General features: G+C 38.3%; 203 protein-coding genes, 1 rRNA gene, 1 other RNA gene and 1 riboswitch. Of the genes, 109 read left to right on the top strand and 96 right to left on the bottom strand.

All coding sequences use genetic code 11. The annotated features are described in order from the left end of the window. Positions 1 to 10 precede the first annotated feature (10 nt). The 4 genes from rrf to trhA all read left to right on the top strand — a co-directional run bounded on the left by rrf (position 11) and on the right by trhA (position 5,322). A 5S ribosomal RNA gene (gene rrf, locus H4O18_RS08785) occupies positions 11 to 122 on the top strand. Between the two features lie 583 nt (positions 123 to 705). Further along, on the top strand, positions 706 to 2,598 hold the full coding sequence (locus tag H4O18_RS08780; protein WP_187583571.1) for a 3-keto-disaccharide hydrolase: 1,893 nt from the start codon (positions 706 to 708) through the stop codon (positions 2,596 to 2,598). 16 nt (positions 2,599 to 2,614) lie between these two features. Beyond that, a complete protein-coding gene (locus tag H4O18_RS08775) occupies positions 2,615 to 4,573 on the top strand; it encodes a plastocyanin/azurin family copper-binding protein (RefSeq protein WP_187583569.1) in 1,959 nt (652 codons plus the stop codon). Between the two features lie 131 nt (positions 4,574 to 4,704). Beyond that, positions 4,705 to 5,322, top strand: coding sequence for a PAQR family membrane homeostasis protein TrhA (gene trhA, locus H4O18_RS08770; RefSeq protein ID WP_187583567.1), 618 nt, complete (start codon positions 4,705 to 4,707; stop codon positions 5,320 to 5,322). Here the strand turns inward: trhA and H4O18_RS08765 are convergent. The 3 genes from H4O18_RS08765 to H4O18_RS08755 form a co-directional block, all read right to left on the bottom strand. Further along, positions 5,319 to 5,747 carry a DUF4268 domain-containing protein gene (locus H4O18_RS08765; RefSeq protein WP_187583555.1) on the bottom strand — a complete coding sequence of 143 codons (429 nt, stop codon included), beginning with the start codon at positions 5,745 to 5,747 and terminating at the stop codon, positions 5,319 to 5,321. The two genes, trhA and H4O18_RS08765, sit on opposite strands and share 4 nt — an antisense overlap. A 97-nt stretch (positions 5,748 to 5,844) precedes the next feature. Then, positions 5,845 to 6,843: a metallophosphoesterase gene (locus H4O18_RS08760; RefSeq protein ID WP_187583553.1), complete on the bottom strand. Its 999-nt coding sequence runs from the start codon at positions 6,841 to 6,843 to the stop codon at positions 5,845 to 5,847. A 279-nt stretch (positions 6,844 to 7,122) separates the two neighbouring features. Next, entirely contained in the window at positions 7,123 to 7,794 is a 672-nt protein-coding gene (locus H4O18_RS08755; RefSeq protein WP_187583551.1) for a ZIP family metal transporter, read from the bottom strand. 90 nt (positions 7,795 to 7,884) lie between these two features. On the opposite strand from H4O18_RS08755, the gene H4O18_RS08750 reads away from it, so the two are divergent. After that, entirely contained in the window at positions 7,885 to 9,048 is a 1,164-nt protein-coding gene (locus tag H4O18_RS08750) for a THUMP domain-containing class I SAM-dependent RNA methyltransferase (protein WP_187583542.1), read from the top strand. Positions 9,049 to 9,281: 233 nt separating this feature from the next. On the opposite strand, the gene H4O18_RS08745 is transcribed toward H4O18_RS08750, so the two are convergent. The 3 genes from H4O18_RS08745 to rlmD are packed head-to-tail and all read right to left on the bottom strand — an operon-like array spanning position 9,282 to position 12,023. Then, on the bottom strand, positions 9,282 to 10,112 hold the full coding sequence (locus tag H4O18_RS08745; protein ID WP_187583540.1) for a DUF6048 family protein: 831 nt from the start codon (positions 10,110 to 10,112) through the stop codon (positions 9,282 to 9,284). Further along, positions 10,093 to 10,596, bottom strand: coding sequence for a DUF6452 family protein (locus H4O18_RS08740; RefSeq protein WP_187583538.1), 504 nt, complete (start codon positions 10,594 to 10,596; stop codon positions 10,093 to 10,095). The genes H4O18_RS08745 and H4O18_RS08740 overlap by 20 nt, the downstream gene beginning before the upstream one ends. 11 nt (positions 10,597 to 10,607) lie before the next feature. Next, positions 10,608 to 12,023 (bottom strand): 23S rRNA (uracil(1939)-C(5))-methyltransferase RlmD, encoded by a 1,416-nt coding sequence (gene rlmD, locus H4O18_RS08735; protein WP_187583592.1) that lies wholly within the window; start codon positions 12,021 to 12,023, stop codon positions 10,608 to 10,610. Between the two features lie 228 nt (positions 12,024 to 12,251). Between rlmD and H4O18_RS08730 the strand changes: the two genes are divergently transcribed. The 5 genes from H4O18_RS08730 (at position 12,252) to rocD (ending at position 17,602) form a co-directional block, all read left to right on the top strand. Further along, positions 12,252 to 13,718 (top strand): sulfatase, encoded by a 1,467-nt coding sequence (locus tag H4O18_RS08730; RefSeq protein ID WP_222942374.1) that lies wholly within the window; start codon positions 12,252 to 12,254, stop codon positions 13,716 to 13,718. A 74-nt stretch (positions 13,719 to 13,792) separates the two neighbouring features. Next, complete coding sequence (locus tag H4O18_RS08725; RefSeq protein WP_187583536.1) at positions 13,793 to 14,116, top strand: hypothetical protein; 324 nt, start codon at positions 13,793 to 13,795, stop codon at positions 14,114 to 14,116. Between the two features lie 84 nt (positions 14,117 to 14,200). Beyond that, the gene (locus tag H4O18_RS08720) at positions 14,201 to 15,274 is read left to right on the top strand and encodes a glycoside hydrolase family protein (RefSeq protein WP_187583534.1); all 1,074 of its coding nucleotides are present in this window, start codon (positions 14,201 to 14,203) and stop codon (positions 15,272 to 15,274) included. Further along, positions 15,271 to 16,176 (top strand): endonuclease/exonuclease/phosphatase family protein, encoded by a 906-nt coding sequence (locus H4O18_RS08715; RefSeq protein WP_187583532.1) that lies wholly within the window; start codon positions 15,271 to 15,273, stop codon positions 16,174 to 16,176. The genes H4O18_RS08720 and H4O18_RS08715 overlap by 4 nt, the downstream gene beginning before the upstream one ends. Before the next feature lie 145 nt (positions 16,177 to 16,321). After that, positions 16,322 to 17,602: an ornithine--oxo-acid transaminase gene (gene rocD / locus H4O18_RS08710; protein ID WP_187583530.1), complete on the top strand. Its 1,281-nt coding sequence runs from the start codon at positions 16,322 to 16,324 to the stop codon at positions 17,600 to 17,602. 55 nt (positions 17,603 to 17,657) lie between these two features. Here the strand turns inward: rocD and H4O18_RS22585 are convergent, their stop codons facing one another. From H4O18_RS22585 to H4O18_RS08690, 4 genes are read right to left on the bottom strand one after another with little or no spacing between them, the layout of a single operon-like run. Continuing rightward, positions 17,658 to 18,071, bottom strand: a complete 414-nt coding sequence (locus H4O18_RS22585) for a DUF2752 domain-containing protein (protein ID WP_425489127.1) — start codon at positions 18,069 to 18,071, stop codon at positions 17,658 to 17,660. Continuing rightward, positions 18,061 to 18,345, bottom strand: a complete 285-nt coding sequence (locus H4O18_RS08700; RefSeq protein WP_187583526.1) for a CD225/dispanin family protein — start codon at positions 18,343 to 18,345, stop codon at positions 18,061 to 18,063. The genes H4O18_RS22585 and H4O18_RS08700 overlap by 11 nt, the downstream gene beginning before the upstream one ends. A 36-nt stretch (positions 18,346 to 18,381) precedes the next feature. Next, positions 18,382 to 18,720: a CCC motif membrane protein gene (locus H4O18_RS08695; RefSeq protein ID WP_187583525.1), complete on the bottom strand. Its 339-nt coding sequence runs from the start codon at positions 18,718 to 18,720 to the stop codon at positions 18,382 to 18,384. A 9-nt stretch (positions 18,721 to 18,729) separates the two neighbouring features. Beyond that, on the bottom strand, positions 18,730 to 19,032 hold the full coding sequence (locus H4O18_RS08690) for a DUF2752 domain-containing protein (RefSeq protein WP_246474143.1): 303 nt from the start codon (positions 19,030 to 19,032) through the stop codon (positions 18,730 to 18,732). A 59-nt stretch (positions 19,033 to 19,091) separates the two neighbouring features. Here H4O18_RS08690 and H4O18_RS08685 point away from each other — a divergent pair, with 59 nt between their 5' ends. Further along, on the top strand, positions 19,092 to 19,289 hold the full coding sequence (locus H4O18_RS08685; RefSeq protein ID WP_187583523.1) for a hypothetical protein: 198 nt from the start codon (positions 19,092 to 19,094) through the stop codon (positions 19,287 to 19,289). Next, positions 19,289 to 19,837: a Smr/MutS family protein gene (locus tag H4O18_RS08680; RefSeq protein ID WP_187583521.1), complete on the top strand. Its 549-nt coding sequence runs from the start codon at positions 19,289 to 19,291 to the stop codon at positions 19,835 to 19,837. Before H4O18_RS08685 ends, H4O18_RS08680 begins: the two co-directional genes overlap by 1 nt. On the opposite strand, the gene H4O18_RS08675 is transcribed toward H4O18_RS08680, so the two are convergent. Then, positions 19,838 to 20,347 (bottom strand): hypothetical protein, encoded by a 510-nt coding sequence (locus H4O18_RS08675; RefSeq protein ID WP_187583519.1) that lies wholly within the window; start codon positions 20,345 to 20,347, stop codon positions 19,838 to 19,840. Positions 20,348 to 20,481: 134 nt separating this feature from the next. Between H4O18_RS08675 and H4O18_RS08670 the strand changes: the two genes are divergently transcribed. Continuing rightward, entirely contained in the window at positions 20,482 to 21,630 is a 1,149-nt protein-coding gene (locus tag H4O18_RS08670) for a cysteine desulfurase family protein (RefSeq protein ID WP_187583517.1), read from the top strand. Here H4O18_RS08670 and H4O18_RS08665 read toward each other — a convergent pair. The 3 genes from H4O18_RS08665 to H4O18_RS08655 all read right to left on the bottom strand — a co-directional run bounded on the left by H4O18_RS08665 (position 21,627) and on the right by H4O18_RS08655 (position 26,555). Then, positions 21,627 to 22,280, bottom strand: a complete 654-nt coding sequence (locus H4O18_RS08665) for a hypothetical protein (protein ID WP_187583515.1) — start codon at positions 22,278 to 22,280, stop codon at positions 21,627 to 21,629. The two genes, H4O18_RS08670 and H4O18_RS08665, sit on opposite strands and share 4 nt — an antisense overlap. 113 nt (positions 22,281 to 22,393) lie before the next feature. Beyond that, complete coding sequence (locus tag H4O18_RS08660; protein WP_187583513.1) at positions 22,394 to 24,913, bottom strand: TonB-dependent receptor; 2,520 nt, start codon at positions 24,911 to 24,913, stop codon at positions 22,394 to 22,396. Continuing rightward, positions 24,867 to 26,555, bottom strand: a complete 1,689-nt coding sequence (locus H4O18_RS08655) for a M23 family metallopeptidase (RefSeq protein WP_187583511.1) — start codon at positions 26,553 to 26,555, stop codon at positions 24,867 to 24,869. Before H4O18_RS08655 ends, H4O18_RS08660 begins: the two co-directional genes overlap by 47 nt. A 195-nt stretch (positions 26,556 to 26,750) precedes the next feature. On the opposite strand from H4O18_RS08655, the gene H4O18_RS08650 reads away from it, so the two are divergent. The 4 genes from H4O18_RS08650 to rny all read left to right on the top strand — a co-directional run bounded on the left by H4O18_RS08650 (position 26,751) and on the right by rny (position 29,136). Next, positions 26,751 to 27,041, top strand: a complete 291-nt coding sequence (locus tag H4O18_RS08650) for a hypothetical protein (protein WP_103442032.1) — start codon at positions 26,751 to 26,753, stop codon at positions 27,039 to 27,041. Positions 27,042 to 27,055: 14 nt separating this feature from the next. Then, positions 27,056 to 27,352 carry a cell division protein ZapA gene (locus H4O18_RS08645; protein WP_187583509.1) on the top strand — a complete coding sequence of 99 codons (297 nt, stop codon included), beginning with the start codon at positions 27,056 to 27,058 and terminating at the stop codon, positions 27,350 to 27,352. A gap of 54 nt (positions 27,353 to 27,406) precedes the next feature. Continuing rightward, positions 27,407 to 27,516: non-coding RNA, 6S RNA (ssrS, locus tag H4O18_RS08640), on the top strand. 54 nt (positions 27,517 to 27,570) lie between these two features. Further along, positions 27,571 to 29,136 carry a ribonuclease Y gene (gene rny / locus H4O18_RS08635; protein WP_187583507.1) on the top strand — a complete coding sequence of 522 codons (1,566 nt, stop codon included), beginning with the start codon at positions 27,571 to 27,573 and terminating at the stop codon, positions 29,134 to 29,136. 122 nt (positions 29,137 to 29,258) lie between these two features. Here the strand turns inward: rny and H4O18_RS08630 are convergent, their stop codons facing one another. The 13 genes from H4O18_RS08630 to H4O18_RS08570 all read right to left on the bottom strand — a co-directional run bounded on the left by H4O18_RS08630 (position 29,259) and on the right by H4O18_RS08570 (position 46,225). Then, positions 29,259 to 30,104, bottom strand: a complete 846-nt coding sequence (locus H4O18_RS08630) for a DUF922 domain-containing protein (protein WP_187583505.1) — start codon at positions 30,102 to 30,104, stop codon at positions 29,259 to 29,261. 65 nt (positions 30,105 to 30,169) lie between these two features. Then, a complete protein-coding gene (locus H4O18_RS08625) occupies positions 30,170 to 32,410 on the bottom strand; it encodes a DUF349 domain-containing protein (RefSeq protein WP_187583503.1) in 2,241 nt (746 codons plus the stop codon). Positions 32,411 to 32,562: 152 nt separating this feature from the next. After that, the gene (locus H4O18_RS08620; RefSeq protein WP_187583501.1) at positions 32,563 to 33,315 is read right to left on the bottom strand and encodes a shikimate dehydrogenase family protein; all 753 of its coding nucleotides are present in this window, start codon (positions 33,313 to 33,315) and stop codon (positions 32,563 to 32,565) included. Continuing rightward, the gene (locus tag H4O18_RS08615; protein WP_187583498.1) at positions 33,293 to 34,306 is read right to left on the bottom strand and encodes a DUF368 domain-containing protein; all 1,014 of its coding nucleotides are present in this window, start codon (positions 34,304 to 34,306) and stop codon (positions 33,293 to 33,295) included. Before H4O18_RS08615 ends, H4O18_RS08620 begins: the two co-directional genes overlap by 23 nt. Positions 34,307 to 34,320: 14 nt before the next feature. Next, complete coding sequence (locus tag H4O18_RS08610) at positions 34,321 to 35,238, bottom strand: polyprenyl-phosphate transporter (protein WP_187583496.1); 918 nt, start codon at positions 35,236 to 35,238, stop codon at positions 34,321 to 34,323. 28 nt (positions 35,239 to 35,266) lie between these two features. After that, positions 35,267 to 36,667 (bottom strand): tetratricopeptide repeat protein, encoded by a 1,401-nt coding sequence (locus H4O18_RS08605; protein ID WP_187583494.1) that lies wholly within the window; start codon positions 36,665 to 36,667, stop codon positions 35,267 to 35,269. A 95-nt stretch (positions 36,668 to 36,762) separates the two neighbouring features. After that, the gene (locus tag H4O18_RS08600; protein WP_187583493.1) at positions 36,763 to 37,944 is read right to left on the bottom strand and encodes an aspartate aminotransferase family protein; all 1,182 of its coding nucleotides are present in this window, start codon (positions 37,942 to 37,944) and stop codon (positions 36,763 to 36,765) included. 11 nt (positions 37,945 to 37,955) lie between these two features. After that, positions 37,956 to 39,974, bottom strand: coding sequence for an OstA-like protein (locus tag H4O18_RS08595; protein WP_222942373.1), 2,019 nt, complete (start codon positions 39,972 to 39,974; stop codon positions 37,956 to 37,958). A gap of 111 nt (positions 39,975 to 40,085) precedes the next feature. Then, entirely contained in the window at positions 40,086 to 41,357 is a 1,272-nt protein-coding gene (locus H4O18_RS08590) for an adenylosuccinate synthase (protein WP_187583491.1), read from the bottom strand. Between the two features lie 16 nt (positions 41,358 to 41,373). After that, positions 41,374 to 41,829 (bottom strand): Fur family transcriptional regulator, encoded by a 456-nt coding sequence (locus tag H4O18_RS08585; RefSeq protein ID WP_187583489.1) that lies wholly within the window; start codon positions 41,827 to 41,829, stop codon positions 41,374 to 41,376. A gap of 41 nt (positions 41,830 to 41,870) precedes the next feature. After that, positions 41,871 to 44,075, bottom strand: a complete 2,205-nt coding sequence (locus H4O18_RS08580; RefSeq protein ID WP_187583584.1) for a RelA/SpoT family protein — start codon at positions 44,073 to 44,075, stop codon at positions 41,871 to 41,873. Positions 44,076 to 44,119: 44 nt separating this feature from the next. Continuing rightward, a complete protein-coding gene (locus tag H4O18_RS08575) occupies positions 44,120 to 45,352 on the bottom strand; it encodes a M48 family metallopeptidase (RefSeq protein WP_187583487.1) in 1,233 nt (410 codons plus the stop codon). A 63-nt stretch (positions 45,353 to 45,415) separates the two neighbouring features. Further along, a complete protein-coding gene (locus H4O18_RS08570; protein ID WP_187583485.1) occupies positions 45,416 to 46,225 on the bottom strand; it encodes a TrmH family RNA methyltransferase in 810 nt (269 codons plus the stop codon). Between the two features lie 74 nt (positions 46,226 to 46,299). Here H4O18_RS08570 and H4O18_RS08565 point away from each other — a divergent pair, with 74 nt between their 5' ends. Further along, the gene (locus tag H4O18_RS08565) at positions 46,300 to 47,103 is read left to right on the top strand and encodes a DUF6503 family protein (protein ID WP_187583483.1); all 804 of its coding nucleotides are present in this window, start codon (positions 46,300 to 46,302) and stop codon (positions 47,101 to 47,103) included. 72 nt (positions 47,104 to 47,175) lie between these two features. Here H4O18_RS08565 and H4O18_RS08560 read toward each other — a convergent pair whose 3' ends face one another. The 3 genes from H4O18_RS08560 to H4O18_RS08550 all read right to left on the bottom strand — a co-directional run bounded on the left by H4O18_RS08560 (position 47,176) and on the right by H4O18_RS08550 (position 52,664). Next, positions 47,176 to 48,474 (bottom strand): amidohydrolase family protein, encoded by a 1,299-nt coding sequence (locus H4O18_RS08560; protein WP_187583481.1) that lies wholly within the window; start codon positions 48,472 to 48,474, stop codon positions 47,176 to 47,178. Between the two features lie 10 nt (positions 48,475 to 48,484). Next, positions 48,485 to 51,433, bottom strand: coding sequence for an amidohydrolase family protein (locus H4O18_RS08555; RefSeq protein WP_187583479.1), 2,949 nt, complete (start codon positions 51,431 to 51,433; stop codon positions 48,485 to 48,487). A 163-nt stretch (positions 51,434 to 51,596) separates the two neighbouring features. After that, positions 51,597 to 52,664 carry a DUF3810 family protein gene (locus H4O18_RS08550; RefSeq protein WP_187583477.1) on the bottom strand — a complete coding sequence of 356 codons (1,068 nt, stop codon included), beginning with the start codon at positions 52,662 to 52,664 and terminating at the stop codon, positions 51,597 to 51,599. A 71-nt stretch (positions 52,665 to 52,735) separates the two neighbouring features. Between H4O18_RS08550 and H4O18_RS08545 the strand changes: the two genes are divergently transcribed. Both H4O18_RS08545 and H4O18_RS08540 read left to right on the top strand, forming a co-directional pair. After that, a complete protein-coding gene (locus tag H4O18_RS08545; RefSeq protein ID WP_187583475.1) occupies positions 52,736 to 54,196 on the top strand; it encodes an aminoacyl-histidine dipeptidase in 1,461 nt (486 codons plus the stop codon). A 162-nt stretch (positions 54,197 to 54,358) separates the two neighbouring features. Continuing rightward, complete coding sequence (locus H4O18_RS08540) at positions 54,359 to 54,820, top strand: CBS domain-containing protein (protein WP_187583473.1); 462 nt, start codon at positions 54,359 to 54,361, stop codon at positions 54,818 to 54,820. 138 nt (positions 54,821 to 54,958) lie between these two features. Here the strand turns inward: H4O18_RS08540 and H4O18_RS08535 are convergent, their stop codons facing one another. Genes H4O18_RS08535 through H4O18_RS08525 form a run of 3 tightly spaced genes read right to left on the bottom strand, consistent with a single transcriptional unit; the run spans position 54,959 to position 57,635 of the window. Next, the gene (locus H4O18_RS08535; protein ID WP_187583471.1) at positions 54,959 to 56,065 is read right to left on the bottom strand and encodes a peptidylprolyl isomerase; all 1,107 of its coding nucleotides are present in this window, start codon (positions 56,063 to 56,065) and stop codon (positions 54,959 to 54,961) included. A gap of 11 nt (positions 56,066 to 56,076) precedes the next feature. Next, the gene (gldI, locus tag H4O18_RS08530; RefSeq protein ID WP_187583469.1) at positions 56,077 to 56,622 is read right to left on the bottom strand and encodes a gliding motility-associated peptidyl-prolyl isomerase GldI; all 546 of its coding nucleotides are present in this window, start codon (positions 56,620 to 56,622) and stop codon (positions 56,077 to 56,079) included. Beyond that, positions 56,619 to 57,635 carry a DHH family phosphoesterase gene (locus H4O18_RS08525; protein ID WP_187583467.1) on the bottom strand — a complete coding sequence of 339 codons (1,017 nt, stop codon included), beginning with the start codon at positions 57,633 to 57,635 and terminating at the stop codon, positions 56,619 to 56,621. Before H4O18_RS08525 ends, gldI begins: the two co-directional genes overlap by 4 nt. Positions 57,636 to 58,349: 714 nt before the next feature. Here H4O18_RS08525 and H4O18_RS08520 point away from each other — a divergent pair. Then, entirely contained in the window at positions 58,350 to 59,288 is a 939-nt protein-coding gene (locus H4O18_RS08520; RefSeq protein WP_187583465.1) for a calcium/sodium antiporter, read from the top strand. A gap of 22 nt (positions 59,289 to 59,310) precedes the next feature. Beyond that, complete coding sequence (locus H4O18_RS08515; RefSeq protein ID WP_187583456.1) at positions 59,311 to 60,930, top strand: carboxypeptidase-like regulatory domain-containing protein; 1,620 nt, start codon at positions 59,311 to 59,313, stop codon at positions 60,928 to 60,930. 76 nt (positions 60,931 to 61,006) lie between these two features. On the opposite strand, the gene H4O18_RS08510 is transcribed toward H4O18_RS08515, so the two are convergent. Then, positions 61,007 to 62,020: a glutamine synthetase beta-grasp domain-containing protein gene (locus H4O18_RS08510; protein WP_187583453.1), complete on the bottom strand. Its 1,014-nt coding sequence runs from the start codon at positions 62,018 to 62,020 to the stop codon at positions 61,007 to 61,009. 196 nt (positions 62,021 to 62,216) lie between these two features. Here H4O18_RS08510 and H4O18_RS08505 point away from each other — a divergent pair, with 196 nt between their 5' ends. From H4O18_RS08505 to H4O18_RS08490, 4 genes are all read left to right on the top strand, one after another. Then, positions 62,217 to 64,403, top strand: coding sequence for a glutamine synthetase III family protein (locus H4O18_RS08505; protein ID WP_187583451.1), 2,187 nt, complete (start codon positions 62,217 to 62,219; stop codon positions 64,401 to 64,403). A gap of 89 nt (positions 64,404 to 64,492) precedes the next feature. Then, entirely contained in the window at positions 64,493 to 65,671 is a 1,179-nt protein-coding gene (locus tag H4O18_RS08500; protein WP_187583449.1) for an AIR synthase related protein, read from the top strand. A 49-nt stretch (positions 65,672 to 65,720) separates the two neighbouring features. Beyond that, on the top strand, positions 65,721 to 66,164 hold the full coding sequence (locus H4O18_RS08495) for a QcrA and Rieske domain-containing protein (RefSeq protein WP_187583447.1): 444 nt from the start codon (positions 65,721 to 65,723) through the stop codon (positions 66,162 to 66,164). Between the two features lie 287 nt (positions 66,165 to 66,451). Then, a complete protein-coding gene (locus H4O18_RS08490) occupies positions 66,452 to 67,405 on the top strand; it encodes an FAD:protein FMN transferase (protein WP_246474132.1) in 954 nt (317 codons plus the stop codon). Here H4O18_RS08490 and H4O18_RS08485 read toward each other — a convergent pair. Next, the gene (locus H4O18_RS08485; RefSeq protein WP_187583437.1) at positions 67,394 to 68,056 is read right to left on the bottom strand and encodes an ATP-binding cassette domain-containing protein; all 663 of its coding nucleotides are present in this window, start codon (positions 68,054 to 68,056) and stop codon (positions 67,394 to 67,396) included. The two genes, H4O18_RS08490 and H4O18_RS08485, sit on opposite strands and share 12 nt — an antisense overlap. A gap of 386 nt (positions 68,057 to 68,442) precedes the next feature. Here H4O18_RS08485 and prfA point away from each other — a divergent pair, with 386 nt between their 5' ends. Then, a complete protein-coding gene (prfA, locus tag H4O18_RS08480) occupies positions 68,443 to 69,519 on the top strand; it encodes a peptide chain release factor 1 (RefSeq protein ID WP_187583435.1) in 1,077 nt (358 codons plus the stop codon). Positions 69,520 to 69,524: 5 nt separating this feature from the next. After that, positions 69,525 to 70,343, top strand: coding sequence for an orotidine-5'-phosphate decarboxylase (gene pyrF, locus H4O18_RS08475; protein WP_187583433.1), 819 nt, complete (start codon positions 69,525 to 69,527; stop codon positions 70,341 to 70,343). A gap of 8 nt (positions 70,344 to 70,351) precedes the next feature. On the opposite strand, the gene H4O18_RS08470 is transcribed toward pyrF, so the two are convergent. Beyond that, positions 70,352 to 70,546 (bottom strand): hypothetical protein, encoded by a 195-nt coding sequence (locus H4O18_RS08470; RefSeq protein WP_187583431.1) that lies wholly within the window; start codon positions 70,544 to 70,546, stop codon positions 70,352 to 70,354. Positions 70,547 to 70,729: 183 nt separating this feature from the next. Between H4O18_RS08470 and H4O18_RS08465 the strand changes: the two genes are divergently transcribed. After that, complete coding sequence (locus H4O18_RS08465; protein ID WP_187583429.1) at positions 70,730 to 71,509, top strand: alpha/beta fold hydrolase; 780 nt, start codon at positions 70,730 to 70,732, stop codon at positions 71,507 to 71,509. A gap of 276 nt (positions 71,510 to 71,785) precedes the next feature. On the opposite strand, the gene H4O18_RS08460 is transcribed toward H4O18_RS08465, so the two are convergent. Then, positions 71,786 to 72,487, bottom strand: a complete 702-nt coding sequence (locus tag H4O18_RS08460; RefSeq protein WP_187583427.1) for a DUF4197 domain-containing protein — start codon at positions 72,485 to 72,487, stop codon at positions 71,786 to 71,788. Between the two features lie 55 nt (positions 72,488 to 72,542). Beyond that, entirely contained in the window at positions 72,543 to 73,394 is an 852-nt protein-coding gene (gene purU / locus H4O18_RS08455) for a formyltetrahydrofolate deformylase (RefSeq protein ID WP_187583425.1), read from the bottom strand. 255 nt (positions 73,395 to 73,649) lie between these two features. On the opposite strand from purU, the gene H4O18_RS08450 reads away from it, so the two are divergent. Next, a complete protein-coding gene (locus H4O18_RS08450) occupies positions 73,650 to 77,108 on the top strand; it encodes a methylmalonyl-CoA mutase family protein (RefSeq protein WP_187583423.1) in 3,459 nt (1,152 codons plus the stop codon). 114 nt (positions 77,109 to 77,222) lie between these two features. Here H4O18_RS08450 and H4O18_RS08445 read toward each other — a convergent pair whose 3' ends face one another. After that, entirely contained in the window at positions 77,223 to 77,615 is a 393-nt protein-coding gene (locus H4O18_RS08445; protein ID WP_187583421.1) for a hypothetical protein, read from the bottom strand. Positions 77,616 to 77,734: 119 nt separating this feature from the next. Here H4O18_RS08445 and H4O18_RS08440 point away from each other — a divergent pair, with 119 nt between their 5' ends. From H4O18_RS08440 to H4O18_RS08430, 3 genes are all read left to right on the top strand, one after another. Continuing rightward, positions 77,735 to 78,187 carry an Lrp/AsnC family transcriptional regulator gene (locus H4O18_RS08440; RefSeq protein ID WP_187583419.1) on the top strand — a complete coding sequence of 151 codons (453 nt, stop codon included), beginning with the start codon at positions 77,735 to 77,737 and terminating at the stop codon, positions 78,185 to 78,187. A 222-nt stretch (positions 78,188 to 78,409) separates the two neighbouring features. Next, positions 78,410 to 79,822: an alpha/beta hydrolase family protein gene (locus H4O18_RS08435; protein WP_187583417.1), complete on the top strand. Its 1,413-nt coding sequence runs from the start codon at positions 78,410 to 78,412 to the stop codon at positions 79,820 to 79,822. Positions 79,823 to 80,093: 271 nt separating this feature from the next. Further along, positions 80,094 to 80,732 carry a DUF1684 domain-containing protein gene (locus tag H4O18_RS08430; protein WP_187583415.1) on the top strand — a complete coding sequence of 213 codons (639 nt, stop codon included), beginning with the start codon at positions 80,094 to 80,096 and terminating at the stop codon, positions 80,730 to 80,732. Between the two features lie 55 nt (positions 80,733 to 80,787). Here the strand turns inward: H4O18_RS08430 and H4O18_RS08425 are convergent, their stop codons facing one another. From H4O18_RS08425 to H4O18_RS22145, 5 genes are all read right to left on the bottom strand, one after another. Beyond that, on the bottom strand, positions 80,788 to 81,855 hold the full coding sequence (locus tag H4O18_RS08425; protein WP_187583413.1) for an outer membrane beta-barrel protein: 1,068 nt from the start codon (positions 81,853 to 81,855) through the stop codon (positions 80,788 to 80,790). Positions 81,856 to 81,967: 112 nt separating this feature from the next. After that, positions 81,968 to 83,218: an ammonium transporter gene (locus H4O18_RS08420; protein WP_187583411.1), complete on the bottom strand. Its 1,251-nt coding sequence runs from the start codon at positions 83,216 to 83,218 to the stop codon at positions 81,968 to 81,970. 30 nt (positions 83,219 to 83,248) lie between these two features. Further along, positions 83,249 to 83,587 (bottom strand): P-II family nitrogen regulator, encoded by a 339-nt coding sequence (locus H4O18_RS08415; protein ID WP_187583409.1) that lies wholly within the window; start codon positions 83,585 to 83,587, stop codon positions 83,249 to 83,251. Positions 83,588 to 83,889: 302 nt separating this feature from the next. Further along, on the bottom strand, positions 83,890 to 84,255 hold the full coding sequence (crcB, locus tag H4O18_RS08410; protein ID WP_187583407.1) for a fluoride efflux transporter CrcB: 366 nt from the start codon (positions 84,253 to 84,255) through the stop codon (positions 83,890 to 83,892). Between the two features lie 434 nt (positions 84,256 to 84,689). Continuing rightward, positions 84,690 to 84,878 (bottom strand): hypothetical protein, encoded by a 189-nt coding sequence (locus tag H4O18_RS22145; RefSeq protein WP_246474130.1) that lies wholly within the window; start codon positions 84,876 to 84,878, stop codon positions 84,690 to 84,692. A 41-nt stretch (positions 84,879 to 84,919) separates the two neighbouring features. Between H4O18_RS22145 and H4O18_RS08405 the strand changes: the two genes are divergently transcribed. Beyond that, on the top strand, positions 84,920 to 85,309 hold the full coding sequence (locus H4O18_RS08405; protein WP_187583405.1) for a pyrophosphohydrolase domain-containing protein: 390 nt from the start codon (positions 84,920 to 84,922) through the stop codon (positions 85,307 to 85,309). 88 nt (positions 85,310 to 85,397) lie between these two features. Here H4O18_RS08405 and H4O18_RS08400 read toward each other — a convergent pair whose 3' ends face one another. Beyond that, positions 85,398 to 86,471, bottom strand: coding sequence for a branched-chain amino acid aminotransferase (locus H4O18_RS08400; RefSeq protein ID WP_187583403.1), 1,074 nt, complete (start codon positions 86,469 to 86,471; stop codon positions 85,398 to 85,400). Positions 86,472 to 86,576: 105 nt separating this feature from the next. On the opposite strand from H4O18_RS08400, the gene H4O18_RS08395 reads away from it, so the two are divergent. The 10 genes from H4O18_RS08395 to H4O18_RS08350 all read left to right on the top strand — a co-directional run bounded on the left by H4O18_RS08395 (position 86,577) and on the right by H4O18_RS08350 (position 96,490). Then, positions 86,577 to 87,080 carry a DUF4920 domain-containing protein gene (locus tag H4O18_RS08395; protein WP_187583401.1) on the top strand — a complete coding sequence of 168 codons (504 nt, stop codon included), beginning with the start codon at positions 86,577 to 86,579 and terminating at the stop codon, positions 87,078 to 87,080. A 1-nt stretch (position 87,081) separates the two neighbouring features. Continuing rightward, on the top strand, positions 87,082 to 87,747 hold the full coding sequence (gene mnmC2, locus H4O18_RS08390) for a tRNA (5-methylaminomethyl-2-thiouridine)(34)-methyltransferase MnmC2 (RefSeq protein ID WP_187583399.1): 666 nt from the start codon (positions 87,082 to 87,084) through the stop codon (positions 87,745 to 87,747). Between the two features lie 130 nt (positions 87,748 to 87,877). Beyond that, the gene (locus tag H4O18_RS08385; RefSeq protein ID WP_187583397.1) at positions 87,878 to 88,840 is read left to right on the top strand and encodes a TIGR01777 family oxidoreductase; all 963 of its coding nucleotides are present in this window, start codon (positions 87,878 to 87,880) and stop codon (positions 88,838 to 88,840) included. 140 nt (positions 88,841 to 88,980) lie between these two features. After that, positions 88,981 to 89,553, top strand: a complete 573-nt coding sequence (locus H4O18_RS08380; RefSeq protein WP_187583395.1) for a nucleotide exchange factor GrpE — start codon at positions 88,981 to 88,983, stop codon at positions 89,551 to 89,553. 9 nt (positions 89,554 to 89,562) lie between these two features. After that, positions 89,563 to 90,687 (top strand): molecular chaperone DnaJ, encoded by a 1,125-nt coding sequence (gene dnaJ / locus H4O18_RS08375; RefSeq protein ID WP_187583393.1) that lies wholly within the window; start codon positions 89,563 to 89,565, stop codon positions 90,685 to 90,687. A gap of 595 nt (positions 90,688 to 91,282) precedes the next feature. Then, the gene (locus tag H4O18_RS08370) at positions 91,283 to 92,206 is read left to right on the top strand and encodes an ABC transporter ATP-binding protein (protein WP_187583391.1); all 924 of its coding nucleotides are present in this window, start codon (positions 91,283 to 91,285) and stop codon (positions 92,204 to 92,206) included. A 5-nt stretch (positions 92,207 to 92,211) separates the two neighbouring features. Then, positions 92,212 to 93,549 (top strand): ABC transporter permease, encoded by a 1,338-nt coding sequence (locus H4O18_RS08365; RefSeq protein WP_187583389.1) that lies wholly within the window; start codon positions 92,212 to 92,214, stop codon positions 93,547 to 93,549. Between the two features lies 1 nt (position 93,550). Further along, entirely contained in the window at positions 93,551 to 94,447 is an 897-nt protein-coding gene (locus H4O18_RS08360; protein WP_187583387.1) for a mechanosensitive ion channel family protein, read from the top strand. After that, positions 94,437 to 95,315 (top strand): DUF6268 family outer membrane beta-barrel protein, encoded by an 879-nt coding sequence (locus H4O18_RS08355; RefSeq protein ID WP_187583385.1) that lies wholly within the window; start codon positions 94,437 to 94,439, stop codon positions 95,313 to 95,315. The genes H4O18_RS08360 and H4O18_RS08355 overlap by 11 nt, the downstream gene beginning before the upstream one ends. Before the next feature lie 11 nt (positions 95,316 to 95,326). Continuing rightward, positions 95,327 to 96,490: a sigma-54-dependent transcriptional regulator gene (locus H4O18_RS08350; protein ID WP_187583383.1), complete on the top strand. Its 1,164-nt coding sequence runs from the start codon at positions 95,327 to 95,329 to the stop codon at positions 96,488 to 96,490. 179 nt (positions 96,491 to 96,669) lie between these two features. Here H4O18_RS08350 and H4O18_RS08345 read toward each other — a convergent pair whose 3' ends face one another. Then, positions 96,670 to 97,359 carry a hypothetical protein gene (locus tag H4O18_RS08345; protein ID WP_187583381.1) on the bottom strand — a complete coding sequence of 230 codons (690 nt, stop codon included), beginning with the start codon at positions 97,357 to 97,359 and terminating at the stop codon, positions 96,670 to 96,672. 416 nt (positions 97,360 to 97,775) lie between these two features. Between H4O18_RS08345 and H4O18_RS08340 the strand changes: the two genes are divergently transcribed. From H4O18_RS08340 to H4O18_RS08330, 3 genes are all read left to right on the top strand, one after another. Further along, positions 97,776 to 98,654, top strand: a complete 879-nt coding sequence (locus H4O18_RS08340) for a PPK2 family polyphosphate kinase (protein ID WP_187583379.1) — start codon at positions 97,776 to 97,778, stop codon at positions 98,652 to 98,654. Beyond that, the gene (locus H4O18_RS08335) at positions 98,651 to 100,024 is read left to right on the top strand and encodes a M20/M25/M40 family metallo-hydrolase (protein ID WP_187583377.1); all 1,374 of its coding nucleotides are present in this window, start codon (positions 98,651 to 98,653) and stop codon (positions 100,022 to 100,024) included. The genes H4O18_RS08340 and H4O18_RS08335 overlap by 4 nt, the downstream gene beginning before the upstream one ends. Before the next feature lie 153 nt (positions 100,025 to 100,177). Continuing rightward, positions 100,178 to 101,110: a peptidylprolyl isomerase gene (locus tag H4O18_RS08330; RefSeq protein ID WP_187583375.1), complete on the top strand. Its 933-nt coding sequence runs from the start codon at positions 100,178 to 100,180 to the stop codon at positions 101,108 to 101,110. A gap of 469 nt (positions 101,111 to 101,579) precedes the next feature. On the opposite strand, the gene H4O18_RS08325 is transcribed toward H4O18_RS08330, so the two are convergent. Then, positions 101,580 to 101,771: a cold-shock protein gene (locus H4O18_RS08325; protein ID WP_103442091.1), complete on the bottom strand. Its 192-nt coding sequence runs from the start codon at positions 101,769 to 101,771 to the stop codon at positions 101,580 to 101,582. A 377-nt stretch (positions 101,772 to 102,148) separates the two neighbouring features. Then, positions 102,149 to 102,787 (bottom strand): peroxiredoxin, encoded by a 639-nt coding sequence (locus H4O18_RS08320; RefSeq protein WP_187583373.1) that lies wholly within the window; start codon positions 102,785 to 102,787, stop codon positions 102,149 to 102,151. Positions 102,788 to 103,151: 364 nt separating this feature from the next. Between H4O18_RS08320 and H4O18_RS08315 the strand changes: the two genes are divergently transcribed. Beyond that, positions 103,152 to 103,703: a YfiT family bacillithiol transferase gene (locus H4O18_RS08315; RefSeq protein WP_187583371.1), complete on the top strand. Its 552-nt coding sequence runs from the start codon at positions 103,152 to 103,154 to the stop codon at positions 103,701 to 103,703. Between the two features lie 60 nt (positions 103,704 to 103,763). Here the strand turns inward: H4O18_RS08315 and H4O18_RS08310 are convergent, their stop codons facing one another. Beyond that, a complete protein-coding gene (locus H4O18_RS08310; protein ID WP_187583370.1) occupies positions 103,764 to 104,324 on the bottom strand; it encodes a thioredoxin family protein in 561 nt (186 codons plus the stop codon). A gap of 307 nt (positions 104,325 to 104,631) precedes the next feature. Here H4O18_RS08310 and H4O18_RS08305 point away from each other — a divergent pair, with 307 nt between their 5' ends. Genes H4O18_RS08305 through H4O18_RS08295 form a run of 3 tightly spaced genes read left to right on the top strand, consistent with a single transcriptional unit; the run spans position 104,632 to position 106,928 of the window. Further along, positions 104,632 to 104,970, top strand: coding sequence for a tRNA-binding protein (locus tag H4O18_RS08305; RefSeq protein WP_187583368.1), 339 nt, complete (start codon positions 104,632 to 104,634; stop codon positions 104,968 to 104,970). Positions 104,971 to 104,973: 3 nt separating this feature from the next. Beyond that, positions 104,974 to 105,894 carry a bile acid:sodium symporter family protein gene (locus H4O18_RS08300; protein WP_246474128.1) on the top strand — a complete coding sequence of 307 codons (921 nt, stop codon included), beginning with the start codon at positions 104,974 to 104,976 and terminating at the stop codon, positions 105,892 to 105,894. After that, the gene (locus H4O18_RS08295; protein WP_187583366.1) at positions 105,891 to 106,928 is read left to right on the top strand and encodes a lysophospholipid acyltransferase family protein; all 1,038 of its coding nucleotides are present in this window, start codon (positions 105,891 to 105,893) and stop codon (positions 106,926 to 106,928) included. The genes H4O18_RS08300 and H4O18_RS08295 overlap by 4 nt, the downstream gene beginning before the upstream one ends. Before the next feature lie 160 nt (positions 106,929 to 107,088). Here H4O18_RS08295 and H4O18_RS08290 read toward each other — a convergent pair whose 3' ends face one another. Together H4O18_RS08290 and H4O18_RS08285 are read right to left on the bottom strand one after the other, a co-directional pair. Next, positions 107,089 to 107,460 carry a PUR family DNA/RNA-binding protein gene (locus H4O18_RS08290; protein WP_187583364.1) on the bottom strand — a complete coding sequence of 124 codons (372 nt, stop codon included), beginning with the start codon at positions 107,458 to 107,460 and terminating at the stop codon, positions 107,089 to 107,091. A gap of 80 nt (positions 107,461 to 107,540) precedes the next feature. Next, a complete protein-coding gene (locus H4O18_RS08285; protein ID WP_187583363.1) occupies positions 107,541 to 109,295 on the bottom strand; it encodes an ABC transporter ATP-binding protein in 1,755 nt (584 codons plus the stop codon). Between the two features lie 179 nt (positions 109,296 to 109,474). On the opposite strand from H4O18_RS08285, the gene nusB reads away from it, so the two are divergent. The 4 genes from nusB (at position 109,475) to H4O18_RS08265 (ending at position 112,743) form a co-directional block, all read left to right on the top strand. Then, positions 109,475 to 110,422, top strand: a complete 948-nt coding sequence (nusB, locus tag H4O18_RS08280; RefSeq protein WP_187583361.1) for a transcription antitermination factor NusB — start codon at positions 109,475 to 109,477, stop codon at positions 110,420 to 110,422. Between the two features lie 131 nt (positions 110,423 to 110,553). Next, entirely contained in the window at positions 110,554 to 111,027 is a 474-nt protein-coding gene (locus H4O18_RS08275) for a DUF1573 domain-containing protein (protein WP_187583359.1), read from the top strand. 12 nt (positions 111,028 to 111,039) lie between these two features. Continuing rightward, positions 111,040 to 111,327 (top strand): preprotein translocase subunit YajC, encoded by a 288-nt coding sequence (gene yajC / locus H4O18_RS08270; RefSeq protein ID WP_187583356.1) that lies wholly within the window; start codon positions 111,040 to 111,042, stop codon positions 111,325 to 111,327. 96 nt (positions 111,328 to 111,423) lie between these two features. Further along, complete coding sequence (locus H4O18_RS08265) at positions 111,424 to 112,743, top strand: Gfo/Idh/MocA family protein (RefSeq protein WP_187583354.1); 1,320 nt, start codon at positions 111,424 to 111,426, stop codon at positions 112,741 to 112,743. Positions 112,744 to 112,857: 114 nt separating this feature from the next. Here H4O18_RS08265 and H4O18_RS08260 read toward each other — a convergent pair whose 3' ends face one another. Beyond that, positions 112,858 to 113,193 (bottom strand): hypothetical protein, encoded by a 336-nt coding sequence (locus H4O18_RS08260; RefSeq protein ID WP_187583352.1) that lies wholly within the window; start codon positions 113,191 to 113,193, stop codon positions 112,858 to 112,860. A 58-nt stretch (positions 113,194 to 113,251) separates the two neighbouring features. On the opposite strand from H4O18_RS08260, the gene H4O18_RS08255 reads away from it, so the two are divergent. The 12 genes from H4O18_RS08255 to H4O18_RS08200 all read left to right on the top strand — a co-directional run bounded on the left by H4O18_RS08255 (position 113,252) and on the right by H4O18_RS08200 (position 135,602). Continuing rightward, complete coding sequence (locus tag H4O18_RS08255; protein ID WP_187583350.1) at positions 113,252 to 113,998, top strand: FecR family protein; 747 nt, start codon at positions 113,252 to 113,254, stop codon at positions 113,996 to 113,998. Between the two features lie 406 nt (positions 113,999 to 114,404). Beyond that, a complete protein-coding gene (locus H4O18_RS08250) occupies positions 114,405 to 115,463 on the top strand; it encodes a hypothetical protein (RefSeq protein ID WP_187583348.1) in 1,059 nt (352 codons plus the stop codon). 11 nt (positions 115,464 to 115,474) lie between these two features. After that, complete coding sequence (locus H4O18_RS08245) at positions 115,475 to 117,412, top strand: FAD-dependent oxidoreductase (RefSeq protein WP_187583346.1); 1,938 nt, start codon at positions 115,475 to 115,477, stop codon at positions 117,410 to 117,412. Between the two features lie 494 nt (positions 117,413 to 117,906). Next, positions 117,907 to 118,521: an RNA polymerase sigma factor gene (locus tag H4O18_RS08240; RefSeq protein WP_187583344.1), complete on the top strand. Its 615-nt coding sequence runs from the start codon at positions 117,907 to 117,909 to the stop codon at positions 118,519 to 118,521. 100 nt (positions 118,522 to 118,621) lie between these two features. Beyond that, the gene (locus tag H4O18_RS08235) at positions 118,622 to 119,683 is read left to right on the top strand and encodes a FecR family protein (protein ID WP_187583342.1); all 1,062 of its coding nucleotides are present in this window, start codon (positions 118,622 to 118,624) and stop codon (positions 119,681 to 119,683) included. Between the two features lie 138 nt (positions 119,684 to 119,821). After that, the gene (locus tag H4O18_RS08230) at positions 119,822 to 123,238 is read left to right on the top strand and encodes a TonB-dependent receptor (protein WP_187583340.1); all 3,417 of its coding nucleotides are present in this window, start codon (positions 119,822 to 119,824) and stop codon (positions 123,236 to 123,238) included. A gap of 10 nt (positions 123,239 to 123,248) precedes the next feature. Then, on the top strand, positions 123,249 to 125,003 hold the full coding sequence (locus H4O18_RS08225) for a RagB/SusD family nutrient uptake outer membrane protein (protein ID WP_187583338.1): 1,755 nt from the start codon (positions 123,249 to 123,251) through the stop codon (positions 125,001 to 125,003). A gap of 173 nt (positions 125,004 to 125,176) precedes the next feature. Further along, entirely contained in the window at positions 125,177 to 127,684 is a 2,508-nt protein-coding gene (locus H4O18_RS08220) for a hypothetical protein (RefSeq protein ID WP_187583336.1), read from the top strand. Positions 127,685 to 127,781: 97 nt separating this feature from the next. Further along, positions 127,782 to 129,569, top strand: a complete 1,788-nt coding sequence (locus H4O18_RS08215) for an FAD-dependent oxidoreductase (RefSeq protein WP_187583334.1) — start codon at positions 127,782 to 127,784, stop codon at positions 129,567 to 129,569. A 42-nt stretch (positions 129,570 to 129,611) separates the two neighbouring features. Beyond that, entirely contained in the window at positions 129,612 to 130,730 is a 1,119-nt protein-coding gene (locus H4O18_RS08210; protein WP_187583332.1) for a hypothetical protein, read from the top strand. A gap of 58 nt (positions 130,731 to 130,788) precedes the next feature. Beyond that, on the top strand, positions 130,789 to 132,228 hold the full coding sequence (locus tag H4O18_RS08205) for a carbon starvation CstA family protein (protein ID WP_187583330.1): 1,440 nt from the start codon (positions 130,789 to 130,791) through the stop codon (positions 132,226 to 132,228). Then, entirely contained in the window at positions 132,225 to 135,602 is a 3,378-nt protein-coding gene (locus H4O18_RS08200; protein ID WP_187583328.1) for a VCBS repeat-containing protein, read from the top strand. The genes H4O18_RS08205 and H4O18_RS08200 overlap by 4 nt, the downstream gene beginning before the upstream one ends. A gap of 339 nt (positions 135,603 to 135,941) precedes the next feature. Here the strand turns inward: H4O18_RS08200 and H4O18_RS08195 are convergent, their stop codons facing one another. From H4O18_RS08195 to H4O18_RS08140, 12 genes are all read right to left on the bottom strand, one after another. After that, on the bottom strand, positions 135,942 to 137,123 hold the full coding sequence (locus tag H4O18_RS08195; protein WP_187583326.1) for an acetyltransferase domain-containing protein: 1,182 nt from the start codon (positions 137,121 to 137,123) through the stop codon (positions 135,942 to 135,944). A 136-nt stretch (positions 137,124 to 137,259) separates the two neighbouring features. Continuing rightward, on the bottom strand, positions 137,260 to 138,903 hold the full coding sequence (locus tag H4O18_RS08190) for an AMP-binding protein (RefSeq protein ID WP_187583324.1): 1,644 nt from the start codon (positions 138,901 to 138,903) through the stop codon (positions 137,260 to 137,262). After that, positions 138,896 to 139,969 (bottom strand): proline iminopeptidase-family hydrolase, encoded by a 1,074-nt coding sequence (locus H4O18_RS08185; RefSeq protein ID WP_187583322.1) that lies wholly within the window; start codon positions 139,967 to 139,969, stop codon positions 138,896 to 138,898. Before H4O18_RS08185 ends, H4O18_RS08190 begins: the two co-directional genes overlap by 8 nt. Positions 139,970 to 139,984: 15 nt before the next feature. Then, positions 139,985 to 141,022 (bottom strand): methyltransferase, encoded by a 1,038-nt coding sequence (locus H4O18_RS08180; RefSeq protein ID WP_187583320.1) that lies wholly within the window; start codon positions 141,020 to 141,022, stop codon positions 139,985 to 139,987. Positions 141,023 to 141,034: 12 nt separating this feature from the next. Further along, positions 141,035 to 141,580 carry an acyl-CoA thioesterase gene (locus H4O18_RS08175; RefSeq protein WP_187583318.1) on the bottom strand — a complete coding sequence of 182 codons (546 nt, stop codon included), beginning with the start codon at positions 141,578 to 141,580 and terminating at the stop codon, positions 141,035 to 141,037. Between the two features lie 142 nt (positions 141,581 to 141,722). Next, entirely contained in the window at positions 141,723 to 141,992 is a 270-nt protein-coding gene (locus H4O18_RS08170) for a hypothetical protein (protein WP_187583316.1), read from the bottom strand. A gap of 151 nt (positions 141,993 to 142,143) precedes the next feature. Continuing rightward, a complete protein-coding gene (locus H4O18_RS08165) occupies positions 142,144 to 142,656 on the bottom strand; it encodes a RidA family protein (RefSeq protein ID WP_187583314.1) in 513 nt (170 codons plus the stop codon). Between the two features lie 25 nt (positions 142,657 to 142,681). Further along, positions 142,682 to 143,602 carry a nuclear transport factor 2 family protein gene (locus tag H4O18_RS08160; RefSeq protein WP_187583312.1) on the bottom strand — a complete coding sequence of 307 codons (921 nt, stop codon included), beginning with the start codon at positions 143,600 to 143,602 and terminating at the stop codon, positions 142,682 to 142,684. Positions 143,603 to 143,665: 63 nt separating this feature from the next. Beyond that, on the bottom strand, positions 143,666 to 144,100 hold the full coding sequence (locus H4O18_RS08155; RefSeq protein WP_187583310.1) for a hypothetical protein: 435 nt from the start codon (positions 144,098 to 144,100) through the stop codon (positions 143,666 to 143,668). A 176-nt stretch (positions 144,101 to 144,276) separates the two neighbouring features. Continuing rightward, positions 144,277 to 145,053, bottom strand: a complete 777-nt coding sequence (locus H4O18_RS08150) for a hypothetical protein (RefSeq protein ID WP_187583308.1) — start codon at positions 145,051 to 145,053, stop codon at positions 144,277 to 144,279. Between the two features lie 41 nt (positions 145,054 to 145,094). Beyond that, entirely contained in the window at positions 145,095 to 145,862 is a 768-nt protein-coding gene (locus H4O18_RS08145; protein ID WP_187583306.1) for a hypothetical protein, read from the bottom strand. A gap of 61 nt (positions 145,863 to 145,923) precedes the next feature. After that, positions 145,924 to 146,463, bottom strand: coding sequence for an ester cyclase (locus H4O18_RS08140; protein WP_187583304.1), 540 nt, complete (start codon positions 146,461 to 146,463; stop codon positions 145,924 to 145,926). Positions 146,464 to 146,647: 184 nt separating this feature from the next. Here H4O18_RS08140 and H4O18_RS08135 point away from each other — a divergent pair, with 184 nt between their 5' ends. The 3 genes from H4O18_RS08135 (at position 146,648) to H4O18_RS08125 (ending at position 150,336) form a co-directional block, all read left to right on the top strand. After that, positions 146,648 to 148,600, top strand: coding sequence for a sensor histidine kinase (locus H4O18_RS08135; protein ID WP_187583302.1), 1,953 nt, complete (start codon positions 146,648 to 146,650; stop codon positions 148,598 to 148,600). 2 nt (positions 148,601 to 148,602) lie between these two features. After that, a complete protein-coding gene (locus H4O18_RS08130) occupies positions 148,603 to 149,337 on the top strand; it encodes a LytR/AlgR family response regulator transcription factor (RefSeq protein ID WP_187583300.1) in 735 nt (244 codons plus the stop codon). Between the two features lie 210 nt (positions 149,338 to 149,547). Further along, positions 149,548 to 150,336: a hypothetical protein gene (locus H4O18_RS08125; RefSeq protein WP_187583298.1), complete on the top strand. Its 789-nt coding sequence runs from the start codon at positions 149,548 to 149,550 to the stop codon at positions 150,334 to 150,336. 127 nt (positions 150,337 to 150,463) lie between these two features. On the opposite strand, the gene rpiA is transcribed toward H4O18_RS08125, so the two are convergent. The 6 genes from rpiA to H4O18_RS08095 form a co-directional block, all read right to left on the bottom strand. Then, on the bottom strand, positions 150,464 to 151,138 hold the full coding sequence (gene rpiA, locus H4O18_RS08120) for a ribose-5-phosphate isomerase RpiA (RefSeq protein ID WP_187583296.1): 675 nt from the start codon (positions 151,136 to 151,138) through the stop codon (positions 150,464 to 150,466). Positions 151,139 to 151,180: 42 nt separating this feature from the next. Further along, positions 151,181 to 151,792, bottom strand: coding sequence for an FMN-binding negative transcriptional regulator (locus H4O18_RS08115; RefSeq protein WP_187583294.1), 612 nt, complete (start codon positions 151,790 to 151,792; stop codon positions 151,181 to 151,183). Between the two features lie 8 nt (positions 151,793 to 151,800). Beyond that, positions 151,801 to 152,643 (bottom strand): endonuclease/exonuclease/phosphatase family protein, encoded by an 843-nt coding sequence (locus H4O18_RS08110; protein ID WP_187583292.1) that lies wholly within the window; start codon positions 152,641 to 152,643, stop codon positions 151,801 to 151,803. Positions 152,644 to 152,773: 130 nt separating this feature from the next. Then, on the bottom strand, positions 152,774 to 154,048 hold the full coding sequence (locus H4O18_RS08105) for a DEAD/DEAH box helicase (RefSeq protein ID WP_187583290.1): 1,275 nt from the start codon (positions 154,046 to 154,048) through the stop codon (positions 152,774 to 152,776). Positions 154,049 to 154,117: 69 nt separating this feature from the next. After that, on the bottom strand, positions 154,118 to 155,674 hold the full coding sequence (locus H4O18_RS08100; RefSeq protein ID WP_187583288.1) for an NAD(P)/FAD-dependent oxidoreductase: 1,557 nt from the start codon (positions 155,672 to 155,674) through the stop codon (positions 154,118 to 154,120). A 75-nt stretch (positions 155,675 to 155,749) separates the two neighbouring features. After that, the gene (locus H4O18_RS08095) at positions 155,750 to 156,616 is read right to left on the bottom strand and encodes a helix-turn-helix domain-containing protein (RefSeq protein ID WP_187583286.1); all 867 of its coding nucleotides are present in this window, start codon (positions 156,614 to 156,616) and stop codon (positions 155,750 to 155,752) included. Positions 156,617 to 156,810: 194 nt separating this feature from the next. Here H4O18_RS08095 and H4O18_RS08090 point away from each other — a divergent pair, with 194 nt between their 5' ends. From H4O18_RS08090 to H4O18_RS08050, 9 genes are all read left to right on the top strand, one after another. Further along, positions 156,811 to 160,317: a PVC-type heme-binding CxxCH protein gene (locus H4O18_RS08090; RefSeq protein ID WP_222942372.1), complete on the top strand. Its 3,507-nt coding sequence runs from the start codon at positions 156,811 to 156,813 to the stop codon at positions 160,315 to 160,317. A gap of 84 nt (positions 160,318 to 160,401) precedes the next feature. Next, on the top strand, positions 160,402 to 161,259 hold the full coding sequence (locus H4O18_RS08085) for a sugar phosphate isomerase/epimerase family protein (RefSeq protein WP_187583285.1): 858 nt from the start codon (positions 160,402 to 160,404) through the stop codon (positions 161,257 to 161,259). A gap of 12 nt (positions 161,260 to 161,271) precedes the next feature. Beyond that, the gene (locus H4O18_RS08080) at positions 161,272 to 162,405 is read left to right on the top strand and encodes a Gfo/Idh/MocA family protein (protein WP_187583283.1); all 1,134 of its coding nucleotides are present in this window, start codon (positions 161,272 to 161,274) and stop codon (positions 162,403 to 162,405) included. A 1,327-nt stretch (positions 162,406 to 163,732) separates the two neighbouring features. Continuing rightward, a complete protein-coding gene (locus H4O18_RS08075) occupies positions 163,733 to 163,999 on the top strand; it encodes a hypothetical protein (RefSeq protein ID WP_187583281.1) in 267 nt (88 codons plus the stop codon). 40 nt (positions 164,000 to 164,039) lie between these two features. Then, the gene (locus H4O18_RS08070) at positions 164,040 to 165,377 is read left to right on the top strand and encodes a 2TM domain-containing protein (protein WP_187583279.1); all 1,338 of its coding nucleotides are present in this window, start codon (positions 164,040 to 164,042) and stop codon (positions 165,375 to 165,377) included. A gap of 89 nt (positions 165,378 to 165,466) precedes the next feature. Beyond that, positions 165,467 to 165,769: a 2TM domain-containing protein gene (locus tag H4O18_RS08065; protein ID WP_187583277.1), complete on the top strand. Its 303-nt coding sequence runs from the start codon at positions 165,467 to 165,469 to the stop codon at positions 165,767 to 165,769. Beyond that, positions 165,769 to 166,098 carry a 2TM domain-containing protein gene (locus H4O18_RS08060; protein WP_246474125.1) on the top strand — a complete coding sequence of 110 codons (330 nt, stop codon included), beginning with the start codon at positions 165,769 to 165,771 and terminating at the stop codon, positions 166,096 to 166,098. The genes H4O18_RS08065 and H4O18_RS08060 overlap by 1 nt, the downstream gene beginning before the upstream one ends. Beyond that, positions 166,098 to 166,421 carry a 2TM domain-containing protein gene (locus H4O18_RS22580; RefSeq protein ID WP_187583273.1) on the top strand — a complete coding sequence of 108 codons (324 nt, stop codon included), beginning with the start codon at positions 166,098 to 166,100 and terminating at the stop codon, positions 166,419 to 166,421. The genes H4O18_RS08060 and H4O18_RS22580 overlap by 1 nt, the downstream gene beginning before the upstream one ends. A gap of 37 nt (positions 166,422 to 166,458) precedes the next feature. After that, positions 166,459 to 167,214: a LytR/AlgR family response regulator transcription factor gene (locus H4O18_RS08050; RefSeq protein WP_187583271.1), complete on the top strand. Its 756-nt coding sequence runs from the start codon at positions 166,459 to 166,461 to the stop codon at positions 167,212 to 167,214. A gap of 92 nt (positions 167,215 to 167,306) precedes the next feature. Here the strand turns inward: H4O18_RS08050 and H4O18_RS08045 are convergent, their stop codons facing one another. Then, positions 167,307 to 168,494 carry an LETM1-related biofilm-associated protein gene (locus H4O18_RS08045; RefSeq protein WP_187583269.1) on the bottom strand — a complete coding sequence of 396 codons (1,188 nt, stop codon included), beginning with the start codon at positions 168,492 to 168,494 and terminating at the stop codon, positions 167,307 to 167,309. 176 nt (positions 168,495 to 168,670) lie between these two features. Here H4O18_RS08045 and H4O18_RS08040 point away from each other — a divergent pair, with 176 nt between their 5' ends. The 3 genes from H4O18_RS08040 (at position 168,671) to H4O18_RS08030 (ending at position 171,514) form a co-directional block, all read left to right on the top strand. Next, positions 168,671 to 169,351 carry a DUF4331 family protein gene (locus H4O18_RS08040; RefSeq protein WP_187583267.1) on the top strand — a complete coding sequence of 227 codons (681 nt, stop codon included), beginning with the start codon at positions 168,671 to 168,673 and terminating at the stop codon, positions 169,349 to 169,351. 25 nt (positions 169,352 to 169,376) lie between these two features. Next, positions 169,377 to 170,144, top strand: coding sequence for a DUF4331 family protein (locus H4O18_RS08035; RefSeq protein WP_246474120.1), 768 nt, complete (start codon positions 169,377 to 169,379; stop codon positions 170,142 to 170,144). A 92-nt stretch (positions 170,145 to 170,236) separates the two neighbouring features. Next, the gene (locus H4O18_RS08030; protein WP_187583265.1) at positions 170,237 to 171,514 is read left to right on the top strand and encodes a tetratricopeptide repeat protein; all 1,278 of its coding nucleotides are present in this window, start codon (positions 170,237 to 170,239) and stop codon (positions 171,512 to 171,514) included. A gap of 116 nt (positions 171,515 to 171,630) precedes the next feature. Here H4O18_RS08030 and H4O18_RS08025 read toward each other — a convergent pair whose 3' ends face one another. After that, the gene (locus tag H4O18_RS08025) at positions 171,631 to 171,912 is read right to left on the bottom strand and encodes a hypothetical protein (protein WP_187583263.1); all 282 of its coding nucleotides are present in this window, start codon (positions 171,910 to 171,912) and stop codon (positions 171,631 to 171,633) included. Between the two features lie 82 nt (positions 171,913 to 171,994). Beyond that, complete coding sequence (gndA, locus tag H4O18_RS08020) at positions 171,995 to 173,404, bottom strand: NADP-dependent phosphogluconate dehydrogenase (protein WP_187583261.1); 1,410 nt, start codon at positions 173,402 to 173,404, stop codon at positions 171,995 to 171,997. Between the two features lie 189 nt (positions 173,405 to 173,593). Here gndA and zwf point away from each other — a divergent pair, with 189 nt between their 5' ends. Both zwf and pgl read left to right on the top strand, forming a co-directional pair. Continuing rightward, positions 173,594 to 175,126, top strand: a complete 1,533-nt coding sequence (gene zwf / locus H4O18_RS08015) for a glucose-6-phosphate dehydrogenase (RefSeq protein WP_187583259.1) — start codon at positions 173,594 to 173,596, stop codon at positions 175,124 to 175,126. 20 nt (positions 175,127 to 175,146) lie between these two features. After that, complete coding sequence (gene pgl / locus H4O18_RS08010) at positions 175,147 to 175,857, top strand: 6-phosphogluconolactonase (RefSeq protein WP_187583257.1); 711 nt, start codon at positions 175,147 to 175,149, stop codon at positions 175,855 to 175,857. On the opposite strand, the gene H4O18_RS08005 is transcribed toward pgl, so the two are convergent. The 6 genes from H4O18_RS08005 to H4O18_RS07980 form a co-directional block, all read right to left on the bottom strand. Next, the gene (locus tag H4O18_RS08005) at positions 175,854 to 176,405 is read right to left on the bottom strand and encodes an acyl-CoA thioesterase (RefSeq protein ID WP_187583255.1); all 552 of its coding nucleotides are present in this window, start codon (positions 176,403 to 176,405) and stop codon (positions 175,854 to 175,856) included. The two genes, pgl and H4O18_RS08005, sit on opposite strands and share 4 nt — an antisense overlap. 5 nt (positions 176,406 to 176,410) lie before the next feature. Then, the gene (locus H4O18_RS08000; protein WP_187583253.1) at positions 176,411 to 176,767 is read right to left on the bottom strand and encodes a 6-phosphogluconate dehydrogenase; all 357 of its coding nucleotides are present in this window, start codon (positions 176,765 to 176,767) and stop codon (positions 176,411 to 176,413) included. Positions 176,768 to 176,785: 18 nt separating this feature from the next. Then, positions 176,786 to 178,135, bottom strand: a complete 1,350-nt coding sequence (locus H4O18_RS07995; RefSeq protein WP_187583251.1) for a DNA recombination protein RmuC — start codon at positions 178,133 to 178,135, stop codon at positions 176,786 to 176,788. 64 nt (positions 178,136 to 178,199) lie between these two features. Beyond that, positions 178,200 to 178,994, bottom strand: coding sequence for an ATP-binding cassette domain-containing protein (locus tag H4O18_RS07990; protein ID WP_187583574.1), 795 nt, complete (start codon positions 178,992 to 178,994; stop codon positions 178,200 to 178,202). A gap of 100 nt (positions 178,995 to 179,094) precedes the next feature. Beyond that, positions 179,095 to 180,126, bottom strand: a complete 1,032-nt coding sequence (locus H4O18_RS07985; RefSeq protein WP_343065427.1) for a FecCD family ABC transporter permease — start codon at positions 180,124 to 180,126, stop codon at positions 179,095 to 179,097. Beyond that, positions 180,127 to 181,272 (bottom strand): ABC transporter substrate-binding protein, encoded by a 1,146-nt coding sequence (locus H4O18_RS07980; RefSeq protein WP_187583247.1) that lies wholly within the window; start codon positions 181,270 to 181,272, stop codon positions 180,127 to 180,129. A 258-nt stretch (positions 181,273 to 181,530) separates the two neighbouring features. Then, positions 181,531 to 181,747, top strand: a riboswitch (cobalamin riboswitch). 34 nt (positions 181,748 to 181,781) lie between these two features. Between H4O18_RS07980 and H4O18_RS07975 the strand changes: the two genes are divergently transcribed. Then, on the top strand, positions 181,782 to 183,626 hold the full coding sequence (locus tag H4O18_RS07975) for a TonB-dependent receptor (protein WP_187583245.1): 1,845 nt from the start codon (positions 181,782 to 181,784) through the stop codon (positions 183,624 to 183,626). 14 nt (positions 183,627 to 183,640) lie between these two features. Beyond that, positions 183,641 to 184,696 carry a YncE family protein gene (locus tag H4O18_RS07970; RefSeq protein WP_187583243.1) on the top strand — a complete coding sequence of 352 codons (1,056 nt, stop codon included), beginning with the start codon at positions 183,641 to 183,643 and terminating at the stop codon, positions 184,694 to 184,696. A 182-nt stretch (positions 184,697 to 184,878) separates the two neighbouring features. Here H4O18_RS07970 and H4O18_RS07965 read toward each other — a convergent pair whose 3' ends face one another. Together H4O18_RS07965 and H4O18_RS07960 are read right to left on the bottom strand one after the other, a co-directional pair. Further along, positions 184,879 to 186,351, bottom strand: a complete 1,473-nt coding sequence (locus H4O18_RS07965; protein WP_187583241.1) for a S41 family peptidase — start codon at positions 186,349 to 186,351, stop codon at positions 184,879 to 184,881. A gap of 95 nt (positions 186,352 to 186,446) precedes the next feature. Next, positions 186,447 to 187,931, bottom strand: a complete 1,485-nt coding sequence (locus tag H4O18_RS07960; RefSeq protein ID WP_187583238.1) for a S41 family peptidase — start codon at positions 187,929 to 187,931, stop codon at positions 186,447 to 186,449. A 240-nt stretch (positions 187,932 to 188,171) separates the two neighbouring features. Between H4O18_RS07960 and H4O18_RS07955 the strand changes: the two genes are divergently transcribed. From H4O18_RS07955 to H4O18_RS07940, 4 genes are all read left to right on the top strand, one after another. Then, entirely contained in the window at positions 188,172 to 188,681 is a 510-nt protein-coding gene (locus tag H4O18_RS07955) for an RNA polymerase sigma factor (protein ID WP_187583236.1), read from the top strand. Next, positions 188,668 to 189,090, top strand: a complete 423-nt coding sequence (locus H4O18_RS07950; RefSeq protein ID WP_187583233.1) for a hypothetical protein — start codon at positions 188,668 to 188,670, stop codon at positions 189,088 to 189,090. Before H4O18_RS07955 ends, H4O18_RS07950 begins: the two co-directional genes overlap by 14 nt. Before the next feature lie 10 nt (positions 189,091 to 189,100). Next, complete coding sequence (locus tag H4O18_RS07945) at positions 189,101 to 189,649, top strand: DUF4252 domain-containing protein (RefSeq protein ID WP_187583231.1); 549 nt, start codon at positions 189,101 to 189,103, stop codon at positions 189,647 to 189,649. A gap of 70 nt (positions 189,650 to 189,719) precedes the next feature. Next, entirely contained in the window at positions 189,720 to 190,265 is a 546-nt protein-coding gene (locus tag H4O18_RS07940; protein WP_187583229.1) for a DUF4252 domain-containing protein, read from the top strand. Between the two features lie 99 nt (positions 190,266 to 190,364). Here H4O18_RS07940 and H4O18_RS07935 read toward each other — a convergent pair whose 3' ends face one another. After that, a complete protein-coding gene (locus H4O18_RS07935) occupies positions 190,365 to 191,264 on the bottom strand; it encodes a mechanosensitive ion channel family protein (RefSeq protein WP_187583227.1) in 900 nt (299 codons plus the stop codon). A gap of 550 nt (positions 191,265 to 191,814) precedes the next feature. On the opposite strand from H4O18_RS07935, the gene H4O18_RS07930 reads away from it, so the two are divergent. Beyond that, positions 191,815 to 193,350, top strand: coding sequence for a GH3 family acyl-acid amido synthetase (locus tag H4O18_RS07930; RefSeq protein ID WP_187583226.1), 1,536 nt, complete (start codon positions 191,815 to 191,817; stop codon positions 193,348 to 193,350). Positions 193,351 to 193,352: 2 nt separating this feature from the next. Here H4O18_RS07930 and H4O18_RS07925 read toward each other — a convergent pair whose 3' ends face one another. The 4 genes from H4O18_RS07925 to H4O18_RS07910 all read right to left on the bottom strand — a co-directional run bounded on the left by H4O18_RS07925 (position 193,353) and on the right by H4O18_RS07910 (position 197,042). Beyond that, positions 193,353 to 193,901 (bottom strand): hypothetical protein, encoded by a 549-nt coding sequence (locus tag H4O18_RS07925; protein ID WP_187583224.1) that lies wholly within the window; start codon positions 193,899 to 193,901, stop codon positions 193,353 to 193,355. A gap of 393 nt (positions 193,902 to 194,294) precedes the next feature. Further along, positions 194,295 to 195,638, bottom strand: coding sequence for an adenylosuccinate lyase (gene purB / locus H4O18_RS07920; protein ID WP_187583222.1), 1,344 nt, complete (start codon positions 195,636 to 195,638; stop codon positions 194,295 to 194,297). Between the two features lie 108 nt (positions 195,639 to 195,746). Further along, positions 195,747 to 196,238 carry an adenylosuccinate lyase gene (locus H4O18_RS07915; RefSeq protein WP_343065426.1) on the bottom strand — a complete coding sequence of 164 codons (492 nt, stop codon included), beginning with the start codon at positions 196,236 to 196,238 and terminating at the stop codon, positions 195,747 to 195,749. A 111-nt stretch (positions 196,239 to 196,349) separates the two neighbouring features. Further along, a complete protein-coding gene (locus H4O18_RS07910; protein ID WP_187583218.1) occupies positions 196,350 to 197,042 on the bottom strand; it encodes an SIR2 family NAD-dependent protein deacylase in 693 nt (230 codons plus the stop codon). Between the two features lie 60 nt (positions 197,043 to 197,102). Here H4O18_RS07910 and H4O18_RS07905 point away from each other — a divergent pair, with 60 nt between their 5' ends. From H4O18_RS07905 to H4O18_RS07895, 4 genes are read left to right on the top strand one after another with little or no spacing between them, the layout of a single operon-like run. Further along, the gene (locus H4O18_RS07905; RefSeq protein ID WP_187583216.1) at positions 197,103 to 197,759 is read left to right on the top strand and encodes a TrmH family RNA methyltransferase; all 657 of its coding nucleotides are present in this window, start codon (positions 197,103 to 197,105) and stop codon (positions 197,757 to 197,759) included. 41 nt (positions 197,760 to 197,800) lie between these two features. Next, the gene (locus H4O18_RS07900; RefSeq protein ID WP_187583214.1) at positions 197,801 to 198,328 is read left to right on the top strand and encodes an SRPBCC family protein; all 528 of its coding nucleotides are present in this window, start codon (positions 197,801 to 197,803) and stop codon (positions 198,326 to 198,328) included. Further along, complete coding sequence (locus H4O18_RS22575) at positions 198,329 to 198,505, top strand: VOC family protein (protein WP_425489128.1); 177 nt, start codon at positions 198,329 to 198,331, stop codon at positions 198,503 to 198,505. Next, positions 198,439 to 198,687 (top strand): hypothetical protein, encoded by a 249-nt coding sequence (locus H4O18_RS07895; protein ID WP_246474118.1) that lies wholly within the window; start codon positions 198,439 to 198,441, stop codon positions 198,685 to 198,687. Before H4O18_RS22575 ends, H4O18_RS07895 begins: the two co-directional genes overlap by 67 nt. A 28-nt stretch (positions 198,688 to 198,715) precedes the next feature. Here H4O18_RS07895 and H4O18_RS07890 read toward each other — a convergent pair whose 3' ends face one another. The 6 genes from H4O18_RS07890 to H4O18_RS07865 form a co-directional block, all read right to left on the bottom strand. Next, positions 198,716 to 199,531 carry a metallophosphoesterase gene (locus H4O18_RS07890; protein WP_187583212.1) on the bottom strand — a complete coding sequence of 272 codons (816 nt, stop codon included), beginning with the start codon at positions 199,529 to 199,531 and terminating at the stop codon, positions 198,716 to 198,718. A gap of 138 nt (positions 199,532 to 199,669) precedes the next feature. Further along, complete coding sequence (locus H4O18_RS07885) at positions 199,670 to 201,364, bottom strand: alpha-amylase family glycosyl hydrolase (protein ID WP_187583210.1); 1,695 nt, start codon at positions 201,362 to 201,364, stop codon at positions 199,670 to 199,672. A 141-nt stretch (positions 201,365 to 201,505) separates the two neighbouring features. Then, complete coding sequence (locus H4O18_RS07880; RefSeq protein ID WP_187583208.1) at positions 201,506 to 202,285, bottom strand: carboxypeptidase-like regulatory domain-containing protein; 780 nt, start codon at positions 202,283 to 202,285, stop codon at positions 201,506 to 201,508. A gap of 77 nt (positions 202,286 to 202,362) precedes the next feature. Then, complete coding sequence (locus H4O18_RS07875) at positions 202,363 to 204,165, bottom strand: DEAD/DEAH box helicase (RefSeq protein ID WP_187583206.1); 1,803 nt, start codon at positions 204,163 to 204,165, stop codon at positions 202,363 to 202,365. Positions 204,166 to 204,334: 169 nt separating this feature from the next. Beyond that, positions 204,335 to 204,979 (bottom strand): DUF4337 domain-containing protein, encoded by a 645-nt coding sequence (locus H4O18_RS07870; RefSeq protein WP_187583203.1) that lies wholly within the window; start codon positions 204,977 to 204,979, stop codon positions 204,335 to 204,337. Then, positions 204,966 to 205,556 carry a non-canonical purine NTP diphosphatase gene (locus H4O18_RS07865; RefSeq protein ID WP_187583201.1) on the bottom strand — a complete coding sequence of 197 codons (591 nt, stop codon included), beginning with the start codon at positions 205,554 to 205,556 and terminating at the stop codon, positions 204,966 to 204,968. The genes H4O18_RS07870 and H4O18_RS07865 overlap by 14 nt, the downstream gene beginning before the upstream one ends. Before the next feature lie 109 nt (positions 205,557 to 205,665). Here H4O18_RS07865 and H4O18_RS07860 point away from each other — a divergent pair, with 109 nt between their 5' ends. The 4 genes from H4O18_RS07860 (at position 205,666) to serA (ending at position 209,552) form a co-directional block, all read left to right on the top strand. After that, a complete protein-coding gene (locus tag H4O18_RS07860; RefSeq protein WP_187583199.1) occupies positions 205,666 to 206,118 on the top strand; it encodes a methyltransferase family protein in 453 nt (150 codons plus the stop codon). A gap of 76 nt (positions 206,119 to 206,194) precedes the next feature. Beyond that, the gene (locus H4O18_RS07855) at positions 206,195 to 206,806 is read left to right on the top strand and encodes a SatD family protein (protein ID WP_187583197.1); all 612 of its coding nucleotides are present in this window, start codon (positions 206,195 to 206,197) and stop codon (positions 206,804 to 206,806) included. After that, the gene (locus H4O18_RS07850) at positions 206,803 to 207,501 is read left to right on the top strand and encodes a DUF3307 domain-containing protein (RefSeq protein WP_187583195.1); all 699 of its coding nucleotides are present in this window, start codon (positions 206,803 to 206,805) and stop codon (positions 207,499 to 207,501) included. The genes H4O18_RS07855 and H4O18_RS07850 overlap by 4 nt, the downstream gene beginning before the upstream one ends. Positions 207,502 to 207,659: 158 nt before the next feature. After that, positions 207,660 to 209,552 (top strand): phosphoglycerate dehydrogenase, encoded by a 1,893-nt coding sequence (gene serA / locus H4O18_RS07845; RefSeq protein ID WP_187583193.1) that lies wholly within the window; start codon positions 207,660 to 207,662, stop codon positions 209,550 to 209,552. 159 nt (positions 209,553 to 209,711) lie between these two features. Here serA and rlmH read toward each other — a convergent pair whose 3' ends face one another. Then, complete coding sequence (gene rlmH, locus H4O18_RS07840) at positions 209,712 to 210,185, bottom strand: 23S rRNA (pseudouridine(1915)-N(3))-methyltransferase RlmH (protein WP_187583191.1); 474 nt, start codon at positions 210,183 to 210,185, stop codon at positions 209,712 to 209,714. Between the two features lie 210 nt (positions 210,186 to 210,395). Here rlmH and nadC point away from each other — a divergent pair, with 210 nt between their 5' ends. The 4 genes from nadC to priA are packed head-to-tail and all read left to right on the top strand — an operon-like array spanning position 210,396 to position 215,134. Beyond that, positions 210,396 to 211,253, top strand: a complete 858-nt coding sequence (nadC, locus tag H4O18_RS07835; RefSeq protein WP_187583189.1) for a carboxylating nicotinate-nucleotide diphosphorylase — start codon at positions 210,396 to 210,398, stop codon at positions 211,251 to 211,253. After that, positions 211,254 to 212,240: a YihY/virulence factor BrkB family protein gene (locus tag H4O18_RS07830; RefSeq protein ID WP_187583187.1), complete on the top strand. Its 987-nt coding sequence runs from the start codon at positions 211,254 to 211,256 to the stop codon at positions 212,238 to 212,240. After that, on the top strand, positions 212,215 to 212,664 hold the full coding sequence (locus H4O18_RS07825) for a DUF2147 domain-containing protein (protein WP_343065425.1): 450 nt from the start codon (positions 212,215 to 212,217) through the stop codon (positions 212,662 to 212,664). The genes H4O18_RS07830 and H4O18_RS07825 overlap by 26 nt, the downstream gene beginning before the upstream one ends. A gap of 13 nt (positions 212,665 to 212,677) precedes the next feature. Further along, the gene (gene priA, locus H4O18_RS07820; RefSeq protein WP_187583185.1) at positions 212,678 to 215,134 is read left to right on the top strand and encodes a replication restart helicase PriA; all 2,457 of its coding nucleotides are present in this window, start codon (positions 212,678 to 212,680) and stop codon (positions 215,132 to 215,134) included. A 4-nt stretch (positions 215,135 to 215,138) separates the two neighbouring features. Here the strand turns inward: priA and H4O18_RS07815 are convergent, their stop codons facing one another. Then, on the bottom strand, positions 215,139 to 215,831 hold the full coding sequence (locus tag H4O18_RS07815; RefSeq protein WP_031444569.1) for a LytR/AlgR family response regulator transcription factor: 693 nt from the start codon (positions 215,829 to 215,831) through the stop codon (positions 215,139 to 215,141). Positions 215,832 to 216,066: 235 nt separating this feature from the next. Here H4O18_RS07815 and rpsF point away from each other — a divergent pair, with 235 nt between their 5' ends. The 5 genes from rpsF (at position 216,067) to hisS (ending at position 219,234) form a co-directional block, all read left to right on the top strand. Further along, positions 216,067 to 216,405, top strand: a complete 339-nt coding sequence (gene rpsF / locus H4O18_RS07810) for a 30S ribosomal protein S6 (RefSeq protein ID WP_103442173.1) — start codon at positions 216,067 to 216,069, stop codon at positions 216,403 to 216,405. A gap of 2 nt (positions 216,406 to 216,407) precedes the next feature. Then, positions 216,408 to 216,707: a 30S ribosomal protein S18 gene (gene rpsR, locus H4O18_RS07805; protein WP_176225701.1), complete on the top strand. Its 300-nt coding sequence runs from the start codon at positions 216,408 to 216,410 to the stop codon at positions 216,705 to 216,707. Positions 216,708 to 216,720: 13 nt separating this feature from the next. Continuing rightward, positions 216,721 to 217,176: a 50S ribosomal protein L9 gene (gene rplI / locus H4O18_RS07800; protein WP_187583183.1), complete on the top strand. Its 456-nt coding sequence runs from the start codon at positions 216,721 to 216,723 to the stop codon at positions 217,174 to 217,176. A gap of 146 nt (positions 217,177 to 217,322) precedes the next feature. After that, positions 217,323 to 217,793 (top strand): DUF6495 family protein, encoded by a 471-nt coding sequence (locus H4O18_RS07795; RefSeq protein ID WP_187583180.1) that lies wholly within the window; start codon positions 217,323 to 217,325, stop codon positions 217,791 to 217,793. Between the two features lie 64 nt (positions 217,794 to 217,857). After that, the gene (gene hisS, locus H4O18_RS07790) at positions 217,858 to 219,234 is read left to right on the top strand and encodes a histidine--tRNA ligase (protein ID WP_187583178.1); all 1,377 of its coding nucleotides are present in this window, start codon (positions 217,858 to 217,860) and stop codon (positions 219,232 to 219,234) included. Here hisS and H4O18_RS07785 read toward each other — a convergent pair. Both H4O18_RS07785 and H4O18_RS07780 read right to left on the bottom strand, forming a co-directional pair. Further along, positions 219,229 to 219,777 carry an NUDIX hydrolase gene (locus H4O18_RS07785; protein ID WP_187583175.1) on the bottom strand — a complete coding sequence of 183 codons (549 nt, stop codon included), beginning with the start codon at positions 219,775 to 219,777 and terminating at the stop codon, positions 219,229 to 219,231. The two genes, hisS and H4O18_RS07785, sit on opposite strands and share 6 nt — an antisense overlap. 78 nt (positions 219,778 to 219,855) lie before the next feature. Continuing rightward, the gene (locus H4O18_RS07780; protein WP_187583173.1) at positions 219,856 to 220,944 is read right to left on the bottom strand and encodes a M42 family metallopeptidase; all 1,089 of its coding nucleotides are present in this window, start codon (positions 220,942 to 220,944) and stop codon (positions 219,856 to 219,858) included. Between the two features lie 108 nt (positions 220,945 to 221,052). Here H4O18_RS07780 and H4O18_RS07775 point away from each other — a divergent pair, with 108 nt between their 5' ends. Next, entirely contained in the window at positions 221,053 to 221,739 is a 687-nt protein-coding gene (locus H4O18_RS07775) for a DUF4294 domain-containing protein (RefSeq protein WP_187583171.1), read from the top strand. The last annotated feature ends 643 nt before the right edge of the window (positions 221,740 to 222,382 follow it).

Raw genomic sequence — 222,382 nt, 5'->3', positions numbered from 1 at the left:
ATAGAAGTTTTTAGGTGGCCATGGCGACGGGGCCCACCCCTTACCATTCCGAACAGGGAAGTTAAGCCCGTCTGCGCCGATGGTACTGCTACACCAAGTGGGAGAGTAGGCCGCCGCCTTTTTTTGATGTCCCTTCATCGCAAGATGGAGGGACTTTTTTTTTGCTCCATATCCGACAAAAGGGCACGCCCTGGGCGCGATCCGTTCCTGCACCCCCCTCTAATGCGTTTTACTTGTAGTTGTAGACGGTCATTAATTTATACATCAAAAAATCGGTACATCGTTGCATTGATTCATTGGTACATTGATAAAGTGAACAATTGGTACATCGATCTATTGCCACAGTTCCAAATCGGCCCATATTCAAATCAACAAATCATCCAATTTCCAAATCACTTAATTGGTACATCGCTACATTAATTAATCAACCATAAGTGGGTTTGTCCAACTTTAATTATTGGATAAATAGTGTTTGAAAATACATATAATAAAATCTTATTCGATTACGAGTTAATGCTTAATGGGACTTTTGTAAATGACTTCATAAAGTTACGAAAACCTTTTCGTAGTTCAAATGCCCATTATTCGGGGACTTGGTTAATAAGTGCTCTATTCCATCTCACTGCCGATATTGGAGTTTTATAACTTATAGTTATATATTTAGGGTTTGGGACTACGGTTTCAAGTAACTTAAGCTTCAATTTTATGAAAACTCCATTGTTTTTAAGTGGGTTATTGCTGATTTTTATTTCATGCGGCGATCATCCATCCAAGGAAACTGCGACCACGACTAACGAATTCATCAAAATAAAGGATTTTCTACCATTCACTGAGCTCCAATTGGATGACCTATCCTTGTTTAATGTGGAAACTGATAATTGGAAAATTGTTGGCGATGTTTATGTGGATAGATCAAAGGACAAGATTTTGACATCTTCTCCAGGAAAAGGAATTTTAGCCAACATTCCGGAGGGAGACACTAAAAATGGTCACATCTTCACAATTTTTGACCATGGGGATATCGAGATTGAACTGGATGTTATGATGCCCCTCAACTCTAATTCAGGAATTTATTTTCTGGGTAGATATGAAGTGCAATTATTGGATAGCTGGGGAGTAATGGAGCCAACTTATGCAGATATGGGTGGCATTTATCAAAGTTCAGATTTTAATGAAGATGGTGGTTACCAGGGGAACCCCCCAAGAACAAACGCTTCGAAATCTCCAGGACTTTGGCAACATTTTAAAATTCTGTTCCATGCACCTAGGTTTAATAATGCGGGTGAGAAAATACAGAATGCCATTTTTCAGGAGGTATGGCTGAACGGGGTATTGATTCAGGAAAATGTGGAGGTAACTGGTCCTACAAGGGCTTCTGCCTTTGATGATGAAAAAGCTAGAGGGCCATTAATGATTCAAGGAGATCACGGTCCCGTGGCTCTAAAGAATATCATGTATAAAAAGTATGAAGATAGAAAGCTGACCTTGTCCGATATGTATATGACAGAATACGAAAGTAATTCTGATACAATTGCAGGTTTGGATACCCTTACGGTTATTGGAGAGAAAAATGTGGATAGTATCTCTGCCAATATGGTAACTGGAAATAGGGTTACAAGAATTCTAAGTTATAAGGGGCAAATGGATGTTCCAAACTCAGGAAACTACCTCTTCAATATTGGTTTAAATCACGGCGGTGCCTTACTGTTGATCGGCAATGATACCGTGGTTAATCTAAATGGAAAGTTCGATTTGGATACCCCTGGCATAGGTGAAATTATGTTAGAAAAGGGGAAAGTACCTTTTACCTTTATTTATAACAAGAATTATCCGTGGTTTACAGGTTTTAGTATTACGGCTGAGGGCCCAGAAATGCAAAAAATTCCCCTACATGCAAAGAACTCTTTAAGTTCAGCTAAAAAGAGGTCGGATAATGATATACTCATTACAGTGGAAGACGGGACTGTTACCCAACGTGGATATATGATGCATGGTGAAGAAAAAAGGACACACTGTATTGCGGTTGGGAGTCCTGACCGTATAAATTATTCATACGATTTAAGTAGAGGAGCTATACTACAGGTATGGCAAGGCGATTTTCTTGATGTTACCCAGATGTGGCATCTTAGAGGTACTAATCAGTTGGCGGAACCAAAGGGATTTTCAGTATCCTTTCATGGAGATCCAGATTTTATGAGTTTGGAGAATAAGGATATGGTTTGGCCAGATAGCATTCCGTCCAACATAAGGTTTAAGCCATTGGGTTATGAAATGCGTAACAATGGATTACCGGTTTTTTTACATCAAGAAGAAGGGACTACTATTAGCAATTCATTTAAAACCTCCAAGGACGGACGGGGACTTGAGCGTACCATCAGCATTAAGGGCAATGGGGACATCTGGCATAAAATTGCCGAAGGGGAATCCATTAAACAATTGGAGGATGGTACATTCATTGTCAACGATGAAAGTTATTTTATCGATTTATCCGGAAATAGTGACTTAGATCCTTTAATCCGTCAATCCAATGGAAAGGATGAATTACTTCTAAAAATACCCGCGGGCAGTGGGAACATTACATACAATATTATTTGGTAACCCAAAACAACCAATTATGCAGATTTTAAGAAAGGCAGTTTTCTTTGTATTCCTTTTGGGAACAGTACAAGGTACATTTGGACAGGAAAGTTCGGAAATGGCCAAAAAGGAAGCGGAATATTATAAAATAGTGGATGTGCCCATTCCAAAGGATGTTGTATTGGAAGTAGGAGGATTGGCGTTTACGGATGACGATAAATTGGGGGTGTCTACCAGAAGGGGTGAGGTATGGTTAATAGATAAGCCATATAGTTTAAACCCAGTTTATAAAAGATATGCGCACGGGATGCACGAGACTTTGGGCTTGGCCTATAAGGACAATGGTTTCTATCTTTCCCAACGTGGAGAACTTACTAGATTGGATGACAGAAACGGGGATGGAAAGGCCGATAGTTATAAGACCGTATATACATGGCCTTTGTCCGGGAATTACCACGACTATTCTTATGGTCCGTTAATTTTGCCTAATGGGGATATGTTGGTCACTTTAAATTTATCCTGGATCGGCCATGGTGCTAGTTTGGTAAAATGGAGGGGATGGATGTTAAAAATAACACCTGAAGGGGAAATGACCCCTATTGCAACCGGCTTAAGGTCTCCTGCGGGATTTAATATGAATTCTGAAGGTGACTATTTCTATACCGAAAATCAAGGGGATTGGGTAGGTTCTGGAAGGATGACCCATTTGGAAGTGGGTGATTTTGCTGGTAATCCGGAAGGTTTAAGATGGACAGATGATCCGCAATCACCCCTAAAATTGAAACAGGAGGAAATCGAAAAGCAATCGGGCTTAAGTCTTTATGAATATGCTAAAAAGGTACCAGCTCTTAAAGCTCCGGCCATTTGGTTTCCGCATACCATTCAGGGGATTTCTACATCCGATATTCTATATGATACTACCCATGGAAAATTCGGACCCTTTGAAGGCCAGATGTTTATTGGAGACCAGGGACATAGTAAGATTATGCGGGTATTTATGGAAAAGGTCAATGGGGTGTACCAAGGCGCTTCCTTTTTATTTCGAGAGGGTTTTTCCTCAGGAATATTGCGTATGATCTGGGGTAGGGATTCCAGTATGTTTGTGGGTATGACCAGTAGGGGATGGGCCTCCACGGGAAAAGCCCCATATGGTCTGCAAAGATTGGAATGGACGGGGAAAGTACCTTTTGAAATTAAAACGATGAAAGCGTTGGATGATGGATTTCAATTGGAATTTACTGAACCTGTCAATAAAAAGTTGGCCAGTGATGTGGCTAGCTATCAAATGAAAAGCTTTACCTATAAATATCATAATGACTATGGTAGCCCTATAACGGAAGAACAACCGGTTATGGTACACAAAGCAGAGGTTTCTCCAGATGGATTATCTGTGAAATTAACTTTGCATGGTATGAGGTTGGGCTTTATTCACGAGATTAAAATCCCAGACCTTACGTCCGGGACTGGTAAGAAACTACTACATGACACTGGTTACTATACTTTGAATGAAGTCCCTGGTGGAGTGTTGAAGTCCCCGCAAATGACAGGTATGGTCAAATCAGGTAAAAACATTGTTCAACCCAAAAGAATTACAAAAATGCCTAGTGATTGGAATAATAAAACCGATCAAAAAATAATGATAGGTACCAAACCGGGTTTGAAGTATGATGTTGAGCAGGTACAAGTTAAAAGAGGAGCTAAGGTAGAGCTCACTTTTAATAATAACGACGATATGATGCACAATCTGGTAATTACCCAGAAAGGTAAGGAGTCGGTGGATAAGGTGGGGCAAATGGCCTTAATGTTGGGATTGGACGGTCCGGACTATAATTATGTGCCGGATACAGATTTAGTGCTGTATCATACGGCTATTATGCAACCGGAAACAGCTGAAAAAATCTATGTTAAAATGCCTGATGAGCCAGGTGAATATTGGATAGTATGTACCTTTCCAGGGCATTCTTCGATAATGCGGGCTAAACTAATTGTGCAGTAGATTTTTGTTTCTACTCCAAGGGTATTAAACTTTGTACAAAATAAACTTAAATTTTGTATTCAAAAATACATAAGTGGTATTGTGATAAATAGTTGACGGATTAATTGGAAACATTTGATTAATTTTATAAAATGTTATCCATTGAGGAAAAACTAAATACCCTTTCGCATGCCCTGGGAATTCTTTTAGGGCTTATAGGCTTTATTGCTTTAATTGAATATGCGGGGGAGCAAACTTCTTACGGCACCTTTTCAATTATTGTTTACAGCTTTACCATTCTATTATTGTTTACGGTGTCAACCTTATATCATCGTGTTAGGAATCCGAATTGGAAAAGTAAATTGAGGATCTTAGATCACATTAGTATTTATTTTTTAATTGCCGGAACCTATACACCGGTTGCCTTGATTTTGTTGGAAAAAGGCAATGGATGGTTAATCTTTTATACAGTTTGGGGAATAGCTGCCGCGGGTACCGTCATGAAATTATTCTATACAGGGAAATATGAGTTTATTTCACTTCTGCTTTATTTGGCAATGGGCTGGTTGATTATATTGGATTTTGGCAATGTACTTTCCCAGACAACTTTTTATGGACTGTTTGCCCTATTTTTAGGGGGTGCTTTTTATACTGTAGGAATTGTTTTTTACGCTTTTGAAAAAATTCCCTACAACCATTTCATTTGGCATCTCTTTGTTTTGGCCGGCGCCATTAGTCATTGGTTTTTTATATTTTTTGATGTGGTTTAAGACTGTATAATGTCTTCATACTCATTATAGAATTCTTCAAAGGCGGACATGTGGTCCTTTAAAAATACCATAGTCTCCTGCCAGGTATTTTTGTTGTGTATGGATACATTTTCCAAGCTCACGGATACCCTTGAAATTTCCTTTCCATTATCAAGAATAACCGTATCTTCAAATAGGGCTTTAGGTAGATGTTCTTCTAATAAAATCGACCTAAGAGACATCAATTTTTCCCATACTTCCAACCGTTTTTCCAGATCCTGGCTTTCAATATCCATTGAGACCATTGCACTTTTTAAATCAAAATGAAATTTAAAGGAGAAATCCTTAATACCGGTATTATATAAAATCCATTTTCTGGGAAAGGATTTTCCAAAGGAAATCCAGAAATCCTGGCGTAATTTTTTTGCTTCTTCCTTGCTGAACATCTGCTTGGGACTTTGATTTGATTTGAATTCATTAAAAAAGGCATAATTTAAGTAATTTAAATAGTATTGTCCTCTTTTGTGAATGAATTGTCGGGGCCTATTCCATGTTCGGGACCACGTTTTTCATGCTTATTTCGCCCCCATCACTTGGCAGTGAAATCAATTTGCCTCCTGGAGGCCAAGCGTATTTCGTAGCCACACCGCTAATATATCCGTAGGCTAGGATAATACCGCCCTTATAAGTTCCCCAATAGTTATTGTAATGGTCGTGACCGGAAAACACCGCTTCCATATTTCCCACATCCAAGAAGGTGTTGTACACCGATCCATCATCTTCTTCGTAATAAACCTTTTCCTCGCTAAATCCATATTTCTTTATGGTATCATCGTCCTGTAAGTATTGAAATTCGATCAAGGGAATATGGAAGATAGAAATTGCCCTAACCTTTTCTTTGTATTTATCCATAGTGTTGACAGATTTGTCCCTGTACCATTTAAGTTGATCTTCCTTAATGGATCTGTATCCTTTTTCGGAACCAGAGTCGAAACCAAAGATTTGCCACACCGGTTTTTCTTCACCTTTAACAGTAACATCTACTACATAATCATATTTTTCTTTCCACTTATTATTCACCGGATGCTTGCCTAAAACACCCCATTCAGATTCTGCAAAAACCATGGCTATATCGGCCCTCCCGAATCCTCCTTCCGGATCGTGATTGCCAAAAGCAAACAACCAAGGCCTCTCCAAGCTGTCGAAAAAGTTGACAGCGTAGGCTGCCAACAATGTGCCATGTGGCTTATTGCCGTCAAAAAGATCGCCTGTAATGGCAATCATATCCGGGTCGTAGGTATCCACTAATTTTTTTATTCTTCTACAGGTTTCCAAGTCTCTTTTCCATTTACCTTCATGAGTACTGCCCAAATGAAGATCCGTAACTTGTAGGATGGTGATTGGGGAGGAGGTAGATCTGTCTATTTGGATATTAAAATGATCTTGGCCCACTTGGTGTATGGTGCGTTGCCCTCTAACAATGTAACTATTTAATATAAGAAGGAATATAAAGCCTGTAGTTTGAAGTTTTTTATTGATCATGTCATTGGATTTGAAAATGTTTACTGATGGGTATTGTCGTTAATTTTTAAGTACGCACCATAAAATTGCCTTGGCAATATACTTCATCATAAAACTTATGATATCGTAATTCTTAGCCATTTCCCACTATTTCTTACCCTTGTAGAAAGACCTGATTATTAGTAAGATGAATGATGAAAGATTGAGGGATGGACGCAAAATTGGAATTCCCTGGAATTATGGACCAAATCACAAAAATAGCTTTCGACATTTATTAAGGTTGGTACCTAACCAAGATGTTTACAACATATAGGCAATTGAAATTCCCAATATAATGACCACCAATTTGCGTAAGTTAAACTTATGTGCCTCCGAACTTTCGAACAAAATAACAGTTGAAATATGAAGGAAGACACCAATAACCAAAGCGTTTAGTAAAACGGCATATGCGTGGATAAACTCATAATTGGCAGCAATATAAGTGCCAATAGGGGTCATCAGGGAAAAAAGCACAATAAAAAATATGGCGGACTGCAACTTAATTTTAGAGTTGAGCAGGAATATACTAAGAATGATGGCAATAGGAATTTTATGGATTAATATTCCATATAAAATGGTGCTGTGATTTTCTATTGGCAATCCTTCAAGAAGCGAATGTATGCATAGGCTTATAAAAAGCATCCAAGGGAAATCCGATTTTTCAGGATCTAAATGTACATGGCCATGCTCCGCCCCTTTGGAAAAAAATTCAAGAAAAATCTGGAGTAGTATCCCCAACATAATAAATACTCCGACCGTTTTTGGTTCTGCACTACCATAAACTTCAGGAAACAATTCAAATACAGTTAAAGCCAGTAAAAAAGCTCCACTAAAGGCCAGAAGTAGTTTAAAGACTTCCTTGTTTTTTGGTTTGGTGAAGTATACAAATATAAAGCTTAGCAAAACGCCAAGAATGGGTAATAAATATTTCATTAAGGATTAATTCTGGTATTGTACAAAATTACCATATTGGCTAATAAGGGCTAAAATTAACGTATTTTTGCGGTAATCTTAAAGGTAGATATGAACAAAAATTTTAAAATGGTGGCCAAGACCATGTTTGGTTTTGAGGAAATTTTAGCCAAGGAATTGCGAAACCTCGGTGCGGGCAATGTTGAAGAAGGGGTTAGGAGTGTATTTTTTGAAGGGGATACCGGTTTTATGTACAAAGCAAATCTTTGTTTGCGAACAGCAATTAAAATTGTCAAACCTATCCATTCGTTTCGTGTTCGGGATGAGAACGATCTTTATAAAAAAATCTATGCCATGGATTGGTTCGATTATCTTTCGACCTCCACGACTTTTGCCATAGACGCCACGGTGAATAGTGAAAATTTCACACATTCCCTATATGTATCCCAAAAGACTAAAGATGCCATAGTGGATAAATTCAGGGATACGGATGGTAGTAGGCCAGATGTAGATATTAAATTTCCAGATGTTAGGATCAATATCCATATTCAAAATGATCAATGTAATGTGGCATTGGATTCCTCTGGCAGGTCTTTGCACCAAAGGGGATATAGGACTGCTACCAATATTGCACCCATAAATGAGGTTTTGGCAGCCGGACTTTTGTTATTAAGCGGATGGGATGGACAATGTGATTTTTTGGATCCCATGTGCGGTAGTGGAACCATGCTGACAGAAGCGGCCATGATTGCATGTAATATTCCAGCCAACATTAATAGAAAGGAATTTGCTTTTGAGAAATGGCATGATTTTGATGCCGAACTTTTCGAAAAAATTGTAGATAGCAGTCTAAATAGGACAAGGGAGTTTAATCATAAAATAATTGGATATGATAAGGCACCGTCTGCTGTTAGAAAAGCTCAGGATAACGTGGTAAACGCTAATCTATCCGATTATATAACGATTGAAAGGAAGAACTTTTTTGATACTGAGAAATTTACGGAAGGGCATTTGCATATGGTTTTTAACCCGCCCTATGGTGAACGATTGGACATTGAAATGGAGGATTTTTATGCCGACATTGGAAATACCTTGAAGAGGAATTATCCTGGAACCGATGCGTGGTTTATCACTTCCAACTTGGAGGCTTTAAAATTTGTTGGTCTACGTCCATCAAGAAAAATAAAGGTATTTAATAGTCATTTGGAATCGCGCTTGGTAAAATACGTGATGTACGAAGGAAGTAAGAAAGCCAAGTTTAATAAGGCGGAATAGCCTATAATTTAACAATATCGGAAGCGTGAAACCAAAACATAAAGTCCTTATCTATAATTTTCTAGGCTTCGCTATTTTATTTGTGGTGGGCAGATTATTGCTTGGTATGTTACTATCGCTAGACACACTTGTCTTAGCGGTTATAGCGGCAATAATTGCAAGTTTAATGGCACCCAAATATGTGGTTGTCAAATCCAATAAAGGCGACAAAATAATGATGAAATGGATTTTTATTAAAGGTTTCCGGGAACTTTAGGGCCTTGCTGTCCCGGTTTCTTTTGTGCGGGCTTTTCTTCCTTTTCCTTAATTTTCTTGGCTTTCTTATAGAGCGGTATAAAATAGGTGATGGAATAATTGTAGCCAACGCCAAAATTGCTTCCATCGGTAACTTTATTGAATCCTGGAATCCATAAATTTCTAAAATTTTCAGGATCTTTATTGCTGACCAAGAAGCCAATCCGGACACTAGCTCCCAAATAAATATTGGCGAATAGCTCTGCTTTTAGGCCCAACACGGCCTCTAGCCAACTGGCACTTAATCCGCTAAATTCTTGGGAAACATCTGAACCAAAAGGGAAGTCGTTCACGGTATTGGGGTCAGGATTGTTCTGATAATCCGGATCGTTCCAATATCGGTTGGTATCATAAATTTGATAATTATTCAAGGTTTGACTAAAAGTACTGTAAGCATAGCGGCCTCCCACGTGAATTGAGTTGTTCATGCCGTACCAATTGCCATAGGTGTTATAATCCACACCAAGTTTTAAGTAACTCCCGGAAGTCGTGAAATTGTAGAGATCTTCCTGTTTGGTATTTTTTTCGTTTCCCAGTTCTGCGGCCACATAAAGTTTATTCGTAATCCTGTAATCGCCAACTATTTCAAGTCCAGTATAATCATCATTCAGAAAAGAAATCAAGGGGCGGCTAAGATCTATCCCCACCCTAATTCCGTAAGGATCTGTATGGGCTACCGTGTCTTTTGGCTGCAGATCAATTGGTTTACTTTGCGAGTATCCAAATACAATCGCTAGAAATATAAAACTATTAATGAAATATTTTAACATGGGCCGCTGTTGAGTTTTCTACCAATGGGGTTACAATTTCTATATCCTTTATCCAGTTATCGGTTTCCATTTTTAAATCGCTACCTAAAGTTTCAAAATTGGCAATATAACCACAGGCCCTGGAAATAAATTTATCCTTTCTGGTGTAATTGAAGTATAAGGTGTCCAAATCTCCCGCTTCTAATGAATCAACATCGGCAGAGTTTTTAATGAAATAAAAACCTGTACTGTTTTCGGTAACTTTTAATGGAATGGCAATAGAATCCAAATCGGTTCTATCCGCAACAGTGGTTACGGTCGTGTTCTGACCAACTCCCACAATTCTAAATTTAGTTACTTTTTTTAATACGGCGGGGTTGTCCACATCATAAAATCTAATCACCATTAATGGGGTATCCCCATCCACACAGATATCATCTTTTTCGCAGGCTCCAAAGCTGATAAATGCAATTATGAAAAGTATTGGAATATAGACTTTCTTCATGTTTGGTTGGATTATTTAATCCGTTTTTTCAAAAGTACAACATTTTCAACATGATGGGTTTGCGGAAACATATCCACTGGTTGCACCTTCATTATTTCATAATCCTCCTTCATTAATTCCAAATCCCTTGCTTGTGTTGCACTATTGCAACTAACATAGACAACCTTTTCAGGGGCTATGGTCAAAATTTGCTGCACAACTGCGGCATGCATGCCATCTCTTGGAGGGTCGGTTATAATAAGGTCGGGTTTCCCGTGTTCCTTAATAAAACTTGGATTAAAGACGTTCTTCATATCCCCTACAAAGAAATCTACATTATCTATTTTATTTCTTTCGGCATTGGCTTTGGCATCGGCAATGGCTTCAGGAACGGCCTCTATGCCTACGACTTTTTTGGCTTTTTTAGCCACAAATTGGGCAATGGTGCCTGTACCTGTGTAAAGATCATAAACCAATTCATTTCCGGTAAGTCCGGCGAAATCCCTGGTTATCTTGTAAAGTTCATAGGCCTGGTCCGAGTTGGTTTGATAAAATGACTTGGCATTTATTTTAAACTTTAGCCCTTCCATTTCCTCAAATATGTGGTCGCGACCAGAATGACATATGATTTCTTGGTCATATATGGTGTCATTTTGTTTTTGATTGATGACATATAATAAGGAGGTAATCTCTGGAAAGGTTGTTGCTAAATGGTTCATCAACAATTCCCGCTTTTCGAAGTCGTCCTCGTAAAACTGGACCATAACCATAATTTCACCAATAGAGGAAGTACGGATCATCACTGTTCGGAGCATGCCCCATTGATTTCTAGGATTAAAGAAAGTAAGCCCGTTCTTAATAGCAAAATCCTTTATTTCCAATCTAATGGCATTGGAGGGATCTTCTTGTAAATGACATTTTTTGATGTCCAATATTTTATCCCACATCCCAGGAATATGAAATCCCAAAGCATTTTTATCTTCAATTTCCTTACCCGAGTTTATTTCTTCCAAGGTCAACCACCTACTGTCCGAAAAGGAAAATTCCATCTTGTTCCTATAGAAGTACTGTTTTTGGGATCCCAAGATGGTATTTGTTTTGGGTAATTCCAAATGCCCAATCCTTCGTAGATTATTCTCAACCTCTTTTTGTTTATAGAATAGCTGGTGCTCATAGCCCATATCTTGCCACTTACAGCCGCCGCAAACTCCAAAATGTTCACATACTGGAGTGGTCCTTTTGTCCGAAAAAGTATGGAATTTAGTGGCGATTCCTTCAAAATAGGCCTTTCTTTTTTTAGTGGTTTCAACGTCCACAACATCCCCTGGTACGGTATTGGTCAAGAAAATTACCCTACCATCGGGTGCCTTGCCAATAGTTTTACCTTTGGCTCCAGCATCCACCACTTCTACATTTTCAAAAACTTGTCTAGTATTCTTTCTACGCATGGCGCAAAAATAGGAGAATTTTTTAGGATTTATGGTGCTTTTTAACACAGTCTTATTTGTATTTATTAGATTCGTTTTGACTATGGTGAAAATGAAATGGGAATTGCCATTTAAAATTGTTTGGTCCATAGCTGATAGTGTACCTTTTAAAAGTTAGAGGGAGTGGATGGGTAATCCTTGAGAAATAATTGAATATCACTATTTTTAAATCCTAAAAAATTAGTTACAATGAGAAAATTGTTTTTTTGTCTCCTCATGATAGGTTTTTTCTCTGGACAAGCGCAGCAGGGCAAGTTCAGGAAAAAGATAAAAACTAATAAACCTAATGTTCTGTTTATAATAGCGGATGATCTAACAGCTACTGCAGTCTCGTCCTATGAGAATCGAGCCTCGCGCACACCCAATATAGATCAATTGGCAGCTGAAGGTACCAAGTATACTAGGGCTTACACTCAATACCCGGTCTGTGGCCCTTCTAGGGCCTCCCTAATGTTTGGCTACTATCCCAACGCTACAAATACTTATGGCTACGTAAGTGGCCGGGATAATGTGGGCCCTTCGCGTAAGTCACTTTCACAATTATTTAAGGATAACGGCTATTATACTGCACGGGTGAGCAAAATTTATCATATGGGGGTGCCTATAGATATAGAAACGGGTTCCAATGGTCAGGATGACGAGGCCTCGTGGACCGAACGCTTTAACAGTCAGGGGCCGGAATGGACCGCCGAGGGGGAGGCTGAATTGGTTCAAAACAATCCTTTTGGACTGAAGCCTAGAAAGGGCGGTAACGTAATGACTATCGTAAAGGCGGACGGAGATGATTTGGTGCATTCCGATGGAAAAACAGCCGAAAAAGCTATTGAACTTATTAAAGAGCACAAAAATAATCCGTTCTTTTTGGCGGTAGGACTTGTAAGGCCCCACGTACCTTTTGTTGCGCCCCGAAAGTATTTTGAAACTTATCCACATGAGCAAATGGTATTGCCTCCTATGGTTGAAAATGATTGGGACGACATTCCCGCCCGTGGAATAAACTACGTCACCAGCGTTAATGGTGAAATGTCAGAAGAACAGGAGAAAAAGGCGGTAGCTGGGTACTACGCTTCAGTATCCTATATGGATTCACAGGTAGGAAGAATATTAAAGACTTTAAAGGAAGAAGGATTGGATGAAAATACCATTGTTGTTTTTACTTCAGATCATGGTTTCCATTTGGGGGAGCATCGTTTTTGGATGAAAGTAAGCCTTCATGAGGAATCGGTTCGGGTTCCTTTGGTAATAAAGGTACCAGGAAAGGCACCGGCAGTTTGTAGTTCCTTTTCTGAACTGTTGGACCTATATCCCACACTGGCCGAATTGGCTGGGATCAAGGCTTCCGATCAGTTACAGGGTAAAAGTCTTGTGAAAACTTTGGACGACCCCAGTTTGGAAGTAAGGGATTATGCCTTTTCCGTAAGCCAAGGAGGAAAGTCCTTTTTGTTACGCAACCATAAATGGGCATATATACAATACGATGAAGACGCAGGAGCTGGAATGGAACTCTTTGATATGGAGCATGATGCCAAACAGTATAATAATTTGGCGCATAACCCTGCTTATGGTGATGTGGTTAAGGAAATGCAAAAGATTTTAGGGGAAAAATTACAGGAAATTAGAACCAATGATTTGGGTATCCAATATGGATCGCAATAGTGTATTTATCAATTGATTCTGGACAAAATAAAGGGAGGAGTGCTTCAATTCTACCAAATATATGCTTTATTAAAATGAATGTGATTCTTACTTATCGCAAATTGGTGTTTGTTGTGTTATGTATGGCCAATGCTAATTTTAGTAGTGCTCAAAGCATTAAGATCCTTCCTGGAAAAATTGATGCCATAAAAGTGGATGCAACGGTTTCTCCAAACGAAATCCTTGGTACATCTATATTTCAAATTCCAAATTATTTTATTTGGGGAGCCCGTGCAATTAAGGGTGAAGACGGTATGCCCCAATATCTGTACGCTGCAGGTGCAGTGGGAAATGTAAACTCAAAAAATGATGGCAGTTCTTTTAATGTACAGTTTCCATTGGAGGTTGTTATGGAATAATACGAGAATTATTAATCCAATCAGATATAAAAACCATATCATCCGCGAATTAGCGCCGATTTAAAAGTAAATTTAATATTGTAAATGAAGTACGTTATAAAACTGTTTGCTATTACCACACTCTTGGTCGTTGATTTTGGGTATGCCCAAGACACGTCTTTGCAAATGCCCTTATCTTTTATCGCCCAGAATTTGGAATATAAGGGCGTTGCCGTTCAAGATGAAAATTATACCATTTGGGGCTGTGCACCCATACAGGATGAGGATGGAAAAACGCACTTATTCGTAGCACGATGGCGGGAAAAGAATGTTAATCCAGCATGGAGAAAATCTTCCGAAATTGCCCATTATATTTCCGATTCACCAGAAGGACCATTTGTTTTTTCCGATGTGGCCATAAAAGGTACAGGAAAGGATACCTGGGATAAATATGCTCCGCACAACCCGGAAATCAAGAAGGTGGGCAAGAACTTTGTGTTGTTGTATATAGCGAACACCAATTATCATCAACCACCACATCCGGGTAATCAGCGCATTGGTATGGCAATTGCAAAATCCCCGTTTGGTCCATGGGAAAAAGTGGGTAAGGACGGGATGGTCTTAAATGCCGAAAATCCTCAAAAATGGAATTATAAATCCAATATGGGAGTGGCCAATCCCGCTTTATTGGAAGTAAATGGGAAGTACTATCTGTATTTTAAAACTAAAACCACGGATGGGATTCTAAAGTATGGTTTGGCTACGGCAACCAAATTAAAAGGTCCATATACTATTCAGGAAAAACCGGTTACCTCCAATAAAGGAACCTTGGAAGATGGTACCGTTTTTGCCTATCAAGATCATATTTATTTGTTGACCACGGACAATCATGGTCAAAATACGGGCATAGTTGGCGGAGGAACACTTTGGAAGTCAAAGGACGGACATACTTTTAATTGGGAGGACGCCACTGTTGGCTATGATTTATTACCAACCTATTACAAGGATTATGAACCTAAAAAAGCGGTGAAGATATATGGTGCCGCCCCCAAGTTGGAACGTCCCAAAATTTTAATGATAAATAACAAACCGGCATATTTGTATGGGCCATCTGGATGGAATATTTTTGGTGGGGACAGAACTGTTGGCCATGTTTTTAAAATAAATCTAAAAGAATGAAATTTCGAAATATTTTTTGGATTCTAGTATTGCTCCCATTATTATTGACATCCCAAGACAAAAAAAACAATTTTAAAATCATCACCTATAATATTTGGAATGGTTATGACTGGGGCAAAGATCAAGAAAGAAGGGAAAAAGTTCAAAATTGGATCAAGGACCAAACTCCAGATGTTGTTGCCTTGCAGGAATTATGCGCCTACACCTCCGAAAAGTTACAGGTGGATGCCCTATCTTGGGGCCATTCCTTTTCTGTTTTATTAAAAACGACCGGTTATTCCGTAGGTTTTACTTCTAAATACCCCATCGAAGTAAAAGAAAAAATAACGGAGGGGATGCATCATGGTGCGCTGCATTGTAAAACAAACGGAATTGATTTCATGGTTGTACACTTACATCCAGGTAGCATAGCTCGAAGGCGTGAGGAAGCTAGTATCGTAGTAAGAAAATTGGAGAATATTGCAAAAACCACTTCAAATTATGTAGTCTTGGGGGATTTTAATGCCCATTCTCCTTTTGATGCCGATTTATATGATCCCCATGGTAAATTATTAAATAGATTAAGGAATTCCAATGTGGGAAAAGGGTTGGATGGCAATTTGGTCAATGGCAACTTTGATTATGCCGTAATGTCCAAATTCCTATCGTTTCCTTTGTATGATCTAGTACAAAAATATTCTGCTGGTTTAGCTGCTAGAGGTAGTTTCCCAGGACAGGTTTTGGCGGAGGTGAATAATGAAAGCTCTGAACAACTGGTTTCACGTCTGGAACGAATAGATTATATTATGGTTTCACCTGAGTTATACATGAAATCTTTGGATGCTAAAGTCCACAATGGAGAGGGAAATTGGTATTTGTCGGATCATTATCCTGTTAGTGCCAGTTTTGATCTAAAGGATTGATTGGCAGGTTTTTCCGAAACAAAAATCAATTCACAAAATATTTTAGGATGCAAATTACTATTCGTAATTTGCAGTCTCTACAAAAGAAGGATGATTTCTCTCCCCAAGAAGGAATTGTAAAGTTTTATTTAATAGTTATCAGATCATGTCAGTTTTAGAAAAATTAACTTCTAAGGATGCAATTGCATTAGAAGAAAGATTCGGAGCACACAACTATCATCCTTTACCTGTAGTTTTAAGTAGGGGAGAAGGGGTGTATGTTTGGGATGTAGAAGGAAAAAAGTATTACGATTTCTTATCTGCCTATTCAGCGGTAAATCAAGGTCATTGTCATCCTAAAATCGTGAATGCCATGATAAAGCAAGCGCAAACGCTCACTTTAACTTCCAGGGCCTTTTACAATGATATGCTAGGTAAGTTTGAAAAGTTGGCTGCGGAAACATTTGGGTATGACAAGTTGTTGCCCATGAATACCGGGGCGGAAGCCGTGGAGACTGCACTAAAAATTTGTAGAAAATGGGCTTATGAGAAAAAAGGGGTTCCTGAAAATCAAGCACAGATCATAGTTTGTGAAAATAATTTTCACGGACGAACTACCACTATAATCTCATTTTCAAACGATTCCGTGGCCCATAAAAATTACGGACCCTATACCGAAGGCTTTATTAAAATTGAGTATGATAATCTTTCTGCGTTGGAAGAGGCTTTGGAAGGAAATAAAAATATAGCAGGATTCCTGGTAGAACCCATACAGGGTGAAGCCGGAGTCTTTGTGCCGTCGGAAGGATATCTCGCGAAGGCAAAGGAATTATGTAAAATGCACAACGTTCTTTTTATTGCTGATGAAGTGCAGACTGGGATAGCCCGTACCGGAAAATTATTGGCAACCTGCGGTAACTGTGATTGTCCGGAAAAGCATTGCAGCGGGACACCTGAAGTGAAGCCGGATATTTTAATTTTAGGAAAGGCACTTTCAGGTGGGGCCTACCCAATTTCTGGGGTTCTGGCCAATGATGAAATTATGGAAGTTATAACACCAGGTAGTCATGGCAGTACCTTTGGAGGTAATCCAGTAGCAGCCGCTGTTGGGATAGCTGCACTTGAGGTGGTCAAGGAGGAGGGCTTGGCAGAGAACGCTTTTCAACTCGGAGAAATTTTTAGGGAAGAACTCAATAAATTTATTCCAACGTGTAATATTGTGAATGCCGTTAGGGGCAAAGGCTTATTAAATGCCATATTGATAAATGATACTGAAGACAGTTCTACGGCTTGGGATATTTGTATGGCCTTAAAAGAAAACGGTCTCTTGGCCAAACCAACCCATGGCAATATTATAAGGTTCGCACCACCTTTGGTAATGAACAAGGAGCAGCTCTTGGAATGTGTGGGGATTATTATAAAAACACTTAAGAAGTTTGAAAAATAATTTTCTTTAAATTTTAATTTATTGCCCGTTATTGTCTTTATAGTGGGCTTTTATTTTATCCAGGAGCCAAATGGGTAAAAGGATAAATGTTTACATTCCTTAAAATTGTAAATAGCGCAATTAATATGAAAAGTACTAGCGGTGTTTTGGGATGATATATAAGGTCTGGTAGTGTTTTTTTGTTTTTTAAAGGAGTGTAATTACGAGCCCAATGATAAGCGATCAACAAGAAAGCGGGAATAAAGAGGATATTATGCCGTGCAACACCTATTAAATTTAAGTGCAGCAAATCGTGAAGGGCTCTTTGGCTACCACAACCAGTACAATAATAACCAGTGGTAGTTAAAAATGGACATTTGGGGAAATAAGCGGAACTACTTGGATTTATGAAAAAATATAGGAGCAGTATTCCAAGGATTACTACTCCCAAAATTATTGTCAATGGTATTTTTGTTTTCTTAGAAATCACCCGAACTCATTAACCCACCAATTAAGGCAAAGCCAAAAATAGCGATATATAAAAGCCACAATAGTCCGGCAATGGCCATGCCTACAATGGCCCAAGTTTTGGCATTTTTAGAAGCTTTTTCTGCTTGATCATAATTGCCCAGGGCATAAGCTTCATTTACCTTGGCCGCATTTACAATACTGACGATGCCAGGAATTAAGCAACAAAATACAGTGCTGATAATAGCTAATACCAAATAGTTGTTAGGTTTGGGTCGTGTTTGATTATTTTCCATAAAATAATTTAAAAGATTGATTGGTCGTAAATGTATTTATTGAAGGTTTTGGAAATAATCTTCCATTCTTTCCCTCATAAGTTCTTCGTTCTGTAGAGCATCCCATCCAATAATAGAGATGATCCAAATAAAGAATATTACCACTAGGACATTAAGTATAATACCTATAATGGAAAGGGTCCTGCCTAACTTAACATTGTTATAGCCTTCATAAATACTGGGATCCAAAGCATAGAGATTGGTTGCCTTGTTTGCCAAAATAAGTCCGATTATTCCAAATATCAACCCTATAATTCCATAGCAGCAACAGGTAACTATAGAGATAATCCCGAAAACCAAAATCAGTGTTGCGTTAGGTAGTTTTTGTTGTTCCATAATTTTATTTTAATGTATTAAATGAATCATTTTATATGAATAACTAATAATAATGATTCCGGCGTTTAGGTATAAAAGATAAATTTTAATCTTGAAGGAATTCTTAATATTGAACACTAGTGAAGCTCCAATAAAGCCTACCAGAAAAATCAGGGTGTATATGGCGGGATATATCTTTAGGGCGTCAATAAAATTACCATCCAGTAAAAAGGAAACGGAACGTTGAAAGCCACAACCAGGGCATTCAATCCCGAAAATCTGCTTGTTCATACAAGGCAGCATATAATTTTCCAGTTCCCAGAGAATTGCCATTAGGATTATTTAAAGTGCTAATATAATTCTTTACCGAAAATTACTATTATTTTTGGGCAATGAAAACAAAACGGACTTTTTATTTAGTGCTCATCATAGTAGGAGCAGTAATTGCTGGGATGGGAGACAGTATTATCGAAGAGGAATATGCGCTAAGCATTGGAATTGTCCTTTTGATGTTCGGGTTGTACAAGACCACACAGTTGTGGAGTTTGGACCGCTATGGGGATGAGGAAAAAGATAAAGGGGATAAGTAATGGATTTAAAAGTAGGAGATCAAGTTGAGGCCATCGATGATATTATTCAAGGTGTTGTGGTAAAAATAAACGGTACGCAAATTACCGTTGAAAGCAAGGACGGGTTCCTATTGCGATATTCTGCGGATGAATTATTGAAAATCGCCAGCTCCAATGCCATTAAAGTATCCAATTATGAAGTGGCCAGAATAAAGGCTGAAAAGGAAATACCCAAAAACAGGCACCATAAGAAATCAAGACCGAAGGAGCGCTATGCACCGCAGATGGAAGTAGATCTGCATATAAATAAGTTGACACCTTCCACAAAGGGAATGACAAATTTTGAAATGTTGAACCTTCAATTGGATACGGCCAAACGTCAATTGGATTTCGCAATACGCAAAAAAATACAAAAGGTTGTATTTATTCACGGTGTAGGGGAAGGTATATTAAAGGAAGAGCTATATTTTCTTTTTAAACGGTACGAAAACGTAAAGTACTATGATGCCGACTATCAGAAATATGGCCTAGGGGCCACGGAAGTATACTTCTTACAGAATACACAATGATTATTGGGTGGTAACTGTCCCGTAATCATTGATACTTAAATCCGTGATTCGCTGATTGTTGGAATCGTTGATCAAGGTAATCTCGCTTAGCCTTATTGTATGTTCGTAAGATGTGTTTTCTCCATCAACTATTGCTGTGGTTGTTATTAGTACAGACCCACTTTGAGCCTCTATTTCTTCGATTACGGTAGGTTCCGTTACAGGGATAACATCGCAAAAATAGTTTTTGGTTACATTGGCCGAAAAAATGCGATAGGTTAGTGTAGTGTTACTGGAAATGGGATATTCTACCTCACCCTCAGAGGCTTCATTCTTAAGGGTTCCACTAGCTATAGTAAGTATTAAGGCTTCATTCTCTGCAATTTTAAAAAATAAGGTCGTGCTTGTAGTGACCGTACTGCCGCAATATTGAATGTCGCTATCGTCAAAATTTATAGTTTCAATTTGTAAATTCCCATCATCGCAAGATGAAAGGGCCAAACACAAAAGGAGAATCAAGAGATTTTTCATGCCTCAAATTTAATTGAAATATAAGTTATAATCCTAGAGGTTTATGTGCATTTTGCAGGAAATTAACTTTATTTCAAGTAATTTTGGCGGACTTTCCTGGAGTTGGGAAAGCTTTTAATTCGATTTATAATTAAATGAAAAAGGTTTATTTGGATAGTGCCGCAACCACGCAGGTTAGACCTGAGGTCATCTCAAGAATGCAGGATGCTTTGGCAAGTTCCTACGGCAATCCTTCATCTTCCCATGGCTTTGGAAGAACTGCCAAAACAGCGATTGAACAAGCACGAAAAACCGTTGCAAAGTACTTAAATGCCCACCCTGCGGAAATCATTTTCACTTCGGGAGGAACCGAGGCGGACAACATGATACTAAGGTGTAGTGTAAGGGATCTTGGGGTTAAAACCATAATAACTTCCAAAATAGAACATCATGCCGTTTTGCACACGGCCCAAGCGTTGGCATATGAATATGGTGTTGAATTGCTATTCGTGGATTTGGATAGTGTAGGAAATCCGGACCTAGTCCATTTGGAATCGCTATTGAAAAGGGATGAAAGCAAAAAATTAGTAAGCTTAATGCACGTTAACAATGAAATAGGAAATACCATAGATATTACGGCCATAGGCAATCTTTGTGAGGCATACGGTGCTCTATTTCATTCCGATACCGTACAGTCCATAGGTCATTTTCCTTGGGATGTACAAAAATGCAAGGCTCATTTTTTAACAGCGGCGGCCCATAAATTTCATGGACCCAAGGGCGTTGGCTTCGCCTATATAAAAAGAAACACGGGTTTAAAACCATTGATTTTAGGAGGGTCTCAAGAACGTGGTTTTAGGGCAGGGACAGAACCTTTTCACAATATTGTAGGTCTGGAAGAAGCAATGAATGCTGCTTATGACCATATGGAAGAGGAAAGGACTTATGTAACTGAATTAAAAAGGTATTTTATAGAAAAAATAGCCATGGCAATTCCTGAGATAGCTTTTAATGGTCTTTCGGGTGATATGGAGAAAAGTACCTATACCCTGGTGAATGTTCGACTCCCATTTGATCCGGAAAAGGCACTCATGTTGTTGTTTCATTTGGATTTAAAAGGTATTGCCTGTTCCAAGGGAAGTGCTTGCCAGTCCGGTAGTGATATTGGTTCGCACGTACTTACGGAAATTCTGCCCTCTGAAGATATGGAGAAACCGTCCTTGAGATTTTCCTTCTCTAAATATAATACCAAAGAAGAATTGGATTATGTAATAGAGGTGTTAAAAGAATTCGGTTCCCACTAGCCCTTTTTTCGGTCCCTGGGACGTTCCCTATCATAAGGAAATTTTCTGGAAGCCAATTTCATCATCAATTCAATCAGGTCGGTAGTGTTTTTTCCCGATTTTTTATTGATTTGTTTTTCGTATTTCCACAGTAATTTACCCGTTGTCCCATCACTTATTTTTACGCCTATTCTACCGTAATTGGCGCTGCCCTTAATATAATCCAATAGGCTAAACTCTGTGGGGACACCTTTGGATAGGAGTACGTTTAAGTCCAATGTACCACTTATGATTCCGTCAACTTCTAAAATTTCTGCCAATTGCTTAACACTATAAACATCAATATTGTCATAGGAAATGCCGTTCTGTTTTAAAATGGCATTGGTGTTTTTAATATTTTGGAACTCCACTGAAAATTTCTTTTTCTTTTTTCTTTTGGAAAAATAGGTTTCTAGCGCGTCCTGCACCGCATATCCCTCCTTCTCTTCAAGGTTTTTTAATTCCTCATTGGATATTTGATCCTTTAGTTCCAAATTGGTCAAAAAGGGGATAATGGCCAGATTACTATGATTGCGGCTCAATTCATCAAATTTTTCGCTCTCGTAAATGTTTTTTTGGGCCGATGCGCTAAGGCAAATGAGTGTATAAATGAATGCAATAATATTTTTCATCTATTGATATTTTGTTCTGTATATAGCTATCGTTAAACTTATTTTTTAAGGTGTTTTATATTGTCATAGTCCTTTGTACTGGTCCGAACTATATATTGACTTTATTTTCAATTCTAAAATCGCATCTCTATTTTTATATTCAGAATACGACCGGTCATAAAATTAGGTACGGCAAATTGTTGTTCGTTCGTTAAATCCCTTACCCACGTGTTGGTAATGGAATTTTGATTGTTGAATAAATTAAATATTTCGAAACCTACATTTAATTCCTTAAAAAGCCGTAAAAACGTGTTTTCGTCATAGGAATTATTGGCCCCCACAAAAATATAGGAAATTCCTAAATCTGCACGCTTATAATCCCTTAATCTATTTTGATAAAGGTAGGGGTCCTCATAGCTTGGTGATCCACCGGGCAAACCTGTGTTGTAAACTAGGTTTAAGTACATTTTAATATTCGGTACCTCTGGCATATAATCTTGAAAAAGAATCCCAAAGTTTAAGCGCTGGTCTGTGGGTCTCGAAATATAGCCTTGGCCATTAATGTTTTCCTTTGTTTTTAGATATCCCAAACTAAACCAAGATTCCGTTCCGGGAACAAAAGCACCGCTTAGTCTAAATTCAGCCCCATACGCATAAGCTTTTGCATTATTTTGGGCTGCATAGCGAAGGCGCACATCTTCCAAGGTATAAGGGTTTACATTGGTCAATTTTTTCCAATAAGTCTCCCCGATCAATGTAAATGGCCTTTGCCATAATTTAAAGCTATATTGGTTTCCCAATACCAATTGATAGGATTTTTGAGCTTCTACTTCTGGATGGACAGTACCTTTGTTGTCCCTTAATTCCCTATAGAAAGGAGGCTGTTGGTAAACTCCGCCAGAGAGTCTGAACAACATATCTTTTTCCCAATTTGGTTTAATGGACAATTGCGCTCGGGGACTAAATATAGTGTGTGTGCTTTTTGCAAGATTTTTTCCTCTAACTACCCAATACGTGGCTCTGGCTCCTAGGTTGTAGTAGAGGTTATGGCCGTGCCACTCGGTCTGACGGCTGTATTGTACAAATCCCGATACTTTATTGGTGTTTACCGCATTCTTGGCAATAATGCCTTGGAATGGAATAAGAGGGGCCTCGAAAGATATTTCGGGTTCATTACGTTGAAATTCAGAATTGGGGGGGCGAACCATATACCCTAATGAATCTATGAATTCTGACTCTCTGATTTGGTCCCGAATATTGGTATGCTCATATTTCAATCCCCATGCGATTACCTTCCCATCATTGGAGTACGTTCCTTTGTGTTCCAAATTAACAATTTTGGCATCCAAATCATTTCTGGCACGGTCGTATTGGGTAGCCAATCCATTGATTGGGGTGGGCTCTCCCCAATTGTCGTCCCCAATATTCGAATTTAACTCACTGAGCTGGTACTGGGATATGACATCGGAATATTCTTGTTCCCTATTAAAATATAATGAGGAAATAAGTTTGAAAGTAGTTTTGTCGTTAAGCCGGTATTCCGCCTTTAGGGCGTTTAGGTTGGTCCTAAATTGGCTTTTTTCACTTCCGGCATAGTAAACTGTTAGGGTTTTTATATCGTTCAGGGTCCCAAAATTTGTCTGCCTGGTGAATGGTGTGTTACGGTAATTGTTGATGGAAAGATTTCCGAGATAACTTATCCGGAATTTGGGCGAAAAGATATAGGTGGTGTACTGTTGTATATCAAAAAATGACGGATCATAGTTGCTCTTGGTATTACTGCTATTTACAAGAAGGCTGTTGTCTCTGGACCTTATACTTGTTATACTGTATAGTTTTTTATTTTTTGATACACCTTCAACAGTAGCCGCAGTACCCAGCAAGGTTGCGTATATTTTAAGGCCAAAGGCAACAGGGGTTTTATAGGTGATATCCAGAACCGAGGAAAGTTTGTCACCGTATTTGGCCTGAAAACCGCCAGCAGAAAATTGTAAATTCTCCACCATGTCGCTATTTATAAAACTTAAACCTTCCTGTTGACCTGAGCGAACAAGAAAGGGCCGATATATCTCAATGTCGTTTACATACACCAGGTTTTCGTCATAATTACCGCCTCGGACCATATACTGGGTGCTAAGCTCATTGTTCGAGGAAACGCTGGGTAAAAGCTTCAAAATATTTTCCACCCCGGCATTGGAGCCAGGAATGTTTCGAGCAATATCCGATGAAATAGTGGTAACACCCTCGGCATATCTTGTTCCGGAGGGGGTAACTACGACCTCAGCGATTAGTATGGCTTTCTGCTGTAGTACGGGATTAAATTCATAATTCTCGTTTGTATTCAATATTAAATCTTTAAGAAGCAGTCTTTCACTGCCGAGATGGGAGAAAGTTATGGTCGTTTCTTGGTCCGCTATAATTTCCAATATGTAAAAGCCATTAATATCGGAGAAAGTTCCCTTGTTACCAGAAGTAATATTAACATTGGGCAATGGTGTTTGGTTTTCATCAAAAACCACACCTGTAATGGTAGCTGTTTGTGCCTTTAGATAGGTGGTTGTGCCTATTAAAAAGACTAGAAAAAATAGTTTAAAAAGTCTCAATTTTTCATTTTCTGTAAAAAGTACTAGTGAAGGTACTACTGTTGCCAACATTATCAGTAACCACGACTTTCAATTCACATTGTTTTTTGTCCAATATAAGATCATCAAAATTATAGGTAATGGTATTTGTTTTAGGCTCATATTCCAATAGTATCCATTCTCCGTTAAGTGTGGCGTTGTATGTGTTAATTCCACTTAGATTATCAGTTATGCTTAGGCTTAAGTAACTATAGTTGGTAAGCCATTGTTTGTCTTTGAAATTTTTCGGCCTAATCTGAGGGGCAACGGTATCTTTTGCCAAGGTATAGGTTCCCAAATTCCTAGTTCGTGTGGTAAAGGTCGTTCCCCGTTTGTAGGTAGAAGCGTAGCTCGCCGAATTATTGTTGTCCAATCTTCCGATAAATAACTGCTTTCTTTCTTCATCGGAATATTTTGAAACATCAAAAGTTATGGTAAAGTTTCTATGTGCCGGTACTCTGCTGTTATGAATGGTAACGGTATCCTGTCCATTTTTTAGGTCTATATAGAAATTATTATAAAAGGTATTGGCGGGGAAGTATACTTTTGCCCCGCCCAAATCAAAATTGTTTGGTTTTTTAGCAATAATATAGTTGTCCGTTTTCTCTTCTTTTTTTGGAATTTTAATATCCTGTTGTTTTCCTTCCACAGGGATAATCAATTTGGTGAGATTACCGGCCAGATCATTGATTAGAATCTCCACATTATAGGATAATCCTTCGCTTACCTCGATTTTACCATTGTTGTAGATGGTCCTGTAGATGCCCAGGAGGTTGCTGTCGTCCTTGAAACACTTTTGAATTCGTTCCCTATTGGTACTAAAATGGTCATAATCTATCAAAGTGTTTATATAGCGACTTTCTGTAAATGAGAAGGTTTCAAAATCGTAATCGGTATATAATTTCCCGTTCACAACTTGTTTTACGGAGTAAACCCCATTTTGATTTGCGGCCAGATCTTGCCGGTCAAAGGTATTTATGCCAAAACCGATGGTGCCTAGGGCGGTTACTTTGTCGGCAAGAAAAGTTCCATCACTTTGTCTATGGTATTTAAGTTTTATTTTTTCCTGACTTTGGTTTACCTGTGCGTTTTCCGAAAGGGGATAAGCATAAACACTCAATAGGGTAGGGTCAGTGGCATCCCTGACATCCAGTCCATGTAAGAGGGGGTTTGTGGGCATTTCAGAGGCGCTGCTCCTAATTTCGAAATGTAGGTGGGGTCCGGCAGAACCGCCAGTATTTCCCGTATAGGCAATTAGTTCACCTTTTTGAGGCTTAAGTTCCGAAAAATCCGGAAAAATTTCCACCTCAAAAGATTTTTTTTGATACTGTATTTTCTTGACGTAGGCTTCTATGTCCGGTGAAAATTTTTGAAGGTGGCCATAGACCGAAGTGTAACCATTTGGATGTGCAATATACAATGCCTTGCCATAGCCCCATTCAGAAACTTTGATTCTGGTAATTGCACCATCGCCAATGGAATAGACCGGTAATCCTTGACGTTGTTGTGTTTTTATATCTATACCTGAATGAAAATGGTTGGAGCGCAATTCACCAAAGGTTCCAGATAATATTATTGGAATATCCAAAGGGGAGCGGAAAAAATCCGTGGGATATGGAGCTTGCCCATAAAATAAAGATGTAAATAAAAAAAATCCTAAGATAATGCCTTTCATAAAAATTAAATAATTGGTACGAATGTAATTAATACCATTCTAATTGAAAAAAAGTCTGTGTTATATAATATACAAAGGAGTCATTTTTTTTTCTTAAATTGAGGATGCAAATTTAACTTTAAGAATAATTGAAAAAAGAATTGCTAAGTATAAAGAGGTGTGTTAACTTTGTGTAAAATGCATTGATATTTGCAAATGGGTGAATTGGTAGATATTGTTGATTCTTTAGAAAATAAAATAAGTAAGTTGCTGCACAAGTTAGAGCTGTTGCACAATACTAACATAAAATTGGAAGAAGAATTGGTTTCTGTAAAAAATGATCATGAAGCAACAAGAGTTTCAGTGAATGAATGGCAGGAAAGGTACAATTCACTAAAAATGGCAAGTTCTATGCTGGGCAGTGATACAAATAAGACCGAAGCTAAGCTTAAAATAAACACGTTAATAAGGGAGTTGGACCATTGTATTGCCCAGCTTTCGGAATAGTGTAAATGAATAATATGGCAGAGAAGCTCAAGATTAAGCTTTCTATAGCTGATAGGGTATATCCCTTAACAATTGATCCTTTACAAGAGGAGGGGCTAAGAAAGGCAGCTAAGAACATAGAACAGCTGGCAAAGAAATTTGAGCAAAACTATGCCGTTAGGGATAAGCAAGATGTGCTGGCTATGTGCGCACTTCAGTTTGCTTCCAAGATTGAGCAAAAAGGAATAGATCAGTCAGAAGGTGTAAAAGAAGCTGCAGAGCGACTTAAGGCACTTAATCAGTTGGTAGGTTCCAAGCTAGGGATGAAATAACGTTCTTTAAAATAAATATAGTTACTGCCCACATTGGTAATTAATTTTTGACAAACTCAACACTAATTTGTTTGAAAAGGGTGAGTTTAGATTGTAAAAGCAGGCCTTACTTGTATAAGGATCCTTGAGCAGTCTGGTAGCCCTAAACCTGTTTATCGGGGTTTGTACAAAACTTCCATCAATGTGGGCTTTTTTTATAAATAATTTTGAAATTAAATATGGATAGTATAGCAATAATAATAGGATTGGTTGGTTTGGCAATTGGTTTTGCCATTGCGAAGTTTATGGAAAAGGGCAAGGCCTCGAAAACCATTGCCAGCGCAAAAAAAGAGGCGGCAAACATAATAAAGGAAGCCAATATTGAAGGGGAGAATATAAAGAAGGATAAAATATTTCAGGCCAAGGAAAAGTTTTTGGAACTTAAAGCCGAGCACGAGAAGGTAATTATTAATAAGGACAAGAAAATTTCGGAATCCGAAAAACGAACAAGGGATAAGGAATCCCAAATAAGCAGTGAATTGGCCAAAGGTAAAAAACTGGGCGAGCAACTCGAGATAAAACTGAAAGAGGTAGATTACAAGAGCGAGTTTCTGGAAAAGAAGCAATCTGAGTTGGAGAAGCTGCATAAGAGTCAAGTACAACAGTTGGAAGTAATTTCCGGTTTGTCTGCTGATGATGCGAAATCACAATTGTTGGAATCTTTGAAGGATACGGCAAAATCGGATGCCATGGCCTACATACAATCCACCGTAGAAGAAGCAAAGCTTACGGCCCAGCAAGAAGCCAAAAAAATTATTATCAACACCATACAACGTATTGGTACGGAAGAGGCGGTGGAAAATTGCGTTTCCGTGTTTAATTTGGAATCCGATGATGTAAAGGGAAGGATTATAGGCCGTGAAGGTCGAAATATTAGGGCATTGGAAGCGGCTACCGGGGTAGAAATAATTGTTGACGATACTCCTGAGGCAATCATTCTTTCCTGTTTCGATTCTGTTCGTAGGGAAGTAGCGCGCTTGTCATTGCACAAGTTGGTGACAGATGGAAGGATACACCCTGCAAGAATTGAGGAGATCGTTAAAAAGACTGAAAAACAGATAGAGGAGGAAATAGTTGAGATAGGTAAACGTACCGTAATTGATTTAGGGATACATGGCCTACATCCAGAATTGATCAAGGCAGTAGGTAGAATGAAATATCGTTCTTCCTATGGTCAAAACTTACTGCAACACTCCAGAGAGGTTGCCAAACTTTGTGGCGTGATGGCCGCTGAGTTGGGATTAAATCCAAAATTGGCAAAACGTGCCGGTCTATTACATGATATAGGAAAAGTACCCAATACTGAAGTTGAGGTGGAAACTCCACATGCAATTCTTGGTATGCAATGGGCTGAAAAATTTGGTGAGAAACCGGATATTTGTAATGCCATTGGTGCCCACCACGACGAGATAGAAATGAAAACCCTTATTGCTCCAATCGTACAGGTTTGTGATGCTATTAGCGGTGCAAGACCAGGAGCAAGAAGACAGGTGCTGGATTCCTATATCCAACGTTTAAAGGATTTGGAAGAGATAGCCTTCGGATTTGGTGGTGTGCAAAAGGCATACGCTATTCAGGCAGGAAGGGAATTAAGGGTAATCGTGGAAAGTGAGAAAGTGAGCGATGACAAAGCTGCTGAACTTTCCTTTGAAATCTCTCAAAAAATCCAAACGGATATGACTTATCCTGGTCAGGTAAAAGTTACCGTAATTAGGGAAACCAGAGCGGTTAACGTGGCCAAGTAATATATTTACTGATTTAAAAAAGCCTTCCCAAAAAATTATTTTTGGGAAGGCTTTTTTTATGTTGTACTAATCGGGATTTAAATAGTGAAATTGGGTAATTTGATAGATTTGGCTTTCGTTCCCTAATCTTCTTTATAAGGTCGGCTAATGGTCTTGTTTTTGTATATGGCCAGTGCTCTCAATCCAGTTTCGGTCCATTCGTCCCAATAGGATTGCTGTGAAAAATCACTATAGACATCCGTGTCATAGGCTTGCTGTTTTAACTGTAGTTCCTGATTGACTTCATCTCCTATGCGTTCCACTTTCTTTATAAGGTCCTTATAATTTTTAATCTCTAGCTGTAATCTCTGGATAAATTTCCTTGCGTAGAGTTCGGTAATGTCAAAATGTGTTTGTTCGTGACTAAGTACCAAGGATTTGTTCTTATTATTTTTGAAGTAGGAGGTTTCACAATCGAAATAAGTGTCCACCTCTACAATGACTAAGTTTTCCTTGCTTTTTATACTTGTAGCATAGCCGAAATAGGCATTTGTGGCTGCCTGAAATGACTTGTCTTCCGAAGCTCCCTTAAAGTCGGTCACCTTTAGTTTCCTATTTGGATTCCATAGGATTTCCTTTTCATAGGTTTCTGGGTTGGGAACAGAATATATATTTCCCCTTATCCTGTGACAGGGATTTAATAGAGCATTAGGGAGTCTATGTTTTGTTATGAATATTAAATTGCCACCAATTTCTTTAGCCTCTTTTTTTGCGGCCTGTTTCACTTGTCGAAGATTGCAATCTCCTGTAAAAGCATTGTGTTTGGTGGCTATGGTCCCGATTAAAAGGGAGTCGTTAAGCTTAGGATTTTCCTTGGTAATAACAAATAAGGAATGAGGTTGTGATATAGATTTGGCTAGAACGTTTCCTGTTTCTTTAACAATTATTCTCGGCGTACCACAGCTTGTTAGTTGAATAACAAACCACATAGCAATAGTAAAACTAACCTTAATGTTTCTAATACGCTTAAATTTTTATTTATTTTGGGAGGTATCTATTCTTCGTCAGTGGCTGAGTCCTCTTCATTATCCGTCTCCTCCGTCTCCTCCATCTCTTTCATTAAATTGTTTTCCAGAATGTTCAACTTTTTAAGTTTGGCTTTCCATGTGGCCAATGAATCTTTGTGATTATTTATGTTTTTAATTACTTCTTTTACCAAAGGATTATCCTCTGAGGCATTGGAAAAGAATTGAAGATTGTTTTCCAATTGCCTAATTTCACTTTTACTTTCGTCAATTTTTCTTCTAATAAAAGTGCGCTCGTTGGAGATGGCATAGTCATTGTCATTATTGGCTAACTGTTGAATCTTATTCCCGTATTTCAACAATTCGGCCTCCTGTCTATTGACATTTAATTTTTTGAACAATGCATCAAGAATTTTATTGAATTTGGCATTTATACTCTTTTTGTTAAAAGGTACCCTACCTGCCTCTTTCCATTCGGAAATGAATTCTTTAATGGTAGTCAAATCTTTATCCTTGTCTCCGCTGAGTTCAAAAGTCTTTAAATTTTCCAAGCAGGCATTTTTCCGTTCAAAATTCTCGGCCTCCTCTTTATGCGCTTCATTTTTTAGGGCATGGAAACGGTCAAAATAGTGGTTACATGCCGTTTTGAACTCCTTCCATATCTTGTCGGAGTATTTTCTGGGAACATGTCCTATCTTTTTCCATTCGTTCTGAATTCTTTTTAGCTCTTGGGTAGTTGTGTCCCAGTCTTCACTATCCTTTAAGGAAACCGCAAGTTCTAACAAAGCCCTTTTCTTATCCAGGTTTACTTGTTGGTCCTTCTTGAGATTTTTGTAATAATTGTTCTTGTTTCTATTAAATTCACGGACAGCATCCTTAAAACTTGCCCAAGTTTTCTCATTTACTTTCTGTGGTACTTTCCCAGCTTTGAAGAAGGAATCGCGCAGTTTTTCTACTTCCCTTATTTGTTGCTGTAGCTCTTTGTGGCTCGATGCAATATGGGTGGCTATTGAACTTATGGATTGGATAATTTCGTTTTTCCGCTCTAGGTTTTGTTCGTAAACCTTTTCTAAGTCTTTAAAATATTCTTGACGTCTTTGGTGAAGTAATTTGGTGGCGTTGCTAAAACGGTCCCAAATTTCTTCCCTATGTTCCTTGCCTACAGGGCCAATATCTTCTTTCCATATTTTGTGAAGGGTCTGCAGTTCCTGAAATGCCTTGTTTAAATCCTCTATTTGGACCAACTCTTCTGCCCGTACTACGATTTTTAACTTTTCCTCGTAGTTGTGCTTAAAATCTAGATCCCTTAGCTCCCTGTTTAAATGGAGAAAGTCATAAAATATTTCAATATGATGGTGGTAAGTGCGCCATACATCGTTGTAATTTGTGCGCGGAATTGGGCCGGCATTTTTCCACCGTTCCTGAAGATCTTTAAAGTTCTTATAAGTGGTGTTGATGTCCTCTTCAACGTTCACCAACGCCTTAAGTTCATTGATAATTTCCAATCTTTGTGTAAGATTGGATTTAAGGCCCTGTTCAAGACTTTTGTAATAGCTATTTCTTTTTTCCCGGTAATCGGAGTAAACCTCGTTAAACTGTCTTTTGGTAACAGAATTGTACCGGAAATCTATTTCGTTGCCACCACTGTTGACGAAGTCCTCCTTCTTTTCATCAATAAACTCTTGAAACTTTAGATCGAATTCATATTTAATTCCATCCACATGCTTTTTTATAGCCTGTACTTTTTCATTCCTTACCAATCGCTGAAGTTCTCCTACGAGATTCTCCATGGACATGGCATGGTAATCGGGCATAGGAATATGATGTCTCTGGTGGTTGTCCGAATCTTCCGCATCTTCTGCATTCGATTCATCTATTTCCTCCAAAACATCTTCTTCCTTTTCTGCAGTTTCCTCCTTTTCTACAATTTCTTTCTCGGACTTTTGGTCGGTTGTTGACTCTACCGCCTTTTCGTTGGAAGCCTCATTTTTTTTGTCGGATACTATTTCCTCCGGTGTTTCTTTAGCAGAAGGTTTTTCAGGCTTTTCTGCAACCAACTCCTTTTCTTCCTTGGCTTCAGCCTCCTCAGACTCACTTTCCTTTACACTTGCCTCGGCCGTATTAATTCCAGAATCGGTTTCCTTGTCCTCAGGCTTGAGGGAGGAATTTGTTTCGGCTTCGGTGTCCGAAATATTTGTCGATTCAGTATTTTCCGAAGTTTCCTCTGTACCTACATTATTCTGTAGTTTGTCTTCTTTATCTTCTAACATTTGATGAATGTTTATAGCTTTCTATATGTAATGTACGGAAATATAATTACATCCGTTTTAATATCAAAGGTAATGAAACTTCTTTTTAAGGATTTTATAATTGAGGCAAACCTATATTTTTGTGGTTTTCACAAACCTGAAGTTCTTTTAACCTATGAATTCCAGATTTCCCAAGATTTTTCGGCCTGAAATTGTAGCATGTTGGTACCGTTGCTAATTTTGCCCCCTTCCTGCTCTCCAGCCAATAAAAAGGCCGTTTTTTCAGGATTGTAAATAAGGTCGAATAGCAAATGTTGGTTGGTGATAAAGTGGTATGGAATGTCTGGTTTGTCGTTTATGTTTGGGTAAGTGCCCAAGGGAGTGCAATTAACAATAACCGTATACTCCGATAATACCTCTTTGCTTAGGTCTATGTAGTTAAGTTGGCCTTTTTTAGGATTTCTAGAGACAAATTTATAGGTTATCCCTAATTTATTAAGAACAAAGGCTACAGCTTTGGAAGCGCCGCCAGTTCCAAGTATAAGCGCTTTTTTATGGTGAGTCCTAATATAAGGCTCAATGGATTTTTGAAAGCCATATACATCCGTGTTGTATCCTATTGTTTCATTCTCCACTATTCTAATGGTGTTCACGGCGCCAATAGCCTGTGCCTCTTCGTCTATTTTTGATAAAAAGGGCATGATCTGCTCCTTGTAGGGAATGGTAACGTTAAAACCTTTGATATCGCTATTTTGTTCCATCAGGTTTTTGAACAGGTCAATTTGCTCAAGATCAAAATTCTCATAAGAATGTTGTTCAAGTCCCAGATCCGAAAATTTTTTGGTAAAATAACCCCTTGAGAACGAATAGGAGATATCTTTTCCTATTAGGCCAAATCTATTTTTATCTTTTTCTATTTTTTCCATACCAGTCTAAACCCAATAAAATTAATACCCCAAAAAATATAAAAAAAATAGCCCACCAAGTCTCCGAAGAGGCCAAATTTGGTAGAAACCTTTCGTAATTTTTTATAATAGGATTTTGATTCGTGTCCAAAAGTAAATTACCCGCAATATCCGTTTTAAACAGAGTTCGCTTCCAAGGCCAAACTACCCCAAGTGAGCCTGTGATGAAACCGATTATTACTGCTGTAGTAATATGTCGGTAATGTTTTAGTACATAACTCAGTAAATGTGAAAGCGTCACCAATCCAGTAGCTGATCCAGCGGTAAATACGGCAAGTATTTTTAAGGTGTTGAGCCTTGTTGGATTATCGATAAAACTATAGTCGCCGATAAAAATTTCTGAAAAGGAGTCATAAAGTGCATTTACCGAATCTACCAGGAGAAGTACATAATTACCCAGAAGGATCAGGATAAACGACCCGGAAAGGCCGGGTAAGGTCATTCCTGAAACGCTGATTATACCACAAAAGAATATAAAGATCAAGTTGTCGTTCTGTGTAGCCGGACTCAGGAAACTTATAGAAATACCTATGGCCAGCCCAATAAGACCCGCAGATATAGTCCTTTTTCCCCAGTAGCCAAAATCCTTTCCTATAAAGTAAATAGAGCCCAATATCATTCCAAAAAAGGCGGACCACACATAGAGTTCATTGCGTTCCAAAAAATAATCCAAAATTTTGGAGACACTGAAATAACTTACCAACATACCAAATATTAGTAGCGTTAAAAACTGGCCGTTGGTGTACTGATAGAAACTTTTTAGCCTTCCACTGATCAAGAGTTTAAAGGCTTTTCCGTTTACCTTTTGTAGGGAATATATGAACTCCTCATAAAATCCACCTACAAAAGCCACAATTCCCCCGGATACCCCGGGAACTTTGTTGGCAGCACCCATAAACAATCCTTTGATAACAAGGAAAAATTTATCCGTTAAGGTTCTGGAGTTTTTCATTCGGGGTAGGACGTTTATTTTTTTGCAGCCAATTTTTCCAGTATAAAAATAAGGGAAAAACCTAGTAAAGCTAAAATAACTGCACTTATTAATTGGGAGTCGCCCTCAAAAGAAAAAGGGGATACGTTCTGCTCCTTAATAGTAATTATTTTTTCTCCGAACATTTTGGTCTCCAAAACTTCCTTCCAAGGCCAAATTTTGTTCAAGGAACCCAATATAAATCCTGTAAGTAACGCCAATGTTAGATTTTTGTAATGCGTAAACATCCATTTGAGAAGTTTTGCAAAGCTTAGAAGCCCAAAAATTGCTCCCAAGCCAACCGTGGTTATAATTTGTAGATCGCGTTCATGCACAGCATCCAAAACTGTTTTGTAGGAACCTAATAGCACTAGGATAAAGGCCCCTGAGATACCGGGTAAAATCATGGCACATATGGCCAGCGCCCCGGAAAAGAATAAGTACGGCAGGGAGGCCGAATTTTCGGAAGGCGGCAACTGGGTAATGTAAAAAGCAATGGCGGCGCCTACGATCAATATTAGTATGGCAGCCAAATTCCATTTTTTAATTTCCTTGCCCACGAGCAATATACTTGCCACAACCAGCCCAAAGAAAAAGGACCATAATGGGATGGGTTGGTTCTCCAATAACCAACTAATAAGCTTGGCCAGAGATAGGACACTAATGCCTATACCTAACATAAGGGCAAGAAGAAAGTTGCCATTGAGTTTGGTCCAGAAGGCCTTGATTCCTTCGGTTCTCAAAGTCTTTAAAAGGGATAGGTTTACATTGTTAATGCTGGTGATGAGTTCTTCGTAAATTCCAGAAATAAAAGCAATTGTGCCTCCAGAAACCCCCGGAACCACATCTGCAGCACCCATGGCCATTCCCTTTAATAAAATGATAACGTAATTTAATAGACTGCGATTTTCCATAAATGATAAAAAAACAAAAATAGTTTATTTATCTGGAAGCATTTTTAGCATCTTCAATTAAGTTTTGGGCCCATTCGGTGTTGAAGAATTGAGGGAATTCGTCCTCAAACAAATGAAGTTGGTCTATATCTATTTTTAGGGCGTTTAACAATCTATATTGAGCCCTGGGGAAATCGCTTATAAGCAAATAGAATCCAGCCATTTTATACTGCATTTCGCATCGCTGAGGATAAAATTCATGGCCTTGGAGCAATATTTCTATTGCTGCGTGAACATCTAGGTTTTGTACAGCTACATCGGCCCAATGAAACCAAGTGTCAAATTCGTAGTTCCCCAAGTCCACGGCCTGTTGGTAAGCATAGTATGCCTCATCATTGTTTTTTAAGGCAGCATGTATCTTGGCGCATTTTTTCCAATATTTGGTATTTTCTCCATCAATATTTATGGCCTTATTGATGTAGTACAATGCTTTTTCGTAATTCTCTTGTCTTATGTAGTAATCCGTAATGGATAACCATCCTTTATCCAATAATGGGTCCTCATGAACTGTCCTGTAATAATAGGATTTGGCCAACTCATCATTATTTAATTTTTCATGGCATCTGCCTATCCTTAAATAGGCATGGGAAGTTGGGTCTTCAATGGTAATGGTGGTCTCATAATTCTCAATGGCCTCATTGTATCTACCCATTTTTTCCAATACTTTTCCTTTTTCGAAGTAAGCACCAATAAAGGTGTCATCGGAAATTATGGCAAAGTCAAAAGCAGTCAAGGCTTCCTTGTGCATCTTTTTGGTAAAATACATTTTACCCAATTGGTGCCATGCAACTTCGCTATATGGGTTTCGTTCCAGATAGTCGTTTAGGTAAACAATGGCTCCGTCATAATCCTCAAGAAATTCAAAACAATAGATTACATTGTAAAGTGATGAATAATCTTCCTCATCAAAGGAAACACACATCATGAAATTTTGTTTGGCGTCTTCAAAATTATCCATGAACAGATACTCCATTCCAAGTAGTGAATGGATGTCAAAACTGTCATCGGTTAAATTTAAGGCATGGTTTAAAAGAGAGACTGCTGCTTCGTGATTGTCCTTTTTAGAATAGATATTGGCCCGTTGAATGTATATTTCCTCGTTGTTGCTATCTATCACCTGCAGTTCATCCAACATTTTTTCAGCCAGCTCCAGATTATTTTCAAAAACAAGGACCTCTATAGACAATAACTTCAGTTCAATACTGCCAGGATGTTGTTGTAGCCCTATTTTAATTGCCTTTTTTGCCAAGGCAATCTTACCGTTATTAAGATAGTGGTGAATAATATCTTGAAAATCTTCCGCATCAAAGAAGTAGACATCGTCTGTCTTGAGCATGGATTCAAACTTAGCAATTGGTTGCCCTGGTCTCTCGTTTTGTTCTAACGCCATAGGAACTTCTAGTTATTCATTGGAACTAAAGTAGTCTATTGAAACCCTTTATTCCGACAGATTTGGTCTATAATATTAACAAATTAGTTAACAATTTATTGTTTAAGGCCGTCCAATACCTCCAAAATCAGTTCACAGCCAAGTGTAATTTCTTCAATGGCAATGGTCAACGGAGGAGATATGCGAACCGCATTTGGTTCAAAAAGCAGCCAGAATAAAATCAGGTTTTTTGCAGCACATTTAAGTACAACTTCATTGGCTATTTCTGAATTTTCCATTATTAAGGCCAACATTAGGCCCTTTCCTCGAATTTCCTTTATTAGTCGATGTTGTAAAAGTTTCCTTAACAGATTTTCTTTTTCCAGGGATTCTTGGATAAGTGTGCTTTCCGTTAACTCTTGCAAGGTGGCCAAGCAGGCAGCTGCAATTACAGGATTCCCGCCAAAGGTGGTAATATGACCCAATTTTGGGTTTTCTGTTAATGTATGCATCATTTTGTGCGAGGCAACAAAGGCTCCTACCGGCATACCACCGCCCATGCCCTTGCCAATTACAAGGATGTCCGGAACACAATCAAAATGTTCAAAAGCGAACAATTTTCCCGTGCGCCCAAATCCAGGTTGGATCTCATCTAAAATTAACATGGCACCTACTGCAGTACATCGTTCCCTTACCTTTTTTAAATATCCATTTTCCGGCAATATAAAACCAGCTCCCCCTTGTATGGTTTCCAAGACCACACCGGCAGTTTTTTCCGTTATTTTTAGTAAATCCTCTTCGGAATTAAAACGAATAGATCCGACATCTGGAATAAGTGGTCTAAAAGCACTTTTACGCTCTTCATAGCCCATAATGCTCAAACTTCCCATCGTATTTCCGTGGTAAGCATTCTTGGCGGCAAGAATTTGGCTTCTACCTGTAAATCTTCTGGCCAATTTCAATGCTCCTTCAATGGCTTCTGTCCCGGAATTAACCAAATAGGTGGTCTCCAAAGGGGAGGGGAGTTGTTGTGCCAAAAGCTTGGTATAGGCTACCGCCGGTTCCTGAATATATTCCCCGTAGACCATGACGTGCATATATTTTTGCAGTTGTTCCTGAATGGCATTTACCACTCTTGGATGACAGTGCCCCAAGCTACAAGCGGAAACCCCTGCAACAAAATCTAGATGCGCATTTCCTTTGGAATCGTAAATATAACTGCCTTTGGCATGTGAAATTTCCAAGGCCAAGGGGTGCGCAGAAGTCTGTGCCTGGTACTTATAATAATCCTCTATCATTTATCATCGCTCTAATGGTCCAAAACCCTAAAAATCCAGGTTTCATCCAAATATTTGCCGTCGAAATTACTTTCACGGGAATCCAGTGCTTCCTGCCATGAATTAAATCGTTCTAAATACACATAGTGATATTTATTAAAATTTCGGAAGAAATATTTAGGTTCCAAGCCTTTATCTGTAAGGTTTTTTAAAAATTTTTCATAATTTTTCTTGTTCTCAAAAACATTGGCAATTAAATAGTAGCCTGGATCCAATCCGTCTTCCTTGTTGCCCTCCTCATAACGTTCCTTCGTTTTTGCTTCCGCAGGTGCCGTCTTTGTCACTTGTTTCTGTTGGTCTTTTTTGTTCGATTCCAATTTTTTCTTCAAGGGATTGGGAGGTAGTGATTTTGAAGAATTTATGGAATCGCGTATTCTTTGGTCTTCTATAGCTTCAGACGGATCTACGTCCAAATCTATTGGGTTTTCCACCCCTTTGATGGTAGCCAGTTTAATATTGTTGTCGTCCTCGTCAAATATGTCCTCCTTCTTCAGAATTCGCTCATCTCCCCGCCAAATAAACCCCTTTAGTAGCCTACTGTTTTCAGGGATGTCTTTTTCTGGGAAAATATCGCCATCGGGATTGGTGATAAAAGTAATATCCTCTATCTCATTGTTGGCAAGGGTCATTCTAATGGCACTGCATATGGTTTTGTCGATGCCAATAAGTTCCTGGTCATCATTGTACATGTAATAGATGACCTCGGTGTTTTTTACAAGATCAATAAGACTTAATTTATTGTCTATAAATTTTCCAAAAAGATCTTTGCCCTTGGCCTGATTGTACCCTACTTTCCCGACAGTATCCATGGAAATTACAAAGGCATTATTGATAACCTTCAAGGAGTCTAATTTTTCTGTTTCCAAATTGGATAGTAAATGAATACTATCCCCGGTCATTTGATTTTCGCCGTTCCAAATAATAGGTTTGGTAATTAATTGGGTGATACCGGTCTTTTGGTTAAAATGTATGGAATCGCACTTGCCACTTAAATCGGTCTTATAGAATTTTGCATTCCTGAAAGCCCTAAGAATACGCTGTTCTGGCTTTCCAGTGATCATTAGGGTGTCACCGTGCATATATAGGGAATCCTGCTCCACCAAATTTATGGAAACTGCTCTTTTGGTGGCAAATACAGAATCTTTGGCCTTGTATACTTCTGCATAGTGTGCCCGGATCATTCCATTGTTTATGGTATCCCTTATGATAATATTGTTCGTAGCCGAGGCAAATTCTGTCTTCTTATCAAAATATAAACTGTCTCCCGTTATTATTCGATTATTATAGTCTATTCGGGTATTTTTAATTCCGTAACCATTTTCAATTTTGGTGTCATAAAACCCGCGTTCACAGTACATTTTATAGGTTTCACCGGTGATGGTAGAGGGACCGTATAAATAAGCGTTTTTGGAAACCGTATAATAATCCAATTGTTTGGAAACCAATTTAAATTCTGGGTTCACCAGGTTTACGCTATCTAAAAATTGCGATTTCTTAAGTTGTGTAAAGTAGCGTCCAATTCTACTGGTCAGGGTATTGGAAGAATCTACTACAGTTCCATAATCTTTATAATATGCCTCCTGTTTTTCCCTGTCAAATCGTAAGGTGTCCGTAGTAAGGGTCATGCTGGTATGGTTCAACACAACATTTTCCCAGGCCTTGGCAAGATTTAAATTGCCATCGTAATCTATTTTTCCACTGGTTAATTGTACGGAATCTCCCTGCTGCAGTTTAATGTTCCCAATAGCCTTTAGCCTATTTTCTTTTTGGTAATAGATTGCAATATCGCACCATAAATCAGCTCCTTCATGCTCAAATTGCACTTGCCGATCATCTTTACTAAAGATGGCCGCACCGGGATATTGTTTTTCATCTTTGGTGAAATTGGCTCCATAAACAATGTTTATTTGTTTAACCTCAGTCTTCGGTTCCTGGGCCCAACCATTCCAACAAATGAATACTGTGAATAAAAAGAATATGGACTTAAGCAATGTTTAAAATTTTGGTCAAAAATAGTATATTTTGAGGGAGGAAGTTATAGTTTGGGATAGTTTTAATAAAATGCCTTTAACAAAAAAGCCATCTTAAAAGATGGCTTTTGATTATCGATATATGGTCTGAGTCCTATCAGGTCCTACCGAAACAATCTTGATGGGGACTTCCAATTCTTTTTCCAAGAATTTTATGTAATCCATTAAGGTGTCCGGAAGTTCATCGGACTTGCTCATTTTGGTCAAGTCTTTTGCCCACCCTTTCATTTCCGTATAAACCGGTGTCACATATTCCGGTTCTATGCTATATGGCAAATGTTTTATTTGATTTCCCTTATAGTTGTAGGCCGTACACACTTTTAGTGTTTTAAATCCACTTAGTACATCCGCCTTCATCATCATCAATTCTGTTACCCCATTAATTTCAACAGCGTATTTAAGAGCTACTAGGTCTAACCATCCGCAACGTCTTGGTCTCCCTGTGGTTGCGCCAAATTCGTTTCCGACCCTTCCCATGGTTTCACCGTCCTCGTCAAAAAGTTCTGTGGGGAACGGACCACTACCTACCCGTGTGGTATAAGCCTTGAAAATACCCAAAACACTGCCAATTTTATTTGGTGCTACACCCAGACCAGTACAGGCTCCCGCCGCTGTGGTGTTGGATGAGGTTACAAATGGATAGGTTCCAAAATCGATGTCCAATAAAGACCCTTGTGCACCTTCCGCCAATATTTTTTTGCCTTCCCGCTGGGCATTAAAAATATACTCCTCACTATCTATGAAGGTTAATTTTTTTAGTTCTTCAACAGCCATAAAAAAGTCGGCCTCCAATTCCTTTAGGTCATATTGGATCTCTACATTGTAGAAGCTGATCATAGCCTCGTGTTTGTTGGCCAATGACCGGTATTTTTCTTTCCAATCGGAAAATTCCAGATCACCTACCCTCATTCCGTTTCTTCCCGTTTTGTCCATATAGGTTGGGCCAATGCCCTTAAGGGTAGATCCGATTTTGGCCTTGCCTTTGGCCGTTTCGGAAGCGGCATCCAGTAAGCGATGGGTAGGCAAAATTAAGTGTGCTTTTCTAGAGATAAATAATTTCGACTTAATATCTAGATTGAATTTCTTAAGATTATCGAGCTCTTTTTTAAAGATAACCGGGTCTATTACCACACCGTTACCGACAATGTTAATAGCCGTTTTGTGAAAAATTCCGGAAGGAATGGTGTGCAAAACGTGTTTTATACCATCAAATTCTAATGTGTGGCCAGCATTGGGGCCGCCTTGGAAACGTGCAATAATGTCATAGTTTTTGGTTAAAACATCAACTATTTTCCCTTTTCCTTCATCTCCCCATTGGAGTCCTAGTAGTAAATCTACTGCCATTCTTTATGTAATTGGATTAATTATTCGTGTTCTCTTCTTTGATTCTTGTCCCGTAAAAATAGAGTGAGTGCGTATTGATCTTTATTTTGAAAACCTCCTCAATGGTCTTTTTTATACTTTGAATGCGGGGATCGCAAAATTCCATTACTTCACCAGTATCAGTAAGGATAACATGATCGTGCTGTCTGTCAAAATATGATTTTTCGTATTGGGCCTGATTTTTTCCAAATTGGTGTTTCCTTACCAACTTGCATTCCAATAAAAGTTCAATAGTATTGTACAGTGTAGCCCTACTTACGCGATAATTTTTGTTTTTCATGGTGATATAAAGAGATTCTATATCAAAGTGCTCTTCGCTATTGTAGATTTCCTGTAAAATTGCGTAGCGCTCAGGTGTTTTTCTGTGACCATTTCCCTCTAGAAAAGTGGTGAAGACATTTTTAACTATTTCTTGATTCTTATTTTCGCCCATAGCATTTACCCAGCGTTAGGGTACAAATGTACAGTTAAAATTTAAATTCTGGATACTTTATCGATGCCGTTGATCTGCTTTAGTTTATCTATAACTTTTTTAAGGATAGCATTGTTTTTTACAACAAGTGTAATTCTCCCCGAAAAGGTGCCTCCGTCCGTACTGAAATTAATATTTCTCATATTAACATGTAAATTGCCAGAAATTACCTCCGTAATTTCACTTATTAATCCCAAGTTGTCTATACCTGTCAGCTTTATTTCTACCGTAAATTCTTCCTGAGACGAATCGATCCATTTGGCGGAAATGATTCTATAGGCGTAGTTGGACTGTAACGAAATGGCGTTAGGACAGTTTTTCTTGTGCACCTTAATGCCATCATTTACGCTTACGAACCCAAATACTTCGTCTCCCGGAATGGGATTACAGCATTGGGATAATTTGTATTCCAGTTTGTCTTCTTCCTTTCCAAAAACAAGAGTATCGAATTTGGAAGTTATTTCATCTTTATGGATGTCCTCTGGAACAGGGTGCTTCCTCATCTTATTTTTGAAGAAGCTTATAAAGGCATTGCTATAGGAGGCGGCAAAATCCTTCAACATTTGATTGTCAATGGCCCCGATAGCAACCCTGTAAAAAAGATCTAAACTGGTCTTTAATTTAAAATAGATGACCAATTTATTTATAGTATCCTCATTAAGGGTGATTTTTTGGGATTTTAACTTACGCCTAAGTATTTCCTTGCCATCCTGTGCAGTGGACTTTTTTTCTTCCCTTAAAGAAGATTTTATCTTAGCCCTGGCCCTAGCTGTGGTGGCATAGTCCAACCAGCTTTGGCTTGGCTTGGCAGTATCGGAGGTTAATATATCCACTTGGTCGCCACTATTCAAAGTGGTGTTCAAGGGCACCAGTTTTCCATTCACCTTGGCTCCTCTAGTGTGCATGCCTACTTCCGTATGGATGTTAAAGGCAAAATCCAAGGGGGTGGCCCCTTTGGGAAGGGATTTTAATTCTCCTTTGGGTGTAAATACAAATATCTCTTTGGAATAGAGGTTAAGTTTAAATTCTTCTACAAAATCAACTGCATTGGTATTTGCATTTTCCAAGGCTTCCTGCAATTTGTTCAGCCATTCTTCAATACCCTGTTCTTTCTGATTGCCATGCTTGTATTTAAAATGGGCCGCATAACCTTTTTCTGCAATCTCGTGCATTCTTTCACTTCTAATCTGAACTTCCACCCATTTGCCCTTTGGGCCCATTACGGTAATATGCAGGGCTTCGTATCCCGTAGATTTTGGGGAGGAAATCCAATCGCGCAAACGAACAGGGTTAGGAGTAAAGTGATCGGTGACAATGGAATAAATTTTCCAGGCTAAAAACTTTTCGTTGGGACGGTCCGATTTGTAAATTATTCGGATAGCAAATTTGTCATAAATCTCATCGAAGGAAACATTCTGAACCTTCATTTTTCGGCGTATTGAAAATATGGATTTCATCCTCCCCTTTATATGGTAATTTAACTGCTCTTTGTCCAAAGAGTCGCTAATTACACCGGAAAAAGCATCAATATATGCCTGCTGTTCTTCTTTGGATTCTTCAATTTTACCTAAAATATCGTCGTAAACATCTGGTTCCGTGTATTTAAGGCTGAGGTCTTCCAATTCGGTCTTAATATTGTACAGACCTATTCTGTGAGCTAAAGGTGCATATATGTAAAGGGTTTCGGAGGCTATCTTTACTTGTTTATGCTCAGGCATGGAATCCATAGTGAGCATATTGTGATACCTGTCCGCTATTTTTATAATAATGACCCGTACATCATCATTTAGCGTTAAAAGCATTTTTCTAAAATTCTCAGCCTGTTGGGATATGTTCATATCCTTTTTTAGGTGGGCAATTTTAGTTAGTCCGTCCACAATCCGTGCTACGGTTTCCCCGAACATACGCTCTATATCTGCGAGAGAATACTCCGTATCCTCAACAACATCGTGCAATAGTGCCGAGGCAATGGAAACGGCATCCAAACCTATCTCGGAGGCTACTATTTTGGCAACTGCTATAGGGTGAAAAATATAAGCTTCGCCAGATTTTCTTCTTTGATTTTTATGTGCATCCACAGCAATATCAAAGGCGGAGCGTATCAATTTCTTATCCTCATCGTTAAGATTTTGATAGCTTATGCGGAGCAATTCCTTGTATTGCTTGGCAATCTCCTTATTTTCTTTTTCTATTGCAGCTTCGGTCATCATAAATTAAAAATAGCACAAACTAAGATAGTAGACAACAAAAATTATGCCTTTAAGTTTTGAATTCTGGACATTAGGGTCGGGTGGGAATAGTGCATAAAAACATAGGCTGGGTGTGGAGTGAGATTGCTTAGACTATTTTTTGATAATTTTTTTAGTGATGTGATCAGGGGTTTGGAGGCAAAAGTGTTTTTGGCATAATCATCTGCCTGATATTCAAATTTTCTGGACATGAAGTTCATGATCAATCCAGTAATTTCAGAAATCGGGCTATATAATATTCCGAAACCGATCAGCGCGGCATGAAAACTAGGTTGTGAAACACCAATAGCCAAAGATACCTGAGGATTATTTATGAAAATGGACAAAATAAATAAGGTAAGGCCAGTAAGTAAGATGGAGGCAGACAAATTAAAGATGATATGCTTCTTTTTATAATGTCCCACTTCATGGGCCAGCACAGCTACAATTTCATCCTCTTCAAGATCGTTGATCAGCGTATCGTATAGGGTAATTCTCTTTTCTTTACCGAAACCCGAAAAATAGGCATTGGCTTTTGTGGATCGTTTTGATCCGTCTATGACAAAGATATTTTTGAGCTCAAAGCCCACATTTTTGGCATAGGCTTCAATTTTACTTTTTAAACTACCTTCCTCTAAGGGAGTTTGTTTGTTAAAAAGTGGAACTATGAGTTTACTGTAGAACAGGTTCATGAAAAGGGAAAATACGGCAACGAGGGCCCAGGCATAGATCCAAAAGTTGGTTCCCGCCCACTGAAAAAACCAGATGACCAATGCCAATATTCCTCCGCCTAAAATCATCATCATGATCCATCCCTTAATTTTATCTGTCCAGAACAACTTTTTAGTACTCTTATTGAAGCCAAATCTTTCCTCAATAACAAAGGTGTGGTAATAGGAAAAGGGGGTGGTTACAATATCATTCCCAATCATGATTATTCCAAAAAATATCAGTGCAATTACAATCGGGTTGTCACTAAGGCTCCTAGCCATCGTATCTATCCATTCAAATCCCCCAAAAATCAAGAAGAGCAAGGTCAACGTTATTGAGAAGATAGAGCTGACAAGTCCAAAACGATAGTTGATTTTTTTGTACTCCTGGGATTTTCGATATTCTTCTTGGTCAAACACATCGCTTAATTCGTTTGGTACAACATCGGAATAGCGTTTGGCATTCAAGTACTCCAACACGGTTTCAATGAAAAATTGTATTACCAATATGGCTATTATGATATAAAAAAGGATGCTACTGTTCATTTAAAAAAATAGTGGATTTGAATATTAATATAAGGGGTAGCTTATTTTATGCTGATTCTATTTCTAGAACCCCCTTTGTCTCCTTGCTTCAAAGATAAGTATTGCAGCGGATACGGAAACATTCATGGAGTCTATTTCTCCGTGCATTGGAATAATAATATTTTGCGAGGATTTGTTCAGCCATTCCTCGGATAAACCGGTAGCCTCTGTGCCCACGACAATGGCCGTTGGTTGGGTGAAATCCACTTTTGTGTATGGTTTGGAAGCACTTAAGGCTGCACAATTGATGGCTATGTTGCGATTTATTAAATACTGAATGATCTCCTGCGTGGAACCTTGGGCCAAATTGGTTGTAAAGACACAACCAACACTGGACCGAATTATATTGGGATTGTACAGGTCGCTTTTTGGATTCGCAATAATTACGGCATCCAGATCGGCGGCATCCGCAGTACGAAGAAGGGCTCCGATATTGCCAGGTTTTTCTGGTGCTTCTGCTACCAGAATTAAAGGGTGGTCGTTTCTGAAATTCAATGATTCCAGGGAATGTTCCTTGGTTACTGCGACTGCCAAAATGCCCTCCGTGGTATCCCTATAGGCCAATTTCTGAAAAATATCTCTTGAAATGGCTATAATTTCTGGCTTAGGTGAAAGGCTTTGTGTTAAACCCAAAATAGTTTCATGGGTAATTAACTCAGGGTAAAAAAGAATGGTCCTAAGATTATATTCGCCTTTAATGGCTAGCTGAAGTTCCTTGACCCCCTCTATAACAAAAAGCCCATTTTTTTTTCGCTCACGGGATTTTTCTTTTAATGATAAGATGCTCTTTACTAGAGGGTTTTGAGTACTGGTGATTTCTTTAAGGTGGTTCATCGCAGCAAAAATAATATATTATTGTTAACTTAATTAAAGTTGTGCGACGAATGGAGCAACTAAAGATAAGTACGATGAAATATATGATTGTAGTGTTGATTTTGGCTAGCGTGTTATCCTGTAAGATGGAAAACAAAGCAAAGGAAGTTGATATGGAATTGGCCAAACCTAAAGCGGAATCAAGTATAAACTTGGAGCGATATCCAGAACCATTGTTAAAGGTTTTTGAAGCCCATGGGGGAATTTCGAATTGGAAAAACAAAAAGAGTTTGGTTTTTAAATTGGGGGAGGAGCTACATACGATCGATCTACAGTCTAGAAAGGATAGGATAGACGGTCCAGGCTACGCCCTTGGATTTGATGGGGAAAAGGTTTGGCTGCAGAACGAAGAAAATGCGTTTAAGGGTGATCCAGTGTTTTATCACAACCTTAGGTCTTATTTTTTTAATATGCCTTTTGTTTTGGGGGATAAAGGTATTGTTTATGATGAAACCGAAGATTTGGTATATGAGGGGATTAATTATCCCGGTATTGCTGTACGCTTCAATTCGGGAATAGGCACCTCTTATAAGGATGAGTATTTCCTCCATTATGACCCCCAGACCTTTAAAATGGCTTGGCTAGGATATACAGTTAGTTACAGAAGTGGAGAGCGTTCCGATAATGTAAGTTGGATAGGTTATCACGATTGGACAGAAGTAAATGGACTAAAGGTTCCAAAGGAATTAACTTGGTACAGTTCCGAGGGGCGCACAATCAAAGAGCCTAGAAAACCGGTTGTATATGAAGCGATCGAGTTTAGTGGGCAGGACAAACCGGAAAGCTTTTTTGCGAAGCCTGAAAACGGAATTTTTGTTGAAGGAAAAGTACAAGAATAGTATTCCTTAAAATGGGAAAGGGGTAGAAACAAAGCGTTTTCTACCCCTTTTTTTGTATTTGTAAATCTTGGACTATTTCCCGTTATATTTTTCCATATACCTTTTCCATAGTTCCGTTTGGTGAGTTTCCAACGAAATATCCCTTCCATCTATATAGGCCTTGTTTAATTGGTTGGTCCGCATGTCCAGTGCATCGCCTTCAGAAATAAATAAGGTAGCGCTTTTGCCCACCTCCAAGGTTCCGTACTCCTTGTCTATTCCCAAAATTTTCGCCGGATTTTGTGTGATCAATTGGAGCGCTTTTTCTTGGGAAAGTCCTTGTTGAACAAGCTGTCCGGCATAAAACGGTAGGTTTCTATTTTGAAAATTTTTGGCGTTTATGTTTTGCATGGCGACCAATATTCCGGCATCGGATAACAATTTGGGTAGTTTATAAGGCAGGTCATAATCATCGTCCTCAAATACGGGTAAGTTATGCGGAGCCCTTATCAAAACAGGTATCTTATGAAGTTTTAAAAAATCGGTGATCTTATAGGCATGGTATCCACCAACCAAGACAACTTCTTTAACTCCTAAATTTTTTGTATTTGTTATGGCGTCTATGATTTCTTTTTCACCATCGGCATAAACATATAGTTTTTGTGTTCCGTTGAACAAACCTTGGGTAGCTGAAAATGCCGGATTGATTTCTGGCGACGGACTTTTTCCATAGGCCGATGCATTTTTTAAAAAGCTTACTATTTTATTTTTTTCCTTTGAATAATCTTCATTTGGCTTATGCCTGCGCTCTTGACCCACGGAGGAAGGACCTTGTTTAAAGCTTTTTGGCCAGGATAGGTGTATTCCGTCATCCGCCTTTACCACGGCATCTTCCCAGTTCCAAGCATCGAATTGCATAATGGAAGAGGTTCCTGAAATTGTTCCTCCCTTAGGTGAAATTTGTCCCAATAGTACCCCGTTTGGACGCATGCTTTCCACAACTTTGGATTCTGCATTATAGGCAATTAAACTTCTGACATGGGGAATTAACTCCCCAATTTCGTCCTTGTCATTGGAGGCCCTAACAGCATCTACCTCTATTAATCCCAACGAAGCACATGTTGCTATGAACCCTGGATAAAGATGTTTTCCACTGGCATTTATTATAGTTCCTTTTCGCGCAATTCTTGTTTTGGCATCTCCAACGAAGAAAATTTTTCCATCCTCGAACATGATAAGGGAATTCTCTATAACTTCGCCATTTCCCAAATGGGCAACAGCGCCTTCAATAGTTATAGGTTCTTTTTGTGCCGCAGCCGGTGTTTGCTGTGCAAAACCCTTGGTTGTTATGATTAAGACTGCAAGTGCTAAGGTGTTTTTTAAATTTTTCATCTTTTTATTTTTAAAGGCTGTCACAATGCAATTGCTCTTGGTTTTTTTTCTTGGGTTCCTGAGTAGGGCTGCCTTTGTCCTTCTCCTTTAACATTAGGTTGATGAGTAAGGCCTTTTCTTTTTTTATGGCTTCCCTTTGTTGTTTATCTTTTTCAAGGTCAAAGTAAACCGCACCATCGATCATCGTTTTTTCCGCTTTTGCATAAACCGATAAGGGGTTGTTGCTCCAAAGAACGATATCCGCGTCTTTTCCTTCCTTAATGCTGCCCACCCTATCGTCTATATGTAAAAGTTTAGCAGGGTTAATAGTGACCATTTTCCATGCTTCCAGCTCTGTCATGCCACCATATTTAACAGTTTTGGCTGCTTCTTGGTTTAATCGTCTGGACATTTCTGCGTCATCACTATTAATGGCAACGGTAATTCCCTGACTTTGCATGATGGCAGCATTGTATGGTATGGCATCGTTTACCTCGTATTTATAGGCCCACCAATCACTGAATGTGGATGCTCCTACACCATGCTCCACCATTTTATCGGCTACCTTATAGCCTTCCAGAATGTGGGTGAATGTATTTACTTTAAAGTTAAATTTTTCGGCTACTTTCATGAGCATATTAATTTCGCTCTGAACGTAGGAATGACAGCTTATAAAACGTTCTCCGTTTATTATTTCCGCCAAGGTTTCCATCTCCTCATCAAACCTAAAGGGCTGTCCACTTTTTTTCTTGATATCATATTCTTTTGCCCTTTGGAAATAATTAATAAACGTTTGTTCCACACCCATCCTTGTCTGCGGGAATCTGCTGTAGCTATTCCAGTTGGACTGCTTTACATTTTCACCTAAGGCAAATTTTATAAATTTGGGAGAGTTATCATATATCATTCCATCTGCGCTGGCACCCCATTTTAATTTTAGGATTGCCGATTGTCCACCAATAGGATTGGCAGAGCCATGTAAAAGTTGTGCTGAGGTTACACCACCCGCTAAGTCCCTATAAATGCCAATATGTTCCGGGTTTACCACATCTTCCATTTTTACCTCCGCAGACGAATTTTGTCCGGATTCGTTAATGGCCAAAGCCGCAATATGGGTGTGTTCATCAATGATGCCTGCTGTAAGATGTTTTCCTTTGCAATCCACAATCGTTGCTCCGCCACCTTTTAGGTCTTTACCAATTTTGGCAATTTTACCATTTTTAACAAGTACATCCGTATGCTCCAAAATACCCGCCTCCTCACTGGTCCAAACCGTGGCATTTTTGAATAAAATGGATTCTTGCTTAGGTTGATCGGAATAGCCGTAGCCTATATTTGGAAAAGTGATAGGAACTACTATTGGTTTTTCATTGACGCCATCTTTTTCTTTACCAATAAATGCAGTGGTCCTTGTGGCATTAAAAGTGGATTCGCTACCGTCTGGGAGCAATACCTTACCTGAAATATTATCAGAGTTGGAGGTTGTCATTCCCGTTAATCTGAAAACCATATTGCCTTCCTTGTTGTTAAAGGAAAGGGTGACCCAATTGTCTTCATAATTAATTTTGGAAGTCAATTTTTGTACTCCCTCCTTAAGCTCTGCCTTGGGTTTGTCCAATTCTCCAGTTATGGATAATTGATACGTTTTGTTTCCGGCAGCTAAATTGTAGTTTCCGCGGATGTCTTTAAGTTCTTTATTATTAATGATATGCTGTTGACCCTGGACCCAATTTTCATAAAGTACAGTTTCCTTGTCAAAAATATCCCCGGAACTGATTAAAAAATTAGCTTGACTACCGTTTTGTAAAGACCCTATTAAGTTGGATTTACCCAGGATTTGCGCAGGTACTGTGGTAAGTGCCTCCAAAGCCTTTGTTTTGGACAACCCATGATCTATAGCCTTTAATAAATTGTTTCTGAAGGAAGAGGTAGATTTTTGATCGTGAAGTGTTAGACCAAATGTGATGTTGTTTTCCTCTAGAACTTTAGGGTTTGTGGGGGCTTGGTTCCAAAATCGCATATCTTCCAAGCTGATATATTCAGCCAAATATGGATCCGAAACGTCATAGGGGTCTGGAAAATTAATGGGAACAATCAACGTGGCATTGGTGGCCTCTATGCCTGCTACATTTTCAAATTCATTTCCACCGGCAAGGATGGTGTAATTGATGTTGAACTTATCTCCAATTTTATCTGCCCTTAGCACATTGTCTTTATCCTTAGCTTCAAATATCTGAACTAAACCTTTGTTGGCGTTCAAAGCTTCTAGGGAAAGGTCCTTTGTAGCTATATTTCCGTGAGCGTACCAATCTGCGTCAAAGTACATTTGTCTCAAAAGTGCCAAGGTACCCATTAGGGAACTTGGATAGGCTTGGCGTTTGGCAACACTTTTGGTCAAAGAAAAGTATTGTGCGGATTTATCGGCCAATATCCTATCCGAATCATTGCCGGTATCGTTCAATGTTACCAGAGCACCACTGCCACGAGCTATACCATCTTGTATATGGGTATTTACAGTGCCAAATCCTGCTTCCCGTAATTCCTTCGCTTTTTTGTTGTCATATTTGAATTTGGAAATCGCATTGTTTTCCGGCATTATATGGTCGTTCCAGTAAAAGCCTTCCCTTGAGGGTTCGTATTGCGCAGAACGCCCTCCTGAAGGCGCTTTATTGGGCTTGTTCACACCAAAATCAGAATAGATATCAATAAAGGATGGATATATAAATTTTCCTTGTAGGTCTATTATTACAGAGTTTTTGGGAACTGTTACCGTTTTTCCGGCCAGTACAACCTTGCCTTTTTTTATTAGCAAGGTTCCCTTGTCCAATATTTTTGTGGGTGTTATAAAGATCTTTGCGTTAATGAATGCTGTGTAATTATTGTTTTCCGCTTTAACGCCATCATTTTTTGGAAAGTAATCCTGAGCAGAAAGAGATACTCCGCACAAAAATGTGACGAGTACAAAAAATCGTATTCTCATAAATAAGGTTATTCGTTTTTATAAGGCGTTAAAAATAACATAACAAATAAATAACAAGGGCTGTTTTAAGCTTTTTATAACATAAAAAATGGCTCGTGTTTATGTAGATTTGATGCGATATTCCGCATGGGTATTGGCGAATGAAATCCAAAGTGCTTATTCCTTAAATTGGGTTTTGCTGATAATAGTTTACCAAGAGTGAAACAACTGCATGGTAACTTTTTATCCCCTCTTTTTGATTGTTGGCCTTTAAAAAGGTATTGAATATAGATTTAAAAACGGGCTCTAGTGGATTTTCATGTGCCAGCCAAAAGTTGGCCACTTCCTTATAGTTCTTTTTAACTCCAGGGTTGAGTTTGTTATAGTGGCTTTCAAAGACGTTTTGGTCCCGCCTGGCAAGTTCATTGAGACAATAACTAAGGGCGTAGGCATAGGCGGAATATTTAAAATAAATATCCTCATTGTTCACCGTTACCAGATATCCAATAAAATTGGTTTCATTTTCGGCCGAAAATCCCAATTGATGGCCGATCTCATGACCACATATGACCGGAAATCTAAAATTGGGCAGCTTGCTATTAGCTTGGGCCTCATTGGTAAACGGATTTAAATACCCGCCGTAACCCATATAGGTCAAAGCCGTACTAAAAATTGACTTCTTTAAGCTGGGGCGATTATAAGTGAATAAGGGTATTTGTTTTTCAAGGGATTTATACCCCTTTAAAGTGAGGTCAAAAATTTCCTTTTTGGTATAGGGGACTTCAACAATTTTACCCGTGTCCTTGGTAATTTGAAAATGGACTTCATTGGTTTTCCGAACTAGTTGGTCTACCAAGTTCAATAAATCTTCTTGACTGTGTTTTCCGCCTATTTCCAATGTTTTGGCAACGGGTTCACGGTAATAATTTAATCCCCATAAGAGATGAAATGTAAAGTAAGCTACGGATAACACCATGGCTATATCCCTTAAAAATCCAAGGAGGTTTTTTTTAATGGCCAACCGGCTAACAATGATATAACCTACTCCTAAAATAATTAGAAGTGCGTATATTATATCACCGACGGAAAAAGGAATCCAACCTAATATAGTTCGCCAAAATCCGGAAATAACCGGATATAGCCCTTTGCTGTAATAGGTTTCTATAAACTCAGGGTAATTGCCCAACCACTTTACTATGATTACCTGAGGAAGTATTGACAGGGCAATCAGATTTTTTATTTTTTTATTCACGAATCAAAAATAACCAATAATCTAGCATGGTTGTTTTTCTATCTGTATTTTTGACTTTATAATTTATGCATATGAACAACGAAATAAGGAATTTAGAGCCTAATAATATCTGGAATAGATTTGCTGATTTAAACGCAGTACCAAGACCTTCCAAACATGAGGAACGCGTAATAGAATTTATGATGGACTTTGGAAAAGCCCTTGGCCTTACAACGACCAAGGATGCTGTGGGTAATGTAATTATAAAGAAGCCGGCCACCTCCGGGATGGAAGATAGAAAAACGGTGATCCTCCAGTCCCATTTGGATATGGTACATCAAAAAAATGCTGATACCGAATTCGATTTTAGTACCCAGGGAATAGAAATGTACGTGGACGGAGATTGGGTAAGGGCTAAAGGAACAACATTGGGAGCTGATAATGGCCTAGGGGTAGCTACCATTATGGCGCTCCTGGAAAGTAATGAAATTTCCCATCCTCCCTTGGAAGCCTTGTTTACTATCGATGAAGAAACCGGAATGACCGGGGCGAAGGGGTTAAAAGGAGGATTGTTGAAAGGTGATGTTTTATTAAATCTGGATACGGAGGATGATGATGAAATCGATATTGGTTGCGCTGGAGGTATAGATATTACTGCCACTGGAAAATATGGGGAAGAAACTTTGCCAGAAGGTTCCATAGGGTATAAAATCACTGTAAAAGGTCTTTCCGGGGGGCACAGCGGTATGGATATTCATAAAGGTCTGGGCAATGCCAATAAGATCATGAATGCTTTATTGATGCTGGGTCAGCAGCATGTTAATTTACGGGTTTCAGAAATTAATGGGGGAGGTTTAAGAAATGCAATTCCTAGGGAAAGTACCGCATTGGTGGTGGTAAATGCTTCGGAATCTAACAAGTTTAATGCAATGTTCCAGGATTGGGTCCAAGGTTTGAAAAAGGATTTTGCCACTATCGAGCCCAACCTTAGTATCGTTGCAACACCTTCGGAAACTTCAGAATCGCTTATGGAAGCCCAAGATCAGCAAGCCTTATTGAAAGCCATTAAAAATGCCCATAATGGGGTGTATGCCATGAGTGAAGCAATGGAAGATTTGGTAGAAACCTCAAATAATATTGCTAGGGTGGTTGTGAAAAATGGAACCGTAAAAATCGCCTGTTTAACAAGGTCTTCGGTGGAAGCGGGGAAGATGGAATTGGCCAATAGCCTTAAGGGCAATTTTGAAACGGCGGGATATCAAGTGACCTTAAGTGGTGATTATCCCGGATGGGATCCCAATCCTGATTCTGATATTTTAAAGCTGTTGCAATCCAAATATGTGGAATTATTTAAGGAACAGCCAAATGTTGTGGCATGTCATGCCGGTCTAGAGTGCGGTATTTTAGGGCAGAATTATCCGGATGTGGACATGATAAGCTTTGGACCAACCATTAAAGGGGCACATTCACCTGATGAGCGGGCTAGTATATCGTCTTTGCAGAAATTTTGGAAGTTTACTCTAAAAATTCTGGAGGAAATCCCAAAAAAATAGCGGGGACCTTTTAAAATTTCAATTGAATATTAATGAACACGGGATGCATAATTTTTGTCCCGACCGTTCCTAGGTATGTCTAATTTAGTCGGAACCGGATTATTTTTCTAGGTTGGCATCTTAAAATTCCTTATTTTTAAAAGAAACAAAGTTATATCCGTTATGGGAATTAAAAGTTTTCAAGGACGAAGAATTCAACAACCCAGTGAGGAACCACCTCTAAGGGTAAGTGATTATATGACCAGAAAGCTGATTACTTTTAAACCTGAACAATCCGTAGAGGAGGTAATAGTCTCCCTTTTAAAGTATAAAATTTCAGGTGGTCCTGTGGTGAACGATAATAACGAATTGATCGGGATGATTTCTGAAGGCGATTGTATAAAACATATAAGCGAAAACAGATATCATAATATGCCTAGCTCCAATTTAACGGTGGAGGGCCACATGATTAAAAATGTGGAAACCATTGACGGCAACATGAATATTTTCGACGCGGCCAATAAGTTTTTGAATGAAAAACGCAGACGATTTCCGATAGTGGAAAATGGAAAATTGGTCGGACAAATTTCCCAGAAAGACATATTAAAAGCCACCTTGAAGCTTAAATCACAGAACTGGAAATAGATTTTCTTACGATTTATTGTTTTGGACTGAGTTTGGTATATTTTCTATAAGTATCACAAAAGTTTATTAATTAAAAAGTCGCCTGTTAGTTTCCATAAATAGGAAATCAACAGGCGACTTTTCTATTGCGAAATGTGATTATTGGGCTATGCCTGTAATTTCTAGATCAAAAATCAACTTTGCATCAGGAGGGATTGGTCCGTATCCGGCTTCACCGTACCCTAAATGGGAAGGTATAAACAAGCGAACTTTATCTCCAACCTTCATTTGCATAAGGCCCTCTTTAAAACCTGGGATTATCCTTGCTTCCGGGCTATAATCCATATGAATGGCTTCATATCCACGGCCTTTTTTTCTGGCCTCGTCGTACACTCCGTATTTTTTGGCAATCTCTTCGTAATTACTATCAAAAAGTGATCCATCAGATAAATACCCGGCATACAGAACGTTTACTTTTTGACCTACCTTGGGTTGTTCTCCATTACCTTCTTTCAAGGTAAGTATTTTAAGTCCCGAAGGAAGTTCTTTGGCCGTACCTTCCTCTGTAGTAAGTTGGGCGACGAAATCGGTTTTCATTTTCTCCATTGCCTTTGCTTTTTCTTCTGCCTCGGCAAAATAATCGCTCATTACTTTTACGGCATCAAATTTTTTGGCTTCCTTACCATTTCTAATAATTTCTACGGTGTTCATGACAACATCTGTAACAGGTCTGTCGCCTTGCGCTGTTTTTACATTGGCAATGGAATCAACTACATCCATTCCTTCAACGACCTCACCAAATACAGTATGTCTGCCGTCTAAAAAGGGGGTTTCCTTATGGGTAATGAAAAATTGACTTCCGTTGGTAGTAGGCCCAGAATTAGCCATAGATAGAATTCCGGCCTTATGGTGGGTAAGTGAATCGTTAAATTCATCCTTGAATTTATACCCAGGATTTCCTGTCCCCGTTCCAGTGGGATCACCACCTTGAATCATAAAGTCTTTAATGACTCTGTGGAAGATAATTCCGTCGTAGTATTTTTTTCCTTTTAGGCTATCACTAACAAAGGGGTTTTTCCCTTCTGCAAGGGAAATAAAATTGGCAACTGTTAAAGGTGTCTTTTGGTATTCCAATTTAAGGACAATTTCACCTTGGGTAGTGGTGATATCTGCAAAAATACCATCTCCCAAATCGGCATGCTTGCTAGACTTGCAGCTGGAAAATGCTATGGATACGATTGCCAATAATAAATAAATTCTCTTCATTTTACTTAATTTTAATTGTTGTCTTTTTGTTTATCGATCTTTAAAATGGTAATAGTGGATTTAATGGGGATGTTTACCCCAATTTTATTATTGTCCCCGTGATATCCATACGCTAGTGAGGAAGGGAATAAAAACTTAGCACTTTCATTCTCTTTTAATAGTTTTATACTATTCCTCAAGCCAGGGAAAAGGTCCTGTTTGTCTACTTTATAAGTAATAGTCCCGATTTGTTCCTTGGAATAGATGGTGTCGTTACTAAAACTTACCACGTTGTATTCCATGATAACCAAGTCATCTGTTTGTGGGTAATAATTGGAATCGTTGTTCTGGGATATATAGTGGTACCACGAGCCAATACCACTTGAGAAATAGGTGTTCGTGGAATCATTTTTAATGATTTCCATTATTTGTTTTTCCTCTTTGGCCAGTAGATCCTTATTGCGTTCCACAGATTTCTGTAATATGCTTCCTGTTTTAACTTTAACCGGTTTTCGCGGTTCTGGACCACCACAACTTACAAGGGCGATAATCAGGAAAAAGAATAAAAAGTGTTTCATGCGTTTAGATCAGCTTTGTATTGGGGTAATAAAGATTTAAATAAGGTAGTGGTGTCCTCCAGGGAAACATCACTACGCCCTCCTGCTGCATTGGTATGTCCACCTCCGTTAAAATGGGCTCTGGCGAATTCATTAACAGAAAAATCACCTTCGGATCTAAATGAGATTTTAATAATTCCTTCTTCCTTGTTTTCAATAAAAATGACTGCAAACACTATTCCTTCCAAGGTTAATCCGTAATTCACAAATCCTTCTGTATCTCCCTTTTTATATTCATAGGCGTCCAATTCCTCTTGTGACAGGGTAATAAATGCCGTATTGAACTCCTCCAGGATAACCATGTTTTTTAATGCACAACCCAGTAGATGTAATCTGCTTGGAGTATTGGTGTCATAGACTTTGTTGTGTGCTTCCGTATTTTTCGCGCCTTTTTCAATTAATTTGGCAACCACTGTATGGGTGCGACTGGTGGTTGAAGAATATTTAAAAGATCCGGTATCGGTCATAATGCCGGTATATAACGAAATTGCAAGCTCCGATGTAATGCATTCTGTATCATTTAGGCCTTCAATCACATTGTAAACCATTTCACAAGTGGAACTCATGCTAACATCAGAGTAAGTAATCTTGGCGTAATCATCAGGTTCTTGGTGATGGTCGATCATTACAAATGTTGCCGACGCATCTTCCAATAATGGTTGCAATTGTCCAATCCTACCCAAGTGATTAAAATCTAAAGTAAATATAACAGTAGCCTTGTTTATGAGCTGCCTGGCCGTTGAGGCGTCTTTTTCAAAAATTATTATCTGTTCGGTTCCTGGCATCCATTTCAAAAATTTAGGAAAATCGTTGGGCACAATAATGGTAGCGTCCTGACCTTTGTTCTTCAAATAATGCCATAATCCCAAAGTAGAGCCAATAGCATCGCCATCAGGATTTTTGTGAGGTATAATTACAATTTTTTGTGGTACGTTCAATAACGTCTTTATTGCCTTTGTAATTTCTAAATTCATGGGCGCAAAGATACAATTTAATACTATATGCCATTATTCCAAGAATCTATTTTTGCAAGCTGTGTAAACCGAGGTATGCCTTATTGTTTATGTGCTATTAATTTTGGTATGAAAAATTACCAGTGACTTGGATGATATGGGTTTTGTGACTAGAATAGCGTGAATGATGTCATGCAGGATAAAAACGTCCCCTTGTAGTAGGTACGGAGACGTTGTAATAATATAGGCCTATTACATAATTTTTATTTCCGGAAAAATATGGAAATAATAAGGAACAATAAAATTTTGGTTAGTGTTATCATAATACAAGTTTTAATGGTTAATGAATAGTGTAATAATCTATTATCCATTCAAGATATACAATACTTAAGAAGATTTCCAAAACTTGATGATGGAATTAATATAATTGAATACAATATTGTAATTAAAACAAGCAATTGAATTATATTTTTTTAAAGTATATCTTGGTAGTAGTTATTATATGAAATAACAAATACAATAAAGAGTGATAATATGTAAGTAAATAATATGTTTTTTTAGATGTTTTTCAAAATGCAAGGAGGATTTGAGTGGAAAAAGTACCTTTTTTATTGTTTTCATTTGAAATCAACGTGATTTTTGAAACACATCTTATGTTTTCAAAATTTTTATTGAAAGCTGTGGTAGGAGGAAAAAGAGTCGGATTCTTGGTTATATTTGTCGGAAAACCTTTTAATGCTGGATATACTTTTTATTGTTTTAGGACTTGTTTTGTTGATTGCAGGAGGAAATTGGCTTTTAAAGGCGGCGGTTGCCTTATCTCTAAAGCTCAATATTCCGAAGATTGTTATAGGGATGACCGTGGTTTCCTTTGCCACCTCCGCACCTGAACTTATAGTTAGTGTAAATGCCGCTTTGGAAGGCTTTCCCGATTTGGCGCTAGGGAATGTTGTTGGTTCCAATATTGCCAATTTAGGTTTGGTATTGGCTATAACCGTTATCCTTGGCAGTATAGAAGTAAGGAAAAGTTTTTATACCACAGATTGGCCAGTGATGATGGTGGCATCTATGTTGTTTTTTGGTTTTATTTATTTTGATGGTGAAATTCAGAGATATGAGGGCATTGTCATGGTGGTTGTACTCTTCGTTTTCTTGGTATATCTATTACGATTTCAGAAAACTGCCGTAGTTGATGAATTGCCTGAAGATGATGTTCCTTTACCACTATATAAAACGGTATTGTTTTTGGGCTTAGGTGGTCTTGCCCTTTGGGGAGGATCAGAACTTTTGATAAAGGGGGCAGTGGGATTGGCAACTATTTATGGTGTAAGTGAGCGGGTAATTGCTGTAACCGTGGTGTCTATCGGGACCAGTATTCCGGAATTGGCCGCCTCCATAATTGCGGTGCTGAAAAAAGAAAAGGCCATCTCTTTAGGAAATCTTATTGGGTCCAATATTTTCAACCTTCTTGCTGTTTTGGGAATTACGGCAATGATAACACCAATCAGGGTAGTGGATCAACGCCTGTTGAGCAACGATATTTTTTGGATGTTGGGAATTTCTTTCTTGGTTCTTCCATTGGTGTTTTTGCCAAAGGGCCTCCGGCTAGGGTGGAAGGACGGGTTAATCCTTTTAGCCGTATACGTTGTATTTGTATATTTAACAATAACCTAAAAGACGATAGCATATTTCGCTTATGGGAATAAGATCGAACATTATAGCTTTCTTAATTTTGTTTTGTATAGTTGGTCATAGTCAAGAAAGCGATTTTGTAAGTGGAATGCTCCTCGATGCCGAAACCATAGAGCCTATTTCCTTTGCCAGTATTAGGGTCAAGAATAGGGCCGTGGGGGTAATTTCCAACAATGACGGCAGTTTTAGAATCCCCCTTAAATTTAGGGAGCTTAATGATACTTTGGAGATTACCTCTATGGGGTATGATTCCAGGGAAATTATAATTGGCGATTTAATTACGGATAAGCTCAATAGGTTGTATTTAAATCCCATGCTTATCCAATTGGATGAGGTTACATTAAAGGCTTCCAAAAAAAGAGGAAAAAGAAGAAATGCTGGAAATGATGAAAAGCCCACTTCTGCAGAAGAGATTATTGGCCAGGCCATCAAAAATATTCCGTTGAATTATCCCTTTAATCCTCAGTCCTACGTTGGATATTACAGGGACTATCAGCGGAAATCAGGAGGATATACCAATTTGAACGAAGCAATTGTTGAGGTTTTTGACAAAGGTTTCGGAACTTCTGATTATGAGGATTCCAATACAAGGATTTACGAATACTTCGGAAATACGAACTTTCCAGTTGATTCTTTAAGTGAAAGGCTATATGACTATGGTGAATATAAGACCAAGACTATCCCCAAAGCTTATTTGAAAAGTTATGGAGGCAATGAGTTTGTAATATTGCGCATCATGGATGCCATTAGGAATTATAACACCTTTTCCTATTCCTTTGTTGATCATTTGGATACCGATTTTTTAAAGAACCATGATTTTTCTTTGGAAGATGACACTTATTTGGACGGGAAAGCATTGTATGTTATAGATATATATAAGCACAATTGGAAGTTTATGGTCAGGGGGAAAATTTATATTTCAAAGGAAAACTTTGAAATCGTTAAATTGGAATACGCCACCTATGATGCTTTATTGGGGACGAGAAAAATAAGTAAGACCAGTAAAAGAATAGAGGATAGGTTACTATACCGAACTTTAGTGGAGTACAAGAAACAGGATGACAAAATGTCTCCCAGTTACATTTCCTTCAGCAATAAATTTGAGGTAAAAGTACCACCGGTTTTTACCGTCAAGGATGTTGTTATCAATTTTGAAAAGAAACACTTTGAAATTATTTTTAATAGAGTGCCCTTGCGTTTCAAGGTGCTTAAGGACAAAAATTACAATATAAGTTATAAGGGTAAGGGTATGGATATCGAAAAGGTTGTTCTTGCGGATAGTGTAACCGTTCAGTTGCATCCCAAGATGAACCTGGGAGACCAGGCCCTGGAGATTTTTTATTCTGATCCCGCGGATATTGGGAAAGATGATTTTCGTATAGTCATGGATAACATTATGGATTTGGATGGTAATAAATTGGATTTTTCCGAAACCTATTCCTTAATGCAATTCAGGGAATTTTTTGTTCAGCAGCAAAAACCGGTAACAAAATATCCGGATGAGCGACTTTTTATGGACAAAAACTGGCCTATATTTCAGGACCAACCCATTTTGAAGCCTGATAATTATGGCGATTTCTGGATGAACACCCCATTGCTTAATGAAGGTGGAGTAGTAAATTAAAGGGAATAAAAAAACCGCCCCTCTTATTACAAGAGGAACGGTCGGTAAAAATAATCAACAATTATTTTTATTCTCTTTATATTTTAACTGATTTAACAGTTTTAACGATTCTACCTGCAATCTTGTATGGATCACCGTTAGAAGCTGGTCTTCTATCTTCCAACCAACCTTTCCAGCCTTTTTGAACTGTAATGATCGGAATTCTAATAGAGGCACCCCTGTCGGAAATACCATAACTAAAGTCATGTATAGAAGCTGTTTCGTGCTTTCCTGTTAAACGTTGATCGTTGAACTCTCCGTAAACAGCAATGTGCTCTTTAACAACTGGACGGAAGGCTTCACATATTTTTTCGTAAACTTCTCTTGACCCACAAGTTCTCAATGTTGTGTTGGAGAAATTCGCATGCATACCCGAACCATTCCAATCGGTATCACCAAGTGGTTTTGGATGGTATTCAATATAGTAACCATGTTTTTCAGTTAATCTGTCAAGTAAGTATCTGGCAATCCAAATTTCGTCACCTGCTTTTTTAGCACCTTTGGCGAACAACTGAAATTCCCATTGACCACATGCTACTTCTTGGTTAATACCTTCAAAGTTTAGGCCAGCATCAATACATGCATCGGCGTGCTCTTCAACCAAGTCACGACCATGGGTATTTAGACCACCAACAGAGCAGTAGTACATACCTTGTGGTTTTGGATATCCACCTCTAGGAAATCCTAATGGAAGTTCCGTTTTGGTGTCCATTATAAAATATTCTTGCTCAAACCCAAACCAGAAGTCATTGTCTTCATCTTCAATTGTAGCTCTACCATTGGATACGTGGGGAGTGCCATCGGCATTCATAACCTCGGTCATTACTAAATAGCCATTGATACGATGCGGATCAGGGTAGATAGCTACTGGCTTTAAAACACAGTCAGAAGATCCTCCTTCAGCCTGGCGGGTTGAACTTCCATCAAAGGACCAGATTGGGCAATCCTCCAATTTACCACTGAAGTTTTCTTCAACCTTAGTTTTACTCCTCATGTTCTGTGTGGGCTCGTACCCATCCAACCAAATGTATTCTAATTTAGACTTGCTCATAATATTTCTTGTTGATTTTTATTATTAACGCAGACAAAAATAATAATTTTCGTCATATACGCCATTTTTTAGTGGGTTAAATGCTGATAATGTTGTTATTTTTTTTGAACCCCCTATTTTTTATGGGGTAAATTATTAAATAGTTATTTTTTGTGGTTTATTTTAATGAATTGTTATTTTTGTCAAAAAAGTATTTATGTCAAATCAAAGGTTTAATGCCATAGCTAACAGCCATACTAGGAGTAAATTAGAAATTGAGGAGACCGGGAGGCGTTCAGAATATTTTGGAGTGAACGTGTTCAACGAGGAACGAATGTTGCAATACTTGACCAAAGATGCATATGATAGAGTGAAGGCTGCTGTAGTATCCGGTGCCAAAATAGATAGAAAAGTTGCCGATCAGGTGGCGGAGGGAATGAAAACATGGGCTATATCTATGGGAGCTACACACTATACCCATTGGTTTCAACCTCTTACCGGGGCAACTGCGGAAAAACACGATGCATTTTTCGATTTTTCACCTGAGGGTAGAGTAATGGAAAAGTTTGGTGGAGGCCAGTTGGTACAGCAAGAGTCCGATGCTTCCAGTTTTCCTAATGGGGGTATTCGCAATACTTTTGAAGCTAGGGGCTATACCGCCTGGGATCCAACATCGCCTGCATTTTTATATGGTACCACCCTATGTATACCCACTGTATTCGTGGCATATACCGGGGAGGCCCTGGATAATAAGGCCCCTCTGCTAAGGGCTTTGGGCGCAATGGACGAAGCCGCTACTGCCGTTGCAAAGTACTTTGATAAAAATGTGACTAAAGTTTATGCTACCTTGGGATGGGAACAGGAATATTTTTTAATAGATAAATCCTTGGCATTTTCACGGCCCGATATAAGTTTGGCCGGCCGAACATTGGTAGGACATTCTGCGGCAAAAGGCCAACAATTGGATGATCATTATTTTGGGGTTATTCCGAATCGGGTGTTGAATTTCATGAAGGATTTGGAAATGGAGTGTACCAAATTGGGTATTCCCGTTAAAACAAGGCATAATGAAGTAGCACCCAACCAGTTTGAATTGGCGCCAATATTTGAGGAAACCAATTTAGCGGTAGATCACAATCTATTGCTGATGGATGTGATGGAAAAGATTGCTGATAAACACTTCTTTAAAGTGCTTTTCCATGAAAAGCCCTTCAAGGATATAAACGGTTCGGGAAAGCATAACAATTGGTCTTTGGCTACCGATACCGGTGTTAATTTGCTTAGTCCTGGGTCTACTCCCATGAAAAACCTTCAGTTTTTAACTTTTTTCGTGAATACTATAAAGGCCGTGGATAATTATGAGGAATTATTGCGTTCTTCCATAGCTTCTGCAAGCAACGACCATAGATTGGGGGCCAACGAAGCTCCACCAGCCATCCTGTCGATCTTTATCGGGGAACAATTAAATGAGGTCTTAAATGAATTGGAAGGTGTTACCAAAGGGAAATTATCTCCTGAGGAAAAGACGGAATTAAAGTTGAACGTGGTTGGTAAAATCCCGGAAATTTTATTGGACAATACGGATCGCAATCGCACCTCTCCATTTGCATTTACGGGAAATAAATTTGAAATGCGCGGGGTAGGTTCCAAATCCAATTGTGCCAAGCCAATGACCGTTCTAAATACCATTGTGGCCAAACAGCTTATTGCCTTCAAGAAAGAGGTGGATCAATTGGTGGACAAGAAAGGACTTAAAAAGGATGAAGCCATTTTCAATGTGCTTCGGGAATATATTAAAACCTCCAAAAGGATTAGGTTCGAGGGAGATGGTTACAGTGAAGCCTGGGAAAATGAGGCAAAATCCCGTGGCTTGAGCAATAATAAGAATACCCCTCAGGCATTACAGGTACTTACTTCCAAAGAAAGCTTGGCATTGTTCAAGTCTATGAACGTTCTTAGTGAAATAGAGGTAAGGGTTCGACAGGAGGTGGAATTGGAGGAATATATCCTCCACATTCAGATAGAAGGTAGGGTCTTTACTGAGCTTGCCTACGGATATATAATTCCGGCTGCCGTGGAATATCAGAATAAATTGATAAAAAACGTGGTAGGTCTAAAAGAGATATATGGTGCCGCCCATAAAAAAATGTCAGAAAGTCAATTGGACATTGTTGAACGAATTTCAGAACATATCCGTGCCATAAAAATTAAGACCGATGCTATGGTGGATGAAAGAAAAAAAGCCAATAATATGTCGGATATAAACAAGAAAGCCTTTGCCTACTGTGACAATGTGCGCCCTTATTTTGATGAAATACGCTACCATTGCGATAAATTGGAGCAAGTGGTAGGAGACGAATACTGGCCCCTTACCAAATATAGGGAACTGTTGTTCATTAAATAATTGGTAGTTTATAAAATATTGGATTAAAAGCCCACAATTTATGGGCTTTTTTTTATGGATTCCACTATTTTTGTCGCAAACTTATATTCATGAGCTCATCCAACAGCAAAAGATACGATCAAAGAGGGGTTTCTGCTTCCAAAGAAGACGTGCACAATGCCATAAAAAATATTGATAAAGGCTTATTTCCGCAAGCCTTTTGCAAAATTGTGCCCGATTACCTTACCAATGACAATGATTACTGTTTGGTAATGCATGCAGATGGGGCCGGAACCAAATCTTCCTTGGCCTATATGTATTGGAAAGAGACCGGAGATGTCACAGTTTGGAAGGGAATAGCCCAAGATGCCTTGATTATGAATATTGATGATCTTATATGCGTTGGGGCTACGGACAATATCATGTTGTCCTCTACCATTGGGAGAAATAAAAATTTAATTCCTGGAGAGGTTTTATCCGCTATAATCAATGGTACGGAAGAGCTGATCGAGGATTTGGAAAAACACGGAATTACAATTAGATCTACTGGTGGGGAAACTGCAGATGTAGGAGATTTGGTACGGACCATAATCGTGGATTCCACCGTAACAGCAAGATTGAAACGGACTAAGGTGATCAATAATGCCAATATTAAGGCCGGGGATGTAATTGTTGGATTGTCCTCTTCTGGACAGGCCAGTTACGAAAAGGAATATAATGGCGGTATGGGAAGCAATGGGCTTACCTCTGCCAGACATGATGTTTTTGCAAAATACTTAGCAGAGAAATATCCTGAAAGTTATGATGCAGCAGTGCCTGAGGATTTAGTGTATTCCGGTAATGTAAAATTGACCGATGAGGTTCCCAACTCACCCTTGAATGCCGGAAAATTAGTATTGTCGCCAACCCGTACCTATGCACCAATAGTTAAAAAAATACTTTACAAATATAAAGCTGGTGATATTCACGGAATGGTACACTGTAGTGGAGGGGCACAGACCAAAATCCTTCATTTTGTGGAAAACCTCCATATTATAAAAGATAATTTATTTCCAGTTCCACCATTGTTTAAATTAATTCAGGAACAATCGGGAACAGACTGGAAGGAGATGTACCAAGTTTTTAACTGTGGACATAGGTTGGAACTGTATGTGGATCCATCCATTGCCAGTGACATTATCTCCATCTCGGAAAGTTACGGAGTGTCTGCACAAATTGTGGGTAAAGTGGAAGCCAATTCTGTTAAAAAACTCACAATTGAAAGCGAGTTCGGTACCTTTGTGTATTAAGGTATACGAATACCCTTTTTCCTACGTTGTTTTATAAAGAAATTACGTTATGGAAAGAAAGCAGTTTTTAAGGACTTTAGGTACCGGAGCGGCATTTGCCCTTACTTTTCCCTGCTTACATGGTTGTTCATCCGATAGTGGTGAAGTTATAGATCCCAAACCCATACCAATAGGGGTGGATTTTACTATTGATTTAAGTTCGGCAGAGGGAGCTAAATTGAAAAATAACGGTGACTTTATTTTGAAAAATTTTGTGGTGGTTGTAAAAAACTTGGAAGGTAATTTTGTGGCCGCAAGTCAGATATGCAGTCATCAACAAACCGATGAGGTAAGGTTTAAAGCAGAAGATGGTGGTATTTTTCACTGCTCTACACATGGTTCACGCTTTAGTCAGACCGGAACTCCATTAAATCAAATAGGTAATGATGTTGCCAAACCACTGAAAATATTTAAAACGGAGTTGAATGGGCAGATTCTTCGCGTATTTGAATAATCAAATCTGATTTATAACCTACTTTCTTTCATGAATTTTACCATAAAATCATTCTGCACACCCTTACTATATGCCTTTTGGATACTTCCTTTTTTAGGAATTGGAATTATTCGCTCTAATAATAACCATAGGTTTCTGAAGAGGGCAAAGGTTAATTTTTATTGGTTGTTACTTCGTGAATTGAAATCTAAAGATGGCGATTCACTTTTTAATTTTAGGAAGGAAAATAGTTCAACTTTTAACTTCGTTTTAGGGTGAGGGTTTTGTTTTCTCTTATTTTATGTTGGATGGCGCTAATGGGCCATGCTCAAGAACAAAAGTTCGTTACTGTTCAACGAACCGTTACCTTGATGGGCGAAAAATTTGATATTACCATAGTTGCCGATAACGAGGAAATAGGGTATATAAATATAGAGGAGGCCGTATCTGAAATTAAAAGGATAGAAAAACTGATGTCTTCTTGGGACAAAGAATCGGAAACCTCAGAGATAAATAGAAATGCAGGTATAAAACCGGTTAAGGTTAGTGTGGAATTATTTAAGCTAATAGAACGGGCAAATCAAATTTCTGAAATTACCGATGGCGCTTTTGATATTACATTTTCCGGGCTGGATAAAATTTGGAAATTTGACGGCTCTATGAAATATAAGCCTACCAAGGAACAAATTAAACAGTCCGTAAGTAAGGTAGGTTACAGGAAAATTATCCTCAATGAGGACGATCATTCGGTATTTTTACAATTGAAGGGTATGAAGATTGGCTTGGGCGCTATAGCTAAGGGCTATGCCGCGGATAAGGCCAAAGAACTGATGGTGGAAAAGCAGGTTCGTGCCGGAGTTATCAATGCTTCTGGAGATCTTACCACTTGGGGAACAAAGGCTACAGGAGAAAAATGGTTGATCGGTATAGCCAATCCGCTCAGTAAGGATAAGATATTTTCCTGGCTACCAGTTTTGGAATCTTCAGTAGCTACCTCAGAGAGTTATGATAAATTTATTTCCTTTGACGGAAAGAAATACTCACATATTTTAGATCCCCGATCTGGTCTTCCTACGACAGGTATAAATAGTGTTTCTGTTTTTTCCAAAACCGCAGAATGGTCAGATGCCTTGGCTACGGCAATTTTTGTACTTGGCCTGGATTCGGGAATGGCGTTGATAAATCAAATAAAAGGGACAGAGGTAATTATTGTGGATGATAATAATAAGATGCACAAAAGTAGCGGTATTTTATTCGATTAATCCCTTGTTCAAATAACCCTCGTTAACAAGTTCTTCTTTTTCTACTATTTCTTTTGAACATCCATTTTTAAGAAGATAGATGGTATCACTTACCTCCATAATATCCTCATAGAAGTGATCGGTTAAAATAATAATACTTGTCTTTTTTACCACGTTGATCAATGTTTTGAATTTCTCTACAAATAGTGGGGCAATAAAGGAAAATGGTTCGTCCAGTAGTATAATTTCTTTTTGGGACAGAAGTATTAAATAGGCTTCAATAACCCTGATCTCTCCTGAGGACAGATCTTTGATCTTTGCATTGCCATATATTTTAAAACTTTGGAAATGGCCGGTAAAGGACTCCCAGGAAACATTAAATAACTTAAATACCAAATTGATTTTTAAATTCTTTGGCAAAAGTGGATATTGGGGCAGGTAACCAATTATACCTGTTTGGTACAAAGGTTTAGGGAAGCACATTTCATTGCTGCGGATGTTCTTGTATTTTGGTTGTAAGTCACCGAACAGAATTCTCAAAAAGCAAGTTTTTCCACTGCCATTTCTTCCGAGGATTCCGGTAACTTTTCCTTTTTCAGACTTTATATAAATACCGTATAGGACCTTTTTTCCGTCGAATTCCAAGTCAACACTGTCTATTTCCAATATCAAAATAAATGGATAAGGTTTATAAATGCCGTGGTAATGATAATATCGAACAATAATGCCAGAACAAAAAGGACTGTTTTTGATACACCGAAATTTTGATAAAACGTTAAACGCTTTCGCAGGCCAATTTCAAAATAAAATAGAAAGACGCCTAAGTAGAACAAAATTTTGGAACTTAGGACCATTATTATTGGGTGGGAAATCTTAAAAATAAGCTTACCGCTAAACAGCATAAAAACGGTTAACATAAAGGATATCCAGAGATACGGTTTGGCAAAGAGAAAACTCAATTGATAGGTTCTAAAATTGAAAATTGAATTCATCTCTTAATAGGATATGCTTAAATGTACAAAATTATCGTAAATTCGCAGTCCAAGTGTAGATTGTATATGATAGATAAATTAAACATAGTAAAGCAACGTTTTGATGAGGTTTCGGACCTTATAATTCAGCCTGGTATTATCTCTGACCAGAAGCGTTATGTGGCACTTAATAAGGAATATAAGGACTTAAAACAGTTAGTGGATAAGAGAACTCTTTATTTAGAGCTTACCAATAATATTTCTGAGGCAGAAGAGATTTTGGCCGATGGCAGTGATCGGGAAATGGTAGATATGGCCAAAATGCAGTTGGAGGAGGCCAAGGAAAAATTACCAGTATTGGAGGAGGAAATTAAATTGATGTTGATACCCAAAGATCCTGAAGACTCCAAAAACGTAGTAGTAGAGGTGCGCGCGGGTACGGGTGGTGATGAAGCCAGTATTTTTGCAGGTGATCTTTTTAGAATGTACACTAAATATTGTGAATCCAAAGGGTGGAAAACCAATGTTATTGACCTAAGTGAGGGAACAAGTGGAGGGTATAAAGAAATTCAGTTCGAGGTAACTGGAGAGGATGTATATGGTACCCTCAAGTTTGAAGCTGGAGTTCACCGCGTTCAACGAGTTCCACAGACCGAAACCCAGGGTAGGGTGCATACCAGTGCCGCCACCGTAATGGTGCTTCCAGAGGCAGAAGATTTTGATGTACAGATCGACCCCAAAGAAGTCCGAATAGATTTTTTCTGTTCATCAGGACCAGGAGGTCAATCTGTGAACACAACCTATTCCGCTGTGCGTTTAACCCACCTTCCAACGGGACTTGTTGCACAGTGTCAAGATCAGAAATCACAGCACAAAAACAAGGAAAAGGCATTTAAAGTATTGCGCTCGCGGTTGTATGATATGGAATTGGCGAAAAAACAGGAGGAAGATGCTGCCAAGAGAAACTCCCAAGTGAGCAGTGGTGACCGTTCCGCCAAAATTAGAACCTACAATTACCCGCAGGGTAGGGTTACGGACCATAGGATCGGCTTAACGCTTTACGACTTGCAAAACATTATTAACGGGGACATTCAACGTATCATAGACGAATTAAGTTTGGTTGAGAATACGGAGAAACTAAAAGAAGCCTCTGAGATATTTTAATTCCTATGACCACTCAGTTTTTAGTAGAACAGATTCAAAAAAAGGAATCCTTTCTTTGTATTGGTTTGGATACCGACTTGGATAAGATTCCCAAGCATCTATTGGATCAGGATGACCCCATTTTTGCTTTTAACAAGGCCATTATCGATGCTACGCACCACTTATGTGTTGCCTATAAGCCCAATACGGCCTTTTATGAGGCATACGGAATAAAGGGATGGCAGGCATTGGAAAAAACTATCGACTATTTAAATAGCAATTATCCCGAAATATTTACTATCGCAGACGCCAAACGTGGCGATATAGGGAACACTTCCACGAGATATGCCAAAGCATTTTTTGAAGATTTGGGTTTCGATTCGGTAACTATTGCTCCATATATGGGAAGGGACTCCGTAGAGCCATTTTTGGCTTTTAAGGATAAGCATACCATACTGTTGGCACTTACTTCCAATATGGGAGCGTTCGATTTTCAGACCAAAATGGTTAATGGCAGGGAGCTGTATAAAGAGGTTTTGGAGGTTTCCAAATCATATGAAAATTCGGAAAACCTGATGTACGTAGTCGGGGCTACAAAGGCGACTTTTTTGACAGAAATAAGGAAAATTATTCCTGAGAGTTTTCTGCTAGTTCCAGGAGTTGGGGCACAAGGCGGCAGTTTGTCCGAAGTGTGTAAATATGGAATGAGTAAAAATGTTGGTCTTTTGGTAAATTCTTCAAGAGGAATCATTTACGCCTCGGACCAATTGGATTTTGCGCAGGCGTCGGCTGAAAAAGCCAAAGAGATGCAGTTGGAAATGAGTATGGAGCTAAAAAAACGCTAGGGTATTTATTAAACCAGGTTTTGGATTATTTTTTGAATTTTCATGGCTTTCAATTCGAAAAATTCGGCAAGTTTCGTATCTGAATTTTTTTTGCTTGATGCCTTCTCCATAAAACTTTGGTATTGATGCTCCAGTAGGTTTATTTCGTCGGTGCCATTGCCCATAGGTGTTATTGAGCCCACTTTGCAATATTGATTTTTCATAAACTTTTTTTTACAAATATAAATAGAAACAAGGTCTATGTCCGTTCAATAAGGGGGTATTGGTCTAATAATCAGGTAATTTATCTATTTTTTAACCTTGGGTTAATACCAATGGTATATTTCGAAATTTTTAAGCCTTATAAAGGATGTCGAAATTAATGCTACTTTTATAAAAAATGTATATTGATCAGTTATAATACACATATCCATAATACGTCTACTAAATGGGTGACTTTTGTACATGGTGCAGGAGGTAGCTCTACTATTTGGTACAAGCAGTTAAGGGAATTTAAAAAACATTTTAATGTACTGCTTTTGGACCTTAGGGGGCATGGAAACTCTAAACCACATTTTACGGACGCCTTTAAGGATAAGTATACCTTTGATAATATAACCGAGGATATTTTGGAGGTTATCAATTATGAAAAAATTGAAAGATCCCATTTTATTGGAATTTCCTTAGGTACCATTTTAATTCGGAATTTGGCTGAAAAGCATCCACATAGGGTGGAAAGTATGATTATGGGGGGTGCCATTATGAAATTGAACCTAAGGTCCCAAATACTGATGAGGTTGGGTGTTATATTAAAATCCATAGTTCCTTATTTATGGCTGTATACGTTTTTTGCCTTTGTGATTATGCCGAACAAGAACCATAAGGAATCTCGGTCACTTTTTGTTCGGGAGGCCAAGAAATTATATCAAAAGGAATTTATTCGATGGTTTAAGTTGACTTCGGAAATTAATCCGTTACTGCATTTTTTCAGAACAGTGGATATAAAGATTCCTACGCTCTATGTAATGGGAGCAGAGGATTATCTGTTCTTGCCTACCATTAAACAAATAGTTATGGACCATAAAACCTCTGAGTTGATCGTAGTCCAGAACTGTGGGCATGTGGTGAATGTTGAGCAACCGCAATTTTTTAATGATACGGTAATAGAATATCTTTTGTTTAAATAGATCAAAGGTATTATTGTAATTAACTTCTGAAATTTCATTTATAGAAGTTATACCTTTTGTGGACATGGTTTTTAATCTACATTAACCACTATTAAAACAAAAAAAACCGGTGCTCCCACCGGTTTTAAACTAACTAACTCAAAAAATACTAACTCAAACTTTTATTTTATATCTGTATTGTTATTTTGGCAATTTATAGGTTGTCATCAAGACTTATATCATTGTAACGATTATAAAATAGATTTATTGTATCAATTTCCTATAAATCCTACACCTTTAATCCTGCAGTGCAAAAACCTTTTTTAAAACAGCTGTGGTTCTAGAAGATGCCTTGGTCCTTATTTCTTTTTCTTCCACGGCAATCATTGTAAAAACGCCATCCAAAGCCTCTTGGGTAACATAATCTGTTAGATCTGGATTAACATTATTGGTCAGGGGAATGCTGTTGTATCTGGTAATCAGATTACTCCATATTTTATCTGCCCCCACTTTTTCAAATGAATTGTTAATAACAGGATTAAATTTGTTGTAAAGTTCTGTTTGCGTAGCGTTGGTAAGGTACATGGTGGCCGCGTTATCCGAACCCAATAAGATGTTTTTGGCATCATTAAAGGTGATGCCCTTAACGGCGTTCACGAATATGGGCGTTGCTTCCTTAACGGCATCCTCGGCTGCCCTATTCAGTATTTTAAGTCCTTCATCGGCTAAATTGGAAAGGCCTATATCCCGCAGGGTCTTGTCCACTTTTTGTAATTCCTCGGGAAGCATAATTTTTACTAGTTCGTTATTGAAAAAACCATCAGTTTGTGTTAGTTTACTAACCTGTTTATCAATACCCATATTGAGGGCTTCTCTAAGGCCGTTTGCAATTTCGTCATTGCCAACGGCTCCACCTTGCGGTAATTGATTCACCACCTGTTGTAATTCCGAACATCCAACGAATTGAAATAGGACTAGAGCTAATAATAATTTCTTCATTTCTAAATTTTAAGGTTATAACTATAACTTAAGCTATAGGAATTTAGTACTTGGGCTAAGAGAAAATTACAGTCTTGTTGTTATAGACCATAGTTTTCCTTCTAATATGAAGCTTTACCGCCCGAGACAGTACAATTTTTTCCAAATCCCGTCCCTTGGTTATAAAATCCTTAATGCTATGCGCATGGGTTACAGTAGTAACGTCCTGCTCTATTATGGGTCCGGCATCCAGTTCCTCCGTAACATAATGGCTCGTAGCCCCAATAATTTTAACGCCTCTTTCAAAGGCAGCATGGTAAGGCTTGGCACCGGCAAATGCGGGAAGAAAGGAATGGTGTATGTTGATAATTTTATTGGGATAGTGGTCTATTACTTTGCCAGTTACAATTTGCATATATCTGGCCAATACAATAAAATCTATTTGATATTCTTTTAAAAGGGCCAGTTGACGATTTTCAGCTTCACTTTTGGTATTTTTTGTTACCGGTATATGGAAAAAGGGAATATCGAATTGTTTGGCAACATATTCCAAATCACTGTGATTACTAAGGATAAAGGGGATTTCAACCTCCAATTCACCTGAGTTGTACCTGCTTAGCAAATCGTATAAGCAATGATTGTATTTGGAAACGAAAAGGGCCATTTTTGGCTTAAAAGACCCCAAATGTAAACTCCACTCCATGTGGTAGGGCTGGGCCAATTCCATATCGAATTCTTGTTTCAAATTTTTCACCGCCGGAATGTTCTTTTCAAAATCACTTTCCAGTCTCATGAAAAAAACACCAGCTTCTTTATCCACGTGCTGGTCTATATAAATAATATTGCCCCCTTTTTTATGTATAAATCCAGTTACAGAACTTATTATTCCGGATTGGTCGGGGCAATTTATAAGGATGGTTGTCTTCAAGATTTATTTGTTTTATGCCGTAAAATTAGGATTTTAGGAATGAAGTACTCTGGTTGCGGGGTATTTTTATAATATTCTAATTTTATGGCTATATAATTTGCGATTTCGCTAAATTGCACCCGATTAATTGTCCTTTTTTTGTCTATTAAAATGTGTGCACCTATTTATTTCAATACCTCCAATAACCACTGTGGGGAACAATTGCATAAAAGGTGATTTTCATTTAATCCTTAAAAGGGAAATAGTATTGTTATTATGAAGCAAAAGCCACCATATATTCCAAAAAATAAAGTCCGTATTGTAACTGCAGCATCTCTTTTTGACGGTCATGATGCTGCAATCAATATGATGCGACGTATAATTCAGTCTACCGGTGTGGAAGTAATACATTTAGGTCATGACCGAAGTGTCTCGGAAGTTGTGGATTGTGCCATTCAGGAAGATGTAAATGCCATAGCCATAACTTCATACCAAGGGGGGCATAATGAGTATTTCAAATACATGCATGATCTTTTAAAGGAAAGAGGAGCAGACCACATTAAGATTTTTGGAGGTGGTGGCGGGGTTATTCTGCCTGAAGAAATCAAGGAATTGATGGACTATGGTATAACTCGAATATATTCCCCGGATGATGGCAGGACTATGGGTCTACAGGGAATGATAAATGATTTGGTACGGCAAAGCGATTTTCCTATTCCTTCCTTTATAATTGAGAAAGGCCATACTTTCATCCAATTCCTAAAGGATAAGAATGTAAATGCCATAGCAAGGCTAATTACCTTGGCAGAAAACAGGCATGGCGAATTTAAACAGATCTTTTCAGGTCTGGAGCCAGTGGATAGCGCTGTGCCGGTACTAGGAGTTACAGGAACTGGAGGTGCAGGGAAATCTAGTTTGGTGGATGAATTGGTTCGAAGATTTTTAGTGGATTTCCCCAGTAAAACTATTGGAATAATTTCTGTGGATCCCTCTAAAAGAAAAACCGGAGGTGCCTTGTTGGGAGACCGTATTCGCATGAATGCCATCAATGATCCCCGAGTCTACATGCGTTCTTTGGCCACCCGGCAATCCAATTTGGCCTTGTCCAAACATGTGGATGAAGCCGTACAAGTTTTAAAGTTGGCAGGGTTCGACTTAATTATTTTGGAAACTTCGGGAATAGGACAATCGGATACGGAGATAATTGAGCACAGCGATGTTTCGCTTTATGTGATGACACCCGAATTTGGTGCAGCTACGCAGTTGGAAAAAATAGACATGTTGGATTTTGCCGATATAGTGGCCATTAACAAATTTGATAAAAGAGGAGCCTCGGATGCCCTGAGGGATGTAAAAAAGCAATATGTGCGCAATCATGGACTGTGGGAGGCTGATCAGGATGAGCTACCTATTCTTGGAACCATTGCCTCACAATTCAATGACCCCGGTATGAACCGGCTGTATAAGTCGGTCATGGACAAGTTGGTTGCGAAAACAGGAACGGCTTTGAATTCCCTTTTCGAAATTGCCGATACCGATGCCCAAAAGATTTTTATAATACCTCCTTCCCGTACTCGTTACTTATCCGAAATAGCAGAAAACAACAGGGCTTATGATAAGAGGGCCGTTTATCAAGCAGACTTGGCCCAAAGATTATATGGTATTTTTTTAACCATTCAGTCTATATCCGGAGCGGAGGCCAATGTGGATTTTGGTGGGTTTCTCAAGAAAAGCGGTTTAAACACAGAAGGCATCCTAAAGTTGATCACGCCAGATGATAAAAAACAATTGTTGGAGCTCTTGTTCAAAGAATTCGATAAAATTAAAATGAATTTAGATCCCTACAACTGGGAGCTTATTACGAATTGGGAAAAAAAGGTTCAAGACTACAGATCGGAAGTCTTCAACTTTAACGTAAGGGGTAAGGAAATTAAAATTGAAACACATACCAAATCCTTGGCGCAAACGAATATTCCCAAAATAGCACTGCCAAAATATAAGGCATGGGGAGATATTCTTAGCTGGATCCTTCAGGAAAACGTTCCCGGGGAGTTTCCCTACACTGCCGGACTTTATCCATTTAAGAGAACAGAAGAGGATCCAGCTAGGATGTTTGCCGGAGAGGGTGGTCCCGAACGTACGAACAGACGTTTTCATTATGTTAGTTTAGGATTGCCTGCCAAGCGTTTATCCACTGCCTTTGATTCGGTAACCCTTTATGGTCATGATCCCGATTACAGACCGGATATCTATGGTAAAATTGGTAATGCAGGAGTTTCTGTCTGCTGTTTGGACGATGCCAAAAAGTTGTATTCAGGCTTCGATCTGTGTAGTCCTGCAACCTCTGTAAGTATGACCATCAATGGCCCCGCCCCTATGTTATTAGGCTATTTTATGAATGCCGCCATTGATCAAAATTGTGAAAAGTATATTATTAAAAATAGATTGGAAAAAGAGGTTGAACAGAAGATAGCTGCTATTTATAAGGGAAAGGGCATGGAGAGACCAAAATACATAGGTAATCTGCCCGAAGGTAATAATGGTTTGGGGCTAATGCTTTTAGGTATTACCGGTGATCAAGTTTTGCCAAGCAATGTATATGCTGAAATAAAGACCAAAACCTTGAATAAAGTAAGGGGAACGGTACAAGCAGATATCTTAAAAGAGGATCAGGCCCAAAATACATGCATTTTTTCAACGGAATTTGCCCTGCGCCTAATGGGCGATGTTCAGGAATACTTTATAAAGAACGAGGTGCGCAATTTTTATTCGGTATCTATTTCAGGTTATCATATTGCCGAGGCAGGAGCCAATCCCATTACCCAATTGGCATTTACCCTATCCAACGGTTTTACCTTTGTGGAGTATTATCTGAGTAGGGGTATGGATATCAATAAATTTGGACCCAATCTGTCCTTTTTCTTTTCCAATGGAGTCGATCCCGAATATGCTGTAATTGGCAGGGTTGCCCGTAGGATATGGGCAAAAGCAATGAATCTTAAATATGGGGCAGATTCCAGGGCACAGATGTTAAAGTATCATATACAGACTTCAGGGCGTAGCTTACATGCCCAGGAAATAGATTTTAACGATATCCGTACTACTTTGCAGGCACTATACGCCATCTATGATAATTGTAATTCTTTGCATACAAACGCCTATGATGAGGCAATTACCACTCCCACTGAGGAGTCTGTACGAAGGGCCATGGCCATTCAATTGATAATAGACAAGGAATTGGGCTTGACTAAAAACGAAAATCCATTACAGGGTTCCTTTATAATTGAAGAATTGACGGATCTAGTAGAGGAGGCCGTATTGTTGGAATTTGACCGTATCACGGAGCGAGGGGGAGTGTTGGGCGCTATGGAGACCATGTATCAAAGATCTAAAATTCAGGAGGAGAGCCTATATTATGAGACTCTAAAGCACAATGGGGAATTTCCTATTATTGGGGTGAATACCTTTTTAAGCTCCAAAGGGTCGCCTACAATTTTACCAGCAGAGGTAATCCGGGCCACTGAGGCGGAAAAGAAGGCTCAAATTGGTACTTTGGAAAATTTACATGCTATGATGGGCGATTCGGCAAGACAGCAATTGGAAGAATTACAGATGGTGGCCATTAAAAACGATAATATTTTTGAAAAGCTTATGGAGGTTACCAAGTTCTGTTCCTTAGGGCAAATTACCAAAGCATTGTTTGGCGTGGGAGGGCAGTATAGGAGGAATATGTGATTCAGTCTATTAAAAAGAGATTTCGGCCTCTTGAAGGATTTTGTAATTCCTTGAAAGGTTTGTAGTTCGGGTAACCGACTTTATTTGGAATGAAGAGTTTGTGGTAAAGAGATCTTAACTCCGAATAGAACGCCTCCATACTTTGTACAATCTTCGGAAACTTTTTATTTCGCTTCTCAAAAGATTTAGGTATTCTTTTTCCTTCACCCCATCCTTTTCCAAACCTGTGCAATAGGAGTTTATGTTTCTTATGATAACATTGATGAAAGTGGCACTTCTCATTCTAGCAGCTTGACAATCGGAGCGCTCTGCTTCTGCTATTTGCTGAGGAATTAAAATGGAATCCGTTAATAAGGAGTCTACCATAATATCCCGGTGGCTGTTGGATTGATAAAGCTTTAGCAAATCCTTATTGTAAGATAGGTACGAAGCAATTTCCCTGCTCATCTGTAAAAGATCCAAGGATTTGCGATAAATCGGAATCGTACTTAAGTTTTTGTAAGGCATTTTTTTTATGACAACTTTTGTTATATAAAATTACGTAGAAATTAAGGAATATGAATTTATAATATAAAGTAAAATTGTACATTAGCTATTGAAAGTTAATAATTTTAATCATTTACATATTGAATGCAAAGATAGATGTCCTTAATTGGAAGATTTTAAAATTACTACAGGAAAATGCCCGGGAATCTTTTGCCAATATCGGAAGGAAAGTGGGGCTAACGCCTCCTGCGGTGGCGGAAAGGGTGAAAAAAATGGAAGATATCGGGGTTATTACAGGGTACAAGGCTGTAGTGTCCCATTCACACACCGGATATCAGTTAAAAGCCATAATTACCCTACGTGCTTTTATGGGAAAATTACGACCATTTTTAGAAATTGTAAACACATATGAAGAAGTCGTTAATTGTTATCGGATTACAGGAAATGAGAATATAATTATGTTGGTGGTTCTAAAAGATCAATTTCACTTGGAGAAATTTATAGACAAGCTCATTCAATATGGAGAGACCCGGACCCATATTATCCTGTCGGATGTAGTTTCCAATGCTCCTATAAGAAAAAGGGAAGCTTAAGGAGTTGTTTTAAAGATATTGTCAAGGAAATTTTTCACTAAAACAGGTTAACCCTTTTGGTGCTAAAGTATTTATTATTTAATTTAATGTATTGTAACGGATTATTTGGAAAGTAGTCCGCGTTAGAATTTTGCCTAAAAGATCAGCTTTCTGAATCCTGTATACGTTGGAAGGTTAGGCATACTCTATTAATTTGGCTAGATATTTGATGACAATAAGTCTATGAAGAAATTTATAATATTACTGTTCCTTGGGACGGTTTTTTTTGGTAATTCCCAGCAGTTAACCTTGAAAAAAGGTATTGTGATGGATTCGATCGCTGTGAAGGATTCCATATCGGAAAGTTTTTCACTATATCTTCCTACTAGCTTTGAAATGGACCAAAATTGGCCTATTCTTTTTGTTTTTGACATGGCTGGAAGGGGTAAACAGGCCATTCGCATGTTTAAAGATGCCGCAGAAAAGCAGGGGTATATCTTAGCGGCATCAAACAATGTTAACGACACTTTGACCACTTCCCAAAATATTCTCATAACCGGGAGAATGTTCAATGAAATTATCACGCTATTGCCTATTCAAAAAGATAGAACCTATAGTGCGGGATTTGATAGCGGTGCCAGATTTGCCTCTGTCCTTCCAATTTTTGTAAAAGGTATAACCGGGGTAATTTCCTGTGGCACAGGGTATCCCAATTTGGAAATATTGGACGGGAACAATTTGTTTCACTTTGTAGGAATTGTTGGTAAGGAGGATTATGCCTATCCCGAAATGTTGATAGGGAAGTCCGTACTTGGCAGATTAAAATTCCCTAATCATTTGTTATTATTTAACGGCGGTCATGAGTGGCCCCCTACCCAATATCTGGATAAAGCCTTGGAAATCTTCACCTTATCTGCCATGGCCAAGGGCAAAATTGGGAAGGATGAGGCTTATGTGGATAGGGCCTATGCTCAAAATTTGCAGGAAATAAATCGTTTAATAAGATCCAACAGCTTAATTCAGGCAGATAATTTATTGGAGGAAGTTATGTCTGTGTACAGGGTGTTCAAGGATACCGATTCCTTGAAGAAAATAAAGCGAGATTTGAAAAAGGACAAGGTTTTTAAGACGATGACGCGCAATGAAAACAATACTTTGCTTAAGGAGTCATTTATAAAGGAAGATTATGTCTATTATTTGGAGGAGGATTTAGCTACCTATAATTACAATAATTTGGGTTGGTGGATATACCAAATGGGGGAATTAAAGAAGTATGATAAAAGCAAAATTGAGGCTGAAAGAGAAATGGGAAAGCGTCTTTTGGGTTATGTTAATGCTTTAATCGAAGATAATATAGATATAGTTAGAGGGGGGAGTCAGGTTAATCAAGAAGTTTTAAGCCTTCTTTGGATGTTAAAAACAATAACAGATCCCTATGACTATAGTTATTATCTAAAAATAATAGCCAGCAGTGCCCAAATGGAAGACTATGGAACATCATTGTTTTATCTCGAGGAATTATTGAAAAAGGGATATGCCGATAAAGCTAAATTATATAGTTTGGAAGGTACGGCCCTGCTACGGATTACCCCTGAGTTCAACGAGATTGTGGCTAAATATTTAAAGGACGCCCGTTATGATGTCATTAAAGAATAAAGCCACTGCCTTATTGGAAATTTATGGCTAGGAGCATTGTCTTTGTTCCTTGGCTTGGGTTATCGGATGTCTTTTGATTTACATTGGATACTGGGAAATAAACCGGATAAAAATGATGTTTTTTATGCTTCATTTGTAAACCCTTTAAAACAAATTTTCCTAGATTCTGGTATGTAGTTTTCCGTTCGTAAAATACCTTAGGCTTGGTCGGTTTCAAGAAATTTTTTATTCAGAAATACGGATGTTGTATTTTTATGCCAAAAGCAGGAAAATGAAGCAGTTATTTTTGGTTTTAGTGTTATTTACTCTGGGTTGTAAGGAAAAAAGATATCACGACCAGGTGCAGGGGAAAATGGCCGTTGTGGAATCAAGTTCTTTGGAAGATATAGTGCAATTTCAGAAAAAAATAAATGAGGAATTCAAAGACCCTGAAACTTCACCCTTACCGGATAGGTTTAGAAAGGATTTTACGACTTTGGACTTTTATAAACCCGATACTACATATAGGGTAACCGCAAAATTCACTAGAACACCTGAAGCCTTGCCCTTCCTTATGCCAACGACCACAGAAAGACAGACGGAGGAGGTTGTATATGGAGTAGTGACTTTTATCTTAAATGGTCGCAATCATAAATTGGAAGTATATCAAAATCAGGAGTTAATGCAGCAGGAGAAGTATAAGGATTATTTGTTTTTGCCCTTTGCGGACCTTACCAATGGAGAGGAAACCTATGGTGGAGGTAGGTATTTGGATTTGACTATCCCTGATGGTGATAGCATTCTGTTGGATTTTAACAGGGCATATAATCCATATTGCGCTTATAATCCCAAGTATTCCTGTCCTTTGGTTCCAAAGCAAAATAGGTTGGATATTGAAATTTTAGCAGGAGTGAAGGCGTTTAAAAAATGATAAAAATTAAAAGCCCCGCATTAAGCGGGGCTATAAATAATAAACTCAATTTTTTTTAGAAAGAATATACGGCGGCAAGAACAAATGAGGATAAACTCTTTTGTGGTGCCAAATCCGTATCTAAGAAACTAAAGGAATCATCAGAAGCGCTATCCAATCGCAATTCTGGTTTGATTATTAAATTTCCTATAGTGGCACTTCCTGTAAGCGTTACAGCAAAAACACTGGAATCTTCAAGTCCTGTTCCAATTGCGCCATAGTCTCCTGTTTCAGCGAAATATTCACCTCTTAGTCCTAAGGTAAAGTTGTCAGAAGTAGCATATTGTGGATAAAGAGCCACACCAGCAAAACCAATATCGTCATTGTCATAAAGGGCTGCATTGATTCCCAAGAAGAATTCATCGGACAAATCGAAGCCACCTGTGAAGTCAATTTCGAAAGCCCCGTCATCCGCTAACAAGTTTAGGAACTGACCGCTATAACCCAATTGAGCTCCAAAAGCATATTTTTCTGTTGGATTCAATTCAGTTTGATCGGTAGGGTTCATGATGGCCAACATTAAGCTAAAGTCGTCAGATAAGGTAAAATCTGCTTTTAAGCCTGTATGTGAGAAAGGACCATATGAAAATAAGTAAGATGTGCTATAGTTAAAGTTAGCTACAGGGGAAATTACTTCATAACCTAAGAAAGTATTAAAATTACCAAAGGTCAATTTCACAGATTCACTTACATTCCAGTATACGTACAACTGGTTTACAATATTTCCGGTAGCAGAATATAAAGGAGAGGCAAAAATGGCATCCGTTCCTCTAGGTCCAAAAACAAGGTCTGCTACGAAACCTACATCCTCGCCTTCGTAACCGGCTATTACATTGGCCATGCCCAAAGCAAAACCAGGTAGATTGGCAAAAGAGGATCCAGGAGCAGCATTGGGGGCGCCAGACGCATCGTCGAAACCGTTGTCTCCATTTAAATTTGTTCTATAATAAGCATCCACACTTCCGCTGATGGTGAATTTTTTATCTTCCTTTTCTTCTTCCTGGGCAAAGGTTAATGTTGAGGCAAGAACAAATGCAAGTAATAGTAAATTTTTTACGTATTTTGTATAAATAATCGTTTTCATAATTCAATGGGTTATATCCTATATTAGGATGTTATGTATTTATTGAGTTGTTGTATTTGAAAAGGTTATAAACGGAGCGTTCTGCAAAACGCTCCGTTACCTTTTTGTATTATTAGTGTTGGTTCATCCTGAAGTCGGCATAAGCATCCATTCCGTGCTCATGTAAATCCAAGCCTTCCAATTCTTCTTCTTTAGAAACTCTGATTCCTGAAGTTTTCTTAATTATAATAAGGATGATAAATGCTGTAAGACAGCAGAATACACCGGTAGCGGCTACTCCTGTAAGTTGGTATAAAAACTGTGATACACCAGCCTTAACTCCGAAAATACCCACGGCCAAAGTACCCCAAATACCACAGATAAGGTGAACTGCAACTGCTCCAACCGGATCATCCAACTTTAATTTGTCTACCAAAGCAACGCCTAGGACAATGATAACCCCGGCTATTAGACCTATTATAATAGATTCAAAAGGCGACATTAGGTCAGCTCCTGCGGTAATTCCTACCAAACCGCCCAAGATACCGTTCAACATCATGGTAAGGTCATAGTTCTTGTATAGAATTGTGGAGAAGATAAATGATCCCATTCCACCTGCCGCTGCTGCCAAGCAAGTTGTAACCAATACTATTGAAGTCCCAGCTGGATCTGCGGATAAAACCGATCCACCATTAAAGCCAAACCAGCCTAACCAAAGAATAAGTACTCCTGCGGCAGCCAAAGGAATGTTGTGGCCAGGAATCGCATTAGGTTTTCCGTCTTCGCCAAACTTGCCGATTCTAGGCCCTAATATAAAGATTGCGATCAAAGCGGCCCATCCTCCAACGGAATGCACTAGTGTAGATCCTGCAAAATCATGGAAACCGGCATCATCGCCACCAAGTGTGGATAAGAATCCACCACCCCATTGCCAAGATCCTACAATAGGATAAACCAATCCTACATAAATTATGGTGAAAATCATGAATCCACCTAGTTTAATACGTTCTGCCACTGCTCCAGAAACTATAGTAGCTGCTGTTGCGGCAAACATTCCTTGAAAAAGAAAATCTGTCCAATAAGTATACCCTTCACTGTAGGTAAGGTCTAAACTACCATCTGGTAGTATGGGGGCTTCAATGCCGAATCCCGCAAAACCAAGATAACCGTTGAAATCTCCAGGATACATTAAGTTAAATCCACCTATATAATATATGAGTAACCCCATACAGATGATGAATACGTTCTTAAATAAGATATTGATTGTGTTTTTTTGTCTGGTTAGTCCAATTTCCAAAAGTGAAAATCCTAAATGCATGAAGAATACGAGAGCCGTACATATCATCATCCAAACGTTATTTGCTGTAAATAATCCTACGTCCATGTTGTAATTGTTTGTTGGTTCTTAATTTTTTTAGTTAATGCCTGCTTTTCCGCTTTCCTTCGTTCTTATGCGGTAGGCTTCCAAAATTTCGGAAACGAAAATTTTACCATCACCTACATTGCCCGAATATGCAGTTTCCAATATGGTATTAACGGTGCGTTCCAGGTACTCATCCGATATTACAATTGAAAGATACCTGCGTTGAATGTCGGATGTGCTATAGGAAATGCCTCTATAGACATGACCTTCTTTTTCATTGCCAACTCCCGTTACGTCCCAGTAACTAAAAAAGTTTACTTCAATTTGATGTAACGCTTTTTTTACGTCATCAAATTTTGACTTCCTAATAATTGCCTCGATTTTTTTCATAATTGATTTATTATTTATGAAGCAAAAATATATATTAATTTAATACCCCCCTATTTTTTAGGGGGTATATACCTCATAATTACATTTTATATAAAATTAACCCATGTATTTTACGGGTATTGTGTTTCAAAATTGACAAATCTGTTGATATGTTAATATAATTAACACTTGTTTGGGTGAAAATCTGAAATATTCGCGCTTTTTTAGTCAATTTGCTGCTGATAATGCAGGAAATCAGTAGAATCTGCTAAATAAAACGGAAATGGAAAGAAGTACTTAAAATGGAGTAAAGGGTGGGGATGTTATTTGGAAAACCAGAATCCAGCAGCTACGGCTAGGATTCCAATGATAAGACTGGCAAGAGTATAGCCGGCGAAATTAACAAAATCACCAGTTTTTAAAAAAGAATGTTGTTCTAAGGCAAAGGTTGAAAAAGTAGTGAAGCCACCACAAAAGCCCGTGCTTAGTAATAGGGTCTGATTTGAGGAAAGCAAATTGTTCTTAAACGAAAGTCCAATAATGAAACCAATCAGCAAGCAACCTATAATGTTAGCAATAAAGGTACCGAGAAAAAAATTTTGAAAAGTGTTGTTGAAAGTTTTGCCCAATAAAAAACGCAGCCCACTTCCTAAGCCCCCTCCTAAAAAGACGAGTAAAAATTGCTTCATCGGGTTTTAATTTTTATTCCTTGATTAAAGTAAATAAAAATCACCATATATAAGGTTCTTAAAAATTTGAAATAGAGAATCATAAATACTGTAAAAGATAGTATTTATGCAAAGATGCACATATTTCCTTTTAGACTAGATTTAAACTGCCTTTTTATATTTCGAGTTAATTAAATCTAGGGGGAAGATTACTGTTGTAGATTCTGAAATATTTTTGACGGACTTTTCTTTCTTTTTCGGACTACTGTTAAAACTAACTAAAAAAAGTAATGCGTTTATACCAATAAGAACTAATAAAATACTGAAAAAAGTTACCATACAACTAAACGATTTAGTTACCAAACGCAAAATTACGCCTTTTCGTATATTAAACGCTGTAAAAATTCATATTGTTATTGGGGGAAGTGCTTTTTATGGGGAACCAAAAATAATTGTTAATTTTTAAGGAAATATTTAATAAGAAATAATATAATTATGAATAATGTGAAGAAAAGTCCTACCCATTTAACACCTTTGTAATTTTTTTTATGTAATTTTTTGTCTTTTTGATAGGAAATTATGGTAATTACTACAAATGCAACGAAAAAAAGACCTGCAAAAATTAATTGTCCGGTACTGAACATATTTATATTTTTACGCAAATCTAACTTAAATAATTACAATAATGAAAAGTAAACTTAGTGCGGTAGAATTGTTTCATAATTCATTTGGGTTGGGTGTTTCCAAGGAGATTAAGGCAGATTTGGGGAAGGATAAGAATTTGCTAAGGTTTAATTTGATGGATGAGGAGAATAAGGAATATCTTGAGGCTGCTACCAACAATGACGTGGTGGAAGTAGCGGATGCCCTTGGTGATATGCTCTATATTTTGTGTGGTACTATACTGGAACATGGTATGCAATATAAAATTGAAGAAGTTTTTGAGGAAATTCAGCGAAGCAATATGAGTAAATTGGGAAAAGATGGCAAACCGATTTACAGGGAGGATGGAAAAGTGCTTAAAGGGCCCAATTATTTTAAGCCCAACATAGTGGATATTTTGGATAAAAAATAAAACATCCAATTCCTGGACATGGCAATCCATAAAAAAAAGCCCCTCTTCTTTTAAAGATGAGGGGCTTTTTAATGGTGTACCGCGAATACTATTTTATATTCACTTGATATCTCCAGCCAAATTTATCTTCGGCCTTATTATATTGAATATCCGTAATGCGCTTCTTTAATAAGGAGGCATAGCTATCCTTTGTTTCCGGTAGATCATAATCCGATCCCTGGAAACCGAAAGTGGCAATAGGTGAAATTACAGCTGCGGTTCCGGCTCCAAACATTTCTTTAAGACTGCCGTTCTTTGAGGCTTCAACAACCTCTTTAACAGTTATTTTTCTAACCTCCACTTTTATTTTTTCATTCTTGGCAATATCTATTATACTCTTTCTAGTTATACCGTCCAATATCCTATCACTTGTTGGACTGGTAATTAAAGTATCATTTATTCGAACAAAAATATTCATGGCACCGGCCTCCTCAATATATTCGTGGCTGTTGTCATCGGTCCAAATAACCTGATTATAGCCTTTTTCCACTGCCAATTGGGTCGGATAAAATTGTCCAGCGTAATTACCACCGGCCTTAGCAAAACCTACACCGCCATTAGCGGATCTGGAGTATTTTTCTTCTATCAAAACTTTTACCTTACCTGCAAAATAAGAGGCAGACGGCGAACATGCAATAATAAATTTGTATTCGGTTGAAGGTGATGCATGGAAACCTACTCCTGTGGCAAACATAAAAGGTCTAATGTACAATGAGCTTCCTTCCGCAGTAGGAATCCATTTATGGTCCAATTTTAACAGAGCCTTTAAGCCATCCATAAAGTAATCTTCGGGGAATTCGGGCATTGCCAGTCTTTTGGACGAAATATTAATTCGCTTTTGGTTTTCCAAGGGACGGAAAAGCCAAACATTTTTGTCTTTATCCTTGTAGGCTTTCATACCTTCAAAAACAGATTGCCCATAATGGAAAATTTTAGCGGACGGGTCAAGTGTAATGGGTTGATATGGAACTATTTTAGGATTTTCCCAAGCTCCATTCTTATAATCGCAGACCATCATATGATCTGTAAAGTACTTCCCAAACGATAAATTATCAAAATCTACTTTATCAATTTTCGAGGTTTTAACTTTCTCAACTATTATTGAATTTGAAACAGTTTGCATAGAGATTTAATTTAAAGCAATAAAATTAAGCAAATATCATTAGTAGTACTTCTTTTTTTGTCAAAAAAGACCCAGTTTTGTAAAGTGATTTAATTTCTGTCTATTATGAGGCATTTTAACATTTTGATTGCGTTTTTTATTGTGTTTTCAGCTTGTAAGCCACAAAATAAATCCCAGGAACCTATCAGGGAACCCGTGGCGGAGGAAACCTTTGAATATTTCGGAGCCCAAATAGTTGACTACAACGCCATGACCAGTGGTATGATGCTTAAAAAATATAAAAGTATGGCTAAGACCGACACACTTGCTTCCCTATTTTCTGGTCGGGTAACCGAGGTCTGTAAAGTAAAAGGCTGTTGGATGAAATTGGAATTGGGAAACGGGGATGAAACTATGGTGAGATTTAAGGATTATAGTTTTTTTATGCCACGGGACATTGTTGGTAAGGAGGTAATTGTAAATGGCGTCGCCTTTGTTGAAGAAATGAGTGTTGAAGACCAACGGCATTTTGCCCATGACGGAGGCAAACCAGATGAGGAAATTGCCAGAATAAGCGAGGTGAAGAAAACCTATGCCTTTGAAGCGGATGGAGTATTGATAAATAAATAATGTGAAAAGGAAAATAATTACCACTGCAGATGGTTCCAAAACAATTCAAATTGAAGAGTGGAACGAACAGTACCATTCAATTCACGGTGCAGTGCAGGAAGCGTATCATGTCTTTATTAAGAACGGATTGTCTATGTTCCGTGATAGGCCCTTGTCTATTTTGGAAATTGGCTTTGGTACGGGATTGAACGCCCTTATAACTTTAGTGGAATCTGAGAAGCAAGGTTTGGAAGTGACTTATACAGGTGTTGAAGCTTATCCAGTGCTCCCCGAAGAACTGGAGCAATTGGGTTATAGTGGAGCGCTGGATGCAAAGGATTTTGAACAGTATTTTTTTAAGATGCACCAAACTTCTTGGGGAACACTACATCAGATTACAACTAGTTTTTCCTTGATTAAGCAGCAGTTGGATTTTAAGGAAATTTCGGATGTCAATCTCTTTGATCTTATCTATTTTGATGCCTTTGGTGCCCGGGTACAACCAGAGCTTTGGACAGAGGACGTATTTGCCATAATGTACAAGGCTTTGAAAAAAGATGGTGTGCTGGTTACTTATTCTGCCAAGGGAAGCGTAAGGAGGGCTATGCAGGCTGTAGGGTTTGTCGTGGAAAGGTTGCCCGGTCCGCCAGGAAAAAGAGAAATGCTCCGGGCCTTAAAAATTTCCTAAATATTGGTCCTTTATTATGGATAACTTAACAACTAAGGACCTAGGACTGTTAAACCTAAACTAAAGTCAACTACTTCAATATTAAAAACCCATATATTTATATCCAAGTTGATGGAAAGATAGAAAGGGTATGAAGGTTCTAGTAACAGGTGCAACAGGTTTGGTAGGGAGTGAAATTGTAAATTTGTGCAAACAGAATAATATTTCTGTGAACTACTTGACCACCAGTAAGAATAAAATCGTTTCTCAAACGGGCTATAATGGTTTTTATTGGAATCCCAACAAGAATGAAATCGATATAAATTGTTTTAACGGGGTTACTGCTATAATCAATCTGGCGGGATCAAGTATTTCTACGAGATGGACCAAGAATAATAAAAAAAAGATACTAAATAGTAGGGTAAATTCCTTAAGAACTTTACTGGGGGCTATACCCAAAGAAGGTAGACATGGTATTAACACGCTTGTGTCCGCTTCCGCTATAGGTATCTATCCTAATTCTTTATCACACTATTATAAGGAAGACGAAAAAGGGTTGGATGACAGTTTTTTGGGGGAGGTAGTATCTGCATGGGAGAAGGAGGTAGATGCATTTGAAAAAGTGAATATTAAAACCGCCAAAATTCGGATAGGGTTGGTTATGTCCAACAAAGGTGGAGCCTTGCCCGAAATGGCCAAGCCCATAAAATATTACCTTGGGGCAGCCATGGGTTCTGGGAACCAATGGCAATCCTGGATTCACCTTCAGGACTTGGGCAGGATATTTTTACAGGTTCTGACAAAGGAGCTGACGGGAATATATAATGGTGTGGCACCAAATCCTGTAACCAATATTAAGCTGACAAAAGAACTGGCAAGAGTTTTGGATAGGCCCCTATTGCTGCCCAATATTCCTAAGCCCATGATGCGTATAGTTTTGGGAGAAATGTCTTACTTGTTATTTGTTAGTCAGCGCGTAAGTTGTAAAAAAATTGAGGATTCGGGATTCGATTTTATCTACCCGAACATATGTAGGGCCTTGGAAAATATATATGGGGACAAGGGTGAGCAAATGCCCAGCGATACACTTTATCGAAATGAGTTTGTTTCCTAGTCGTTAATGGTATTATAAGATTTGTGAACATCCGTCATTGACGGATGTTTTTTTTATAAAGTTTAATGACATTATGACATTTTTAAAGAATTGGCAGTACTTTTGCCACTTCAAATCGGAAGTATATAAATATATTTTAAATGAGCAACGAAAATAAAACAGAAGAAATGGAAGATGATGTTCTGAATAATATAGAAAGTCAAGAAGGAGAACAGGACGGTTCATCTGTTGGGAACGAAGATTTAGAAAAAGGGGAAGAACTTAGCCTGGAAGAGCAATTGCAGGAAGACCTTAATAAGGAAAAAGACAAATTTTTACGTCTTTTTGCGGAGTTCGAGAATTACAAAAGGCGTACCTCGAAGGAAAGAATGGATTTGTTTAAAACTGCAGGGCAGGAAGTTATCGTGTCTTTATTACCTGTAATCGATGATTTTGACCGCGCACTAAAGGAAGTCTCCAAATCTGAGGATAGGGAGATGTTTAAGGGAGTGGAATTAATAAGCAATAAGTTCAAGGAAACGCTAAAAAACAAGGGGCTTCAAGAAATTGAAGTAAAGCAAGGTGATGCCTTTGATGCAGAAATACATGATGCCATTACCCAAATTCCGGCTCCTAGTAAAAAGTTGAAAGGCAAAATAGTAGATGTAGTAGAAAAAGGTTTTAAACTGGGTGATAAAATTATACGCCATCCAAAAGTAGTTGTTGGAAATTAAAAATATTTTATGAAGGAGGATTATTATGACATCTTGGGCATTGGAAAAAATGCCACAGCGGCTGAAGTAAAGAAAGCTTATCGCAAAAAGGCAATCGAGTACCATCCTGACAAAAACCCAGGTGACGCTAAGGCTGAGGAAATGTTTAAAAAAGCGGCAGAGGCTTATGAGGTTCTAAGTGACCCCAATAAGAAAGCCCGTTATGACCAATACGGACATGCAGCCTTTGAAGGCGGCGGTGGTTTTGGCGGAGGCGGAATGAACATGGATGACATTTTTAGTCAGTTCGGGGATATTTTCGGTGGTGCCTTTGGCGGTGGTGGCTTTAGTGGTTTTTCCGGATTTGGCGGAGGCGGCGGTCAGCGACGTGTTAAAGGAAGTAACTTGAGAATCAGGGTTAAACTGACTTTGGAGGAAATTGCCAATGGTGTAGAAAAGAAAATTAAGGTAAGAAGAAAAATTCAGGCAGATGGTGTAACATACCAGACCTGCGGTACCTGTGGTGGTCGTGGCCAAGTAACTAAAATCACCAATACAATTTTAGGTAGAATGCAGACTGCAGCTACCTGTAGCAATTGTGGAGGTAGTGGACAAATGATCGATAAGAAACCCAGCGATGCGGATGCCAATGGATTAAAGGTTGCTGAGGAAACTGTTAGTATTAACATTCCGGCGGGAGTTGAGGATGGCATGCAATTAAAAGTGCCAAACAAAGGAAACGATGCCCCAGGCAATGGAGTTCCTGGAGATTTGTTGGTAGCAATCGAGACCGAAGAGCATGAAACGTTAAAGAGGGAAGGGGATAATCTTCATTACGATCTATATATCAGCATTTCCGAAGCCGTTTTGGGAACCTCAAAAGAGATTGACGCCGTAGGTGGTAAGGTAAGAATCAAATTGGAGGCTGGTATACAATCCGGCAAAATCCTTAGATTAAGAGGTAAAGGTATTTCCAGTCTTAATGGATATGGCAGTGGGGATTTACTGGTTCATGTAAATGTCTGGACGCCCAAGGAGTTGAATAAAGAGCAAAAAGACTTTTTTGAACGTATGCAGAATAACGAGAATTTTGAGCCTAGACCAGAGAAATCAGATAAGTCTTTCTTTGAAAAGGTTAAGGATATGTTCTCCTAGGTGGCGCGTCGATTTAGGTTTTAAATAAAAAACGTATATTTGAGATAATATTGGGAAACCAGTATTATTTTCTTTTTCATAGCAATTTTTTTTCCCATCCTTGATTCGTTAAGGGTGGGTTTTGTTTTTTAGTTCAACCCCATTTTTATAAGCTCTGAAGGAGCGGAATAAACATGGATGGTTGAACTAATCCCGCCCCTTGGCGGGATCTTAACGTTATTCCGGGTGGGTTATATTAGTGAAACCCTGACTTTAAGAGCTTCAGGGAAGCGAATTAAAGATGGACGGTTGAACTAATCCCGCCCTTTGACGGGATCTCAATATTAAATAGGGGAAGTTTTTTACCGAAACCCCATTTTTAGGTTAATATTTTTTAAATGCAATATTGAATAGTTAGCCATTTTTAGGGGAGATAAGGATTTTCAAAGCTTTATTTATTTTCTTTCCTATAGATATTTGTCCAAAATTCCGCTTGAACCTTAGCTCATAATATTATCATAGTTAAATTATGTGAAAAAGCTTAAAAAGGAATAATTTATAAAATTCCAGCCTATCTCTTACATGGCAATTATATATCTTTGAGGAAATTGCGTACATGAGTAATATATTGGTCGCTAAAGAGGTTTCCAAGCAGTTTGGGAACCATATAGCTCTCAACAAAGTTTCGTTGGAAATTCCCAAAAACAGTATTTATGGTCTGTTAGGTCCTAACGGAGCGGGGAAGACTACTTTGATACGGATAATTAATCAAATTATTTATCCGGATCAAGGGGAAATTTATTTTGATGGCAAGCCATTACAGCCCCACCACATATCCATGATTGGATATTTACCTGAGGAAAGGGGACTTTATAAAAGTATGAAAGTAGGGGAGCAGGCCCTTTACCTTGCCCAATTAAAAGGACTTTCCAAGGCAGATGCAAAAAGCAGATTAAAATATTGGTTCGATCGCTTGGAAATAGGGGATTGGTGGAATAAGAAAATACAGGAACTTTCGAAGGGAATGGCTCAAAAGATCCAGTTTATCGTCACGGTTTTACATGAGCCTAAGCTTTTGATTTTTGATGAACCGTTTAGTGGGTTCGATCCCATAAATGCCAATCTTATTAAGGATGAAATTCTTGAACTAAGGGATAAGGGCACCACCATTATCTTTTCTACCCATAGAATGGAATCGGTAGAGGAATTATGTGAATATATTGCGCTCATACACAAGTCGGAAAAACTATTGGATGGGAAGCTTAGCGATATAAAAAAAGCATATAAGAACAATATTTATAAAGTGGGACTGGGTGTGCAAAGTGCCAATGGGCTATTGGCGGACTTAAAAGATAAATTTAATATCCTTTCTTCGGAATACGTCGATGGAGGGATACAGTTAAATTTCACGGTTCAATTGCCTTCGGATGATACAGGCCCCTTTCTTTCCCATTTATCCGGCAAAGCAAATGTTAATAATTTCACTGAAACAATTCCATCGGCCAACGATATATTTATTAGAACCGTTCAAACTAAATAATATTTATGGGTAAGTTATCACTCATCATAAAACGAGAGTATTTAGCAAAGGTTCGAAATAAATCCTTTGTGGTCATGACGTTTTTGAGTCCAATCCTTATGGTGGGAATGGTTGTTCTTATTGTTTATCTAACCAAGATAAATGATAATGAAATAAGGACTATTGCAGTTTTAAATGAGAGCAATTATTTTTCAACGGATTTTCAGGGTACGGAAAGTGCCTCCTTTGTAAGGATGAGGGATATTGATTTGGAGGCTGCCAAAGATTCTATTCAGAAAATGGGGTTTTATGGTTTGCTTTATATCCCTGACGAGCCGGATTTGGAAAAGGTGGCTAGTAGGTCTATCTTTTATACCAAGGATTCTCCGGGATCCAGTATTTTGGACAATTTGGAAAATGTCTTTGAAGATCGTCTGAGATTGAGGAGATTACAGGAATTAGGAGTTTCTGTATCCGATTTTGAAAGCGTAGGTAATAACTTTGAAATTAATACGGCCAATTTTTCTGGGGAACAGAACCTGAAAGGTATAACCGAAATAAAAGCTTTTATAGGTGGGGCATTTGGGTATCTGATCATGATGTTCATCATTATATATGGTGGATTTGTTATGCGTAGTGTGATCGAGGAAAAAACAACGAGGATAATAGAGGTTATCATCTCTTCGGTGAAGCCTTTTCAGCTTATGTTGGGGAAAATTATAGGAACTTCCTTGGCAGGGGTCACCCAATTTGCTATTTGGATCATTTCCGCCATTTTAATGTTTGGAGTGCTAATTCTGGTTTTCGATATTGATCCGTCCGGATTAAATTCAGGAGCGTCCAATGCTCCTGGCTTGGTTGGCGGAGCAGCGTATATGGCGGCATCAGATTCAGCCATACAATTATATGCGAATGAACTTTTTAGGATACCTTGGGTTATGCTTATTAGTTTTTTTCTGATCTATTTTATATTGGGGTATTTAATTTATAGTTCAATATATGCGGCAATAGGGGCCGCCGTAGATAATGAAACTGATACACAACAGTTTATTTTCCCTATTATACTCCCCTTAATGTTAGCTATTTATGTGGGTTTCTTTTCTGTTTTTAATAACCCCCATGGTCCAATAGCGGTGGCATTCTCTTTATTTCCCCTAACATCGCCTATTGTAATGCTGATGAGACTTCCGGGAGGTATTGGAGAAGGTGGTGTGCCAATTTGGGAGGTGGCGGTGTCTATTCTTTTATTGATAGTTACATTTATTGGAATTGTTTGGTTGGCGGCAAAAATTTATAGGGTAGGGATTTTGATGTACGGGAAAAAGCCATCCTATAGGGATTTGTTTAAATGGCTGAAATATTAGCATGGAAGAAATAAAGAATATCGTCAAGTCCTTAAATGATTTCCTTGCCTACAAAATATGGGACGGTGATAAGGTAGTTATTACGGCAGGCACCTTTTTAACGATTATTATTTCTATAATAGTGGTAACCTACGCTTTGAAACTGGTCCATAGATTGGTTACCTCAAAGTTGCCGGAGGAGGATAAGAATAAGTTTATCAGTATTTTTGGGTTTTTGAGGTATCTATTTTACATCATGGTGGTATTGGTTGTCCTGCATACCTCTGGGGTTAATCTAACCGTACTGTTGACCGCCTCTGCAGCGCTATTTGTGGGCTTGGGGTTTGCCCTGCAATATTTGTTTCAGGATATCATTTCTGGTATTTTGATTATTATGGATCAGTCCCTACGTGTGGGCGATATTGTTGAGGTAAATCAAAAAGTAGGACAGGTTTTTGAAATACGGTTAAGGACTACCAGGGCACTTACCAGGGATGACAAGGTAATCATAATTCCTAATCACCAATTTTTAACAGATAGTATTTATAATTATACCCAAAATCATAAAAGCACTAGGGAGAGCGTTAAGATTGGGGTGGCATATGGGAGCGAGGTAAATTTGGTGACCAAAATATTGGAAAATATCGCCGGTAATCAAAAAGGGGTATTAAAAAATCCAAAGCCTTTTGTCCTCTTTGAGGATTTTGGGGATTCCGCCTTATTGTTTTCCATTAATTTTTACATTAACGACAGCTATGGAGATCCAAAAATTAAAAGTGCTATGAGGTATAGGATAGATGCCAAATTTAGGGAACACGAAATAAGTATACCCTTTCCACAGAGGGATATTCATTTGTTTCAATCCCGTCCTTTGCAAACAACACAGGTAGAAAAAAATAGTGCAGGGAATGGGAATTAAAATAGAAAAATTAGGATTCATCTTTGGATTCCTTTTATTGGTGAATTTTTGTCCTGCCCAGACACCTGATGTTTTTAGGTTGGAGTATATGCTGATGCCCAGAAATACTGCTGAAGCAAAACTGTCACGAATAAAATTAGTAGCCAATTTGCCCATTAAAGTGAGTAAGAACGACAATATTATTGTTGGGGCCGAGTACAATCGAATAGCCTTTGATCTTAATCGTGGAGCACCATATGATGATGAAATAACAGAAACATTTCATGTGGCCGATTTAAACATGGCTTACATATTGCAGTACAACCAGGACTGGCGCTTTGTAGGAGTGGTTACTCCCCGTTTGTCGTCGACATTGACCAACAATATAGGTGATGGCGATGTGTCCTTGAACGTCACCGTTGGAGCATTACGGGATAGGCCAAATATTGAAAAACCAACGCGATTGGTATTGGGCGTGGCCTATAATTCAACGGTGGCGGTAAGAATACCATTGCCTTTGGTTTATTTTGAAAAGAGGTTTCATCCCAATTGGGCATATGTTGTTGGTGCGCCCAAGAGTGGAATGAAATACTTTTTCAATGACAAGCATATGCTTCAAACAGAATTTATAGTGGACGGATATTATGTAAACTTACAGAATACGGTGATTAGCTCGGATTCCGGGATCGCTTCTTCCATTTCAACTTCTGTTGCCTTGTTTACATTGGGGTATCAATATGCTGTAGCCAAAAATATTTTCTTTTACGGTTATGCCGGACATACCTTGTTTCAAGCAGGGGTGTTGAGGGATGATGATCGAAATAATATTTTTACATTGAACGACCAACCTAGTTTCTATTTTAGAACGGGTTTTAGAATTGGAATTTAAAATACTTAGTTATGTCTAGAATATTAGTTATTGAAGATGAATCGGCTATTAGAAGGGTTTTGGTAAAAATTCTTTCCGAAGAGAATGAAAACTATAAAGTAGAGGAGGCTGAAGATGGATTGATGGGGTTGGAAACCATAAAAAAAGATGATTTTGACCTTGTTTTATGCGATATAAAAATGCCCAAAATGGATGGTGTTGAGGTATTGGAAGCCGTACGCAAAATAAAACCTGAAATTCCTTTTATCATGATTTCCGGACATGGAGATTTGGATACCGCCGTTAACACCATGAGGATTGGGGCCTTCGATTATATTTCCAAACCACCAGATTTAAATAGGTTATTGACTACGGTACGCAATGCCTTGGATAGAAAGGAATTGGTGGTGGAAAACAAGATCTTAAAGAAAAAGGTCAGTAAGAACTATGAAATGATTGGGGAGAGCAAGGAAATCTCTGTAATCAAGGAGATGATAGAGAAGGTGGCTCCTACAGACGCCAGAGTCCTCATTACGGGCTCAAATGGTACTGGAAAGGAACTAGTTGCACATTGGATCCATGAAAAAAGCGAGAGAAATGCCCACCCTCTGATAGAGGTAAACTGTGCGGCAATTCCATCCGAATTAATAGAAAGTGAACTTTTTGGGCATGTTAAGGGAGCTTTTACATCGGCGGTCAAGGATAGGGCCGGTAAGTTTGAAGCGGCCAATAATGGAACCATATTTTTGGATGAGATTGGGGATATGAGCCTGTCGGCACAAGCAAAAGTACTACGTGCACTACAAGAAAATAAAATAAGTAGGGTTGGTTCCGATAAAGATATTAAGGTAGATGTTAGGGTGGTCGCCGCCACCAATAAGAACCTGAAGAAAGAAATAGAAGACGGGAGGTTCCGTGAGGATTTATACCACAGACTGGCAGTGATTTTAATTAAGGTTCCTGCTCTAAACGAGAGGAGGGACGATATTCCCTTGCTTATAAAGCATTTTTCCGAAAAAATTGCCTCGGAACACGGAAGCGCACCTAAAGCATTTTCATCAAAGGCTGTTTCCTTGTTAAAGGGGTATGATTGGACGGGAAATATTCGCGAATTGAGGAATGTTGTGGAACGACTTATAATTCTTGGAGGAAACGAAGTAACCGAAGAAGACGTAAAGTTGTTTGCGAGTAAATAGGTAGTGTTATTTGGAAACTTAATTCACCCTTTACGTTTATGGAGTTTAGAGTTGAATTATAGTTCAAGAATGAAAGCTTGCCGGAGATAACCATGTGTTGATACTACTATGCTTTGCAATATGGGTTTGCCCAGATTAAGTTTCGGGAATGCCTTATGCCCAATGCTTAGGGACAGTTGCTAATTTTTGCAGTCACCAAGCCTCTCAAGGGCCTTGGCTGCAATTTCCTTGGTTTTTAGATTATAGTATTTTTTGCCTTCGGAAAGGTTCGGTTTCAAAAGTTGCTGTTCACAAATATTATAAACGTTTTGTGTAAACGCCAAGGCTTCTTTACAATCCACGGATTCCACCACCTTGTCCAAGGATACTTTGAACTTTTCCAAAGCGATGTCCACTTTGTTTTCAAGAGTTTTATTGTCCAGAGGTTGTTGGGATTTCTTTTCTGCTATTGAAGTCTTGGTATTCATGGCCAAAACATCATTGTTATACCTACTATCATGGGAGTCGTGTTCGTCCAGGGCTTCTAAACTTCCAGAGGCCTTGTCCAATGCCTTTTTAAGTAATATTTTGGCACTTGGTAAGGAAGTGGCCTTGGTGGCATTGGTTAAATTAACAGAACTCTCATGGATCAGCTCAATAGCATGATCACAGCCGCAATCTTCCAATTGGGACTTGGATTTCACTATGGCATTCAATGCCTTATAAGCAAAATATTTGGACATATTAATGTCTTCGGTGGCTATTGCCTTTTCAGTTTGTGATTGAATGTAGCCAATATTGGAACCGGCATATTCACAGGCTTTGTTATTCTTAAATGAGGAGAAAGTAAGCATTGCAAAAGAACAAACAGCTATAACGGAAAGTCTCATAAAGTAGGTTTTAGTTTCTTGTTATACTGGGAAATATAACCTTGTAAAGGTAATCCTACGACTTTATTTTTCCATGTTTTTTCGACGAAGTACAGGAGTTGATTTTATTTTTAGACGAACTGAAGCTTTCTTCGGATATATGGTGATTTTTTTTTCATGTTTTCCCGATGGTGAATCGATAAAATCCCTAATCTGTCTTCAATAGTCTATTAATAATGTAAAGTAATTCCTTGAATTTTAGGTCCATATGGATAGCTTTCGATTGCATTGATGTTTTAGCCGGTCATCATATTTGTTTCAAATATTATGGAAATTAGGTTTCTTTAAAAATTGAAGCTTTAACTTTTAGGTAATTTGAATAATTTCCTATATTTTTTGTTTCTAATTGCTCTTAATGTGAGCACTAAACATTATCCATGAAAAATATAGAGGTAGATGCTTATAGGGTTGATAGCGAAATTGAATTGGTGAATTTAGATACTAGGGAAGATTTAGACTCGTCAGATAAAAAATTGCGGAGGGCATTGGAAAATATTAGGATTGAGCTGGGAGAGTTTCAGGACACAATGTATGCCCATGGCAAATACAGCGTACTAATTTGTTTACAGGGTACGGATACAGCAGGGAAGGACAGCCTAATTAGGGAGGTGTTCAAAGATTTTAATGCAAGGGGAGTGGTGGTTCATAGTTTTAAGGTGCCAACAGAATTGGAATTAAAGCACGATTATATTTGGCGACACTACATTGCCCTTCCGGCCAAGGGAAAATTTGGGGTTTTTAATCGGACACATTACGAGAACGTTTTGGTGACTAGGGTGCATCCAGAATATATTTTGAACGAGCATATCCCTGGAATCCACAATGTGTCGGACATAGACCAAAATTTTTGGGACAAGCGTTTTGAACAAATAAATAATTTTGAGCGCCACATTGAAGAAAACGGAACTATCATTTTTAAATTTTTTCTTCATTTGTCCAAAGAAGAGCAGCGACAGCGTTTGTTGCGTAGGTTGGCTTTAAGGAAGAAAAATTGGAAATTTTCCCCAGGCGATTTAAAGGAAAGACTAATATGGGATAAGTACCAAAAGTGTTATGAAGAGGCAATAAACAATACTTCAAAACCTCATGCCCCTTGGTTTGTAGTTCCATCTGACAATAAAAAGGCCGCCCGGGTAATTGTTGCCGCTATTTTGTTGGAAGAGTTAAAAAAATACAAAGATATAAGGGAACCGGAACTGGATGATAAAATAAAAGCTAATTTAGAAGAATATAAAAAACAATTGGAAAACGAATGAAATATTTATTGGTAGTATTTCTACTTATTACAGCACATATTGAAGCACAGAATAATGATCAAAATCAGATTAAGGAAATTTATACTTCGGCCCTTACCGATGGTAACGGTTATGCTTGGTTAAATTATCTGTCCAACCAAATAGGAGGACGGCTTTCCGGTTCGTTACAGGCACAACAGGCGGTAGATTACACCAAAAAAGTCTTGGATTCCATGGGACTAGATCGAGTTTGGCTCCAGCCCGTAAAGGTGCCTAAATGGGTGAGGGGTACTCCAGAATTTGCTTATATAGAAAGTGACCCGGGATTAACTAATAATGTTCCAATTTGCGCATTGGGAGGGTCTGTTGCTACACCTTTTGGAGGTATTAAGGCCGGTGTAGTAGAGGTACATGGTATTGAAGGATTAAAAACTTTGGGGAAAGAAAAAATTCAAGGGAAGATTGTGTTTTTTAATAAACCTATGGATCCTGCCAATATTAATACCTTTCAGTCTTATAGAGGTTGCTCGGACCAACGATATTCAGGGGCTGCCGAAGCGGCTAAATACGGTGCCGTAGGTGTAATTGTTAGGTCTTTAAATCTAAGGCTGGACGATTTTCCCCATACAGGGGCAATGAGTTATGGGGATACCCCAGTGGGCGATAGGATACCCGCAGCGGCCATCAGTACAAACGGGGCCGAATTGCTCAGTGCCACGCTCAAATTAAATCCAGGCATAAATTTTTTCTTTAGACAAAATTGTAAAATATTACCGGACACAGATTCTTTTAATGTAATTGGGGAGATAAAGGGGAGTACTTACCCAAATGAGGTTTTGGTGGTAGGTGGCCATTTGGATTCCTGGGATTTGGGAGATGGTTCCCACGATGATGGTGCCGGATGTGTTCAAAGTATGGAAGTGCTAAGATTGTTAAAGGCTACCGGATACAAGCCTAAACGAACCATAAGGGTGGTGCTCTTTATGAACGAGGAAAACGGACTCCGAGGAGGTAAAACTTATGCGGAGCAGGCCGCCAAGAAAAATGAAAAACACATTTTTGCCTTGGAAAGTGACTCCGGAGGATTCACTCCCCGTGGTTTTTCATTTGATTGTGACCAGGCTAATTTCAGTCAGGTGGAAAGCTGGAAAAGTTTGTTTGAACCCTATTTGGTGCATTTGTTTATTAAAGGAGGGAGTGGGTCGGATATAGCACCTTTAAAAAATGACAATATTGTTTTGGCAGGCCTAAGACCTGATTCACAACGTTATTTTGACCACCATCATTCCGCAAATGACACCTTTGCACATGTAAATAAAAGGGAATTGGAACTTGGAGCGGCTTCTATGGCCAGTTTAATCTATCTCTTCGATCAATATGGGATTAAATAATTGCTGCCGACAGCAATTATTTAAGATATCTATGAGGAATCCGGAATTTCTTTTAATTAAAACGGGGGTTCCAAATGTACTTTCTATGTTCCCTAGATTTTTATAAACAGAAAACTTATCCTTACCTTTGCAGACTAATAAAAAAACAGCGATATGCAAGACGGAATTTACGCAAAATTCAATACTTCGAAAGGAGAAATACTGGTTAAGCTTACTCATGATAAAACGCCTGGGACGGTTGGTAACTTTGTGGCCTTGGCTGAGGGGAATTTGGAGAATAGTATAAAAGCACAAGGTAAGCCGTATTATGACGGTTTAAAATTCCATAGGGTTATTCCAGATTTCATGATTCAGGGTGGATGTCCACTTGGAACGGGAACTGGCGACGGTGGTTATAAATTTGACGACGAATTTCATCCAGATCTTTCACATGACGGACCTGGTGTACTTTCAATGGCCAATGCAGGTCCTGGAACAAACGGGACCCAATTTTTTATTACCCACGTGGCTACTCCTTGGCTGGACAACAAGCATACTGTTTTTGGACATGTTGTTGAAGGGCAGGATGTAGTGGATGCTATAAAACAAGGTGATAAAATTGAAAGTTTAACTATTGAAAGAATCGGGGCCGAAGCCGATAAATGGAATGCGGTTGAGGCATTTAGAACTTTTGAAGGCTCTAGGGAAAAGAGATTGGCGGAAGAAAAGAAAAAAATGGCTGCCGAATTGGATAAAGTAGCGGCTGGTTTTAACGAAACTGCTAGTGGGCTTAGGTATAAAATTGTTCAAGAGGGAAAAGGAGTCAAGGCCGTAAGTGGAAAAAATGTTTCCGTTCACTATGAAGGGTCTTTGTTGGACGGACAAGTTTTTGATTCTTCCTATAAGAGAAAAGAGCCTATAAGCTTTCAGTTGGGTGTTGGCCAAGTAATTCCAGGATGGGACGAAGGTATTAGCTTATTGAAGGTAGGTGACAAAGCAAGGTTTGTTATTCCATCTAATTTGGGCTACGGTAGTGCAGGTGCAGGAGGAGTAATTCCACCGAATGCCACCCTAATATTTGATGTTGAATTAATGGGCATTGGTTAAAGGCCTAAGCTAAATGTAATTGAAAGGTTCTAAGAAATTAGAGCCTTTTTTTTGTGGCCCAAGGTTGGGGATTTATAGGCCGATATAAGTTTTCAACCCAGTTGGCTAACAACTGGATGGAACTTTGAAGTTACTTTAGGAAATCAATTTTTATCTTTTGGTCCTATTGAGACTTAATACCAATAGTGCAATATTTATTACCAACAAGGACAATAGGATAGTGAAAAAAGTGGTCATGCTTCAGTTATTTATAATGGTGTATACTCAGTGTTTTTTTGGAAGATGATAAAAGGTGTAAAAGGTTGCGTAAAAAATAATAATATTACAGGGGCAGGCGATAAATCGGCAGTGGTTGCGGAGGAAAACAAGAATTTTGAGCGATGTTGTTAATCAACTTTACTTTTGTTTCAATAAAAAACCCATCCTAGCGGATGGGCTCTATTTTCTAAAAAAAATTGTACCGTAATTATTAAATCACTTTTACATTTACTGCGTTCAATCCTTTTTTACCTTGTTGTAGTTCAAATTCTACAACATCACCTTCGCGAATTTCGTCGATTAAACCAGAAATGTGTACAAAGTGATCTTCGCTTGAGCCATCTTCAGTGATAAATCCGAAACCTTTGGAGTCATTGAAGAATTTTACTGTTCCTTTATTCATTATAAAAAATTAAAAAAATTAAATTAGGTGCGAAGATAGGGTTTAATTATTTAACTACATGATTTTTTGATAGTTATATTTTGTTTGACAGGGTCGAGACATCCCTGGGAATCAAAATTATGCAGCTAATTAACTGTGCGTTAATGGTCTTGGTCCAATACTTATTTTCTTAAACCCATGATACTTTATCTTAGATTTCTTCCTTTTTTTGTATGATAATGGAACATGTTTAAATGTCCCTGGCGATAGTGGAATATGTTAATATCTTGCTGTCTTCAATTAAATATGGTCGAGGACCTCGCGTCCTTGAACAATAAAGTCTTCCTAAATTATGGGAAGACTTCAATGTTTAAAAATTGATATTGGGTGTTGCGTTATTAAATATTTGGTTGCGGAGTCATCCTTAAATAAGGCTTAATTTCTTCCACCCCTTTGGTAAATATTTTCTTCGCATCTTCTGTATTTATGGATGGGCTTATTACAACCCTATCACCATTTTCCCAGTTCGCCGGAGTAGCTACTTTGTGGTATGCAGTTAATTGAAGCGAATCTATGACCCTTAGCATTTCGTGAAAATTACGACCTGTAGAGGCAGGATAAGTGATAATTAGTTTAACCGTTTTGTCCGGTGCTATAATATAAACGGAACGCACTGTTAAGCTGTCATTCGCATTTGGATGAATCATATCGTATAAGGTGGAAACCTTTTTGTCTTCATCGGCAATAATAGGAAAGTTAACAGTGGTGTGTTGTGTTTCATTAATGTCTTTGATCCATTCACCGTGCGATTCCACCCCATCAACACTAAGTGCCAACATTTTCACATTTCGTTTATCAAACTCAGCTTTAAATTTTGCCGCAGTTCCCAACTCAGTGGTACAAACAGGTGTGAAATCTGCAGGATGTGAAAACAAAATACCCCATCCATCGCCTAAATAATCATATAAATTGATCATTCCCATTGAACTATCTGCTGTAAAGTCAGGGGCCGCGTCGCCCAATCGTATAGTTGCCATATTTTAGTGATTTAGTTAAAAATTAATATCCTATAAAATTAGTAGATTACATTGTAATCAACTTTTTTAAAAGGTTAAAAAAGTATTAAAATTTAACAAAAATAGATGGTCTTTTAATTATTTTATAAATCGATTTTGTCCCAATTTTTGGTCTATAACATTTTGAAAGGCAAGATGTAGTGTATTTCTTTTAATTTATTTTTTTATAATATTTATTTACCAAAGTTGTAATTTGTATCAAACAAGAAACCTAATTTTAAGTCATACCTGCGGTACCACTTCCAAAGAGTAATATTTATAATATCAACACAATTATTTAAATGGATAACAATTAATTTGAATCAAACTTCTTTAATTTTATGATATGGAAGAAAGAACTTTAGAAGAATTGAAATATCCCATTGGCCATTTCGTCTTTACACAAAAAGTAAGTGAGGTAATTTTGTCCGATTGGATTTCTGAACTGGAGGCACTGCCTACGCGTTTGGAAGATTTGGTAATTGATCTAAACCAGGAGCAGCTGAATACTCCTTACCGTCCAGGTGGGTGGACTATAAGACAAGTGGTCCATCATCTTGCGGATAGTCATCATCACAGTTATACCAGATTTAAATGGGCTTTGACGGAGGATAGACCAGTGATTAAAGCTTATGATGAAAAAGAATGGAGTAATTTATTCGATGCCAATATCGCACCAATTATCTTGTCGTTGAATTACCTTAAAGCATTGCATGCAAAATTGGTATATCTTTTAAAGGGTTTGTCCAAGGAAGATTTGGAAAAGGTTTATTTGCATCCCGATGGCAATGTAGAGGTAAGCCTTATGGAAAATATTGGAAAATATGCTTGGCATGGCAATCATCATTTAGCACATATAGAAAGTTTAATAGAACGTAAGGGCTGGAATTGTCCATAAATTGTTTGGAATAGTACAATTTATAACTTAACTAAACTTATTGGAAGTCCATTCCAGTGCTTATTGTTTTTTCCACTTTATGTTGCAACCCATACTTGGTTTTTGGTTTGCATTTATTTCTTTTCCTTCGAGTAGGGCGTCCATAGCGCCTTTTAGATCACCTCCGCTGACAGGGATTCCGTTTCCTGGACGGGAGTTGTCGAACTGACCACGATATACCAATTTTAAATTCGCGTCGAATAGGTAGAAATCCGGGGTACAGGCTGCGTCATAAGCTTTAGCTACTTCTTGTGACTCATCATATAGATATGGAAATGTATACTTTTGCTCCACACTGATCAATTTCATTAAATGTGGAGCATCTTGCGGGTAGTTTTCCGCGTCGTTACTGGATATTGCTATAAATGAAATATCTTTATGTTGGTATTCTATGGCTGTTTTTGCGATTTCGGAATTAAGGTGCTTAACAAAAGGGCAATGGTTGCAAATAAACATGATAACGGTACCCTTGGAGCCCTTTAATTCTTGAAGGCTTTTGTATTTTTCCGATGTAGTATCGAGCAATTTAAAGCTAGGGGCTATTGTGCCCAAAGGCAACATATTACTTGGTGTGTTCGCCATGACTTTAATATTTTGAGGATAGGTATTATACAAAGTTAAAGGAAATTGTAGATTTTTGTATAAGGATTGCGCATTAGTTGTTTTTAAATGAACCTTCAAGAAAGGGGCGGTAAGATAATTATATGCAACAGTATTAGACCGCAGGGAATTTTAATGTAGTTAAATGCTACAGGTTGAAGGAATTTTAATACAGTCCCCCAAGTGCCGTTAAAAACTCAGGCGGGAAAATGGGCCTTTTAGTCCACACCTATAGGGCATATTCCGGAAATGTGCCTAAGGATATTATTTATAAAGTCAGAATTGTTACATGAAAGAAACTATTACATGGCCCGATTTCTCTAAAATAGATATGAGGGTGGGCACTATTATTGAAATAAAAGATTTTCCAAAAGCCAAAAATCCTGCTTACCAGATACACGTGGATTTTGGTGCGAATCTGGGGATAAAAAAATCTTCGGCCCAAATTACGCAAAGGTATTCCAAGGAAGAACTTTTGGGAAAACAGGTAATTGCGGTGGTAAATTTTCCTAAAAAACAAATTGCAAATTTTATGAGCGAATGTCTTATATTAGGGGCTGTTGACGGTTCCGATGTAATATTGTTACAACCGGAGTCCAAAGTGGACAATGGACTTAAAATTTCTTAATATTTGACATCTATCCCCCTGGACAAGATCCTTATAAACTTTAATGAGCAATCACTTTGGATGCTGAACATAGCTCTGGCCTTAGTGATGTTTGGGATTGCTTTGGATATTTCCTTGGATGATTTTAGACGATTGGTAAAGAAACCAAAACCTCTTTTTATAGGTGTTTTGAGTCAGTTTGTATTGCTGCCAGCTGTAACCTTTATATTAGTGATGCTGATGGAGCCTTTGCCCAGTATTGCATTGGGCATGTTTATGGTAGCTGCTTGTCCAGGAGGCAATATTTCCAATTTTATAACGCATTTGGCCAAAGGCAATACGGCCTTGTCCGTTAGCCTAACAGCTGTGGCTACCTTATTGGCAGTGGTGATGACTCCTTTGAATCTTCAATTATGGGGTTCCTTTTATCCTCCAACAGCCACCCTATTGCAAGAAGTGGCCATTTCACCTTTTGCTATGATCAAACTGGTAGCGTTACTCTTGGGGTTACCACTAATTTTGGGCATGTGGATAAATCATATATGTCCAAATTGGGCATTCAAAACTGCGAAAGTTCTAAAGGTGCTATCACTAATGTTCTTTGTAGTGCTCATTTTTGTGGCCTTATATGACAATAGGGATATTTTTATGGAGTATGTCCTCTATGTATTCTGGATTGTGCTCTTACATAATTTGCTGGCTTTTGTTACAGGTTATTCTGTTGCAAATCTTATGGGGCTGTCACAAAGGAATAAAAGGACCATAGCCATTGAAACGGGAATCCAGAATTCAGGATTGGGCCTGCTCCTGATATTTACTTTTTTTGAGGGTATAGGAGGAATGGCCCTTTTGGCAGCTTTTTGGGGAATTTGGCACCTAGTGTCCGGATTAACATTAGCTACTTTATGGGGGTATAGACCAATTGATAAAGAGGAACTTGTTTGAGGAAAATTGGATATCATTTTTTTAGGGTTTGGCTGCGTACGGCAATAACCTTCTACTTTGCCAAAATAAAAGTTGAAGGCTTACATGACATACCTACTGGGAAGCCTGTTATGTTTTTGGCAAATCACCAAAACGCTTTGCTTGATGCCCTGTTAGTAGCAACCCATTGCAATCGGAAGCCTTATTTTTTAACCCGATCCGATGTTTTTAAGACGACGGCATTAAAGATGCTTTTCGAATTTTTAAGGATGATTCCCGTGTATAGAATAAGGGATGGTAAGGATTCCTTAAAAAGGAATACGGCCATTTTTGAACGTTGTTCCGATCTATTGGGCAAGGGAGAAGCTATACTTATTTTTCCAGAAGGGAACCATTCTTTAAAACGTAGGGTCCGACCTCTGAGCAAAGGCTTTACCCGTATTTTGTTTTTGGCCTTGGAAACAAATCCTTCAATGGAGATAGGTATTGTACCCATTGGGGTGAACTATGCAAATGCTGCAAAATTCCCAGATAAAGCGGCATTGTATTATGGCGAGGAAATAAAGGTTCAGGATTTTTTTGATAAAGACGATATATCTGGATCTGCAGGCCGTTTGAAACAGGAAGTATATCATCGATTGAAAAAACTTACTACCCATATTGAGGCGGAAGCTAGGTATGATGATATAATACAAAAATTGAAGGGCTCCGATGTGGATTATTTAAATCCCAAAGCGGTTAACCTAATTTTGGAAAAGGAGGCAATACTCAACCCTAAATTCAAAGGAACAGATTCGGCAATTAAATACTTGTGGAAGGTGTTCTTTATTATGCTGAATTTCCCCATGATAATTTTATGGTCACAATTTATTAAACCCAAAGTAACAGAGCAGGAATTTTTGAGTACTACCCGCTTTATGTTTGCCTTATTGATTTATCCTTTGCAGTGTCTCGTTTTAATGGTAGCCCTGTTGATGGTCTTTAGTTGGCCTGCAGCCTTAGTGATTTGTTTGGTACACCTGATCCTAAATATAGTTCTTGTAAAATTGCAGTGATGATGTTGGGCTAATAAGCTTAGTTATATGTTTTTACGAAAGTAGACATGTTAGATATGGTAGAATAGATGGGCTCCCCGATAAATAAACTGGGTAATATTAGAATAAAAACGGCCCGTGAATACAGGGGCCGTTATATTTTAATTAAAACACGATTGGATTAAATATCGTCAAAGCTTACATCTGTAAAACTGTCTGTAGAATTTATTGATCCATTTCCCTCAGAATCTTCTTTCTTAAAATCTTTTTGATGACGTTCGGATATTACCTCAGAACCCTTTTCATCAATAATGTAATCCATCATCTCATCCAAATTCTCTTTAAAGGCGGTAAAGTCTTCTTTATATAGATAAATCTTGTGTTTCTTATAATGAAAAGAACCATCATCATGGGTGAACTTTTTGCTCTCAGTAACAGTTAAATAATAGTCTCCTGCCTTTGTACTTCTAACATCGAAAAAATAAGTTCTTCTTCCTGCTCGTAAAACTTTTGAATAAATTTCTTCTTGGTCCATTAAATCTTTATCGCTCATTTCGTCTAGTGTATAGTTAATTTTTCATAGGTATATATCTGTCAAAAGTGGAAAAAAAAACCTAATCTAACAACATTTTTCTATTTTTCTTTCTCAGAAAGTTGGTGCATATACAGCTCTTTGTAATATCCGTCAACAGAATTTAATTCTTCGTGTGTCCCTTCCTGCATTAATTTTCCGTTTTCCAAAACTATAATTTTATCGGCATTTTTGGCAGATGAAACCCTATGGCTTACTATTAGAGTGGTTTTATTTTTAGATTCGTTTTTTAATTGATTTAAAATTTCCTCCTCGGTTTCCGTGTCGACCGCGGAAAGGCAATCGTCAAACAAGTAAATTTGTGGGTCTTTGAGGAGTGCACGGGCAATGGAAACACGTTGTTTTTGGCCTCCACTTAGGGTGATGCCCCTTTCTCCCAAGATGGTTTCATATTGTTTGTTAAAACCCATTATGTTTTCATGTACTACCGCTTTCTTGGCCACGGTAATAATTTCCTCATCGGTGGAATTTTCCTTCCCAAATTTAATATTGTTCTTTATGGTGTCGGAAAATAGAAAAGCATCCTGAGGAACGGCTCCTATGGATTTTCGCAAGCTTTGAAGATTTAATTCCTTGATAGGAACATCATCGATTAAAATTTCACCAGAGTCGATATCGTACAAACGGGCAATTAAATCTAATATCGTAGATTTTCCAGATCCAGTTTTTCCTATTATGGCAACCGTCTCCCCCTTGTTGATGGTAAAGGATATATTGTTCAAGGCCGTAATGTTGGTATCCTCATAGGTGAAGGTTACATTCTTAAACTCTATTTTTCCTTTTATGGGGGTTTCCTTTTCTACGGTACTAACTATATTGGGTTCTTCTTGTAAAAACTGGTTTATCCTTTTTTGCGAGGCTTCTGCCCTTTGTACTATGGAGGTAACCCAACCTACGACTGCTACCGGCCATGTCAGCATATTTACATATAGAATAAATTCCGCTATAATTCCAATTGATGCTATTTCACCATCAATATATTGCTTGCCCCCAACGTAGATCACGAAAATATTGCTAATTCCAATTAGAAGGATCATTAGTGGAAAAAACCAGGCATTCACCTTGGCAAGGTCCATACTTTTGTTTTTCCCATCAATTGCTAAATTTTTCAGTTCGGTGTTAACCTGGGGTTCCAAGGCATAGGCTTTTATAACCGAAATTCCCGAAAAGGATTCTTGGGTAAAGGTTGAAAGGGTGGATAAAAACTCCTGTACAATGGTGCTTCGTTTATGAATTATCTTACTGATCTGGTAAATTAAAACAGATAGAATGGGTAATGGTAACAAGGCGTATAGTGCCAAAACAGGCGCTTTTATAAACATGAGCGGAACAAGGCACACGAAAAGTGTTAGTGTTTGAATACCGTACATTATAGCCGGGCCACCGTATAACCTTACCTGGTTGACATCTTCACTAATTCTGTTCATTAAATCGCCAGTTCTATTCTTTTTGTAGAAATTGAGACTTAATAGTTGGTAGTGGTCAAATACTTCATTCTTTAAATCGTATTCTATATATCTGGAAACATTAATTATGGTCTGGCGCATTAGAAATGTAAAAAAGCCAGATAGCAAAGCCGCTCCCACAATAATTAGTATGTATTCCAGAAGCATTTCCTTAGCCTCGGCCTTCAAAATATCATTGCCTATAAAACCTTCCACAACTTCAATGGATTTCTTCACATAGGAAGGCATAACCAATTGAAAAACACGGGCTATCATGGTAATTACAATACCGACAAGAAGTTTAAATCGGTACTTTTTAAAATATTTATTTAGATGTTTAAGTTCTTTCATCCGATAGGAAACAGGAATTGTGGCATTATGGATTACAATTCGGCAAAGATAGTTTTTTGAATCTTAAACAAATGTTATAAAACACATAAGATAATACGGAAAAAGGTAGCTAGGATTAAAAAATATAATCCTACTTTTGTACCCGAAAGTTTTATTTATTTTACTAAAGTTCTTTAAAAATGCTTACAAGAAGGCACATTAGGGTTAAAGTTATGCAATGTATTTATGCATTGACACAATCGAAGGATGATTCGCTTGAAAAACAAGAAAAATTTTTGAAAGTAAGCATAGAAAACATGTATACCCTTTACTTGTTGATGCTGAGTCTTTTCATAGAATTGCATGAAAGGGCACAGGATCAGGTAAATCTTTCTTCCAAAAAATATTTAAAGAATACCTCCGATTCTTATCCGAACAAGGAAAAATTCCTTGGCAATAAATTACTTCTTCAAATTTCTGGTAACAAATCCCTAAAGGATGAGTTGTCCAAAAGAAAACTGAACAACTGGTATTTGAACGAAGAATACATTAAGATTATTTACAAGGAGGTAATGGAAAGTGAAATATATAATAAATATATGTCCAATGCCGACAGTACCTATGAGGAGGACAAAAAGCTTGTCATAGAGCTGTTTCGGGAGATTATTGCACCTAATGAAAAGATTTATGATTATTTCGAAGATGATAAGTTAACTTGGGTAGATGATATTCCTATAGTAAACACCTATCTCCTAAAGCAGTTTAAAAAAGTAAAGGAAAGTAGTGTTCCATCATATTTTTTACCACCTCTTTTTAAGGATGAGGATGATATGGTGTATGCCAACAGACTTTTGACGAAAACGCTGTTGAACAATTCCAAATTGGAACATGAAATCGAAGGTAAAACGCCTAATTGGGACAAAGATCGAATTGCAGACATTGACGCGATATTGTTAAAAATGGCAATTTGCGAACTACTGAACTTTCCATCGATACCGGAGAGGGTTACCATAAACGAGTTTTTGGAAATTGCCAAGGAATATTCAACACCCAAAAGCAGCATATTCATTAATGGAATTTTGGATAAGCTGGTTAGGGAATATAAGGAGGATGGCAAACTAAAAAAAGTTGGCAGAGGTTTATTATAAACAAATATTCCTTAATTTTGCGCAAATAAAAATTAAAACAGATAGAATGAGCCACCTCAATCCTTGAAATTTATCAAGATGTTTAGTGGTGATTTATATCTGACTTTTAAAAAACAATTAAATATAAACAGATGAAAAGATTATTCTTATCCTTAAGTGTTTTTTCTGTACTTGTGCTTTTTTCTTGTAAAGAAAAAGCCTCCAGTAAAATCGAAGCTTCCAATGTTGAAGTTGCTGCCGAAAGAGACGCAGCCTCAAAAAGTCTTCCAGTTATGGAGTTCGATAAAGTAGAGCACGATTTTGGGTCTATCGATCAAAACACTCCACAAGAAACTATTTTTACCTTTACAAATACGGGTGATGCTCCATTGATTATTACCGATGCAAAAAGTAGCTGTGGATGTACTATTCCGGAATTTCCAAAAAACACCCCGATAGCTCCAGGTGAAAAAGGTGAAATGTTGGTAAAGTTTAACGGTTCTGGTCAAAACCAGGTTACCAAAACTATTACTGTTACGGCCAACACAAGTAAAGGAACTGAAACACTTAGAATAAAAGCATTTGTAACTCCAAAAGGGGCAGGTCCTGTAGGTCCTGTTAAATAAGTAGATAAAATTATGTTAGAACAATATCCATATCTTCCGCTCATATTGATGTTTGTAGTGGTGTATTTTTTTATGATCGCTCCACAAAGAAAACGTCAAAAGCAAGAGAAGAAATTTGCAGAGGAGTTAAAAAGGGGAGATAAAGTTGTTACCAAGAGTGGTATGCACGGAAAAATCGCCGATTTAAACGATAATGATTTTTCTTGTATTATAGAAACTATGGCCGGAAAAATTAAATTTGATCGTTCCTCTATTTCTATGGAGATGAGCAAAAAATTAAACGCACCCGAAAAGAAATAATTTTCTTCTTCAATAGTATTAAGAGCACCAACCAAAAGTTGGTGCTTTTTTGTTATATTATTTTGTACATTAAGGGTTTATAAATTCCATATTACCATGATACAGAATAGAAGAAAATTCATAAAAAAGAGCTCGCTTTTGGCAATGGGTACAGGGGCTGCATTTTTAATTCCAATGGACCTATTGGCTTCCATTAGAAGGAATATTAGTCCAAACGACAAAATCGGTGTGGGGTTGATCGGTTGCAATGGTATGGGATTTAGCGATTTAAGCTCTATGCTTAAAATGAGTGAAATTCAGGTTGTAGCCCTGTGTGATGTGGATGATAGTGTGCTAAAAAAGAGAACGTCCGATTTGGAAAAGGCGGGTATAAAAAAACCAAAGTTATATAAGGACTATAGAAAATTATTGGAGGATAAAGATGTTGATGTAGTAATTATTGGTACTCCAGATCATTGGCATTGCCTACAACTTTCAGATGCTGTAAAGGCTGGAAAAGATGTGTATTGCGAAAAACCTCTGGCCAATTCCATAGAGGAATGTAACCTTATGTTAAATTCTGTTCAGGCAAGTGATCGAATGGTGCAAATAGGGCAATGGCAAAGGAGTCAGCCCCATTTCGTGGATGCCATAGACTTTGTCCATTCCGGAAAATTAGGAGAAATTCGCTTGGCAAAAGCTTGGGCCTACCAAGGTTGGATGGGGTCTATTCCTGTTTTGCCGGATACCGCTACTCCTGCTGGAGTGGATTATGATATGTGGTTGGGGCCAGCACCCAAGAAACCTTTTAATGCCAATAGGTTCCATTTTAATTTTAGATGGTACTGGGATTATGCAGGAGGATTAATGACAGATTGGGGAGTGCACCTCATGGACTATGCACTATATGGAATGAAGGCCAACACTCCGAAATCGGTGATGGCTTTGGGAGGTAAGTTTGCCTATCCCAATGATGCTTCAGAAACTCCGGATACATTGCAGACCGTTTATGAGTATGATGGTTTTTCCATCTTATGGGAACATGCTACAGGGATAGATAATGGTAATTACGGACGCAATCACGGAATCTCGTTTATTGGTAATAATGGTACCCTTGTTTTGGACCGAAATGGTTGGGAGGTAATTGCCGAAAAGGATAAGATGCAAAGCATAACGTTACAACAAAACCAAGGCAATGGGCTGGACAAACACACCGTAAATTTTATTGAGGCGGTAAAATCCCGTGATGCTTCCCAATTAAAAGCCCCATTAAAAGTTGGGTATGATGCGGCCTTGGTATGCCACATGGGTAATATTGCCTTTAAAACCGGTAACAGAATTTACTGGGACAATTATGAAGGCCAATTTTCAGATGACAGTTCAAATGCTTTGATAAATGCCCAATACCACAACGGTTGGGAGTTGCCAAAAGGCTAGGTAGGTATTTGAAAAAAAACTTTATGCTATGCGCCAATTATGCATTTCCTACCGTTAACCGCTGATTTAGAACGAATCACATTCATTTTTTTAATATTTTTTTGTCAATACTGTCTATATAGGAAGGAATACTTGCTTATAGTATTGTAGGGGGTCCTGATTTTTCATGGGATTGCCTTTAAAACAGTAGAGTTTGAGAAAAGAAAAGTCAGGATCCATGGATCCCGTAGTGCTGACCGAGGCGGAAAGGGAAGAATTAAGGACCCGGATACTAGGGTCCGTCCGTTCGCTGAATACCAGAAGGCGTCGGACCAGGTATGCCGTAGGCATGGCCATGGCCGCTTCCCTGGCCATTATTGCCGGTTTGGTGTACCTAAGGGAAAGCCCCACTGCCACTATATCCGATTTTGCCAGGACCACGGCCACCGAGGACGGCAAGGGGACGGACAAGGTAGTACTGGTCCTTGACGGCGGGGAGAACGTGGCCGTGGACGAGGAAACGGCCAGGTTGAACTATTCGTCCACAGGGGAGCATGTGGATATCGGAAACAGCAGGGCCATAGACCAACAGGCCTCCAAGGAAAAGGAGGTGGTCTACAACACGCTGATCGTGCCCTACGGCAAAAGGTCCGAGGTACAGCTTTCGGACGGTACCAAGGTATGGTTGAATTCAGGTTCCAGGTTGGTATATCCGGCCGTCTTCCCACATCACAAACGCGAGGTCTACCTGGAGGGGGAAGCCATCTTCGAGGTCTCCCATAACAGGGAGCGCCCCTTTACGGTTCTTTCGGAAGGCCAGGAGATCGAGGTGCTGGGCACCGTGTTCAACGTGAGCAATTATATGGACGAGGGATCTATAAATACGGTATTGAAGAGTGGCAGTGTACGGATAAGCTACGGGGAAAGGTCCTTAATATCTGGCCAGGACCAATTGAAGATCGTACCTGGTACCATGGCCAGTTACAATAGAAGTACACAGAGTATGAGTTCCCGGGAGGTGGACGTTGACCAATATTTTTCGTGGAGGGACGGGGTGCTGATCTTTAGGAACGATGACCTGAGGTACATCATGAAGCGACTTTCGCGCTATTACAACGTGGAGATAAACATAGCCGAGGACGTTAAGGGAGAAGGTACCTTTTCCGGTTACCTGGACCTGAAGGAGGACATCGAAAAAGTGATCGGGACCATTGGGCTGGCCACGGACCTGGAATATGAACGTACGGACGACAACAAAATAACCATAACCAACTAAAACATTTTACTAATCCGATTAATGGATTTAATGAGTAAGAATCTATGAAAAAAAGGCTGGAGTTTGTTTGCCCATCCACCGGCCGTGAAAAAATAACTTTGCTGTATTAGAACTGCATTAATTTACCAAATATTAATTTATGATAAATATGGTCATCACTATTTACCTAGGTTGGCCAATACACTTAATATACAATCAAAAATGATAGTTAATTGTGAAGATGGCTTTACAATATTTCGGATATAGAAATTGTAATTCGAAGTCCACATTTAAATCAATTAAACATAACTAAGATACCTGGATATATTTCATGTCAAAAGCTCAAATTTCTATTGGTCTTATAAGGTTTGTCAAGTTCTTGCATACATTTAAGTTTTTGGTGCTTTTCATTATCCTTTGGCTTTTTATGTCCTTGGAAGTACAAGATCCAACCCCAGGAAAAGAAAGAGCGTTTGTAGTCTACACTAAAGATTCCGTACAACTGGAAGTGGATTTAATTTTTAATTCCAGCAATGAGCCGATCCAGTATTATAGTTATGTAGTTACCCCGGTTTGTGAGGAAGGAGTATGTTATAATTTGCTCGCCGAAGTATATTGGGATCTGTTAGGCAATTTCGTGGATTATACGGAAGTGCCATTAGATCCATTTACAAAATTTGATCATATCAAGTTTACTGCGGACGATCATGTTAAAATGAAAGAAATTTTAAAGGACAAAACCTCTCTACTTGCGAATTATAAGGCCGAGGACTTAGTAGACCACAGTATTCAAATTAAATCGGATGTTATAGATGGTGTGGCAGGAGCCACCTATAAATCACTTAGTGGGGCAGTAGTACGCGGAGCGGTCTACAGTTCACATACCTTGTGGCACATAGTAAATGGAGGAGTGGCAGATAAAATTGTGGCCCATACCGAATCTTTGATGAATGAGGAATTATTGGTTTCTATGTTAAACTCTGATAATTACCATCTTCAATTCTATGCTTTGAACAAGATTGCCCCCGAGGATGAAAAGTTTACATCCTACCTTATTGGATTGATATCTAGGGGCAGTTCATATGTCCCGTATTTCGCAATTGAAAAAATACCGGACTGGGTATGGTCATCAGTCAAATATCAATCACAAATAATAAGTCTTTTAAAAAAGGTGGAATTTCAAATGCAAAATGAAATACTTAATAGGTTTAAAGATAGAGATCTAGAAGGGGAGTCCCTGACTGTTTTGGCTTCTAATTTAGGCTCTTTGGATAAATCCCAATTAAAGAAGGCTTTTAAAATACTTGACCGCAATAAAGACAAACTTACATCTTTATCAATTAAAGAAATTTTATCACTATTGGATTCCGAGAATAAGGAAATTTCCCAGGAGGCATATCAATTTTTGACTACCCATGAACAGGAATATCGACTTGTTTCCAAAAAATTGAATGATTATAGAAAAAATATTAATGTCAAATTATAATAATTAAAGCAATGACAAAAAGAAGAGGATTTATGAAAACCATCGGATTGGGATCCGGTGCTTTTTTAATGGGCCCAATATCTGTCTTTGGCAAAGATGCTGTGGACGGTGCGGAATTATTTGGAAAGTTCACTGATAATTCGAATAAAGCACAAATTCTTGTGGATACAGATGTCTACAAGAAAAAGTTTTATGAAACCGATGTGTTGATTGCTGGAGGTGGTATGGCAGGTATATGTGCCGCTTTGGCCGCCGCCAGGAATGGAAGCAAGGTAATTCTTATCCAAGATAGATCAAGGTTGGGAGGGAACGCCAGTAGCGAAATAAGAATGCATATTTCTGGCGCCAGCCAGTTAAATCAAATATGGAGGGAGACCGGTATTTTGGAAGAACTTGTATTGACCGAAGCCGTACAAAATCCTCAACGCTCCTATGAAATGTGGGATTTTATTTTGTACGATAAATTAATTTCTGAAGAGAATATAACCCTATTGCTAGATACAGCACTATACGATGCTGAGGTGGTAGATGGAAAAATTAATCAGATTATGGCCCTTTGTTCACCTACAGAGGAGATTTCCGTAATAAAGGCTAAATTTTATGCCGACTGTACAGGTGACGCCACTTTGGCGGCTCAAGCGGGCGCACAATATATGCGTGGAAGGGAAGCAAAATCAAAATGGGGCGAATCCCTGGCCGTAGATATTGAGGATCAAAAAACAATGGGCAACAGTCTTTTGTTTACGGCAAAGAAATATGATAAAAGTATGCCCTACACGCCTCCAAAATGGGCTAGAAAGTATACGACAAAAGATTTTTTACATCGCAATATTTCAACCTATGAATACGGTTATTGGTGGTTGGAATTAGGTGGTGAAATAGATATTGTGCGCGATGGCCAACAGAATAGAAAGGATTTATTGGCTGTTCTATTTGGGGTTTGGGATTATATAAAGAATTCGGGGAACCACCCCGATTCTGAAAATTGGGCATTGGATTCCATAGGGATGATTCCAGGAAAAAGGGAGAGTAGACGTGTGGAAGGTGATTATATCATGAAACAGGAAGACGTCCAAGCAGCAACACTTTTTGAAGATAGAGTAGCCTATGGTGGATGGCCATTGGATGATCACCCTCCGGGTGGGATGGACACCACTGGAGAAGTACCATATGTCTCTATTCCATTAAAAGGCCCATATTCTATTCCCTTTAGGTCATTATACAGTAAAAATATAAATAATCTGCTGGTTGCCGGTCGAAATATTAGTGTTTCACACGTGGCCTTGTCTTCCACCCGGGTAATGGCTACGTGCAGTATACTTGGCCAGGCCATAGGAACTGCAATGGACTATTGTAATAAAAATGGGATGCTGCCTACTGAGCTAGGAAATAGTGCCGAGCATATAAAAATACTTCAACAAGTATTACTTAGACAGGACCAGGCACTTCTTGGTGTAAAAAATGAGGATAAAAATGATTTGGCCAGATCTGCCAAGATTTCAGCTTCCTCTGAAACTGAGGATGGCCGGGCTATAAACATAATTGATGGGTATAATAGGGAAGTTGGCGATGGCAATACCCATAAATGGTGTGCCAATATGGAAAATGGTGAACAATGGATATTACTGAGTTGGAAAAAATCGGTAAAAATCAATAAAATCCAGCTAATGTTTGATACCGGCTTAGACCGCTTTTTGCGTCTTTCCGCACAAGACTGGGTAAATGACAACCAAATTAGGGGCCAACAACCTGAAACTGTGTCGGATTATAGTATTGAAGTAAAAGGCAAAAATATTGACAAAGTACTCCTTAGTAATGAAAATAATTATTTAAGGCTTGTTAACCATAGTTTTGATCCCGTTGAAATAAAACAATTGAAAATTAGGGTAACAAGGACCAATGGTGATCCCTTGGCCAAGATTTTTGAAGTGCGTTGTTATCAGGAATAAAGAAAAAAATTTGAAATAATCCTTTTCTTTTGTGTGGAATCAGGAATTATGATGTGAAGTATTGGGTCGTTTCCTTAAATTAGGGAACGGCCTTTAATTTTGTTGGAGTAATACCCCACATCCCAATTAGTATTCGAGATTTTGTAACCCTTCCGTGGGGGGATGTAAAATTATGCTTCTCAATTGAAAATAATTTATAATTTGCTTCTTCTGAGTGTTGAAGTTTAATGTGTCAGTACCTGGAAATTTGTTTAACCGGCCCTTTTTTTTAAATGTTTAACCCTTTTGATTATATTTGGTTAATACCCTATTCCGTACAGTTTAATGGCTCAAATGATGAATCATGAAATTAGGTTCTGTAATTCAATTACTTAACTACAAAGCCCGCAATTAGTTCTAGGAGAAATAGTTGAAAAATATTGGTAGGATTATTTTAATAGGGTCTAAAATGGGTAAAGTGGAAAGTTCGGAGGGGGATTTCTTGTATTGGGCATATGGATATCAAAGACCAAAAAAAAGGTAGTTCCGAAAAATTAGAAATAATTTATTGGAATAAAATGCGACAAGGTGATACGGCTGCTCTCGGACAGTTGTATGACCGATTCGTTGATATTTTATTTGCACATGGCATGCGTAAAGACGGCAGCAAGGATTATGTGATGGACTGTATTCATGATTTATTTTTTGATTTATATAAATATAGGGCCAAATTGTCCTTTACGGATAATGTGGAATATTATTTAATAAAATCCTTAAATCGGAAAATTAATAGGCAGTACAAGAGAAAAGACTTTCCAATAGAAATTGATGGCAATATATTTAAGCAAAGTCTAGTCAAAAATCACACAGAATCCTTTGAGGAAGATATAATCCGGGAAGAAGGGATGGCTGAAAGGACTATTAATTTACAGGAGGCTCTGGATACCTTGACACCAAAACAAAAGAAAGGCCTATACCTGAGATTTGATCAGGAGCGAACGTACGAGGAAATAGCGGATATAATGGATATATCCATCGAAACTGCAAGAACTACTATTTACAGAGCGATTAAAGCTTTACGAAAACACCCTTTTTTACTGGGGGTATTTATCAAAATCATTTTTTTTTAATATTTCTTTTGTCAATACTGTCTATATAGGGAGAAAGACTTGCTTATAGTATTGTAGGGGGTCCTGAATTTTCATGGGATTGCCTTTAAAACAGTACAGTTTGAGAAAAGAAAAGTCAGGATCCATGGATCCCGTAGTGCTGACCGAGGCGGAAAGGGAAGAATTAAGGACCCGGATCCTTGGGTCCGTCCGTTCGCTGAATACCAGAAGGCGTCGGGCCAGGTATGCCGTAGGCATGGCCATGGCCGCTTCCCTGGCCATTATTGCCGGTTTGGTTTACCTAAGGGAAACCCCCACTGCCACTATATCCGATTTTGCCAGGACCACGGCCACCGAGGACGGCAAGGGGACGGACAAGGTAGTACTGGTCCTTGACGGCGGGGAGAACGTGGCCATGGACGAGGAAACGGCCAGGTTGAACTATTCGTCCACAGGGGAGCATGTGGATATCGGAAACAGCAGGGCCATAGACCAACAGGCCTCCAAGGAAAAGGAGGTGGTCTACAACACGCTGATCGTGCCCTACGGCAAAAGGTCCGAGGTGCAGCTTTCGGACGGTACCAAGGTATGGTTGAATTCAGGTTCCAGGTTGGTATATCCGGCCGTCTTCCCACATCACAAACGCGAGGTCTACCTGGAAGGGGAAGCTATATTCGAGGTCTCCCATAACAGGGAGCGCCCCTTTACGGTTCTTTCGGAAGGCCAGGAGATCGAGGTGCTGGGCACCGTGTTCAACGTGAGCAATTATATGGACGAGGGATCTATAAATACGGTATTGAAGAGTGGCAGTGTACGGATAAGCTACGGGGAAAGATCCTTAATATCTGGCCAGGACCAATTGAAGATCGTACCTGGTACCATGGCCAGTTACAATAGAAGTACACAGAGTATGAGTTCACGGGAAGTGGACGTAGACCAATATTTTTCGTGGAGGGACGGGGTGCTGATCTTTAGGAACGATGATCTGAGGTACATCATGAAGCGACTTTCGCGCTATTACAACGTGGAGATAAACATAGCCGAGGACGTTAGGGGAGAAGGTACCTTTTCCGGTTACCTGGACCTGAAGGAGGACATCGAAAAAGTGATCGGGACCATTGGGCTGGCCACGGACCTGGAATATGAACGTACGGACGACAACAAAATAACTATAACCAACTAAACCAACACGCAAATGAGAAAAACCTGAAATTCGAAAAAAAACCAACAAAAAAAGCCGGAGGATGTTTGCCCATCCACCGGCCGTGAAAAAATTAACATTGCTGTATTAGAGCAGCATTAACTTACCAAAAACAAAATTATGAATAAAATTTTCAAGCGCGTTCCCTTGTGGGGTGAAAAAACCCTTTGGCGCGGAATAATTACCATTATGAGGATATTTATATTGTTTATATGTATCGGTCTCAGTTCGGTGTATGCCAACCTAACCAATGCTCAAACCAAGATTGACATTAATGTCACCGGAGTAACTTTTGAAGAGCTCTTTAAGGAAATACAGAATAAAAGCGAGTTTGTTTTCTTTTATAAGGATGATGTATTGAACAGTAATAAGAAAATCTCTATTCGATTAAAAAATGCAAATGTTGCCACTATTTTGGATAATGCATTTTCGAACACGGATCTTGATTATAAAATTGACGATAGACAGGTTGTAGTTAAGAAAAAAGAAGTGCCGGTGCAGACGGTAACAGTCACCAATTACCCAAAATTACAGGGTTTTTCCATGTCTGGGACTATCACCGATGATACAGGAGTTCCCTTGCCAGGGGCCAGTATTGTGGAAAAGGGTACTACCAATGGTACCCAATCCGATTTTGATGGCAACTTTTCCTTGACCGTTGAAAATGGGAATGCAGTTTTAACCATTTCCTATATTGGTTTCGCGACAAAGGAAATCCCCGTTAATGGACAGGCAGTTGTAAATGTTAGTTTGGAAGAAAGTTCTTCTGGGCTGGAAGAGGTTGTAGTGGTTGGATATGGCACCCAGGCCAAAAAAGATATAACTGGTTCGGTCAGTGTCGTGGACGGCGATGAAATTGCAGCAAGGAGTACTACCAACGTTTCCAATGCTTTACAGGGTTCGGTCGCCGGGGTAAGTGTTACTAGGAGCAATTCAGAACCTGGTGCGGGAAATGAAATTAGGGTTAGAGGGGTTACCACTTTACAGGGTAACAGTGCTCCCTTAATACTTGTTGATGACGTTCCTGTGTCCAGTATTAATGATGTTAACCCAGATCAGATTGAAAGTATTTCTGTACTTAAAGATGGTGCCTCAGCTGCAATATACGGCTCCAGGGCTGCTGCCGGGGTTATTATTATAACCACAAAAAGAGGTAAAAGTGAAGTTTTCAACCTAGGGTATAGTGGAGAGTATTTTATTAATTCCCCTACAGAAACGAGAAGAAACGTGGCTGCCATTCGCTACATGGAAATGGATAATGAAAAGGCATGGAATGATAATGGTAATGATGCCAATCAATATCCTACTTGGTCAGAAGATTTAATTTCTTCTTATACCGCCAATAACGCCATTAATCCCGATCAATACCCTGATACCAATTGGAGGGATTTAATATTGAGAAAGTCTTCTTCGGGTTACAGACATAACATAAATATAAGTGGAGGATCGGAAAGGGTAAAGACCAATGCTACTTTTGGTTATGAGTATCAAGATGCCTTGTATGCCCATCGTGATTGGAAAAGATATAATGCGAGGATCAATAATGATATTAAAATCTCTGATAAACTTGGTGCCACATTAGATTTTGCCATGAAGCTGACAAAGGATGACAGACCTACTTTAGACCCCACTGCTAGGGCTATAAAGTCAGCACCAGTTTATGCTGCTTTGTGGGCAGATGGCAGAATTGCCGAAAGCAAGTCTGGAGATAATGTTTATGCCGAATTGCATCACGGAGGGTATCAGACCAACGAGAATTATTTGTTCTATGGGAAAGTAGGTTTGTTCTATAAACCCAGTGAAGCTCTTAAAATATCGGTAAATTTAGCTCCTAATTTTGAATTTAATAAGTATAAATTCTTTAATAAATCCATTCCGTATTGGGACTTCGATGACCCAAATCAATTGGCAAATCCAAATTATATTTCAGGTCATAACTCTACCCAAACCTATTTAATAGAGAGAAGGACAAACGACAACACTATAACCACGCAAGCCCTTGTTAATTATGATAAAAGCTACGGCAATCATAATATTAGTGGTGTAATAGGTTATGAAGAATATTCTTCCCAAAATGAAACTTTGGGGGTAAGAGGTAATGAATATGTAAGCAGCGATTATCCTTTCTTGAACCAAGCACCTATAGACAAGGTTTTTGATAGTGGTACAAGCGTTTCGGAGAATGCCTATTCTTCGTATTTCGGAAGGTTGGCCTATAATTATAATAATAAATATTACATCCAGGGCACAGTTAGAAGGGATGGCTCCTCAAGATTTGGAAAAGATTACAGATGGGGTTCTTTTCCTTCTGTTTCCGGAGGTTGGGTAGTTTCCAACGAAAATTTTATGGAGGCCTTGGACCCTGCCATTTCCTTTCTAAAACTAAGAGCTTCCTATGGTAGCCTTGGTAACGATAGATTGGGGAATTATCTATATTTATCGGTACTTCAATTTAGTAATGCTTTGATTGCCAATGGCAGTAATGTACAAGCTGTGAGATCTGCTGCCCAGCGGTTCTTAGCCATAGAGGACGTAACCTGGGAAACAACCACAACCTTGGATTTAGGTATTGATCTAAATATGTTTAATAATAAGTTGTCCATAACCGCAGATTATTTTAAAAAGGATACTAGGGACATGCTTTTGGATTTAAGTATACCCGCATTAAGTGGTTATGATGATCCTACGGTCAACGTTGGTGGGATGGATACGACGGGTTGGGAATTTGGACTAACTTATCGGCAAAGTATAGGGGATTTAAGGATGACGACCTCTTTTAATATTTTTGATTCAAAATCCATAATTGGCGATGTAAACGGGAAACGTTTATTTGATGGTAATATTTTGTCTGAAGAAGGTAGCGAATTTAGATCTTGGTATGGCTACCAATCAGATGGATTATTCCAAACGCAGGCCGAAGTGGATAATTCGGCTACGACCAGTAATGCAGTTAGGCCTGGTGATATTAAATATAAGGATATAAGTGGTCCGGACGGCACGCCTGATGGGATAATCAATGAATTGGACAAGACCATTTTAGGAGGCTCTTTGCCGCGCTATCAATACGGAGGAAATCTAAATTTGGAATTCAAGAAGTTCGACCTTGGTATGGCTTTCCAAGGCGTGGGCCAACAAAACTTTAATCTTGCACCAATTTTTATCAGACCATTTCAAGAAAGTTGGCAGTCGCCATCTACCCTGTACGCAGGTAATTATTGGAGTACCTATAATACTACGGAACAAAATCTAAATGCGGCTTATCCACGTTTGTCAGAAAATGCTGTGGGCAACAACTATAATAGCTTTTCAGATTACTGGTTGCTCAAAGGTTCCTATTTTAGGGTTAAGAACATTACATTAGGATATACTTTGCCCTCAGATATATTTGGGGAAAACGGATTTTCTTCCCTACGATTATATGTAGCAGGAAACGACTTGTTTACAGTAGATAAATTGCCGGAAGGTATAGACCCGGAGCAGGGGAGTGGATATTTAATTACAAAGTCCTTTATTGTTGGGGTAAAAGCTAATTTTTAAACTTATAAAAATGAAAAACTATATATATAAAACAATTTTTGGTATTGGGTTCCTGCTTTTGGGATATTCATGTACTGAGTTGGATTTGGTGCAGGAGGATGCGGCCAGTTCGGGAAGTTGGTATCAGAATAAAGATCAATTCAGGCAATCCTTGAATGAGGGATATAGAGAAGTATTTTGGCCAGAGGACCAATCTGCTGCAGGATGGACTGATGACTGGCAAAGAAGAGATGCCTTGGATGATATTAAAGCAGGAACGGTTTCCTCGGAATACGGAACAGCGTCTACCAATTGGTCCAATATGTACAAAGCCATTACTAGAATATTGGTGGTAATTGAAAAATTGGAAACACAGGATATTCTAACCGCAGATGATACCAAGTTATTTAAGGCTGAAGCTAATTTTTTAAGGGCATCTTACTGGTCATATCTTATTTCCCATTACGGTGATGTTCCTTTTTATGAAGAGGAACTTACAGTTGATGAATCTTTCGAAATAGGTAGAACAAATAAGGATGAAATACTTCAAAGAATTTATGCCTATTATGATGATGCAGCCCTTAATCTGCCAGTATCTTATGGCGGTTTAAAGTACGCGACAAAGGGAGCGGCCTATGCCATGAAGGCTAGGATTGCCCTATACATGGGAGATAATGCCACAGCAGCAGAAGCGGCGGAGGATTGTATGGATTTAGGTGAATACGAGCTTTATCCTAATTTTGAGGAACTTTTTGTGTCCAGTACCAAAAATACTAAGGAAACCATCTTTCATATTCCACGGAATGCAGACCTAAATGAGATTAGAAACGACAACGTCCGAGATTATTTGCCACGAAACCATGGAGGGTGGGGAGCAAGAAATCCTACCTGGGAATTGTTGGCCTCTTTCGAATGTATTGATGGTTTACCAGTTGATGAATCCCCTTTGTTTGATCCTCAAAATCCATTCAAGAATAGAGATCCTAGATGTAGTATGACCATTGTACCTTTTGGTTCGTTGGAAGATGGAGATGGATTGTCTCCAAGTGATGGTTCTAACTTTATAGGTCTGGAATACACACCAAACCCTACAAAAAAAGAGGTTATTGATTTTGCTTCTAATAGTCTCATAAAAAACAATGATACCCAATCTGTTGCGGCCTTTGCTTCCTTTAATGGATTGGCCTGGAAAAAGGGCGTGGACGAGGACTGGAAGGACTATCTTACAGATCCGGATTTAATTGTTATTAGATATGCGGATGTTTTATTGATGTACGCTGAGGCAAAAATTGAATTGAATCAGATTGACGCTAGTGTTCTTGGGGCATTAAATGAGGTACGTGATCGGGCATACGCTAATTCCGGCATTCCTAATCCAGCAGTAACCACTACAGATCAAGATGAACTACGTCGTAAAGTAAGAAGTGAAAGGCGTGCAGAACTTGCCTTTGAAGGCAGACGGTATATGGATCTTATACGGTGGAGATTGGCGGAAAAGGCACTTACGGGGACTTCCTATGGTATGTTGAATGTAGCCACAGACGGAAACGTGACGGTTCCTCCAACAGGACCATTAATGGATAATGTAGTAAATCCGGGTCTATGGTTCTGGGGAATGACTCCAGAAATAGGCGAGGACGGTTTACCTGATTTTTCGGCCTTGTTGAATGCCGGACTTTGTAGGTCCCTGAATACCATAAATTTCCCAGAACGTCAATATTTGTGGCCTATACCGGCCTCCGAGCGTTTATTGAACTCCAATTTGACTCAAAATTCAGGTTATTAATATTTAAATCCCTGGGAATAGTACTATTTCCAGGGATTTCTTTTATTGAGTTTTCAAAAAATAAGTATTGTGGATAGCTATTAGAGAAATGGCTATTACAAGTCTAATTTTTCGATTTTTAATTTAGTTAGGTTCATTGAAGGGACTTTAACGTGGTAAAACAGAAATACGCAATGATAAAAGTTATAAAAATCAATTTTATTTATCTAGGTGCCATTTTGTTGTTATGTTGTTCACTATCATGCAAAAATAAGATAGAAGAAAATGAAACAGAAGAGAAGATAGGTAAATATTTGTCTGTCAGTGGGATATATCCTCATCTGGCCATGTATAATTTAGAAGGAGAATGCGGAACCGGGGCGGTAGTACCTTGGGCGGATAAATTATGGGTCGTAACCTATGGACCTCATAAGCCGAATGGTTCCTCGGATAAATTGTATGCAATAAATTCAGATTTGGATCAAGAAGTAAGGGAAGAAAGTATTGGGGGTACACCTGCCAACCGTATGGTGCACTCGGAAAGTAAACAATTATTTATTGGTCCCTATGCCGTTGACCAAACTGGAAAAGTAAATGTAATCCCTTATGATAAAATGCCAGGTAGGCATACTGGAAATGCACGTCATTTATCTGATCCGGAGGGTAAGATCTATTATGCTACCATGGAGGAAGGATTTTATGAGGTAGATGTAAACAGCTTAGAATCCACAACCCTTTATCCAGATGCCAATGCACTCCGAAAAGCAAGTGATTTGCATCAATTTGGCCCCTTATTACCAGGTGCTCATGGAAAGGGACTTTATTCGGGACAGGGAGTCATGGTGTATAGCAACAATGGGGAGGCCAATCAAGCAGCCTTAGGAAAATTTGATGTTGAATCAGGTTCATTGTCGGAGTGGGATGGTAAGGATTGGAAGGTGGTAAGACGAAACCAATTCGTAGAAGTTACTGGACCAGGTGGTATTTACGGCAATAAAGACCCGGAAAATGACCCCATTTGGGCCACAGGTTGGGACTTTAAATCCGTTCTGGTGGGTGTTCGAAATCCTAAGACTGGATGGGATTATTACAGGCTGCCCAAAGCAAGTCACTCTTACGACGGAGCGCACGGTTGGAACACAGAATGGCCCAGGATCAGAAATATAGGAACGGATGAAGTGCCAGAGTTTTTAATGACTATGCATGGTCTGTTCTGGCATTTTCCAGAAAAATTTACTGCCGAGAATTCTGCTGGAATTAGACCTCGTTCGGCTTATCTAAAGGTAATCGGGGATTTTAGTAGATGGAACGATCAGTTGGTCTTTGGTTGTGACGATTCTGCACAAAAAGAATTTTTAAACACTCGCAGGCAGAAAGGGGAGTTAATAGGTCCGGGTGAATCCAATTCCAACCTTTGGTTTACATCCCTGAATAAACCAGATGAATTGGGGCCCAATACAGCGGAAGGTGCCGTTTGGATTTCCGAAGAAGTCAGGGCCAATGAATTTTCGGAGCCCTTTCTTTTTACAGGTTGGGAAAATAGATCGGCATGGATCAAGAATGAAGGCGCCACATCGGTTTCGTTTTCTTTTGAAGTGGATAAGGAGGGAAACGGTTCTTGGACGCCATTAAAGTCGGTTAATGTGTCAGCTGGTGAGTCCAAGCATATTATGTTTCAAGATAACGAAACTGGTGAGTGGGTACGCATAAAACCAAATAAAGCTACAAAGGCCACCGTTCATTTTTTCTATGGCGACAAAGATAGCAGGATAAATACCCCAAATTCCATGTTCAGGGGTATTGTTGATATATCGGACAATAATGCCACTGGCGGGTTGCTATGGGCTTTAGGGGATAATAGGCGTACCTTGGGAGTATTGGCAGGCGATATTTCCAAAGAAGGATTCCGGGAAACGGGATACTATGAGTTGGATTCATTACTGAACTTGGTTAAAAAGGAGGATAATAAAATAGTAGAATTTATGAGAGAAAAGGTGGCAATACCTAAAAATGTATTGACCACGGACGATGCTTCGGTTTTGATAGTGGATGACAAAGGGAGACGTTGGAGATTACCTAAAGGCAGTGATGATTTTAAAGAGGGAATGGACAATGGTGCACTTCGAATTTGTCGCGAGGTCTCTACTGAGCGAGATCTATTAAACTGCTCAGGTACCTTTTATGAATTACCAGCCGAAAATGCTGATGGTTTTGCTAAAATACGTCCAGTGTCGTCACATAATATGCTAATTCATGATTACGCCTCCTATCGCGGATTGTTGGTTTTAACCGGTATCTCATCAGATTTTGCGGAACCCAACGAGCATATAATTCAATCAAAAGATGGCAAGGCAAAGGTATGGGCAGGAGCAATAGATGATTTATGGAAATTGGGTAAACCGGTTGGAGAGGGTGGACCATGGAAAGATTCTACCGTAAAGGCCAATGAGCCCAGCGATCCTTATTTGATCGGGTTTTATGATCAAAAAAGCATTAAAATATCCAATCAATCCAACATTTCGGTTACATATAAAATAGAAGTGGAACCCATAGGCCATGGTCCTTGGATGACCTTTAAAGAAGTAACCATTAAGGGTGGAGAAGATTATTATTATGATTTTCCCGATAATTTTCAGTCCAGGTGGATAAGAATTGTTGCTGATAAGGACTGTATGTCAACAGCTTGGTTGGAATATAAGTAAAATAGTGTAATATTTAAGGAGGAAATGTATTAGGGAACCAATCACCTATCACCTCATGAGCAAACCCGTTTTTTTTAAATAATTAATATAAATAGATATGAAATATTTGATTTTAACTTTGTGCTTCTTCAGTATAAATTTAACGATTTCCCAAGATTTATTGCTGGAAGCGGAAAGTTTTGACGATAAAGGGGGGTGGGTCGTTGACCCCCAATTCATTGAACAAATGGGTTCTTCCTATCTTCAGGCCCATGGCATGGGTGTACCTGTGGAAAATGCGCAAACCCAAGTAAATTTCAAAAAGAATGGCGAATATAAGGTTTGGGCACGAACCAAGAATTGGGTGCCGGGAGAATGGGAAGCACCGGGAAAATTCCAGATAAAGGTAAATGGCTTGGTGTTGGAAAATACACTAGGCCTTCGTTCTGGTTGGGGTTGGGAATATGCCGGAGCTGTTCAGATAACGAATAAAAAAAATACTTTGGAACTTGTAGATCTTACAGGTTTTAACGGTCGATGTGATGCCATCTATTTTACTACTTCTGACGTTGAACCACCTTCATCCATGAATAAGTTGGCTACTTGGCGGAAAACTGTTGTTATGGAGCCGTTGGCACCCAAAGTTGCCAAGAAATATGACCTAGTTGTTGTAGGCGGAGGAATTGCTGGTTGCGCAGCAGCTATAGCGGCCGCAGAGCAAGGGCTACAGGTGGCGCTAATTCACGACCGACCTGTTTTGGGAGGTAATGCCAGTAGCGAAATTAGGGTACATACCTTGGGTATATATGGTAATTTTGAACGGATCCTTAAGAAGTTGGATACGGAACATTATCCCAATGGATCTCCCGAAGCACATAAAGACCAAATAAAAAGGGATAACAATGTAAAAAGTTATGAGAATATATCACTCTTTTTAAATTGGAGGGCTTACGATGCAAAAGCTGTTGAAAATAGAATCAGTTATGTAGATGCTCGTCAAACAGCATCAGGAGAACGCATTCGCTTTGAGGCGCCACTTTTTGTGGATTCAACTGGAGATGGTTGGATAGGTTTTTGGGCCGGCGCAGAATTTTCTTATGGACGGGAAAGTGTTGATCAATATGGGGAAGAATGGAAAGAGCATGGGGAATTATGGAGTCCAAAACAACCAGATAATGCTGTAATGGGATCTTCAGTGCTTTGGCGTTCCTATGAAGCGGACCAGCAGGAAAAATTCCCTGAGGTACCTTGGGCAATGCCAGTGGCCAGGGATTATGCCAAAGTCAAGGGAGAATGGCAGTGGGAGTTTAGCCGTAATGATCTTAATCAAATAGACGATGCCGAGGAAATCCGCGATCATATGCTAAGGGCTATTTATGGTTCTTTCGGCAATGCCAAAAAATTACCTGAAAATGCCAATCGAAAATTGGAATGGGTATCTTATCTAGTTGGTAAACGAGAATCCAGAAGATTGGTGGGAGATTATATTTTTACATTAAACGATGCCAAATCCGGCCGCTCTTTCCCTGATGGTGTAGTGGAGGAAACAAGGGAGGTGGACGTACATTATCAGACCGTATTGGAGGATGTGAAAAATCCTGACTTTATTTCTGAAGCGCTATTTTATAAGACTCCTAAATATTATATCCCATACAGAAGCTTGTATTCAAAAAATATAAGTAATTTGTTTATGGCCGGTAGGAATTTCAGTACTTCCCATGTTGGCCTGGGTGGACCAAGAGTAATGAGGACAACTGGACAAATGGGTGCCGCTGTAGGTTTTGCAGCATCACTTTGTAAAAAGTACGATGTTAATCCTAGGGATATTTATACGGGGTATTTGGATGAATATATGGCTCTTATAGAAAAACAAAAATATACACCTATTCCAGAATCCAAGAAATAGTTTTTGAAGCCCATCTTGTTCCATGAAAGAAGTATGTAAATCATGATGAAAATAATAATAACTACATTACTATTTTGTGGATTGGGACTTGTATGGACTCAAAAAACAGACGTTATTCTTACAAGTGTTTCCCAACATAAAACGCTGAGCAAAAAACCGGAGTTCTTTGCATTGGAATGGCAGGAGGGTATGGTGTTAAAAAATAAACCAACCCCATATTTTATTGAAGTAGAGACTTTGGGCAATCAGAATGTTGATATCCTTGTTACCACGCAGAATAGACCAGTACTTTATACAGCGGATATTTGTACTCCGGTCTGTGCAGATGGCGAATGCAGATTAATGTATCTTACACTTTATTGGAATTTATTGGGAGCGTATGCTGGTTATGATAAGGTGGAGGGCCAGACGTTGACGAAACATGATCATGAGGAATTCTTGGAACAGGATTATGAAAAATTGCACCATTTATTAATGGATGACAATTCAATTTTGAAAAGAAAGAAAATTGATGAGTTGGTGGAAAAGCCCGAGGATTCTGAACTCGACGGTGCAGACGCCAAAGCGGGGGCCACTATAACCGAAGTAAAGGAATCTGTAGTAGATGGGGCACTTTATTCCTGTTATGTTGCATGGAATATTGTGCACGGAACCATTAAGGCAGAACTACAGGATTTTACCACATCCAACTTTGATAAAGAAATGAAGCGCTATATGCTCATGAGCAACGAGCAGGATTATCAAATGTATGCGCTAAAGTCTTTGAATAATGAAGAGTATATTGATTACAAGGACCGAATAGTACAAATTTTCAAGGAGGGTATTCCCATGGTTCGTACCTATATTGTACAAAATCTTCCTAAATTGTTCTGGGAAAGCGATAGCTTACAAATGCCTTTTTGGGAAAGTTTTGCTACAGTAGATATCAACAATAGAAGTTTGTTGTTAAATCATATTCAACAGGCTCCCGTTGAGGTTTTGGTCTTATTGGGCAGCAGTTTGGAGCTAATGACAAAAAATCAACTCAAAGTTTACCTCACTGCAATTGAAAAAAATGTAATGACTAATCCACAAATTAACGCTCAACTTTTGCGGTTTTCAAATTCGGGCAAGCATACATACGCTTATATAGTATCCGAATTTTTGGAAGAATTGGAATAAAGGGGTGGGGGGAATAGGCCTACAATAAGTTTAAAATAGTAAATAAAACATAATTTAGATGATATCATTCGTATTATCAATAGGAGCTTTAATACTTGGTTATTTTACGTACGGAAAATTTGTGGAACGTATTTTTGGCGTGGATAAGGATAGGGAGACCCCGGCCGTTAGGCTTAGGGATGATGTAGATTTTATGACATTGCCCACTTGGAAGGTTTTTTTGATCCAATTTTTAAATATAGCTGGATTGGGGCCAATTTTTGGTGCTATCGCAGGTGCCATGTTTGGACCGGCAGCCTTTTTGTGGATTGTACTGGGCAGTATTTTTGCAGGGGCAGTACACGACTATTTTTCCGGAATGCTGTCTATAAGGCACGATGGTTTGAGTATTAGTGAAGTGGTGGGAATATATCTTGGTACCACCGCTAAACAATTTATGCGCTTTTTCTCTGTAGTACTTTTGATATTCGTAGGGACCGTTTTTTTGGTGGGCCCCGCAAAAATAATCGATGGTATGACGGGGAATATCTGGAGTGTTTGGATTTGGGTAGCCATTATCTTGGTTTATTACATCCTTTCCACATTACTGCCCATAGATAAATTAATAAGCAAGCTTTACCCCATATTTGGAGTGGCCATGTTACTTATGGCTGTTGGACTATTAATTGCCCTTTTTTTTGGGGATTATAATATTCCTGAATTGGTGCCCGGTAATTTAAGAAATATGACCAATGACCCCGAGGCAACTCCATTGTTTCCAATTCTATTTATAACTATTGCCTGTGGTGCCATTTCCGGATTCCATGCTACCCAGTCTCCATTAATGGCACGCTGTATGAATAACGAAACACTTGGAAGAAAGATTTTTTATGGAACAATGGTAACGGAGGGAATCGTAGCATTGATCTGGGCTGCAGCTGCTATGACCTTTTTTGGAAATGTGGAAGAATTAAATGGGGCAATGATCGCCAACAACAACAATGCAGCCTGGGCTGCCAATGAAATATCACTTAACATGTTGGGTAAGATTGGCGGGGTATTGGCTTTATTGGGAATTGTTGCAGCCCCTATTACCTCGGGCGATACGGCATTTAGGTCTGCTCGTTTAATACTGTCCGATATTTTCAAGTCCAACCAAAAAAAAATATTGAACAGGCTTCTTATTAGTTTGCCGCTGTTTATCATTGCCTTCGCACTTACACAGATAGACTTTGGAATAATATGGCGCTATTTTGCTTGGAGCAACCAAACCTTGGCCATGATCGTGCTTTGGACAATAACGGCTTATTTGATATATGAAAATAAGGCTTACTGGGTTACCCTATTACCAGCAATTTTTATGACTATGGTATGTAGTACCTATATTTTAATTGCCCCGGAAGGTTTTCAATTGCCAAACGAAATTTCCTATATAGGGGGCACTCTAATAACATTGGCCATTACAATTGCATTTTGGGTATATACTTCCCAAAAGAAAAAAGTCTTTGTTGGGGTATGAGGCAGAAAAATGAGATATTAATTTTCAACTCCTTTATATTAATTGTTGGGTTATTGTTCTTTAGCTGTTCCGATAATGAAGCTAAAAAAGGGAAAGAGGAAGTACAGGAATTATATACCGTATTGGGAGTAGAGGATACTGGAATTAATTTTAACAATAAGCTACAGGAGACCACTACCATGAACGGTTTTTATTATGAATACTTTTATAATGGGGGAGGTGTTGCCGTTGCGGATTTTAATAACGACGGACTTCAGGATGTTTATTTCGTAAGTAATCTGCGAACCAATAAATTATTCCTTAATCTGGGAAGCTTAAAATTTAGAAATGTAAGTGTAGCTGCCAATGCTCAAGGCAATGGAGGTTTTCCTACTGGGGTGACCGTTGTGGATATCAATAATGATGGTTTAAAGGATATTTACATCCTTAAATCGGGCCGTTTTGAAACCGATGAACCTTTGCGTAACCTATTATTGATAAATAAAGGAATGAATAAGGACAATATCCCTGTCTTTGAGGAGGATGCAAAATCATATGGTCTAGACTTACCTCATTATTCAACCCAAGCTTCTTTTTTTGATTACGATCGTGATGGGGATTTAGATATGTTCTTGGTCAACCATAATATAGAAATGTACGGAATTGAAGAAACGGCAGAAATTATGGCGGGCAGATCTGATAAAATTGGAGAAAAGCTGTACCGGAATGATGACGGTATGTTTGTCAATGTTACCCAAGAGTCAGGGATTATCAGCAATAATCTTGGTTTCGGTCTTGGTGTGGCCATTGGGGACCTTAACAATGACGGTTGGCCGGATGTCTATGTCAGTAATGATTATTATGAAAAGGATCATCTTTATTTAAATAACAAAAATGGCACCTTTACGGAAAGTTCCTTGGAGTCCTTTAATCATATGTCCACTTTTTCTATGGGTAATGACATTGCAGATATAAATAACGATGGCCTATTGGATATTATATCACTTGATATGATGGCTGAGGATAATTTTACCCAAAAGACCAGTATGAGTGGTATGAACGTGGCTCAATTTTATAATATTGAGAACTTGGGTCTACATAGACAGTATATGTATAACGCCCTTCAGATTAACAATGGTAGGTTTCCAAACACGATTATTCCAGCTTTCTCTGATATAGCGCAGCTGGCAGATATATCCAGTACCGATTGGAGCTGGGCCCCATTACTTTTGGATATGGATAACGACGGATACAAGGATTTGTTTGTTTCCAACGGGATTAAAATGGATTTCAGAAACAATGATTTTGCGATATATTTGGAAGAGAAATATCAAGAAGGTCTACGCAGCAGAAAAGTAGATCTGGCTAAGTATGTGGATGATTTACTGGACAAGTTACCAGAACGAAAAAAAGAAAATTATTTTTATCTAAATGGAGGAGATCTAAAATTTAATAAACTGGCCGTCAATCAAACAGCCACATATTCCAATGGCGCAGCCTACGCCGATTTTGATAATGATGGGGACTTGGATATCATAGTTAATAATACAGATGATTTCGCCCAATTGTACCGTAACAATCAATCAAGTAATACATTTTTGAAAATTGTGTTAAAAGGTCCAGATAAGAATATTGATGGTATTGGGGCCCGAATAGAGGTCAACGCCAACAATAAAACCTTTTATGCCGAAAATTATTTCTCAAGAGGTTTTCAATCCGCAATGGCCTCGCCTATTCATTTCGGCCTTGGGGATATAAAAAAACTTGATTCGGTAAAAGTGGTTTGGCCAGATGGGCAATATCAGATTTTGACCAATATAAATGCCAATCAAGAAATTATTATTCAATATGCCCCAGAAGGGAAAGCAACGTTCGAAAAGGATAAGCCAGATTATGCATTTCAGGATATAACGGAGGAATATGGCATCAACTTTAAACATGTCGAAAATATTTATAATGATTTTTCCATGGAATCCTTGATGCCCCATAAAATGTCTCAATTTGGGCCATGTATTGCAGTTGCCGATGTGAATAATGATGGTTTGGAAGATTTTTACATTGGGGGGGCAATGGGGCAATCAGGGGTCTTGTATTTACAAGCTACAGATAATATGTTTGAGAGCCAACCCATGGAATCATTTGAATTGGACAAAAGCCAGGAAGATACCGGTGCTATTTTTCTGGATGCGGATGGGGACGGGGACCAAGATCTTTATGTGGTAAGTGGTGGAAATGAAAAAGAAGCAGGAAATTTATTTTATTTGGACCGCTTTTATGAAAATGATGGTAAGGGCAAGTTTATTAGAAACAACCATGCTATTCCTGAAATTCTTGGTAGCGGCCAGGTTGTGAAAACTTTGGATTATGACAGGGATGGTAATCTTGATCTATTCATTGGTTCGCGGTTACAGCCTCAAAATTATGGCTATCCTTCCAAAAGTCTTCTTTTAAGAAATGTATCCACTAATGGCAATATTGTATTTGAGGATGTCACAGATTTAGCTTTTCCGGATCTCAATGATTTTGGTATGGTAACGGATGCACTCTGGGTGGATTTGGACAATGATCAATATGAAGAACTAATTATTGCTCAAGAATGGGGCAATATACAGGCCTTTAGTTTCAAGAACAATAAATTTCATAATATATCCGAGCCATTTGGATTAAATAATAATGTGGGTTGGTGGTTTAGTCTTGCTGCTGCCGATATTGATTATGACGGGGATATGGATTTAATTGCAGGAAATCTTGGCCTTAATTATAAATATAAGGCTTCAGAACAGGAACCATTCCACTTGTATTTAAACGATTTTGATCAAAATAATACCAATGATATAGTTTTGGGTTACCACGAGGGGGAGCAAATGTATCCTTTGAGGGGAAGGGAATGTTCTTCTGGGCAAATGCCCTTCATAAAGAAAAAGTTCCAAACTTATAAAGATTTTGGTAAGGCCAGTTTACGCGAGGTGTATGGTGAGGGCTTGGACAATGCCCGTCATCTAGCAGCTACCAATTTTGCTAGTTGTATTTTAATTAACGAGGACAATAGGCATTTTAGTTTTACTCCACTACCCAATAGTGTACAGATTTCCTCAGTAAATAAAATATTGACGATGCAGAATGACGGGGTAAAAAACACGGACCTAATTCTCTTTGGAAATCTTTATGGTTCAGAAGTTGAAACCCCTAGGAGTGATGCAAGTTATGGCCATTATCTTAAAGGTTTGGATAATGGTATTTATAATAATGTCCCAGCTAAGGAATCCGGACTTTACGTGCAAGGAGACGTAAGGGGAGCTTCTTATATTGATCTAGGGAAAAATTATAAGAAAGGTCTTTTGGTAGCTAGGAACAATGAACCTTTATTGCTTTACCAAATACCCTTAAAAAATTAAAAAGTGAGTTTTGAGTTGTTAGGTTAGTTGAGAAAAGGGTAAGGTAATACCTTGTCCTTTTTCTTTTTGGCGTAATATGAATTCTAAGCTTAGGGTATTTATAGAGTTTATAACTTTAATAAAGATGTGATAGCAGATAAAATATCCACTACTACAATAACTTTAAAGAGGTATGCGTATAAACCCTAAACACTGTTCTAATTAAATACTTTTCTTTTTATTGTTTGTATTGCTGTTTTGGGAATGGATTTTTGCTCTTGACTATCATAATATTAAACCGGGATGGTTTTCAGCTAAAGGGATACGGCATTTAGTGCTTTGGTATTTGAAAACCAAATATCATAAATAGCTCAACCACCATTTATCCCGATTATTAAGCTTATATACCATGTATTTTTTGCATAGGGGATAGAGAGCAAGTACTATCCCGATCCATACCAAATAAACGACCCACAGGGAATAGCCATAGGTAGCCAGTTTTTCATTCATAAATACATCGGCAGTTAATATCATGTCCTTCCAATTGCCGCCAAAAATTAGAATCCCAGCTATGGCCACTAGATGAATTACCAATACATGTAGAAAATAATAGAAGAAGGGAACTCTTCCAAAAACCATAAAGAAATTGGAAATGGAGTTTTTTACATTTTCTACGGCATATAGGAAAAGAAGTGCCGGACCAATGGTAATTAGTACAAAAGCCAGTGAAGGTGGGTATTTTGTTACATTAAAAAAGGACATAATTGTTTTTGTATTAGTGTCCTGCATGGTCCAGGGTACCAAATCCCCGTAGATATTCAATCCTCTTAATACAAAGAACAGGCCCAAGGCCCCTAATCCCATCCGCAACAGCCATGTCTGTCTTAGTTTTGCATCAAAGTCCTTTACGTAAAGCTGTCCGAAACAATAACCCAATGCCATCAATCCAATCCATGGAATAACTGGGTAATGAAACAAAATCATTTTATCGGGTCCGAGTACTAATATTTGATTTTGGTGCAAAAGATACCAGATTATAGATTGCAGACTGTTCCCCTGCATTACAATACCATCCAATAGATTATGTCCCACAATAATAACCAAACCAATAACCAAGATAATTTTTTTTGGTAAATAAATTAGAAATGATAAACAAATCATACTAAAGCCTATAGCCCAAATAACCTGTAGTATGGGAAAACTGTAAGTAAGATCAAAGGTCCAGATTAGGTTGTTGACTACAATTTCCATAAAAATCAACCAAATACCCCTGGTTAGCAAGAATTTTGAGAGTTGAGCTCTGGTTTTATTCCTACCGTAAAGAAAAGCAGAAGTTCCGGCAAGAAATACAAATACCGGGGCACAATAATGTGTTATAAAGCGTGTAAAAAATAGAATTGGTGTAGTAGTTTCCACATCTGTGGGGTCAATAAAAAATGAACCGTAGTTAAAATAGTCCCTTACATGGTCCAAGGCCATAATAACCATGACCAAACCTCTTAATATATCAATGGATTCTATTCGTTTGGTTTTAAGTTGCATAAATTTAATGTTGTTTTGGTAGATTATTATTGCCTGTGTCAACTTACCTATAAAGGCAGATGTGGTATAAACATGCTTAAAAGTACCAACTTCATCTGCATTCTTTATAGTACTAGGATATAGGACCTAAACATTGTTAGGATTTAAAAATTACGTTTTGATCAGCTTCGAACCATGATTTATACAAGGGCTGGAATACCCTTTCCAAACTATTCCTCTTTATTTTTAACGATGGAGTTGAAAATCCATTAGCTACATTCCATTCCTCCTGCATTACAACTACTTTGGATATTTTCTCATGTTTTTGCAGACTTGGATTAATTTCCAAAATAGATTGATACAAGCTTTTACTTAGATCATCTTTAGATTTGGATTTCCCTAGAGAAGAAACTGTTACCAAAGCTATAGGTTGAGGTATACCGGTGCCAACAACGCAGATCTGTTCAATATCAGTATTTTTTAAAATTTGCAGTTCAATGGGGGCAGGGGATATGTATTTTCCTTTATCGGTTTTAAATTGATCTTTTACCCTGCCAGTGATGGTTAAAAAACCTTCATGGTCGTATTCTCCAATATCCCCGGTTTTAAAATATCCTTCTTTATCAAAAACCTCCGCTGTTATCTCCGGTGCTTTGTAATATCCTTTAAAAAGGCAGTTGTTTAATATTAAAATTTCACCTTCTTCAGAGAATTTAATTTTCACCCCTTCCAGTGCTTTACCTACAGTTCCTATTTTACTTTGACCGGATAAATTGGTATGCGAAATACAACAATCTTCTGTCATACCATAAGCTTGTTGAATGGAAATACCGATTGCAGCGTACCATTTTACCAAACTACTGGCAATGGGTGCTGCCGCCGAGGCAATAAATGATGCCTTGGACAATCCCAATTTGGTTTGGATTTTTTTCTTTATTGCCTTGTTCACGAATGGAATAGATAATAGTATGGACAATTTTCTTTGTGGAAGGCTTTCCAAAATTTTTTCTTGAAATTTGGTCCAAATTCTAGGAACGCCAAAGAAAATATCCGGTTGTAATTTCTCTAAGTTTTCAGCGAATGATTCCAACGAATGTGGAAAGGTTATCTGGCCTCCGTAAAAAAGTATTCCATTGCAAAATGCGCGTTCCGCAACATGTGCCAATGGCAAGTAAGAAAAGAATTTAGGGTTTTTTGGGAGGTTTATTATCTGGGTAAATGTACTTGAACTTTTGGTAAAATTCCCTGAAGTATACATTACTCCTTTTGGCTGTCCTGTGGTTCCAGAGGTATATATAATAGTCCGTAGATCATCGCTTTTCGGTATATACAAATCCATCAACTCCAATTCCTGGTTCATAATGTCTTCCCAATATATTCCGGTATTAGCTCCAAATGCTTTTACACTAATTATGGGGATATTGGGAATGCCTGTTTTTTGGGATGCAAAATCGTCCAGTTTCCCAATAATAATGGCTTTGGATTCACTATGTGTTAATATTTGATTTATCCCTTCGGAGGTCAATGTTGGGTAAATGGGAATAGAAATAAATCCTGCAATGGATATGGCCAAATCTGCCATAATCCAGTGGGGGCAATTTTTGGAAAGCAAGGCAATATGACTTTTGTTAGGTAGTCCTAGTTTTAATAAATACGAAGCCAATTTTCTCATTTCAATCCCAGCATCGGAATATGAAATGCTCTTTTGATGGCTCTCATAATTCTGAATCAAGAACGGCTTACTTGGTGTTTCCTTTTCCCAATAAAGAAAAGCCTCCATTGAAGAACTGAAATTATTCATGACGGTATTTATTAAGTTTAAAATTATGGTCGTCAACATCAGTAATGAATTTGATCAATCCACTGAAATAGGTCTTTTGGTCATCGTATTGCGATAAATGGCTACCATTTGGACATAATAGAAATCTGGCCTTTGGAAGTTCTTTGGACATCCATTCCATGTATTTTGGATCCATGGTATCATGTGTGGCACCTATAACCAAGGTAGGAACTGTAATGGTTTTTAATTTCTGGGAGACATCCCAACCCTTTAAAGTGGCATCTCCAGTAACCCCAAATTCACTATAACCTTGCATAAAAACATAAATATTGGGGTTGAGGTGGGCCATTGCGCGATTAATGGATTCTGGCCATTTATTCATAGGCAATCTTAAAAAGTGTTCGGTATAGTAATGTTGCATTACGAGTTCCGAGTATTTGGGATTCATAAAATCATTATTTGCCTCCATAGCTTTCATTTCCTTATAGACCTCAGGAGGTAATTGTGGCCCCAGCACTTCAGCAGCATATTTCTCATATTCCGGTATACTGGCCATCATATTGGAAATAATAAGTCCTTTTAAATTATCCTGATATTTTAAGGCGTACTCCATTGCCAAGATGCCGCCCCAAGATTGCCCAAGAAGATAAAAGTTATCTTTATTTAGGTTTAGGGCTTTTCGTACTTGTTCCACTTCCTCAACAAAATGATCGGTCGTCCAGAGAGTGGAGTCATTGGGCTTGTCGCTATAATAGGAGTCCAATTGATCGTAATAAATATATTCAATTTCTTCTTTTGGCAAATAACCATCAAAACATTCAAAAAATTCGTGTGTACCACCCGGACCGCCATGAAGCAATAGAACTTTCTTTTTTGGATTGTTGCCTACCCGCTTAGTCCATACCTTAAAAGTTCCTTTAGGGGTATTGATGGCAATCATATTAATACCGCCTGTAAATTGATCTTCGCTATTGGAGTAATCCATATAGGTGGATGTAGGCTCCGTTTCCATTTTTGATCGTTGCTGTTCCGCACAGGAAACTAAAAAAACAAGAAAAATGGTCCCGAATAAAAATACCGTTTTCATAGCTACAACATATTTTTATTTTATGGCTATCGCAGCACTTGTAGGCCCTTTCAACGGCATTAATGAAGTTGATTTAAATCCTGCCTCCAGAGCCATTGCATCAAAATCCGAAGCAGAGAAGTCATAACCCTCGGCCGTCTCAATGAGCATGTTTAGGGACATTAAAAGTCCAAAGGCATTTTTACTTCTGTCATTATCTATAATATTTTCGATTACAACCAAGGCACCTCCTTTAGGTAGGGCATCATATGCTTTTTTTATAAGGGTTTTTTTATCCTTGGTACCCCAGTCATGTAAAATGTTACCCATGGTAATTACGTCCGATTTTGGAAAATCGTCCGTAAAGAAATCTCCAGATGTAATTTTCACCTTATCCTTTAAACCCATATTCTGGACGTTTTCCTTTGCAATGGGTTCTACCTCAGGTAGATCCATGGATGTACATTGCATATGTTGATTGTTTATGGCGACGTGAGCCGCTAAAAATCCTCCCGCCCCACCAATATCGCACAGGGTTTTGTAATTGGAAAAATTAAATGCTTTGGCAAATTCTATAAAATTTCCCATTTGTACCCCGGCCATAGCTCCAACAAATTCCCGAAGTTTTTTTGGATCTGCATAAATCGCTTCAAAAAGAGGTTTCCCACCATTCTTAGTTTCATTTTGAGGCAACCCTGTTTTTAATCCATCCTCCAAATCATTCCAAAAAGGGTACAAACGGTTGTTGCACATTTCCAATATTCCGCCTATGTAGCTAGGTTTGTTCTTGTCCAGAAAGAAATCGGCATCCTCGGCATTGCTGTAAAGAGCACTTTCTTTTAATCCCTTTCTTTTTAAAAAGCGCATGGCTACCAAGGCATCCAAAAAATCATATAGGCTGCGAGAGTGCAAACCAAGCCTGGATTGAATGTCTTTACCAGATAATTCCCGCTTCGCCAGAATGGTGAAAAGGTCCATATTTACTGCCGTAAGCAAGGTCTTGGTGCCAAAAAATCCGGTACCGACCTGCATGATTTTTGATGGGTCCAATGTTATTTTTTCTGCTGTTTCCATGTTACATAGTATTTAGGTTAATATGTCAGTTGTATTCTTTATAAGTTGGTAATCATTAATAAATATGTCATCTATTTCCGCTGAAATTTTCATTTCAATAATTGTAACACCACAATTTTTAAATATCATTTCTATATCCTGTGCCTTCTTGTCTTTCCAAAAAGCGGCTTTTGTATAGCCAATGGCACACACCTGGTTATTTTGTTCAAAAACCTGACTGTGATATACCCATTTGTCGTCCCATCCTTCGAGGATAAGGGTGATTGTGAAAGTTGACCACATTTTTAAAGGTTTCTTATAGATGATTTTTTGAGACCCTAAAACGGCATACATCCCCTTTTTTACAGTATTATCAAATAGTTTTGACCGGAACATTTTTTCAAATCGAATGAAGTCCATATAATAAGCGTACTTGGCATTGGACATATACCTGAAGGTGTCGCAATCTAAAATGCTTACCCTTCGTTTTCTTGTTTGATTCGAAGTAAGATCAACTTCCTTCCAGAATAATTTGGAACCTATAAAAATATATAATAGATGTAACCAATAAAAGACCATAAAAATTTTGTTGATTTTTTTTTACGCTAGTGGGTTTAATTGTGGATTTTATATTTAATTCTATGGGGGAGGGCAATGTAATCTCTTTCAATTTAGTGCTTTGTTTTTAAATCAAGAATAGAATTGAGGTTTAAGGTCCGTTTTACAACGCTATTTGCATTGATAATATGATTGGTTCCAATACAGTATGTTTATCTTTAATGGACTTGTTTTTGGGGTCGTTAATAATAGCTCCAAGCTTATCCATGTCGGCATCCTCAAAAACTAAAACCACGGAGTTTGGATCATTTGTGTCTTGGAAGGTCCTAAAACTGGATACTACAGGAGAAAAAAGTCTTACACGATCTTCATGTCCCTTAAGCCAAGTATCAATGTTTGCTACCTTGTGTCTGGTTACAATTGTTTGTTTCATAATAAATGTTTTATATCTTTTTTTGGTGGATTTCGATTACCTCATTTAAAAAAAAATAATATCATATGGAAGCAACCATTTGGTTTTCAGAATACAATACAGGCTTAAAGCACAGTTGGTTTGATCATGATTTTATGGATTTACCTTAATATTATTCCGCTTTATGAACCTCCAATTCTATTTCGATCATAAATTCCGGAAGTGCCAGTTCCTTGACGCCTAGCCAAGAACCTGTTGGATATTGATTTTTATAAATCTCATTTCTATATGCGGCAACTTCTAGAAACTTGGGCATGTTGGTGGTGAAAACATTTTCTACCAACACATCATCGAAGGTGCATCCATAGTGCGTTAAGACCTTTTCCAAGTCGGAGTAACAGTTTTTCATCTGCTGTCCAAGATCTCCTATTGCGGTCGGGTTGCCTTCATCGTCCATACTCACGGCTCCGGAAATCTTTATTGCATTCCCTATTTTTACGGCATGTGAGTAGCCATAGGCCTTCTCGACTTCAGGACGCAGTAGAAAATATTCTGGAATTTCCTTTTCCACCATAATCGCAGGTTGATCCATAGCTTTATCTGCGGTTTTTTCCTTACAGTTTAGGCTTATTGCTATTAGGAAAAGTAGTGGAATTATAATGGGAAATTTTATTTTTTTGTTCATTGTGATATTGGTTTTGGTGGTTTTATTATTTCGGCATGGGCATGGAATATCCCAACTGTTCGTAAACTACGAGATTGTCATAGAAGGCATCCTCTCTAATGGCCTTATTTGCCTTGTCGAACATCCAGACACTAAAACCATGGGTTTTGATTTTTTTGTTGGTAGGTGGATTCCCCATGAATTCTCCCTTGTTGGTGCCGGTGCATGTCCAGTTGAGATAGGCCTTATTGCCATCAATTACCGTTTTGTCCAAGCTTACCTTAAAATCAGGAAATGCGTTGTGGTAGATATCCATAAAGTCTCCGTAATCGGATTGTTTTTTGGCGATGGTTACCCCATTGGCTGTTCTTGTGACATTTTTGGCCAAATTGCCATACATTAACTCCTTGTCATTTGCATTCCATGCCTTGGTGACATTGTCTATGGTAGCCTGAATAGCTTTTTCATCGGCAGACATGCTGTTTTTCATTTCCATTTCTTGGACGGCAAGGACCACTTCCGTAGGATCCCACATCCCAACTTCCCGAACAATTTTACCATCTGCGAAACGATATGTTAAGTGTATTGGGATATTGACTACTTGACCATTTCCTGCAAGAGTACCTTGCCAATCCAACCAACAATTTACCCATGTTTCGCCATCATCAGTGAGTACCATTTCATATTCTTGGTCCTTTGCAAGGAAACTTCTATTTAAGTAGGCCAAATCCCTTTCTTTGTGATAGGTAATAACCTCATCAGGTGTTAAGGGGGTATCCTTTTTGTTGTAATATGTTTTTGAAGTATCCGCATAGATACTGGTGTCATAGGTTTTATTATTGTAATTGTCGATCAATTTCTTGACCGTATTAATTTCAGGTGAACTTTGAGTATAGCGCTGTGGCGCCTTTTCTTGACATGCGGTTATAAAAGCTATTGCCAGTCCAATAATTAGTAATTTTTTCATGATGTTTTAGTTTGTCATTAGTTCCTGACGGGATAAAAACTCCCGTCAGGTTATGTACCAATGCTATTTTTTGGTTAATTCTGGAATTTCTTGATAGATTTCGTCGGAATGGGTTACCACGTATTTGTTCCACGATTTCATAAAGGCCATGCGGTCTTCTTCCTTGGGCCACGCAGTTTTCATCAATTCATTTTGCTTATTGGATGCGGCATCTATATCGTTCCAATTGGCATATTCACTAATAACAACCAAATCTCGTAAGTCGGCACCCGATATATGGTGGAACACTTTTTCACTGATAACCTTATCGTTTTTGAAGGTTATTTTTTCAGAAAATTCTTTTAAATGGGCATTGAGCTCTGCCCTAGATCCATTTTCTGGTATACTAAGCGTCCAGGTGGTTACTGTATAATAATGTCCCTCCTGTGCAGATGCAGAATTTGGGATAAATAGGGCAATGACGATTAGGGCTCCGATAATTGATTTCATTGTTTTCATACTGTTGAATTTAATTGTTGCTACTTTAGTTATTATTTTTTGTAAGAAACAGGTAGGGTGGCTGTAGTAATGGGTCGGTTTATTTTCTTCTAAAAAGTGCTAATTCAAATTGAAAATTTCAAATTACTTTTTACCGCAAGGTTTCTTTGAAACCTAGTGTCTACCTGTTTATGAATTTATTTTGATGGTGTATAGGCTAAATCGGGATGCATTTGTCCAGTTTCCGTTTCGTATTTTAAGACGTAACTGAACACTTCATCAAATAGTTTTTTTCCTTCTTCGCCCAATAATGCTTCATTTTCTTTGGATTTTTTAGCGTAGTCCTCTGCGTCTACTGCCGAAATTACGGCGAGATAGTAATCGCCCATACTGCCAAACCCATTGTGGTATATGCGATAGTACTCCTTGGATCCTTTTGAAGTATAAAGGGCTTTTAATTCTTTCAGCTTTCCCTTAAGATTTTGAATGTTACTAGGGGTAACATGTAAGAAATGCCATTTTCTGTAGTTCTGCCCCTCTGTAGTTGTACTTATGCCTTCTGGCATATAGGTGAGTTCTTTATTAAGATAAATCATATAATCACCATGTTTGTCATAGCATTCATTATACCGCTTAAAAAGATTTCTAAAGGCTTCCTCTCCCATTTTTTCAGACAAGGGAGCCATAACGTTCTTGTCCAGTTCCGCCATATTTTCTATAGGGGAAATGTTGAAATACCTTCCGGTGTCGGTAGAAGCAACCTGCCAACTGATGTCTTGCAGATTGTGTTTTTTACATGCTTCCTTAAAATCCTTGGATACCTCGTTGTATTTTTGCATCATGGAAGGCTTTACCTGGTCTTCATGGACATAATAGGCCTGATTTTTCTCCGCTTGGGCCAATGCAAGGCAAGGAGTCAACAGTACCAATAATACAAAGACAAATAATTGATTTAATTGATTTAAGTTTTTCATAATTTTAAAGTTTAAGTTTATAATGTTGCTCGTAATATTCCTTATTTGGGAGAATAGGCCATATCTGGCCTCATTTGGCCTTCAACCAGCTCATATTGTATCAAGCTACCCATAAAATCACTAAAGGTGCTTTGCCATTCCGGCCCCATTAATGTATTGTTCTCGGTAATTTTATTGGCGTAATCTGCAGCATCTTTGGCAGCAATGGCTACCATATAATAGGCACCTCTGTTTCCAAATCCACTGTGGTACACCCTATAATGTAGTTTGGACCCTTTACTTTGAAATAATTTCTTTATGGCTAGGGCTTTTTCCTTAACAATTGCAGCATTTCCTGGTGTATAGTAGTAATAATGAAACTTTCGATATTCCTGCCCAACTGGAGTTTGAGTAATTCCGTCGGGCATGTAGGTCAATTCCTTGTCCATTTGAATAATATAATCGTGTTCAACATCGTAACATTTGTTCATTTTATTGAACATGGCTGTCATATTTTCCGGCCCCATTTTTTCGGATAATGTTTGGAAAACCGGACGGTCCACGTCAGCTATGGTGTTTATTGGACTAATCCACATGTAACGGTTGTCGACGGTATTCGACACTATTACGCTAAGACCCTGGATATTGTGTTTTTTCATATTATCCGTTAGTTCTTTGCAAACAGTTTCATATTGCATAACCATGCTTGGTTTTACAACATCCTCATGCACCCAATAAGCCTGAAATTGGTCATTGCCCTGGGCAATACCTATTCCTAGCCAAAATATACAGAGGGCAGCTGTAATTAGATAATTCCTAAGTGTTCTCATGACATTTATTAATTAATGGTTTGTACATATTACTTGTGGAGGGGAACATTTAACTTTTACCTTATTCAAGAATTGGAGCTACCAGGGAGTATCCCAGTTGTTGTAAAAATTCCAATTCATTGTAAAAAATATCCTCTTGATATATTTGTCCTTCTTTATTAAAATACAGATGTGAAAATCCGTTTATTTTAACTTTTTTCCCAGTTGCGTTAACATCGGCAAATTGTCCTGTATGGGTTCCAGTAAAGACCCAGTTGACATAACCCTGATTTTCACATACGTTGCTATTGCTCAATGATATAATATGGTCGGGGAATCCGGTTGTATATAGATTTAGCCTTGCCTTTAATTCCGATTTATTGGTAACTACGGGTATTCCGTTCATGTTTCTTATGTAATTGTCCGTTACCATCCCATTAATTTCCTCTTCATCCTTAATGTTTAGATATGCATCTATAGATGATTGAAGCTTATTTCTTTTAGTAACCTCTTGGTTGTCATTATTTTCTGTTATTATTTCATTGCCCATAGTTTTTGGGTCGTTTTTGCAAGAAATACAACCTAAAACCATAAACATAAAAAGTACTATTGGTGATTTCATGACTATTAAATAACTCCATACCTTAAACTAATTAATTGGTTTTTAAGTTGAGAGTCAATCCGTTTAGGACGGAGGGCTTGATTTATTGTCCGAACAAGCGGTTTTAATTACCCTATGATTTATGTAAATAATATTCGTATATTTAAGAACCCCGGCTTTTTAAAGTATATCATAGTTTTAAAAAATGGGTAAACACCACTACATAGCAATTTTCATTACTATTTTCTTTAGTGCATTTTCATTTGGTCAACTCATAGATTTTGATAGGGAGATTCCTTATCAAAAGGTGTTTGTGGATACTGATAATTTTGGAGCCTCCTATTTGGAACATTTGGAGAAGTTCTATGAAGGCGCTCCCACGGATACCTTGAAATTTGAGATCCTAAACGATCTTGCCTATTACTGGCACACCCGAAATTTGACAAAGGCCTTACAATACACCAAGTTGGGATTGGAGCGCACCCTTGAAATGGAAAATAGATTATGGCATGGCCGATTTCAGATTACACAGGGGGCTATTCTTTTGCGAATGGAAAAATTGGACAGTGCCCAAATAGTCTTGGAAAAAGCTAAAAGTAAGGTGTTGACCAAGGACCTTGCCTTTTTAAATACACAGCTAGGATATGTTTTTGAACGCCGGGGGCAATTGGACAAGGCTGCCGATTATGCCATGGAAGCACTAAGATTGGGGGAGGAGCAAAATGATAAAAAGGCTATTGCACTTGCTTATAGCGACTTAAGTAATATTTTCTGGAAACAGGCCAAATATGATAAAGGATTAAAATATGGTATTAAATCCATAGTCCTCTTTGAAGAACACGGGATTATTGATCTGGATTATGATTTCACCCTTTATGTTGTAGCCAACAACTATCTTAAGTTAAATAGACATGAGGAAGCACTAAAATATTTTGAACATGCTTTGGCCATTGGTGAGCGTTACGGATTCTATAATAATTTGAGTGATGTCTATATCTCACTTGTGGATTTATATGCCTATTTAAACAATTACAAGAAAGCTGAAAAAGCCGGGCACAATGCTGTTAAATATGCTGAGTTGTTGGAGAACGGATTTATGCTGATGCGGTCCTGGCTATCCATTGGAAAAATGCAGAATCTACAGGGGAAATATAAAAATGCGATAGAAAGCCTTCAAAAATCACTTAATGTAGCGACTGATGATTTTGGGGATGAATATTATTTGAGTCAGGCATATGAAGCTTTGGGGAAAGCTTATGCAGGCGACCATAACTATATGGAGGCTTACAAAGCATTTTCAAAATATGACGGGCTAAAAAAGGCAATCTTCACGGCAGAATCCGATCATCGCATTGCTTTGTTACAAACGGAATTTGAGGTTGCACAAAAGGAAGATACCATACTTCTACAACAGGGAACTATAAAAAAGCAACAGTCCAATCAGATCTTAACTTCGATTATCACCGGATTATTATTGTTTCTCTTGGTCTTGGGTTTTGTAGCCATTAAAAATAACCAAAGAAAGAATGTACTGCTGCAACATCAAAACAATGAAAAAGAATTCCTGATAAAAGAGATTCATCACCGGGTTAAGAATAATTTGGAGGTGGTCTCCAGTTTGCTGTCTCTCCAATCGACCCACATAGACGACAAAAAAATAAAGGAAAACATGCACCAAATCCAAAATCGGATCCAAAGTATGAGTATGATTCATCAAAATTTATATCAGGGAAAAAATTTGGCAAGTATAGAGATGAAGAATTATTTTAAAATTTTAGGAGATTATGTACTTCACTCCTACGGTGCCGGACAAAGGATCAATATGGTTTATGAAATGAACGAGATCGAGCTAAATGTTGATATAGCAACGCCTATAGGATTAATAGTTAATGAATTGATTACAAATGCCTTGAAATATGCTTTTCCCAACAACCTAAAAGGAACTATTACTATAGGACTGGTTCAGAAGTCCGATTATTTAGAACTTAAGGTTAACGACAATGGCATTGGTATCAAGAATGGAAATAAAGCTAATGGAATAGGGTTTGGTACTCAGTTGATAGCACTTTTAACCAAGCAATTGGACGGTAAAATGGTGCTACGCCAAAAGAAAGGAACTTCAGTTTCATTTGAATTTCAACATCCTAAAGCAGCCTGATTATGAACCAAAAAACCCGTATTTTAATTGTTGAGGATGATATGATCATCGCCGCAAATATTTCTGTCCAACTTTCCAATTTGGGATATGAAGTCATGGGCATTGAAACGAGGGGAGAGGAGGCCATTTTACACGCTAGGGCAAATACCCCTGATATCATTTTATTGGATATTAACCTAAAGGGAGCAATTAATGGAATTGAAGCGGCAATTGAGATTCAGAAATCCAAAAAGATTCCCATAATATACCTTACGGCCAATAGCGATGAAGCTACTTTTGCCAAGGCTAAGGCTACACACCCTTATGCCTTTATTTCAAAACCCTTTAATAATTTGGATTTGCAGAGAACCATTGCCTTGGTCGTAGATCAAATACATGAAAATAGTGCAGAGGTAAAAGATATCTCCGAACATTTTGAGGTTTTGGTAGACCGTATTTTCGTTAGACATAATGGACGAATGGTGAAGTTACTGTTAGACGAAATTCTTTATATAGAGGCCGATAGAAATTACAGTAATATAATAACATCTAGTGGGAACTACTTAATCAGTACAACCCTTAAGGTTGTTGAAAAGGAAATTAAGAGCCATATGTTTATTAGGGTTCATAGATCTTATATGGTCAACATTGCCAAATTGGATGTGGTTGCCGATAACCATTTGGAAATTAATAGAAAAGTTATTCCCATAAGTAAATCTTTTAAAGAACATCTTCTCAAACACTTACATACTATTTAATATAGGTTCAATGCTTTGGTAATTTTAAGCTTGCCTACGGACAATTATAACTTCCATTCGTCCTAACTATTTGATTATTATTAAATTATTTGGTTAATATAACATTCCATTGTGTTCAAGCGAACCAATGATTGGATTTTAATTTGGGTTGTGATTTTGAAGAAGATCAATAACCCGAAAGAGTAGCATTAACCAATAACACCTATAATTATGAAAAAAATTTTGATTCTATTCGCATTGTTGTTAATGGGCAATTTGGCTATTGCTCAAGAAAAATTGTATTTGGTATTTGAATTTATGGAAGTGGACAATGAACAGGAAATGGAGTATAGCGCCACGGAAGAGTTTTGGGAAAAAATTCAGGTACAACGTGTAAAAGCAGGTGATATTATCGGCTGGGACCTATGGGCGCTGAGCCCAGGGGGCGAACAGCAGGGATTTCAGTATTTGACCGTTTCGTTATATAACGACCCGGTAAAGATGATGGACGGTAGCAGTTGGGCACATTTGATGGAGAGGGCGAAGGCAGCGTATCCGAAAATGTCGGAAACCGATCTTGACAAAAAATTAAACCATTCCTCGACAACCCGAGATTTGGCGGTAAGAATATTTGCAGAAGAAATTGCCACTACCAAAGGAGAGTTCAATATGTCTTTGGGTACGGTAGCCCAGATAGATTTAATGAAGGTAGACTTAATGAATTACGATTCATATGAAAAGGCAGAGATGGAAATCTTTCAGCCCATCCACCAAAAAGTTGTAGATGCTGGTGGAAAAGGCAACTGGGGTTTAATACGCTTTATTAGTCCAATAGGCAGTGATACCTACGCTTCCCATATGACCGTAAGTATGTTCAAGGACTATAAGCAGGCCCTTAACCAAAATATTAATTGGAGTGAGGGCGCCACACCAGCTTCTACCAAAGCTATGCAGGAAGGTATAGGGTTAAGGGACATGAAATATGTATATATGGCCCAATTGATCAGAAAAGCGCGTTGAGCAATTTTCTTTTTATTTCATTTTAAAACAGAAGAACCTGTAACGTAATTTTACAGGTTCTTCTGTATATGGTGACCAAGTAAGTCCAGTTGCCTGGCCACCGTTACACTAAATAGCCTAAACCTTCTTATTTTTTAATAGTAATGGCGGTTTCACCTTTCCCTACAATAATAATATCGGCCATATCCAAGAATAGCCCTGTTTCTACAATACCTGGAATTTGCTTTAGGTTGCTTTCCAACGCGGGAATATTGGTAATATCCGCAATGTTAAGGTCTAGAATAAAATTACCTTCATCTGTAATAAAGTTTTTACCATCCTTTATTCTTAATTTAGGTTGAAGCCCCATTTTGTTGAGCAACTTCTCTATTTTCTGGGTAGCGAATGGAATGGTTTCCACTGGCAGTTTAAAATCGCCCAACCTTTTTACTTCTTTTTGAGAATCAGCAATTATGATGACCAAATCGGAGTTATAGGTCAATATTTTCTCCCTTAAAAGGGCGCCTCCGCCTCCTTTTATAAGTTGCATATAGGAGTCAAATTCATCGGCACCATCAATATAAACATCAATTGAACTGGCATTTTCCAAAGTGATAAGCGGTATTCCCTTTTCAGTTGCTAATTTTTTTGTGGTTTCCGAGGAGGGCACTCCAACTATTTTTAGTCCGTTTAAAACTAGTTTCCCCAATTCATTAACCATATGGGCCGCAGTAGAACCTGTTCCCAATCCCACCGTCATGCCACTTTTAATATATTTCACTGCTTCCTTGGCAGCTATTTGTTTTTCTTGATCTAGGCTCATGTATCAATATTTTTGAATGCGAATAATAAATACTTTCAGGCTTTATTTTTTTAAATGCTTCATGCAACTGGCAATTGCCAAGGAACCAGGCTTATTGGTTTTCTGTAGTTCTTCCAATATTTTTGGATGGTCCTGTTGCCTAGTTTGCGACAATTTATAGGTAGCTTGAATATCAGTAATACTAATTTGGAATCCTACAATACCTTTAATTTGTTTCATGGTATTCTTGGATAGATTATTTATGGAAATGGGATCGGTAGATTCTTTTTCGTATTTATCCACTAATTTATGAAGGGAGGCGAGGACGGCAGCTTCCTCCAATATTTGTATTTTTCCGTACACATGAACAGCAATATAGTTCCAGGTAGGTACTTCCTCCTCCTTATACCAGGATGAGGAGACATAACTATGTGGACCATTAAAGATGGTCAGAACTTCTTCGGCGGCTTCAAAGGTTTTCCATTGAGGATTTGCTTTTGAGATATGCCCTACCAAAATGTCCTTTCCTTCCCCGTCCAAATCCAACTCCAAGGGAATATGTGAGGCCCAAGGCTTCCCATTGGTTTGGTTCACCAATATTCCAAAACTGTTTTGTTTTATGAATTCCTTTACTTCTGTTAGGTCTTCATTTTTATAATGCGATGGGGTGTACATATAATCAACTAATTGGCTATGGTCATTAGAATTGGCAAATGGTCCGAAATATGCTTGTTATTGGGCATTCTGTCATCAATATGGGTATAGGACAAGACGTCAACATTTTTTACAAAAAAATAGTCTATTCTATTTTCCATAATTCTATCCTGATCAAAACCATTAAAGGTGCCAATAGGGCCATAGAATGGTTTTTGTGATATTTCCATGGCATCTGTCAGGTTCTTTTTCAAATATTGAATAGGCTCGGAGTCAGGGGTTAAATTTAAATCTCCCATGAGGATTACAGGCAGCTTGGAGGTGTTAATTTCATTTATTTTTTTGTAAATGAGTTGTGCGGAGTTGACCCTTGCCTGCATTCCCCGATGATCAAAATGGGTGTTGAATACCCAAAACTGTTTTTTGGTCTTTACATTTTGAAATAGGGCATAGGTGCAGATTCTTTCTAAGGAGGCATCCCATCCTACCGATACTTTTTCGGGTGTTTCGGATAGCCAGAAGGTATTCGTTTTTAGTACTTTAAATTTTTTGGAATTATAGAAAATTGCCGAGTATTCCCCTTTTTCCTGGCCATCATCCCGACCTATACCCACATAGGAATAATCGGTCAGGGCAGTGTTTAAATAGTCCACCTGATGGTGCAATCCCTCCTGAATACCTACAATATCGGCATCATAATGCTGAATTAATTTCGCCAATGACGCTTTACGGTCGTTCCAATTGTTGATCGTATCCCCAGTATTGTCATATTTAATGTTATAACTGATGATGTTCGTAGTTTGGGACAATGAGGGTAGTGGAATAGCAAAAAGGACCAAACCAATTACTAGTGTAGTAAATAAATTTTTCATTTGATATTTATTCTTTTAAAAAATAGGTTGTTTTAAAAGAATAAATATCTTGAATTTTTTAAATACCTGCTAATTATCGGGGATTTATATCATTGACCAATTAGGCCCAAAGCGGATTAGTTTTTAAATGCTAATCCCTTTTTGGTCTGTTATTTCGGTTCCTATTGGGGTTGTTATTTCTACCACCCCTGGAATTGGAATGACCAGTCCTTGGTTTTTGCCTGTTATTGTGATGTTTTTTTTCTACCAAAGGCACCTCCTCAGATCCGTCATCCACAAAAGGATGGTCCTTTATTACGGGAACCTGTTGGTTTATAAGTTTTTGTATATCCTTTAGATAAGGTCTTTCTTCTGCATCGCAGAATGATAGTGCAATACCACTGGCACTGGCCCTACCTGTTCTACCTATACGATGTACATAAGTTTCCGGAACATTGGGCAGGTCGTAATTGATGACCAAGGAAAGTTCCTCAACATCTATTCCCCTAGCAGCAATGTCCGTTGCAATAAGCACCTTTAATTCACCATCTTTAAAATCGCCCAATGCTTTTTGTCTAGCATTTTGTGACTTATTTCCATGAATGGCATCGGCCTTAATATCGGCCTTGGCCAATTGTTTTACTATTTTATTGGCGCCATGCTTGGTACGTGAAAAAACAAGGGCCGAATCATTGGGCTCTTTTTCCAAAAGATGGATCAATAAGCTTGGTTTATTTTTTTTGGTGACAAAATAAACACCTTGTTCTACTTTTTCGGCTGTGGCCTGTTGTGGTTTAATGGTAACACGGTCAAAATCGCCCAAGATTTTTTTGGATAGTTCCACTATAGCCGGTGGCATGGTGGCGGAGAAGAATAGCGATTGTCTATTTGAAGGTAATTTGGCAATTATCTTTTTTATATCGTGGATAAAGCCCATGTCCAACATTTGGTCGGCCTCATCCAATACGGCATACTTAATATCCCTTAAGGAAATAAACCCTTGGTTCATTAAATCCAATAACCTTCCTGGAGTGGCTATAACCACATCCACTCCCTTTCTCAAAGCATCTGTTTGCCTTCCTTGCTTAATGCCTCCGAAAATTACAGTGTTTCTTATTCCTGTAAATCGAGAGTACGAGGTAAAACTCTCCCCGATCTGAATGGCCAGTTCCCTCGTAGGGGTAACCACCAAAGTTCTAATTTTTCGTTGTTGTTGATTGGCTTCCCTGTCCATAACCATTTGTTGAATGATGGGGATGGAAAATGCCGCCGTTTTACCGGTTCCTGTTTGCGCGCAACCCAATAGGTCCTTGCCCTTAAGTAATATGGGAATGGACTGTTCTTGTATTGGAGTTGGATTTGTATAGCCTTCTGCCGTTAGGGCTTTTAGGATAGGCTCTATAATACCTAAGTCTTTGAATGTCATGTAGTATGTAAAATAAGTGGCAAAGGTAGGGGATTAGTTTGGATAAACCGTTTAAATCAATAAATAGACCTATAGTCCAGCGGCCGCAGCCTCGGCACAGCGTTCACCATCCATGGCAGCTGATACTATTCCGCCAGCGTAACCGCCACCCTCACCACAGGGAAATAATCCCTTGATTTCAGGATGTTCCAAATTTTCATTTCTAGGAATGTTTACGGGCGAAGAGGTTCTGGATTCTACTCCCACAATATTGGCCTCTGCAGTGTAGTAGCCCCTCATTTTTTCTCCAAAGGCCGTAAAACCTGAACGCAGCCTGCTACCGATCAATTTAGGTAAAAGCGAATGTAAAGGTGCTGATTTTAGGCCAGGTTGATATGAAGTCGGATTTAGATCGTTGGATAGTTTTCCTTCCACAAAATCAGTTAATCGTTGTGCAGGTGCTGTTTGGTTTCTTCCTCCAGAGGTAAAAGCCAATCGCTCCAAATCTTTCTGGTATTCCAAACCTTTCAATGCCCCAAAGTGTTCATATTTATGGATGTCAACATCCACATTTATCTCAACTACAATTCCCGAATTGGCAAATAAGTTGTTGCGCTTGGAGGGCGACATACCATTGACGACCACTTCTCCTGGAGCGGTTGCCGCTGGAACTATAAACCCTCCCGGGCACATGCAAAACGAATATACCCCTCTATCCTTAACCTGTTCTACCAGACTATAGGAAGCAGCCGGAAGCAATTCGTTGCGCTCCCCTGAACAATGGTATTGAATGCTATCTATAATATGTTGCGGATGTTCTACACGGACACCCATAGCGAATGATTTGGCTTGTATGGCAATTTTTTTGTTGTTCAACAAATAGTATATATCCCTTGCCGAATGCCCAGTAGCCAAAATAACTCTGTCCGTGGGCATTTCGCTGCCATCTTGCAAAATGATCCCTTTGATGTTGTTATTGTGAATCTTAAAATCGACTACCTTGGTTTGAAAGTGTATCTCCCCTCCATGTCTAATTATGGTCTCCCTAATATTCTGTACCAATTTGGGTAATTTGTTGGTGCCTATATGTGGGTGGGCATCTATTAGGATTTGTTCTGTTGCACCGTGAAAAACCAAATTTTCGAAGATTCTTCGGACATCCCCTCTTTTAAGGCTTCGGGTGTACAGTTTGCCGTCGGAATAGGTGCCTGCTCCGCCTTCGCCAAAGCAGTAATTGGAGTCTTCATTTACGATATGGTCCCTGTTAATGGCCTTTAGGTCGCGCCTACGGTCCTTCACATTCTTTCCTCTTTCCAAGACAATGGGTCTATACCCCAGTTCTATGCAGCGCAAAGCGGCGTACATGCCTGCAGGTCCAAAACCTATAATGTGTATTTTTTTGGCTTTGGAAACATCTTTGTATTCAAAGCTGTACTCATTATTTTTTGGTGCAGGTTGGTTGATATAAACCGAAACCTTATAATTAAAATATATGGTAGATTTCCGGGCATCGATAGATTTCCGAAGCACTTTTATCGTTGAAATTTCCTGAATGGGGGTTTTTAAATATTTTGCAGCTTTCTTTTTTAGGATATCTTCTACGGATTCTTCCAAAAGGGTGGTCCTGAGCTGAATGTTTCTTACCATAGCGCAAAATTACTTTAATTAAAGTAATTATTTATTCAAAAAATTATAGGGCAGGCTTTAGGGGCCCATGTTTGGTTAAACTTTGTATTCTTTTTTATAGGACATCGGCGTTCTTTTGGTAATCGCCTTGAACTGTTTGTTGAAATTGGATAAGGTTTGGAATCCGCTCTCATAGCATGCCTGACCAATATTCATTTTTTCTTCGATCAAAAGTTTACAGGCATAGCCAATCCTAATCTCACTTAAAAATTCCGAAAAGGTCTTATTGGCATGGATTTTAAAATACCTGCTGAACGAGGTAGGCGTCATATTAGCCAAGGAAGCCACGGTGTCCAACTCTATTTTACCTCTGAAATTCTTCATTACGTAGGCGTGTACATTATTCATTCTTTCCGTATCGCCTTCTTTTAAGGAGTTGGTATAGCCGGGACTGGCCAATAAGGTAGTTTCCGTTGTGTTGGAAAGGCAGTTTAATATTTTGAATAATTCCAAAACGCTGTCCATGCCTTCAAGATGTAAAAGATTGCTTAGCATAGCGCGAATGGAGCTGGCTGTTTTGCCGGTAATATCCAACCCTCGCAGGCTCTTTTGAAACAATTGCCTAAGTTTGATCATTTCTTCCTTTTGCAAAAGACTATTGCCTATAAAATCCTCGTGAAAGTATACCACAATTCCCTCTGACCATAAATTCTGCTCTACAGTCATGCCTTCATTGTCACTGCGCCACATATGCGGTAAATTGGGACCGGTAAAAGTGATGTCCCCCTCTTTAAAATGTTTTACATGATCGCCAATAAAACGCGTGCCACTGCCTTTCAAGACCATAAATAGTTGATATTCCGGGTGAAAATGCCAAATAGGATCAAAGTTGGGTTGTCGCAATATTTTGGCTACAAAGGCGTGCGAGTTTGGAATAGGCGATTTCTGTAAGGCTGATTTCACTTAGTTATAAGGATTGAATTGTTTAAAAAAGAACAACAAGTTTATAGTATGAAGTCAGTATTTTGTAGTTTTTTATCTGTAAATATAGGTATAAATCCAATCCTATGATATAATATAGTCAACTTCGGATAACATATAGTATTCTTTGTACCGGTTTAATGGTTATCATTGTTGAACACAAATAAAATTTTATCATGAAAACCATAATGGCACGTTTATTCTGTTGGCTAATAGTCATTCTAACCCTAGCAGCTTGTAATTCTTCGCAGAAGAAAAAGAAGGACGATCAACCCAGACGTGTAGAAATGTTGTTCCTAGGCCATGCCATAGAGCACCATAATTCTAGGGTCTACATGCCTATATTGGCTTCAGCCCTTACGCAAAGTGGTATTAATATTACCTATACAGAGAAGGTAGAAGATCTAAATCCGGAAAATTTGGATCTTTATGACGGGGTAATTATATATGCCAATCATGAAAGTAGGTTTCCAGAACAGGAGAAGGCATTGTTGGATTATGTTGCCGAAGGTCATGCATTTATCCCTATTCATTGTGCGAGCTTCTGTTTTCACGAGTCTGAAGAATATGTGGATTTAGTAGGAGCGCAATTTAAATCGCACGGCACTGATACCTTTACAGCCAAAATTATTGATAAGTCACACCCTATTATGCAGGCCGTAGAAGAATTCTCGACCTGGGATGAAACCTATGTTCATGATAAGTTGGCAGATGATATTACGGTGTTGAAGGAGAGGGTGGAAGGTGACCATCATGAACCATGGACTTGGGTAAAGCAATTTGGCAAGGGGAAGGTATTCTATACAGCTTACGGACATGATGAAAGAACTTGGAGCAAACCCGGATTTCAAAATCTTATTAAAGAAGGTATTCTCTGGGCGGTAAGTGATCAAGTTAAAAAGAACTGGGAGGAATTCTCCAAGAACATACCAAGTCTGAGTTATAAAGAAATGGCCAATATTCCCAATTATGAGAAAAGAGATCCTGCCCCCAAATACCAATTGCCTTTGTCACCGGAGGAATCGGCTAAATTAATCCAGGTCCCAGCTGGGTTTAAGCTGGAGCTATTTGCTTCCGAGCCAAATATTATTAACCCGATAGCAATGAACTGGGATGAGAAAGGTAGACTTTGGGTTATAGAGACCGTTGACTATCCCAATACAGTGCGGGACGACAAAGGCTCTGGAGATGACAGAATAAAAATTTGCGAAGACACGGACGGGGATGGAAAAGCCGATAAGTTTACAGTCTTCGCCGATAAATTAAATATACCTACCAGTTTTACCTTTGTGAATGGGGGAATTTTGGTTTCCCAAGCGCCATATTTCTTGTTTTTGAAGGATACTGATTTTGATGATAAAGCGGATATAAAGGAAATAGTTATAAATGGCTGGGGTGTTTTTGATACCCACGCCGGACCATCAAACCTTCAACGTGGAATTGATAATAATATCTACGGGGTAGTTGGATATTCAGGTTTTAAAGGGACTATTTCCGGTGATAATTTCGAATTTGGTCAAGGAATATATCGTTTCAATAGGGACTTTGGGAATTTTGAATTTCTGACCAATACGAGTAACAATACTTGGGGATTGGGGATTACCGAGGATAATTCCATTTTTGCATCCACCGCTAACAATACGCATAGTGTTTTTATGGGGATACCCAATAAGAGCCTAAAAGATGTTGCAGGGATTTCACTTAAGGGAAGTACAAAAATAGATGGCCATTACGCCATGTTACCAATTACACAAAACATAAGACAGGTTGATGTTTTCGGGGGCTTTACAGCGGCCGCAGGACACCATTTTTATACTGCACGAAGCTTTCCAAAACAATATTGGAATTCTTATGCCTTCGTTTGCGAACCAACGGGAGGGGTAGTTCATATTGCCAAAATTGAAAAGGATGGAGCCGGATATATAGAAAAGGATGGGGGCAATTTAATGGCCAGCTCGGATGAATGGGTTTCCCCAGTGGAGGCCAAAGTTGGTCCAGACGGTGCAGTTTGGGTATTGGACTGGTATAATTTTATTATTCAACACAATCCTACTCCTAACACAGATAGAGGAGGATATGATGCCGTCAACGGACTGGGGAATGCTTACGAAAACCCGCTACGCGATAAGTCTAAGGGGCGTATTTGGCGCATTTTGCCCAAAGATGCCGAGGACAAAAAATCCATTACCTTGGATAAGGGCGATTCAAAAGGTTTGGTAAAAGCCCTAACCAATGATAATATGTTTTGGCGAATGACCGCCCAACGTTTATTGGTTGAAAACGGAAATACTGAGGTCGCGCCAGATCTTATCAAATTGGTCGGGAATACCCAAGTGGACGCATTGGGACTTAATCCTGGAGCATTGCATGGTTTATGGACTTTGGATGGACTTGGTGTTGTTTCTTCCAATGCCGAGGCAATGGAAGTAGTCAAGACCGCCTTAAAGCATCCATCAGTAGCGGTTAGAAAAGCCGCCATTCAGATCTTGCCGAAAAACGAAACTGTAGATGCGTTGCTGTTAAAATCCAACATATTGAAAGACAAAGACCCTGAGGTACAATTGGCCGCCCTTTTATATTTTTCCGAAAGGGAGGCTAATGCTGAAATTGGGAGACAATTGTTTGAGTTGAGTCAGGAGGAACAAGTTGTGGCCGATGATTGGTTGGCAAAGGCACTTTACGTGGCCGGTAGCAAACATCATCAAGGGTTTATCACTTCATTTATGGCTTCCAACCCTAATTTTAAAATTGGATCATCAGATAAAAATCAAAGAAACATAATGGGGTTTGACGATTCCAAGTGGGAAACAATGCTCCTTCCACAGCTAATTGAGGATGCTGGATTGCAGATGGATGGTATAATTTGGTTTCGTAAAAATATTGATGTTCCTTCCAATGTTGCTGCCAAGTCGGGCACTATTGCTTTAGGTCCTATAGACGATTCCGATAAGGTTTATATTAATGGTACGCTGGTTGGCGGAACAGAGAAGGATTATCAGGCCAATAGGGTATATCAGATCCCATCAGGGGTCTTAAAAGCCGGTAGCAATTCCATTGCCGTCCGGGTCGAGGATACTGGTGGCGGAGGTGGAATTTGGGGCAAAAAGGAGCAAATGTTTTTAAAGACTGGCCAATATAATGTCTCGTTGGCAGGGGATTGGAAATATGAAGTTGAATTGGATTTTTCCAAATCTGCCAAGAACCTCTTTGACGATAAGTCGCCAGCGGAGCTCTTGGTAGAAACCTATATCAATAAGGTGGAATTGGATGCGGATAATAGTTTGGATAGTGGTTCCAATGCCATTTTTATTAATATCAAGACTATTAAAAACGAAATGAAATACGACATAACCGAATTTGTTGTGGAAGCAGGAAAGGCTGTTGAGCTCGTTTTTGAGAATACGGATTTTATGCAGCACAACCTTGTTATTACCAAATCCGGTGAAAAGGAAAAAGTGGGCATAGCCGCGGATAAATTGGCTATGGGCGCCAATGGTGCGGAGAAAAATTATGTCCCTGACATGCCCGAAGTGCTTTTTGCCACTGCCATTATAAACCCTGAAGAAAAGGTTGTGTTAAAATTCATAGCTCCCCAAGAACCAGGAGATTATCCCTTTATCTGCACTTTTCCAGGTCATTGGCGAATTATGCAAGGTGTTATGAAGGTAGTCAAGGCAAAATAAACGATGTAATTACCAATATTTTTATAGTATATATAATTGTAAAGTAAGTTATTAGTGTAGCTTATTTAAAGTAAAAATTCTAGAATGATAAATGATATAAAATACGGTGTAAGCACCTGGCTTTGGGAATCACCGTTTAATTCACAATCCATTGCCCTGTTCCCGAAAATTAAAAAAATGGGGTATGATTTGGTGGAAATTCCAGTAGAAGAGCCGGATTTGATCAATGGGGAAGTCATAAAAAAGGCGTTGAAAGACAATGGGCTGCAAGCGGTGGTTTGCGGTGCCTTTGGGCCAACAAAGGATCTGACCCATAAGGATACCGCAGTACATCAAAATTGCTTCAATTATATTGAAAAATGTTTTCAACTATGTAATCTGTGGGAGGTAGAGTTTTTGGCCGGCCCCATGTATGCCGCGGTAGGCAAGGCTCGTATGCTTCCTGAAGAAGAACGGAAACGGGAATGGGGCCTTGCTGTGAGCAATGTTACCAAAGTTTGTGAAATGGCGCAGGATCATGGGGTGTCAATAGCTTTGGAACCGCTTAATCGTTTTGAATCCGATATGGTCAATACCGCTGAAGACGTTATGCGTTTTATCGCAGATGTAAACCATAATAGAGCCAAGGTGTTATTGGATGGATTTCATATGACCATTGAGGAAGGGAATATTGCAGAAGCTATAAAAACGGTAGGAGACAAATTGATACACGTACAGGTTTCGGAGAACCACAGGGGAATTCCAGGTACAGGATTAACACCTTGGACCGATTTTGCAGAAGGCTTAAAGGCTATTGATTATAAGGGGTCAATTGTGATAGAAAGCTTTACCCCGGAAATTAAGGAATTGGCTGGAGCCGTGTGTATTTGGAAAAATTTGGCCAAGAGCCAGGACGAATTCGCCTCCAAAGGACTCGATTTTTTAAAAAGGACATTTAATTAAAATTAAGATAAGATGAGCATTAAGAAAGTAAATATCGCTATCGTAGGTTTGGGATTTGGAGCAGAATTTATTCCCATCTACCAAAAGCATCCAAACGCCAATCTTGTGGCTATTTCGCAACGGAACGAAGAGAAGCTAAACGAGTTGGCAGATGCCTTCAATATTGAAAAAAGATATACTTCCTATGATGAATTGTTACAGGACCCGGAAATAGATGCCGTGCATATAAATACGCCCATTCCCGACCATGGAATTCAATCCATAAAGGCCTTAAAAGCCGGTAAGCATGTTGCTTGTACCGTACCCATGGCAACTACTGTGGAAGAATGTGAGGAAATTGTGCGCTTAACCGAAGAAACAGGGCTCACTTATATGATGATGGAAACCGTGGTATATGCCAGGGAATTTTTGTACATGAAGGAGTTGTATGAAAATGGTGAATTGGGAAAAGTACAGTTTTTAAAAGCCAGTCACCAACAAGATATGGATGGTTGGCCCAATTACTGGCCTGGTCTGCCTCCAATGCATTATGCAACCCATTGTGTAGGGCCAGTTCTGGCCCTTACAAGAGGGGAGGCTGAGTACGTTTCCTGTTTTGGGTCCGGAACTATTCGCGAAGAGCTAATACCGCATTACGACTCACCATTTGCAGTGGAAACCACTCATATTAAATTTCGGAATTCAGATTTAAGCGCCCAGGTGTATAGGTCTCTTTTTGATGTAGCCAGACAATATCGCGAAAGCTTTGAGGTATATGGGTCAAAGAAATCGGTGGAATGGCCATTGATCGAGGGGAAACCGTTGGTGGTGCACACGGCCAAGAAACCGGAACCGGAAATTCCAGAGGAAATGGAAAGTCCGGATTTTGCAAAATTATTGCCTAAAGAAATACAACATTTCACTACCAAAGGGGTGTACGACTCGGATGAGCGCCAACACCTTTCCTTTACACAGGGTGCTGGTCATGGAGGGTCGCATCCCCATCTGGTACATGAATTTGTAAATGCCCTTGTTCAGAACAAAGCACCTTACCCCAATGCCAAGCAGTCGGCCAATATAACTTGTGTCGGGATTCTGGCTCATGAGTCAGCACTTAAAGGCGGTGAGATAATTAGGTTGCCTGACTTTACATTTTTAGCTAAATAGCTTGTTTTAAAATTTTTATAAATCCGTATTTAAAGTGATATTTTAAGGCTGATAGCGAGTGGTGCAGAAATTTATTATTGGGGAAATTAACGGTTCAAGTTATTTTTTTTACCAAAAAAGCACCTTCCGTATTAAAATATTCGCTAAATTTAACATTCATAAGTAAGACTTAAAAAATGGTTTTTTGCTAAAGATGCTATTTTTTAACTTTTAAAAGAGGACGTAGGGGTGCGTCCTCTTTTTTATTGTCCTAAACTGATTAATATTCGGTGGCTACCTCATTAAACACACTATTGTGTGACTTTTCGGTTTCTTATGGGTCATTTTTGTTTTTGATAAAGCACGGGAGTCAAACTATTAAGTCGGATATTTGTTATTCATAAGTAAGACAGGTAATAGATTTGATTAAATCTATTTAATTCATAAAAGAGGACGTAGGGGTGCGTCCTCTTTTCTTTTGCTGTGTTCTCATGAAATCCGCGAGGTAGCTTCCATTATCCATACTACTCTATAGCCTTCAGATTCTTATGGGGTATTTTTGTTTCTGATAAAGCACGGGAGTCAAACTATTAAGTCCGATATTTGTTCTTCATAAGAAAGACAGGTAATAGATTTGATTAAATCTATTTAATTCATAAAAGAGGACGTAGGGGTGCGTCCTCTTTTCTTTTGCTGTATTCTCATGAAATCCGGGAGATTACTTCCATTATCCACACTACTCTATAGCCTGCAGATTCTTATGGGGTATTTTTGTTTCTGATAAAGCACTGGACTACTGCTATTAAGTTAGATATTTGTTGTTCATAAGTAAGACAGGTAATAGATTTGATTAAATCTATTCAATTCATAAAAGAGGACGTAGGGGTGCGTCCTCTTTTTTATTTTAAAAATAGCCCAACTTCTTTATTATAAAAATTCCAAGACCTGTGTTAGGTTGAAATTTCATGTTAGAGTCTGCTTTTTCCATTGTTGTTTAATACCTGTTAGGTACTATTTTAGGAAAACAACAATTCTGGGATTATGTCCTAATCCGCCTAGTGGATATATCCATATTTACGGTTTGAGTTAAATTTTTTTCAAAAAAGAGCGTTTCGTAGGAGAATAAATGTTAAATTTAACATTCATAAGTAAGACTGAAAAAATAAGTTTTTAAAAAGAAACTATTTTTACATTTTAAAAGAGGACGTAGGGGTGCGTCCTCTTTTCTATTTATAATAGTTCCTTCCCTCAGCCCATCACCGGAAATTAACAACTGGGTAAGTTCAATTTCACTAAGATTCTGGATTAATCCACATTTGCATAGTTGGAAATAAAACAAAACCTTGTTATGCAAAAAATCATATTGGTCATTATAGCTGCAATTGTTAATCAGATAGCTTCTGGACAAGATCAAAGTAAATCACAAGATAACGGCATATTGGTTCCTGTAAATCAATGTTGTAACGAAGAAAAGGTAATTCTAGAGCCGATTAAGGGAGCATCTTGGATCTGTACCAAGGATTTCGATTCCAATACATTAGGTAAAGCATTGTCGTGGAATCTTTTTGTTAACTTTAATCCAAGATACTTCCGTATTTCCGATAGTGGAAAATAATGTCGGAGATTAATTATGAACGCCCGGTAAATTATTATCAATGATGCGATTTATTAAACATTTAGGCAATGCAGTGTTTATTGGGACATTGATCTATTTCATATTTCTTGCCGTTTTCTTTTTTATGGGGAAATTTGATGCGGGTTTCACCTACCAGCGGGCTTTAGAGGAATATTATGGCAATATGATCTTTGCGGTAATTCTGTATATGGTAAACGCCTATTGGATTCAATTCCTTATAGCTAAATATAAAAATCAGTTTTACAGAGGAAAGCTACTTTTAATGGGTATATCCGGGAATATATTGCTCTCCTTGGCAGGAATATTTGTTTCCCGTTTAATTCTGAGGGTGGGTCTCGAAAAAATGCCGATTTCTGATTTTCTGAATGCCGAGAAACTCGAATATTACAAGGTTTCGCTGTTTCTTGCCATTTTAATTTCATTGATATTCTATTTGGCGTGGTATTTTAAGTATCGCCAAGAAAACAAGGTAAAGGAGCAGAAAATAATTGCAGGTACTGCTTCCGCTAAGTTTGATGCCCTTAAGAATCAATTGGATCCCCATTTTCTTTTTAACAGTCTAAACGTGCTTACGAGTTTAATTGAAGAAGACCCGGAACAGGCACAGAAATTCACAACCTCCCTTTCAAAGGTATATCGTTATGTATTGGAACAAAAGAATAAGGATTTAGTAACAGTGGACGAGGAACTTGCTTTTGCCAAAACTTATGTTCGACTATTAAAAATGAGGTTTGAGGACAGTATAGTTTTTGATATTCCAGAGCAAGGTAGCGGGGCAGAAACAAAAATTGTACCCCTGTCCCTTCAACTTTTGTTGGAAAATGCAGTAAAGCACAACGTGGTTACTTCAGCCAAGCCTCTGCATATTCGGGTATATGAAGATAGTGGAATGCTTTGCGTGTCCAACAATTTGCAGGAAAAGCAGGTTGTGAAAAAAAGTAGTGGGGTTGGACTACGGAATATACAGGAACGCTACCATATACTTTCCGATAGGGAAGTTCAGATTCAAAAAACGAATTCAGATTTTACGGTTAAACTCCCGATACTAAGTCAAAAAACAGGGATTGTGGAAACACAGAAAACATTTTTGGAGGATAAGCGCTATCAAAAAGCTAAAGAGAAAGTGGAGGCTATAAAGGGGTTCTATGGGAATCTTATTTCGTATTGTGTTGTACTGCCTATCCTGGCCGTTGTTAACTATAATACCACCAGTTTTCCATGGGTACTTTTCCCTGCAGTGGGCTGGGGATTTGGTGTTGCCGTTCACGGCATGGAGGTTTTTGGCTACAATCCATTGTTAGGCAAAGGTTGGGAGGAAAAAGAAATTCAAAAATATATGGATGATGAAAATTTTTAGGCCACAATCCATCGCTTAAATTCAACAGTTCATAAATTTTCTTTTGAAAAAGTGGAGATGTGTACCGAATTTTGAAATAAATATAAATCATGGAAAATTTAGATAAGGAAAACAAATATTACAGGGCGAAGGAAAGAGTGGAAGCTATTAAGAAATTCTATTTGAATCTAGCGTCATACTTTATTTTTATAATGTTCCTAGCAGCTATAAATTACTTCACCAACAAATGGCAGTACGCATGGTTTTTGTGGGCGGCTTTTGGTTGGGGAATAGGATTGGTGTTTCAGGGCGTTAAAGTCTTCGGCTTAAATCCTTTCTTCGGGAAGAATTGGGAGGAAAAGAAAATAAAGGAGTTTATGCAGGAGGATGAGCCACAAAACAGATGGAAATAATGGACTACGACAAAAAGAAAAAAATGCTACGCGCCAAAAAACATGTAGGGGAATTAAGGGGATTTTATATTCATTTGACCGTTTATCTTGCGGTAAATTTAATGATTACTACGGTTAAAATTATTGGAAGTATGAGTTATGGAGAGTCCTTTTTGGAGGCGTTATGGGACTTTGGAGCCTTTGCTGTATGGTTATTTTGGGGTATTGGCCTGGTGTTTCACGGTTTAAAAGTCTTTTCCTATAACCCGTTTTTCAATAAGGATTGGGAGGAGAGGCAGATTCGTAAGTACATGGAGAAAGAAAAAAAGGACTCTGAAAGATATAGATAATGGAAAGGCATATATACGATTCTGAAAATTATATTCGAGCAAAGAGACGGGTGGAGAATCTCAAAAATTTTTATGCACACATTGGAGTGTACGTTGTTATAAACGTTCTGCTCTTTTCTTTTAAGTTAAATATTATGGACTTTTTTATAGATCATGGAGTAAGGGACCAAGGCTTTTTAAATTGGATGGAATGGAATATTATTTTTATTCCGATTATATGGGGGATCATTTTGTTGGTAATTGGAATTTATTACTTCAAATTGAAACCCGAGTTTTACAGAAATTGGGAAGAAAGGCAAATTCGAAAATACATGGAGGAATAGGCAATTCGTAAATTAACCGAACAATTAACCAACACAGATGAACGCAATCATAATTGAAGATGAAAAACCTGCCGCAAGAAGATTGGGGCGATTATTGGCTAATTTGAAGGTGGAAGTTTCTGTTATGCTTTATTCTGTAGAGGAGGCTATTGTATGGTTTCGGGAAAATGAACATCCAGAACTTATTTTTTTGGATATTCAGCTTTCGGACGGATTGTCGTTTGAGATTTTTGAGGCAATTGATATTCAAAGTTCAGTGATTTTTACGACTGCTTATGATGAATATGCATTGCAGGCATTTAAGTTAAATAGTATTGATTATTTGTTAAAACCAATCGATGATGAGGAATTGGAATTTGCTGTTAAAAAGTACCTTTCTTTTCGACCTGAAAAGCAGAAATTGTCGCTTGATTTCGAAGACATAAAAAAGTTATTGGTCAACCCTTTGGAACGGGAATATAAAAAGAGGTTTACAGTGAGTGTAGGGCAGCATTTGAAAATTATAAATGCGGAAGAGATAGAATGTTTTTACAGTGAGAACAAAGGCACCTATGCTGCCACAATCGATGGTAGGAATTATCTATTGGACCTTACCTTGGAAAACTTGGAATCTGAACTTCACCCTAAATTATTTTTCCGGGTGAGTAGAAAATTCTATATTAACATAAGTCATATAAAAGATATAGTTTCCTATACCAATTCTAGGTTGGAAATTAAACTAAACTGCTATAATGGTCAAGAAATCATAGTAAGTCGTGAAAGAGTAAAAGACTTTAAGTTATGGTTGGAGTAAAAGTAGTTAATTAATTGATTTTAATTGGATTAACCTTTAAAATAATCTACTATAGGTTTTTCTTATAGTAGTGTTTTTACGTCATTTTAAGGCTATTCATCAACTCTGTTGTCGTCGAAGGAGGAAGGTAGTAATTTAGGAATTAATTTAATGAATATGGGTAATAAAACTGCTCCCCCAGGAAGTATAAATATCGCCAATGAGGGAATGCTTTTAAAAATATCCACTAGTTGATTTTGTACTTTTTTCTTCTCCTCAGGGCTAAGATCCTTAATGGTGGATTTGGATAATAGGGTGACTAATTCCTTACTTTCGGATAGTTCTTTTTGCAACCGTTTGCTGTTCCTTAGTATCAATTTATTTACAATTTTGGACATACTATCGTAAAATTGTACGGCCAAATTATGGTCTTTTAAATGGGGAATTTTATGCACATTCAAATTAAAAAATCGCGTAACATCCTGCAGTGAATTTGCAATTTCATTTTTGTCGAAACCTAGGTCTTTTCCTATGCCAAAAATGAATTCGGATTCGGTATAATCCAACGACTGATCTTCCCAAACCGTGAGGCAGGCAACATCAAGAAAATACCTGTTTTCGGAAGTGGAATATTTGCTGACCAAATCATTCCTATAGGAGCCATCAAAATTTTGTTTCTCACTCTCAATAAAGGTTAGTGAGGAGGCAAAAAGCTGCGCCAACTTCTCGTCATTTTTGTTTTTCTCTTTCGAGTTTAAGGTGTGATATGTGATATTTATAGTGACATGCTCCAGGCGTTGTGCATACTCTTTTATTGAAGTTTCACCTTCCAGATACCTTTTAAAACTTAGAACATCTATAAACAACAAGGAATTGGTAATGATGTTATTGAATGTCTTGCTAATTACATTGTCCTCTAAGTAGATTCTTGAGTTTAAAAGGTTTTCAAGCTTAGAAGAAGTTTTCTTTCCAGTAAGAAATTTGTTCAAAAATGAAATTCTGTTAATCCCCAGATCTTTATAGAACTTAAAGATATGGCCTAAGAAAGCTTCGAAATTGGGTTCGTTGTTTTTGAGCTTATAAGTGAAATAAAGTGCTGTTATTAAATTGATCTTAGCTTTTTCGTCCTCGGACAAGGGAACCTCTTTAATAATAAATGGGGGTATATCCAGATTAATCCCATAGACAAATCCGGTACTCTTGAGTAGGGCATATAATTCTTCAAAGGAGTTAAAATAGTCGTTGTTGTCCTTTACCAGATACCCAAACTTATCTATCCAACCAGTGGCAGAAGGATTCATAGATCCAAATTTTAGTGGGTAAAATTAAATTAAAATATGGGACTTCATTCTTATTGCAACCGTTTTTTTGGTAAATGGCATTTTCAACCATTAACATATTATTAACATTTAAAACCAAACCCTGATATTTTAAGTTCCGTAGGTAAGGGTGATTTTAATCTAAAAATATCAAAATTATGAAAAAGACAAAATTATTATTAGGGCTTGGCTTCCTTGCAGCGGCAGGAATTATTTTGATTGCAGCGGATCATATAGACGCTCCTTCCTCTATGGGAACTACGGCGGATATTGCTGACTTTTACGGATTTGAACCTTCAGAAGGATCTGACAACACAGTTTTTGTAGTGGATCTTCAAACCAATGTAGTGCCAGACTTGGCCTATGGAAGCTTTGATGAAACAGTTTTAACAGAAATCAACATTGATACTGATGGCGATTTGGTGGAGGATTTGGTTATACAGGCCATACCAAGAGAGGGTAGAATGTATTTCTTTGGGCCGGTAGCACCTTCAAAAACGGGATTGGATAGCGAGGTTTTGGTTGACTCTCCATTGGGGAGTGTTGAAATTTCTGGAACCACGGCTATAAAGTCAACAACAGCGAATGGCGTTACTTTATTTGCAGGACCTAGACAGGACTCCTTTTTCTTCGATTTCTTCCAATTCAATGCGGTTATTGGTGGAATGGCACCAGGTGGGTTTAAAACATCCGAGGAGGCTGTGGATACCTTTGAAGGTAAAAATAACATGTCTATCGTGGTAGAGATGCCAAACTCCTTATTGGGTACCCCTACGGGCCAGAATGCATTGGGGTTGGCGGTATATAAGACTTGGGTTACAACAAACAAAAAACAATAACATTTAACTACTTAAAAGTATAATTATGAAACTAAATACAATTAAATATGCGCTACTGCCAATTTTAGGATTGGCGATATTGACTGCTTGTAATAACGATGATGACATGATGGATCCAATAGCAATGGCTACTTGTGATGACGGAATTATGAATGGAAGTGAAACTGGTGTTGATTGTGGTGGTTCTTGCGAACCTTGTATGACGGCCTTGGATTTTTCCGGAAGCTATACACAAGTGGATCATATGGGAAGACCTGGTATAAATACGGTTTTAGGATATGATATGGAAGGTCAGCCTAGTGTTAAGGATGCGCAAAATAGAACTATCCCTTCGGAAATGGGAACAACTTTCCAGGCTGGATACGAAGCTAGATTGGAACAATACTATGACGTGTATGCCAATTTGTTGGGTATTGATCCAGCCGACCTGAATTATGAAAATAATATTTTGGGATTGGATGCAGCCACCTTGACCGGTTATTTGGCATCTGATGTATTGGAGATATCCCCAAGCTTGCCCACTACTTATTTTAATCCAGGTACCGATTTCGATAATGACGGAAGAATACTGGTACCGGATGGGGATGAAATAGCACTCACTGGTAGAACATTGACTGATGACGTAATAGATGTTTCTTTGATACTACTATTTGGAGGAGCAGAGGGAGATCGTTTTGACGGTTCGGATAAAGATATGGATGGTAACCCTGATACCCCAAGATTGACTTCGGATGGAGTTGCATTAACAGCAACAGTGTCCGCAAATTTTCCTTACGCGGGAAATCCAGAGTAGACATTTATCTATGATTAGGAGGATAGGGGGGGATGGTAATAGTTCTCCCTTATTTTAAAATCATGACTTAAATAACACTAAAATCTTTAACAATGAGATATTTACTTTTTATGATAGCTTTGCTTGTATTGGATTCCTGCACACAGGAATCTTCCAAGCAAATTACAGATGCGGAAGACTATAATGTTTTCCTAGGTTCTGAGGAATCTAATAAAACATCTAAATATTTTGAGCTTTGGAATTCCAAGATTCAACCAGATAGCATGCAGCTAATGAGTTTTGGTATTGTTGCTGGTGAGTACAACAGGTATTTTCAAGAAACGGGAGATATAAAGCAACTTAAATTGGCTGAAAAGGCACTTGTTAAGGCTGTTGAAATTGCAGCTATTGGTAAATCAGGGTATTATAGAACTTTGGCCCGTAACTATATTTCCCAACACAGATTTAAGGAAGCTTTGGAATTGGCTGATTCCTCCAGGGCTATGGGCAGCGGGGTTGAGGAATCCCAAAAATTACTTTTTGATATTCACATGGAACTCGGAAGTTACGAAAAGGCCAAGCATTATTTGGATAGTATCAAAAATATGTCCGATTTTGATTATTTAATACGGTTGGCCAAATGGAATGATCATAGAGGGGATTTGGAAACTGCCATACGTTTTATGGAAAAAGCCAAAGACAAGGCAGAATCTTCCAAGAATTCTTCTTTGATGTTGTGGTCCTTTACCAATTTGGCGGATTATTATGGTCATGCCGGAAGAATTCAGGATTCTTATGATTATTATTTAAAATCACTGAGATTGGATCCGCAAAATGCTTATGCCAAGAAAGGAATTGCATGGATAGTATTTTCACATGAAAAAAATCCAAAGGAAGCATTGCGAATATTAAATTCGGTAACCAAAAATTATCTGTCACCTGATTATTACCTATTGAAGGCCGAGATAGCGGAGTATATGGGCAATAAGGCAGAGATGACAAATAATTTGGATAGTTATGCTATGGCAGTGGTAAACCCGGACTATGGAGTTATGTACAATGTTTACAATGTTGGTATGTATTTGGAGCTTACGGAGCAGTATAATAGAGCATTGAAGATAGCGGAAGTTGAAGTAAATAATAGACCAACCCCCGGATCCTATGATCTGTTAGCATATAGTTATTTTAAACTAGGGGAAAAGGATAAGGCCTTGGAGATTGTTAAACAACATATTGAAGGTAAAACCTTTGAGCCGCGAATACTTTATAGAACAGCAGAGATTTACAAGGCAAAAGGAGAATATTCAAAGGTGAAGGAATTAAAGAATGAATTATTGGGGGCAACCTATGAACTTGGACCTTCCATGGAAAATAAAATTATAAATCTATAGTATACTTTGGAATAGGCTGAACTGGCCACATTTAAAACAAGGGGTTGGATACAGGTAATGTGTTAAGTTGTTTATTAGGTGGGAACACCATGGCAAATATTGTTCTGGTGTTCTTTTTATTTGATGAGTAGGATTAGCAACCCCAACAGGGCGGCAACAAGAAAAATAAAAATATAAGTTTCCCTTGTACGATCTTTTAAGGCCTTATTTTTAATTCTTTCCTTGATTTTCTTTAATTCAATTTCGGAGATTTTCTTAAACGTAAGTTTTGTTGGGGAAGGCTCGGAATCCGAATAAATATTATCACGATTATTTTCCTTAAACCGGGCCCGATTGGACGGTTTTAGAGAGCGATTCTGATTCACTCTATTGTTCATGTCCTGAATGCTTCCGCTCATCTTAAATTTTTTGGGCTACTTTTAATTTACATTAAAAATAGCCCAAAAAAACTAGTGTGCAAAACCTAAATAAAACTGGCGATTATTTTTCCCACTCCGTATGAAATATTCCCTCCATATCGGTCCTCTCGTAGGTATGCGATCCAAAGTGATCACGCTGTGCTTGAATAAGGTTCAAGGGTAATCTGCCAGAGGTATAGGCGTCAAAATAAGTCAGTGAATTGGAAAGCCCTGGCAACGGGATACCATTTTTGGCACCATAAGCCACAAGGTTTCTTGTCGCTGCAACCGTAGACTGTACTTTGGGAACAAATTGTGGGGATAATAGGAGGTTGGGTAATTGTTTGTTATTGGTAAATGCCGTGGAAATATCTTCCAACAATCCGGCACGGATAATACAACCTGCTCTCCATATTTTTGCGATTACCGAAAGGTCTAGGTCATAGCCGTATTCTTCCGAGGCATCTGCCAATTGGTGAAGTCCCTGTGCATAGGTTGTGATAAAGGAAAAGTATAATGCTTCTTCTGCCCATTTTGCCATTTCCGTTTTGTCCATTATTGCTGGTTCTGGCCTGTTGTATAGCTTATCTGCTAAAACTCTTTCTTCCTTTAAGGCAGAAATTTCCCTCATACTTACTGCTATATCTATACTGGGAATAGGAATGCCTAGGTCCATAGCGTTTTGGGAAGTCCATTTACCGGTGCCCTTTTGTTTGGCCTTGTCCAATATTTTGTCCACCAATCTGCCATCACCCTTGTCATCTTCCTGTTTGAAAATCTCAGCGGATATTTCTATTAAAAAGGATTGTAGTCGGCCTTTATTCCAGGAGTCAAAAATGGCATGCAGTTCATCATTATTGTATTTTCCTGCTTTTTTTAGAAGATCATAAATTTCGGAGGTAAGTTGCATTAGGCCATACTCAATTCCGTTATGTACCATTTTTACATAGTTACCGGCAGATTTAGGTCCCAAATATGCAACACAGGGTTCTCCTTTAAATTTAGCGGAAACAGCTTCAAAAATAGGCTGAACTTCCTTGTAGGCTTCTTTGTTACCACCTGGCATTATACTGGGGCCGCGTCTAGCGCCTTTTGCTCCCCCGGAGACACCGGAACCAAAAAAGTGGATACCCTCGGTCTGTAAATAGGTTTCCCTACGATCGGTATCGGTAAAAAAGGAATTTCCTCCATCTATTATTAGGTCGTTCTTGTCCAAATGTGGCAATAAACTCTCTATTACGGAATCCACTATTTTACCAGCAGGTACCAAAAGCATAATCTTTCTGGGCTGTGCCAGGGATTTTACAAAATATTGGATATCCGTGGAGGCGTTTACTCTTTTGGTATCTTGTCCTTCTTCAATTAATGCATTTACTTTTTCATCATCAAGATCGTATCCCATGGCCGAGAAGTTGTTGTCCGCAACGTTCAATATAAAGTTACGTCCCATTACACCGAGGCCAATCAATCCAAAATCGTATGTGTTTTCCATGTTTTTTTCTTAAAGTTATTTAACAAAATAAAGGGGCTTTTGTTAAGTGTCCTTGTTTATAAATGAATAAGCTAAATTAGTTTTATCTTCGCACGATAATTCAAAAATCAAAAATAATCAATTAAACGGTTTTTAGAACCAAAGTTTTAAATTCCCAACAAATTGAACAAAACTTCCAATAAATATAATATGAACAAAACAGCAAATCAAATGCTTGTTATTTTCGGGGCATCAGGAGATTTAACTGCTAGAAAGCTGGTACCGGCTTTATTTAATTTGTACAAGGCAAATCAGCTTCCTGAGAATTTCGTGGTATTGGGGGTGAGTAGAAGTAATATGACCGATGGAGAGTTTAGGCGTAAGGTGGTTTTGGAAAGCACCTACCTTAAGGAAAAGGTAAAAGATGCCTCTTCGGATTTTATTAATACCCTTGCCGACAAGTTTTTTTATGAGGATTTAGGTGACGATTACAATAAGGAATACAGTAAGTTGGCCACCAGGATATCCGATTTAAATAATAAATTCAATACAGGTGAAAACTATATCTTTTATCTTTCAACCCCACCCAGTCTATACGAGGTAATTGCAAAAAACCTTTCCCAACAAGGTTTAAATAATGAAACCAACGGTTGGAAGAGAATCATTGTAGAGAAACCATTTGGTTACAGTTTGGAAACGGCCAAAAAACTTAATATTGGTCTGCAGACCTATTTTAATGAATCCCAGATTTATAGAATTGATCATTATCTGGGCAAGGAAACCGTTCAGAATTTGTTGGTCACCCGCTTTTCCAATAGTATTTTTGAACCCCTTTGGAATAGAAATTACATACATCATATAGAAATTACCAATGCGGAAAGCGTTGGTGTGGAAAAAAGGGGAGGCTATTATGACAAATCCGGTGCTCTGCGGGATATGTTTCAAAACCATTTAATGCAGATAGTCTCATTAATTGTAATGGAGCCACCCATTGATGCAAGCGCCCAGGAAATTAGGAACGAAAAAGTTAAGGCCTTAAAGTCATTGCGAATTATGCGCGATGAGAAAACCTTATACAGTAATACCGTACGGGGGCAATATCTTTCGTCCGTTATAGACGGTAAAAAGGTGAAAGGCTATAGGGAAGAGGATGGTGTAGATCCCAATTCAAAAACTGAGACCTATGCGGCCATCAAATTCTTCGTTGATAACTGGAGGTGGAAAGATGTTCCCTTCTATGTACGTACAGCCAAAAGAATGCCTACCAAGGTAACCGAAGTGGTCATACATTTTAAATCACCACATCACCAAGTGTTTAAAAATTCAGATATGAACAACAAGGATAACCAGTTGATTATCAGGATTCAGCCAGATGAAGGCATTCTAATTAAATTTGGAGTAAAAGTGCCTGGTCAGGGCTTTACCGTGGAACGAGCCAATCTGGACTTTTACTATTCCAATTTGGCGGATAACAATGTGATGGACGCCTATGAACGATTATTGTTGGATGCCATGCAAGGAGATGCTACGCTTTACGCTAGGGCAGATGAAGTGGAAGCGGCTTGGGAATTTGTTGATCCCATATTGGATTATTGGAAGAATGGTACCGATGTAAATATTTACGGATATTCCTCAGGGGTTTGGGGTCCAACAAATTCCGACCACCTATTGGAGGGCGATTTGAAATGGAGAAATCCCGGTGAAAACTTGGCCGATGACCCCGGTTTCTGTGTGATTAAGTAATTATCAATAAATTATAATAGATGCAAATAAGTATATCCCCTACCAAATTGGAAGTGGCCCAAATCTTTTCTGAATATTTGGAAGAACAAATAAAAAGTAACAAAACAACCCATATTGCCTTGTCTGGTGGTAGTACGCCCAAAGTGGTATTTGATTATATGGCGGAACACTATAAAGACGTGGATTGGTCTACGGTTCATTTGTATTGGGGAGATGAACGTTGTGTTCCTCCCGCCGATTCTGAAAGTAATTACAAAATGACGGTAGAGCATTTATTATCCAAGATCAATATACCAAAAGATAATATTCACCGTGTTCATGGGGAAGACTTACCGGAATTGGAGGCCGAAAGATACGGCAAGGTCTTGGAAGAGGAATTGCCTATAGTGAACAACATACCTCAATTTGACATTGTTATCCTTGGTATGGGTGATGACGGACATACCGCATCTATATTTCCACATGAAATAGACCTTTGGGATTCTAAAAATAATTGTGAAGTGGCTGTTCATCCGGATTCGGGACAAAGAAGAATTACCATAACCGGAAAACTGATCAATAATGCCAAGACGGTAGCATTTTTGGTAACCGGGAGTAGTAAGGCCGAAAAAGTGAGGACCATAATTACAAAGGAAGAAGGCCATGACAGTTATCCAGCTTCCTTGGTAGTGCCTAGCTCTGGTGATTTAATTTGGTTTTTGGACGAGGAGGCCGCTGCTCAGATCAACTAGGCAGGATTTAGATTGATTTGGACATTTTCGTTGTCCAAATCCTTCAAATGGTCGTTTATTTTAAATTGGGACGATTCAAATAGACTGCTTCGTGACATTGCCTGTTTTTTTCTTTGAATGCTACGGGTAAACCTGCGAACACCTTGCTCATCCTCAATAATTAGGCCTGGTACCGGAGTACTCCGTCCCTCGGCATCTTTGGCTACCATAGTGAAGTAGGAAGAATTGCAATGTTTCTTTTTACCTGTGGTCACATTTTCGGATTCTACCCGGACACCAATGACCATGGAGGTTCGTCCTGTATAATTTACAGAGGCCTTTAATGTGATCAATTCCCCGACTTCAATAGGGTTTAAAAAATCGACTTTGTTCACGGAAGCCGTAACACAATATTTTCTGGAATGCTTTGAAGCGCAAGCAAAGGCTATTTGATCCATTAAATTTAATATATGGCCACCGTGTACCTTACCTCCAAAATTGGAATGGGAGGGTAGCATTAATTCGGTTATGGATAATCTGGATTGTCTGGCTGTTTTAAATTTGTCCATCGTTTCTAATTTAAGTGTGGAGATTTTTCCTTTTCAACGGCAGTGATAAAATATTTGGAATCACCTAACCAAAAAAAGGTACGGTAACGTTCTATATAGGTCACCTTTACGTAGTCTCCCTGGTATTCTTTTAACTTGGCAATTACATCGTCCTTTAATACCGAAAAAGAAAATATCTGTGCTCCAGATATTCCTTGACTTATCTCACCTTCCCACGTTTTTATAAGTACTCCTTTATGACTTATTTTTATTAGTTCCCCTGATCGGATACCTTCGCTATAGGGAACAAAATATACAAATAAAAAATAGGCAGTCATAATTAGGACCAGGCCAAGTAGGGTTAATCCGAGTATTTTTTTCATGCTGATCGTTTAAGTTATCTATAGTAAGGTTAAAGGTTCTTCATTCTCGTCATCATCATCCTGGGCTCTTTTTAATATGGTTTCGGGAATGGACTTTTTGGCCTTGGCCCCCATTTTTTTTAATTTCTCTATGCTAGTAATTATATTTCCCCTGCCATCGACCAATTTGTTCATGGCTCCTTTGTATTCGGACTTTGCCTCGTCCATCTTTTTGCCCACTTTCATTAAATCCCCAACAAAGCCTTCAAATTTATCGTATAATGCACCAGCCTGCCTTGCTATTTCAATGGCATTTCGTTGTTGTTTTTCATTATTCCACATAGTGTCTATGGTACGTAAGGTAGCCAGTAGGGTGGAAGGTGTTACGATAATTATATTCTGTTCAAATGCCTTGTTGTATAGAGAGTTATCATTGTTTATTGCAATCGCAAATGCAGGTTCTATGGGAACGAACATGAGCACAAAGTCTGGACTCTCCATCTCATAAAGGTCCTCATATTTTTTGGCGGAAAGCTGGTCTACATGCCTTCTTAAAGAATTAATATGATCTTTAAGAAATTTTTCTTTCAACTCATCCTCTGCATTCACGTATCTTTCGTAATCCGTAAGGGAAACCTTGGAATCCACTATCATCTTTTTTCCATCAGGTAAATGGATGATCACATCCGGTAAAACACGGCTTCCATCCTCTAAGGTAAAACTTTGCTGCACCGTATATTCCCGATCCTTTTCCAAGCCCGACTTTTCAAGAACACGTTCTAATACCAATTCGCCCCAGTTTCCTTGCATTTTGCTATCTCCTTTAAGGGCTTTGGTAAGGTTTTCGGCTTCCTGGGTTATTTTTAGATTTTGCGTCTGCAAATTGGCCAATTGTTCCTTGAGGGCGGAATGCATGCCCACACTTTCTTTCTGACTGTCGTCTACCTTTTTTTCAAAAAGAATTATTTTCTCCTGTAATGGGGTCAATATATTTTTAATGTTCTCCCTGTTCTGTTCTGTAAATTTTACGCTTTTTTCATCTAAAATTTTATTGGCCAAATTCTCGAACTCCTTGGTGAATTTTTCTTGTAGTTTTTCTACTTCCCCTTTTTGTTCCCGATTTTTTAGATCTAAATTTTCCATTTCTGCCTGATAACGGACTATTCTATTACCCAATTGTTCTTTTTCAGATTGTAATTGGATTTTGCGCTCTTCGGCATCAATAAGCCTCTGTTCCAAAGTACTGAGGTTGGTTCTCAATTGCTGTTCGCGCTCCAAAAGGGCACTTTGACTGGATTTCGTTTTTAGGTTTTGGATGTAATTCCCTAGAAAATAGCCGACTGCCAAACCAACTAGGACAAGGATTACATATACAAGCAATTCATTCATGTAATTAGCGTTCTTTGCAGTAAAGATAGTGGATTGTGTTATAAAAAAGTGGGATAGATTTTCATTACTTATTAACTCTAAAAGAACCCGTTTGGGAATCGAAAGTAATGCTGTCCGAAGGGAACAAATTTTCAAAACTTTTCTTTTGTATCAATTCACATGGAGATCCAAATGTATTCTGGTTGCTTTCCAATATTAGCATTTTATCGCACAACTGAATAGCAATTTCAATTTCGTGGGTGGTAAAAAGAATAGTCTTATTGGTTCTGTGGGCAATGGACTTAAGTAATTTCAAAATCTGCACCTTATGGTATAGATCCAAATGTGTAGTTGGTTCGTCCAGTAAGATAAGTTGGGTGTCCTGTGCCAAGGCCCTGGCAATCATAACGCGCTGTAATTGACCATCACTTAGTTCATAGCATTTTTTAGACTTTAACTCCTCAATCTGTAGCATCTCCACTGCTAAAGAAATCTTTTCCTTATCCTCCTGGGTAAGAGTTCCAATCCAATTGGTGTATGGCTGCCGCCCCAGACTGATCAGTTCCAGGACCGTTAAATTTTTGGAGGCGATGGGTTCTGTTAGTACCACACTAATTTCCGATGCCAGTTCTTGGATGGAATGATGTTCCAAGGGAATATTGTTGAGGGTTATGTTACCGGATAATTTTGGCTGCACGTTACCAAGCGTACGTAATAGTGTAGATTTTCCAATGCCATTAACGCCCACTATGGCGGCTACTTCCCCTTTAAACAAGGAAAAATCAATATCCTGGGCAATGTAGGTTTGTTGCTTTTTAGTAGCATAACCTATGCTTAGGTTTTCTATTTTTAGGGCGATATGAGGCGTGCTGTTTTCTATGTTAAGTAGATTTAGTGGTAGCTAAGTTATTGGTTTTTGAGTTTTTGTTGATTGTTTTAACATGTTAATTGATTGTTGCTGTTTTAATTTTTGGTTTAAATCAGAAAATCATTTTTCTTTTCCGTATTAGCAACCAAATTACAACGGGTGCCCCAATGATCGAAGTTATGGCGTTGATGGGCAAAACATTGGCCGAATTTGGCATTTGGGCTATGGTATCGCAAATTAACATTAAAATGGCACCATAAATCAATACAGCGGGAACCAAAACTTTATGATCGGTGGTATTGAAAATTTGTCGCGTTAAATGGGGTACGGCCAACCCTATAAAGGCAATTGGTCCGGCGAAAGCGGTTACTCCGCCAGCCAATAACCCAGTAGCGATTATTATGGTATACCTGGATTGCTTCATATTTACGCCCAAACTCTTGGCGTAACTTTCACCCAATAGTAATGCGTTCAACGATTTAATGGAAAAAATGCTCATTAAAATTCCAATCGCTATAATTGTCAATAACAGCAATAATTGGTTCCAAGATAAATTACCAATACTACCAAAAGACCAATATACATATTGCTGTAGTTTTTCGGCTGTGGAGAAATAGGATAGCACACTTACCACCGCAGTGGTTATGCTTCCGAACATAAGACCTATGATAAGTAGAGCCATAGTATCCTTTACCTTGGATGCAACTACCATAACGGCCAATAGTACAAGAAAACTGCCGATACTTGCTGCCAACGCCAGGGAAACATCATTTACCATGGTAAAGGCAAAAATTCCAGTGAAAAGGGAAGATCCCAAAATTAAAAGGGCGGCCCCTAAGCTAGCGCCCGAGCTTATACCGAGTACAAACGGCCCAGCCAATGGATTTCTGAACAAGGTCTGCATCAATAAGCCGCTCAATGCCAATCCACTACCTACAAGTATGGCGGTAAAAGCCTTGGGAATTCTGTAGTTCCAAATGATGTAGCCCCATGAATCCACTTCTGTAGATTTGCCCATTACAGCATTCAGTGTTTCCTGTAAGGGAATAGAGACGGAGCCTAAGCTGATATTCACCATAAAGCAAACTATTAATACCAGTAGCAACAGAATAAAATAAGCCCTATATGTTATTGATTTCTGCACTTAGTCCAAGGGTTTAAAAAAGGAGGGCGTATAATGGGGTAGCAGTTCTGGGTGGAAGATATGGACAAGATCCTTAAGGACCAAGTCCGGTCTGTTGGGGGCCAGCTCAAAATAAAGCAACCCTCCCGTTTCTCCTTTGGAATTGGCATAAGTATACACTTTATTATTTCTAAAAGCAGCAAATTGGGCATAATGTCGATTGGCCTCTTTTAATTCCGAATAATTGCCAAATTGTGATGGAGAGACCCAAAAATCTGCATCCTTGGCGCGTTCAATAACACTCTCCAAACTAAGGGAAAGACTTCCTTTGGAGGCATTGTTGTTCCAAAGATAATCTGCATTGGCATCTTCTATGAACCTGGATGCCCAGCTATTACCGCCTGGCAAGTACCAGATATCTTTATAAAGAGCTCCACTTAGAACCGTAGGCCTGTTTTTTGCTTTTTTAGCCAGGACCTTTGCACTATTATAGCTGTCTTCAATGCCACGGAATATGCTGTCTGCCTTTTTTTCCTTTTGGAAAAATGGTGCGAAAAATTTTATCCATTCAGCTTTGCCCAAAGGTGTCTCTTCGGTCCAATCTCCATTATAAACAACAGGTATATTGGACCTTTGAATGGTCTCATAGGCCTTATTTTTATTGTTAATGCTAAATCCAACTACGACTTCGGGATTTATGGCGATGACCATTTCTGAATTTAAAGCCTCGTTATTGCCCATATCTTTTACCAACCCTTCATTTATTCTCTTTCGTGTAAGGGGAGACGAAACGTATTCCGTATCTGGAAATCCTATCAATTTATCAGCTTCTCCCAAAGCCTCCAGTGCAGGTATATGGGTAGTGGAGGTAACAACCATTCTTTCAACTGGAACACCTACTATGGCGTTATAGGCATCCTTGTCCAAGGTAATGCTGGCCAATTTTTCTTTGGGTACCAAAGCGTAGGTAAAAGTAGCTTCCGATCCTGGCCAAGGAGAAGATACTTTAATTAACGTTATATCTGTGGAGGTGTTCTCGATAGTAAAACCTTGGGCATGATCTATGCTGATGCTTTGCGACAAGGCGGAAGGGGGAATAGTAGTTTTTTTAGGCTGTTTACAAGACCAAATGGACAGAAATATTAAAAAAAGGAATGTTTTATTCAAGAGCTTAAGGGTTTATTAGAGAGTTCAAAAGTAGTATTAATTTCTTGAATCAAAATTTATCTAAGCCTAACAAAGGTCATAATTTATTGTAGAGATAGTATTTATTTTTGGACAAATCCACACCTATGAGAGGAGATTCCAATACATTAATTTATATCGCTGCCGCTGTAATTGTCTTACATTTTATTGTTGGTTTTCTTTGGCTGGCCTATAAACTAAATAGAAAAAAGTACAGTGATAATTCCGAAAAAAAGTAGTAGTTTCGCTGCGAATTTTGGTTTTTATTCTCTTAATTTAAGAGGATAGGATTAAAAGGGAATTCGGTGAGATTCCGAAACTGTTCCCGCAACTGTGAGCTTAGTCCGTTTAAAATGGATGGCTATCATTATTTCTAATACCACTGCCCTATGTTTGAGGGTGGGAAGGTAAATGATAGTACGCAAGTCAGGAGACCTGCCATATTCATCACTAAATAGAATAGATCTTCGGGCAAAAGGGTCTTCTTGAATATGGAAAAAAAACGAATATTTTTATTTTTAGTAGGACTTTTGGCCGTTGCTCAGGTTTTTGGGCAAAGGGACAAGGTTATTGTTTTGGACGAAGTAGTTTTGAGCGATGCCAAACTTCTACATTTCTCCAAGGGCACCAAAATTAGGGTTGTCAATGATTCCATCCAACAAAAAAGCGGAACTTCCCTAACCGATTTATTGCGGTATAATTCCAATATTTATTTTAAGGAAAATGGTTACGGGATGGTGTCCTCTGCTTCTTTTCGAGGAACCAACGCCCAACAGACTGCGGTAGTTTGGAATGGGATAAATATTAATTCACAACTTACTGGCCAAACAGATTTTAACACTATGATTCCTGGAAATTACGACAATGTAGTAGTTAGGAGTGGGGGAGGCAGTGTGCAATATGGAAGTGGAGCCGTAGGGGGAACCATTTTATTGAACGATGATTTTAAGTTCAATGATGGCTGGAAAAATAATTTGCGAACAAGTTATGGAAGTTTTAATACCAGTAAATTGGCCTTTAACACTTCCCTTGGAAAAGAAAAAATATCGTTTCATTTTGGTATTAATCACCTAGCTTCGGAGAACGATTATAAATATTTGGGAACGGAAAGGAGAAATGAGAATGGAGCTTATGACCACATTAATTTAAATGCCAATGTTGGCTTTATTTTGTCCGAAACCCAAATATTAAAAGTGTACCACAATACCTTTATTGGAGATAGGGATTTTTCCGGGACATTGACGGCCCCCGCGGATGAAAATTATAAAGATATAAACTACAGATCGCTCGTGGAGCTGGGAAGCTTTAATGAGCGTAAGGTGGCCAGATTAAAGGTAGGGCATCTGTATGAACGTTATCGTTATTTTCCAAATAAGGAAAGAGAGGAGTTTAGTTTTGGGCAAGCCAATACCTTTCTTGCCAACTACGACTATAAATATCAATTAAACAAGATTACCTTAAATGGTATAATCGATTTTTCTTCGATTAGGGCCAAAGGGACTTCAATAGAAAACGCCGATAGAAATTTTATGGCAGGTACTTTTCTGTTGTCACATGAACTTTCTGATAGATTAAATTATGGAATAAACCTTAGAAAGGAAGTAGTCAGTGATTTTGAGAGTCCTTTTCTTTTTTCGTTGAACAGTAGTTATGAGGTAGCCAAAAACTACACTTTAGCCATTAATGCGTCTAAAAACCATAGAATTCCGACCTTCAATGATCTTTATTGGACTGGCGCCGGGGCTAGTGGTAATTTGGAGGTGATTCCAGAAAGCTCTTGGCAGTTGGAATTGGGTCAATCCCTTAAAGGTGAAAATTATGCCCTTTCAGCAAATGTATATACCATTACAACCGATAATTTAATCCAGTGGCGACCCAATAATCAGGGCATTTGGATGGCGATGAATGTTCAAGATGTTTCCCAATACGGATGGGAACTCGGTTTTGATTTCAAAAAGAAATTGGGAAACCACAACGTAGCTTGGGAAAGTGAATATAGCTTTACCAAATCTACCGATAACATCACCAATAATCAATTGCTATATGTCCCTGAGCACTTGATAAGGTCAAATATGGCCTATCAATATAAGAAGCTGGTAGCCTTTTATCAACTATTGTACAACGGTTCGGTTTACACTACTACAGATAACAGTGAAAGTTTGGCAGGTTATATAGTGGCCAATATGGGGGTGGATTATCATTTGCCGAAAATAGCCAAAATCAATTTTGTTTTTGGTCTAAAAGTGAACAACATATTTAATAAAAATTATCAGAACGTGGCATACAGACCTATGCCCAATAGAAATTTTCAATTACAATTAATTACTAAATTTTAAATCAGCTTAAACAAATGAAGATTAGAAATGTATTTTTATCCCTATTGATTATCGGCCTTTCATGGTCATGTACCAATGATGATGACGAGGTTCAAGAACCTTTGGGTGATTACGAAAATGGAATATTGGTTTCCAACGAAGGTCCCTTTAGCAATGGCTCGGGAACTGTCTCCTTTATTTCGGACGATCTATCGGTGGTAGAAAATGGTATTTTTAAAAAGACGAATGATGAAGACCTTGGCAATATTGTACAGTCGATCGGCTTTACAGACGATGAAGCCTTTATTATAGCCAATGTATCCAACAAGATAAATGTTGTAAACAGGTATACATTTGAAAAAATAGCAAGTATTACGGAAGGATTAAACAATCCGAGGTATTTCATAGCGGTAAACGGAAAGGGCTATGTTACCAATTGGGGAGATACCGCAGATGATTCGGATGATTTTGTTGCGATTATTAATTTGCAAAATTATACTGTTGAGGGAACTATTTCTGTTGTATTGGGACCTGAAGCCATTTTGGCAAAGGGCAATACTGTTTATGTAGCCCATCAAGGAGCTTGGGGGCAAAATAATAAGGTTTCAGTAATCAATACCACTTCCAATGAGGTAGTAAAAACGCTTACGGTAGGGGATGTGCCCAATTCTATGCAATTGGATGCTTCTGGAAACCTGTGGGTATTAGCATCTGGTAAACCATCGTATACTGAAGATGAAACGCCTGGAGTTCTTTCCAAGATCAATACGGCCACAAATGTAGTGGATGCCAATTTCCAATTTGAAACCACGCAGCATCCTGGGAGATTAAATTTAGATGGCGGGGATTTGTATTATAAATTAGGTGATAAGGTATATAAACAAAATTTGTCCGCCACTAACCTGTCTCTCGATGTAGCACTGGAAGGCGTCAGTTTTTATACTATGGTAGTAAACGAGGGAAGGTTATACGGTACTGATGCCGGAGATTACGCTAGCAATGGAACAATTACCGTTTATGACCTAAATACCAAAATAGCTATAGAAACCTTAACAGTGGGAATTATTCCCGGTGGGATTTACTTCAATTAAGTATTATATTTTTATACTGGCTTACTTGATCAATAGTCATTATAAATAAGCCTAGGGAGTTATAATCTATAGAAACTGGAACCCCTCTTTTATATGGTAGTAACCTACCGGTAAACGAGGGGTTTCTTTATTGGAATTGAACATCTTTTCTGCCCAATAGTATTTTTCAGAATTTGTAAACCTTATTGAAATGGAATATCGACAGGTTTATCCAAATACATATTGTCTTTAAGGACGGTGAACATTTTGGAGTTGGATACTTCATTTACTGGCATTTTTACAGTAAAGTCCCTCTTCGCACTTACACCGGTAATTTCCTGGATAGCCCTAGCAAAAAGAGGTTCATTTATGTCCCCTAGGATTCCAAGGTTGGAAAGGTCTTCCTTTAGAACTACATCAGGTGCGAGGCCGGAGGTGTAGTCCGAAAAACCAGCGGAATTCTCATTTCTACCCATAAGCGGCTGCATGGCCCATAAATTGCCCGGATTTATTTTGTTCTCCCTACCTGCCCTATAAATGTAGTCGTTGTCTATATCATCTACCATAGTTACCGAAAATTCATTCTTTCCCCGTGTAGTTTCACCAATATGAACAACATCTAAATACGGAGCCAATCCGTTCATCACCAATTCACTGGCCGAGGCAGAGCTACCTGTTGCAAGAACATATACGGTATTAAGGTTTAGGCTGTTCAAGTTTGTTCCTTTGTCTGTTTTATTGGCAAAATAATCTTCCAGTTGTTCTTTTTTAAGGAGTCCCTGTATTTTATCGTTCCATCGTTGCCTTACATATAGTTCATCTGTATTGGTACCATAGATCATACTGGCCAATAATCTGGAGCTGTTTACGGAGCCACCCGGGTTATAACGTAGGTCAACTACCAATTCTGTAGCCCCTTCCGTTCTAAATTGTCCGAAAGCAGTATTCAATTGTTCATTATACCCGCTCGTAAAACCATTGTACATTAGGTAGGCTATTTTTGTTCCGTTGACCTCTACGGTCTTGGCCACTAAAATAGGGTTTTCCTGCAATCCTTCTTCCTTGGTCAATATTACTTCCTTATCATTATCTGTAACAACTGTGCCGGAAATATCTGCCATTCCAAGGGTATAGGTATCTGAACTTCCAAAAAGTAGATCAACATAATTGGCATCCGTAAGTTGAGTGCCGTTTACACGTGTAAATATTTCCCCTCTTGCGATATCTTTGGTGGAAGCATTGGAATTCGGGATTATGTATCGTACGTATCCAAAAAGATTGGTACTACCCTCATTACGCGCCAGTCCATATTCCAGCCCATTGCTTTTTGTAACACCTTCCAAGGCATTTACAAGAGTTTTATAATCGTCTTCTACAAAGCTAAACCTGTCAATGGCAGTACTACTTCCAACAATATTGGAGTGTTCGTAACAGGTTTGGTAGAAGAACTCCTCCGGATCGGGATATTTTTCAAGATAGGTAACATAATCCTCATTGGTGGTAAATCTATCATCTCCTAAATTGGGAGCATCTGCCTGCCAGAAATACCATTGGTTTAGACCTTGCCACATAAAATTCTGGACAGTTGTCTCCTTTGGATAGGTGAACGCATCATCATCCTTGTCCGAACAAGAAAGAATAACCGCCATTAAAAGAAGACCTAGGATTTTTTTCATGATGTAATTGTAATGTTAATTGCTTCGCACACTATTTTGATTTGCCTAGTTGGATAGTTTTAGGTCCTACCGACATCATAGGTAGTGGATTACTACTATTTTTTTGTCAAGTTTAATGGATTTTTAATATCCATAAACATATTATCCTTGATTTTTGTGAACAATTTGGAACTACTTATCAAAATAACCGGCATATCGACTGTAAAATCCATTTTGGCGGTAGTTCCTGTAATCTCCCCAATTGCCTTTGCTAAAAGAGGTTCATTGATATTCCCCAAAATGCCTAAATTGGATAAATCCTCCTTCAACGTAATATCAGGTGTTAGTCCGTCCGTATAATCGGAAAAACCATTGGCATTTTCATTTCTACCAATTAAGGGTTGTATTGCCCACTGATTATCTGGGTTGATCTTATCTTCTCTGTTTGGGCTGTACACATTTCCATTCTCAAAATCATCAACAAAGGTAACCGAAAATTCATTTTTGCCTGTTGTTGTGGTTCCTATATGGATTACCTCTATATAAGGTTCCAGACCGTTCATTACCAATTCACTTGCTGATGCAGTACTCCCTGTAGCCAATACATAAACCTTGCTTAGGCCTAACGTATTTATAGGGGTATTGTTGTCTGTCTTATCTGCGAAATACTCAATAAGATCGGTATCTTTAAATTCCAATTGCAGCTTTTGGTTATATCGTGCCTTAAGAAAAACACTATTGGTAAATGTACCATAAATCATACTGGATAATAATCTGGCCGAATTGACCGATCCACCGGGATTGTACCTTAAATCCAATACCAAATCCGTTATACCAGCAGATTTGAACTCTCCAAACGCATCATTCAACTGTTCGTCAAATTCGTTGGTAAAGCCATTATACATTAAATAGCCTATTTTTTTTCCTCCTGTTTCCAATACATTGCTGATATATACCGGGTTCTCGGTTAAATTGGCCTCTTTTGTTAAGGTAACCTCTCTATCCGTATTGGCAATAATGTTATCGGAGATATCCGCCATATTCAAGGTATAGGTATCACTTTCGCCAAATAAAAGATCTACATAATTATTCAAATTAAGGGTAGTCCCATTAACTCCGGTAAAAATATCCCCTCTTTTGATATCTTTTGAAGAGGCATTGGAATTGGGGACGATGTAACGTACATAACCATAAACATCATCACTATCGGCAAATAAACTCAATCCAAATTCCACACCGTTGCTTTTGGAAACTCCAGCAAAAGATTGGGTCAATTCCTTATAATCATCCGAATAAAAACTGAAGCGGTCTTCACTGAACAGTAATTTGTCATCGAAAAACTTTCCCGGTTCTTGCTCAGATTCCAAAAAAGAGACATATTCCTCGTCAGATTCAAAGCGGGAATCACCCAAGTCCGTAACATCACTTTGCCAAAAATAATAGGTGTTCATAGTCTGCCACATAAAATTTTGGACCGTTATATCTATTTCTGGTGCAGGAATTATTTCTTCAATTTCCTCTGTAACCAGGGTGGCATCATTCTTACTACAACTGCTGAGAAACAAACTCAATCCCAAAAATGCTAATAAATACTTCTTCATAATCTTTTAATAATTGCCTGAAATTAATTAACTGTGGCGTGCAAATATCATTCCATTAAAAAAGTATGAATCAGTTTTGGGGAACGATTTTATTTATATACGGATATATTACCTATTTGGTTTCCATAGGACTAAATTACTTACATTGTAAAGAATTGGAAACTAATTGTAACAAAATTCGATGTATGTCGTCTTCCCTATGTAAGCCTTTTATGGAGGATTATAAAACAACTAAACCAAATGCAACAAACTGAGTTTTTAAATGTGGTTTTACCATTTAAGGATAAACTTTATAGGCTGGCAAAGCGCTTATTGGTCTCTAAAGAAGAAGCTGAGGATGCCACCCAAGAAATCTTATTGAAACTATGGTCCAAGAACAAGATGATGACCGGCTATAATAATGTGGAGGCTTATGCCATGATGATGACCAAGAATTTTTGCTTGGACCGACTTAAGTCCAAACAGGCCGGCAACTTAAAATTGGTACATAGTAATTATAAGGATGAAAATGTTTCAATACAGACCCAGATAGAGGTTAGTGATAGTTTAAGTTGGATAGAAAAAATTATGGAAGAATTGCCCGAGCAACAAAAAATGGTTTTGCAATTACGGGATGTGGAACAATATGAATTTGAGGAAATAGCGGATTTATTGGGTATGAGCGCTACTGCCGTTAGGGTAGCCTTGTCCAGAGCAAGAAAAACAGTAAGGGAAAAATTAGTACAAAAGCACAATTATGGAATTCAATAACATAGAAAAATTATTGGAAAAGTATTTTGAGGCAACTACTACGGTTGCCGAGGAAGAAATGTTGAGAGCGTATTTTACAAGGGAGGATGTTCCTCCACACCTAAAAAGGCATGCTCCAATGTTTCAGTACTTTTCCGTTGCCAAAGAAGAGCGGTTTACCAAGCAGGTTCCATTAAAACCTAGAAAAAAAAGTTATATAAAGTGGATTTCCATTGCAGCCGTAAGCATCTTGATTTTTGGTATATATTTTGGAAGAAGCTATCAGGAACAGAGAGAAGCGGAATACGCCTATCAGGAAACCAAAAAGGCATTAAGTCTATTGGCGACCAATCTTGGCAGGGGAACCGAGAAAGTAGCTTATTTAAGGGAATTTGAAGAAACGAAACAAAAAATTTACAACAGAAATTAAATTAAAAAAGATGAAAAAGAATATTATAATAGCCTTAGTAGCAGTATTACCATTAATGGGGTTTTCGCAATCCATGTTCGATAAGTACGAGGATTTGGACAATGTAAGCGCCGTAGTGGTCAATGAAAGTATGTTTAAGTTATTGAGTAAGATAAACGTCGAGGTCGATGACAAAGAGGCTCAGGATTTTATGGATATTGCTCAAAACTTAAAAAATCTAAAGGTATTTATCACCGAGGATAAAAAGGTTTCCGCGGATATGCACACTACCATGGAGAAATATTTGAAATCCTCATCCTTACAGGAATTAATGAGGGTCAAGGATAAGGATGCCAATGTAAAATTTTATATCAAGAGCGGAAAGGATGAAGACCATGTGAGCGAGCTGTTAATGTTTGTTACGGGAGTTAAAAACATGAATGTGGAAATCAACGACAGAAAAATAGAAACAGTATTACTTTCCCTAACTGGAGATATAGATTTAAACAAGATCGGGTCACTCACCCAGAAGATGAATTTGCCTTCAGAACTCAGCAAGGCGGGTAAAAATAGAAAGTAAATGTTTAGGGGAATGGGATAAGTTAAAACCATTTCCCTTCATTTTGGATTAAAACCTAAAACATAAGGAAATGAAAAAAATATTCGGAAAATTGGCCTTGGTCATTATGTCGGCCATTGTTATGACGGCATGTTCGTCTACACAGAGTTTACAGGAGTATTTTGTGGATAATGAGGGCAATCCTAATTTTTTATCCGTTGATCTTCCGGTAAGCTTATTGAATATGGATAAAGCGGACCTTACGGAGGACCAAAGGGAGGCATTGGGGTCTCTAAAAAAACTTAATATTCTGGCATTTAAGATAACTGCGGATAATCTAACGGAGTTTCAAAAAGAAAAATCCAATGTTAATGCTATTTTAAAAAACAGCAAATTTACCGAGTTGATGAAAATGAACACCAGTTTTGGCAAGGCTTCTGTAAGATATTTAGGGGATGATGATGCCATTGATGAGGTAGTTATCTACGGCGATAGTGATGATAAGGGTTTTATGTTGGTTCGGGTTTTGGGAAAAAATATGAACCCTGCCAAATTGGTCCAATTTATGAAAGCTATGGAAAAATCCGATTATAGGGGAGAGGGCTTGGGAGGCCTAAAGGATTTTATGAAAGGTTAAGTAGCATCCATGCAACTTAAAAAAACCTGTATCAAAAATTTTGATACAGGTTTTTTTGCAAATGTTCCATTCCGCTGAGGCCAAAATTTATACAGTGCCCTAAGCTTTTTCGGATTTATCGTCAATCAATACCTGTAGGTTGTTCTTGTTAAAATCCAAAGTACGAATGGGGAAAGGGATATTGATATTTTGGTTATCGAAATTCTCCTTAATAATTTTAACGGCCTTATGGGTTGCGGCCAATTTATGTTTATTGTTAGCCATATCTATCCAGAAACGGACAATGAAATTAATGGAACTGTCACCAAATTCAGTAAAAAAGAATTCCACGTCTTCATCTTCTTTTTGATCAAAATTTTCAGCGATGAGTTTAACCACAAGATCCTCTACCTGTTGAAGACTACTTTCATAACCTACCCCACATGCAACAGATATCCTACTTCTTTGGGAAATGGAATAATTGGTAAACGAACCATCTATAAAATTTGAATTAGGTATTACAACATAATTATTATCGGGCTGCCTAAGAACAATATTTCTTAGATTGATTTCCGATACAAAACCAGAATAGCCATCTGATTCGATAAAATCATCAATTTTTAATTTAGGCATAAAGGAAAGGATCAAACCTCCAAAGGTATTGTTCAAGGTGCCTTGCAGGGCAAGACCAATGGCCAATCCAATAACACCGGCACCGGCAAGAATACTGGTTAGCACTTTGTTCAGTTCCATAACTCCAAGTGCCACGAAAAAACCAATTAACATAATGATTACAAATACAACCTTACCGATGATTTCCTGCACGGATTTCTGGTCTACACTTTTCGTCAGTAATCTCCTTAGTATTTTTCTAATTACCCTGGCCAGGATATAGAATAATATCATGACCACGATGGCCATAACAATATTGGGAAGTTTTAAAATTATCGCATCCAACCATCCATCCAGTTTGTTCCAGAGTTTGGTGACTGCGTCTTCTATAGAGAATTTATTTTCCATTGTATGAAATTTTGGTTAATATATTTGTTTATCAAGTTACCCATTAAATCGTATTGCTTAATTCCCACCTATTGTAAGTAAATTCTATATTCCTGTTAATTAAACCAGGAAATAGACAACCTCGGCAAGTGATTTTTATTCTTCACCAGTATTTCTACATAAATGCAAAAGTGGAATAAATGCAGGGATAATATAAGAAAACGACCGTTGGAGGATGTTTCCTTAAAAATTAATTTTTAACCCAAATAAACCAAAGTTTATTAGTGGCACTTTTTATTCCTAGGTAAGTGCAGTTGTCTTTTATACTATTTTAACCATTTCCGTTGATTTTTGGATTTCAATGAAATTGGAATTTTTCAAATGTGCTGGAAGGTGTACTTTTTACAATTAATTGAAATGCGTTAAACATTTTTTGTTTAGTAATAAAGTCACGATAGGGAATTGGGGATATTTGTTTGTTGAATCGGCTCTTGATGGGATATAGCCAAACTAAACCTAATATTTTAAAGGGAGTTGCAGAAGAAGACATTAATAATCAAAAATATTTACGATGGCAATCCTAGGCAACATTATTAAAGGTGCAATTCACTTAAAGGAAACGTTTTCTACCGAAAGTGATCATTGGAAAGAGCAACAAGAAGTACTTCGGAGTATTTTGAATATTGCAAAAAATACGGACTTTGGTCAATATTACAATTTTGAAACTATTTTAAATTCTGAGGATTTTCCCAGGAAATTTGCTGAAAAAATTCCTTATTTCGATTATAATAAAATAAATGATGAGTGGTGGCATAAATTACATGACGGACATGAAAATGTTACCTGGCCGGGCCGGCCTTCCTATTTTGCACTAAGTTCTGGAACTACGGGTAAAAGCAGTAAGCGCATACCAGTAACCGATGACATGATAGAGTCCATAAGGGCTGCCGGACTTAAACAAGTCTTTGCATTGAGTAATTTTGATTTACCTGCTGATTTTTTTGAAAAGGAAATTATGATGCTGGGTAGTTCCACCAATCTAGAGGAACGAAATGAATTTATGGAAGGCGAAATTAGCGGTATAAGTGCTGGAAATATCCCGTTCTGGTTTAGAAGTTATTACAAGCCAGGGGAGGAAATCGCGAAAATTGAGGATTGGGATAAAAGAGTAGAACGCATAGCGGAGCGAGCCGCAGATTGGGACATTGGAGCCTTAAGTGGTATACCTTCATGGATAGAATTGATGCTCCAAAAAGTTATAGAATATCATAGTCTAAAAAACATCCATGAAATTTGGCCCAATTTAATGGTGTATACTTCCGGCGGGGTTGCCTTTGGACCCTATGAAAAAAGTTTTAATGCACTTATGGGGCATCCTATTACCGTTATAGATACCTACTTGGCTTCCGAAGGTTTTATAGCTTGTCAGACCAGGCCAGAAACCAAGGCCATGCAATTGATCACCGATAATGGAATCTATTTTGAATTTGTTCCCTTTAAGCCTGAATACATTCGGGAAGATGGATCTTTAACCCCAAATGCTCCAGCCAAAGCCTTAAACGAAGTGGAATTGGATCAAGATTATGTACTTGTCATTAGTACGGTAAGTGGAGCTTGGCGCTATTTAATAGGTGATACCATTAGGTTCACAAATTTGGAGAAAGCGGAAATACAGATTACCGGGCGCACAAAATTTTTCTTGAATACTGTTGGTTCTCAGCTCTCTGTAAACAAAATGGATGATGCTATAAGACATCTGGAAGATGCGTATTCTACCAAGATTCCCGAATATACCATCTGTGCCAAACGTTGTGATGATGGCGAGTTCTATCATTGTTGGTATTTGGGGTCGGATATGGAAAATCCTGATTGCGCCTCACTGTCAAATTCCTTGGACGAGTTCTTGATGGAGGCCAACAAGAACTATAAGGTAGCTAGGAGTAAATCCTTAAAGGGAGTGAAGGTTAAGGTAGTTTCCACCGACTGTTTTTACGACTGGAATGGGAAGAATAAAAAGAAAGGTGGTCAAGTAAAAATGGAGCGCGTTATGAATGAAGAAAAATTTGCCGATTGGGAAAAATTTATTCAATCGAAGATCTCTAATTAGATCTAGTTGCTACGCTCCTCGACCAATACCATGATCTCTTCCGGCGATAAGTAATATTTTTTAATTCGATCTTTATAGGAAGCAGCTATATCAGAATGGTTTAAAATAAAATTCTTCGTTGCAAGAATATATTTTTCCATGCCTTGGGCAACAGCGTAGGTGTCGGCCGCACGCTCGGCCTCTACTATAAAACGTTCGGAAAAGAGGTATTTAATCCCAAAAGAAAGTAAATTTAATTTAGTCCTATTTTGATAATCCATGATGTGCCCTAATTCATGGCCGATCCAACCTATCAGAATATTGGAAGGGATATCCTTAGTAGTAAATTCTTTATCTGAAATCTTAAAAGTCTCACTAATCAAAATTACATAGTTCCTATTGCTCCGTTTTTTAAAGAAACTTTGAAAAGTTGGTCTTGCCTGCATCGTAGATTTCTTAATATTCCTTTTAAACCTAATTTCAATATTGCATTCCGATAATTCGGGATAAAAAGAGAGTGCTTTTAAGGCTTCACTTTCAATAGATTTTGGAATTTTATGTTGTGCATTCATAAACATTGATGTAAAAATAGCCAAAATGTATATTATCGTTTTCCTATTTAATAAATTCATGTTATAGTATAAAAATATATACCAACAAATAGCATTCCAAGTGTAAAAATTAACCTAAAATTTAATACCTCAGCAATTAAAGTGCTTGTAACCCGATATAACACTAAATTTTTAAAGTTTGGGAAGAGCAGACACCATTGGTGAATGTATTGTAGTTGGCAGATGGTACAGTGAATTTTGCCCTCCGTACATTTTATGTCCCCAAAGATTATAGGGAGGTATATTCGCAACTTTGGAAAATTGCAAATTGGTGTTGCAGGAACCCCAAAAAAGAAAAGCAACCCAGAGTATAATTATGGTGCTCTAGATTGCTTTTTAAATAGATTATTGTTTTTATATACCTGTATAGTTACTCGGCGTTATTTGTTTCAATTCCGCTTTTATGGCATCGGTTGTTTCCAGGGTGTCAATAAAATTCGATATAGACTGTTGAGTAATCTTTTCATTGGTCCTAGTTAATCCTTTCAAGGCTTCATATGGATTAGGGTAGGCCTCACGTCTTAGGATCGTTTGAATAGCTTCAGCAACCACTGCCCAATTGTTTTCCAGGTCTTGCTCAAACTTTTCCTTGTTCAGGAGCAATTTATTTAATCCTTTTAGGGTAGATTGAAAAGCAATTAGGGTATGTCCAAAAGGCACACCAACGTTTCTTAGAACCGTGCTATCCGTTAAATCCCTTTGTAGTCGTGAAATTGGAAGTTTGGCGGACAAGTGTTCAAAAATGGCATTGGCTATGCCCAGATTTCCTTCCGAGTTTTCAAAATCGATGGGATTTACCTTATGTGGCATTGCTGAGGATCCCACTTCCCCTGCTTTTATTCTTTGCTTAAAATAGTCCATGGAAACATAGGTCCAAAAATCCCTATCCAAATCTATTATAATGGTATTGATCCTTTTGAGGCAATCGAATAATGCAGCCATATGGTCGTAATGCTCTATCTGAGTAGTTGGGAAGGAATGATGTAGACCAAGTTTTTCCTGAACAAATTTTTGGCCAAATTCTCTCCAATCAATTTGTGGATAGGCTACTTTATGGGCATTATAGTTCCCTGTTGCGCCACCAAATTTGGCAGCACTTGGAATGTCGTTAAGTAAATTGAACTGTTCTTCCAGACGTACTGTAAATACCTCGATTTCCTTCCCCAATCGAGTAGGGGAAGCAGGCTGTCCGTGGGTCCTGGCCAACATAGGTATGGCTTCCCATTCCTTGACCAGAGCAGTTAACTTGTTCAATACCTCCAAATATTGGGGTACGTAAACCTCGTTCATTGCATCTTTAATGGATAGTGGAATAGCAGTGTTATTGATATCTTGTGAAGTAAGTCCAAAATGAATGAATTCCTTATGGGTCTCCAAACCTAATTTGTCGAACTCCTTCTTAATAAAATACTCAACGGCCTTGACATCATGGTTGGTTACCTTTTCAATTTCCTTAATGGCTATGGCATCCTCGGAGTCAAAATCAATATAGATTTTTCTTAAATCGTTAAATTTCGAATTGTCAAAATTTGAAAGTTGAGGTAGCGGAACTTCACAAAGAGCAATAAAATATTCAATCTCTACTCGCACCCTATATTTTATAAGCGCCTCCTCAGAAAAATACGAAGCAAGGGAATCTACTTTATTTCTGTATCTACCGTCAATGGGAGATATGGCGTTTAGTTTGTTTAATGACATTTTGTAATATTTGATTGATTTTGGAAAAGCGCAAAGATAGCTATAAGTTAAGGAGATTAAAAGTTAAGCGAAAGATTGTTCTGTTATTTATTTGGGAGTTGTGATTCATTACAGCTTAGCAAGGGTCATCCTGGCCCTAGCCTTATATGCAGCACTGCCTAATTGGTAATTCTGCTCTAAAATCATACGTAATTCTGGATGGATCCAGTGGAATTTTCTACCCAGTAACAAAAGACTAGTCATGGAATATGCTTGGGCGGCCACTTTATGGTCACCGATGAGCCAATCGAAACAAGCAGATGTAATACCCTCCAAATGTTGGTCTGTTAGGGTTTCGCAAGTCTTTTTGTCCTTTGATTGAAAGTAGGATTTCATTAAATACTCGCATATTTTTGCGATTGGCCTTACTGCTGGGTCTAAGTGTACCTTACCAATGTTTTCGACAAAGTTATCCATATACGGAAAAAGATGCGGTAAATGTTCTTTGGCAGTAAATTCCATAATCCAACACGCTTTGCAGGAAACAGGGTCATCCACTTGAAAGGCTATTTCCATAATTGTTGCAATGTTTAGGGGACTATTCAAGATAAGGTTGGACATCTCCTTCCTTTTATGCCGGGAATGGTCAACGTAGTCAAGGGCGCTATAGAGTTCTGAATAAGTCAATATACATGTAATTAGAGGGGAAATCCCAAAGTATAAGATACGATTTTAACCTTCCTTTGCAATTAGGTCCGATACCAATACAGGCACACCTTTTGCCGCACTGGCCTGTATTATTGTTAGCCCGTTAAAATCGGTCTGGTTTATATTGGGTTTTGGGTCTATAAAGAATATGGGGGTATTTCTTGACACATAATGTATTAAACTGGCCGCTGGATAAACCTGCATGGAGGTGCCTATTATGATTAAAATATTGGCAGTTTGGGTTATATTGGCTGCTTTTTCCAATAATGGTACTTCCTCACCAAACCATACAATATGGGGGCGTAATTGTTTCCCATCTTCTGAAAGGTCCCCAATTTTTATATCAGTTTTCCAATCAATTATTGAATTGGGATTATGAATGCTCCTTGCCTTTAACAACTCTCCATGTAGGTGTATTACCTTAGTACTTCCGGCCCGCTCATGTAAGTCATCTACATTTTGGGTAATGATGCTTACATCAAAATGTTCTTCCAGGAGAGCCAACGATTTATGTGCCTCATTAGGGAATACATTGAATAACTGCCTTCTTCTTTCGTTGTAAAAATTGAGCACCAATTCTGGGTTTTTATGAAAACCTTGTGGAGTGGCCACTTCCATAACATCATGGCCTTCCCATAGTCCGTCCGCATCCCTAAAGGTATTTATTCCACTTTCGGCACTTACCCCTGCACCCGTTAAAACTATTATTTTTTTCATTTTGGTTGAATAAGCAATTTTTGTAAAATTAAACGATTTCTTTTTTAATATCTTAGGATTATGGTTGATCATAAGCTGTTAGAATATCTTGAAGGATTTATCACCCCAAAACGTAAATCCCGTTTTTTGGACATTTTGGAAGAACGGACAAATTATATTACCGTAGCTATTGAAGATGTCTACCAAATGCACAACACCAGCGCTGTGGTAAGAAGCTGTGATGTTTTTGGGGTGCAACAAGCACATCTTATAGAAAGCAAGTTTGGCAAGCGATTGGACAAAGATATTGCCATGGGAGCACAGCAATGGGTTGATATAAAAAGATATAAAAACACTACGGACTGTATAGATACCTTAAGGCGACAAGGGTATAAAATTGTGGCCACAACTCCTCATGAAAATAATTGTTCCCTAACTAATTTTGAATTTACAGGCAAGACAGCATTATTTTTTGGAACGGAACGGGATGGCTTGAGTAGGGAAGTATTGGATAAGGCGGATTCTTTTCTTACAATACCTATGGTAGGCTTTACGGAAAGTTTAAATATATCGGTTTCTGCGGCTATTATTTTACATGCCTTGACCAATAATTTAAGGAGAACAGAAATTGATTGGAGTTTAACGGAAGAAGAGAAATTGGAAAAGAGATTGGATTGGACCAAAAAATCAGTTAGGAGTCTGAATGATGTTTTGGCCAGATTTCACGGGACAAAATGATTTTTTCATTATATTTAGAGTAAACCAACACATAAGATTTAATGACAACTTTACTTTATATTGTACTGGGGCTAATTGTTTTAATTGCCATACTGGCCCTATTGGCGCCAAAAAATTATGATGTTTCACGTTCTATTGAAATAAATCGGCCAAAGGAAGATGTCTTTGAATATATCAAGTATTTGAAAAAACAACAAGAGTGGTCTCCATGGGCAAAAAAAGACCCCATGATGGATAAAAAATTTACAGGTGTAGATGGGGAAGTAGGGGCTATAAGTTATTGGAACGGAAACAAGGACGTAGGTGAAGGTGAACAGGAAATCACCAAAATAGTTGATGGCGAAAGGGTGGAAGGGGAGCTTCGATTTCTCAAACCTTTCAAATCTACCTCGGATTGCTATTTGGATGTTGCCGAAACCGGTAAGGGAAAAACAAAAGTAACCTGGGGCTTTAAGGGGAATAATAAATTTCCAATGTCAATAATGATGCTTTTTATGAGTATGGATAAGGCTGTTGGAAAGGATTTTGAAGAAGGGCTCCAAAGTCTGAAATCCATTTTGGAGAAATAAATAGGTTATGGAAAGCAATATGGTGGTTGGTTCGAGATTCCGGTTAACGATATGGAGCGGGCCAAAAACTTCTATGAATCGGTTTTTAAGATTTCTATTCCATTCATGATTTGGATGGACTTGTTATGGGCTGGTTTCCTTCAGCACCAGGTAAAACAGGTGCTATGGGGTCCTTAATGCAGCATGAAATGTACATTCCTAGTGATACCTTTGGTGCAATACTGTATTTTTACTGCAAAGATCTTCCCCACAAGTTGGTTAGGGTTGAAAATGCATGGGGAATAATTATTCAGGCAAAAAAAACAAATGGAAAAAGGTCATGGGTTTATGGCCTCAATAAAAGATACGGAAGGGAATAGGATAGCACTCCATTCCCAAACTTAACAATTAGATATAGAAAATACTTGCTTCGGCCATAGCTCCAAAACGTATAGGTAGTTTGGTCGTCCCAACTCCTTTGGATACATACATTTTTGAAATTTCGTTGTTGTACCAACCTTTAACATATATTCCACTCCCAAATGGTGTGAAGAAGGGTTCTCCAAAAAAGGTAATCTGCCCCCCATGGGTATGCCCAGCTAATATAAGGTCAGGTTTAATATTTAAAGGTAAGCTTAACCGATCTATTTCTTCTCTATAAACAGGACAATGATTAAGTACTACAGTGGTCAATGATTTGTTTACTCCTTCGGTAGCTTTTAGAAAATCAGGTTCACCATGTACGTAGTCGTCTAATCCGATAATGTTAATTTTCCTGTTGTTTATTTTGAGCAAGTACGCTTCGTTAATGAGTAAAATTCCATTATGATTTGCGTAAACTTTTCTTAACTTTTGTAAATCTACCCTGTCAGAAGATTCCTTATTGCCTAAGATGGTAACCTTTGGTATTTTGATATCAATTAAGCTTAAAAAATCTTGTAAAACGGTTAGGTATTTGTTTCGTTCAACTGAGTCCCCAGTAAAAAAAATGACATCAGGTTGTTCCTCGTTAATTCGCTTGGCAATGGATGCATGCACCGATTTTATACTTCGCAAATGTAGGTCGGTCAAGTGAATCGCCTTGATTTTTTTAGGTCCTGATTCGGAAATGTCGTGCTCGGTCCATTCAATAAAATAGGTTTCCAACCAGAAGGAATCAAGCACCAGAAAACTAATGGTACCTAAAAATAGTTTTAGGATAAATTGCCTTCTATTCAGCTTCATTTAAATTCTATTGTAATCATTATTTAACCCTAAAAGGGAAGTGCACGAAATTAGGGAACATATTTAGAAATTATATTGTAAAAAAGTTAAAATGACTGGTGTCGGGGTAAAAGAAATTAGTTTAGGCTATAGTAAATCCTAGTTTTTGGCCATTTCCAATAATGCGATGTCATAGTCGTTATCCAGTACCGCCTTGCCCTTGTCTACGGTGATATAGGTTTCTGAAAAAGCATCAAAGAGTTTTGTACCATCTCCAAAAAAGTCTTTCACCCATAGGGACTTTTTACCTTTTGGCAACTCTAGTCCAACTACCACTTTATCCTTGAAATCCCCTTTTACATAGGTTCTTCCAAAAACATATGGCTGCTTGGAAAGTCTTTGGTGCACGCCAGCCCCAATTGCGGTGTGATCGTTTCTGAATTTTCCAAGTTTTTGCCAATATGCCAGTACTTTATTGCTATTGGAAATACTGTCCAAATCCTCCCAATTCATAAATGACCTATGGGTAGCATCGCCCTGGGCCCCTTCAACGGTCAAACTTCTATTGGTCTCATCCCCGTAATAGATTTGCGAGGCTCCGGGAGTCAGTAATAGTATATTTGCCGATCTGTATGGGTTTTGTCTTTCCTTGTCATACGGAGTAGCATCATCGTGGGAAGTAAGATAGTTAACAACACTCTTGCCTTCCAATTTAGTGTGTAACAAGTGACTATATTTTTTAAATATAGTTTCATAATCCTTTTTGGCATCATCCTTTAATTCGAAATTAATCAGACTATGAAACCCATAATCGAAATAATCTACTTTTTTGTCCCCAAAATCATATTCACGACCGGCTGATACGCCGTAACCATATACCTCGCCTACCATATAAAAAGGGTTGTCGTCCAACACTTCCTCAGGATGTTTCTTTTTCCAAGTATTAAAAGCGTAGGAGGCTTCGCTGTATAATTCTTTCCAGGACTTTTCGTCCACATGTTTGGCAGTATCTACCCTAAAACCATCTATGCCAAGGTCATTTACATAGTCGGTGAGCCATTTAATAATATAAAAACGGGGAGCTCTAGGGTATTTTGTGCGATTAAAAAAAACCTGCAATTCGTCAAGTTCGTTACTTAAACGACCTTCTTCCTTCCATTTGGCCAAAAGGGCATCGGGAAGTTCAATGGCATTGTCCGATTCCGTATTAATATCTGGTAGGTTCTCGACCAATGTACAATTGGTTGTTGTTTCGTAATTGGTGTACTCACAAACTGGTCCTGTACGCACCCATTCTTTTGGCCATACTGGGTCCATGTCCGTAACCGGTCCTGTATGGTTGAGCACAATATCCATTAATATTCTGATGCCCTTTTCATGTGCGGTCCTGACCAGGATTTCCAAATCTTTTTTAGTTCCGAAATTGGGGTCCAAGGCTGTCCAATCCTTTGCCCAATAGCCATGATAGCCGTATGTACTTCCTGTTCCTTCGTCCACATTGTCATGGACCTGCTCTACAACTGGAGTAAACCAAATTGCATTAATGCCCAAATCTGTAAAATATCCCTCGTTTATTTTATTGGTAATTCCTTGTATATCACCACCCATAAATCCCCTGAGTAAGGCAGTTTCCTTTGTTCTGTTCAGAGTAATATCATTTAGGGTATCACCGTTATAGAAACGATCGGTAAGTAGAAAGTATATATTGGCTGCATCCCAAACAAAAGGTGGGTACAACTGCGGTTTCTGGGAAAGTTCAATAATCGTTTCGCTTTCCTTTACAACTTCATTTTTATTTTTTTTGCAGGAAAAAATGATCGACAGAAATACGACAATTAAAAGTCCCTTTTTCATTAACGTCATTTTTGTTTAAAGCTATAAAATGATCATGGGATAATAAAATATTTTAAGCTAAACCTCGGGCACCGAACAATTGAAAATATTGTTTTGGGTAGATGAAGAGGAGCCTAACCATAAGGAAGGAACTGCCCTGGGTTACCGTTTCCTATTCAAAACTTTATATTCTTCGTAACAACTGCTAATAGCATCCAAGATTTGAAGATCATTGGCCGTAGTTATGAAAGATCTGGAATAATTGCAATTATTTAGAATGTCCTCAATATCTACCTTTTCCAATTGAAGTAACTCCATTAAGGTCTCCCTATCAAATTTTGAGGCCAAAAGATCTCTAATTCTATCGTCTTCCTTCATCTGTCTTAGCTTGCGCATTTGATTGGGTTTCTTTCCGAACAAATTCCGTAGCAGATCGGCGGGATTAAGTATGGCACCCAGCACTTTGGTAACTGCACTTGGATTTTTGTTGCCACCTTCATAACCAACAGATAGTCCAGAAATACTATATTGGAATGCATTGTTCAGGGGTAAGTTCTTTACATCAATTTCCAAATAGCCGGTTAGAGAGTAGGGTCTAACAATGACCTCTTCCAGAGCGTATGCCAATTCCGTTAAGGATATTTTTGTTCCCTTAAATTTGAACATATCATTGGTAACCCTAACTTTTTGGGATTTAAAACCCAAAAAAGAAAAGTAAAGTGTGTCGTTGACTTTCGCAGGAATTTCGAACTCTCCCTTTTCATTGGAAATTGTTCCTACTACCTGATTCAGGTTCACCACATGCACACTTTCCATAGGCTGGTCAGTTTGGGCATTGAGAATTACTGCTTTTAATTGCTTTACCTCTTCTTCATTTTTGTCCACTTGTGAATATCCATAGGAGATAAATAAGAGGGATATGGCCAATAAATAATTTTTCATTAAATAATTTCGCTGATTATAATTGGTAAACTAACTAAAAAAATACGCCGAAGCGTATTTTTTTAATATAGAATTAACTAATAGGAATCACTTTTTCGTTTAGTTCTCCTTTTTCCAGAACTACTGGATGAGCCTCCTTTAGAGTCACTTCTATCCCTTCTTCTTCCTTTGTTTCTATCATTGTCTCTGGAATAACTTCCGCCACCACTACGGCTTCTGTCTCGTCTTCCTCGGCCACCGCCGCCACCGCCGCCGCCAGGATTTTTCGATACTTCTACGTTTACAAACCTTCCGTCAACCTTAAATTCGGTAAAAGTCTTTAAAATTGCTTCCGTAGCGGATGCATCTGTGTTAAAGAAAGAAAAGCTGTCCTTTACATCTACTTTAAAGACATCATCCTTACCTAGATTAACCGTATCTCTTAGGAAATCCTTTAAAGTCATCCAATCATAACCATCTTTTTCTCCAACATTGATAAAATATCTAACGTTGCCATCAGCTGGGATTCTACTATCACCGTCTCTTGATCTTCCTCTTTCACCACGATCTCCCGAATCTGAAGTGCTTAGATCTTTGGTTTTATTGTAGTAATTAAAGAATCGGGTAAATTCTACCGAGATTATTTTTTTGATAAGTTCTTCGCGATCTATGCCTTGAAGAACATCATTAATAGCAGGTAAATAGTTGTCTACTTCCTCGTTAATTTTTGTATCCTTAATTTTATTGGCCAAATGGTAAAGCTGTATTTCACAGATTTCCATTCCGGTAGGAATTTTTTTGGAAATAAAAGCTTGTTGAATTTTATTTTCAATGGCCTTAATTTTCCTAAGTTCACTTTTGGTGACTATTACCATGGAAATTCCAGATTTCCCGGCTCTTCCTGTACGTCCACTACGGTGGGTATAGGTTTCTATTTCATCAGGTAGTTGATAATTGATTACATGCGTTATATCGTCAACATCAATACCACGGGCGGCAACGTCAGTTGCAACCAACATTTGTATTTGTTTCTTACGGAATGAATTCATTACCAAATCCCTTTGGTTTTGACTTAAGTCCCCGTGAAGTGCACCGGCGTTGTAACCGTCTTCTATCAATTTTTCAGCCACCTTTTGGGTGTCTCTTTTTGTTCTACAGAAAATAACCGAGAATATGTCGGGATTGGTATCTGCCAGTCTTTTCAGGGCAGGGTAACGATCTCGGCCACCAACCACATAGTATTCGTGTTGTACCGTGGTTGCCCCTGAATTTTTTGTCCCAACTGTAATTTCTTGAGGACTGTGCATAAATTTCTTGGCAATTACTGAAACCTCTCTGGGCATGGTCGCAGAAAACAACCAAGTCGACTTTTCTTTTGGAGTGTTGGAAAGAATATCCTTAATATCCTCCATAAAGCCCATATTCAGCATTTCATCTGCCTCATCAAGGATACAATAATCTATTTTGGAGATATCCACCAAGCCACGACCAATCATGTCTTTCATTCTACCTGGAGTAGCCACAACTATTTGGGCACCTCTTTTTATTTGTCTGGCCTGATCGGTAATACTGGCACCACCATAGATTGCAACAACATTGACTCCTTTTTCGTACTTGGAATATAATGTAAGTTCATTGGTGATCTGCAAGCAAAGTTCCCTGGTAGGGGATAGGATCAACCCTTGGGTGGTCCTACTTTCGCTATCAATTTTTTGAATAAGTGGAAATCCAAAGGCTGCGGTTTTACCTGTACCTGTTTGGGCCAAAGCCACTAAATCAGTTTCGCTTTCCAATAAGATAGGAATAGCTTTTTCTTGTACTTCTGAAGGCGATTCAAATCCTAAATCAGAAATAGCATTTAATAGGGACTGTTTAAGCCCTAATGCTTCAAATTTTGTCATAATATGTTTTAAATAATCGCAAATATGTATGTTGCATAGAGCGATTATTTTTATAACCTATTTAGACTCAGGGCAACACATGCTATACCAGCGGCGTTAATTGAAGCGGCAAAGGTACTGTTAATTTTTCAATTAAAATATTTTATTTTGCACCAGTGTTTTAAACGTTTTACGGGGCCAAGGTAAATCCGTATACGGAAATCATAATTCCGATGGCACCAAATATCAACATTAGGGCAATGAAGTTTTTTTGTAATTTTTTGTTGTCATGGATTATGATACAAACGGCGCCCAATACAATACAAATTTGAAAAAATAATTTTCCCAGGTCGAATTTTTGGGTGGCCGAGTCGTATTCTTGTGTCAGCTTTTCCCATTCATTTATCCCTATGATTTTCCCCATTTCTCCGTCGAGGTCTTGAGACCAATGTTCTCTTGGAACATTGGATGAGCCTACAAGTATCTCAGTTTTTTCCGCTTCATATTTTAATACCATGCTTTTTGTCTGGGCTATTTTGGTTTTAAAATTCTTAATTTTATCCTCGGGTATTATTCCTGTTTCCGTCAAGGCGTTCAAATAATCCAGTTCACTTTCCTTTAAACTTTGTTTTATACTTTTGGATTGGTACCAATTGGAGTAGTTTACAAATTGGCTGTGGGCAACCATCATCTCCTCTTCCAGATTATTGTTGACAAGTTCCGCAATGGCCAATAAGGCCACAAATACAGCAATCAGAATACCTCCAACGGTCTCTGTACGTTCCAATATTCTAGGAGTTGTTGTAGGTGTTTCCTCGGATTTATTTGATGGCATGATTGTGGTTTTTAAAAAATGCTAGTAATTCTTGTATTGCTTTTCCCCGGTGACTTATTTTGTTTTTGACCGAAATAGGTAATTCGGCAAAAGTTTTATCATACCCCTTTGGCATAAAAATGGGGTCGTATCCAAAACCTTTTCCACCTTTTTTTTGGGTTGTTATTACTCCTTGCACAATTCCTTTGAAAAGCAATTGTTCGTTTTTAAGGTTTAGGGCGATTACGGTTTTAAAGTGTGCCGATCTGTTGGTTTGGTTGTCTAATTGGAGCAATAATTTGTCCATATTGTCATCGGCATTTTTTTGTTCGCCAGCATATCGTGCGGAATATACCCCTGGCGCTCCCTCCAGGGCATCCACTAAAAGTCCGGTGTCGTCGGCAAAACATGGGTAGCCATAATTTTCGGTGACAAAATTGGCCTTTATGATAGCATTGCCTTCCAAATTGGTTGCGGTTTCCGGAATTTCATCCATACAACCAATGTCCTCTAAAGACAGTAGCTCTATTTCCTTCGGGAATAAAACTTGCACCTCTTTTAGTTTGTTTCTGTTATGTGTCGCAAATACCAATTGCATTCAATGTGATTTTTATTGTTTTTTAAATTCCGGGCTGATTATCTTTTGGGGCATATTAATTTAGAATGTCTAAAAGTAGTAATTTTATTGCCTTATCATTTTATATTTTATGAAGTTAAAAATACCGCCCATTTTAGTCACTTTCCTGTTCGCGTTGTTTATGTACCTATTGGCCGAGTATTTGCCAGTGGGTTATTTTGAATTTTTTGGTAGATATTACTTAATGTATTTGCTTTGTTTTCTTGCATTTTTAATTGGGATTGTTTCACTGTTTCAATTTTTTAGGGCTAAGACCAGTATAGATCCGCTAGCGCCAGCTAAGGTTTCCAGATTGGTTACCAGTGGCCTGTATCAGTACTCCAGAAATCCGATGTATTTGGCCTTGTTGCTTCTTCTTTTGGCTTGGGGCTTGTACTTGGGCAATGCCTTTAATACTCTTTTGGCGGCGGGGTTTGTATTTTATATGAATACCTTTCAGATTATACCAGAAGAGGAAGTGCTGACGAATAAATTTGGTAAGGAGTTTCTAAAGTATTGTGTAATGGTTCGCCGTTGGTTTTAATAAGCTATTTAACTTATAATTAATTTATATTAGTATATTAGCTTATATTTTAATATATTAGCGTTTTAACTTATATATGATAGCTATAATTACAGGGGACATTATTAATTCTGACCGCTATGCGGCCTCGGAATGGATGGGTATTCTAAAGCCATATCTTGGACTCCAAGGGGGAACACCTATGGATTGGGAGATTTATAGGGGAGATGAATTTCAAATAAGAACAACTCCGGAAAGGGCCTTGCAAATGGCGATTCGGATTAAGGCTATCATTAAATCCATTAATAAGTTGGATGTAAGAATGGGTATAGGTCTGGGTTCTGAAACCTTCGTAGGTGGGAGTGTGAGCCAATCCAACGGCAAGGCCTATCAACGTTCCGGACGAATTTTTGAAACCTTAAAAGAACAAAAGCTCAATTTGGCCATTGTAACAGGGGATGATGATAGGGATGAAACCCTAAACCTAATGTTGAAGCTTGCTTTGAATTTTATGGACGATTGGTCTACTGTTTCTGCGCAGATGGTAAGTTTATCGTTGGAAAAACCAAACGTTTCCCAACAAGAGGTTGCGGATCAATTAAAGATAAGGCAATCGGCTGTAAGTCAGCGCTTAAAGCGCGCGAGGATGGATTTGGTCTTGGATTTATTGGCGTATTATGAAGGAAATCTAAAACATATTAAAGAATGATATTGTTCACCAAACTCTTGTTGGCACACCTTCTGGGAGATTATATTTTTCAACCCACTAAATGGGTAGTGCATAAAGAGGCCAATATGATAGCTTCTAAATACTTATACCTGCACATATTGATTCATTTTGCTGTTACCATGCTGCTCTTGTGGGACTTGAAATTATGGTGGTGGGTAGTAATAATAGCAGTGTCACATTATTTTATCGATCTATCAAAAATATTTGCCAATCCCTATTTTAAGAATAAATCCATTCCATTTTTTATAGACCAGGCATTACATCTTATTGTACTTTATTGCTGTGCGTTTAATTCTGATTTATTAGGAAATACCATAGGTCTTTTTAAAGAAATAAATTGGCCTTTGGTTACCGCAGTAGTATTTGTAAGTTATCCAGCCTCGATTATAATGGCCAAATTATTGGAAGGTATGTCGGACAGAATTGAGCTAGACCATAAATCCCTCCCCAATGCGGGAAAGTACATTGGGATAATTGAGCGTTTGTTCGTATTGGTCTTTATTATTTTAGGAAGATGGGAGGCTATTGGTTTATTGATAACCGCCAAATCGGTTTTTAGGTTTAATGACCTTAAGGAGAGTAATTCCAGAAAACTTACGGAATATATTTTAATAGGTACCTTATTGAGTTTTGGACTTGCAATTCTAGCGGGATTAATTTATCTCGGTACCTAAGGGAAGGTGAATTTTATCAATTTGTCAATTTTAAAGGCGTATAAAAATCAAATTCTTATATATTAAGGCAAAAATCCGAGGGTCGATTACTTTTCTACTCAAGAATAGGAAGTTGGATAAAATTTATTCATACTTTTGCCCCTTAAAATTCAGATTCAATGGTTGCGGCAGGCAGAAAATATGTGTTTGATTTTGATAGTACCCTAACTAGGGTAGAGGCGCTGGACGTTTTAGCTGAAATTACGCTAGAAGGAAGGTCGGATAAGGATGATATTATTCGGGAAATTCAGAAAATAACCAATTTGGGCATCGATGGGGATATTTCCTTTACCCAATCTTTGGAAAAACGAATTAAATTATTAAACGCCCATAAAGACGATTTGGACAATTTGGTTCAACTTCTTCGTCAAAAGATATCCAAGTCAATAGAATCCAATAAGGAATTTTTTCATAATTATTCAGATGATATTTATATCATTTCCTGTGGATTTAAGGAATTTATAGATCCCATAGTTGCAGAATACAATATTCCCGCCGATCGAGTTTATGCAAATACATTTAAATTTGACGAAAACGGAAAAATAATTGGATTTGACGAGGATAATGTTTTAGCCTTGCACAACGGTAAAATTGCCTGTTTAAAAAACTTGGATCTACAAGGGGAAGTACAGGTAATTGGAGACGGTTATAGTGACTATGTAATGCGCGAAGCGGGTATAGCGGATAAATTTTTCGCATATACCGAAAATGTGCATAGAGAAAAGGCTGCGAGAAACGCAGACTATATTACACCTAATTTAGATGAATTTTTATTTGTGAACAAGTTGCCAAGAAAGATATCCTACCCAAAGAATAGAATTAAGATTTTATTGCTGGAAAATGTCCATCAAAATGCCTTTGATACCCTTTCTGAGGAAGGGTTTTCCGTAGAGCTGTTAAAACATAGTTTAACGGAAGAAGAGCTGATCGAAAAAATAAAAGGAGTGCATGTCCTAGGAATACGTTCCAAGACGCAGGTTACCAAAAATGTGTTGGCCGCGGCCGACAAGTTAATGGTAGTTGGAGCCTTTTGTATCGGTACTACCCAAATAGACCTGGATGCCTGCAAGAAGAAGGGAGTCGTTGTGTTTAACGCACCTTATAGCAATACAAGGTCGGTTGTTGAACTGGCTATTGGGGAGATCATTATGTTAATGAGGAGCATATTTCCACGTAGTACTGAAATCCATGATGGTCAATGGAATAAAACCGCTGCCAATTCAAAAGAGGTAAGGGGTAAAAATCTTGGAATTGTAGGGTACGGGAATATTGGAAAGCAATTGTCAGTACTGGCCGAAGCCTTGGGCATGCGTGTTTATTACTATGACGTAGGTGATCAATTGGCTTTAGGTAACGCTACTAAATGCAGTACTTTGGAAGATTTGTTAAATGTTTCGGATGTAGTTACCTTACATATTGATGATAATAAGGCCAACAAGAATTTTATAGGGGAAAGGGAAATTAACCAAATGAAGGATGGTGCATTATTTGTAAATCTTTCAAGAGGATTTGTAGTGGATATTGAGGCCTTGGCAAATGCACTGAAAAGTGGAAAACTTGCTGGAGCTGCAATAGATGTTTTTCCAGAAGAGCCAAGAAGTAATGGCGAGTTTTTAACCGAACTCAAAGGTTTGGAAAATGTTATTTTAACCCCGCACATTGGCGGAAGTACAGAGGAAGCACAACGTGATATTGCCGATTTTGTACCTAGCAAAATAATGGATTATATAAATTCGGGGAATACTGTTGATGCTGTCAACTTTCCAAATATTAGACTGCCCAAACAGAACAATGCCCATCGTTTTCTGCATATTCATAAGAATGTTCCAGGGGTTATGGCGAAGATCAACGAGGTTTTGGCCCGTTACGATATGAATATTTCTGGTCAGTATCTTTCCACGGATAATGAAGTGGGATATGTAATTTCGGATTTGGACAAAGAATATAACAAGGATGTGTTAAAAGCCCTTAAGAAAATAGACAATACTATTAAATTCAGGGTTTTGTATTAGAATGAAACTGTTAATCATAACTTCAAAACTGTCTGAAGTTTACTTTTAGGCAGTTTTTTTTATGCCTTTCAATTTATAGATTTAGGAAACCAGACTTGGGGACGGTTAATTAAAAGCGATGTTTGATAAATTAGTTTTCTTTTTTTCAATCGCTTTTTGCTATTGATGGTGGTAGGGTTCATTTCTTAATATAGTGAAGGCTCTGTACAATTGTTCTACCATAAATAATCGAACCATTTGATGTGAAAATGTCATCTTTGATAGACTGATCTTGTTACGCGATTTTTGATACACGGCTTCACTAAAACCATAAGGCCCGCCAACAACAAAAACGAGCTGCTTTAAACCAGAATTCATGTTTTTTTGGAGGTATTCAGAGAATTCCACAGAGGTTTTCTGTTTACCATTTTCATCCAGTAGTACCAGCAAATCTGTTGGGTTAAGCTTATTTAAAATAGCATCGCCCTCTTTTTCCTTTTGTTGCTTTTCCGATAGATTTTTGGTATTCTTGATATCGGGGATTATTTCCAATTCAAACTTTATATAGTGCTTTAATCTATTTTGATATTCCTCAATTAATTGATTTAATTGAACACTATCTGTTTTCCCTAGTACTAGTAGTTTTATGGTCATAGGGCAAATGTAATATGCAATTCTTTAATTGCAAAAAGAAGCTTCAGCCCATAAAATGGCAAATCCTTGAAAATTACAGTTTTAATTGGGAATAGTATGTAAAGTATCGTCTTGGAGGTCTATTTTATTTATTTCATTTCGTCCCACAATGAGAAAACAAAGGAGGAATTGGACAAACATTTTAGTAAATTAGCAAGGAAAAATAATTGCATGATTTCAGAAGAACAATTTAAAACAGAACTTGATCTTATTATAACTAATGCCATACGGGAAGATGTGGGTGACGGGGACCATAGTTCCCTGGCGTGTATTCCGGCCTCTGCAACTGGCAAAGCCAAGCTGTTGGTGAAGGACGATGGTATTATTGCAGGGGTAAATTTCGCAAAACAGGTCTTTCAATACGTTGATAAGAACTTAGAGGTGGAAGTGCTTATTAATGATGGGACTTCGGTAAAATTTGGGGATATTGTTTTCTATGTGTCCGGAAGTTCACAGAGTATTTTAAAAGCAGAGAGATTGGTTTTAAATGCTATGCAGAGAATGAGCGCAATTGCCACCAAAACCAACTATTTTGTAAAACTTTTACAGGGAACCGACACCAAAATATTGGATACCCGTAAGACTACACCGGGGATAAGGGCACTTGAAAAGTGGGCCGTTAAAATTGGTGGTGGTGAAAATCACAGATTTGCACTGTATGATATGGTCATGTTAAAGGATAATCATATCGATTTTGCCGGCGGCATAACCAAGGCCATTGAGAAAACACAGAAATATTTAAAGGACAAGAATCTGGATTTAAAGATAATTGTGGAAGCTAGGAATCTAAATGAGGTAGAGATTATTTTGAAATCCAACGGAATTTATAGAATTCTATTGGATAACTTTAGCTTTGAGGATACCCAAAAAGCTGTAAAAATGATCGGTGATCAATGTCTAACGGAATCTTCTGGTGGAATAAATGAGGAGACAATAAGGAAATATGCGGAATGTGGGGTAGATTTTATCTCCTCGGGGGCCCTGACCCATTCTATTTACAATATGGACCTTAGTCTTAAAGCGGTATAGATGTCCTTGGAAATTGAAAGTAAACTAGAGAAGATCCCCATTGTAAATTGGATAGTGGGTTTAATGAAAAAAGTTAAGTTGCCTGCTTTTGAGGGACTTTCTTTTTATGACCTCATGGAGATGTATTTAATGGGGATAGTAAAGGGGGCTCTATCTACACGAGCAAGTTCCATAGCCTTTAGTCTGTTTTTGGCCTTGTTCCCATTTCTGATTTTTTTGGTGACTTTAATCCCGTTTATTATTCCCTATATTTCCATTGAAAATTCCAATTTCGATACGGAATTCTTAATTTTCCTGGAATCATTTTTGCCTACAGCTACGGGTGAATATTTTAGTGAAATATACTTGCAGATAAGTGAACAGGAAAGGGGGGATGTGCTGTCATCGGCCATCGCTTTTATTACTTCCATTTTTTTAATGGCCAACGGGGTAAACGCCATTTTTGGTGGATTTGAAAATTCTTATCATGTGAGTCTCAACCGCAATATATTTAAACAGTATGGCTATGCCTTGATGGTAGGTTTGATGTTGTCTATCCTGCTCTTGTTTGGGGCTGTTATATTTGTTTATTTCGAGGCATATGTGCTTATTGGCCTACATGATATAACCCATAGGGGAATGGAATTGGAGGTGGATGAAAGTGAATTTCTTTTGGTGCAATGGGGTAAGTTTTTATTTTTAGGAGTGCTGGCCTATTTTACAACGGCAATTTTATATTATTTTGGAACCAAAGAGGGAAAGCAGGCCAGGTTTTTTTCCGCTGGAGCTTTGATGACCACCTTACTTTTTATATTGACTTCTTACTTATTCGGGGTATATGTTGAGAAATTTGCCAGATATAACGAATTGTATGGTGCTTTGGGCGGATTGTTGATATTATTGGTCTTTATTTGGTTAAATTCCAATATCTTGCTACTGGGCTTTGAATTAAATGCCTCATTAAACTCATTACGAAAAAAATATGAAAAACATGATGGAAGTGAATAGGTGGGCAATGTGTTGTGTTTTGGTGCTTTTTTCAATGTGCTGTTCGGCACAGAGCATTTTCGGAAAATGGAAGACGATAGATGATAGGACGGGAAATCCCAAGGCTATTATTAGTATTTATGAGGAAGATGGACTTATGTACGGTCATGTGGTGGAGATTCTGGAAGAAGGCCGGGAAAATGCCGTATGCGAGAAATGTGATGGAGACAAAAAAGATCAACCAATTGTGGGCATGAAAATTATTGAGGATGTGGAACACATCGGAAATGGGGAATGGAAAGGAAAAACATTGTTCGATCCGGAACAGGCAATGACGTTTAGGTGCAAGTTGTGGCTTAACCCTGATAATCCTGATGAATTAAAGGTTAGAGGGTATCTGGCATTCATTTATCGCACCCAGACTTGGATAAGGGTGGAAGGATAGAAGTTAAGGGAATATGCAGGATTTTATCAATGTTATTTTACCTATTCCTATAGAAAAACTCTTTACCTATAAGGTTTCCGAGGAAGAGGTGAAAGTTTTAAAACCGGGAATGCGGGTTGCCGTTCCTTTTGGAACGTCAAAAATTTATACTGCACTGGTGTTCGAAATTCACAACACCGCTCCTACCGTCTATGAGGCCAAGGGGATAGATCAAGTTTTGGACGAATACCCTTTGGTAACTATCATTCAACTTAAATTTTGGCAATGGTTGGCCCAATATTATATGTGCTCCATAGGGGAAGTTTTCCGCTCTGCAGTACCAAGTGCATTTTTGTTGGAAAGTGAAACCTTGATACTTAAGAACGACGGTGCAATTATAGAGGAAAACGATTTGCTGGATGATGAATTTATGGTTTTTGAGGCATTGCAGCACCAATCAATACTTCGAGTTCAGGAAATAAGCGATATTCTCGACAAAAAGAATATCATCCCTGTATTAAATAGATTGCTCAAAAAGAATATCATCCTTCTCAAGGAAGAAATGTTTGAGCAATACAAGCCAAAATTGGTCCGATATGTTCAATTGGGAAAAAACCATAGGTCGGAAGAAAATTTGGAAGTCCTGTTAAATAGCCTAACCAGGGCACCTAAACAAAGTCAAGTTGTACTCTCGCTGTTTCAATTACAGGCCATGACCAAAAAGCCTGTAAAAGTGAGCGATTTGGAAAAGGCGAGCAATAGTAGCAGTGCTATCATTAAGACCTTGATAGATAAGGGTATTTTAGAAGAGCATTTTGTGCAAACGGATAGGGTGGTTTATGAGGGGGAAGATGATGGTATAAATTTAAAATCCTTAAACGAATATCAGCTTTCTGCATTTGGGGATATAAAGGCATCTTTTGAAGACAACAAGGTAGTGCTTTTACACGGCGTAACTTCTTCGGGGAAAACGGAGGTATATGTTAAGTTAATTGAGGAGTATTTAAGTAAAGGTAAGCAAGCGCTCTATCTACTTCCTGAAATTGCGCTTACTACACAATTGATATCTCGATTGCAGGCCTACTTTGGTGAAAAAGTGGCTGTTTACCATTCCAAATATAATGTACAGGAGAGGGTGGAGGTTTGGAATAATGTACTGGAAAACAAACCAAAAGCACAGATTGTTATAGGGGCCAGATCGGCCCTGTTTTTACCCTTTAAAGAACTGGGATTGGTGATAGTGGACGAGGAACATGAAAGTTCTTTTAAGCAATATGATCCAGCGCCCAGATATCACGCGCGGGACGGTGCCATTGTTTTGGGAAATTTGCATGGAAGTGATATTCTATTGGGATCGGCCACACCTAGCGTGGAAAGTTTTTATAATGTGAAGACCACCAAATATGGCTATGCCAGGATAGATAGAAGATATGGCAATGTGCTTATGCCGGACATGGAATTGGTAGATATAAAGGAGCAATCTCGAAAAAAAAGGATGAAAGGACATTTTTCTGAGCGACTTCTGAAAGAAATTGCTGAAACCTTGGAAAACGGAGAGCAGGTTATTCTATTTCAAAACCGAAGGGGATTTGCACCAATAATGGAGTGTACTACATGTGGTCATGCCCCTCAATGTCCAAATTGCGATGTAAGCTTAACGTATCATCAACATAGGAAGCAATTACGTTGTCATTATTGTAGCTATCACATAGCCCTGCAGACAAGCTGCCAGGCCTGTGGGAATGCTACTTTGGATACCAAAGGTTTCGGAACTGAACAAGTGGAACAGGAATTAAACCATTTGTTCCCTAAAGCTAATGTTGGAAGAATGGATTTGGATACCACTCGGGGGAAACATGGTTATGAGAAAATCATCACCTCTTTTGAACAACAGGAAATCGACATTCTTGTAGGAACCCAAATGCTTACCAAGGGGTTGGATTTTAGGAATGTAAATCTCGTAGGAATAATGAATGCAGATTCATTATTGAACTTTCCCGATTTTAGGGCCCACGAAAGAAGTTTTCAGTTGCTTACCCAAGTGGCCGGTAGGGCAGGTAGAACCAAGAAAAGGGGTAAGGTTATAATTCAGAGCTATAATCCAAATCACAGGATATTACAGCAAGTGACGACTAGTGACTATGATGGGATGTTTATGGAACAGATTTATGAACGTGAACAGTATAAATATCCCCCAATAAACAGAATTATTAAAATTACTTTTAAGCATAAGGATTACAACAAACTCAATGAAGCCTCGGAATGGTTCGCCAAATCGTTAAAGAATATTTTTGGAGAAAACGTATTGGGCCCCGAATATCCGCCTGTGGCAAGAATAAGGAATCAGTATATCAAAAACGTTATTATCAAGATAGGGGGAAATTTCTCTTTGGTCAAAACAAAAAATAGCATTAAAAGAATTGAAAAATCCTTTAATGCTATCTCTTATTACAGAGGTGTTCGGGTAATCTACAACGTAGATCACATTTAATTACCTAAAAATTATTGAGGGCCTCTGCCAATTCGGTTTTCTTATTTCTACTTAAAGGTATTTGTTTTCCGCTAACTTCTACATTTTTGCTATTAAACTTCTCCACTTTTTCCAAGTTAACAATATAGGATTTGTGAATTCTTAAAAACTTATCTTCAGGCAACTGTTTTTCAAAGGATTTCATTGTTGATAAAATTACGATATTTGCCTCATCCGTAACTAATTTTATATAGTCGCCCAAAGCTTCAATCCATTTTATCTCGTTTAATATAACCTTTCTTTTCTTCAGGTTGCTCTTAACAAAGATATGTTCTTCATCCTCTGTTACCTTATTTATTTGTTCATATTTAGCAACGGCTCTCTTAACAGAGGCGTCAAAACGTGATAAGGTAATAGGTTTGTGAAGGTAATCTGTTACATCGTAATCAAATGCCTTAAGGGCATAATCAGGTTTACCTGTAATTAAAATTACCTGAGGGCTGTTATCTAGGGACTCTAATAGGTCGAATCCGGTGATAATTGGCATCTCTACATCTAGGAAAATTAAATCAATTTCATTGTTTTTGATGCCGTTCTTGGCTTCAATGGCATTACTGTACTCAGCTACCAAAGCCAGATTCGGATGGTTGTTCACCAGTTTGGCAACTGCCATCCGCTGCATGGACGAGTCGTCCACGATAATGCTTCTTAATTTCATAAATGGTTGATTTGTGGGGTTAAATCATCGACAAAGTACTTAAAAATCACGCTGATGCACAACAAAAGTTGTAAACATTGCAGTAATTGTTGTGTAAATGGCAATGACCATAGTTTTAATTGTTTTTGGTTAAGTTCAATATTATGTTTGTTCTAGGTATAACGAAGATTTTTCCATTTTCTTGTGATATGAGTAAAAAATAATTACTTTTGCACACTTAAAAAATTTTAAACATATGAACAATTACGAAACTGTTTTCATTTTAAATCCCGTTCTATCTGATGTTCAGATAGAGGAAACAGTTAAGAAATTCGAGGATTTCTTAATTAACAAAGGTGCCAAAATGGTAGCCAAAGAAAACTGGGGGCTTAAGAAATTGGCCTATCCTATCCAACACAAGAAAAGTGGTTTTTACCATTTGTTCGAGTTTACAGCTGAAGGCGACGTTGTTGCCCCTTATGAATTGGAATTCAGAAGGGACGAACGCATTATGCGTTGTCTAACTGTGAAATTAGACAAGCATGCCGTATCATGGGCAGAGAGAAGAAGAACAAAGTTAAAAGCTAAAGCGTAAGGATTATGGCATCAATAGAACAACAAGCGAAAGGTAAAAAAGACGGAGAGATCAGATATCTTACTCCTCTTAATATAGAGACGAATACCCAAAAGAAATATTGTCGTTTCAAAAAATCAGGTATTAAGTATGTAGATTACAAAGATCCTGATTTTTTAATAAAGTTGGTAAACGAGCAAGGTAAATTGCTTCCAAGAAGACTTACAGGTACTTCCTTGAAATATCAGCGTAAAGTGGCTGTTGCTGTAAAAAGAGCACGTCATTTAGCTTTAATGCCATATGTTGGCGATTTATTAAAATAAAAAGAAACGGACGATGGAACTTATATTAAAGGAAGACGTACAAAACTTAGGTTTTAAAGATGATTTGGTGAAAGTAAAGAATGGTTTTGGTAGAAATTACCTTATACCTAGAGGATTGGCCTCATTAGCTACACCATCTGCCAAGAAAGTATTGGCCGAAAATTTAAAACAAAGAGCTCACAAAGAGAAGAAAATTGTTGATGCTGCCAATAAGACTGCAGAAGCAATTAAGCAATTGGAAATCAAGATTGCTGCAAAAGCTGGTGCTGGAGATAAATTATTTGGATCTATTACTAATATAGATTTGGCCGATGCTTTGGAAAAAGCTGGACATTCTTTGGATAGAAAATATATTTCTATACAAGGTGGTGCTGTTAAAAGGACTGGTCCTTACAATGCTCAAATAAGATTGCACAGAGATGTGGTAGTCGATTTCCCATTTGAAGTAGTTGCAGAGGCAAAAGGATAATACTATTATATTGATTTATTTGAAAGGCCGCATTTATGTGGCCTTTTTTATGTTAATGATGTTAAAGGAGCGGCCTTTTAATCTTACACTAAGCCAAGAATGGCAATGGATATTGATGTAAGCCGTATTTGAAATTCAGTGGCAAAATGAAATACACAAGACTAACAAGACAACAACTGGAAGAGTTGCACCAGGAATTCATTAATTTTTTGGCTACCCAATCCATTACAGGAGACGAATGGGATACGCTAAAGAAAGAAAAACCGGAAGTAGCGGAGGAGGAACTTGATATTTTTAGCGATTTAATTTGGGAAGGTGTTTTGTCCAAGGTGAAGTATTTGGAAAATATCTCTGCCCAACACATGCATTTATTCCATACCGAAGAAAAGGAAATGAAGCTTATCTCGGTAAAGGTGATGAATCCTGAAATAGATCTAACTACCAAAGAGGGCTTTTCTTGGTTCAGAAAAAATTATCAATCAGATTTTGTGGAATACCTAACAGCTTCCAAGGCCTATACTGCAGATAAAAACTTGGATAAGTTTAATTTAATAAAGCAGGGAGCTGTAATCACCAAAGGAGAACTATACCAGTGGTTCGAGGATTTAATAGGTTAATTATACCTATTCCCTAATAAGCAAAGTTTCACAATCCCTTATATTTACAACAGAATTAAAAATAATGGCACAAAAACCATCCATACCTAAAGGAACCAGGGATTTTTCCCCATCCGAAGTCAATAAGAGAAATTATATTTTCGATGTGGCAAAAAAGCATTTTCAAATTTTCGGTTTTCAACCCATTGAAACTCCGTCCTTTGAAAACTCTGAAACCCTAATGGGGAAATATGGAGACGAAGGGGATCGACTGATCTTTAAAATTCTTAATTCTGGGGATTTTTTGAATAAGGTGAATGATGAGTTGTATTCCGCTAAGGATTCGATCGCCTTGACTTCAAAGATATCAGAAAAAGCTTTGCGGTACGATCTTACTGTCCCCTTTGCCCGTTATGTGGTAATGCACCAAAATGAAATCGACTTTCCTTTTAAAAGATATCAGATCCAGCCTGTATGGCGTGCCGATAGACCTCAAAAAGGTCGTTTTCGAGAATTTTTCCAGTGCGATGCCGACGTAGTAGGTTCAGATTCCCTTTTGCAGGAAGTAGAATTGGTGCAGTTGTACGATGCCGTATTTACGGACTTAAAGCTGGAAGGGGTAACCATTAAACTGAACAATAGGAAAATATTGGCGGGAATTGCCGAAGTAATAGGGGAACGCGATAAACTAATCGACTTTACAGTCGCCCTTGATAAGTTGGACAAGATCGGGATAGACGGTGTATCCAAAGAAATGCGGGAAAAAGGCATTTCTGATGCGGCCATTGAAAAGGCGGCACCTTTATTTGCACTAAGTGGAAGTAACTTGGGGCAGCTTTCGGTTTTAAGTAATTTGTTAAAGGATTCCGAGGAAGGAAGTAAAGGAGTAGGGGAGCTAAGGTTTATAATTGAAACCTTGGAGGAGCTAGGTTTGCAATCCGCAAATCTAAAAATAGATGTTACTTTGGCAAGGGGGCTTAATTACTATACCGGGGCCATATTTGAAGTAGCTGCGCCAGAAGGCGTAAGCATGGGGTCTATCGGCGGCGGTGGTCGTTATGATGACCTTACCGGAATCTTCGGTCTAAAAGATGTTAGTGGCGTAGGTATATCCTTTGGCCTGGATCGCATTTATTTGGTCCTGGAGGAACTGGGGCTTTTTCCAGAAGCCATTGATCAATCCTTACAGGTACTTTGCGTAAATTTTGGGGATAAGGAAGCGTTGACCTCCTTGAAACTTGTTAATCGACTTAGGAAGGCCGGTGTAAAATGTGACTTGTATCCCTCAAGTGCCAAGATGCAGAAACAGATGAAATATGCCAATAATAGGAATGTTCCTTTTGTTGTCTTGATTGGGGAACAGGAATTGAGCAGCAATTCCTTTGTGGTTAAGGATATGGTCAAAGGGGGGCAGGAAACCTATAGCCTGGATAGGCTAGAGGAGTTTTTGAACAATTTATAGCCTTTTTTGTATGGCATTTAGCACGGTTTCATAGTATTCCATTTCGTAAGGCACGTATTTCTTGGAATTCACATTGCTTTCCAATTCCTTTTGGAACGAGGTCAATGTAATTAGGGCTAGATCGTCCACTTCGCTTTCTTGCATTTTAAGCGCTGAAAAGGGTGTTTTTAGTTCACTTAAAAAAGTATGGTGGAATTCGCAGTCCAATAAATCTTTATGATGTTGGTAGCTGTATTTGTATACTCCTAGTTTGTATAGTTCGTTTTCCGTAATGTCAAGACCGATCTCCTCCTTTACTTCCCTAATGGCAGATTCCATTACATCCTCACCGGCACCAATATGTCCTGCTACCGAAACATCCCAAAGTCCTGGATGGGTGTCTTTATTTTTGGCCCGTTGCTGAATCAAGACTTCCCCATTTTTAGTATATAGCCAAACATGGATACTAGGGTGAAAAATCCCCCTCTTATGTGCTTCGGATTTCATGATGGAATTACCCGTGTAATTTCCATCGGTATCCAATATGTCTATCAATTCGTCCATAATCAAGCAATATTTTAAATGAGTAGCAAATGATCTAAAATAAAAAATCCCCCCTAAAAGGGAGGATTCTGAAAAAGACTATTCAAAATAACTAAAAGTTTCCCCTTCTTTTATGTTCAATAAAGATTCGTAGATCAATCGAATAACATTTTCTACATCATCCTTATGAACCGTTTCTACTGTGGTGTGCATATATCTTAGGGGTAGGGATATTAAAACAGAAGCCACCCCGCCATTGCTATAGGCAAAGGCATCGGTATCCGTACCGGTATATCTTGAAGCGGCCATGCGCTGAAAAGGAATCTTGTTGGCTTCCGCAGTTTCAATAATTCGTTCCCGAAGTTTGTTTTGTACCGCAGGGGCGTAAGAAATAACAGGACCAGCACCAATCATGGTATGTCCTTGTTTCTTTTTCTCGATCATGGGTGTAGTAGTGTCATGGCAAACGTCTGTTACTATCGCAATGTTCGGTTTTATGGTTTGGGTAATCATTTCAGCACCTTTTAGTCCAATTTCTTCTTGTACTGCATTGGTAATATATAGCCCAAACGGTAATTTCTTTTTGTTTTCCTTAAGTAGTCTCGCTACTTCGGCAATCATAAAACCACCAACACGGTTGTCTATGGCTCTACAAACAAATTTGTTCTCATTTAGGACCTGAAAGGTATCCGGATAGGTAATAACGCATCCAACGTGTACGCCAAGTTTTTCTACTTCGGCCTTGTCTTTGGCACCTATATCAATAAAAATATTGTCCAATTTAGGGGGTTCTTCTTTGGAGCTGTCCCTGGTATGTATGGCTGGCCATCCAAATATTCCCTTTACGATTCCATTTTTGGTGTGTATATTGACCCATTTGGAAGGTGCAATTTGATGATCGCTACCTCCATTACGGATAACATATATTAATCCTTCATCAGTAATGTAGTTTACATACCACGATATTTCATCAGAATGGCCCTCTATGACCACCTTGTATTTGGCATCGGGATTTATAACGCCCACTGCGGTACCGTATGTATCGGTAATAAAAGTATCCACATATGGTTTCAGATACTCCATCCATAATTTTTGCCCTTCCCATTCGTAACCTGTGGGGGAGGCATTGTTTAAATATTTTTCTAAAAAATCCATGGATTTTTTGGTAAGAATCTTTTTTGCGCTCATATACGTATATGTATTTTGAATACAAACTTAACAATATTCACTTTTATTTAATAGCAAGCTCCTTTCTTTATCATTAATTTTGGCAAGGCTTTTGTATTTTAAGGTTCAATGAGAAAAAGATTATTGGTAATACTTTATGGGATAATGGGATTTGTTGGTCTGGCACAGGTTCCGGAAGAAACATTGGATTCCTTGGCCCAGCAATATATTATAATGGAAGGCGACTCAGTTCTCCAAAGCTCTATAGCGTTAAATGAGGTCTATGTATTTGGTAGGCTTAAATTCTCTTCCTATAACGATAAGTTGCGCTATTATATATTAAGGAGAAAAACCATGAAGGTGTATCCTTATGCCAAATTGGCTGCCGAGAGGTTGGTGGAATTAAATGATAGTTTGGAACATATAAAGAAGAATTCGCACAAAAGAAGGTTTACGCGCAAGGTTCAAAAATTTATTGAGGACGAATTTTCCGAGGAATTAAAAAAATTAACACGTACCGAAGGACAAATTTTGGTAAAGTTGATCTATAGGCAGACGGGGATTACGGCTTTTGATCTGGTAAAAGAGTTGCGAAGTGGCTGGCGTGCCTTTTGGTACAATACCACCGCCAAAATGTTCAGCATTAGTATTAAGGAAGAATTTCACCCTGATCAGGTGCATGAGGATTACCTTATAGAGGATATTCTGCAACGGGCCTTTGCGGATTTCAGTTTGGAACGGCAGCCTTCCGTTTTGGAATACGATTACGCTACACTAACCAATATTTGGAAAGACCAGAATAGGTCCAAGGAGTAGGGGCAAGGAACTCTCTATGTTTTCAAGAACAATTTTAATGTAATGTATTGTGCGCTTCCTCCATATGTATGGCCGGTTGCTCTGCTGTATCCCTTGTTTTGCTCCGGCGGTGCCGCTCCGCTGCCTGCCTCCGGCAGGCGGGCCCGGCGGGTGGCCGTGTAATTTTAACGTGCCGTTGTTTTGCGGTTATGGGAAAAAGCGTTAAATTGTTTTCCCTTTTCGGGGGCCGTGCCCTGTTGCAAGATGCTTGTTGACAGCGGGTTGTGCGGTGCCCTTGAAAAAAGGCAAAAAAAGTTTCAGAAAATCCTTGTGGATTTAAAAAAGGGTGGTAGATTTGCACCCCGCTAACGAAGCAATGTCGGAGTCGGCGGAAAGGGTGTTCGGAGCGCCACGTTCATATGTTCTGTGTTTTGATGACCGCCGGGAAAAAGAAAAAATAATTTTTTTTCAAAAAAGCTTGTCGGATTAAAAAAAAGGCTGTACATTTGCAGCCGCTTTGGGAAACAGGGCGAACGAAAAAAGAGTAAAAAGTTCATTGATATATTGTAAAGACAGCGCACCATATTTCCGGGAACGGGGATATGGTGCAGAAAAAGAAATCGAAAGAACGGGCCGGGAAGATATCTCATATGGTTGATCGAAG

The sequence above is a fragment of the Arenibacter arenosicollis genome, assembly GCF_014397245.1.
Classification (GTDB): Bacteria; Bacteroidota; Bacteroidia; order Flavobacteriales; family Flavobacteriaceae; genus Arenibacter; species Arenibacter arenosicollis.
Note: the sequence above shows the minus strand (reverse complement) of the source record. Positions and strands in the feature narration are given on the sequence as shown.

What these genes read in the sequence shown, in the direction of transcription:
- H4O18_RS08715 (WP_187583532.1), top strand. Translation starts at nt 15,271, where the DNA reads ATGAAATTTCGAAATATTTTTTGGATTCTAGTATTGCTCCCATTATTA.
- priA (WP_187583185.1), top strand. Translation starts at nt 212,678, where the DNA reads ATGCAGGATTTTATCAATGTTATTTTACCTATTCCTATAGAAAAACTC.
- H4O18_RS08760 (WP_187583553.1), bottom strand. Translation starts at nt 6,843, where the DNA reads ATGATCAATAAAAAACTTCAAACTACAGGCTTTATATTCCTTCTTATA.
- H4O18_RS08215 (WP_187583334.1), top strand. Translation starts at nt 127,782, where the DNA reads ATGAAATATTTGATTTTAACTTTGTGCTTCTTCAGTATAAATTTAACG.
- H4O18_RS08155 (WP_187583310.1), bottom strand. Translation starts at nt 144,100, where the DNA reads ATGAAAACAATGAAATCAATTATCGGAGCCCTAATCGTCATTGCCCTA.
- H4O18_RS08130 (WP_187583300.1), top strand. Translation starts at nt 148,603, where the DNA reads ATGAACCAAAAAACCCGTATTTTAATTGTTGAGGATGATATGATCATC.
- H4O18_RS08405 (WP_187583405.1), top strand. Translation starts at nt 84,920, where the DNA reads ATGAAAAGTAAACTTAGTGCGGTAGAATTGTTTCATAATTCATTTGGG.
- H4O18_RS08720 (WP_187583534.1), top strand. Translation starts at nt 14,201, where the DNA reads ATGAAGTACGTTATAAAACTGTTTGCTATTACCACACTCTTGGTCGTT.
- H4O18_RS07930 (WP_187583226.1), top strand. Translation starts at nt 191,815, where the DNA reads ATGGCAATCCTAGGCAACATTATTAAAGGTGCAATTCACTTAAAGGAA.
- rpiA (WP_187583296.1), bottom strand. Translation starts at nt 151,138, where the DNA reads ATGAGCCTAGATCAAGAAAAACAAATAGCTGCCAAGGAAGCAGTGAAA.
- H4O18_RS08745 (WP_187583540.1), bottom strand. Translation starts at nt 10,112, where the DNA reads ATGTTAAAATATTTCATTAATAGTTTTATATTTCTAGCGATTGTATTT.
- H4O18_RS08005 (WP_187583255.1), bottom strand. Translation starts at nt 176,405, where the DNA reads ATGGACAAATTTAAAACAGCCAGACAATCCAGATTATCCATAACCGAA.
- H4O18_RS08190 (WP_187583324.1), bottom strand. Translation starts at nt 138,903, where the DNA reads ATGAATAATTTCAGTTCTTCAATGGAGGCTTTTCTTTATTGGGAAAAG.
- H4O18_RS07890 (WP_187583212.1), bottom strand. Translation starts at nt 199,531, where the DNA reads ATGAAGCTGAATAGAAGGCAATTTATCCTAAAACTATTTTTAGGTACC.
- H4O18_RS08210 (WP_187583332.1), top strand. Translation starts at nt 129,612, where the DNA reads ATGATGAAAATAATAATAACTACATTACTATTTTGTGGATTGGGACTT.
- H4O18_RS08340 (WP_187583379.1), top strand. Translation starts at nt 97,776, where the DNA reads ATGAAAAATATAGAGGTAGATGCTTATAGGGTTGATAGCGAAATTGAA.
- H4O18_RS08590 (WP_187583491.1), bottom strand. Translation starts at nt 41,357, where the DNA reads ATGGCAGTAGATTTACTACTAGGACTCCAATGGGGAGATGAAGGAAAA.
- H4O18_RS08380 (WP_187583395.1), top strand. Translation starts at nt 88,981, where the DNA reads ATGAGCAACGAAAATAAAACAGAAGAAATGGAAGATGATGTTCTGAAT.
- H4O18_RS08175 (WP_187583318.1), bottom strand. Translation starts at nt 141,580, where the DNA reads ATGGTCTTTTATTGGTTACATCTATTATATATTTTTATAGGTTCCAAA.
- H4O18_RS08335 (WP_187583377.1), top strand. Translation starts at nt 98,651, where the DNA reads ATGAAATATTTATTGGTAGTATTTCTACTTATTACAGCACATATTGAA.
- H4O18_RS07900 (WP_187583214.1), top strand. Translation starts at nt 197,801, where the DNA reads ATGACAACTTTACTTTATATTGTACTGGGGCTAATTGTTTTAATTGCC.
- gndA (WP_187583261.1), bottom strand. Translation starts at nt 173,404, where the DNA reads ATGGAAAACACATACGATTTTGGATTGATTGGCCTCGGTGTAATGGGA.
- H4O18_RS08695 (WP_187583525.1), bottom strand. Translation starts at nt 18,720, where the DNA reads ATGGAACAACAAAAACTACCTAACGCAACACTGATTTTGGTTTTCGGG.
- H4O18_RS08370 (WP_187583391.1), top strand. Translation starts at nt 91,283, where the DNA reads ATGAGTAATATATTGGTCGCTAAAGAGGTTTCCAAGCAGTTTGGGAAC.
- H4O18_RS07830 (WP_187583187.1), top strand. Translation starts at nt 211,254, where the DNA reads ATGTCCTTGGAAATTGAAAGTAAACTAGAGAAGATCCCCATTGTAAAT.
- H4O18_RS08205 (WP_187583330.1), top strand. Translation starts at nt 130,789, where the DNA reads ATGATATCATTCGTATTATCAATAGGAGCTTTAATACTTGGTTATTTT.
- gldI (WP_187583469.1), bottom strand. Translation starts at nt 56,622, where the DNA reads ATGAAACACTTTTTATTCTTTTTCCTGATTATCGCCCTTGTAAGTTGT.
- purB (WP_187583222.1), bottom strand. Translation starts at nt 195,638, where the DNA reads ATGTCATTAAACAAACTAAACGCCATATCTCCCATTGACGGTAGATAC.
- H4O18_RS07925 (WP_187583224.1), bottom strand. Translation starts at nt 193,901, where the DNA reads ATGAATGCACAACATAAAATTCCAAAATCTATTGAAAGTGAAGCCTTA.
- zwf (WP_187583259.1), top strand. Translation starts at nt 173,594, where the DNA reads ATGAACAAAACAGCAAATCAAATGCTTGTTATTTTCGGGGCATCAGGA.
- H4O18_RS07950 (WP_187583233.1), top strand. Translation starts at nt 188,668, where the DNA reads ATGGAATTCAATAACATAGAAAAATTATTGGAAAAGTATTTTGAGGCA.
- H4O18_RS08290 (WP_187583364.1), bottom strand. Translation starts at nt 107,460, where the DNA reads ATGAGCGATAAAGATTTAATGGACCAAGAAGAAATTTATTCAAAAGTT.
- H4O18_RS07795 (WP_187583180.1), top strand. Translation starts at nt 217,323, where the DNA reads ATGAAATACACAAGACTAACAAGACAACAACTGGAAGAGTTGCACCAG.
- rlmD (WP_187583592.1), bottom strand. Translation starts at nt 12,023, where the DNA reads ATGCGTAGAAAGAATACTAGACAAGTTTTTGAAAATGTAGAAGTGGTG.
- H4O18_RS08385 (WP_187583397.1), top strand. Translation starts at nt 87,878, where the DNA reads ATGAAGGTTCTAGTAACAGGTGCAACAGGTTTGGTAGGGAGTGAAATT.
- H4O18_RS07815 (WP_031444569.1), bottom strand. Translation starts at nt 215,831, where the DNA reads ATGAAATTAAGAAGCATTATCGTGGACGACTCGTCCATGCAGCGGATG.
- H4O18_RS08780 (WP_187583571.1), top strand. Translation starts at nt 706, where the DNA reads ATGAAAACTCCATTGTTTTTAAGTGGGTTATTGCTGATTTTTATTTCA.
- H4O18_RS08535 (WP_187583471.1), bottom strand. Translation starts at nt 56,065, where the DNA reads ATGAAGAGAATTTATTTATTATTGGCAATCGTATCCATAGCATTTTCC.
- H4O18_RS08435 (WP_187583417.1), top strand. Translation starts at nt 78,410, where the DNA reads ATGAAGAAATTTATAATATTACTGTTCCTTGGGACGGTTTTTTTTGGT.
- H4O18_RS22145 (WP_246474130.1), bottom strand. Translation starts at nt 84,878, where the DNA reads ATGTTCAGTACCGGACAATTAATTTTTGCAGGTCTTTTTTTCGTTGCA.
- H4O18_RS08050 (WP_187583271.1), top strand. Translation starts at nt 166,459, where the DNA reads ATGAACGCAATCATAATTGAAGATGAAAAACCTGCCGCAAGAAGATTG.
- nusB (WP_187583361.1), top strand. Translation starts at nt 109,475, where the DNA reads ATGCTTACAAGAAGGCACATTAGGGTTAAAGTTATGCAATGTATTTAT.
- H4O18_RS07885 (WP_187583210.1), bottom strand. Translation starts at nt 201,364, where the DNA reads ATGAAAAAGGGACTTTTAATTGTCGTATTTCTGTCGATCATTTTTTCC.
- H4O18_RS07860 (WP_187583199.1), top strand. Translation starts at nt 205,666, where the DNA reads ATGAAGTTAAAAATACCGCCCATTTTAGTCACTTTCCTGTTCGCGTTG.
- H4O18_RS07780 (WP_187583173.1), bottom strand. Translation starts at nt 220,944, where the DNA reads ATGAGCGCAAAAAAGATTCTTACCAAAAAATCCATGGATTTTTTAGAA.
- H4O18_RS07825 (WP_343065425.1), top strand. Translation starts at nt 212,215, where the DNA reads ATGAAAAACATGATGGAAGTGAATAGGTGGGCAATGTGTTGTGTTTTG.
- H4O18_RS08775 (WP_187583569.1), top strand. Translation starts at nt 2,615, where the DNA reads ATGCAGATTTTAAGAAAGGCAGTTTTCTTTGTATTCCTTTTGGGAACA.
- H4O18_RS08690 (WP_246474143.1), bottom strand. Translation starts at nt 19,032, where the DNA reads ATGGCAATTCTCTGGGAACTGGAAAATTATATGCTGCCTTGTATGAAC.
- H4O18_RS08420 (WP_187583411.1), bottom strand. Translation starts at nt 83,218, where the DNA reads ATGGACGTAGGATTATTTACAGCAAATAACGTTTGGATGATGATATGT.
- H4O18_RS08560 (WP_187583481.1), bottom strand. Translation starts at nt 48,474, where the DNA reads ATGAAAAATTTAAAAAACACCTTAGCACTTGCAGTCTTAATCATAACA.
- H4O18_RS08400 (WP_187583403.1), bottom strand. Translation starts at nt 86,471, where the DNA reads ATGCAAACTGTTTCAAATTCAATAATAGTTGAGAAAGTTAAAACCTCG.
- H4O18_RS08275 (WP_187583359.1), top strand. Translation starts at nt 110,554, where the DNA reads ATGAAAAGATTATTCTTATCCTTAAGTGTTTTTTCTGTACTTGTGCTT.
- H4O18_RS07910 (WP_187583218.1), bottom strand. Translation starts at nt 197,042, where the DNA reads ATGAAAAAAATAATAGTTTTAACGGGTGCAGGGGTAAGTGCCGAAAGT.
- H4O18_RS08140 (WP_187583304.1), bottom strand. Translation starts at nt 146,463, where the DNA reads ATGAAATCACCAATAGTACTTTTTATGTTTATGGTTTTAGGTTGTATT.
- H4O18_RS08755 (WP_187583551.1), bottom strand. Translation starts at nt 7,794, where the DNA reads ATGAAATATTTATTACCCATTCTTGGCGTTTTGCTAAGCTTTATATTT.
- H4O18_RS08665 (WP_187583515.1), bottom strand. Translation starts at nt 22,280, where the DNA reads ATGAAAAATATTATTGCATTCATTTATACACTCATTTGCCTTAGCGCA.
- H4O18_RS08310 (WP_187583370.1), bottom strand. Translation starts at nt 104,324, where the DNA reads ATGGCGAACACACCAAGTAATATGTTGCCTTTGGGCACAATAGCCCCT.
- H4O18_RS07995 (WP_187583251.1), bottom strand. Translation starts at nt 178,135, where the DNA reads ATGAATGAATTGCTTGTATATGTAATCCTTGTCCTAGTTGGTTTGGCA.
- H4O18_RS08125 (WP_187583298.1), top strand. Translation starts at nt 149,548, where the DNA reads ATGAAAAAAATTTTGATTCTATTCGCATTGTTGTTAATGGGCAATTTG.
- H4O18_RS08570 (WP_187583485.1), bottom strand. Translation starts at nt 46,225, where the DNA reads ATGAACCACCTTAAAGAAATCACCAGTACTCAAAACCCTCTAGTAAAG.
- H4O18_RS08060 (WP_246474125.1), top strand. Translation starts at nt 165,769, where the DNA reads ATGGACTACGACAAAAAGAAAAAAATGCTACGCGCCAAAAAACATGTA.
- H4O18_RS08700 (WP_187583526.1), bottom strand. Translation starts at nt 18,345, where the DNA reads ATGGAAAATAATCAAACACGACCCAAACCTAACAACTATTTGGTATTA.
- H4O18_RS08725 (WP_187583536.1), top strand. Translation starts at nt 13,793, where the DNA reads ATGAATGTGATTCTTACTTATCGCAAATTGGTGTTTGTTGTGTTATGT.
- H4O18_RS07940 (WP_187583229.1), top strand. Translation starts at nt 189,720, where the DNA reads ATGAAAAAAATATTCGGAAAATTGGCCTTGGTCATTATGTCGGCCATT.
- H4O18_RS08510 (WP_187583453.1), bottom strand. Translation starts at nt 62,020, where the DNA reads ATGAGCAAGTCTAAATTAGAATACATTTGGTTGGATGGGTACGAGCCC.
- H4O18_RS08040 (WP_187583267.1), top strand. Translation starts at nt 168,671, where the DNA reads ATGAAAAAGACAAAATTATTATTAGGGCTTGGCTTCCTTGCAGCGGCA.
- H4O18_RS08045 (WP_187583269.1), bottom strand. Translation starts at nt 168,494, where the DNA reads ATGAATCCTTCTGCCACTGGTTGGATAGATAAGTTTGGGTATCTGGTA.
- H4O18_RS08615 (WP_187583498.1), bottom strand. Translation starts at nt 34,306, where the DNA reads ATGAAAAACTCCAGAACCTTAACGGATAAATTTTTCCTTGTTATCAAA.
- H4O18_RS08620 (WP_187583501.1), bottom strand. Translation starts at nt 33,315, where the DNA reads ATGGAAAAAATAGAAAAAGATAAAAATAGATTTGGCCTAATAGGAAAA.
- H4O18_RS07855 (WP_187583197.1), top strand. Translation starts at nt 206,195, where the DNA reads ATGATAGCTATAATTACAGGGGACATTATTAATTCTGACCGCTATGCG.
- H4O18_RS08490 (WP_246474132.1), top strand. Translation starts at nt 66,452, where the DNA reads ATGGCGCTAATGGGCCATGCTCAAGAACAAAAGTTCGTTACTGTTCAA.
- H4O18_RS08750 (WP_187583542.1), top strand. Translation starts at nt 7,885, where the DNA reads ATGAACAAAAATTTTAAAATGGTGGCCAAGACCATGTTTGGTTTTGAG.
- H4O18_RS08165 (WP_187583314.1), bottom strand. Translation starts at nt 142,656, where the DNA reads ATGAACAAAAAAATAAAATTTCCCATTATAATTCCACTACTTTTCCTA.
- H4O18_RS08765 (WP_187583555.1), bottom strand. Translation starts at nt 5,747, where the DNA reads ATGTTCAGCAAGGAAGAAGCAAAAAAATTACGCCAGGATTTCTGGATT.
- yajC (WP_187583356.1), top strand. Translation starts at nt 111,040, where the DNA reads ATGTTAGAACAATATCCATATCTTCCGCTCATATTGATGTTTGTAGTG.
- H4O18_RS08525 (WP_187583467.1), bottom strand. Translation starts at nt 57,635, where the DNA reads ATGAATTTAGAAATTACAAAGGCAATAAAGACGTTATTGAACGTACCA.
- H4O18_RS08150 (WP_187583308.1), bottom strand. Translation starts at nt 145,053, where the DNA reads ATGAAAAACTTAAATCAATTAAATCAATTATTTGTCTTTGTATTATTG.
- H4O18_RS08730 (WP_222942374.1), top strand. Translation starts at nt 12,252, where the DNA reads ATGAGAAAATTGTTTTTTTGTCTCCTCATGATAGGTTTTTTCTCTGGA.
- H4O18_RS08450 (WP_187583423.1), top strand. Translation starts at nt 73,650, where the DNA reads ATGAAGCAAAAGCCACCATATATTCCAAAAAATAAAGTCCGTATTGTA.
- H4O18_RS08180 (WP_187583320.1), bottom strand. Translation starts at nt 141,022, where the DNA reads ATGGAAACAGCAGAAAAAATAACATTGGACCCATCAAAAATCATGCAG.
- trhA (WP_187583567.1), top strand. Translation starts at nt 4,705, where the DNA reads ATGTTATCCATTGAGGAAAAACTAAATACCCTTTCGCATGCCCTGGGA.
- H4O18_RS07850 (WP_187583195.1), top strand. Translation starts at nt 206,803, where the DNA reads ATGATATTGTTCACCAAACTCTTGTTGGCACACCTTCTGGGAGATTAT.
- H4O18_RS08495 (WP_187583447.1), top strand. Translation starts at nt 65,721, where the DNA reads ATGGAAAGAAAGCAGTTTTTAAGGACTTTAGGTACCGGAGCGGCATTT.
- H4O18_RS08115 (WP_187583294.1), bottom strand. Translation starts at nt 151,792, where the DNA reads ATGTACACCCCATCGCATTATAAAAATGAAGACCTAACAGAAGTAAAG.
- serA (WP_187583193.1), top strand. Translation starts at nt 207,660, where the DNA reads ATGGTTGCGGCAGGCAGAAAATATGTGTTTGATTTTGATAGTACCCTA.
- H4O18_RS08365 (WP_187583389.1), top strand. Translation starts at nt 92,212, where the DNA reads ATGGGTAAGTTATCACTCATCATAAAACGAGAGTATTTAGCAAAGGTT.
- H4O18_RS08600 (WP_187583493.1), bottom strand. Translation starts at nt 37,944, where the DNA reads ATGATAGAGGATTATTATAAGTACCAGGCACAGACTTCTGCGCACCCC.
- H4O18_RS08660 (WP_187583513.1), bottom strand. Translation starts at nt 24,913, where the DNA reads ATGTTGGCAACAGTAGTACCTTCACTAGTACTTTTTACAGAAAATGAA.
- H4O18_RS08135 (WP_187583302.1), top strand. Translation starts at nt 146,648, where the DNA reads ATGGGTAAACACCACTACATAGCAATTTTCATTACTATTTTCTTTAGT.
- H4O18_RS08675 (WP_187583519.1), bottom strand. Translation starts at nt 20,347, where the DNA reads ATGAAAAATCTCTTGATTCTCCTTTTGTGTTTGGCCCTTTCATCTTGC.
- H4O18_RS08105 (WP_187583290.1), bottom strand. Translation starts at nt 154,048, where the DNA reads ATGACATTCAAAGACTTAGGTATTATAGAGCCTATCCTAAAAGCCCTA.
- H4O18_RS08350 (WP_187583383.1), top strand. Translation starts at nt 95,327, where the DNA reads ATGTCTAGAATATTAGTTATTGAAGATGAATCGGCTATTAGAAGGGTT.
- H4O18_RS08025 (WP_187583263.1), bottom strand. Translation starts at nt 171,912, where the DNA reads ATGAGCGGAAGCATTCAGGACATGAACAATAGAGTGAATCAGAATCGC.
- prfA (WP_187583435.1), top strand. Translation starts at nt 68,443, where the DNA reads ATGATAGATAAATTAAACATAGTAAAGCAACGTTTTGATGAGGTTTCG.
- H4O18_RS22580 (WP_187583273.1), top strand. Translation starts at nt 166,098, where the DNA reads ATGGAAAGGCATATATACGATTCTGAAAATTATATTCGAGCAAAGAGA.
- H4O18_RS08080 (WP_187583283.1), top strand. Translation starts at nt 161,272, where the DNA reads ATGAGCATTAAGAAAGTAAATATCGCTATCGTAGGTTTGGGATTTGGA.
- H4O18_RS08685 (WP_187583523.1), top strand. Translation starts at nt 19,092, where the DNA reads ATGAAAACAAAACGGACTTTTTATTTAGTGCTCATCATAGTAGGAGCA.
- H4O18_RS08395 (WP_187583401.1), top strand. Translation starts at nt 86,577, where the DNA reads ATGAGGCATTTTAACATTTTGATTGCGTTTTTTATTGTGTTTTCAGCT.
- H4O18_RS07865 (WP_187583201.1), bottom strand. Translation starts at nt 205,556, where the DNA reads ATGCAATTGGTATTTGCGACACATAACAGAAACAAACTAAAAGAGGTG.
- H4O18_RS08610 (WP_187583496.1), bottom strand. Translation starts at nt 35,238, where the DNA reads ATGGAAAATCGCAGTCTATTAAATTACGTTATCATTTTATTAAAGGGA.
- H4O18_RS08605 (WP_187583494.1), bottom strand. Translation starts at nt 36,667, where the DNA reads ATGGCGTTAGAACAAAACGAGAGACCAGGGCAACCAATTGCTAAGTTT.
- H4O18_RS08030 (WP_187583265.1), top strand. Translation starts at nt 170,237, where the DNA reads ATGAGATATTTACTTTTTATGATAGCTTTGCTTGTATTGGATTCCTGC.
- H4O18_RS08555 (WP_187583479.1), bottom strand. Translation starts at nt 51,433, where the DNA reads ATGAGAATACGATTTTTTGTACTCGTCACATTTTTGTGCGGAGTATCT.
- H4O18_RS08170 (WP_187583316.1), bottom strand. Translation starts at nt 141,992, where the DNA reads ATGAAACAAACAATTGTAACCAGACACAAGGTAGCAAACATTGATACT.
- H4O18_RS07915 (WP_343065426.1), bottom strand. Translation starts at nt 196,238, where the DNA reads ATGTCCAACCTTATCTTGAATAGTCCCCTAAACATTGCAACAATTATG.
- H4O18_RS08200 (WP_187583328.1), top strand. Translation starts at nt 132,225, where the DNA reads ATGAGGCAGAAAAATGAGATATTAATTTTCAACTCCTTTATATTAATT.
- H4O18_RS08355 (WP_187583385.1), top strand. Translation starts at nt 94,437, where the DNA reads ATGGGAATTAAAATAGAAAAATTAGGATTCATCTTTGGATTCCTTTTA.
- H4O18_RS08035 (WP_246474120.1), top strand. Translation starts at nt 169,377, where the DNA reads ATGAAACTAAATACAATTAAATATGCGCTACTGCCAATTTTAGGATTG.
- rplI (WP_187583183.1), top strand. Translation starts at nt 216,721, where the DNA reads ATGGAACTTATATTAAAGGAAGACGTACAAAACTTAGGTTTTAAAGAT.
- H4O18_RS08160 (WP_187583312.1), bottom strand. Translation starts at nt 143,602, where the DNA reads ATGAAAAAATTACTAATTATTGGACTGGCAATAGCTTTTATAACCGCA.
- H4O18_RS08220 (WP_187583336.1), top strand. Translation starts at nt 125,177, where the DNA reads ATGATAAAAGTTATAAAAATCAATTTTATTTATCTAGGTGCCATTTTG.
- pyrF (WP_187583433.1), top strand. Translation starts at nt 69,525, where the DNA reads ATGACCACTCAGTTTTTAGTAGAACAGATTCAAAAAAAGGAATCCTTT.
- H4O18_RS08225 (WP_187583338.1), top strand. Translation starts at nt 123,249, where the DNA reads ATGAAAAACTATATATATAAAACAATTTTTGGTATTGGGTTCCTGCTT.
- H4O18_RS07875 (WP_187583206.1), bottom strand. Translation starts at nt 204,165, where the DNA reads ATGACAAAATTTGAAGCATTAGGGCTTAAACAGTCCCTATTAAATGCT.
- rny (WP_187583507.1), top strand. Translation starts at nt 27,571, where the DNA reads ATGGATAGTATAGCAATAATAATAGGATTGGTTGGTTTGGCAATTGGT.
- H4O18_RS08630 (WP_187583505.1), bottom strand. Translation starts at nt 30,104, where the DNA reads ATGTGGTTTGTTATTCAACTAACAAGCTGTGGTACGCCGAGAATAATT.
- H4O18_RS07975 (WP_187583245.1), top strand. Translation starts at nt 181,782, where the DNA reads ATGGAAAAAAAACGAATATTTTTATTTTTAGTAGGACTTTTGGCCGTT.
- H4O18_RS08315 (WP_187583371.1), top strand. Translation starts at nt 103,152, where the DNA reads ATGGAAGAAAGAACTTTAGAAGAATTGAAATATCCCATTGGCCATTTC.
- H4O18_RS08460 (WP_187583427.1), bottom strand. Translation starts at nt 72,487, where the DNA reads ATGAAGAAATTATTATTAGCTCTAGTCCTATTTCAATTCGTTGGATGT.
- H4O18_RS08145 (WP_187583306.1), bottom strand. Translation starts at nt 145,862, where the DNA reads ATGAGAACACTTAGGAATTATCTAATTACAGCTGCCCTCTGTATATTT.
- H4O18_RS08085 (WP_187583285.1), top strand. Translation starts at nt 160,402, where the DNA reads ATGATAAATGATATAAAATACGGTGTAAGCACCTGGCTTTGGGAATCA.
- H4O18_RS08505 (WP_187583451.1), top strand. Translation starts at nt 62,217, where the DNA reads ATGTCAAATCAAAGGTTTAATGCCATAGCTAACAGCCATACTAGGAGT.
- H4O18_RS08230 (WP_187583340.1), top strand. Translation starts at nt 119,822, where the DNA reads ATGAATAAAATTTTCAAGCGCGTTCCCTTGTGGGGTGAAAAAACCCTT.
- H4O18_RS08540 (WP_187583473.1), top strand. Translation starts at nt 54,359, where the DNA reads ATGGGAATTAAAAGTTTTCAAGGACGAAGAATTCAACAACCCAGTGAG.
- H4O18_RS08075 (WP_187583281.1), top strand. Translation starts at nt 163,733, where the DNA reads ATGCAAAAAATCATATTGGTCATTATAGCTGCAATTGTTAATCAGATA.
- H4O18_RS08090 (WP_222942372.1), top strand. Translation starts at nt 156,811, where the DNA reads ATGAAAACCATAATGGCACGTTTATTCTGTTGGCTAATAGTCATTCTA.
- H4O18_RS08415 (WP_187583409.1), bottom strand. Translation starts at nt 83,587, where the DNA reads ATGAAAAAAATCGAGGCAATTATTAGGAAGTCAAAATTTGATGACGTA.
- H4O18_RS08070 (WP_187583279.1), top strand. Translation starts at nt 164,040, where the DNA reads ATGATGCGATTTATTAAACATTTAGGCAATGCAGTGTTTATTGGGACA.
- H4O18_RS08585 (WP_187583489.1), bottom strand. Translation starts at nt 41,829, where the DNA reads ATGGGCGAAAATAAGAATCAAGAAATAGTTAAAAATGTCTTCACCACT.
- H4O18_RS08305 (WP_187583368.1), top strand. Translation starts at nt 104,632, where the DNA reads ATGAAAGAAACTATTACATGGCCCGATTTCTCTAAAATAGATATGAGG.
- H4O18_RS08565 (WP_187583483.1), top strand. Translation starts at nt 46,300, where the DNA reads ATGAAATATATGATTGTAGTGTTGATTTTGGCTAGCGTGTTATCCTGT.
- H4O18_RS08065 (WP_187583277.1), top strand. Translation starts at nt 165,467, where the DNA reads ATGGAAAATTTAGATAAGGAAAACAAATATTACAGGGCGAAGGAAAGA.
- H4O18_RS08680 (WP_187583521.1), top strand. Translation starts at nt 19,289, where the DNA reads ATGGATTTAAAAGTAGGAGATCAAGTTGAGGCCATCGATGATATTATT.
- H4O18_RS08000 (WP_187583253.1), bottom strand. Translation starts at nt 176,767, where the DNA reads ATGAAAAAAATACTCGGATTAACCCTACTTGGCCTGGTCCTAATTATG.
- H4O18_RS08650 (WP_103442032.1), top strand. Translation starts at nt 26,751, where the DNA reads ATGGGTGAATTGGTAGATATTGTTGATTCTTTAGAAAATAAAATAAGT.
- H4O18_RS08250 (WP_187583348.1), top strand. Translation starts at nt 114,405, where the DNA reads ATGTCCTTGGAAGTACAAGATCCAACCCCAGGAAAAGAAAGAGCGTTT.
- H4O18_RS07870 (WP_187583203.1), bottom strand. Translation starts at nt 204,979, where the DNA reads ATGCCATCAAATAAATCCGAGGAAACACCTACAACAACTCCTAGAATA.
- H4O18_RS08500 (WP_187583449.1), top strand. Translation starts at nt 64,493, where the DNA reads ATGAGCTCATCCAACAGCAAAAGATACGATCAAAGAGGGGTTTCTGCT.
- nadC (WP_187583189.1), top strand. Translation starts at nt 210,396, where the DNA reads ATGATTTCAGAAGAACAATTTAAAACAGAACTTGATCTTATTATAACT.
- H4O18_RS08265 (WP_187583354.1), top strand. Translation starts at nt 111,424, where the DNA reads ATGATACAGAATAGAAGAAAATTCATAAAAAAGAGCTCGCTTTTGGCA.
- pgl (WP_187583257.1), top strand. Translation starts at nt 175,147, where the DNA reads ATGCAAATAAGTATATCCCCTACCAAATTGGAAGTGGCCCAAATCTTT.
- H4O18_RS08515 (WP_187583456.1), top strand. Translation starts at nt 59,311, where the DNA reads ATGGGAATAAGATCGAACATTATAGCTTTCTTAATTTTGTTTTGTATA.
- H4O18_RS08325 (WP_103442091.1), bottom strand. Translation starts at nt 101,771, where the DNA reads ATGAATAAAGGAACAGTAAAATTCTTCAATGACTCCAAAGGTTTCGGA.
- H4O18_RS08240 (WP_187583344.1), top strand. Translation starts at nt 117,907, where the DNA reads ATGGATATCAAAGACCAAAAAAAAGGTAGTTCCGAAAAATTAGAAATA.
- H4O18_RS08430 (WP_187583415.1), top strand. Translation starts at nt 80,094, where the DNA reads ATGAAGCAGTTATTTTTGGTTTTAGTGTTATTTACTCTGGGTTGTAAG.
- H4O18_RS07945 (WP_187583231.1), top strand. Translation starts at nt 189,101, where the DNA reads ATGAAAAAGAATATTATAATAGCCTTAGTAGCAGTATTACCATTAATG.
- H4O18_RS08625 (WP_187583503.1), bottom strand. Translation starts at nt 32,410, where the DNA reads ATGTTAGAAGATAAAGAAGACAAACTACAGAATAATGTAGGTACAGAG.
- crcB (WP_187583407.1), bottom strand. Translation starts at nt 84,255, where the DNA reads ATGAAGCAATTTTTACTCGTCTTTTTAGGAGGGGGCTTAGGAAGTGGG.
- H4O18_RS08740 (WP_187583538.1), bottom strand. Translation starts at nt 10,596, where the DNA reads ATGAAGAAAGTCTATATTCCAATACTTTTCATAATTGCATTTATCAGC.
- H4O18_RS07960 (WP_187583238.1), bottom strand. Translation starts at nt 187,931, where the DNA reads ATGAAGAAGTATTTATTAGCATTTTTGGGATTGAGTTTGTTTCTCAGC.
- H4O18_RS08655 (WP_187583511.1), bottom strand. Translation starts at nt 26,555, where the DNA reads ATGAAAGGCATTATCTTAGGATTTTTTTTATTTACATCTTTATTTTAT.
- H4O18_RS08320 (WP_187583373.1), bottom strand. Translation starts at nt 102,787, where the DNA reads ATGGCAACTATACGATTGGGCGACGCGGCCCCTGACTTTACAGCAGAT.
- H4O18_RS08425 (WP_187583413.1), bottom strand. Translation starts at nt 81,855, where the DNA reads ATGAAAACGATTATTTATACAAAATACGTAAAAAATTTACTATTACTT.
- H4O18_RS08285 (WP_187583363.1), bottom strand. Translation starts at nt 109,295, where the DNA reads ATGAAAGAACTTAAACATCTAAATAAATATTTTAAAAAGTACCGATTT.
- H4O18_RS08185 (WP_187583322.1), bottom strand. Translation starts at nt 139,969, where the DNA reads ATGAAAACGGTATTTTTATTCGGGACCATTTTTCTTGTTTTTTTAGTT.
- H4O18_RS07935 (WP_187583227.1), bottom strand. Translation starts at nt 191,264, where the DNA reads ATGGAAAATAAATTCTCTATAGAAGACGCAGTCACCAAACTCTGGAAC.
- H4O18_RS07785 (WP_187583175.1), bottom strand. Translation starts at nt 219,777, where the DNA reads ATGGACGAATTGATAGACATATTGGATACCGATGGAAATTACACGGGT.
- H4O18_RS08100 (WP_187583288.1), bottom strand. Translation starts at nt 155,674, where the DNA reads ATGGTAAGAAACATTCAGCTCAGGACCACCCTTTTGGAAGAATCCGTA.
- H4O18_RS07955 (WP_187583236.1), top strand. Translation starts at nt 188,172, where the DNA reads ATGCAACAAACTGAGTTTTTAAATGTGGTTTTACCATTTAAGGATAAA.
- rpsF (WP_103442173.1), top strand. Translation starts at nt 216,067, where the DNA reads ATGAACAATTACGAAACTGTTTTCATTTTAAATCCCGTTCTATCTGAT.
- H4O18_RS07970 (WP_187583243.1), top strand. Translation starts at nt 183,641, where the DNA reads ATGAAGATTAGAAATGTATTTTTATCCCTATTGATTATCGGCCTTTCA.
- H4O18_RS08545 (WP_187583475.1), top strand. Translation starts at nt 52,736, where the DNA reads ATGAACAACGAAATAAGGAATTTAGAGCCTAATAATATCTGGAATAGA.
- H4O18_RS08575 (WP_187583487.1), bottom strand. Translation starts at nt 45,352, where the DNA reads ATGAACAGTAGCATCCTTTTTTATATCATAATAGCCATATTGGTAATA.
- H4O18_RS08245 (WP_187583346.1), top strand. Translation starts at nt 115,475, where the DNA reads ATGACAAAAAGAAGAGGATTTATGAAAACCATCGGATTGGGATCCGGT.
- rocD (WP_187583530.1), top strand. Translation starts at nt 16,322, where the DNA reads ATGTCAGTTTTAGAAAAATTAACTTCTAAGGATGCAATTGCATTAGAA.
- H4O18_RS07775 (WP_187583171.1), top strand. Translation starts at nt 221,053, where the DNA reads ATGAGAAAAAGATTATTGGTAATACTTTATGGGATAATGGGATTTGTT.
- H4O18_RS07965 (WP_187583241.1), bottom strand. Translation starts at nt 186,351, where the DNA reads ATGAAAAAAATCCTAGGTCTTCTTTTAATGGCGGTTATTCTTTCTTGT.
- H4O18_RS08110 (WP_187583292.1), bottom strand. Translation starts at nt 152,643, where the DNA reads ATGAAAAATTTATTTACTACACTAGTAATTGGTTTGGTCCTTTTTGCT.
- H4O18_RS07905 (WP_187583216.1), top strand. Translation starts at nt 197,103, where the DNA reads ATGGTTGATCATAAGCTGTTAGAATATCTTGAAGGATTTATCACCCCA.
- H4O18_RS08520 (WP_187583465.1), top strand. Translation starts at nt 58,350, where the DNA reads ATGCTGGATATACTTTTTATTGTTTTAGGACTTGTTTTGTTGATTGCA.
- H4O18_RS08345 (WP_187583381.1), bottom strand. Translation starts at nt 97,359, where the DNA reads ATGAGACTTTCCGTTATAGCTGTTTGTTCTTTTGCAATGCTTACTTTC.
- H4O18_RS08360 (WP_187583387.1), top strand. Translation starts at nt 93,551, where the DNA reads ATGGAAGAAATAAAGAATATCGTCAAGTCCTTAAATGATTTCCTTGCC.
- H4O18_RS08580 (WP_187583584.1), bottom strand. Translation starts at nt 44,075, where the DNA reads ATGACCGAAGCTGCAATAGAAAAAGAAAATAAGGAGATTGCCAAGCAA.
- H4O18_RS07880 (WP_187583208.1), bottom strand. Translation starts at nt 202,285, where the DNA reads ATGAAAAATTATTTATTGGCCATATCCCTCTTATTTATCTCCTATGGA.
- hisS (WP_187583178.1), top strand. Translation starts at nt 217,858, where the DNA reads ATGGCACAAAAACCATCCATACCTAAAGGAACCAGGGATTTTTCCCCA.
- dnaJ (WP_187583393.1), top strand. Translation starts at nt 89,563, where the DNA reads ATGAAGGAGGATTATTATGACATCTTGGGCATTGGAAAAAATGCCACA.
- rlmH (WP_187583191.1), bottom strand. Translation starts at nt 210,185, where the DNA reads ATGACCATAAAACTACTAGTACTAGGGAAAACAGATAGTGTTCAATTA.
- H4O18_RS08670 (WP_187583517.1), top strand. Translation starts at nt 20,482, where the DNA reads ATGAAAAAGGTTTATTTGGATAGTGCCGCAACCACGCAGGTTAGACCT.
- H4O18_RS08195 (WP_187583326.1), bottom strand. Translation starts at nt 137,123, where the DNA reads ATGCAACTTAAAACCAAACGAATAGAATCCATTGATATATTAAGAGGT.
- H4O18_RS08470 (WP_187583431.1), bottom strand. Translation starts at nt 70,546, where the DNA reads ATGAAAAATCAATATTGCAAAGTGGGCTCAATAACACCTATGGGCAAT.
- H4O18_RS08645 (WP_187583509.1), top strand. Translation starts at nt 27,056, where the DNA reads ATGGCAGAGAAGCTCAAGATTAAGCTTTCTATAGCTGATAGGGTATAT.
- H4O18_RS08330 (WP_187583375.1), top strand. Translation starts at nt 100,178, where the DNA reads ATGCAAGACGGAATTTACGCAAAATTCAATACTTCGAAAGGAGAAATA.
- H4O18_RS08445 (WP_187583421.1), bottom strand. Translation starts at nt 77,615, where the DNA reads ATGCCTTACAAAAACTTAAGTACGATTCCGATTTATCGCAAATCCTTG.